At 52.4% G+C, this 225386-nt stretch carries 236 protein-coding genes, 4 tRNA genes, 6 pseudogenes, 1 riboswitch and 1 other annotated feature (2 of these 248 only partly in view); of the genes and pseudogenes, 124 read left to right on the forward strand and 122 right to left on the reverse strand.

Annotation, left to right across the window (positions count from 1 at the left end; genetic code table 11):
* Window positions 1–843 carry the 5' portion of a NapC/NirT family cytochrome c gene (locus B1H58_RS14190; RefSeq protein WP_085071131.1) on the reverse strand. Its footprint begins 324 nt before the window's first position, so only the first 843 of its 1167 coding nucleotides appear in the window; its start codon is at window positions 841–843; its stop codon lies off the left edge, out of view.
* Between the two features lie 321 nt (window positions 844–1164).
* Window positions 1165–2583: a sugar porter family MFS transporter gene (locus B1H58_RS14195; protein ID WP_085071132.1), complete on the reverse strand. Its 1419-nt coding sequence runs from the start codon at window positions 2581–2583 to the stop codon at window positions 1165–1167.
* A gap of 299 nt (window positions 2584–2882) precedes the next feature.
* Between B1H58_RS14195 and eco the strand changes: the two genes are divergently transcribed.
* From eco to mltB, 3 genes are all read left to right on the forward strand, one after another.
* Window positions 2883–3383, forward strand: coding sequence for a serine protease inhibitor ecotin (eco, locus tag B1H58_RS14200; protein WP_085071133.1), 501 nt, complete (start codon window positions 2883–2885; stop codon window positions 3381–3383).
* A 50-nt stretch (window positions 3384–3433) separates the two neighbouring features.
* Entirely contained in the window at window positions 3434–3670 is a 237-nt protein-coding gene (locus tag B1H58_RS14205) for a putative hemolysin (protein WP_085071134.1), read from the forward strand.
* Window positions 3671–3866: 196 nt separating this feature from the next.
* Window positions 3867–4946: a lytic murein transglycosylase B gene (gene mltB, locus B1H58_RS14210; protein ID WP_085071135.1), complete on the forward strand. Its 1080-nt coding sequence runs from the start codon at window positions 3867–3869 to the stop codon at window positions 4944–4946.
* A 73-nt stretch (window positions 4947–5019) separates the two neighbouring features.
* Here mltB and B1H58_RS14215 read toward each other — a convergent pair whose 3' ends face one another.
* The 8 genes from B1H58_RS14215 to B1H58_RS14250 form a co-directional block, all read right to left on the reverse strand.
* Entirely contained in the window at window positions 5020–5805 is a 786-nt protein-coding gene (locus B1H58_RS14215; RefSeq protein WP_085071136.1) for an SDR family oxidoreductase, read from the reverse strand.
* 24 nt (window positions 5806–5829) lie between these two features.
* Window positions 5830–6627, reverse strand: coding sequence for an SDR family oxidoreductase (locus B1H58_RS14220; protein ID WP_085071137.1), 798 nt, complete (start codon window positions 6625–6627; stop codon window positions 5830–5832).
* Between the two features lie 60 nt (window positions 6628–6687).
* Entirely contained in the window at window positions 6688–7761 is a 1074-nt protein-coding gene (locus tag B1H58_RS14225) for an ABC transporter permease (protein WP_085071138.1), read from the reverse strand.
* 17 nt (window positions 7762–7778) lie between these two features.
* A complete protein-coding gene (locus tag B1H58_RS14230; RefSeq protein ID WP_085071139.1) occupies window positions 7779–9323 on the reverse strand; it encodes a sugar ABC transporter ATP-binding protein in 1545 nt (514 codons plus the stop codon).
* 1 nt (window position 9324) lies between these two features.
* Window positions 9325–9945, reverse strand: a complete 621-nt coding sequence (locus B1H58_RS14235; RefSeq protein ID WP_085071140.1) for a DUF2291 family protein — start codon at window positions 9943–9945, stop codon at window positions 9325–9327.
* A gap of 43 nt (window positions 9946–9988) precedes the next feature.
* Window positions 9989–10924: a D-ribose ABC transporter substrate-binding protein gene (locus B1H58_RS14240; RefSeq protein ID WP_085071141.1), complete on the reverse strand. Its 936-nt coding sequence runs from the start codon at window positions 10922–10924 to the stop codon at window positions 9989–9991.
* 143 nt (window positions 10925–11067) lie between these two features.
* Complete coding sequence (locus tag B1H58_RS14245) at window positions 11068–12585, reverse strand: FGGY family carbohydrate kinase (protein ID WP_085071142.1); 1518 nt, start codon at window positions 12583–12585, stop codon at window positions 11068–11070.
* 306 nt (window positions 12586–12891) lie between these two features.
* A complete protein-coding gene (locus B1H58_RS14250; RefSeq protein WP_085071143.1) occupies window positions 12892–13842 on the reverse strand; it encodes a sugar-binding transcriptional regulator in 951 nt (316 codons plus the stop codon).
* A gap of 299 nt (window positions 13843–14141) precedes the next feature.
* On the opposite strand from B1H58_RS14250, the gene B1H58_RS14255 reads away from it, so the two are divergent.
* The 3 genes from B1H58_RS14255 to B1H58_RS14265 all read left to right on the forward strand — a co-directional run bounded on the left by B1H58_RS14255 (window position 14142) and on the right by B1H58_RS14265 (window position 16501).
* Complete coding sequence (locus tag B1H58_RS14255) at window positions 14142–14972, forward strand: transketolase (protein ID WP_085071144.1); 831 nt, start codon at window positions 14142–14144, stop codon at window positions 14970–14972.
* 14 nt (window positions 14973–14986) lie between these two features.
* Complete coding sequence (locus B1H58_RS14260; RefSeq protein WP_085072326.1) at window positions 14987–15931, forward strand: transketolase family protein; 945 nt, start codon at window positions 14987–14989, stop codon at window positions 15929–15931.
* Between the two features lie 147 nt (window positions 15932–16078).
* Complete coding sequence (locus B1H58_RS14265) at window positions 16079–16501, forward strand: GFA family protein (RefSeq protein WP_085071145.1); 423 nt, start codon at window positions 16079–16081, stop codon at window positions 16499–16501.
* Window positions 16502–16593: 92 nt separating this feature from the next.
* Here the strand turns inward: B1H58_RS14265 and B1H58_RS14270 are convergent, their stop codons facing one another.
* A complete protein-coding gene (locus B1H58_RS14270) occupies window positions 16594–17103 on the reverse strand; it encodes a GNAT family N-acetyltransferase (RefSeq protein WP_085071146.1) in 510 nt (169 codons plus the stop codon).
* Window positions 17104–17369: 266 nt separating this feature from the next.
* A riboswitch (TPP riboswitch) is annotated at window positions 17370–17466 on the forward strand.
* Window positions 17467–17498: 32 nt separating this feature from the next.
* On the opposite strand from B1H58_RS14270, the gene thiM reads away from it, so the two are divergent.
* The 3 genes from thiM to fbaB all read left to right on the forward strand — a co-directional run bounded on the left by thiM (window position 17499) and on the right by fbaB (window position 20291).
* Complete coding sequence (thiM, locus tag B1H58_RS14275; protein WP_085071147.1) at window positions 17499–18290, forward strand: hydroxyethylthiazole kinase; 792 nt, start codon at window positions 17499–17501, stop codon at window positions 18288–18290.
* Complete coding sequence (thiD, locus tag B1H58_RS14280; RefSeq protein ID WP_085071148.1) at window positions 18287–19087, forward strand: bifunctional hydroxymethylpyrimidine kinase/phosphomethylpyrimidine kinase; 801 nt, start codon at window positions 18287–18289, stop codon at window positions 19085–19087. The genes thiM and thiD overlap by 4 nt, the downstream gene beginning before the upstream one ends.
* A gap of 151 nt (window positions 19088–19238) precedes the next feature.
* A complete protein-coding gene (gene fbaB / locus B1H58_RS14285; protein WP_085071149.1) occupies window positions 19239–20291 on the forward strand; it encodes a class I fructose-bisphosphate aldolase in 1053 nt (350 codons plus the stop codon).
* A gap of 37 nt (window positions 20292–20328) precedes the next feature.
* Here the strand turns inward: fbaB and B1H58_RS14290 are convergent, their stop codons facing one another.
* The 13 genes and pseudogenes from B1H58_RS14290 to B1H58_RS14350 form a co-directional block, all read right to left on the reverse strand.
* A complete protein-coding gene (locus B1H58_RS14290; protein ID WP_085071150.1) occupies window positions 20329–21015 on the reverse strand; it encodes a GntR family transcriptional regulator in 687 nt (228 codons plus the stop codon).
* An 88-nt stretch (window positions 21016–21103) separates the two neighbouring features.
* Window positions 21104–22576 (reverse strand): mannitol dehydrogenase family protein, encoded by a 1473-nt coding sequence (locus tag B1H58_RS14295; RefSeq protein ID WP_085071151.1) that lies wholly within the window; start codon window positions 22574–22576, stop codon window positions 21104–21106.
* Between the two features lie 53 nt (window positions 22577–22629).
* Window positions 22630–23913, reverse strand: coding sequence for an MFS transporter (locus B1H58_RS14300; protein ID WP_085071152.1), 1284 nt, complete (start codon window positions 23911–23913; stop codon window positions 22630–22632).
* Between the two features lie 69 nt (window positions 23914–23982).
* The gene (locus B1H58_RS14305) at window positions 23983–24993 is read right to left on the reverse strand and encodes a Zn-dependent oxidoreductase (protein ID WP_085071153.1); all 1011 of its coding nucleotides are present in this window, start codon (window positions 24991–24993) and stop codon (window positions 23983–23985) included.
* 10 nt (window positions 24994–25003) lie between these two features.
* Complete coding sequence (gene manD / locus B1H58_RS14310) at window positions 25004–26218, reverse strand: D-mannonate dehydratase ManD (RefSeq protein ID WP_085071154.1); 1215 nt, start codon at window positions 26216–26218, stop codon at window positions 25004–25006.
* A 250-nt stretch (window positions 26219–26468) separates the two neighbouring features.
* Window positions 26469–27368, reverse strand: a complete 900-nt coding sequence (yegS, locus tag B1H58_RS14315; RefSeq protein ID WP_085071155.1) for a lipid kinase YegS — start codon at window positions 27366–27368, stop codon at window positions 26469–26471.
* Window positions 27369–27695: 327 nt separating this feature from the next.
* Complete coding sequence (trhP, locus tag B1H58_RS14320; protein WP_085071156.1) at window positions 27696–29078, reverse strand: prephenate-dependent tRNA uridine(34) hydroxylase TrhP; 1383 nt, start codon at window positions 29076–29078, stop codon at window positions 27696–27698.
* Window positions 29079–29189: 111 nt separating this feature from the next.
* The gene (baeR, locus tag B1H58_RS14325) at window positions 29190–29894 is read right to left on the reverse strand and encodes an envelope stress response regulator BaeR (protein WP_085071157.1); all 705 of its coding nucleotides are present in this window, start codon (window positions 29892–29894) and stop codon (window positions 29190–29192) included.
* 10 nt (window positions 29895–29904) lie between these two features.
* Window positions 29905–31287, reverse strand: coding sequence for an envelope stress sensor histidine kinase BaeS (gene baeS / locus B1H58_RS14330; protein WP_085071158.1), 1383 nt, complete (start codon window positions 31285–31287; stop codon window positions 29905–29907).
* Window positions 31287–32699, reverse strand: a complete 1413-nt coding sequence (gene mdtD, locus B1H58_RS14335; protein ID WP_085071159.1) for a multidrug transporter subunit MdtD — start codon at window positions 32697–32699, stop codon at window positions 31287–31289. The genes baeS and mdtD overlap by 1 nt, the downstream gene beginning before the upstream one ends.
* A 36-nt stretch (window positions 32700–32735) precedes the next feature.
* A pseudogene (gene mdtC, locus B1H58_RS14340) lies at window positions 32736–35803 on the reverse strand (multidrug efflux RND transporter permease subunit MdtC).
* The gene (locus B1H58_RS14345; RefSeq protein WP_085071160.1) at window positions 35800–38922 is read right to left on the reverse strand and encodes an MdtB/MuxB family multidrug efflux RND transporter permease subunit; all 3123 of its coding nucleotides are present in this window, start codon (window positions 38920–38922) and stop codon (window positions 35800–35802) included. Before B1H58_RS14345 ends, mdtC begins: the two are co-directional and overlap by 4 nt.
* Window positions 38922–40154, reverse strand: a complete 1233-nt coding sequence (locus B1H58_RS14350; RefSeq protein ID WP_085071161.1) for an MdtA/MuxA family multidrug efflux RND transporter periplasmic adaptor subunit — start codon at window positions 40152–40154, stop codon at window positions 38922–38924. The genes B1H58_RS14345 and B1H58_RS14350 overlap by 1 nt, the downstream gene beginning before the upstream one ends.
* Before the next feature lie 269 nt (window positions 40155–40423).
* Here B1H58_RS14350 and B1H58_RS14355 point away from each other — a divergent pair, with 269 nt between their 5' ends.
* Window positions 40424–41386, forward strand: coding sequence for an aldo/keto reductase (locus B1H58_RS14355; protein WP_085071162.1), 963 nt, complete (start codon window positions 40424–40426; stop codon window positions 41384–41386).
* Between the two features lie 63 nt (window positions 41387–41449).
* On the opposite strand, the gene B1H58_RS14360 is transcribed toward B1H58_RS14355, so the two are convergent.
* The 3 genes from B1H58_RS14360 to B1H58_RS21050 all read right to left on the reverse strand — a co-directional run bounded on the left by B1H58_RS14360 (window position 41450) and on the right by B1H58_RS21050 (window position 43519).
* A complete protein-coding gene (locus B1H58_RS14360; protein WP_085071163.1) occupies window positions 41450–41704 on the reverse strand; it encodes a hypothetical protein in 255 nt (84 codons plus the stop codon).
* A gap of 186 nt (window positions 41705–41890) precedes the next feature.
* Window positions 41891–43243, reverse strand: coding sequence for a molecular chaperone (gene yegD / locus B1H58_RS14365; RefSeq protein ID WP_085071164.1), 1353 nt, complete (start codon window positions 43241–43243; stop codon window positions 41891–41893).
* A gap of 33 nt (window positions 43244–43276) precedes the next feature.
* Window positions 43277–43519, reverse strand: a complete 243-nt coding sequence (locus B1H58_RS21050; protein ID WP_085071165.1) for a hypothetical protein — start codon at window positions 43517–43519, stop codon at window positions 43277–43279.
* A gap of 215 nt (window positions 43520–43734) precedes the next feature.
* Here B1H58_RS21050 and B1H58_RS14375 point away from each other — a divergent pair, with 215 nt between their 5' ends.
* Together B1H58_RS14375 and B1H58_RS14380 are read left to right on the forward strand one after the other, a co-directional pair.
* Complete coding sequence (locus B1H58_RS14375; RefSeq protein WP_085071166.1) at window positions 43735–44370, forward strand: hypothetical protein; 636 nt, start codon at window positions 43735–43737, stop codon at window positions 44368–44370.
* Window positions 44342–44560 carry a hypothetical protein gene (locus B1H58_RS14380; protein WP_085071167.1) on the forward strand — a complete coding sequence of 73 codons (219 nt, stop codon included), beginning with the start codon at window positions 44342–44344 and terminating at the stop codon, window positions 44558–44560. Before B1H58_RS14375 ends, B1H58_RS14380 begins: the two co-directional genes overlap by 29 nt.
* A 407-nt stretch (window positions 44561–44967) precedes the next feature.
* Here the strand turns inward: B1H58_RS14380 and B1H58_RS14390 are convergent, their stop codons facing one another.
* Window positions 44968–45609: a phosphatase PAP2 family protein gene (locus tag B1H58_RS14390; RefSeq protein ID WP_085071169.1), complete on the reverse strand. Its 642-nt coding sequence runs from the start codon at window positions 45607–45609 to the stop codon at window positions 44968–44970.
* Between the two features lie 321 nt (window positions 45610–45930).
* On the opposite strand from B1H58_RS14390, the gene udk reads away from it, so the two are divergent.
* The 3 genes from udk to asmA are packed head-to-tail and all read left to right on the forward strand — an operon-like array spanning window position 45931 to window position 49032.
* Window positions 45931–46572: a uridine kinase gene (gene udk, locus B1H58_RS14395; protein WP_085071170.1), complete on the forward strand. Its 642-nt coding sequence runs from the start codon at window positions 45931–45933 to the stop codon at window positions 46570–46572.
* 34 nt (window positions 46573–46606) lie between these two features.
* The gene (gene dcd / locus B1H58_RS14400; protein ID WP_085071171.1) at window positions 46607–47188 is read left to right on the forward strand and encodes a dCTP deaminase; all 582 of its coding nucleotides are present in this window, start codon (window positions 46607–46609) and stop codon (window positions 47186–47188) included.
* Between the two features lie 20 nt (window positions 47189–47208).
* Window positions 47209–49032, forward strand: a complete 1824-nt coding sequence (gene asmA, locus B1H58_RS14405) for an outer membrane assembly protein AsmA (RefSeq protein WP_085071172.1) — start codon at window positions 47209–47211, stop codon at window positions 49030–49032.
* An 80-nt stretch (window positions 49033–49112) separates the two neighbouring features.
* Here the strand turns inward: asmA and B1H58_RS14410 are convergent, their stop codons facing one another.
* Window positions 49113–50687, reverse strand: coding sequence for a TerC family protein (locus B1H58_RS14410; RefSeq protein WP_085071173.1), 1575 nt, complete (start codon window positions 50685–50687; stop codon window positions 49113–49115).
* Between the two features lie 978 nt (window positions 50688–51665).
* On the opposite strand from B1H58_RS14410, the gene B1H58_RS14415 reads away from it, so the two are divergent.
* The 10 genes from B1H58_RS14415 to B1H58_RS14460 all read left to right on the forward strand — a co-directional run bounded on the left by B1H58_RS14415 (window position 51666) and on the right by B1H58_RS14460 (window position 63638).
* Entirely contained in the window at window positions 51666–52796 is a 1131-nt protein-coding gene (locus B1H58_RS14415; RefSeq protein ID WP_085071174.1) for a polysaccharide export protein, read from the forward strand.
* A 5-nt stretch (window positions 52797–52801) separates the two neighbouring features.
* Entirely contained in the window at window positions 52802–53236 is a 435-nt protein-coding gene (locus tag B1H58_RS14420; protein WP_085072327.1) for an arsenate reductase/protein-tyrosine-phosphatase family protein, read from the forward strand.
* A 12-nt stretch (window positions 53237–53248) separates the two neighbouring features.
* Window positions 53249–55426 carry a tyrosine-protein kinase Wzc gene (wzc, locus tag B1H58_RS14425; RefSeq protein WP_085071175.1) on the forward strand — a complete coding sequence of 726 codons (2178 nt, stop codon included), beginning with the start codon at window positions 53249–53251 and terminating at the stop codon, window positions 55424–55426.
* A gap of 70 nt (window positions 55427–55496) precedes the next feature.
* A complete protein-coding gene (locus tag B1H58_RS14430) occupies window positions 55497–56402 on the forward strand; it encodes a glycosyltransferase family 2 protein (protein WP_167373293.1) in 906 nt (301 codons plus the stop codon).
* Window positions 56403–56434: 32 nt separating this feature from the next.
* The gene (locus B1H58_RS14435; RefSeq protein WP_157130181.1) at window positions 56435–57529 is read left to right on the forward strand and encodes a hypothetical protein; all 1095 of its coding nucleotides are present in this window, start codon (window positions 56435–56437) and stop codon (window positions 57527–57529) included.
* Complete coding sequence (locus B1H58_RS14440; RefSeq protein ID WP_085071178.1) at window positions 57530–58612, forward strand: glycosyltransferase; 1083 nt, start codon at window positions 57530–57532, stop codon at window positions 58610–58612.
* 73 nt (window positions 58613–58685) lie between these two features.
* Window positions 58686–60086, forward strand: coding sequence for an undecaprenyl-phosphate glucose phosphotransferase (gene wcaJ, locus B1H58_RS14445; protein WP_085072328.1), 1401 nt, complete (start codon window positions 58686–58688; stop codon window positions 60084–60086).
* Between the two features lie 107 nt (window positions 60087–60193).
* Window positions 60194–61675, forward strand: coding sequence for an MOP flippase family protein (locus B1H58_RS14450; RefSeq protein ID WP_085071179.1), 1482 nt, complete (start codon window positions 60194–60196; stop codon window positions 61673–61675).
* 11 nt (window positions 61676–61686) lie between these two features.
* Window positions 61687–62634: a polysaccharide pyruvyl transferase family protein gene (locus B1H58_RS14455; protein WP_085072329.1), complete on the forward strand. Its 948-nt coding sequence runs from the start codon at window positions 61687–61689 to the stop codon at window positions 62632–62634.
* Entirely contained in the window at window positions 62631–63638 is a 1008-nt protein-coding gene (locus B1H58_RS14460; protein ID WP_085071180.1) for a glycosyltransferase, read from the forward strand. Before B1H58_RS14455 ends, B1H58_RS14460 begins: the two co-directional genes overlap by 4 nt.
* Before the next feature lie 75 nt (window positions 63639–63713).
* Here the strand turns inward: B1H58_RS14460 and B1H58_RS14465 are convergent, their stop codons facing one another.
* Entirely contained in the window at window positions 63714–65549 is a 1836-nt protein-coding gene (locus B1H58_RS14465) for a hypothetical protein (protein ID WP_085071181.1), read from the reverse strand.
* Window positions 65550–65926: 377 nt separating this feature from the next.
* Between B1H58_RS14465 and galF the strand changes: the two genes are divergently transcribed.
* From galF to wzzB, 14 genes and pseudogenes are all read left to right on the forward strand, one after another.
* Window positions 65927–66823, forward strand: a complete 897-nt coding sequence (gene galF, locus B1H58_RS14470) for a UTP--glucose-1-phosphate uridylyltransferase GalF (protein ID WP_085071182.1) — start codon at window positions 65927–65929, stop codon at window positions 66821–66823.
* Window positions 66824–66872: 49 nt separating this feature from the next.
* Window positions 66873–67886: a UDP-glucose 4-epimerase GalE gene (gene galE / locus B1H58_RS14475; RefSeq protein ID WP_085071183.1), complete on the forward strand. Its 1014-nt coding sequence runs from the start codon at window positions 66873–66875 to the stop codon at window positions 67884–67886.
* 555 nt (window positions 67887–68441) lie between these two features.
* Window positions 68442–69476: pseudogene (gene wecA / locus B1H58_RS14480) on the forward strand (UDP-N-acetylglucosamine--undecaprenyl-phosphate N-acetylglucosaminephosphotransferase).
* A 6-nt stretch (window positions 69477–69482) separates the two neighbouring features.
* Complete coding sequence (locus tag B1H58_RS14485) at window positions 69483–70775, forward strand: lipopolysaccharide biosynthesis protein (protein WP_085071184.1); 1293 nt, start codon at window positions 69483–69485, stop codon at window positions 70773–70775.
* A gap of 105 nt (window positions 70776–70880) precedes the next feature.
* On the forward strand, window positions 70881–71888 hold the full coding sequence (locus B1H58_RS14490) for a hypothetical protein (RefSeq protein WP_237172400.1): 1008 nt from the start codon (window positions 70881–70883) through the stop codon (window positions 71886–71888).
* The gene (locus B1H58_RS14495; protein WP_085071185.1) at window positions 71885–73048 is read left to right on the forward strand and encodes a glycosyltransferase; all 1164 of its coding nucleotides are present in this window, start codon (window positions 71885–71887) and stop codon (window positions 73046–73048) included. Before B1H58_RS14490 ends, B1H58_RS14495 begins: the two co-directional genes overlap by 4 nt.
* Before the next feature lie 7 nt (window positions 73049–73055).
* Window positions 73056–74204, forward strand: coding sequence for a glycosyltransferase (locus B1H58_RS14500; RefSeq protein ID WP_085071186.1), 1149 nt, complete (start codon window positions 73056–73058; stop codon window positions 74202–74204).
* A 22-nt stretch (window positions 74205–74226) separates the two neighbouring features.
* A complete protein-coding gene (fnlA, locus tag B1H58_RS14505; RefSeq protein WP_085071187.1) occupies window positions 74227–75261 on the forward strand; it encodes a UDP-N-acetylglucosamine 4,6-dehydratase/5-epimerase in 1035 nt (344 codons plus the stop codon).
* A gap of 1 nt (window position 75262) precedes the next feature.
* Complete coding sequence (wbjC, locus tag B1H58_RS14510) at window positions 75263–76366, forward strand: UDP-2-acetamido-2,6-beta-L-arabino-hexul-4-ose reductase (protein ID WP_085071188.1); 1104 nt, start codon at window positions 75263–75265, stop codon at window positions 76364–76366.
* Entirely contained in the window at window positions 76366–77496 is a 1131-nt protein-coding gene (gene wecB / locus B1H58_RS14515) for a non-hydrolyzing UDP-N-acetylglucosamine 2-epimerase (protein ID WP_085071189.1), read from the forward strand. The genes wbjC and wecB overlap by 1 nt, the downstream gene beginning before the upstream one ends.
* Window positions 77496–78710 (forward strand): glycosyltransferase family 4 protein, encoded by a 1215-nt coding sequence (locus B1H58_RS14520; RefSeq protein WP_085071190.1) that lies wholly within the window; start codon window positions 77496–77498, stop codon window positions 78708–78710. The genes wecB and B1H58_RS14520 overlap by 1 nt, the downstream gene beginning before the upstream one ends.
* A complete protein-coding gene (locus tag B1H58_RS14525; protein ID WP_085071191.1) occupies window positions 78697–79110 on the forward strand; it encodes a WbuC family cupin fold metalloprotein in 414 nt (137 codons plus the stop codon). The genes B1H58_RS14520 and B1H58_RS14525 overlap by 14 nt, the downstream gene beginning before the upstream one ends.
* 166 nt (window positions 79111–79276) lie before the next feature.
* Window positions 79277–80683: an NADP-dependent phosphogluconate dehydrogenase gene (gene gndA, locus B1H58_RS14530; protein WP_085071192.1), complete on the forward strand. Its 1407-nt coding sequence runs from the start codon at window positions 79277–79279 to the stop codon at window positions 80681–80683.
* Window positions 80684–80822: 139 nt separating this feature from the next.
* Window positions 80823–81842: an LPS O-antigen chain length determinant protein WzzB gene (gene wzzB, locus B1H58_RS14535; protein WP_085071193.1), complete on the forward strand. Its 1020-nt coding sequence runs from the start codon at window positions 80823–80825 to the stop codon at window positions 81840–81842.
* 33 nt (window positions 81843–81875) lie between these two features.
* Here the strand turns inward: wzzB and hisIE are convergent, their stop codons facing one another.
* The 9 genes from hisIE to hisL form a co-directional block, all read right to left on the reverse strand.
* On the reverse strand, window positions 81876–82490 hold the full coding sequence (gene hisIE, locus B1H58_RS14540) for a bifunctional phosphoribosyl-AMP cyclohydrolase/phosphoribosyl-ATP diphosphatase HisIE (RefSeq protein WP_085071194.1): 615 nt from the start codon (window positions 82488–82490) through the stop codon (window positions 81876–81878).
* Entirely contained in the window at window positions 82484–83260 is a 777-nt protein-coding gene (gene hisF / locus B1H58_RS14545) for an imidazole glycerol phosphate synthase subunit HisF (RefSeq protein WP_085071195.1), read from the reverse strand. Before hisF ends, hisIE begins: the two co-directional genes overlap by 7 nt.
* The gene (hisA, locus tag B1H58_RS14550; RefSeq protein WP_085071196.1) at window positions 83242–83979 is read right to left on the reverse strand and encodes a 1-(5-phosphoribosyl)-5-[(5-phosphoribosylamino)methylideneamino]imidazole-4-carboxamide isomerase; all 738 of its coding nucleotides are present in this window, start codon (window positions 83977–83979) and stop codon (window positions 83242–83244) included. The genes hisF and hisA overlap by 19 nt, the downstream gene beginning before the upstream one ends.
* 2 nt (window positions 83980–83981) lie before the next feature.
* Window positions 83982–84572, reverse strand: coding sequence for an imidazole glycerol phosphate synthase subunit HisH (hisH, locus tag B1H58_RS14555; RefSeq protein WP_085071197.1), 591 nt, complete (start codon window positions 84570–84572; stop codon window positions 83982–83984).
* Window positions 84572–85639 carry a bifunctional histidinol-phosphatase/imidazoleglycerol-phosphate dehydratase HisB gene (gene hisB, locus B1H58_RS14560; RefSeq protein ID WP_085071198.1) on the reverse strand — a complete coding sequence of 356 codons (1068 nt, stop codon included), beginning with the start codon at window positions 85637–85639 and terminating at the stop codon, window positions 84572–84574. Before hisB ends, hisH begins: the two co-directional genes overlap by 1 nt.
* Complete coding sequence (hisC, locus tag B1H58_RS14565) at window positions 85636–86727, reverse strand: histidinol-phosphate transaminase (RefSeq protein WP_085071199.1); 1092 nt, start codon at window positions 86725–86727, stop codon at window positions 85636–85638. The genes hisB and hisC overlap by 4 nt, the downstream gene beginning before the upstream one ends.
* Window positions 86724–88031: a histidinol dehydrogenase gene (gene hisD, locus B1H58_RS14570; RefSeq protein ID WP_085071200.1), complete on the reverse strand. Its 1308-nt coding sequence runs from the start codon at window positions 88029–88031 to the stop codon at window positions 86724–86726. Before hisD ends, hisC begins: the two co-directional genes overlap by 4 nt.
* A 4-nt stretch (window positions 88032–88035) precedes the next feature.
* A complete protein-coding gene (hisG, locus tag B1H58_RS14575; protein WP_085071201.1) occupies window positions 88036–88935 on the reverse strand; it encodes an ATP phosphoribosyltransferase in 900 nt (299 codons plus the stop codon).
* Window positions 88936–88979: 44 nt separating this feature from the next.
* Window positions 88980–89100: a sequence feature (His leader region), on the reverse strand.
* Window positions 89076–89123 (reverse strand): his operon leader peptide, encoded by a 48-nt coding sequence (gene hisL / locus B1H58_RS20660; protein WP_100396937.1) that lies wholly within the window; start codon window positions 89121–89123, stop codon window positions 89076–89078. It overlaps the preceding feature by 25 nt.
* A gap of 170 nt (window positions 89124–89293) precedes the next feature.
* On the opposite strand from hisL, the gene B1H58_RS14585 reads away from it, so the two are divergent.
* Window positions 89294–90118, forward strand: coding sequence for an SDR family oxidoreductase (locus tag B1H58_RS14585; RefSeq protein ID WP_085071203.1), 825 nt, complete (start codon window positions 89294–89296; stop codon window positions 90116–90118).
* Window positions 90119–90129: 11 nt separating this feature from the next.
* Here B1H58_RS14585 and B1H58_RS14590 read toward each other — a convergent pair whose 3' ends face one another.
* The 3 genes from B1H58_RS14590 to puuD are packed head-to-tail and all read right to left on the reverse strand — an operon-like array spanning window position 90130 to window position 92738.
* Window positions 90130–91407, reverse strand: a complete 1278-nt coding sequence (locus B1H58_RS14590) for an NAD(P)/FAD-dependent oxidoreductase (RefSeq protein WP_085071204.1) — start codon at window positions 91405–91407, stop codon at window positions 90130–90132.
* Between the two features lie 18 nt (window positions 91408–91425).
* Entirely contained in the window at window positions 91426–91983 is a 558-nt protein-coding gene (gene puuR / locus B1H58_RS14595; RefSeq protein WP_085071205.1) for an HTH-type transcriptional regulator PuuR, read from the reverse strand.
* Window positions 91980–92738 carry a gamma-glutamyl-gamma-aminobutyrate hydrolase gene (gene puuD, locus B1H58_RS14600; protein WP_157130182.1) on the reverse strand — a complete coding sequence of 253 codons (759 nt, stop codon included), beginning with the start codon at window positions 92736–92738 and terminating at the stop codon, window positions 91980–91982. The genes puuR and puuD overlap by 4 nt, the downstream gene beginning before the upstream one ends.
* 273 nt (window positions 92739–93011) lie before the next feature.
* On the opposite strand from puuD, the gene B1H58_RS14605 reads away from it, so the two are divergent.
* From B1H58_RS14605 to B1H58_RS14625, 4 genes are all read left to right on the forward strand, one after another.
* Window positions 93012–94427, forward strand: coding sequence for a glutamine synthetase family protein (locus tag B1H58_RS14605; RefSeq protein ID WP_085071207.1), 1416 nt, complete (start codon window positions 93012–93014; stop codon window positions 94425–94427).
* Window positions 94428–94437: 10 nt separating this feature from the next.
* Entirely contained in the window at window positions 94438–95733 is a 1296-nt protein-coding gene (gabT, locus tag B1H58_RS14610) for a 4-aminobutyrate--2-oxoglutarate transaminase (RefSeq protein ID WP_085071208.1), read from the forward strand.
* A 310-nt stretch (window positions 95734–96043) separates the two neighbouring features.
* Window positions 96044–97405, forward strand: coding sequence for an APC family permease (locus B1H58_RS14620; protein ID WP_085071210.1), 1362 nt, complete (start codon window positions 96044–96046; stop codon window positions 97403–97405).
* Window positions 97406–97629: 224 nt separating this feature from the next.
* Window positions 97630–98175: a YfaZ family outer membrane protein gene (locus B1H58_RS14625; protein ID WP_085071211.1), complete on the forward strand. Its 546-nt coding sequence runs from the start codon at window positions 97630–97632 to the stop codon at window positions 98173–98175.
* A 42-nt stretch (window positions 98176–98217) separates the two neighbouring features.
* Here B1H58_RS14625 and sbcB read toward each other — a convergent pair whose 3' ends face one another.
* A complete protein-coding gene (gene sbcB / locus B1H58_RS14630; RefSeq protein WP_085071212.1) occupies window positions 98218–99645 on the reverse strand; it encodes an exodeoxyribonuclease I in 1428 nt (475 codons plus the stop codon).
* Between the two features lie 169 nt (window positions 99646–99814).
* Between sbcB and B1H58_RS14635 the strand changes: the two are divergent.
* Window positions 99815–100222 (forward strand): annotated as a pseudogene (locus B1H58_RS14635) (Arm DNA-binding domain-containing protein); the annotation flags it as partial.
* Here the strand turns inward: B1H58_RS14635 and B1H58_RS20665 are convergent.
* Window positions 100206–100990: pseudogene (locus B1H58_RS20665) on the reverse strand (DEAD/DEAH box helicase family protein); the annotation flags it as partial. The pseudogenes B1H58_RS14635 and B1H58_RS20665 overlap by 17 nt on opposite strands.
* Window positions 100991–101252: 262 nt before the next feature.
* Here B1H58_RS20665 and B1H58_RS14650 point away from each other — a divergent pair.
* Entirely contained in the window at window positions 101253–102134 is an 882-nt protein-coding gene (locus B1H58_RS14650; protein WP_237172401.1) for an RNase A-like domain-containing protein, read from the forward strand.
* A complete protein-coding gene (locus B1H58_RS14655; protein ID WP_157130183.1) occupies window positions 102131–102448 on the forward strand; it encodes a contact-dependent growth inhibition system immunity protein in 318 nt (105 codons plus the stop codon). The genes B1H58_RS14650 and B1H58_RS14655 overlap by 4 nt, the downstream gene beginning before the upstream one ends.
* A 131-nt stretch (window positions 102449–102579) precedes the next feature.
* Here the strand turns inward: B1H58_RS14655 and B1H58_RS21055 are convergent.
* Window positions 102580–102759, reverse strand: a pseudogene (locus B1H58_RS21055) (ATP-dependent helicase); the annotation flags it as partial.
* Window positions 102760–102865: 106 nt separating this feature from the next.
* On the opposite strand from B1H58_RS21055, the gene B1H58_RS14665 reads away from it, so the two are divergent.
* Together B1H58_RS14665 and B1H58_RS14670 are read left to right on the forward strand one after the other, a co-directional pair.
* Complete coding sequence (locus tag B1H58_RS14665; RefSeq protein ID WP_085071217.1) at window positions 102866–103681, forward strand: RNase A-like domain-containing protein; 816 nt, start codon at window positions 102866–102868, stop codon at window positions 103679–103681.
* A complete protein-coding gene (locus B1H58_RS14670; RefSeq protein WP_157130184.1) occupies window positions 103678–103992 on the forward strand; it encodes a contact-dependent growth inhibition system immunity protein in 315 nt (104 codons plus the stop codon). Before B1H58_RS14665 ends, B1H58_RS14670 begins: the two co-directional genes overlap by 4 nt.
* Window positions 103993–104074: 82 nt before the next feature.
* Here the strand turns inward: B1H58_RS14670 and B1H58_RS14675 are convergent, their stop codons facing one another.
* On the reverse strand, window positions 104075–104263 hold the full coding sequence (locus B1H58_RS14675; RefSeq protein WP_085071219.1) for a hypothetical protein: 189 nt from the start codon (window positions 104261–104263) through the stop codon (window positions 104075–104077).
* 29 nt (window positions 104264–104292) lie between these two features.
* Here B1H58_RS14675 and B1H58_RS21310 point away from each other — a divergent pair, with 29 nt between their 5' ends.
* Both B1H58_RS21310 and B1H58_RS14685 read left to right on the forward strand, forming a co-directional pair.
* Window positions 104293–104634 carry an RNase A-like domain-containing protein gene (locus tag B1H58_RS21310; protein ID WP_418304155.1) on the forward strand — a complete coding sequence of 114 codons (342 nt, stop codon included), beginning with the start codon at window positions 104293–104295 and terminating at the stop codon, window positions 104632–104634.
* Window positions 104631–104948 (forward strand): contact-dependent growth inhibition system immunity protein, encoded by a 318-nt coding sequence (locus B1H58_RS14685; RefSeq protein WP_085071221.1) that lies wholly within the window; start codon window positions 104631–104633, stop codon window positions 104946–104948. Before B1H58_RS21310 ends, B1H58_RS14685 begins: the two co-directional genes overlap by 4 nt.
* A gap of 315 nt (window positions 104949–105263) precedes the next feature.
* Here B1H58_RS14685 and B1H58_RS14690 read toward each other — a convergent pair whose 3' ends face one another.
* Window positions 105264–107588, reverse strand: a complete 2325-nt coding sequence (locus tag B1H58_RS14690) for an FdhF/YdeP family oxidoreductase (protein WP_085071222.1) — start codon at window positions 107586–107588, stop codon at window positions 105264–105266.
* 185 nt (window positions 107589–107773) lie between these two features.
* Between B1H58_RS14690 and B1H58_RS14695 the strand changes: the two genes are divergently transcribed.
* The 5 genes from B1H58_RS14695 (at window position 107774) to B1H58_RS14715 (ending at window position 112317) form a co-directional block, all read left to right on the forward strand.
* The gene (locus B1H58_RS14695; RefSeq protein WP_085071223.1) at window positions 107774–108001 is read left to right on the forward strand and encodes a YgdI/YgdR family lipoprotein; all 228 of its coding nucleotides are present in this window, start codon (window positions 107774–107776) and stop codon (window positions 107999–108001) included.
* Window positions 108002–108228: 227 nt separating this feature from the next.
* Window positions 108229–109392 carry a serine-type D-Ala-D-Ala carboxypeptidase DacD gene (gene dacD / locus B1H58_RS14700; protein WP_208615319.1) on the forward strand — a complete coding sequence of 388 codons (1164 nt, stop codon included), beginning with the start codon at window positions 108229–108231 and terminating at the stop codon, window positions 109390–109392.
* Between the two features lie 151 nt (window positions 109393–109543).
* Window positions 109544–110581 (forward strand): MerR family transcriptional regulator, encoded by a 1038-nt coding sequence (locus B1H58_RS14705; protein ID WP_085071224.1) that lies wholly within the window; start codon window positions 109544–109546, stop codon window positions 110579–110581.
* Window positions 110582–110766: 185 nt separating this feature from the next.
* Entirely contained in the window at window positions 110767–111825 is a 1059-nt protein-coding gene (locus B1H58_RS14710) for an FUSC family protein (protein ID WP_208615320.1), read from the forward strand.
* 159 nt (window positions 111826–111984) lie between these two features.
* Window positions 111985–112317, forward strand: a complete 333-nt coding sequence (locus B1H58_RS14715; RefSeq protein ID WP_085072333.1) for a DUF496 family protein — start codon at window positions 111985–111987, stop codon at window positions 112315–112317.
* A gap of 101 nt (window positions 112318–112418) precedes the next feature.
* Here B1H58_RS14715 and B1H58_RS14720 read toward each other — a convergent pair whose 3' ends face one another.
* The 4 genes from B1H58_RS14720 to B1H58_RS14735 all read right to left on the reverse strand — a co-directional run bounded on the left by B1H58_RS14720 (window position 112419) and on the right by B1H58_RS14735 (window position 117097).
* Entirely contained in the window at window positions 112419–114818 is a 2400-nt protein-coding gene (locus tag B1H58_RS14720) for a fimbria/pilus outer membrane usher protein (RefSeq protein ID WP_085071226.1), read from the reverse strand.
* A 69-nt stretch (window positions 114819–114887) separates the two neighbouring features.
* Window positions 114888–115418 carry a fimbrial protein gene (locus B1H58_RS14725; protein WP_085071227.1) on the reverse strand — a complete coding sequence of 177 codons (531 nt, stop codon included), beginning with the start codon at window positions 115416–115418 and terminating at the stop codon, window positions 114888–114890.
* Window positions 115419–115510: 92 nt separating this feature from the next.
* On the reverse strand, window positions 115511–116239 hold the full coding sequence (locus B1H58_RS14730) for a fimbrial biogenesis chaperone (protein ID WP_085071228.1): 729 nt from the start codon (window positions 116237–116239) through the stop codon (window positions 115511–115513).
* A 782-nt stretch (window positions 116240–117021) separates the two neighbouring features.
* Window positions 117022–117097, reverse strand: a tRNA-Asn gene (locus tag B1H58_RS14735).
* A gap of 187 nt (window positions 117098–117284) precedes the next feature.
* Here B1H58_RS14735 and B1H58_RS14740 point away from each other — a divergent pair.
* Complete coding sequence (locus B1H58_RS14740) at window positions 117285–119117, forward strand: DNA/RNA non-specific endonuclease (protein WP_085071229.1); 1833 nt, start codon at window positions 117285–117287, stop codon at window positions 119115–119117.
* Window positions 119118–119191: 74 nt separating this feature from the next.
* Here the strand turns inward: B1H58_RS14740 and B1H58_RS14745 are convergent, their stop codons facing one another.
* Window positions 119192–119839, reverse strand: a complete 648-nt coding sequence (locus B1H58_RS14745) for a TetR/AcrR family transcriptional regulator (protein WP_085071230.1) — start codon at window positions 119837–119839, stop codon at window positions 119192–119194.
* A 435-nt stretch (window positions 119840–120274) separates the two neighbouring features.
* Between B1H58_RS14745 and B1H58_RS14750 the strand changes: the two genes are divergently transcribed.
* Window positions 120275–121015, forward strand: a complete 741-nt coding sequence (locus B1H58_RS14750; protein ID WP_085071231.1) for a hypothetical protein — start codon at window positions 120275–120277, stop codon at window positions 121013–121015.
* 168 nt (window positions 121016–121183) lie between these two features.
* Here the strand turns inward: B1H58_RS14750 and B1H58_RS14755 are convergent.
* Window positions 121184–121259: transfer RNA gene (locus B1H58_RS14755), tRNA-Asn, on the reverse strand.
* 496 nt (window positions 121260–121755) lie between these two features.
* Between B1H58_RS14755 and B1H58_RS14760 the strand changes: the two genes are divergently transcribed.
* The 4 genes from B1H58_RS14760 (at window position 121756) to B1H58_RS14775 (ending at window position 126524) form a co-directional block, all read left to right on the forward strand.
* Entirely contained in the window at window positions 121756–122676 is a 921-nt protein-coding gene (locus tag B1H58_RS14760; protein WP_085071232.1) for a sugar ABC transporter substrate-binding protein, read from the forward strand.
* 68 nt (window positions 122677–122744) lie between these two features.
* A complete protein-coding gene (locus B1H58_RS14765) occupies window positions 122745–124229 on the forward strand; it encodes a sugar ABC transporter ATP-binding protein (protein WP_085071233.1) in 1485 nt (494 codons plus the stop codon).
* 30 nt (window positions 124230–124259) lie between these two features.
* Window positions 124260–125279: an ABC transporter permease gene (locus B1H58_RS14770; RefSeq protein ID WP_418304156.1), complete on the forward strand. Its 1020-nt coding sequence runs from the start codon at window positions 124260–124262 to the stop codon at window positions 125277–125279.
* Window positions 125280–125594: 315 nt separating this feature from the next.
* On the forward strand, window positions 125595–126524 hold the full coding sequence (locus tag B1H58_RS14775; protein ID WP_085071235.1) for an Rpn family recombination-promoting nuclease/putative transposase: 930 nt from the start codon (window positions 125595–125597) through the stop codon (window positions 126522–126524).
* A 157-nt stretch (window positions 126525–126681) separates the two neighbouring features.
* Here the strand turns inward: B1H58_RS14775 and B1H58_RS14780 are convergent, their stop codons facing one another.
* Window positions 126682–127995: a CitMHS family transporter gene (locus tag B1H58_RS14780; protein WP_085071236.1), complete on the reverse strand. Its 1314-nt coding sequence runs from the start codon at window positions 127993–127995 to the stop codon at window positions 126682–126684.
* 566 nt (window positions 127996–128561) lie between these two features.
* Here B1H58_RS14780 and nac point away from each other — a divergent pair.
* The 5 genes from nac to B1H58_RS14805 all read left to right on the forward strand — a co-directional run bounded on the left by nac (window position 128562) and on the right by B1H58_RS14805 (window position 134357).
* The gene (nac, locus tag B1H58_RS14785) at window positions 128562–129479 is read left to right on the forward strand and encodes a nitrogen assimilation transcriptional regulator NAC (protein ID WP_085071237.1); all 918 of its coding nucleotides are present in this window, start codon (window positions 128562–128564) and stop codon (window positions 129477–129479) included.
* Between the two features lie 152 nt (window positions 129480–129631).
* Window positions 129632–130588, forward strand: a complete 957-nt coding sequence (gene cbl, locus B1H58_RS14790; RefSeq protein ID WP_085071238.1) for an HTH-type transcriptional regulator Cbl — start codon at window positions 129632–129634, stop codon at window positions 130586–130588.
* A 42-nt stretch (window positions 130589–130630) separates the two neighbouring features.
* Complete coding sequence (locus tag B1H58_RS14795; protein ID WP_237172403.1) at window positions 130631–131485, forward strand: GNAT family N-acetyltransferase; 855 nt, start codon at window positions 130631–130633, stop codon at window positions 131483–131485.
* A 71-nt stretch (window positions 131486–131556) separates the two neighbouring features.
* Window positions 131557–133353: a thiamine pyrophosphate-requiring protein gene (locus B1H58_RS14800; RefSeq protein WP_085071239.1), complete on the forward strand. Its 1797-nt coding sequence runs from the start codon at window positions 131557–131559 to the stop codon at window positions 133351–133353.
* Window positions 133354–133511: 158 nt separating this feature from the next.
* Complete coding sequence (locus B1H58_RS14805; RefSeq protein WP_085071240.1) at window positions 133512–134357, forward strand: oxidoreductase; 846 nt, start codon at window positions 133512–133514, stop codon at window positions 134355–134357.
* 77 nt (window positions 134358–134434) lie between these two features.
* Here the strand turns inward: B1H58_RS14805 and B1H58_RS14810 are convergent, their stop codons facing one another.
* On the reverse strand, window positions 134435–136609 hold the full coding sequence (locus B1H58_RS14810; RefSeq protein ID WP_085071241.1) for a putative bifunctional diguanylate cyclase/phosphodiesterase: 2175 nt from the start codon (window positions 136607–136609) through the stop codon (window positions 134435–134437).
* A gap of 262 nt (window positions 136610–136871) precedes the next feature.
* Between B1H58_RS14810 and phnH the strand changes: the two genes are divergently transcribed.
* The 4 genes from phnH to mdtI all read left to right on the forward strand — a co-directional run bounded on the left by phnH (window position 136872) and on the right by mdtI (window position 140204).
* On the forward strand, window positions 136872–137423 hold the full coding sequence (phnH, locus tag B1H58_RS14815; RefSeq protein WP_085071242.1) for a phosphonate C-P lyase system protein PhnH: 552 nt from the start codon (window positions 136872–136874) through the stop codon (window positions 137421–137423).
* A gap of 251 nt (window positions 137424–137674) precedes the next feature.
* Window positions 137675–138970 carry an NCS2 family permease gene (locus B1H58_RS14820; RefSeq protein ID WP_085071243.1) on the forward strand — a complete coding sequence of 432 codons (1296 nt, stop codon included), beginning with the start codon at window positions 137675–137677 and terminating at the stop codon, window positions 138968–138970.
* A 549-nt stretch (window positions 138971–139519) separates the two neighbouring features.
* Window positions 139520–139888 carry a multidrug/spermidine efflux SMR transporter subunit MdtJ gene (gene mdtJ, locus B1H58_RS14825; RefSeq protein ID WP_085071244.1) on the forward strand — a complete coding sequence of 123 codons (369 nt, stop codon included), beginning with the start codon at window positions 139520–139522 and terminating at the stop codon, window positions 139886–139888.
* Window positions 139875–140204, forward strand: a complete 330-nt coding sequence (gene mdtI, locus B1H58_RS14830) for a multidrug/spermidine efflux SMR transporter subunit MdtI (protein WP_085071245.1) — start codon at window positions 139875–139877, stop codon at window positions 140202–140204. Before mdtJ ends, mdtI begins: the two co-directional genes overlap by 14 nt.
* A 49-nt stretch (window positions 140205–140253) precedes the next feature.
* On the opposite strand, the gene B1H58_RS14835 is transcribed toward mdtI, so the two are convergent.
* The 5 genes from B1H58_RS14835 to B1H58_RS14855 form a co-directional block, all read right to left on the reverse strand.
* Window positions 140254–141714, reverse strand: coding sequence for an AMP nucleosidase (locus tag B1H58_RS14835; RefSeq protein WP_085071246.1), 1461 nt, complete (start codon window positions 141712–141714; stop codon window positions 140254–140256).
* A 63-nt stretch (window positions 141715–141777) separates the two neighbouring features.
* Window positions 141778–144081: a xanthine dehydrogenase family protein molybdopterin-binding subunit gene (locus B1H58_RS14840; protein WP_085071247.1), complete on the reverse strand. Its 2304-nt coding sequence runs from the start codon at window positions 144079–144081 to the stop codon at window positions 141778–141780.
* The gene (locus B1H58_RS14845) at window positions 144078–145076 is read right to left on the reverse strand and encodes an FAD binding domain-containing protein (RefSeq protein WP_085071248.1); all 999 of its coding nucleotides are present in this window, start codon (window positions 145074–145076) and stop codon (window positions 144078–144080) included. Before B1H58_RS14845 ends, B1H58_RS14840 begins: the two co-directional genes overlap by 4 nt.
* Window positions 145073–145564 (reverse strand): (2Fe-2S)-binding protein, encoded by a 492-nt coding sequence (locus B1H58_RS14850; RefSeq protein WP_085071249.1) that lies wholly within the window; start codon window positions 145562–145564, stop codon window positions 145073–145075. Before B1H58_RS14850 ends, B1H58_RS14845 begins: the two co-directional genes overlap by 4 nt.
* 207 nt (window positions 145565–145771) lie before the next feature.
* Window positions 145772–146032: a hypothetical protein gene (locus B1H58_RS14855; protein WP_085071250.1), complete on the reverse strand. Its 261-nt coding sequence runs from the start codon at window positions 146030–146032 to the stop codon at window positions 145772–145774.
* Window positions 146033–146237: 205 nt separating this feature from the next.
* Here B1H58_RS14855 and B1H58_RS14860 point away from each other — a divergent pair, with 205 nt between their 5' ends.
* Complete coding sequence (locus tag B1H58_RS14860; RefSeq protein ID WP_085071251.1) at window positions 146238–146528, forward strand: putative quinol monooxygenase; 291 nt, start codon at window positions 146238–146240, stop codon at window positions 146526–146528.
* A gap of 96 nt (window positions 146529–146624) precedes the next feature.
* Here the strand turns inward: B1H58_RS14860 and B1H58_RS14865 are convergent, their stop codons facing one another.
* From B1H58_RS14865 to eitA, 4 genes are read right to left on the reverse strand one after another with little or no spacing between them, the layout of a single operon-like run.
* Window positions 146625–147857, reverse strand: a complete 1233-nt coding sequence (locus tag B1H58_RS14865) for an MDR family MFS transporter (protein WP_085071252.1) — start codon at window positions 147855–147857, stop codon at window positions 146625–146627.
* A 15-nt stretch (window positions 147858–147872) separates the two neighbouring features.
* Window positions 147873–148634: a siderophore ABC transporter ATP-binding protein EitC gene (gene eitC, locus B1H58_RS14870; protein WP_085071253.1), complete on the reverse strand. Its 762-nt coding sequence runs from the start codon at window positions 148632–148634 to the stop codon at window positions 147873–147875.
* The gene (locus B1H58_RS14875) at window positions 148634–149671 is read right to left on the reverse strand and encodes a FecCD family ABC transporter permease (RefSeq protein WP_085071254.1); all 1038 of its coding nucleotides are present in this window, start codon (window positions 149669–149671) and stop codon (window positions 148634–148636) included. The genes eitC and B1H58_RS14875 overlap by 1 nt, the downstream gene beginning before the upstream one ends.
* Window positions 149671–150669, reverse strand: a complete 999-nt coding sequence (eitA, locus tag B1H58_RS14880) for a siderophore ABC transporter substrate-binding protein EitA (RefSeq protein ID WP_085071255.1) — start codon at window positions 150667–150669, stop codon at window positions 149671–149673. Before eitA ends, B1H58_RS14875 begins: the two co-directional genes overlap by 1 nt.
* A 172-nt stretch (window positions 150670–150841) precedes the next feature.
* Here eitA and B1H58_RS14885 point away from each other — a divergent pair.
* The 3 genes and pseudogenes from B1H58_RS14885 to B1H58_RS14900 all read left to right on the forward strand — a co-directional run.
* Window positions 150842–151532: pseudogene (locus B1H58_RS14885) on the forward strand (hypothetical protein); the annotation flags it as partial.
* Between the two features lie 638 nt (window positions 151533–152170).
* Window positions 152171–152428 (forward strand): AbrB/MazE/SpoVT family DNA-binding domain-containing protein, encoded by a 258-nt coding sequence (locus B1H58_RS14895; RefSeq protein ID WP_085071257.1) that lies wholly within the window; start codon window positions 152171–152173, stop codon window positions 152426–152428.
* Entirely contained in the window at window positions 152429–152761 is a 333-nt protein-coding gene (locus B1H58_RS14900) for a type II toxin-antitoxin system PemK/MazF family toxin (RefSeq protein ID WP_085071258.1), read from the forward strand.
* Between the two features lie 390 nt (window positions 152762–153151).
* Here the strand turns inward: B1H58_RS14900 and B1H58_RS14905 are convergent.
* Window positions 153152–153227: transfer RNA gene (locus B1H58_RS14905), tRNA-Asn, on the reverse strand.
* Between the two features lie 328 nt (window positions 153228–153555).
* Here B1H58_RS14905 and B1H58_RS14910 point away from each other — a divergent pair.
* Entirely contained in the window at window positions 153556–155004 is a 1449-nt protein-coding gene (locus tag B1H58_RS14910) for an EmmdR/YeeO family multidrug/toxin efflux MATE transporter (protein WP_085072335.1), read from the forward strand.
* 131 nt (window positions 155005–155135) lie between these two features.
* Here the strand turns inward: B1H58_RS14910 and B1H58_RS14915 are convergent, their stop codons facing one another.
* Together B1H58_RS14915 and B1H58_RS14920 are read right to left on the reverse strand one after the other, a co-directional pair.
* Window positions 155136–155633, reverse strand: a complete 498-nt coding sequence (locus B1H58_RS14915; protein ID WP_085071259.1) for a pyridoxamine 5'-phosphate oxidase family protein — start codon at window positions 155631–155633, stop codon at window positions 155136–155138.
* 84 nt (window positions 155634–155717) lie between these two features.
* Window positions 155718–156620, reverse strand: a complete 903-nt coding sequence (locus tag B1H58_RS14920) for a LysR family transcriptional regulator (protein WP_085071260.1) — start codon at window positions 156618–156620, stop codon at window positions 155718–155720.
* Between the two features lie 150 nt (window positions 156621–156770).
* Between B1H58_RS14920 and B1H58_RS14925 the strand changes: the two genes are divergently transcribed.
* The 5 genes from B1H58_RS14925 (at window position 156771) to B1H58_RS14945 (ending at window position 162621) form a co-directional block, all read left to right on the forward strand.
* Window positions 156771–158192 carry a M20 family metallopeptidase gene (locus tag B1H58_RS14925; RefSeq protein ID WP_085071261.1) on the forward strand — a complete coding sequence of 474 codons (1422 nt, stop codon included), beginning with the start codon at window positions 156771–156773 and terminating at the stop codon, window positions 158190–158192.
* Window positions 158189–159463: an MFS transporter gene (locus B1H58_RS14930; RefSeq protein WP_085071262.1), complete on the forward strand. Its 1275-nt coding sequence runs from the start codon at window positions 158189–158191 to the stop codon at window positions 159461–159463. The genes B1H58_RS14925 and B1H58_RS14930 overlap by 4 nt, the downstream gene beginning before the upstream one ends.
* A 461-nt stretch (window positions 159464–159924) precedes the next feature.
* Window positions 159925–160782 (forward strand): glucose 1-dehydrogenase, encoded by an 858-nt coding sequence (locus B1H58_RS14935; protein ID WP_085071263.1) that lies wholly within the window; start codon window positions 159925–159927, stop codon window positions 160780–160782.
* Between the two features lie 16 nt (window positions 160783–160798).
* Complete coding sequence (locus B1H58_RS14940; RefSeq protein WP_237172412.1) at window positions 160799–161866, forward strand: class I mannose-6-phosphate isomerase; 1068 nt, start codon at window positions 160799–160801, stop codon at window positions 161864–161866.
* 5 nt (window positions 161867–161871) lie between these two features.
* Window positions 161872–162621: an alpha/beta fold hydrolase gene (locus B1H58_RS14945; protein WP_208615321.1), complete on the forward strand. Its 750-nt coding sequence runs from the start codon at window positions 161872–161874 to the stop codon at window positions 162619–162621.
* Between the two features lie 201 nt (window positions 162622–162822).
* Here B1H58_RS14945 and B1H58_RS14950 read toward each other — a convergent pair whose 3' ends face one another.
* The 6 genes from B1H58_RS14950 to B1H58_RS14975 form a co-directional block, all read right to left on the reverse strand.
* Entirely contained in the window at window positions 162823–164958 is a 2136-nt protein-coding gene (locus B1H58_RS14950; RefSeq protein WP_085071266.1) for a lysine decarboxylase CadA, read from the reverse strand.
* A 70-nt stretch (window positions 164959–165028) separates the two neighbouring features.
* A complete protein-coding gene (cadB, locus tag B1H58_RS14955; RefSeq protein WP_085071267.1) occupies window positions 165029–166369 on the reverse strand; it encodes a cadaverine/lysine antiporter in 1341 nt (446 codons plus the stop codon).
* A gap of 332 nt (window positions 166370–166701) precedes the next feature.
* Window positions 166702–168249: a lysine decarboxylation/transport transcriptional activator CadC gene (cadC, locus tag B1H58_RS14960; protein ID WP_085071268.1), complete on the reverse strand. Its 1548-nt coding sequence runs from the start codon at window positions 168247–168249 to the stop codon at window positions 166702–166704.
* Window positions 168250–168573: 324 nt separating this feature from the next.
* Window positions 168574–168649 (reverse strand) — tRNA-Asn (locus B1H58_RS14965).
* A gap of 111 nt (window positions 168650–168760) precedes the next feature.
* On the reverse strand, window positions 168761–169528 hold the full coding sequence (mtfA, locus tag B1H58_RS14970; protein WP_085071269.1) for a DgsA anti-repressor MtfA: 768 nt from the start codon (window positions 169526–169528) through the stop codon (window positions 168761–168763).
* 108 nt (window positions 169529–169636) lie between these two features.
* Window positions 169637–170299 (reverse strand): ASCH domain-containing protein, encoded by a 663-nt coding sequence (locus tag B1H58_RS14975; RefSeq protein WP_085071270.1) that lies wholly within the window; start codon window positions 170297–170299, stop codon window positions 169637–169639.
* Between the two features lie 635 nt (window positions 170300–170934).
* Here B1H58_RS14975 and B1H58_RS14980 point away from each other — a divergent pair.
* Together B1H58_RS14980 and B1H58_RS14985 are read left to right on the forward strand one after the other, a co-directional pair.
* Window positions 170935–171639, forward strand: coding sequence for a phosphohydrolase (locus B1H58_RS14980; protein ID WP_085071271.1), 705 nt, complete (start codon window positions 170935–170937; stop codon window positions 171637–171639).
* A 69-nt stretch (window positions 171640–171708) separates the two neighbouring features.
* Window positions 171709–171990 (forward strand): hypothetical protein, encoded by a 282-nt coding sequence (locus tag B1H58_RS14985; RefSeq protein WP_085071272.1) that lies wholly within the window; start codon window positions 171709–171711, stop codon window positions 171988–171990.
* Here the strand turns inward: B1H58_RS14985 and B1H58_RS14990 are convergent, their stop codons facing one another.
* Both B1H58_RS14990 and B1H58_RS14995 read right to left on the reverse strand, forming a co-directional pair.
* Window positions 171991–173577, reverse strand: coding sequence for a methyl-accepting chemotaxis protein (locus B1H58_RS14990; protein ID WP_085071273.1), 1587 nt, complete (start codon window positions 173575–173577; stop codon window positions 171991–171993).
* Window positions 173578–173705: 128 nt separating this feature from the next.
* Complete coding sequence (locus tag B1H58_RS14995; RefSeq protein WP_085071274.1) at window positions 173706–174362, reverse strand: epoxyqueuosine reductase QueH; 657 nt, start codon at window positions 174360–174362, stop codon at window positions 173706–173708.
* Window positions 174363–174515: 153 nt separating this feature from the next.
* Between B1H58_RS14995 and B1H58_RS15000 the strand changes: the two genes are divergently transcribed.
* Window positions 174516–175928, forward strand: a complete 1413-nt coding sequence (locus B1H58_RS15000; RefSeq protein ID WP_085071275.1) for a DNA cytosine methyltransferase — start codon at window positions 174516–174518, stop codon at window positions 175926–175928.
* Window positions 175929–176073: 145 nt separating this feature from the next.
* Here B1H58_RS15000 and B1H58_RS15005 read toward each other — a convergent pair whose 3' ends face one another.
* Window positions 176074–176796 (reverse strand): alanyl-tRNA editing protein, encoded by a 723-nt coding sequence (locus B1H58_RS15005; RefSeq protein ID WP_085071276.1) that lies wholly within the window; start codon window positions 176794–176796, stop codon window positions 176074–176076.
* A 142-nt stretch (window positions 176797–176938) separates the two neighbouring features.
* Between B1H58_RS15005 and B1H58_RS15010 the strand changes: the two genes are divergently transcribed.
* Window positions 176939–177463 carry a very short patch repair endonuclease gene (locus B1H58_RS15010; RefSeq protein ID WP_085071277.1) on the forward strand — a complete coding sequence of 175 codons (525 nt, stop codon included), beginning with the start codon at window positions 176939–176941 and terminating at the stop codon, window positions 177461–177463.
* Between the two features lie 29 nt (window positions 177464–177492).
* Here the strand turns inward: B1H58_RS15010 and B1H58_RS15015 are convergent, their stop codons facing one another.
* A complete protein-coding gene (locus tag B1H58_RS15015; RefSeq protein WP_167373294.1) occupies window positions 177493–178863 on the reverse strand; it encodes a methyl-accepting chemotaxis protein in 1371 nt (456 codons plus the stop codon).
* A 538-nt stretch (window positions 178864–179401) separates the two neighbouring features.
* Here B1H58_RS15015 and B1H58_RS15020 point away from each other — a divergent pair.
* The 6 genes from B1H58_RS15020 to B1H58_RS15040 all read left to right on the forward strand — a co-directional run bounded on the left by B1H58_RS15020 (window position 179402) and on the right by B1H58_RS15040 (window position 182318).
* Entirely contained in the window at window positions 179402–179671 is a 270-nt protein-coding gene (locus B1H58_RS15020) for a hypothetical protein (RefSeq protein ID WP_085071279.1), read from the forward strand.
* Between the two features lie 14 nt (window positions 179672–179685).
* Window positions 179686–180588: a DUF808 family protein gene (locus tag B1H58_RS15025; protein ID WP_085071280.1), complete on the forward strand. Its 903-nt coding sequence runs from the start codon at window positions 179686–179688 to the stop codon at window positions 180586–180588.
* Window positions 180589–180627: 39 nt separating this feature from the next.
* Window positions 180628–180759, forward strand: a complete 132-nt coding sequence (locus B1H58_RS21170; RefSeq protein ID WP_257788814.1) for a hypothetical protein — start codon at window positions 180628–180630, stop codon at window positions 180757–180759.
* A 221-nt stretch (window positions 180760–180980) separates the two neighbouring features.
* Complete coding sequence (locus tag B1H58_RS15030) at window positions 180981–181160, forward strand: YodC family protein (RefSeq protein ID WP_085071281.1); 180 nt, start codon at window positions 180981–180983, stop codon at window positions 181158–181160.
* 111 nt (window positions 181161–181271) lie between these two features.
* Window positions 181272–181949, forward strand: a complete 678-nt coding sequence (locus B1H58_RS15035; protein ID WP_085071282.1) for a LexA family protein — start codon at window positions 181272–181274, stop codon at window positions 181947–181949.
* 93 nt (window positions 181950–182042) lie between these two features.
* Window positions 182043–182318, forward strand: coding sequence for a hypothetical protein (locus B1H58_RS15040; RefSeq protein WP_157130185.1), 276 nt, complete (start codon window positions 182043–182045; stop codon window positions 182316–182318).
* 69 nt (window positions 182319–182387) lie between these two features.
* On the opposite strand, the gene B1H58_RS15045 is transcribed toward B1H58_RS15040, so the two are convergent.
* The 3 genes from B1H58_RS15045 to B1H58_RS15055 form a co-directional block, all read right to left on the reverse strand.
* The gene (locus B1H58_RS15045) at window positions 182388–183608 is read right to left on the reverse strand and encodes a glycosyltransferase family protein (protein WP_085071284.1); all 1221 of its coding nucleotides are present in this window, start codon (window positions 183606–183608) and stop codon (window positions 182388–182390) included.
* A gap of 44 nt (window positions 183609–183652) precedes the next feature.
* Window positions 183653–184459: a mannosyl-3-phosphoglycerate phosphatase-related protein gene (locus tag B1H58_RS15050; protein WP_085071285.1), complete on the reverse strand. Its 807-nt coding sequence runs from the start codon at window positions 184457–184459 to the stop codon at window positions 183653–183655.
* Window positions 184460–184829: 370 nt separating this feature from the next.
* On the reverse strand, window positions 184830–185048 hold the full coding sequence (locus B1H58_RS15055) for a DUF2525 domain-containing protein (RefSeq protein WP_085071286.1): 219 nt from the start codon (window positions 185046–185048) through the stop codon (window positions 184830–184832).
* A gap of 339 nt (window positions 185049–185387) precedes the next feature.
* Between B1H58_RS15055 and B1H58_RS15060 the strand changes: the two genes are divergently transcribed.
* Complete coding sequence (locus B1H58_RS15060; RefSeq protein ID WP_085071287.1) at window positions 185388–185546, forward strand: YqaE/Pmp3 family membrane protein; 159 nt, start codon at window positions 185388–185390, stop codon at window positions 185544–185546.
* 54 nt (window positions 185547–185600) lie between these two features.
* Window positions 185601–185798, forward strand: coding sequence for a protein DsrB (gene dsrB / locus B1H58_RS15065; protein WP_085071288.1), 198 nt, complete (start codon window positions 185601–185603; stop codon window positions 185796–185798).
* A gap of 69 nt (window positions 185799–185867) precedes the next feature.
* Here dsrB and B1H58_RS15070 read toward each other — a convergent pair whose 3' ends face one another.
* The 15 genes from B1H58_RS15070 to fliF all read right to left on the reverse strand — a co-directional run bounded on the left by B1H58_RS15070 (window position 185868) and on the right by fliF (window position 199783).
* Entirely contained in the window at window positions 185868–187568 is a 1701-nt protein-coding gene (locus B1H58_RS15070) for a methyl-accepting chemotaxis protein (protein WP_085071289.1), read from the reverse strand.
* A 143-nt stretch (window positions 187569–187711) separates the two neighbouring features.
* Window positions 187712–188347, reverse strand: coding sequence for a transcriptional regulator RcsA (rcsA, locus tag B1H58_RS15075; RefSeq protein WP_085071290.1), 636 nt, complete (start codon window positions 188345–188347; stop codon window positions 187712–187714).
* 649 nt (window positions 188348–188996) lie between these two features.
* On the reverse strand, window positions 188997–189782 hold the full coding sequence (fliR, locus tag B1H58_RS15085) for a flagellar biosynthetic protein FliR (protein ID WP_085071292.1): 786 nt from the start codon (window positions 189780–189782) through the stop codon (window positions 188997–188999).
* A gap of 42 nt (window positions 189783–189824) precedes the next feature.
* Complete coding sequence (gene fliQ / locus B1H58_RS15090; protein ID WP_085071293.1) at window positions 189825–190094, reverse strand: flagellar biosynthesis protein FliQ; 270 nt, start codon at window positions 190092–190094, stop codon at window positions 189825–189827.
* A gap of 14 nt (window positions 190095–190108) precedes the next feature.
* Window positions 190109–190840 carry a flagellar type III secretion system pore protein FliP gene (gene fliP / locus B1H58_RS15095; protein WP_085072336.1) on the reverse strand — a complete coding sequence of 244 codons (732 nt, stop codon included), beginning with the start codon at window positions 190838–190840 and terminating at the stop codon, window positions 190109–190111.
* Window positions 190840–191244 (reverse strand): flagellar biosynthetic protein FliO, encoded by a 405-nt coding sequence (gene fliO, locus B1H58_RS15100; RefSeq protein WP_085071294.1) that lies wholly within the window; start codon window positions 191242–191244, stop codon window positions 190840–190842. The genes fliP and fliO overlap by 1 nt, the downstream gene beginning before the upstream one ends.
* Window positions 191245–191246: 2 nt before the next feature.
* Complete coding sequence (fliN, locus tag B1H58_RS15105) at window positions 191247–191660, reverse strand: flagellar motor switch protein FliN (protein ID WP_085071295.1); 414 nt, start codon at window positions 191658–191660, stop codon at window positions 191247–191249.
* Window positions 191653–192660: a flagellar motor switch protein FliM gene (fliM, locus tag B1H58_RS15110; protein ID WP_085071296.1), complete on the reverse strand. Its 1008-nt coding sequence runs from the start codon at window positions 192658–192660 to the stop codon at window positions 191653–191655. The genes fliN and fliM overlap by 8 nt, the downstream gene beginning before the upstream one ends.
* 4 nt (window positions 192661–192664) lie before the next feature.
* Entirely contained in the window at window positions 192665–193147 is a 483-nt protein-coding gene (fliL, locus tag B1H58_RS15115; RefSeq protein WP_085071297.1) for a flagellar basal body-associated protein FliL, read from the reverse strand.
* Between the two features lie 132 nt (window positions 193148–193279).
* The gene (locus B1H58_RS15120) at window positions 193280–194524 is read right to left on the reverse strand and encodes a flagellar hook-length control protein FliK (protein ID WP_085071298.1); all 1245 of its coding nucleotides are present in this window, start codon (window positions 194522–194524) and stop codon (window positions 193280–193282) included.
* Window positions 194517–194966, reverse strand: a complete 450-nt coding sequence (fliJ, locus tag B1H58_RS15125; protein WP_085071299.1) for a flagellar export protein FliJ — start codon at window positions 194964–194966, stop codon at window positions 194517–194519. Before fliJ ends, B1H58_RS15120 begins: the two co-directional genes overlap by 8 nt.
* A gap of 45 nt (window positions 194967–195011) precedes the next feature.
* Window positions 195012–196373 carry a flagellar protein export ATPase FliI gene (gene fliI, locus B1H58_RS15130; RefSeq protein ID WP_085071300.1) on the reverse strand — a complete coding sequence of 454 codons (1362 nt, stop codon included), beginning with the start codon at window positions 196371–196373 and terminating at the stop codon, window positions 195012–195014.
* Complete coding sequence (gene fliH, locus B1H58_RS15135; protein ID WP_085071301.1) at window positions 196373–197080, reverse strand: flagellar assembly protein FliH; 708 nt, start codon at window positions 197078–197080, stop codon at window positions 196373–196375. The genes fliI and fliH overlap by 1 nt, the downstream gene beginning before the upstream one ends.
* Window positions 197073–198065, reverse strand: coding sequence for a flagellar motor switch protein FliG (gene fliG, locus B1H58_RS15140; RefSeq protein WP_085071302.1), 993 nt, complete (start codon window positions 198063–198065; stop codon window positions 197073–197075). The genes fliH and fliG overlap by 8 nt, the downstream gene beginning before the upstream one ends.
* Window positions 198062–199783 carry a flagellar basal-body MS-ring/collar protein FliF gene (gene fliF, locus B1H58_RS15145; protein ID WP_085071303.1) on the reverse strand — a complete coding sequence of 574 codons (1722 nt, stop codon included), beginning with the start codon at window positions 199781–199783 and terminating at the stop codon, window positions 198062–198064. The genes fliG and fliF overlap by 4 nt, the downstream gene beginning before the upstream one ends.
* A 229-nt stretch (window positions 199784–200012) precedes the next feature.
* Between fliF and fliE the strand changes: the two genes are divergently transcribed.
* The gene (gene fliE / locus B1H58_RS15150) at window positions 200013–200324 is read left to right on the forward strand and encodes a flagellar hook-basal body complex protein FliE (RefSeq protein ID WP_085071304.1); all 312 of its coding nucleotides are present in this window, start codon (window positions 200013–200015) and stop codon (window positions 200322–200324) included.
* Between the two features lie 22 nt (window positions 200325–200346).
* Here fliE and B1H58_RS15155 read toward each other — a convergent pair whose 3' ends face one another.
* The 26 genes from B1H58_RS15155 to B1H58_RS15275 form a co-directional block, all read right to left on the reverse strand.
* Window positions 200347–201639 (reverse strand): tyrosine-type recombinase/integrase, encoded by a 1293-nt coding sequence (locus B1H58_RS15155; RefSeq protein ID WP_085071305.1) that lies wholly within the window; start codon window positions 201637–201639, stop codon window positions 200347–200349.
* Between the two features lie 32 nt (window positions 201640–201671).
* Entirely contained in the window at window positions 201672–201920 is a 249-nt protein-coding gene (xisR, locus tag B1H58_RS15160; protein WP_085071306.1) for an excisionase family protein, read from the reverse strand.
* A gap of 80 nt (window positions 201921–202000) precedes the next feature.
* Window positions 202001–202345: a hypothetical protein gene (locus B1H58_RS15165; RefSeq protein ID WP_085071307.1), complete on the reverse strand. Its 345-nt coding sequence runs from the start codon at window positions 202343–202345 to the stop codon at window positions 202001–202003.
* Window positions 202346–202395: 50 nt separating this feature from the next.
* Window positions 202396–202725, reverse strand: coding sequence for a hypothetical protein (locus tag B1H58_RS15170; protein WP_085071308.1), 330 nt, complete (start codon window positions 202723–202725; stop codon window positions 202396–202398).
* The gene (locus tag B1H58_RS15175) at window positions 202722–202931 is read right to left on the reverse strand and encodes a hypothetical protein (protein WP_085071309.1); all 210 of its coding nucleotides are present in this window, start codon (window positions 202929–202931) and stop codon (window positions 202722–202724) included. Before B1H58_RS15175 ends, B1H58_RS15170 begins: the two co-directional genes overlap by 4 nt.
* Before the next feature lie 2 nt (window positions 202932–202933).
* Window positions 202934–203197: a DUF5405 family protein gene (locus tag B1H58_RS15180; protein WP_085071310.1), complete on the reverse strand. Its 264-nt coding sequence runs from the start codon at window positions 203195–203197 to the stop codon at window positions 202934–202936.
* 61 nt (window positions 203198–203258) lie between these two features.
* Window positions 203259–203552, reverse strand: a complete 294-nt coding sequence (locus B1H58_RS15185) for a hypothetical protein (RefSeq protein WP_085071311.1) — start codon at window positions 203550–203552, stop codon at window positions 203259–203261.
* Window positions 203549–203794 (reverse strand): DNA polymerase III subunit theta, encoded by a 246-nt coding sequence (locus tag B1H58_RS15190; RefSeq protein ID WP_085071312.1) that lies wholly within the window; start codon window positions 203792–203794, stop codon window positions 203549–203551. The genes B1H58_RS15185 and B1H58_RS15190 overlap by 4 nt, the downstream gene beginning before the upstream one ends.
* Entirely contained in the window at window positions 203791–203979 is a 189-nt protein-coding gene (locus B1H58_RS15195) for a hypothetical protein (RefSeq protein WP_085071313.1), read from the reverse strand. Before B1H58_RS15195 ends, B1H58_RS15190 begins: the two co-directional genes overlap by 4 nt.
* A 29-nt stretch (window positions 203980–204008) precedes the next feature.
* The gene (locus B1H58_RS15200; protein ID WP_085071314.1) at window positions 204009–204278 is read right to left on the reverse strand and encodes a hypothetical protein; all 270 of its coding nucleotides are present in this window, start codon (window positions 204276–204278) and stop codon (window positions 204009–204011) included.
* Window positions 204279–204506: 228 nt separating this feature from the next.
* A complete protein-coding gene (locus B1H58_RS15205) occupies window positions 204507–204914 on the reverse strand; it encodes a hypothetical protein (RefSeq protein ID WP_085071315.1) in 408 nt (135 codons plus the stop codon).
* Between the two features lie 131 nt (window positions 204915–205045).
* Window positions 205046–205246: a hypothetical protein gene (locus B1H58_RS15210; RefSeq protein ID WP_085071316.1), complete on the reverse strand. Its 201-nt coding sequence runs from the start codon at window positions 205244–205246 to the stop codon at window positions 205046–205048.
* A gap of 2 nt (window positions 205247–205248) precedes the next feature.
* Window positions 205249–205551 carry a hypothetical protein gene (locus B1H58_RS15215; RefSeq protein WP_085071317.1) on the reverse strand — a complete coding sequence of 101 codons (303 nt, stop codon included), beginning with the start codon at window positions 205549–205551 and terminating at the stop codon, window positions 205249–205251.
* Between the two features lie 23 nt (window positions 205552–205574).
* On the reverse strand, window positions 205575–206165 hold the full coding sequence (locus B1H58_RS15220) for a DUF669 domain-containing protein (protein WP_085071318.1): 591 nt from the start codon (window positions 206163–206165) through the stop codon (window positions 205575–205577).
* The gene (locus B1H58_RS15225; RefSeq protein WP_085071319.1) at window positions 206162–206842 is read right to left on the reverse strand and encodes a DEAD/DEAH box helicase family protein; all 681 of its coding nucleotides are present in this window, start codon (window positions 206840–206842) and stop codon (window positions 206162–206164) included. Before B1H58_RS15225 ends, B1H58_RS15220 begins: the two co-directional genes overlap by 4 nt.
* On the reverse strand, window positions 206824–207000 hold the full coding sequence (locus B1H58_RS20670) for a hypothetical protein (protein ID WP_157130186.1): 177 nt from the start codon (window positions 206998–207000) through the stop codon (window positions 206824–206826). The genes B1H58_RS15225 and B1H58_RS20670 overlap by 19 nt, the downstream gene beginning before the upstream one ends.
* A complete protein-coding gene (locus tag B1H58_RS15230) occupies window positions 206987–207187 on the reverse strand; it encodes a DUF5444 family protein (protein WP_085071320.1) in 201 nt (66 codons plus the stop codon). The genes B1H58_RS20670 and B1H58_RS15230 overlap by 14 nt, the downstream gene beginning before the upstream one ends.
* A gap of 2 nt (window positions 207188–207189) precedes the next feature.
* Window positions 207190–207318, reverse strand: coding sequence for a protease FtsH-inhibitory lysogeny factor CIII (locus B1H58_RS15235; RefSeq protein WP_085071321.1), 129 nt, complete (start codon window positions 207316–207318; stop codon window positions 207190–207192).
* 146 nt (window positions 207319–207464) lie between these two features.
* A complete protein-coding gene (locus B1H58_RS15240) occupies window positions 207465–207647 on the reverse strand; it encodes a hypothetical protein (RefSeq protein WP_085071322.1) in 183 nt (60 codons plus the stop codon).
* A gap of 20 nt (window positions 207648–207667) precedes the next feature.
* Window positions 207668–207874 carry a hypothetical protein gene (locus B1H58_RS15245; RefSeq protein WP_085071323.1) on the reverse strand — a complete coding sequence of 69 codons (207 nt, stop codon included), beginning with the start codon at window positions 207872–207874 and terminating at the stop codon, window positions 207668–207670.
* Between the two features lie 150 nt (window positions 207875–208024).
* Window positions 208025–208468: a hypothetical protein gene (locus tag B1H58_RS15250; RefSeq protein ID WP_085071324.1), complete on the reverse strand. Its 444-nt coding sequence runs from the start codon at window positions 208466–208468 to the stop codon at window positions 208025–208027.
* 84 nt (window positions 208469–208552) lie between these two features.
* On the reverse strand, window positions 208553–208882 hold the full coding sequence (locus B1H58_RS15255; protein WP_157130187.1) for a transcriptional antitermination N peptide: 330 nt from the start codon (window positions 208880–208882) through the stop codon (window positions 208553–208555).
* Window positions 208883–209200: 318 nt separating this feature from the next.
* Window positions 209201–209521: a hypothetical protein gene (locus B1H58_RS15260; protein WP_085071325.1), complete on the reverse strand. Its 321-nt coding sequence runs from the start codon at window positions 209519–209521 to the stop codon at window positions 209201–209203.
* A gap of 95 nt (window positions 209522–209616) precedes the next feature.
* Window positions 209617–209991: a hypothetical protein gene (locus B1H58_RS15265; protein ID WP_085071326.1), complete on the reverse strand. Its 375-nt coding sequence runs from the start codon at window positions 209989–209991 to the stop codon at window positions 209617–209619.
* Window positions 209988–210611 carry a Panacea domain-containing protein gene (locus B1H58_RS15270; RefSeq protein ID WP_085071327.1) on the reverse strand — a complete coding sequence of 208 codons (624 nt, stop codon included), beginning with the start codon at window positions 210609–210611 and terminating at the stop codon, window positions 209988–209990. Before B1H58_RS15270 ends, B1H58_RS15265 begins: the two co-directional genes overlap by 4 nt.
* Window positions 210612–210969: 358 nt before the next feature.
* Window positions 210970–211644, reverse strand: a complete 675-nt coding sequence (locus B1H58_RS15275; RefSeq protein WP_418304127.1) for a LexA family protein — start codon at window positions 211642–211644, stop codon at window positions 210970–210972.
* Between the two features lie 90 nt (window positions 211645–211734).
* Between B1H58_RS15275 and B1H58_RS15280 the strand changes: the two genes are divergently transcribed.
* The 27 genes from B1H58_RS15280 to B1H58_RS15385 all read left to right on the forward strand — a co-directional run bounded on the left by B1H58_RS15280 (window position 211735) and on the right by B1H58_RS15385 (window position 222429).
* The gene (locus B1H58_RS15280) at window positions 211735–211944 is read left to right on the forward strand and encodes a helix-turn-helix transcriptional regulator (RefSeq protein WP_085071328.1); all 210 of its coding nucleotides are present in this window, start codon (window positions 211735–211737) and stop codon (window positions 211942–211944) included.
* A gap of 138 nt (window positions 211945–212082) precedes the next feature.
* Window positions 212083–212421, forward strand: a complete 339-nt coding sequence (locus B1H58_RS15285) for a hypothetical protein (protein ID WP_085071329.1) — start codon at window positions 212083–212085, stop codon at window positions 212419–212421.
* A gap of 33 nt (window positions 212422–212454) precedes the next feature.
* Complete coding sequence (locus tag B1H58_RS20675) at window positions 212455–212598, forward strand: hypothetical protein (RefSeq protein ID WP_157130188.1); 144 nt, start codon at window positions 212455–212457, stop codon at window positions 212596–212598.
* Window positions 212595–213497: a DNA replication protein gene (locus tag B1H58_RS15290; RefSeq protein ID WP_085071330.1), complete on the forward strand. Its 903-nt coding sequence runs from the start codon at window positions 212595–212597 to the stop codon at window positions 213495–213497. Before B1H58_RS20675 ends, B1H58_RS15290 begins: the two co-directional genes overlap by 4 nt.
* A complete protein-coding gene (locus tag B1H58_RS15295) occupies window positions 213487–214887 on the forward strand; it encodes a DnaB-like helicase C-terminal domain-containing protein (protein ID WP_085071331.1) in 1401 nt (466 codons plus the stop codon). Before B1H58_RS15290 ends, B1H58_RS15295 begins: the two co-directional genes overlap by 11 nt.
* The gene (locus tag B1H58_RS15300; RefSeq protein WP_085071332.1) at window positions 214887–215249 is read left to right on the forward strand and encodes a phage protein NinX family protein; all 363 of its coding nucleotides are present in this window, start codon (window positions 214887–214889) and stop codon (window positions 215247–215249) included. Before B1H58_RS15295 ends, B1H58_RS15300 begins: the two co-directional genes overlap by 1 nt.
* Window positions 215249–215422, forward strand: a complete 174-nt coding sequence (locus tag B1H58_RS20680; protein ID WP_157130189.1) for a hypothetical protein — start codon at window positions 215249–215251, stop codon at window positions 215420–215422. Before B1H58_RS15300 ends, B1H58_RS20680 begins: the two co-directional genes overlap by 1 nt.
* A gap of 1 nt (window position 215423) precedes the next feature.
* Window positions 215424–215615 carry a hypothetical protein gene (locus B1H58_RS15305; RefSeq protein ID WP_085071333.1) on the forward strand — a complete coding sequence of 64 codons (192 nt, stop codon included), beginning with the start codon at window positions 215424–215426 and terminating at the stop codon, window positions 215613–215615.
* Window positions 215602–215787, forward strand: a complete 186-nt coding sequence (locus B1H58_RS15310; protein WP_085071334.1) for a hypothetical protein — start codon at window positions 215602–215604, stop codon at window positions 215785–215787. The genes B1H58_RS15305 and B1H58_RS15310 overlap by 14 nt, the downstream gene beginning before the upstream one ends.
* On the forward strand, window positions 215759–216193 hold the full coding sequence (locus B1H58_RS15315) for a recombination protein NinB (RefSeq protein WP_085071335.1): 435 nt from the start codon (window positions 215759–215761) through the stop codon (window positions 216191–216193). The genes B1H58_RS15310 and B1H58_RS15315 overlap by 29 nt, the downstream gene beginning before the upstream one ends.
* The gene (locus tag B1H58_RS15320) at window positions 216190–216777 is read left to right on the forward strand and encodes an MT-A70 family methyltransferase (protein WP_085071336.1); all 588 of its coding nucleotides are present in this window, start codon (window positions 216190–216192) and stop codon (window positions 216775–216777) included. The genes B1H58_RS15315 and B1H58_RS15320 overlap by 4 nt, the downstream gene beginning before the upstream one ends.
* Window positions 216774–216986 (forward strand): hypothetical protein, encoded by a 213-nt coding sequence (locus tag B1H58_RS15325; RefSeq protein WP_085071337.1) that lies wholly within the window; start codon window positions 216774–216776, stop codon window positions 216984–216986. Before B1H58_RS15320 ends, B1H58_RS15325 begins: the two co-directional genes overlap by 4 nt.
* 157 nt (window positions 216987–217143) lie before the next feature.
* Window positions 217144–217374, forward strand: coding sequence for a DUF3310 domain-containing protein (locus B1H58_RS15330; protein WP_085071338.1), 231 nt, complete (start codon window positions 217144–217146; stop codon window positions 217372–217374).
* A complete protein-coding gene (locus tag B1H58_RS20685; RefSeq protein ID WP_157130190.1) occupies window positions 217359–217529 on the forward strand; it encodes a NinE family protein in 171 nt (56 codons plus the stop codon). Before B1H58_RS15330 ends, B1H58_RS20685 begins: the two co-directional genes overlap by 16 nt.
* Window positions 217526–217669, forward strand: coding sequence for a protein NinF (locus B1H58_RS15335; protein WP_237172413.1), 144 nt, complete (start codon window positions 217526–217528; stop codon window positions 217667–217669). Before B1H58_RS20685 ends, B1H58_RS15335 begins: the two co-directional genes overlap by 4 nt.
* The gene (locus B1H58_RS15340) at window positions 217662–217955 is read left to right on the forward strand and encodes a DUF1364 domain-containing protein (RefSeq protein WP_085071340.1); all 294 of its coding nucleotides are present in this window, start codon (window positions 217662–217664) and stop codon (window positions 217953–217955) included. Before B1H58_RS15335 ends, B1H58_RS15340 begins: the two co-directional genes overlap by 8 nt.
* On the forward strand, window positions 217952–218314 hold the full coding sequence (locus B1H58_RS15345; RefSeq protein WP_085071341.1) for a RusA family crossover junction endodeoxyribonuclease: 363 nt from the start codon (window positions 217952–217954) through the stop codon (window positions 218312–218314). Before B1H58_RS15340 ends, B1H58_RS15345 begins: the two co-directional genes overlap by 4 nt.
* Window positions 218311–218553, forward strand: coding sequence for a hypothetical protein (locus tag B1H58_RS15350; protein WP_085071342.1), 243 nt, complete (start codon window positions 218311–218313; stop codon window positions 218551–218553). The genes B1H58_RS15345 and B1H58_RS15350 overlap by 4 nt, the downstream gene beginning before the upstream one ends.
* A gap of 5 nt (window positions 218554–218558) precedes the next feature.
* The gene (locus B1H58_RS21315) at window positions 218559–218756 is read left to right on the forward strand and encodes a Lar family restriction alleviation protein (RefSeq protein ID WP_418304157.1); all 198 of its coding nucleotides are present in this window, start codon (window positions 218559–218561) and stop codon (window positions 218754–218756) included.
* Complete coding sequence (locus tag B1H58_RS20690) at window positions 218753–218887, forward strand: YlcG family protein (RefSeq protein ID WP_167373295.1); 135 nt, start codon at window positions 218753–218755, stop codon at window positions 218885–218887. Before B1H58_RS21315 ends, B1H58_RS20690 begins: the two co-directional genes overlap by 4 nt.
* Window positions 218868–219395, forward strand: coding sequence for an antiterminator Q family protein (locus B1H58_RS15360; RefSeq protein ID WP_085071344.1), 528 nt, complete (start codon window positions 218868–218870; stop codon window positions 219393–219395). The genes B1H58_RS20690 and B1H58_RS15360 overlap by 20 nt, the downstream gene beginning before the upstream one ends.
* A 198-nt stretch (window positions 219396–219593) precedes the next feature.
* On the forward strand, window positions 219594–219956 hold the full coding sequence (locus tag B1H58_RS15365; protein ID WP_237172414.1) for a phage holin, lambda family: 363 nt from the start codon (window positions 219594–219596) through the stop codon (window positions 219954–219956).
* Window positions 219940–220572 (forward strand): glycoside hydrolase family 19 protein, encoded by a 633-nt coding sequence (locus B1H58_RS15370; RefSeq protein WP_085071345.1) that lies wholly within the window; start codon window positions 219940–219942, stop codon window positions 220570–220572. Before B1H58_RS15365 ends, B1H58_RS15370 begins: the two co-directional genes overlap by 17 nt.
* Window positions 220560–220997, forward strand: coding sequence for a coiled-coil domain-containing protein (locus B1H58_RS15375; protein WP_085071346.1), 438 nt, complete (start codon window positions 220560–220562; stop codon window positions 220995–220997). Before B1H58_RS15370 ends, B1H58_RS15375 begins: the two co-directional genes overlap by 13 nt.
* Entirely contained in the window at window positions 220912–221166 is a 255-nt protein-coding gene (gene lysC / locus B1H58_RS21320; protein WP_418304128.1) for an Rz1-like lysis system protein LysC, read from the forward strand. The genes B1H58_RS15375 and lysC overlap by 86 nt, the downstream gene beginning before the upstream one ends.
* 258 nt (window positions 221167–221424) lie before the next feature.
* Window positions 221425–221922, forward strand: coding sequence for a KilA-N domain-containing protein (locus B1H58_RS15380; RefSeq protein ID WP_085071347.1), 498 nt, complete (start codon window positions 221425–221427; stop codon window positions 221920–221922).
* A 297-nt stretch (window positions 221923–222219) separates the two neighbouring features.
* Window positions 222220–222429, forward strand: coding sequence for a hypothetical protein (locus tag B1H58_RS15385; protein WP_085071348.1), 210 nt, complete (start codon window positions 222220–222222; stop codon window positions 222427–222429).
* A 32-nt stretch (window positions 222430–222461) separates the two neighbouring features.
* Here B1H58_RS15385 and B1H58_RS15390 read toward each other — a convergent pair whose 3' ends face one another.
* Window positions 222462–222692, reverse strand: a complete 231-nt coding sequence (locus B1H58_RS15390) for a hypothetical protein (RefSeq protein ID WP_237172415.1) — start codon at window positions 222690–222692, stop codon at window positions 222462–222464.
* 44 nt (window positions 222693–222736) lie between these two features.
* Between B1H58_RS15390 and B1H58_RS15395 the strand changes: the two genes are divergently transcribed.
* The 3 genes in view from B1H58_RS15395 to B1H58_RS15405 are tightly spaced (each overlapping or abutting the next) and all read left to right on the forward strand, a layout consistent with a single transcriptional unit that may run on beyond the window.
* Window positions 222737–223171 carry a terminase small subunit-like protein gene (locus tag B1H58_RS15395; protein ID WP_085071349.1) on the forward strand — a complete coding sequence of 145 codons (435 nt, stop codon included), beginning with the start codon at window positions 222737–222739 and terminating at the stop codon, window positions 223169–223171.
* The gene (locus B1H58_RS15400; protein ID WP_085071350.1) at window positions 223168–224397 is read left to right on the forward strand and encodes a PBSX family phage terminase large subunit; all 1230 of its coding nucleotides are present in this window, start codon (window positions 223168–223170) and stop codon (window positions 224395–224397) included. Before B1H58_RS15395 ends, B1H58_RS15400 begins: the two co-directional genes overlap by 4 nt.
* Window positions 224397–225386: the 5' portion of a phage portal protein gene (locus B1H58_RS15405; RefSeq protein ID WP_085071351.1), read on the forward strand. It continues 369 nt past the right edge of the window; only the first 990 of its 1359 coding nucleotides appear in the window; its start codon is at window positions 224397–224399; the stop codon falls past the right edge of the window. Before B1H58_RS15400 ends, B1H58_RS15405 begins: the two co-directional genes overlap by 1 nt.

Consider the following 225386-nt stretch of genomic DNA (forward strand, 5'->3'; position numbering starts at 1 on the left):
TGCGGCGGCATGTTCATCCAGCACCGCGCTCATAATGCGTTTTCCCGGCGCGGCATAGATGGCACCGGGCACATCCTGTTGCTGCCAGCCGTTAAGGCGCGCCTGCAGCTGTTCGCCGTTGCGTTCTACCACAGTGATTTCGCTGGAAGGGAACAGGGTGCCGTCAGTCTGGTCAGATTCAGGATCGAGACGGAACGGCTGCGTGGCGACGGCATAGAGGCGGGTCGCCTGAACCGGGGTATGGGCGGCGGCGTTCAGCAGCTGCGTGGCACCGCTGGCATTGCTGGCACTCATGTCCGGCAGAATATGCGCGACGCCGCGATGGCAGTCGATACAGGTTTGACCGTCACGGATGGCGACGGGATGCGCTTTACGCGCTTCCGGGCGCTGAGCCAGCACATCCATCGCATCAAAGCTGTGACAGCTACGGCAGGTTGCTGAGTCGTTGGCCTTCATGGTTTTCCAGACCGATTCCGCCATCGTGAGTTTATGGGCGTTATATTTCTCCTCACTATCGATCTTGCCGCTGATCTCGCCGACCACATCCTTTAACGCCCCCATTTTTGTCAGCATATAATCCACCGGCTGAGGCGGAACATGGCAATCAGCGCACCCGGCGCGGATGCCCGCCGGGTTTTGAAAATGAATGCTGCCCTGATATTCCGCCAGCGGACGCTGCATGCTGTGGCATGAAACGCAAAACTCGCTGTCGCTGGTTTTATGCATTATCGTGACGCTGCCGGCTAATACCGCAACGCCCACTATCGCCCCCAGCAGTAACAGCCCCATAATTCGCCAGCTTTTAAGCCATGCGAAGCGTAAAAAGCGCTTGTTCCTCGCCATCTAACCTCCTGGTTTATAATTATTTATTTAATGAACGTCGCGTCCGTTAAAAAAAACACACCTGTATACCTCTATATGGGTAGCTGCAGGTTGTGCAGTATCAAAAAAGGGTGGCTTCAACGGAATAAATAATGGAAAGCGTGACGGCGCTGGCGAATGCACAACGCTGCGCATTTTCTTAGTTACAACATACTAAGAGGAGGGATAAGCAGGCAGGGGCGGCAGCGGTGATGCCATCATGCAAAAACGTTCGGACCTGCTGTTCAGGCCCGAACGGTACAAAGGTAAGTGATACAGCATTGGGACAGGAGATCGAAACTGTTACTGCCCTAAATCCCGCAGCTTTTTACCGGCCATCAGATTCTTTTCGATATGTTCCAGCGTGACGTTTTTCGTTTCAGGTATCAGCCAGAAAGTGATCGCGATAAACACCAGATTAAAACCGGTATAGAGCCAGAACGTGCCCGCAGCGCCAATCACATCCAGCAGCGTCAGGAAAGTTGCGCCGATAATCATGTTAGCCACCCAGTTAGTGGTGGTGGAGCAGGTGATACCAAAATCACGACATTTCAGCGGCTGAATCTCTGAGCAGAGGATCCAGACCACCGGTGCGGCGCTCATGGCATAACCCGCGATGCACATCATAGTCATGCCCACCGACAGCCAGGAGAGGCCGGGAGTAATATCGCCTTTGCCAGCCTGCATCAGGCAGTAGCCCAGCACCAGAGTGGCGAATGCCATCACCGAAAAGCCGATCTTCAGCACCGGTTTCCTGCCCGCTTTGTCCACGGTAAACACCGCAATCAGCGTAGCCAGCATAAAAGTTAATCCAACCACCACCGTGGCCATCATCTGCTGTTGCGTATTGCTAAAGCCTGCCATTTTGAAAATTTGCGGTGCGTAATACATGATGATGTTCATGCCGGTAAATTGCTGCATCGCCTGTAGCAGCATGCCCAGAAACACAGCCCGGCGTACGTTGCTGTTGCGTTTGAACAGCGTCCAGCCGCCCTGTTTCATCTGCAGGCTCTGACGGATCTCATTCAGTTCGGCGCGGGCTTTATCTGAGGTATCGCGCAGCATACGCAACACTTCTTCCGCCTCGATATGTAAGCCTTTCGCCGCCAGCCAGCGCGGGCTGTTTGGCAGGAAAATCACCAGGCCGAATAACAGTACCGCCGGGAGCGCCAGAATACCCAGCATGGCGCGCCAGTTACCGCTATAGCTCAGCGCAGTATCGGAAAGAAACGCCAGCAGAATGCCGAAGGTGATCATCAACTGATACATGCTGATCATTTTGCCGCGAATATTCTCGCTGGCCATTTCAGAAAGGTAGAGCGGGGCGGTATAAGAAGCGATGCCTACCGCTACGCCCAACACCACGCGTGCCGCCAGCAGCACTTCAAGGCTATCGGCAAAAGCAGATCCCAGTGAGCCAAGGATAAATAGTACTGCGCCCGCCATCAGGCTATATTTGCGCCCCAGGCGTGAAGAGACCCAACCGTTACAGATGGCACCCAGCGCCGCGCCGAGCATCATGCTGCTGACCACCCATTCCTGCTGGTGGCTGGTCAGGGAAAAATGGTCGGTAATAAAAGGTAAAGCCCCGGCAATCACGCCGATGTCCAGCCCGAACAGCAGGCCAGCCAGCGCGGCGGAAACAGAGATAAACAGATTCATACGACGCACTTTGCGTCTGTGCATATCATCTATATCTAAATTACTGTTAACGTAAGACATTTACCGCTCCAGATTTATTTACTGCACCATAGGGCAACATACAAAATTCTTGGCGGCGGGCGTGATGTTAAATGGTCCATAGAGATGGATATTCTTGCTGGTGGGGGAGGTTTTGTGATGCAGATCTCGCTCTATGTCACAGATATTTTCTTTTCGTTGCATCAGCTCGCAACAATTTCCCACATCGCTCACGAATAACGCAGGCTGGCTTTTTACCCTTTTTTTGATTAGGTTCAGCATTAACTACGGCTGTTTCGTGTTAGCCTGGATAAATGCATCAATAAAAGGCAGAAATGAAGATGAAAATGAAAGCAATATTGCTTAGTGCGCTCTGTGTCACGGTATCAGCGTGCGCGCAGCAGCCGAAGAAAGCGGAGGGTCATCCCCAGCTGGAAAGCGTTGCGCCTTATCCGGCGGCGGAAAAAGGCCAGGTCCGGCAGGTGATCTGGCTGCCGCAGCAGCAAAACGAAGAGTCATATAAAGTAGAACTGCTGATCGGTAAAACGCTGGAAGTAGACTGTAACCAACATCTGATGGGTGCGCAGATAGAGCAGCAGACGCTGAACGGTTGGGGTTACGACTATTATGTGGTTAAAAGCCTGACGCCTCCGGCCTCTACGCGGATGGCCTGTATCAATGGCAGCAAACATCAGGCATTTATTACCGCCAATATCGGTGCCCATAGTCTGCAACGCTATAACAGCAAGCTACCGATTGTGGTTTATACGCCAGCCGACGTTCAGGTGAAATATCGCCTGTGGCAGGCGGATAGCGCCGTCAACGACGCGGTTACGCAATAAACAGGTTTGGCGGTGAGCGATCGGCACGCCGCCCTGACAACGGGGTGAATATGAAAAAAAGTATCATGCTGCTGACTGCACTGGCGGTAACAGGGTGCAGCCACCAATCAGCGCCGCAAAAGGGGCAACCGCCGATTGGCATGCCAAATCCCGCCTCGGCTTACTGTATTAAGCAGGGGGGCACGCTGGAAAGGGTGCAAACCGTGGAAGGCGAGAAAAGCTATTGTCGTTTACCGGGCGGCGAGCGTATTGAAGAGTGGACGCTGTTTCGGCGCGACCATCCGTAATAACAGCGGCAAGGATGTCCACGCTGACCACCTTGCCGCGCTGTTCAAAGCGCTTTGCGTATTACCCCGCAACGCCGGTTATTTGCACTATCTCCACGCAATCAGAAATTTTTAGTAAATCAGGAATTTTCTTTTACGTATTACCAATCCATGATTACCATTAATTCTTTTTTATCGCTGAATATATGGATTTGTAATGCGTCATGCTCGCCTTCTTCTACCGCTGATTCTGACCCTGGCTGCCTGTAGCAGCAAACCGACGCCGACCCCGCCGCAAAGCGGCAACCCTTTTCTGGGAGAAGGTGGTTTTTTACTTAAGCCCGCACATGAAATTCATCCCTTAAGCGGTGATTTTGCCGGTAACCCGGAGGCTGAACGCTTTATCGATAAAATGGTGCGGGAGCATGGTTTTAATCGCCAACAGCTGCACGATGTGCTGGCGCAAACAAAACGCCTGGACTGGGTGCTGCGCCTGATGGATCGCCAGGCACCGACGCCCGGTTATCAGCCGCCTTCCGGGCCGAACGGCGCATGGATTCGTTACCGCAATAAATTCATTACGCCAGATAACGTACAGAACGGCGTGGTCTTCTGGAATCAGTATCAGGATGCGCTACAGCGCGCGCAGCGGGAATATGGCGTTCCGCCGGAAATCATTGTTGGCATTATTGGTGTGGAAACACGCTGGGGCCGCGTCATGGGTAAAACGCGTATTATCGATGCGCTGGCTACGCTTGCATTTGCCTATCCCCGTCGGGCGGAGTTTTTCAGCAGCGAACTGGAAACCTTTTTGCTGATGGCGCGTAAAGAACAGCAGGATCCGCTCGATCTGCGTGGTTCTTATGCAGGTGCAATGGGCTATGGGCAATTTATGCCTTCTTCTGAAAAACAGTACGCGGTCGATTTTAACGGCGACGGACATATTAACCTTTGGGATCCGGTTGATGCCATTGGCAGCGTAGCAAACTATTTCAAACAGCACGGCTGGCAGCCGGGTGAAACCGTTGCGGTACCGGCCAGCGGTCAGGCGCCGGGGCTGGAGAATGGCTTTAAAACCCGCTACAGCCTGGCCAGCCTGACGGCAGCGGGACTGCGTCCACAAGCCGCTATTAACGGTAATCCGCAGGTGAGCCTGCTGCGTTTTGATATGGGAAAATCTTATCAGTACTGGTACGGCCTGCCGAACTTCTATGTGATCACCCGCTATAACCACAGTAATCACTATGCGATGGCGGTGTGGCAACTGGGTGAGGCGGTAGGCCTGGCGCGCCAGTAAGGCGGAAAAACGGCCCCGCCGCCTGCCGGAATAGAGCCCCTCCGGCAGGCGGCTTTTTACTGCCCCTGCTCGCTTACCAGCAAACAAAACCACCGTCCACCAGCAGATCGATGCCGGTACAGAAAGAGGCGGCATCGCTGGCGAGAAACAGCGCGGGCCCCGCTATCTCTTCCACTCGCGCCATACGCTGCATCGGTGTCTGGCTTTCAAACGCCTGGGTTTGATGCACCATTTCCGGACGCGTATTCATTGGCGTGGCGGTATAGCCAGGACTAATGCTGTTAACGCGAATGTTCTTGTTTACCCATTCCATCGCCAGGCTTTTAGAGAGATGGATAACTCCCGCCTTAGAGCAGTTATAGTGTGCCTGTTCCAGTCCACGGTTAACGATCACGCCCGACATTGAGGCGATATTAATAATCGAACCGCCGCCGCACTGTGTCATGAGTTCCGCTTCGGCTTTGCAGGCGTTCCAGATACCGGTGAGGTTGATATCGATCACCTGCTGCCATTGTTCGCTTTCCATCTCCAGCGCTGGATTAGCGTTAGCGATGCCGGCAGCATTGACCGCAATATCCAGCTGGCGATAGCGATTTTTCACCGTGCTAATTGCCTCGCGCAGGTCAGAGAGCTTACGCACATCGCCGGTAAAGGCGCAGGCGTCGCCGCCCATCTCCTCAATCTGTTTCACGGTAACAGCAAGACCGCCGTCGGCACGTAAATCGAAGCAGGCGACTTTAGCGCCCGCGCTGGCCAGTGCCAGAGCGATAGTCTGGCCGATACCGCTGCCAGCGCCGGTAACGAAGGCGACGCGATCGGTGAGATTAAACAGCCGTTGAGCAAAATCTTTGGTCATCATAGTCGGGTTCCGATTGGTTAGGCATTACGACATAATTAAGCCGCCATCGACGTTAATCGTCTGGCCGGTGATATAGCGCGCATCGTCAGAGGCCAGAAAAGCCACCAGGCCAGCCACATCTTCCGGTTTACCGGCGCGCCTGAGCGGGATGCCTTCAACCCATTCCGCCATCAGCTCGCCTTTAGCGTAACGCTTGCGTTCTGAACTCAGGATCTCACCCCATACGCGATCGTTGTAGTCCCACATTTCGCTTTCGATAATGCCGGGGCAGAAGGCATTGACGGTAATGCCCGAAGGCGCTAATTCATGTGCCAGGCTTTGGGTAATGCCGATCACGCCCATTTTGCTGGCGGCATAGTGCGGGGTATAGATAAAGCCCTGGCGTCCCTGCCCGGAAGAGGTATTGAGCAGGCAGCCACGCTGCTGTTTAACCATATATTTGGCCGCTTCGCGGCAGCACAGCCAGACGCCGGTAGTGTTAACCGCCAGCACCTTCTCAAAATCAGATTTCGGCATCCGATCGAAGTAATCGATAGTGATCACGCCCGCGTTCTGAATCGAAACGTCAATCGTGCCAAAGCGCGCCGCGGCCTGTTCATACAGCATCTGCACCTGCGCTTCGTCAGTGACGTCCACCTGCAATGACAAAATGTCGGCCTGGTAGCGCTGGCGTAGTTCTTCTGCCGTGGTGTGTACGCGCTCTGCGTTGGAGACCATGACCAGCCTGGCACCGTCGTGAGCGAAGCGTTCCGCGATACCGGCGCCGATGCCGCGACAGGCGCCGGTGATAACAACGGTTTTATTGTGGAAATCTCTCTGCATAATCAACTCCTGTAAGGCCGGGAAAATGCCCCGGCTGAATTATCGATAGCGGGAACCGGATCAGCTGGATGCCGTATTCATGGAGTGGGGCGGGGCGGATGCGACCTTTTCGGCGTGGCGACGCATTAAAATGACCTTGTTCTGCAGGCTTTGCTGGAACTGATCCACCACCACGGCAGTGACAATCACCACGCCTTTGATCACCATTTGCCAGAAGTCGCTGACGCCCATCATCACCATGCCATCTGCCAGGAAAACAATGACGAAGGCACCGATAATGGAACCGGAGACGCGTCCGCGTCCGCCCGCTAACGCAGTGCCGCCCAGTACGGTGGCGCCGATGGCGTCCATTTCAAACATATTGCCGGTCATGGGATGGGCGGTTTGTAGCTGTGAGGCAACGATCAGGCCTACCAGCGCCGCGCAGAGGCCGGAAAAGGCGTAAACGAAAAGCTTCACTTTAACGAGCGGCACGCCCGCCAGCCGCGCGGCAGATTCATTGCCGCCGATGGCATAGATATAGCGGCCAAGCGGCGTTTTGCTGGTTAGCCAGAAGCCCAGCAGCAGAAAGGCGAGCATTAGCCAGATAGGGATATAGATACCCAGCAGCGTACCGGAACCGAGCGTGGCGAAGCCGGTGTTGCCCAGCGCCGCCATGCCGTTAAGATTGGCGTAGGTGCTGCCATCATTGAACAGCAGCGCCGCGCCACGGGCGACATACATCATACCCAACGTGCATATAAAGGGCGCAACGCCGAAGCGGGTAATCACCGAACCGTTGATAAACCCAACAAGGGTGCCAAATATAAGGGTTATCAGGAGCACTTCAGGCACGTTGAAGAAGACGATCTCTCCATTCCACAGCGGCAAACCGCTGGTTAACAGCGCACCCGCCACCATGCCGCAAATACCGGCAACCGCCCCCACAGAGAGATCGATGCCGCCGGTAAGGATCACCAGCGTCATACCGATCGCCAGCAGCGCAGTAATCGCTACGTGTTGTGTCATGATCAACAGGTTTGAGAAGGTTAAAAAGTTAGGCACCATCACGCTAAAAACGGCGATAACCAGCAGCAGGGCAATGAATGTCCTGGCCTTAAGCAGGTACATGTAAAACATATATTTCTGGTTCATAGTGAATTCCAGCCTGTTTAGTCTTGAGGGGTCGCCGCTGCGATCAGCTTTTCACGCGTGGCCATATGGCGAGGGAGATCGGCAGTAATGCGGCCATCGGCCATCACCAAAATACGATCTGCAAGCGCCATCACTTCATCCAGCTCGGAGGAAGAAAACATGACTGCCAGTCCTTGCTGCGCCATTTTTCCGATAAGGTGATAAACATCTGTTTTGGCACCGACATCGATGCCGCGCGTGGGTTCATCAAGAAATACCACCTGCGGCTGTGTCATCAGCGCTTTGCCGAGCACGACTTTTTGCTGGTTGCCGCCGCTAAGTGACGTGACCGGCAGTTCAGGATCGCTGACCTTGATTGCCAGCTGTTGGATCATCTCTTTGACGCGGCCACTCTCCTGGTGCGGATTGAGCCATTTCCAGGCATGGCGGAAGCCCTGCAGACTAAAATCAGACAGGGTCATATTGGCCTGGATCGACATCATCTGAACCACGCCTTCGCCCTGGCGATCTTCCGGCACCAGCGCCAGCCCTTTTTTTAACCGCTCCTGAAAGCGCGCCTTCGCCAGGCACTGCCCGTTAAGATGCACGCTGCCGCTCTGACAGAACATTAACCCTGTCAGTGCTTTGAAGAGCTCCGTGCGTCCGGCGCCCAGCAAGCCGTAAATGCCGATCACTTCCCCTTTGCTCAGGCTAAAGGTGACGTCGTTCAGCTTATAGCCGCCATTTTGATGCAGCGCGGTCAGGCCTTTTACTTCCAGCACACTTGCGCCTTTCGGGGCGGGCTGATAATCGAACTGTTTTTTCTTATCCCCCACCATCTGCTCAATGATCCAGGGAATGCTGGCTTCATCAACGCTGCGTTCGCTGATAAAACGTCCATCGCGGAAGATAGTGATGTGGTCGCCAATCTCCATCAGCTCTTCCAGACGATGGGAAATATAAATAATGGTGACGCCCCGGCGCTTGAGCTGCTCAATAATATTGAACAGCACCTTGACTTCTGACTGGCTGAGCGCAGAGGTGGGTTCATCCATAATCAGCACGCGCGTATCTTTTGACAATGCGCGGGCAATCTCAATCAGCTGCTGATGACCAATACCTAACTCATCGATCGAAGTATAAGGATCGACATCCAGCTCCAGTTGCTGAAGCAGATTTTTCGCTAATTCATATTGATATTTTTCATTGATTTTCCCTTTCTGAAAAAATTCATTAGCAATAAAAATGTTATCCATCACATTCATATTCGGGAAAAGATTGAGTTCCTGAAAAATAATGCTGATGCCATGCTTTTCCGCCTGATGCGTAGAAGATAAAGTAACGGGGACGCCATTAAGGAAAATTTGCCCGGAAGAGGGCTTCTCCACACCAGCCAGCATTTTCATCATGGTCGATTTACCGGCGCCGTTTTCGCCAATCAGGACATTGACCTTATTACGCCAGACGCGATAATTAACATTATTTAATGCAACCACGCCCGGATAAACACGCGACAGGTTACGAGTCTCAATAATAACCTCAGATTCCGCTAAAGCAGATGCGGCAGGTGCTGAAGGCGACATATTATTTTCTCCCCTGGCGGATGATTTTCGCAGGCGTAATAAGCGGTACGCTGGTGGGTTTATCCCATGCGGAAAACACGCCGAAAACCTCTATGGATTCGCCAGTTTTTAACTGTGCCGCCTGGATCATTTTCACTGCCTGCTGGTTAATAGCGCGACCATATTCGCCAAAAAGCACCTGATCGTTAAAATCGGCATAGCTGGCCCCTTTATAGCCATCGCGCAGCTGAGTGCCGCGCAGGATAGGCCCGATCTGCACTGCCACATTCTCACCCGCTGGTGTGCGTAGCGTCATTTTCCCGCTGCGTGAAGCGGTATTGATATTGTCGATTGTGCCGGCTACCCGAACATAAAAAATGCACGGGTTTTCACTCTGTGAACGATAACCCATTGCGTTACAGGCGCGGTCGAAATCTTCAGCAGTATTCAGCGCTGTGGTTAATTCAGCTACGGGACGCGCTTGTGTCACAACCTGGGGCACAATCTTGTCCTGCCATGTCCGATCGATATTGCTCATATGCGGATTCGGCGGCGTTTTCAGGTCAGCCAGCTCCTGCTGAGAGACGATACGGCAGCCTCCCAGGACAACGATGACCAACGCCAGCCAGGCTTTTCTGTACATAACACTCTCCTTTGCGTCCCTGACGGGACGCAACAGCCGGAACTCAGGACTTAAAATTGAAATCCTGGACGTTGTCTGCGTTATCTTGCGTGATCAAAATGCCGCGAAACATGACGCGCTGTTTCGGTGGTTTGATGCCTTTTTGCAGATAGTTATCAAGCTCGGTAACGCCCTGAGCGGCAATGGCCTGTGCCTGCAACATCGCCGTTGCTTTGAGGGCACCCGCTTTGATTGCGTTACGCTCATCGTTGCTGCCGTCGATGCCTACTATCACCACATCGTTGCGGTTCGCTGCTTTCAGCGCGGCAATAGCGCCAAGGGCTACCGGCCCGTTGCCGCAGATGACGCCTTTAACGTCAGGATGCGCCTGGAGAATACTGTCCATGATGCGTTTGCCATCAATCAGGGTACCTTTGGCATCCTGTCTGGCGATGCTGACCATTTCCGGATACTGGTCAATAACCTGGTGAAAAGATTTAGAGCGGGTAACGCAGTTATTGTCGGCGAGATTACAGGTTAGCTCGGCATATTTTCCTTTTTCCGCCATTTTCTCGACAAACACGTTCGCAACATCAGAACCGGCCTGAAAGTTATTATGAGTAATTTGTACCAGCGCGATATCGTCAACGGGAATCTCACGATTGATTAATACTACGGGTATTCCGGCGTCCTTCGCTTTTTTTATTGCCGCGACGCTGGCGGTAGAGTCTGCGTTATCCAGAATTATGCCCTGAACTTTTTTCCCAATAGCAGTATCAATTAGCTCATTCTGTTTTTTTACATCTTCATTGTGAGAAAGCAGGGTGGTTTTATATCCCAGCTGTTGGGCTTTTTCGCTGGCGCCTTTGGCTTCAGAAGCGTAATAGGGATTATCCAGTGAGTTCACCATGATCATAAGCGTGCCTTTTTCTACTGCCTGGGCGGAAAAAGAAAGACCACTCAGGGTTGCAACAGTCAGAAGCGTTAAATGTAATTTCATGACGATGTTCTCTCTGTGTCGTTATTGTTGGGTAGGGTGAGATAACCTAAAGCTGGTATTGCCCCAGAAATAAACCAGGGTGCCGTTTTTCTCCTTTTATTTGCTAACGGCTGATATTACTGTTTCGCCTTTGGGACGAATCGTTACGCCGCCGACATCGGCTGGGATAAGGTTTTTTCGATGGCAATACGCCATTCACGCCATCTTTGTTGTAATCGCTGGTGACGTGCCATATCGGGGCAGAAGGTACGATGTACCGGCAGCATGGCTAACATCTCCTGCGTCGACAGCGGGCTGACCGCACTGCGCGCCAGCAGCGCCGCGCCGAGCGCTGAAAGTTCAGGTATGTCGCTGCGCATCACCGGACAACCCAGCAGATCCGCCTGATACTGCATCAGCCAGTCGTTTTTAGTTGGGCCGCCGTCTACCATTAACGCTGTTAAGGTAAAATCGGGATGCTGACGCATCGCATCAATGACGTCAGCAATTTGATAGGTAATGGATTCCAGCGCCGCGCGTATCAGGTGCGCGCGCTTTACGCCCCGGTTCAGGCCACAGATCAGGCCGCGTGCATTGTCCACCCACCAGGGCGCGCCGAGGCCCGTTAAAGCAGGAACAAAGTAGACGCCGAGGGTGTTTTCCACCGAAGCAGGAAGCGTATTGAGTTCATGGTTCAGCTCTGTTTCCGGTAGTTCGCTTAGCCCGGTGCTGTCTGCCATCCAGGCGACCGCATCGCCGGTATGAGGGATGTTGCCTTCCAGGCCGTAAACCAGTTTTTCACCGTTATGCCAGGCGATGGTGGTCGCCAGCGCCTGAATATTGCACTGTGCCGAATGAATCGGTGCCATCACCGAAGAGCCGGTGCCATAAGTGGCCTTGACGCAGCCCGCTTTACCCAGCGCATGACCGAATAATGCCGCATGAGAATCGCCAATCATCGACATAATCGGAATACCGTCCGGGATGTTGTCCACGCCTTTGGTAAAGCCAAACAGACCGCTGGAAGGCTTGATTTCCGGGAGAGCCGCACGCGGAATCTGGAAGATTTCCAGCATTTCGTTGTTCCAGTCGCCGGTCACCAGATCCAGTAATTGGGTACGTGAGGCGTTGGAATAGTCGCAGTAAAAGGATTTGCCGGCGGTCAGGTTCCACAGCAGCCAGCTATCGATGGTGCCCAGGCAAATTTCGCCTTTTTCTGCCAGGGAAAAGCCGCCCGGTACCGATTCCAGCAGCCAGCGTAACTTCGAGGCGGAAAAAAGCGGCGCAACGGGCAGGCCAGTGACAGACTTTATCCTGGCTTCAAGATTATCCCGACGTAATCCTTCACAGAAGCTGGCCGTGCGTGAACACTGCCAGCTCAATGCCGCATTCAGCGGCGTGCCGTTACTGCGATACCAGCCGATGGCGGTTTCCCGCTGATTGCTGATCGCCAGAGCACAAACGTTCTCTGCGCCGACTGCTTTAATCGCTTTAGCCAGAACCTGCACAGAGGCGTCAATTAACAGCGTTCCCGATTGTTCCACCCAGCCTTCATGTGGCGTCTGGATAGACAAAGGTTGAGAAAACTTAACCAGCACTTCTCCCGCGTTATTCAGAGCGACAGCTTTCGCATTGGTCGTGCCTTCATCAAGCGCAATGATGATGTTTTTTGTTGCCGACATGAGCGTTTCTCCAAAACAATAATCATTCAGACGCAGACACGCACACCGTTCAACTTCTGCTGTTCGCTTCTGAATATATATTCAATATTGATTATATATTTGTATACGATAGCCAGATTCCACGAGCGGAGCTACAGGCAAAGTTGCCTAATGTGCTTATTATCACATTTCTTTTACGCATTAACCGTTGCGGGCAGGAGGGGATGAAACGAGGTTATTGATTAATTTATAAAGAGATTTTGGCGTTGCCCTGCCACTGCTGAACAGTAAAGGCCAACGCCAAAACAAGAATGGGCGACAAAAGAACTATTCTTTAATCAGCGCCCTGGCGGTGGGGTAATCGGTGATCAGAACGTCGATATAGCCGCCTTTCAGCGCGCCTTTGATTGCCGCGACCTTATCGCTGCCGCCCGCCAGAGCCACAACGTTCGGGCAGTTTTTCACTTTATCCAGCGCCATACCGATCACCGGATCTTCATGTTCCGCTAATACCGGCGCGCCATCTTTATCGTAGTAGTGCAAACAGATATCTCCGACGGCGCCGCGTTCGGCCAGTAGCTCAAGCATTTCCGCCTGATAGTAGTTGCCAGAGGTTTTCAACAGCTGCGACGGCTCCAGAATGCCGATGCCGACAATGGCGATATTTACCTCATCGAAGCGGGCAATCACCTCCGCCACATCCTGACTGGCAACCAGACGCGCTTTCTCCTGGGTAGAGCCTTCAATACTTTGCGCTGGCAGCAGCCATGCGCGGCAGTTTAGCTGTTGCGCCAGGGTTTGCGTCAGGATAGTGGCCTGAACGTTGCCGTTTGGCCCAACGCCGCCCAGCAGCTGGATCACGCCGCTGGCCTTGAGATTTGGCGTATGCACTTCATCCACCATGGCACGAATGGTAGAGCTCCAGGAAGAGATACCAACCAGATCGTTGGGACGCAGGCGGGTTTCAATATAGTGCGCGGCAGCGGAACCGATAGCGCGTTTAAGCGCGCTGTCCGGGGCATCATCAGCAACGTCTACTACAACTGCCTGTTTAATGCCGTACCGTTCTTCAATCCCTCTTTCTATGTTTAAAAAGATATTAGACGGCTGAATCACGCTGATTTTAACCAGACCTTCTTTCTGACAGCGCGTAATGGCGCGTGAGACGAACGATTGAGAAAGCGATAAAGACTGCGCGATTTCAGACTGCTTCATTCCTTCCAGGTAGTAAAGGGTGGCAATTTTAACCAAGAGACGCTGTTCATCCTGTTTAGCCATGCTGTTCCTCAACGCATTTTTTATTGCAGTCAGTATGTTTTAGCGGGCCATGATACGCGAAAAAGCATAGAGTTTAAGTGTGATTAACCTCAAACTTTTATCAAACATCCAGCAAGGTGCTGGACAAGGAATGAACACAGATCGTATGCTTTGAATATAAAATCATTAATGAATATTTATTCAATGATCGCAAATCCTCTTTTTTGTTAGTGATGTGCCTCCACCAGACCCTGGTCAGGCACCTTTTTTTACAGCATGGAATAAATATTCAAAGAAGAATAACTATTCGGAGGCGTATGATGAACCCATTTTTGTTGTCAGTACCAGAACTGGAAAAAAAGGCGCGCGCGGTGCGACGTCATATTATCAACCTTAACGCAAATAGTCCTGCTGGCGGTCATACCGGCGCAGATCTTTCACAGGTAGAACTGCTGACGGCACTCTATTTCCGTATTCTTAACTGCGCACCGGAGAGAGTGGAAGACCGCGATCGCGATATCTATATCCAGTCAAAAGGGCATGCGGTGGGCTGCTATTACTGCGTGCTGGCGGAGGCGGGTTATTTTCCACTGGCGTGGCTGGAAACCTATCAGCACGCCAATTCGCATCTGCCCGGCCATCCGGTAAAACAGAAAACGCCGGGTATTGAATTAAATACTGGCGCGCTGGGGCACGGTTTGCCGGTTGCAGTGGGCCTGGCCATTGCTGCAAAGCGTGACAACAGTAAGCGTCGCATTTTCCTGATCACCGGGGACGGCGAGCTGGCGGAGGGCAGTAACTGGGAGGCGGCGATGGCTGCAGCGCACTATCAGCTGGATAACCTGGTGATCATCAATGACAAAAATGGATTACAGCTGGCGGGCGCAACGCGAGAGATTTTGAATACCGACCCGTTAGATGAAAAGTGGCGCGCCTTCGGCATGGAGGTCTCAGCGTGTCAGGGCAACGATATGCACGCCGTGGTGGCAGCGCTGGAAAGTCTTACGCCGTGCGGCAAGCCGCATGTGTTGATTGCGCATACGACCAAAGGCGCCGGAGTTTCATTTATCGCGGGTAAGCCAGAATGGCACCACCGGGTGCCGAAAGGCGATGAAATTACTCTGGCGATGAATGAGCTGAAAGATCTTTGAGGGAGGTAATGAAAATGAATAACGCAGAACATCTGGCAAATGTCATGGTCACGGCTTTTATTGATGCCGTCGGGCAGGGCATGGATATCATCCCTGTGGTAGCTGATTCTACCTCCACCGCAAAAATCGCGCCCTTTATCGAAAAGTTTCCCGACCGTATCGTTAACGTTGGGATTGCTGAACAGACGCTGGTAGGCACCGCCGCTGGATTAGCACTGGCGGGGAAAATCGCCGTAACCTGTAACGCCGCGCCATTTCTTATTGCACGCGCCAACGAACAGGTCAAGGTGGACGTTTGCTACAACAACACTAACGTTAAGCTGTTTGGGCTGAATGCCGGTGCCAGTTATGGGCCGCTGGCCAGCACGCATCATGCTATTGATGATATTTCAGTGGTAAGGGGATTCGGCAATATTCAAATCTTCGCGCCGTCATCGCCGCTGGAGTGCCGTCAGATTATTGATTATGCCCTGGCGCATGTTGGCCCGGTTTATATTCGTCTGGATGGTAAAGCCCTGCCGGAGCTACATGATGAATCATATCGCTTCCGCCCGGGGGCAATCGATCTCCTGCGCGACGGTAACGATATTGCGCTGGTGGCGATGGGATCGACGGTTCATGAGGCGGTTGACGCCGCCTCGCGGCTTGCTGACCAGGGGATCACCACCCGTGTGATCAACGTTCCTTCCATCAGGCCGCTGGATCGTGAGGCGCTTAGCGAGAGTTTGCGCGGAATGGATAGGGTGATAAGCGTTGAGGAACATAACGTTAACGGCGGCGTCGGCAGCATTGTGGCCGAGGTACTGGCCGAATATGGTCATGGCGCGAAACTAAAACGGCTTGGCATTGCGGATGGAGACTATGCAATTGCCGCCGACCGTAAAGACATGCGCGCCTGGCACGGTATTGATGCAGCGGGCATTGTGCAACAGGCATTGAATATGATGAATCACGCGTAAACGCTACCAAAAATTAAACTGTTATGCATTGATATATATAAGCTAATGTAATGCCTGGAGAATGCCAGACGTATGCTGACAGGGGTGAGAGGTCAGGGGGAATACGCTGGCAGTCAGTAAACAATAGCCGGTATGGAGTGCATTTTAATGGATGGTTCATGTCTGTGTGGCAGCGTAGGGTTTAGATTAGTCGTCCCGCCGAAGGCATTTTATCGCTGTCACTGTTCACTCTGTCGCAAGCAAACGGGAGTTGGCTTTAATCTGGCAACGCTGGTTAAGCTGGAAAACTTTGCCTGGATAAAGGGTGAGGGCGCGATCAAAAGCTGGACAAAACCAGGCGGTTACCGCACCGATTTTTGTTCGGCGTGTGGCTCAACGGTTCCTAATATCTTAAGGGGAATGCCTTACGTATGGATCCCTGTAGGCTTGCTGGATGAGGATACAAATATTCCCTGCATCGCTGATTACTGCACGGATGATGCAAAGTCCTGGGATACAACCCGTTCAGAGAGGAATCACAGCGGCCCGGTAGCGTCACTGGATGCTCTTTTGCGATTGCTTGAGGTGTAGGAAAGAAAAGATGCGGCGTAACGCGCAGCACACCCGCGCTTTTCGCCGCTGACCGCCATTTATTGTTGAGTGCCCTGAAAACCAACCCGACATCAATAGAAGAGTTGCATCGCAACACGGCGTTGCGGGTTTAATCCTGATGCGACTTCCGCTGTGAGCAATTCTCTCAGACGGGGCTGAATGACCTTACCTTCGGCGATTTGAAACCCAAGCGAGGCGTAAAAAGGAGCATTAAATGGCGCATAGCGATCGGTTGTCAGCGAGGCACCCGTTAAGCCACGCCGCTTCCCTTCTGAAAGAAGCGCATTCATTAATTGTCGGCCAATCCCCCGACGCTGCCAGGTTGGATGGACATCAGCTTCGGCGATATGTAGCCAGTTATCAACAATAAAGGCACCGGCGAACCCGACCGGAATTTCTCCTGAAGCAAAGGCAGCGAGCAGCAACCCTTCATGCAATAGCTTGCTGAATTCTTCAATACTGCCTGCGGCAGGCGATCCGGCAACGGCACCTTCGTTGCGTAACGTTTCAAACGATGCTAATTCAATAGATTGTAGCGCGGCTAAGTGCTCAGCTCGCGCAGATCCGATCAAGATATTCATGACATGAGGGCAGCCTGGCATCCTGTGATATTGCTATCTGACACAGCCGGATAGCCCGTTGCAGTTTGTGGTTTTGTTACAGATCATGGTGAATAAAATAGTGTCAGGCCCATGGTTGTTCTCGCATTAGTTAGTGGCTTTTCACAGTCTGCGGCAAGTATCATTTATGCCTCTTCCTGTACTGATTTTAAAACTTGTTTCTCCTTGTTCCCACTGGCATTATCCTTAACAGGTCTGAACAAGACGCTAATTACAACCCATTGATTTTAAATGACTCGGGGTGCCCTTCTTTGTGAAGGCTGAGAAATACCCGTATTACCTGATCTGGATAATGCCAGCGTAGGGAAGTCAGATGCCTGGCCGGCATTGCTTCCTGAACGTCGGCCAGGAGCATTATGAAACAGCCTGACCTGCCTGATAACGCGCTTGTTGCGCACTCTCTCTCCCTGTTCCGCCAGCGTGCGCCGCTGATCCACTGCATGACTAACGATGTGGTGCAATCCTTTACCGCTAACGTCTTGCTGGCGCTTCACGCGTCGCCCGCGATGGTTATCGATGCCGAAGAAGCCGCGCAGTTTAGCGCTATCTCCGATGCGCTGCTGATTAACGTCGGGACGCTGACCCAGCCGCGCGCCGCAGCCATGCTGGCGGCAGTCAACGCCGCTAACGCCGCCAGCACGCCCTGGACGCTCGATCCGGTAGCGGTAGGGGCGCTGCGCTTGCGTAGCGAATTCTGCCAGCAACTGCTGACGCTGCAGCCCGCAGCGATTCGTGGCAACGCCTCTGAAATTCTCGCGCTGGCGCTACAGCAGGGCGGCGGACGCGGCGTGGATACGCAGCACCCGACGGAATCAGCGCTTTCTGCTGCCCGGCAGCTGGCCCGGCGCTATGCCACCATCGTTGCCATTACCGGCGAGGTGGATTACGTCACCGATGGCGAGCGCACGCTGCGCATTCCAGGCGGCTCGCCTCTGATGACGCGCGTGGTTGGCACCGGCTGCGCGCTTTCGGCGGTAGTGGCTGGCTTTGCGGCGCTGCCGGGCGATCGGCTGCTGCATGTTGCCAGCGCCTGCCAGATTATCTCCTGCGTCGGTGCTCAGGCGGCAGCTTCAACAAGCGGGCCGGGCAGCTTTATCCCGGCCTTTCTTGACGGACTCTGGAACCTGAATGAGGAGGCGCTGGCATGATCCGCATTAACGCATTAACCATTGCCGGTACCGATCCCAGCGGCGGCGCAGGTATCCAGGCCGATCTGAAAACCTTTTCTGCGCTGGGCGCTTATGGCACCAGCGTGATCACGGCGTTGGTAGCGCAAAATACCTGCGGCGTGCAGTCGGTTTACCGTATCGAACCTGACTTTGTTGCCGCACAGCTGGATTCAGTATTAAGCGATGTGCGTATTGATAGCGCCAAAATCGGCATGCTGGCGGAGAGCGATATTGTCGAAGCGGTCGCGGAAAGGCTTCGCCACGCCGCCATTCCCTGGGTGGTACTGGATACGGTGATGCTGGCGAAAAGCGGCGATGCGCTGTTGTCAACGCAGGCGGTAGAGACGCTGCGCCAGCAGTTGTTGCCGCAGGTGTCATTGATTACGCCTAACCTGCCGGAGGCGGCGGCGCTGCTGGAAACGCATCATGCGCGCGATGAGGCGGAAATGAAGCAGCAGGGCAGAGCGCTGCTGGCGCTGGGCTGCGAGGCGGTGCTGATCAAGGGCGGGCACCTCAGTGATGCCGAAAGTCCGGACTGGCTGTTTACCCGTGAAGGTGAGCAACGTTTTACCGCGCCGCGTATCGCCACGCGTAATACCCACGGTACCGGCTGTACGCTCTCTTCGGCGCTGGCTGCCCTACGCCCACGTCATAATGACTGGGCCACAACGATTGCTGCGGCTAAAAACTGGCTACAGGGTGCGCTGGAACAGGCTGATACGCTGGAGGTAGGAAAGGGCATCGGGCCTGTGCACCATTTTTACCGCTGGTGGTAGGCGTAACGTAAAATTTACCCGCGAATATTTCTGAAAAATGGAGTCAGCAGTTTGCGTAAGTGAGGGAAAGGAGGTCAGTCTGTGGCGGGTCGTCGGGCGGTGGGAACTCTGCCCGACCAGTCAAGCCTCGCCTCAATTTACAGGAGCAAACATGACGGACATCGTACAGTTACTGGGCAAAGAAGCAGACAGCCTTTTGCAACATCGCTGCATGACCATTCCAGCGGAAAGCCTTTACCTTCCGGGCGCGGATTATATTGATCGGGTGATGATTGATAACAATCGTCCCCCTGCAGTGCTGCGCAATATGCAGACGCTGTACAACTCCGGGCGGCTGGCGGGCACCGGCTATCTCTCTATTCTGCCGGTCGATCAGGGCGTGGAGCACTCCGCCGGTGCCTCTTTTGCCGCCAATCCGCGCTATTTCGATCCGAAAAACATTGTTGAGCTGGCTATTGAAGCGGGCTGTAACTGCGTGGCCTCAACCTATGGCGTGCTGGCATCGGTATCACGCCGCTATGCGCATAAAATCCCGTTTATGGTAAAGCTGAACCATAACGAAACCCTGAGCTATCCGGCACAGTATGATCAAACGCTTTATGCCAGCGTTGAGCAGGCGTTTAATCTGGGCGCGGTGGCCGTGGGCGCTACCATTTATTTTGGCTCTGAACAGTCTCGCCGTCAGATTGAAGAGGTTTCCGCCGCCTTTGAGCGTGCGCATGAACTGGGAATGGTAACCGTGCTTTGGGCCTATCTGCGCAATAACGCCTTTAAAAAAGAGGGCGTGGATTATCACGTTAGCGCTGACCTTTCCGGTCAGGCCAACCATCTTGCCGCCACCATTGGTGCTGATATCGTAAAACAGAAAATGGCGGAGAATAACGGCGGCTACAATATGGTGAAATTTGGTCACACCGATGAACGCGTTTACAGCAAACTCACCAGTGAAAATCCGATTGATCTGGTGCGCTATCAGCTGGCTAACTGCTATATGGGCCGTGCCGGATTGATTAACTCAGGCGGTGCGTCGTCGGGCGAGACCGATATCGCTGAATCGGTTCGTACAGCGGTGATCAATAAACGCGCAGGCGGCATGGGCCTGATTCTGGGGCGCAAGGCGTTTAAGAAGTCGATGAAGGATGGCGTGGCGTTAATCAATGCCGTGCAGGATGTCTATTTAGCTAACGACATTACTGTCGCCTGATCCCTGGCGTGGCGGCACTGCGCCGCCCGATCGGTCGTTAAACCTGTTCAAACCATTCGCTGTTCTGCTCGGCGATAGGCGTAATAGAGAAAATCATCTCCTGCAGATGCCGACGCATCGCCTGTTCAGCGCCGTCGGCATCTTTATTGCGCAACGTGCTGAGGATCTCCTCATGCTGTTCAATCAGACTCTCCGGCGGCGAAACTTTGCTGAGCGTTAGAAAGCGCACGCGGTCCATGGTGGCTTTGATATTTTCTACCGTTTCCCACGCCAGCTCACAGTGAATACTTTGTGCAATCAGCAGATGAAATTCATCGTCCAGCATTAAAAAAGCCTGTACGTCATGGCGCTGCGCCGCCATTTTTTGCAGCTGAAGGTTATGTTCCAGCGCCATTAACGCGGCAGGCGCCGCTTCCATTGCAGCCCGACGCACCACGGCGATCTCTACCGCTTCGCGAATAAACCGGCCATCTGCCACGCGCTGAGCGGAAATTTTACGCACAAAGGTACCGCGCTGCGGCAGGATTTGTACCAGTCCAGCCTCCGCCAGTTTGATAAAGGCTTCCCGCACCGGCTGACGTGACACGTTAAAACGTGAAGAGACCTCTTTTTCTGACAACAGTGAACCAGGGTGGATGACGCAGGTGACAATATCCTGACGCAAAAAGCGATAAATCTGCTGGTTAACCGGCTCGTTAGCGGTAATGGTGTAGGCTATTGACATACGACAACTTTCCTGGACAGCTGGACGCGAAAGCCTTCAGTCTAAACAGCCCGTTAGCTCCGCGCCAGCCCTTTTGTCAAAGGAACAATTAATAGCTTACGATAAGCTGCTTAACCGTTTCTTTCGCCCCGGATTTCAGTAGCTGCTGATAAAAATCGAGCACCCGCGCGGTGAACTGCTCATTAGCCGGCAAGTCGTCGCCAAATACTTTCTGCAGCGAGAGCAGGGCAGCAATACGTGCTTCGCCTTCAGCACTTTCACTGACGCGCTGCGCCAGCGTCTCTTTTAACGGATCGTTAATTTCAATCGCGTTGCCCTGTTCATCAACCCCGCCGACATAGCGGATCCAGCCCGCCACGCCCAGCGCCAGCAGATCGAAACGGCTGTTATGCGCCAGATGCCAGCGGATGCTGTCAAGCCAGCGCTGCGGCAGCTTTTGCGTACCGTCAGAGGCGATTTGCCAGGTGCGATGCTTAATGGCGCGGTTTTGATAGCGAGCAATCAGGGAATCGGCGTAGGCGACCAGGTCCACATTTTGAGTGCGCAGGGTTGGGGCCTGTTCCGCCAGCATCAGCTTACGGGCGGCACGCAGGAAATTCTCATCCTCCATACAGTCGCTGATATGTTGATAGCCAGCCAGGTAGCCGAGATAGGCCAGAAAGGAGTGGCTGCCATTAAGCATACGCAGCTTCATCTCCTCGAACGGCAACACATCCTCTACCAGTTCTGCGCCAGCCTTTTCCCAGGCAGGGCGACCGTTAACGAAATTATCTTCAATTACCCACTGGAAAAAGGGTTCGCACTGCACCGCAACCGGATCGTAGCAGCCCAGCTTTTCGCCCAACGTATCCAGCGCTTCCTGCGTCATTGCCGGAACAATGCGGTCAACCATGGTAGAGGGGAAGGTCAGATGATGACGGATGTAGTCCGCCAGTCCGGCATCCTGTTTCTCTGCCAGCTGTAACACCACATTGCGTGTGACATGACCGTTTTCCGGCATGTTGTCGCAGGACATCACGCTAAAAGGAGGAAGATCGCGATCGCGGCGGCGCTTTACGGCAGCCAGAATCACGCCGGGCAGTGAATGGGGCGCATCAGGATGGGCAATATCGTGCTGAATAACGGGATGTTCAAGGTTAAGCTGGCCGGTGGCCGGATGGTGACAGTAACCTTTTTCGGTCACGGTCATCGAGACGATAGCAATATCCGGCTGACACATCGCCTCAATCACCGCCTCGATCCCATCGGTACGTGCATCCACGGCTGCGGTAACGACCCCCACCGCGCGTGAGGTTTTACCGCTGTCCGCCATCTCCGTCACGGTGTACAGATGATCCTGCTGACGCAGCGATTCCACCAGCTTGCTGGTGCTGTGCAGATTGATCTCGCACTCGATATAGCCCCAGTCGCTCTGCTGCTCCCGCGCCAGCCGGTCAGCGCATACTGCCTGATGGGCGCGATGGAAAGCGCCAAAACCGATATGCAGGATGCGCGCGCGCAGCCGGGAACGATCGTAATCGGGAACTAAAACATCGTCTGCCAGTGTCTCAACGGATAGCATGAGAAAATCCTTCTTACTTAACGTAAAAGGCGCGCCATGCGCGCCGGAAGTGGTTATACAGAAACAGGTTTGCTGGTGGCTTTCGGGCTTTTTATCACGAACAGCACCAGCATTGCGCCCAGCGCGGCAATCACGCCTGCCAGCACAAAGGCGCTGTCGAATTTGCCGGTATGCTGCACAATAAAGCCGGTAACCACTGGCCCGATAATCCCGGACAGGCTGCCAATCAGATGGATAAAGCCGCTAATGCCACCGACACGGCTTTTATGCACCACATCCTGAATAATCGCCCAGTAGATCGCGCCGGTGATATACAGGAAGAAGATAGAGACCGACATCAGCAATACCGCAGAAGTTACCCCTTCTACCGTACCGGCCAGCGCCACACAAAGGGCAGCGGCGAGTAACGAGACCACCAGCACAATTTTTCGCGACAGCAGCAGCCGACCGGTGATGTTGAAAATCTTATCGGAGATCCAGCCGCCCAGCGCCAGACCGACAAAACCCACAATCCAGGGGATAACGGTGGTCATGCTCATCGATTTGATGTCCAGGTTGTGCGCCTGCACCAGATAAGCCGGGAACCAGCTCAGGAAGAAGAACAAAATGTAGTTGTAACAAAAGAAGGCGAAGGCGGTAACCAGGATAATCGGCTGACGCAGATAGTAGCCCAGTCCGTGCGCTGCCTGATCCAGCTCCGGCTCGTCGCCCGGCTGTGCCTCTTTGAGTTTATCGATCAATGCGCGCTCCCCGGCGGAAACACGTTTACTGCGCGCCGGATTATCCGCAGCGATGAAAAACCACACCACCATCCAGACGATGCCAATCGAACAGATAATGATAAACGCCGGTCGCCAGCCGAACGCCAGCGCCAGATAGCCGATAATCGGTCCGGCTACCGCGCCGCCCAGCGGCGAACCGGCGCTCAGAAAGCCCATCGCGGTGGCCGCCTGTTTTTTCGGGAACCAGCCGTTAATTGCCTTGTTGGCGGAAGCACAGATCGGGCCTTCCGCCATGCCGAACAGCACGCGCAGGATCAGCATCGACCAAAAGCCGGTCGCAACGGCGGTCAGGCCACAGAACAGCGACCACATACCGACGGCGATGCCCAGCACCAGCGTCGGGCCATATTTATCGGTCGCAAGGCCGCCAATAAAGTTAAACAGGGCATAACCAAAAAAGAAGCTGCCGAAAATCAGGCCGAACTGCTCGGCGTTCAGCATTAAATCTTTTTCAATCATCGGTACGGTGAGGGAAAGCGCTACACGATCGAGGTAATTGATCATGTAGACCAGGAACAGCAGAAGTACTATGGTCCAACGTAAATTCTTGAACATGGTATCTCCGTAATCGTTTGATAATTATAATAATTTACGGGAGGGCGACAGCGTCGCCCAACCCCTGGCTTATTCAACAGATAAAATAACTTTGCAACAGGTACGCGGATCTTTTTCAAACAGGGTCATGGCTTGCTCAACCTCGGCAAGCGGGAAATAGTGCGTGACCAGCTTCTCTGGCTGGATAGCGCCGCGCTCAATCCATTCAATCACCTGCGGGAAACGATGACTGTTTAATCGTGAGGTAAACAGCGACAGCTCTTTACTGGTCAGGCTTTGCTGCGTTAGCGTGCAGGGTTCGGCAGAGAAACCAAGCAGGCCGATACGTGCCGCCGGTGAAGCCAGTGCCGCCGCTTCCGCCAGAATCGACGGATGACAGGCAGCATCAATAATCAGCGTCGGCTGTACGCCTTCCAGCTGGGCCGCCAGCGGCACCTCGCTGTTATTAAAGACCACATCCGCGCCGCTTTGTTGCGCTAACGCCAGCCGCTCCGGCAGACGATCCACCACCAGCACCTGCCGTACGCCATACACGCCTTTTAACACCTGGATCGCCGTCAGGCCCATCGGACCCGCGCCATAGACCAGCGCAACATCCTGCGCGGTGGGCTGCAAAAAGGCAGTGATATTGGCGGCAATGGTGAAGGGCTCAATCAGGCTGGCCAGCTTATCGGGAATGGTATCCGGCACGCGGTAAGCATTGCGGGCTGGCGCAACGGCATATTCGCTAAAGCCGCCGTCGCGATGCACGCCAATCACCTGTAGCTCACGGCAGACGTTCGGGCGGCCCACCGAACAGGGATAGCAGTGGCCGCAGCTCACTACCGGATCGACCGCCACGCGTTCGCCAATGCGGGCAGCATCAACGCCTGCGCCGACGGCGTCGATCACGCCAAAAAATTCATGACCGATTACGCGCGGATAGCGCGCAAAAGGGTTATGGCCGTGCCAGATATGCACATCTGAACCGCAAATGCTGGCGTAGCGCACTTTTACCCGCACTTCGCCTGCGGCAGGTTGCGGCAATGCGCGCTGTTGTAGCTGCAGTTCGCCGGGTTGTTGGATAACCACGCTTTTCATCATCATTTCCTTACCAGTTCCACAGGGTGCCGTCTTCAAGGCGGGCGACCGGCAAATAGGCGGGTTCATAGGGGTATTTCGCTGCCAGCTTTTCATCAAACTCAATGCCCAGCCCTGGCTTATCGCCCGGATGCATATAGCCGTTATCGAAGGTCCAGCTGTGCGGGAAGACTTCCAGCATCTGATCGGAGTACCCCATATATTCCTGTACGCCGAAGTTCGGTACCCAGAGATCGAAATGCAGCGCCGCAGCCATGCAGATCGGCGACAGATCGGACGGGCCGTGCGATCCGGTGCGAACCTGATACAGCGAGGCGAAATCAGCGATGCGGCGCATGCCGGTGATGCCGCCCGCATGAGTAATAGTGGTACGGATATAGTCAATTAGCTGCTCTTCAATCAGCTGTTTGCAATCCCAGATACTGTTAAAAACTTCGCCCACGGCAATTGGCGTAACGGTATGCTGGCGGATCAGGCGGAAGCACTCCTGGTTTTCTGCCGGAGTAGGATCTTCCATCCAGAACAGGCGGTAATCTTCGATGCGCTTGCCGAAGCGTGCTGCTTCGATTGGCGTCAGGCGATGGTGCATGTCATGCAGCAGGTGCTCATCGAAGCCAAAGCGTTCACGCACGGCAGCAAACAGTTTTGGCGTAAAATCAAGATACTTTTCGCTCGACCAGAGCTGCTCTTCCGGCCAGTCACCTTTAGTGGCGGGTTCATAGGCCATGCCTTTGCCTTTTGCCATGCCGTAGGTGGTTTTCATGCCCGGCACGCCGCACTGCACGCGAATCGCCTTAAAGCCCATCTCTTTATGACGCGCATAGTCATCCAGCACTTCATCAATACTGTGACCGGTGGTGTGGCAGTAAACCATAACGCCGGTACGCGATGCGCCGCCCAGCAGCTGATACAGCGGCATGTTGGCGGCTTTGGCTTTGATATCCCACAGCGCCATATCAACGGCGGAAATTGCGGACATCGTTACCGGGCCGCGTCGCCAGTAGGCGCCTTTATAAAAGAACTGCCAGATATCTTCGATTTGATGCGCGTCGCGGCCAATCAGCTGCGGGCAGATATGATCTTTCAGATAGGAAGCAACCGGCAGCTCGCGTCCGTTGAGCGTGGCATCGCCAATGCCGGTGATCCCTTCATCGGTGGTAATTTTCAGCGTGACAAAATTCCTGCCCGGGCAGGTAACAAAGACTTCAGCGTTAACGATTTTCATTCTTCTGACCTTGATAGCGACTTCGGATGAACAAAATCTAAGCGCTGTTGTACTACCATACAAGTAGAGATGGGCAGGAGTTCGATCGCGATCACACTGTTTCGCGCGGTCAGGTTATGTTGTAAAGAATCTGTTTAAACAGTCGTCTAACAGGCCAGAAGCAAGGGCATAGGGTATGAGTGGAAGCAGAGAAGAGCGAGGGTAACTGCCTGGTAGCTAAAATATTTTAGCCGCAGGCAGAAAACTCATGTCAGGCGATCAGTTCACATTGCGGCGGTAAACGGCAGGCCAGCGCTCCGGAGATAACCTCAATATGAAACTCAGTGCCGCTGAGCGGCTCGCCGTCGAGATTAAAGGTCATCTCGTTGGGTGAAGAGATCTTCAGCCACGGCAGCGAAGCGGAAATGATATTCGGATTCTGTTCATCGCTGGTTAAAGAGTGCAGCAGCGTGGAAAGCAGCTCTTGTGAATTGACGATACTCAGATCCAGCAAGCCATCGTTAATAAATGCCCGTGGACAAAGACGCTGGCCGCCGCCCGCCTGACGTCCATTACCGACGCCGATCGCCAGCGCATCGCCATTCCAGGAGAAATCGGGACCGCTGATGGCGCAGCTGTCTGCCTTTAACGTATCCATGCGCATCAAACCATGAATAAAATAGGAGACGCCGCCTAACGCAGATTTCAGCTTTTCCGGCGTTTCGGTGGTGATACGCGTGCCGAAACCGCCTGTGGCCATGTTAATGAAATAGCGATCCTGATTAACGCGCGCCAGATCGATATTGACTGTTTCGCCTGCAATCGCCAGCCGCAGCGCGGCCTCAGGATCTTCAGGGATACCGGCGCTGGTAGCGAAGTCATTGGCGGTGCCCAGCGGTAAAATCCCTAAAACCGGCCGGGAAGAGGATGCAACCTTGATCAGGCTGTTCGCCAGCTCATTAATGGTGCCGTCGCCGCCGCCCGCCACCACGGTCGTGGCATGCAGGGTAATAGCTTCCTGCAGATAACGCTCGCTGTCGCCTGTTTCCCAGGTTACGCGCACTTCAATGGGATAACCTTCAGCGCGTAGCGTAGCGATCGCCGTACGCAGCGCCTCGTTTCCCGCACCTTTTCCATTCAGGATCACCAGTGTCAAAGCCTGTTTTTCCATGCTATTTCCCTTGGCAGCAAATTTTGCAATAAGAGTGACATCAAAAACAACGCACCTGCGCAGGGGCCTGGATCTTCCACGCGTTGAGTCGCTCACTCATCTTTGTCAGACTGTTTTTATAGCACAGAAGCGGGGAAAAGCTGTGCGTACAGGTGGGCTTTAAGAGCAGCACGCAAAGAAAAACCCGCGCGGGGGAGCCGGGCGGGCGAATGAGGTGGTTCCTGGTATAGACTGCCGTTTCTTTTTGCTCGTTTTAGCAAGCGCGATGTTATCGACAAACCGCGCCGGCTAATGTGATCAAATTCTAAAAACGGTTATGGCGGATCATTAATTTGCGCTGGAGACGTTCGCCTCCGCGTGCGGATTACGCGTAGTGGTGCCGTTAAGATTGCGCATCAGCAGAGCAAAGTTCAAATCTACTTCCTCTGGTACCGGCAGCCAGACGATATGGCCATTGCCGGGCGCAACCCCGATCGGCTGACCTTTACTATTTTCCAGCGCCGTCAGCGTAAAATGCAGGTTACCGGCGGGGGTCATCAGCTCCAGGCTGTCGCCCACGGAGAACTTATTTTTCACGTCAACCTGTGCCAGCGCGCCGCGTCGTTCGCCGGTAAACTCGCCGACAAACTGCTGACGTTCAGAGATCGAATAGCCATAATCGTAGTTTTGATAGCTGTCATGGGTATGGCGGCGCAGGAAACCTTCGGTATAACCGCGATGCGCCAGACCTTCCAGCGTAGTGAGCAGCGAGGGATCGAACGGCTTGCCAGCGGCAGCGTCGTCAATAGCGCGGCGATAAACCTGGGCGGTACGGGCGCAGTAGTAAAATGATTTGGTGCGTCCTTCAATCTTCAGCGAGTGCACACCCATCCGCGTCAGGCGCTCCACGTGCGCCACGGCACGCAGATCTTTGGAATTCATAATATAGGTGCCGTGCTCATCTTCGAACGCGGTCATATATTCGCCGGGCCGCATCGCCTCTTCAATCAGAAACACTTTATCGGTCGGCTGACCGGCGCCGAGCGTCGGGGTGACATCCTGCACCGGAATCGGCTCATACTGATGCACAATATTGCCGATCTCATCCTCTTTGCCTTCCTGAACCTTGTACTCCCAGCGGCAGGCGTTGGTGCAGGTGCCCTGGTTGGGATCGCGCTTGTTGATATAACCGGAGAGCAGGCAGCGCCCGGAATAGGCCATGCAAAGCGCGCCATGCACAAAGATCTCCAGTTCCATTTCCGGCACCTGCTGGCGGATCTCTTCAATCTCTTCCAGCGACAGCTCGCGGGACAAAATAACGCGCGACAGCCCCATCTGTTGCCAGAATTTCACCGTCGCCCAGTTAACCGCATTGGCCTGAACCGACAGATGGATCGGCATCGCGGGGAACGCATTGCGCACCATCATGATCAGGCCGGGATCGGACATAATCAGCGCGTCCGGCTGCATATCAATCACCGGCTGGAGATCGCGGATAAAGGTTTTCAGCTTGGCGTTATGCGGGGCGATGTTCACGACCACATAAAACTTTTTACCCAGCGCGTGCGCTTCCTGAATACCCAGCGCCAGATTCTGATGGTTAAATTCGTTGTTGCGCACCCGCAGGCTGTAGCGTGGCTGGCCGGCATACACGGCGTCTGCGCCATAGGCAAAGGCGTAGCGCATATTTTTCAGCGTACCGGCCGGAGAGAGGAGTTCCGGTTTAAACATAATATTCTCAGTCTGATGTCAGGTCAGATATTGCTGACGGGCACAGCAAAAATTGATGGCCCGTTAAAAGGTGAGAAATTCTAAGCGGCTGAAGCAGCGATGTAAATTGCGCTAGATCAAGCGACACGCATCCGCCTCCCAGCGGTAGCCCATGCCGTAGACGGCGCGAATAAAGGGCTGATCGGCGTCCAGCGCCTCCAGCTTGCGGCGCAGGTTTTTGATATGGCTGTCGATGGTGCGATCGGTGACCACGCGGTAATCGTCATAAAGATGGTTTAACAGCTGCTCGCGCGAAAAGACTTTACCGGGTTCCTGCGCCAGCGTTTTCAGCAGACGAAACTCAGCGGGCGTCAGGTCGAGCGCTTTTCCCGCCCAGCTGGCCTGAAAACGTGCTTCATTCACCAGCAGCGGCGACGACGGCGCGGCATCTTCCTGGCTGCGCTGACAGCGACGCAGAATAGTTTTTACGCGCGCCACCACTTCACGCGGGCTGAAGGGCTTACAGATATAATCATCCGCGCCAATCTCCAGCCCCAGCAGGCGATCGATCTCTTCGATTTTTGCGGTAACCATCACAATCGGCAGCTCGGAAAAGCGGCGCAGCTCACGACAGACGGAAAGGCCATCCAGCCCGGGCAGCATCAAATCCAGCAGGATCAGGTCCGGCGGCGTTTGTTTTACAAAAGCAAGAACCTCGTCGCCGCGTGCCAGATGATGGGTGCGGTAGCTGGCCGCCTGCAGATAATCGATCATCAGCTGAGCGATCTTTGGTTCATCTTCCACAATCAGGATAAGGGGCATGTTAATTTCGGTCATGGCTGGCTATTCAGGATTTATCGTGCGGCAATTCTACCCTGATTTGCAGTCCACCTAAATCAGAGTGATCCGCCGACATCGTACCGCCATGCGCTTCGACAATATTGCGACAGATCGCCAGACCCAGCCCCGAGCCGCCGCTGGCGCGATTGCGGGAGCCTTCGGTGCGGTAAAAACGCTCAAATATTTGTTCACGTTGCGCGTCAGCAACGCCCGGCGCGGAATCATCAATCAGCAGTTGCCAGCGATCCGCCGTGCTTTGCAGCGTCATTTTTACCGTTCCTCCCGCATCGGTGTAACGCAGGCTGTTTTCCAGCAGATTGGTGAACAGCTGGATCAGCCGATCGGGATCGCCGAAAAAGGGCGCCTGCTCCACCAGCGACAGTTGCAGCCTCAAAGCATGACTGGCGTAGCGCGCATAGAAGTTACCGGCGACCAGCTCCAGCAGCGCCGCCAGGTCAGTTGGGCTTTTGCGATAGGCGAGGGCGCCTTCATCCGACAGCGACAGCTGATGGAGATCGTCGACCAGCTTGGTGAGCGTGGCGACTTCCATCAGCAGCGAAGTCACTGCTTCAGGCGTCAGTTTACGCACACCATCCTGCATCGCTTCCAGTTCGCCGCGCAGGATCGCCAGCGGCGTACGCAGCTCGTGGGAAATATCTGCCATAAAGGCGCGCCGCATGCTTTCGTTTTTTTCCAGTGAGCTGGCAAGGCGGTTAAAGTCCTGCGCCAGTCGCCCCAGCTCATCCTGACTGCTCACCGCCACCCGACTGGTGAAATGACCTGCCGCCAGCTGGTGGGTGCCAGCAACCAGCCGTCTGACCGGAGCCAGCAGCCCGCGCGACATCAGCCAGGTCACCGCCGCCGCCAGCAGCGTTGACAGTCCGACAATCAGCCAGCTGGTTCGCCGCTGCTGCTGATCAAAATTAATATCGGCGCTGCGCGTCAGGCGCTCCGGCGGCGAGCCGATTACCCAGCCGACAACATGCCCGCTGTCGGTATTGATGGCGCGGCGGATCCCCTCCTGCGGCACCGGAGAGCGCGGGCCGATCAGCACATGATAGCGCTGGTCGATAATCCAGAACTGGGTACGCCAGCCATGCGGCGGGAGATGATTACTGGTGTCGGGATTCTGCTCCAGCGAACGCAGAATAGAAAACACCAGCCGGTTATTGTTGCGCAAAAAATCCCAGTTGCCGTGCTGCTGATACTGATCTGCCAGCGCCTCGCTCAGCAGTGTCAGCCGCTGTTCATTGCCGCGCTTGATGTAATCGATAAAGCCGTGCTCAAAGCTGAGGCGAACGCCCCAGTGCATGGTGATCAGCACCAGCATGCAGGTAGAAAAAATAGCGCAAAACAGCTTTGCGCTGATGCCAAAACGCAACTTATCCATTAACGCGACGATCTCCCGCGGCCCAGCGCCGCATTCTTACTTGATGCTTTTGGTACGCGCCAGAAAACCAGCGCTGGCAGCGCAATCACCAGCGCCACGCAAATCCAGGTATAGATAAAGGTTTCATGGGCCATTTCGCTGTCGATAGCGGCGTGATGACCAAAAGCGCCCAACAGCAGACCAGCAATGGTGACGCCAATACTCATCGCCAGCTGCATAATCATCGACAGCAGGCTGTTGCCGCTGGAAGCGAGATTGTCCGGCAGCTCTTTTAACGTCAGCGTATTCATTGAGGAGAAGCGAATAGCGTTCACCATCCCCTGGAAAAACAGCACGATCGGCAGCGCCCAGATCCAGCCCATCAGCGCCACCAGCGGAAACAGCAATACCACGCCCGCCAGCGCCAGGGTGGAGCCTACCAGCACATTACGGTAGCCAAAGCGGTTAACAATCTGCACCACGATGCGCTTCATGCCCATATTGCCCAGCACCATCGGGATCATCATCAGACCTGCGTGAAACGGACTGTAGCCCATGCCAAGCTGCAAAAACAGCGGCGTAAGAAATGGCAACATCCCACTGCCGATACGTCCGGTCAGGCTGCCCAGCAGGCCGATTGAGTAGGTGCGGTTGTCGAACAGCTTCAGGCTGAACAGCGCGTTATCATTAGCCCGTGCATGCATCAGATAGAACAGCAGCGAGAACACGCCCGCCAGAATCAACAGCCCCAGCGCCAGCGGCGAATTGCCGGATCCGTGTTGCCCGTCCAGCGCCAGCGTCAATGTCGCCATGCCCGCCGCCAGCAGCAGAAAACCGGAAAAGTCGAAGCGGCGCGTCTGCATAGAGTAGTTAGGCATCAGCATAATGGTCGCCAGCGCCCCCAGAATCCCCACCGGCAGGTTAATCAGGAAAATCCAGTGCCAGCTGGCATATTCCACCAGCACGCCGCCCAGCGCCGGGCCAACCAGCGGGCCAATCTGCCCCGGCAGCGTAACAAAGGTCATGGCCGCCATATATTGCTCACGCGGCACGATTTTCATTACCGTCAGGCGGCCCACCGGCACCAGCATCGCACCGCCGAAGCCCTGCAGCACGCGGGCCAGCACCAGCTGATTCAGGGTTCCCGCCAGTGCACAAAACAGCGAACCGAGGCTAAACAGCACGATGGCGGCAAAAAAGATGTTGCGCACGCCAAAGCGGTCTGCCAGCCAGCCGCTGAGCGGCAGCGTTACCGCCACCGTCAGCACATAGGAAACCACCACCGAATGCATCTGGAGCGGATCGACCCCTAAATCGCGCGCCATTGTGGGCAGGGCGGTATTCACAATGGTGGTATCCAGCGTCTGCATAAAAAAACCAATGGCAACGATCCACAGCTGCCAGCGTACCGATGCAGATTGTGCATTCTTCATAGTTCGCCCCGGTTATGTCTTAAGCCTGGCGGCCGGTTAACCAGCGACCGCCAGCGGTTTTTTCTGTCGCCGCAGCTTGTCCATATAGAGATAAACCACCGGCGTGGTATAAAGCGTTAACAACTGGCTCATTACCAGCCCGCCAACAATGGTAATGCCGAGCGGCTGACGCAACTCCGCGCCATCGCCGCTGGTCAGTACCAGCGGCAGCGCGCCCAGCAGGGCGGCCAGCGTGGTCATCACTATAGGACGAAAGCGCAGCAGCGACGCCTGGAAGATCGCTTCGCGTGCGCTCATGCTACTGTTGCGCTGCGCCTCCAGCGCAAAGTCCACCATCATGATGGCATTCTTCTTTACAATGCCAATCAGCAGCATAATGCCGATCAGCGCAATCAGGCTAAAGGGCGCGCCGAAAAGCTCCAGCGCCAGCAGCGCGCCAACGCCCGCCGAGGGCAGCGTAGAGAGAATGGTCAGCGGATGGACATAGCTCTCATACAGGATGCCCAGCACAATATAAACGGTGGCGATCGCCGCAAGGATCAGCCATAGCTGGCTGTTCTGCGTTTCTTTGAACACCTGTGCGGTACCGGCGAAGCTGCCGCGCACGTTGGAAGGCACGCCCAGCGCGGTAATGGTGCGCTCAATCGCCTCTGACGCCTGCGACAGCGAAACGCCTTCCGGCAGGTTAAAGGCGATGGTGGAAGCAGCCGACAGTCCCTGATGATTCACCGAGAGCGGCGCATTGGCTGGCTGCCAGCGGGCAAACCACGACAGCGGAATGGGCTTGCCGTCGCTGTTGATCAAAAACATCTGATCCAGCGCACTGATATCCTGGGTATAGCGCGGATCCACTTCCATTACCACTTTGTACTGATTAAGCGGCTGATAAATGGTAGAGATCTGGCGCTGCCCAAAAGCGTTGTTCAGCAGGGCGTTAGCGTCGGAAACATCAATGCCCAGCCGCGCCATGCTTTGCCGATCGTAAGTCAGCGCCATTTCTGCGCCTTTGTCCTGCTGGTCGGAACTGACATCCGCCAGCTCCGGCAGCTTGCTGAACGCCGCACGAATTTTCGGCTCCCAGTTGCGCAGGTCACTTAAATTATCTGACAGCAGCGTGTACTGATAGCTGGCGTTAGCCTCTCGTCCGCCAACGCGAATATCCTGCACCGGCATCAGAAACAGGCTGGCACCCGGCTCCTTCGCCAGCTTGACGCGTAGCCGGGCAATCACCTGTTGGGCGCTTTCAGTGCGCGCGGAGAGCGGCTTCAGAGAGATAAACATCGAGCCGCTGTTGGTGCGCGAACCGCCGGTAAAACCGGTTACGTTATCCACCGCCGGATCCTGACGAATGATCTGCATAAAGTCCGCCAGCTTGCCGCGCATTGCCTGGAAAGAGATGCTCTGATCGGCAGAGATAAAGCCCATCAGGCGGCCAGTGTCCTGTTCAGGGAAAAAGGTTTTTGGAATGGTGATATAGAGATATACCGTCAGGCCGATGGTGGCCAGCAGCAGCAGTAACGTCCAGCGCGCCCGCTCCAGCACCCAGTGCAGTGAACGGCCATAGCCGCGTTGCAGGCCCAGCAGCAGGCGGTTAAAACCTCGGGTGCGCGGCTGGCTGCCAGCCCGTTTCGCCTTTAACAGCCAGGCACACATCATCGGCGTCAGAGTGATAGAAATCACCAGCGAGATCATAATTGCTACCGACAGGGTGACGGCAAATTCGCGAAACAGCCGTCCCACCAGCCCGCCCATCAGCAGTAGCGGAATAAATACCGCCACCAGCGAGATGCTCATCGACAGCACGGTAAAGCCCACTTCACGCACGCCCTGTAGCGATGCCTGCAAGGGTTTCATTCCCGCTTCAATATGGCGGGAAATATTCTCCAGCACCACGATGGCGTCATCCACCACAAAACCGGTGGCAATGGTGAGCGCCATCAGCGACAGGTTGTTGAGACTGAATCCACACAGATACATAGCGGCAAAGGTGCCAATCAGCGAGACCGGCACCGCCACCGCCGGAATCAGGGTCGCGCGACCGGAGCGCAGGAACAGAAACACCACCAGAATCACCAGCGCCACGGCAATCACCAGCGATTGCTCTACCTCCTCCAGCGAGGCGCGAATGGTCGGTGAGCGATCCTGTGCCACCGCCAGATTAATGGCGGCAGGGATAATTTCATGCAGCTCCGGCAGCTCGGCGCGAATGCGGTCAACGGTCTGGATCACGTTGGCGTCAGCAGTTTTGCGGATCACCAACAGCACCGCCGGTTTAGCGTTGGTCATTCCGGCGTTGCGCACATCCTGTACCGAGTCGGTAACCGTGGCGACATCCGCCAGGCGTACCGCTGCGCCATTGTTGTAATGCACTACCAGCGGCTGATATTCCGCTGCGGTTTTTAGCTCATCATTGGTTCTGAACTGCCAGCGCTCGCCATTGTTTTCCACCGCCCCTGCGGACGGCGCACGTTGGCGTTGGCGATCGCCTGGCGCACCGCATCCAGCGAAACGCCCTGATTAAACAACGCCTGTGGATTCAGCTGCACCCGCACCGCTGGCAGCGAGCTGCCGCCAACGGTCACGTCGCCGACCCCTTCAATCTGCGCCAGCTTTTGTGCCAGCTGCGTCGAGGCGTAGTCATACATCTGACCGGGCGTCCAGTCATCGGAGGTCAGCGTCATAATCATGATCGGCGCATCGGATGGGTTCGCCTTGCGCCAGCTGGGACGGGCTGGCATCCCGCTGGGCAACAGGCTTTGCGCGGCGTTGATCGCTGCCTGCACATCACGCGCCGCGCCGTTAATATCGCGATCGTAGTCAAACACCATAATGATGCGCGTACTGCCCAGCGAACTGGTGGAGGTCATTTCACTGACGCCAGCGATGCGCCCCAGCGAACGCTCCAGCGGCGTCGCTACCGATGACGCCATGGTTTCCGGCGAGGCGCCCGGCAGCGAAGCGCTAATCATAATGACCGGAAAATCGACCTGCGGCAGCGGCGACACCGGCAGCAGGCGAAAGCCAAGTATGCCGACCAGCGCAATCGCCAGCGTTAACAGACTGGTAGCGACCGGGCGGTAGATAAACAGCGCAAAAAACTTCACGACTGCGTCTCCCCGCGCTGTAAACGGCGACGCGTATAGTGCGCCAGGCGATCGAACAGCAGGTAAATAACCGGCGTGGTAAACAGCGTCAACACCTGGCTGAGGATCAGCCCGCCGACCATGGCAATGCCGAGCGGACGACGCAGTTCAGCGCCTACGCCGGTGCTCAGCATCAGCGGTAACGCGCCCAGCAGCGCCGCCAGCGTGGTCATCAGTATGGGACGAAAGCGCAGCAAACAGGCCTGATAGATGGCGTCATAGGGTGTTTTGCCCTGTTCGCGCTCGGCGGCAAGCGCGAAATCGATCATCATGATGGCGTTTTTCTTCACGATACCGATCAGCAGGATAACGCCGATTATGGCAATAATATCCAGCTCATGACCGCTTAACAGCAACGCCAGCAACGCGCCCACACCGGCGGTGGGCAGGGTGGAGAGGATGGTGATCGGATGGATAAAGCTCTCATACAGCACGCCAAGCACGATATACATCGCCACGATGGCGGCCACAATCAGCCACGCCGTGCTGCCCAGCGCTGCCTGAAACGCCAGCGTGCTGCCCTGGAAGCGGGTCATGATTTCCGACGGCATCGCCAGATCTTTTTCCGCCGCGCTAATCGCCTGCACCGCTTCGCCCAGCGAATAACCGCTGTTGAGGTTGAACGAAAAGGTGGTTGAGGGGAACTGATCGAGGTGGTTAATCGTCAGGGCGCTATGCTGCTGCTCAACCCGGGCAATAGTGCTGAGCGGCACCGTGCCGCCATCGCTGGTGGCGATGCGGATAGCCTCCAGCGCCTGCAGCCCAGGCGCGTTTTGCGTATCCTGCTCCAGCACCACGCGATACTGGTTGGCCTGGGTATAGATGGTGGAAATCAGCCGCTGGCCGAACGCGTTATATAGCGCGTTATCAATATCGCTCATGCTGATGCCGAGGCGGCTGGCACTGTCGCGGTCGACTTTAACATACGCCTCCAGCCCCTGATCCTGCCAGTCGCTGCTGACATCCTTCAGCTGCGGCAGCGTACGCAGGCGCGCCAACAGCGGCGGCACCCACTGACTTAACGACGCCAGCGAGCCGGTTTGCAGCGTAAACTGATACTGCGTGCGGCTCAGCTGGGTATCGATAGTTAAATCCTGCACCGGTTGCAGCCACAGCGTGACGCCCGGCACGCGCGCTACCGCGCTTTGCAGACGCTCAATCACCGCCGGAATACGATCGTCACGCTCATCCAGCGGCTTCAGGTTAATCTGGACGCGCGCGCTGTTCAGTGCCGGATTGGTGCCATCAACGCCGACGAATGAGGTGACGCTCTGCACCGCCGGATCGCGCTGGATAATCGAGGCGACATCGCGCGTGCGCTGCGCCATGCTGGCGTAAGAGACACTTTGCGGCGCCTGCAGCGTACCCTGAATAATGCCGTTATCCTGTAGCGGGAAGAAGCCTTTGGGTATGAACATCCACAGCAGCAGTGTCAGGATCAGCGTACCTAACGCCACGCCCAGCGTGAGCCACGGATGGCTTAACACGCGGGTCAGCAAACGACCATAAACGGCGATAATACGTTCGAACATCGCTTCGCTGGCGCGGGAAAAGCGGTTCTGACGGCGCAGTGATTCTGCATTAAGCATACGCGCGCACATCATCGGCGTGAGCGTCAGCGAGACGATAGCGGAAATCAATATTGCCACCGCCAGCGTAACGGCAAACTCGCGGAACAGACGTCCGACGATATCGCTCATAAACAGCAGCGGGATCAGCACCGCAATCAGTGAGAAGGTGAGGGAGATAATGGTAAAGCCAATCTCACCGGCCCCTTTCAGCGTGGCGGCCAGTGGCTTTTCCCCCTGCTCGATATAGCGGGATATGTTTTCGATCACCACTATCGCATCGTCCACCACAAAGCCGGTGGCAATGGTGAGCGCCATCAGCGTCAGGTTATTCACCGAGAAGCCGAGCAGCCAGAGCACCGCAAAGGTGCCGATCAATGATAGCGGCACCGCTACCGCCGGAATAATGGTGGCGGGGACGTTGCGCAGAAACAGGTAAATAATCATTACCACCAGCGCCAGTGCCAGCAGCAGTTCCAGCTGCACATCATGCACCGAGGCGCGGATATTGGTGGTACGGTCGGAAAGTAATTTTACTTCGACCGATTTCGGCAACGAGGCGGTCAGTTCCGGCAGCAGGCTGCGAATATTGTCGGCGGTTGCGATGATATTCGCTCCCGGCTGGCGCTGAACATTAAGAACAATCGCCTGCTGCCGGTTGGCCCATGCGCCGAGCCAGCTGTTTTCGGCACCCTGTTCAACGGTAGCGACATCGCCCAGCCGCACCGGCGCGTTATTGCTGTAGGTGATAATCAGCTGACGATAATCTTCCGCCGACTGCATCTGGTCGTTAGCCGACAGGGTAATTGAGCGCTCCGGTCCGTCAAGGCTGCCTTTTGCTGAGTTGACGTTGGCGTTGGCGATAGCGGTACGCACCGTTTCGCTGTCAAGGCCGAGTGCCGCCAGCGCCTGCGCATTCATTTTTACACGCACTGCCGGACGCTGCCCGCCTGACAGCGTAACCAGCCCCACGCCGCTAACCTGAGAGATTTTCTGGGCGATACGGGTTTCCACCATATCCTGCACCTGCGTCATCGGCATGCTGGTGGTGGTCACCGCCAGTGTCATAATTGGCGGATCGGCGGGGTTGACCTTGCTGTAAACCGGCGGATTGGGTAAGTCATCTGGCAGCAGGTTGGTGGCAGAGTTAATTGCCGCCTGCACTTCCTGTTCAGCAACATCCAGCGGCAGCGTAAGCTGAAACTGTAAAGTCACAACCGAGGCACCACCGGAACTCTGCGACGACATCTGCTGCAGCCCGGACATTTGCCCGAACTGACGCTCCAGCGGCGCGGTAATGGCGGAGGTGACAACATCAGGGCTGGCGCCGGGATAGAGCGTGACCACCTGAATGGTGGGGTAATCCACTTCCGGGAGCGCGGAAACCGGCAAAAAGCGATAGCCCAGAATACCGGCCAGCAGAATAGCGACCATTAACAGCGTGGTAGCGACCGGCCTTAGAATAAAGTGGCGTGATGGGCCACCGGTAGCATTAGGAGGTAAAACCTGCATCAGGCGCGATCTCCTTTAGCGCGCGCGGGCTGAGTCGCTTTATCGCTGGTCAGCGGCGTTGTCTGCGGCGCCACAACCTCTACTTTTGCCCCTTCCGTCAGACGATCCAGCCCGTCGGTGACCACCCGCTCGCCAGCATCCAGCCCGGCGCTGATAACCACTTTTTCGCTATCCTGTAACCCCGGCTTGACACTTTTCTTACTCACCTGGTTCTCGCTGTTGATTACCCAGACGAAGTTGCCTTCGCTGCCCATCTGCAACGCGGCAACGGGAATCACCACGGCGTCATGCAGCGTATTGACCTTCAGGCGCGCATTTACAAACTGATTGGGAAACAGACGGTCATCCTCATTGCTGAAACGCGCCTTCAGCTTGATGGTGCCGGTGGTGGTGTCAATCTGGTTATCCAGACTAAGCAGCTCGCCCTGCGTCAGCAAGGTGCTGTTACTGCGATCCCAGGCCTCTACAATCAGCGGCTGGCCCGCTTTCTGCGCCTGTAAAATTGGCTGAATGTTATTTTCCGGCAGGCTGAACAGCACATCGATCGGGTGCGTTTGTGTCAGCACCACCAGCCCGGTGCTGTCACCGCTGGTGATATAGTTGCCGACATCGACCTGCTTCAGGCCGACGCGACCGGCAATCGGCGCGGTAATGCGGCTGTAGGTGAGATTAAGCTCGGCGCTGGCGACACTGCCTTCGTCCGCCTTGATGGTGCCCTGGGTTTCACTGACCAGCGACCGCTGGGTATCCAGCTCCTGCTGAGAGACCAGGTTGCTCTTCGCCAGTTTTTGATAGCGTGCCAGATCGCGCTGGGCGTTAGCCAGCGTTGCCTTATCACGCGCCAGCTGTCCCTGCGCCTGCGCCAGCGCCACCTGATAAGGACGCGGATCGATCTCCGCCAGCAGCTGACCCGCCTCGACCTGTTGCCCTTCCTGAAAATGAATCGCCATCAGCTGACCGTCAACGCGGCTGCGCACCGTCACCGTATTGGCGGCGGTGACGGTGCCCAGGCCAGAAAAGTATTGCGGTACGCTTTGCGTCTGCGCGGTGGCGGCCTGTACCGGCGCCAGCGGCATATTACGCCTGCCGTTTTTGCCGCGCGGCTGCTGCTGGGAGGCGTTCGTCGCGCTGTCGCCATCGCCTTTGGGCCATAGAAAATAACCGGCAACGGCGACCAGCGCGACAAGGATCAATAACAGAATTTTTTTAGATATAGAGCGTGAGGCTTTCATTGCTGTTTATTGCTCTCCGGCAGTGTAATCAATATTTCCAGGCGGGCCAGTCAGGCTATTCCCGCAAAGTTAACCAGTGTAGTTACCAAACAGGATAAAAAAATGAAGGAATTAAGAATATCTGTAAGGCGGCCGTAAGGCTGATGTAAGTATCCGCGATCTTACCAGATGAGACAAATCAGCGCAGGGCATCAGAAGCTGATACAGAAGCACAGATGTTTGCTACGCTCATCAACAGGTTGGCAATACATTAATTCAGGAGAACAATGATGAACCAGATTGAAACCCGTCAGCTTGGGCGCAGTGGCATTGAAGTTCCTACGCTTACCTTTGGCGGCAACGTTTTTGGCTGGACCGTGGACCAGGATACCTCTTTCTCCCTGCTGGATGCGCTGGTGGAAAAAGGGCTGTGGTTCATTGATACCGCTGATGTTTATTCACGCTGGGCGCCAGGCAACCAGGGGGGAGAATCGGAGACCATCATTGGTAACTGGCTGAAAAAAAGCGGCAAACGCGACAAAATTGTGCTGGCTACCAAAGTGGGCATGGAGCTGTCGCCGGAGAAAATCGGGCTGTCAGCCAACTATATTCGGCAGGCGGTGGAAGATTCGCTGCGTCGTCTGCAAACCGACTATATCGATCTCTATCAGGCGCATCGCGATGATGATCAAACCCCACTGGAGGAGACGTTGAAAGCGTTCGACGATCTGATCCGGGAAGGTAAAGTGCGTGCGATCGGCGCTTCTAACTATTCAGCGGATCGTCTGACACAGGCGCTGAAGGTCAGCGAGGAAAATGGTCTGGCGCGTTATGAAACCCTGCAGCCGGAGTATAACCTCTACGATCGCCAGGAGTATGAAAGCGGTCTGGAGCAGGTCGCCACTGAAAATGACATCGGCGTCATCAACTACTATTCGCTGGCCAGCGGCTTTCTGAGCGGCAAATATCGTCGTCCGGAGGATGCCAGTAAGAGCAAGCGCGGACAGGGCGTGGTAGAGAAGTACCTTAACGAGCGTGGGCTGCGTATTTTGCAGGCGCTGGACGAAGTATCTCAGGCGCGCGGCATTACCCCGACGCAGGTTGCACTGGCGTGGCAGATTGTCCGTCCGGGGATCACTGCCCCCATCGTTAGCGCTACTTCGCTGGAGCAGTTAAATGAACTGGTGAAAGCAGCGCAGCTGCGGCTGAATCTGGATGAAGTGGAAAAGATCACGCAGGCCAGCCGCTATTAAGCCAGCCTGATAAAAATGCGCCTGCGGGCGCTTTTTTTATGCGACTGTCAGGCGGTCAGCCTGTTACTGAACAAAAGAGCGGTTGGCTTTGCGTATTGAGCGATATCGCTCCGCGTAAAAAATCAGCACACCCAATGCGCTACCGATAAGCAACAGCAGCAGCAAGGCCGGTAAGGCTTCATCGTAAAAGACGCGCCAGAGCGAAGCGCCTGTAACCACCACTGCCAGACAAACCATCGCTCCGGTATAGCGATAAAGCAGCATCAGCAGCAGAGCAAAAGCGAGATACTGTTGAAAACTGAGATTCCACAGGCTCACGATAAATGTATCCATACCTTAATAACGGGGCTGAAATGCTAACATGCGCGCGCCAGGAAACCGCGTTAATTGTTTTAAAGCATCGTCCGCCCATCAAGAGGTTACGGCAGGTTCAGGCGGCGCAAAAGCATCACGGTGGATGTCAGGAAAGTCGGGTTAACCCCTACGGATTAACCCGGGGCATCGTCAGGCAAACATAATTTGCGCCCAGCGAGCCAGCCCGGCGGTGACCGAACCGAAATCATCGCCGGAGGCCAGCGGAATGGCAGGCAGCTGCTGCTGCAGCGCCTGACGCAACAGCGGCGAGCGGGCGCTGCCGCCGGTCAGGTAGATCATATCTGGCGTGGTGCCGCTGGTTTCCAGCGCCAGCCTGACCTGCTCCTGGATACGATCCAGCGGCGCGGCGATAGCCGCTTCCAGCCCTTTGCTGGCGATATCCGTGCTTAATCCGGCTTCGATAAACGCCAGCGCAGCGCTGGTTTCAGCCCGGTCGGAAAGGGCGATTTTGCTCTCTTCCGCCGCCCGCACCAGCCGATAGCTAAGGCGCTGCTGCCAGACTTTCAGCAGGCGCTGCACCTTTTCCGGCTGACGCGCATCGCGTATCAAATCCTGCAGCAGTTTGCGACAGGCGGCTGAATAAAAGTCGCTTTGCGCCGGAACGTCGTTGATCGCCACCGCGTTCCACCAGGGCAGGGCGGGCAGGGCGGTGCCTTTTTGCGTTTCTCCGCCCAGCCCCAGCAGCGGCATCAGCTCTTTATAAGCCAGCGCAATATCCAGATCGTTTCCACCAACGCGGCAGCCGCTGTGTCCTAACAGGCTGCTGGTGCGGTCGGCGCGGTTGTGCCATTGCGGACCCATCAGCAACATACTGCAGTCGGTGGTGCCCCCGCCAATATCCACCACCAGCACCCGCTTTTCTTCCTGCAGCGTGGCTTCAAAATCGAGCCCCGCTGCCACCGGTTCAAACTGAAAGATCACATCACGGAAACCGGCGCGGCTGGCAGCTCGCGCCAGAATGCCCTGTGCCTGACGGTTAGCCTCGTCGCCGCCTAACCCCTGAAAGTTAACCGGTCGACCAATCACCGCCTGATCGATGGATCCGCTCAACTGCTGTTCTGCGGTTTGGCGAATATGCAGCATCATGGCGCACACCAGATCTTCAAACAGGGCGATCTGCTGCGGCTTCAGGCCGTTGGCACCGAGAAAGGATTTGGGCGATTTAACAAACCAGACCTCTTCAGAGTCGGTCATATACTGCGCCAGCGCATCAAGACCAAAGTGGATGCTGCCGGGCGTTACTTCGATATCTTCATCGCGGTTAAAGGCGATAGCGCGCCGCAGCAGCGCCTGATTTTCCGCTTCCGGTGTCGGCACCTGATGATGACGAAAGAGCCATTCGCTGATCGCTTCACGCGTTGGCCCGCACAGCATTGAGGGCAGATAAGGAGAATCCTTTTCCAGTTTAAGCAGCCGCGGCGCGCCATTTTCTACCACGGCCACGGAACAATTAGCCGTTCCGTAATCAAAACCGATAAACATAAAGATCCCCCTTAAGAAAAAAAGGGGGTGACTTTACCCGAGCCGATCGGCACTGGCAAATGTTTCACACGTTGCGAATTGCCCTGTGCTCATCGGCTGGCCCACTGGCCCGGCAACGGTAGCGATATTCAGCCGCTGCCCCTGTCCATGAATAACAGAAACCAGCATTTCGTCCATCAGATTAAAATGCACGTTGCGGACTGGCTGGAGCCGGGCTTCATACACCGTCAGTTGACCGCGTCCGTTGTGCCTGGCGTTGTAACAGGCCGAACTCATCACCGCCGAGACGAGCCAGGAAATCGTTGCTACGCAACCGGTGTGTCATTAATTCGGCCAGCGTTGAGATAAGCCAGATATAAAAACGCACGGTGCCAGCAGTGGCGCGAGCTGGCGCGATATTAAGCTGGATTCTGAAACTGAAAAAAATTTCCTGGATGCGTTATTAATGCCTGATTATTCTGTGAACAGGATAACAAAAGAAAGGATGACTTATGGATGCAAAGTTAATCGCCAAAGGTATCGTTGACGGTCTTGCTTCTATTCCTAATGGGCTGTATTTATCAGCAATCAGGACTGTTGAAGGTACTGGGATTGTTGATCGAGACCTCAAGGCGCGCAATGAAATTGAAAACGAGCGTTTTTTCCAGGTGTTTAAGAGCCTGGCAGCTAATGAAGCGCCAATCAGACAACTTGTTACGACTGTTATCACTGATTTTTATACAAAATTGGATGACAAGGGAAAAAAAGCGATTAATGACAAGCTGGGTTATTCAGATGCCAGGTTGGGAAGTCGGGTTGGTGCCCAAGCATTCATCACTCAATATATAGCAACAAAAATCATTAATCGTGTGAGAATGAGCACACTTATGCGGCGTGTAACGCGCGTTGCATCTGCGGTAACATTCAACATTGTAATGATTCAGGGGCTGATCGAGGAAGCGGCCAGAGCCTCCAGAAGAATGCGCTCGAAGTATCCTGGGACATATTACAAAGTCTGGGCGACGAATTTAGATATGGTTTATTTTCTTGTTGAAGGTGAGCTGGAACCATACCTGATGTATATAAACAGCCACCCGATACAATGCAAAGGTGTAGAAAATGAAATCTGCAAAATCCTCTCTCGCTAAATTTTGCAAATTTATAGGTATACAGTCTGCAAATATGGTTGAAGGCATAACTACATACCTTTGCTCTTTTGCTGCCTTTGGTAGTTTGTTTGTTCTTGATGGCTGGATGAAGATGGTTGGATTTGTCGGTTTTCTTGTTCTTGCCTATCTGGTCGCTTGGGCGGTGGATAAGGTGAAGGGGGAGGTATAATCACCTCTTGCCTGTGGCATACTCGCTGTCGCTGAGTGGACGCAAAGTGGACATGGACAAACAACAAGGGGTTACGCTTTCACGTAACCCCTTGTTTTATTTGGTGGGCTGGCGGGAGTTGAACCCGCGTCCGAAATTCCTCTACTTCCGGACCGTGTGTACCGTGGGTAATATGCAAAATAGCGTCCAGCGATAGGCAAAACAGCGAGGCGATAAAGCAGATCAGGCCCAGCAGCAGGGCGGGCCTGAAAGAAGATAACGTGCTATGCGCGGGCGAAAAAGTATGGGTTGCAATTCACGGGTCCGGCGAGCCTGCCCGTAAAAGCGCGAGCAGGCGTTATATCACTTTGGTGATGCTGGCACAGCATGTTAAAACCAACCCGATGGCAATTGCTGAAATAGCCAGTTTATTCAAACGATTGATAGCCTGGCTGCCGCTGTTTTAGCAGATCCGCGCGCGTCCAGGGCTTTTCCAGCCCGGCAAGGTCAGCAGAAAGGTGCGCAAGAAAATTTTGCGTAGGGGCGATGCGTCCGTGACCGATAAGCACCAGCGGCAGCAGCAGCGCGGCGCTGACCTGCGGCAGGGAAAAGCCTTTCAGCTGCGTATTGCGCTGGTTGATCAGGAATAGCGTGCTGAGCGTAAAGCCGATCAGCAAACCGCTGGCGACTTCGCTTTTCGAATGCGCAAGCAGCACCAGGCGTGAAGCGCCCACCAATAGCGGCACCATATAGCCAATTGTCACCGCCACGCCGCGCCAGAATGCGGGCAACCGGCCCGACAGCAGCCAGAGCATAACCGGCCAGAGGGTGGCTGACATCGCGCTGTGTCCGCTAAAGCCGGTGAAGTTAAAGCGGGCGCTACCGATGCCGAACCCCATAAACAGGATTTTCGACACGCTGACGATCAGTCCCGCTAACCCAAAGGCCAACAGCCAAAACCAGACCGTGCGTCGATCGCTGCTTTTCCAGGGCAGGATCAGCGCGATAAGAATTGCTGTGGGGATCAGCAACATGCTGTCGCCAAAATAGGTAATTGTTCTCCAGGACATAGCCAACCTTTCTGTTATGAGTATGCCTTTCGCCAACTGGCGAGAAGGGGCGTCGCTACGCTGTCACGAAAGTGAGAGCTGGATCGCGCGTAGCAGTTTATCGGTGAAATGGGGGCGCGCCAAAGGAGAAAGTCTGAAAAGCGGGCATTCCGGGCAGCGCTTCACCGCCCGGCGACGGGCAAGCTGCTTTTTTCTGGCATCAAACCGGCGATCTCCCTATAATTGCCGCCAGTTAATCCTCTCAATATCTGACTGAACGCTAAGGATGATGTTTCGACATCGCCTGGTGCCACGTCACACAGTTATCAGGTCTTTAATTTTATGACTGAAAAGTCCCATCAATGCGTCATTGTAGGTATCGCAGGCGCATCCGCATCAGGAAAAAGTTTAATTGCCAGCACGCTGTATCGTGAAATCCGCGAACAGGTCGGCGATGAGCATATCGGCGTGATTCCTGAAGACAGTTATTACAAAGACCAAAGCCACCTCACTATGGAAGAGCGGATTAAAACGAACTATGACCATCCCAGCGCGATGGATCATGATTTGCTGCTGCATCATCTTCAGGCCCTGAAAGCGGGCCAGCATATTGAACTGCCGGTATACAGCTACGTTGAACATACCCGCACGCAGGAAACCATCCATCTCAAGCCGAAAAAGGTCATTATTCTCGAAGGGATCCTGTTGTTAACCGATGCCCGCCTGCGTGAAGAGATGAATTTCTCCATTTTTGTCGATACCCCGCTGGATATCTGCCTGATGCGTCGTATGAAGCGTGACGTGAACGAACGCGGCCGCTCAATGGATTCGGTAATGGCACAGTATCAAAAAACCGTGCGTCCGATGTTCCTGCAGTTTATTGAACCCTCCAAGCAGTACGCCGATATCATCGTGCCGCGCGGGGGTAAAAACCGCATTGCCATCGATATTCTGAAAGCGAAAATCAATCAGTTCTTTGAGTAAGCGCGTCAGCCCGAAGAAAAAGGAGTAAACGGCGATGAGATTATGCGATCGCGATATTGAAGCCTGGCTTGATAACGGCAAGCTGGCGATTACGCCGCGCCCGCCGGTAGAGCGCATTAACGGCGCAACCGTGGACGTGCGGCTGGGCAATCAGTTTCGTACTTTTCGTGGGCATACCGCAGCCTTTATCGACTTAAGCGGCCCTAAACATGAGGTCAGCGCGGCACTGGATCGCGTGATGAGCGATGAGATTGTGCTGCCGGAGGGTGAGGCGTTTTATCTGCATCCGGGCGAACTGGCGCTGGCCGTGACCCTGGAATCGGTAACGCTGCCTGACGATTTGGTCGGCTGGCTTGATGGCCGTTCATCGCTGGCGCGTCTGGGCTTAATGGTGCACGTGACAGCGCACCGCATTGATCCTGGCTGGCAGGGCCGTATCGTACTGGAGTTCTATAATTCAGGTAAGCTGCCGTTGGCCTTGCGTCCCGGTATGCTGATCGGTGCGCTAAGCTTTGAACCGTTGTCTGGTCCCGCCGCCCGTCCCTATAACCGTCGTGAAGATGCTAAATACAAAGGGCAGCAGGGCGCGGACGCCAGTCGGATCGATAAAGACTAACTGCCTGAACAGGGGATGGGATGAGACGATTAATTACCACGCTGGCTATTTTATTCGTCGTGATTGTAGCGGGCATGACAGCGCTGGTACTGTTGGTTAACCCCAACGATTTTCGCAACTACATGGTGCAGCAGGTTGAACAGCGTAGCGGCTATCAACTGCGCCTGGAGGGCGATTTGCGCTGGCATGTCTGGCCGCAGCTTAGCATCCTTGCCGGACGTATGTCGGTTACCGCCCCTGGCGCACAGCAGCCGATGGTGTTGGCTGAAAACATGCGGCTTGATGTCCATCTCTTTCCTTTACTGTCGCATCAGCTCAGCGTTAAGCAGGTTATGCTGAAGAACGCGGTGATCCGCCTGACGCCGGAGAGCGAAGCTCAACAGCCAGCCGATGCGCCGGTAGGGCCGACGAACTCAACGCCGCCGGAACCGGTAAAAGGCTGGACTTTCGATATCAGTAATCTCGAAGTGGCTGACAGCCTGTTAATCTGGCGGCAGCCGCAGGGAGAAGAGATTAACTTTCGCGATCTTAACCTCTCTCTGAGACAGGACAGCCGCCGCGAGGCGATGCTGTCACTGGCGACGCGGGTTAGCCGCGATCAGCGTGAACTGCAGCTGTCGCTGGATGGCGAGATGAACGTGGCCAATTATCCGCAGCGCGTAAGCGGTACGGTGAAGTCGCTGAGCTGGCAGCTACAGGGCCCGGATCTGCCTGCAGCGGGATTGCAGGGCAAAGGCAGCCTGCAGGCGGAGTGGCTGAATGACAGCCAGCGTTTTTCATTGCAAAACGTGGCGCTGACGTTGGGCGACAGCCAGCTGAACGGCGCTATCAGCGGCAAGCTTGGCAACGCGACGGCGGTCACGATTGATATGCGCTCGCCGCATCTCGATCTGGATGCACTTTCCGGCCTGAATTCGCAAACCAGCGCTTCGCCTGGCGCGTCTGTCGCCACCGCCTTTAGCCGCGCGCCGGTGATCGCCGAACCCACCAGCTACGATCATCCCCTGAACAGTCTGAATGCGGCGCTGAAGCTTCAGGTCGATACGTTGCGCTGGCACGGCATGGATATGCAGCAGGTAGCGCTGGATGCGCAAAATCATCAGGGTAACATAGCGCTTAATACGCTGAGCGGACGGGTAGGCGAGGGCACTTTCTCGTTACCGGGCACCTTAAATCTGCATCAGCAGTCGGTTGCGGTGGCGCTGCGTCCGACGCTACAGAATATTGCATTAGCACCGTTGCTGCAGGCTTTTGCTCTGCCGCCAACGCTGGATGGCCAGTTGACATTAACCGGTAACATGAGCGGAGAGGGGCTGAGCGTTGTTGATTTTCATCGGCGCTGGCGCGGCGAAGCCGAAGTAGCACTGGATTCAGCTCGCATTATCGGCATGAATTTTCAGCAACTGGTCCAGCGGGCCGTGGCCCGTAACAGCGATCGGGTCAGCAGCGGAGATGAAGCGGGCAACAGTAACGAAACCCGCCTTGATAAGCTGCAGGCGCAGGCAACCTTAAAAGATGGCCTTATTACGCTTAAAAACCTACAGGGCGGGGCTTCCGGCTTCCGTCTGGGCGGCGCGGGTGAAATAGACATGCTGCGTCGTCAGTGCGATATTCATTTTGGCGTGCAGGTTACCAGTGGCTGGAAAGGGGATAATGACCTTATCGCCACCCTGCAACAGACGGCGGTTCCGCTGCATATCTATGGCGGCTGGGATAATCTGCAATACAACCTGAAAGTGGATCAGCTGCTGCGCCAGAAACTTGAGAGCCAAATCAAATCACGTCTGGATGAGTGGTCACAGCGTAATCAGAAAAATGTGACGCCGGAAAAAGCGCCGCAATAATCGCTCAGGCGCGGGATATCGCCTTTTATCCTGATACCCCGCGCCTGACGTTATCCTCTGCGGTAACGCATTACGGCTGTTTACGCCTCGTTATCCGGCTCGCGTTGATCAAACGGAATAATGTGCACCTTATGCACGCGATGGCTTTCCACTTCTAAAGTGCGAATAAGCCAGTCGCCGATCTGCAACTCTTCGCCCGCCTGAGGAATATGCTGCAGCTGATCCATCAGCAGACCAGCAATGGTGTGATAATCGCGCTTTTCGTTTAGCGGCAGGTCGATATACATCTCCAGATCTTCCAGAGGCATATGGCCATTGGCTATCCAGCTGCCATCTTCTTTCTGACGAATATCATAGCGCGCGTCCAGCTCGTCGCTTTCATTCGGTAAATTACCGGCAATGGTTTCCATGATGTCGCTCAGGGTCACCACGCCCTCCACCGAACCAAACTCATCCACCACAAAGGCAAAATGGGTGCGCGCGCTGCGAAACTGTTCCAGCGCCAACAGCAGCGTAAGCTGTTCCGGGAAAATCAGCGGCTGGCGGATTAAAGCGCGCAGATCGAGAGAGTTATGATGCAGAGACTGATGCAGAAGATCGATAATATGCACTACCCCCAGCGGCTCGCTGCTGTTTTCGGTAATCAAGATCCTTGTATGCTGATTACGGTCCAGCTGCGCCATTATCTCTTGCGGGCTATTACTCAGGTCAATATGTTCGATGTCATGACGCGAGGTCATAATGCTGCTGACGCTGCGTTGCGCCATGCTCATGACCCGCACAACCATCTGGCGTTCCTGTTTATTAAAGACCGCGTGCTCATCGGCCTCCCCCACCAGCGAAGCGGTCTCCGCATCCAGCTCCGTTTCGACGTGCTGACCGCGCAGCAGATGCAGTACCGCTTCGGCAGTGCGTTTGCGCAGCGGCATGGTCGATGAAAGAAAACGACGACGATTGAACTGCGACAGCTGATTAAGACACTCAATCAAGATAGAGAAGCCAATAGCGGCATAGAGATAGCCTTTGGGAATATGGAAGCCAAACCCTTCAGCAATCAGGCTAAAGCCAATCATCAGCAAAAAGCTCAGGCAAAGAATCACAATGGTTGGGTGGCCGTTAACAAAGCGGGTTAACGGTTTGCTGGCAAGGATCATCAGGCAGATGGCGATAGCCACCGCAGCCATCATCACCAGCAGATGATCCACCATGCCAACGGCGGTGATAACCGCATCCAGTGAGAAAACGGCATCCAGCACCACAATCTGCGCCACCACCGGCCAGAAGCGCGCGCCATGCTTCTGTGGATTCTCATCACTGTCGCGTCCCTCCAGCCGCTCATTGAGCTCTATAGTGGCCTTAAACAGTAGAAATAACCCGCCGGTCAGCATAATCACATCGCGGGCGCTAAAAGTGTGACTGAATAGCGTAAACAGCGGGCGCGTAAGCCCGGTTAACCATGCAATTGATGTCAGCAGCGCCATGCGCATAAGCAACGCCAACAGCAGCCCGGTAACGCGGGCGCGATCGCGCTGTGCGGCAGGCAGCTTTTCCGCCAGGATGGCAATAAAGATCAAATTATCGATACCCAGCACCAGTTCAAGCACAATTAATGTAACCAGCCCGGCCCAGATTGATGGATCTGCGATCCATTCCATACCTTGTTTCACCTTTTATTGTTTATTTTGCTGAGAGATGATGGGATCGGAATAATGAAAACGCAATATTACCTGAGATAAATCCTAAACAAAAAAAGCGCAAGCCTTAATCTGCGCCTGATATGCATATATTAGCACTCGAGCTTATTGGGATTTTACGGGGGCAGGGAGAGGCGATTATTAACATCTGCTGTAGAAATAAACGCCATCTGGTTGCATCATGTAATAAAAGTTATTATCAAGCCGGAATTATCTGGAAAAAAAAGAAAGGCGCTCTTGTGATAAATTCATGAAAATTAACGATTATTTTTTATATTCTTTAGTCTTATTCTGAAAGTGCTATGGATCTGCTTTCCTGTGCTTGTCACAACCAGTCAATAGTATAAAAATCTAGCCATAACTTATGTGATCGGACCGAGATAATTGATGCGGCTCTTTTGCTGCGCTCAGATAAATGAGCAATCTCTTTGGCTTTATGTAGCTTATAAGAGCTAACCGGTCCCTGCGCCTCAAATAGCACTGTTTCTGATTTAACAGCATTGGTAGCTGAAAGCCAGGGGCGGTAGCGTGCTTAAACTCTGGCAGTTGGGCTCAAATAAGCCCGTCAAGAGTAATTTATAAATTTCTGTTGTTTTAAGACTAATGCTAAATAAATACGACAGAATAGTAGATGCCATCATAAAACCTGATTCAGGCCTTACTGCCGGAATGACAGGACGAATTAATACCGATACGGTCAGTAAGCTGACCATTAATGGTCGAACTGCAGGATAGCGGGCCACCTCTGTTTTTACCGGGCGTTGACAGAGTGGCTTTCGCAGCAGGGACATTTATGCATAAAACGAGGGGCAAACATCTCATGACGGAACAGCAATAGTTAGAGCAGATTGGTCGTGAATTGACGTTTATTCATGAACTTTTTTTTGCGGCGACACACACCGCTTTAGACAATAAATCAGCAATAGTGATGATAATTCAATGATGAAAACGAAACTAAAGTTGGCTCCGTTACTGGTGTCAATCTCACTTATCAGTGGCTGTACCGTAGTCCCAGGGCAAAATGTTTCCACCAGTGGTAAAGATGTTATCAAGCAGCAGGACGCTGATTATGACATCAATAAAATGGTTAACGTCTTTCCTCTTACCCCGATGTTGGTCGAGCAGCTGCGCAGAAAACCTATTGTTGCCCAGCCGAACCCGCAGCTTGATCGTGAGCTGGCGAACTATGAGTATCGTATCGGCGTAGGCGATGTGTTGAGCGTTACCGTTTGGGATCACCCGGAGCTAACAACTCCAGCCGGTCAGTACCGCAGCGCCAGCGACACCGGTAACTGGGTCCATTCAGATGGCACCATCTATTATCCTTACATTGGTAAGGTAAAGGTCGCCGGTAAAACCATCCAGCAAGTGCGCAGCGAGCTGCAGAGCCGTCTGGCCAGCTACATTGAAAGCCCGCAGGTTGATGTAAATATCGCAGCTTTCCGTTCGCAAAAGGTCTACGTCACCGGCGAAGTCGGTACCTCCGGTAAACAGGAAATCACCAATATTCCGTTGACCGTACTGGATGCGATTAACGCCGCAGGCGGTCTCTCCGCAGACGCCGACTGGCGTAACGTGGTGCTGACCCATAATGGCCGTGAACAACGTATTTCTCTGCAGGCGCTGATGCAGAACGGCGATCTGACGCAAAACCGCCTGCTCTATCCGGGCGACATTCTGTACGTGCCGCGCAATGACGAACTGAAAATCTTTGTCATGGGCGAAGTGAACCGCCAGCAGACGTTGAAAATGGATCGCAGCGGCATGACGCTGACGGAAGCACTGGGCAATGCGGAAGGGCTGAACCAGGATGTCTCTAACGCCACCGGCGTGTTTGTTATTCGTCCGAACCGCGAACAGGGCGGCAAGGTCGCGAATATCTATCAGCTTAATACTGCTGATGCGACCGCGATGGTGCTGGGTACGGAATTCCAGCTGCAGCCGTATGACATCGTCTACGTGACCGCAACACCGCTTACCCGCTGGAACCGCGTCATTAATCAGTTGCTGCCTACCATCAACAGTGTTCGCTACAGCATCGACTCAGCGAGAGATATCAAAAACTGGTGATGAATATGTTTAATTCAATTCTCATTGTCTGCGTGGGCAATATCTGCCGTTCGCCAACCGGCGAACGATTACTAAAACGCTATTGCCCGGATGTGAAAGTTGAATCAGCAGGATTAGGCGCGTTGGTGAACTATCCGGCGGATGAAAATGCCATCAAGGTGGCAGAGCAACACAACCTCTCGCTGGAAGGGCACCGCGCCCGCAAAATCACTTCAGCCATGTGCAGAGAAAACGATCTGATCCTGGTGATGGAAAAACAGCATATCAATGACATCAGTAATATCGCCCCGGAAGTTCGCGGCAAAACCATGCTGTTTGGTCATTGGTGCGCAGGTCGTGAAATCCCGGATCCATATCGAAAAAGTATAGAGGCTTTTGAATCTGTATACCTTTTATTGGATGACGCCGCTCAGAAATGGGCCCACGCATTAAATCGATAATCAGGCATAATAATGGTCAACAAAAAATCAGATAGCTCGCAGAAAATTGCAGATGCCAAAGATGAAATCGATGTAGCCCGTTTATACGGTTCAATTATCGATCATCGCTGGCTCATTATTGGCGTAACCGCACTATTCGCAGTAATAGGTATTATCTACTCCATCCTCGCCACCCCGGTTTATCGGGCCGACGCGCTGGTACAGGTTGAACAAAACCAGGGCAGCCTGGTGATGACTCAACTCTCCAATCTGATGCCGGATACCAAACCGGCTTCAGATGCGCAGATTGGTCTGATCATGTCCAGGATGGTGCTGGGTAAAACCATCGAAGATCTTAACCTGCAAACCACCGTCGCGCCGAAATATCTGCCGGTTGTAGGTGCTGGCTGGGCGCGCCTGATGGGCAACGACGATAAAAAACTCGCCGTTTCTCGTCTGGAGTTGCCGCCGGAACTGATCGGCCAGAAGCTTGAGCTGGTTATCGGTGAGAACAACACCTTTACCCTTTCTGGCGATGACGGCGAACTGGTAAAAGGCAAAGTAGGCCAGTATGTAGGGCAGGGCAAAGTAAAAATCCTCGTCTCTGACACCAATGCAGGGCCGGGCGACGCCTTTGTTGTGCAGAAAAATGGCTACCTGCCAACCTACAATGATCTGGTAGGCCGTCTGAGCGTAGTGGATCAGGGCAAAGATACCGGCGTGCTGGCATTAACCCTGAACGGTTCCGATCCGCAGCTGACGCAGGATACGCTGCGCGCCATTACGGAAAACTATCTGCTGCAAAACGTTGAGCGTAAATCTGAGGAAGCGCAAAAGAGCCTCGATTTTATTCAACGTCAGCTGCCGCAGGTGCGTCAGAAGCTGGATGATGCTGAGAACAAACTGAACGCGTTCCGCCAGCAAAACGATTCAGTGGATCTGACGCTGGAAGCCAAGTCGATGCTGGATACCATGGTTAATGTGGATAACCAGCTGAACGAACTGACTTTCCGTGAGGCGGAAATCTCCAAGCTCTATACCAAAGAGCACCCGGCTTATCGCACGCTGTTGGAAAAGCGTAAGACGCTGCGGGATGAGAAAAAATCGCTGGAGGGTAAAGTTTCAGCCCTGCCGCGCACTCAGCAAGAAATTATTCGTCTGACGCGTGATGTTGATGCAGGGCAGGCGGTGTTCATGCAGTTGCTGAACAAGCAGCAAGAGCTGAGCATCAACAAAGCCAGCACTGTGGGTAACGTACGTATCGTTGACCCGGCACTGGTGCTGAACAAGCCGATCGCTCCGCGTTCTGCCATTATCATCGCCGTTTCTCTGGTGCTGGGCCTGCTGGCTTCCACTATCTACGTGCTGATGAAAACCATTCTGATTCGTGGCATCGAAAGTCCGGAGCAGCTGGAAAACAGCGGCATCAACGTATACGCCAGTATTCCTATCTCTGAATGGCAGCAGCAGCGCGATCGTAAGCTGGCTATGCTGGGCAAAGATAAGGGCAAAAAAGCGATACGCGGCGGTGAGTTGCTGGCGCTGGCAAACCCAACGGATCTGGCGGTTGAAGCGGTACGTAGTCTGCGTACTACCATGCACTTCGCTATGCTGGATGCGCCTAACAATATCGTCATGATCTCTGGTAGCAGCCCGGATATCGGTAAAACCTTTATCAGCACTAACCTGGCCGCCGTGGTTGCACAGTCAGGTCAGCGCGTACTGTTTATCGATGGCGATATGCGTAAAGGCTATTCTCACGAGCTGTTTAATACCGATAACCGTCACGGTCTGTCTGACCTGCTGTCAAATCAGGCAACGCTGCAGCAGGCGATTCGACCCACTAACGTCAGCGGACTGGACTTTATTCCGCGCGGTCAGCTGCCGCCTAACCCGTCTGAACTGCTGATGAGTCAGAAGTTTATCGACCTGATGGCCAATGTGCAGAAGCAGTACGATATCGTGGTTATCGATACCCCGCCGATTCTGGCGGTGACCGATGCGGCCATTATCGGTATGCAGGCCGGCACCAGTATGGTGGTGGCAGGATTTGAGAAATCCACGGTGAAAGAGATTGAAGTCAGCGTTCGTCGCTTTGAGCAGAACGGTATTGAGATTAAAGGCGCCATTCTGAACCTGGTGGTGAAAAAAGCTGCCAGCGCCTACGGCTATGGCTATTACCACTATAGCTACGAATCAACCAAGCCGTAAAACGAGAGTGCCAGCCGTTCGCGGCTGGCCTTTTAAGGTTTTTAAAACGAATCACATTGAGACTGATGTTATGACTGAGTCTACGCCTTTAATCAGCGTTGTTATTCCCACCTATAATCGTGCCGACATCATTTTAAAAACCCTAAACAGCGTTTTAAATCAAACCTGGCGTAACATCGAAGTGTTCGTGGTGGATGATGCTTCCACGGACAATACCGCTGAGGTCATGGCGGGCGTTAAGGATGAGCGCGTACATTTTATTCAGCTGGCGCAAAACAGCAGCGGCACGCGTCCGCGCAATGAAGGGATTGAGCGCAGCAGCGGTGAGTTTATCGCCTTGCTCGATTCCGACGACGAGTGGGTGCCGGAGAAGCTGGAAAAGCAACTGGCCTATTTACGCCAGCAGCCAGGTAAAAACCGCGTTTGCATGACGGCTAAATATAATAAGCGCCCTGAGGGCATGCACCTGCGACGGAATAAAGACCTGAAAAAATATTCCTCGATCATGGAGTTCCTGCTGCTGGGCAACGATTTTCAAACCAGTACGCTCCTGCTGGACGCCGCGATAGCCAAACAAACTCAGTTTGATCCTACGCTGCGTAAACATCAGGACTGGGATTTCGCCCTGCGCCTGCAGGAGAGGGGAGCCCGCTTTTTTTACCTCGACCTGCCGCTGACCATTTATGACGACTCGGATTCTACCGCGCGTATCTCTTCCGACGGTAAACGTGATAAATCGTTAATCTGGCTGGAGAGCATTAAAAAGCGCGTACCCAGCTATATCTGGTTTGGCTTCTACGCAAAGATTATTGCCGACAGTTATTTGCTCTCTAATGAAAAATCGAAAGGCGTGGCTATCTATTTAAAGCTGCTGCTGTCGAGAAAAATTAAATTCAGCCATTTTATGGCGATGATGAATGAAAGATTTAAAAAGTTAGCCACTATTACCGCGAAACGTTTTGTTCCGGGGAAGTGATTTAAAACAGCAATTGGAATGGCGAAAATAAAATGAAATTTTTATCAATGAAGATAGGTATAAGAAAGAATCGCTATCTCTATTTCGATCCACATATGACCTTTATGCTGTTCTTATTTATGATGCTGATGATGGTGGGAGTGGCATTAGTAAAAGAGTCGGTGATGAAACCGTACTTCTTTTCAGACCAAATTACCATCTTTAGCTTTATGAAGTTTACCTATAGCTTCGGCCCGGGAAACTCTTACGGCAGCACAGCTTACTTCTATAAACTGTTGGGATTTGAACAAAGCTCGATTGTATTCGCGCTGATTTCAGCCATTCTTATCATCAGTACCTTTGTGTTTATTTTCATCAGGGTGCGCGGTGGTTCGATGAATATATTCGATATCGGCGTGTTCTTGTTTTTCTGCTTTTCTTCAATGATTAACCTGACGTGGCAGAGTAAAGACTTTATCGTATTTTTGATGATGATGCCGTTGCTCATCACCTTTGCGAACCGTACTGCCGGGCTATTAATATGGACCTGCTTTGCTCTGTTCTATGCTTATTATTTCAGAACATACTGGTTCCTGTTTCTATTGGAATTTTATGCTCTGCTGTTAATGTCACGTTATGTCCATAAAGGAAAATGGATATTTATTTTATGTCTGCTTTCGCTGCTGGTACTGGCGTTTGGCTTCCAGTATGGTTTAGGCATTGACGTAGATAACTTCCGTAATGAAGTGAATGAACACCGACTGGACAGCGAAGGCGACGGCAGCAATACGCTGATTCGCCCCTGGTTCCCGGCCGGTAACCCGTTATTTGGCTGGTTAAACGTTAGCCTGACGTGGATAACATTCTTTTTCCCGTTCCCACTGATTTTAATGTTGTCGCCTTATTATGTGGTTATTTCTACGTTTATTATTTTGATGTTCAGAAGAATTTGGCAAACGCTTCATGCTGCCCTGGAGGACAGAACTTATCCGCTGGTTGTGGTGTTTGCACTGGCGATTATTTCCTACACGGTTATTCAGAGCCTGTTTGAACCAGATTATGGCAGCTACCTGCGTCACCTGTCGCCATTCTATCCATTAATGTTCTACGTCTATTTAAGTTTTGGGAAATTCAAAAAGGAAGAGTAAATGAAAATCCTCCATGCTGCTGAGACAATAAAAGGTGGCGTTGCCACAGTTTTAAAACAACTCGTTGCGGCACAACAGGATGAGAAGGGCAGTTATCAAATCCAGTGCCTGATCCCGGCGGATCAGGCAGGAGAACTGGATACGGCACACGCAGAAAACGTCGTGAAATGGCAGCGTAAAGGCCGATCGGTCGGCGCGCTGTTTTCATTTGCCGCTGCGTTTTGCCGCACGGTAATCAAATTCAAGCCCGACGTGGTACATCTTCACAGTTCCTTTGCCGGCGTTATTGGCCGTGCCTGTTTGCTGTTGCTTTGGCCTGTTGTTCGTCCAAAAGTGGTTTACTGCCCGCATGCATTTAGCTTCCTGATGCAGACCAGTAACGGTAAGAAAAAGATCTATTCCTTTATCGAAAAAGCGTTGCTGCCAATGACGGACGCCATTATTTGCGTTAGTCAGTATGAAGCTGACCAGGCAAAGGCACACGGCATTAGCGCTGATAAACTGGTGGTGATTCATAACGGCGTGGCTGAACGGCAGATCGTCAAGGCGGATACGCTAGCCGATCCGCGTATTAACGTGCTGTTTGTTGGGCGTTTTGATTACCAGAAAGGCTACGATATTTTACTCAATGCCATGAAGCGTAATCAAAATCCCAATATTCACCTGACGTTGATTGGCGACAGCGTACACAGCGCTGAGAAAATTGAAAAGCTGCCGGGAGCGGAGTATACCGGCTGGCTTAAAGCCAGCCAGATGGAACCTTATTTTATCGCGGCGGATGTGCTGGTCATTCCCAGCCGTTGGGAAGGATTCGCGATGGTGCCGCTGGAGGCAATGAGCTATTCAGTGCCAATTATTGCCAGTGACGCGACGTCACTGCCGGAAGTGGTAATTAATAATGAAACGGGATATCTGTTTAAAAACGGTGACTCTGACTCCTTACTTTCTGTACTAAACCGCCTGGATAAATCTGATTTGAGGGAGAAGGGTCGAAAAGGAAATCAATTATTTACCAATAACTTTACTTCGCAGGCTATGATAGCCAAAACGCATGGTTTATATGCCGACATACTGAAACGTTGAACACCAATTAACTAGCGAGGTCTAAGACATGTCTTCAATCATGCATGAATTAGGCAGGGATGATAATAAAATGATGACGGCGAGTGGATTTCGTACCCGTACTAACGCGTCGATTATTTCCATAATACAGCGTTTTTCTGACATTTTTGTGATGTTTACCGGGCTGTATATTTTAGCACGCATTGAATCCCAGTCTTTTTCATCATCCTGGTGGCTACTTTCACTTACCGCTCTGGCATTATTCCAGATGATTGGCGGTATTACTGATTTTTATCGCTCCTGGCGCGGTGTCAGTTTCGCCCACGAGCTACAGCTTATTTTGCAAAACTGGGCATTAAGTATTTTGATTACCGCCGGCGTGATGTCGTTCGTCAGCGATCTGGATCTTAATTTTAAAGCTTATCTGTTGTGGTTTGGGATTGTGGCGATCGGTTTTATCGCCTGCCGTCTGGCAATTCGCTATTTTGCCCGTATTATTCGCAAGCTGGGATACAATACGCGCAATGTCGCCATCGTCGGGAATATGCCCATTGGCGTTTCACTTGCTAATAGTTTCATTAACGCACCCTGGATGGGTATGAACGTTGTCGGGCTTTATTCTGACGTTGCTAATGAATCTCGTAGTGATGCCGGCAATATCAACTACTGCGGCAATCTTGAGCAGCTGTTGGTCGATGCCCGGGAAGGGAAACTGGATAAAATTTATATCGCCATGGCGATGTCGGAAGAGATGGCAATCCGCGAGCTGGTGAACAAACTTTCTGACACCACCTGTTCGGTAATGCTTATCCCGGATATTTTCACCTTTAATATTCTTCAATCGCGCACCGAAGAAATTAATGGCGTGCCGGTGGTACCGCTGTTTGAAACGCCAATGAACGGCATCAATATGGTGTTGAAGCGTATCGAAGATATTGTGGTTTCTTCCTGCATTCTGTTGTTTATCTCTCCTGCGCTGTTGACCATTGCCGCGCTGGTGAAATTTACCTCGCCGGGCCCGGTGATTTTCCGCCAGGTGCGCTACGGCATGGACGGTAAGCCGATTAAAGTGTGGAAGTTCCGCTCAATGTCAGTGATGGAGAATGGCGATACGGTTACCCAGGCCACGAAAGGCGATGCGCGTATTACACCTATTGGTCGTATTTTACGCTCTACCTCGCTGGATGAGCTGCCGCAGTTCATCAACGTATTAAAAGGCGATATGTCTATTGTTGGGCCACGTCCGCATGCCGTTGCGCATAACGAACAGTATCGCTCGATTATTCAGGGCTACATGCTGCGCCATAAGGTGAAACCGGGCATTACCGGCTGGGCACAAATTAATGGCTGGCGTGGTGAGACCGATACGCTGGAAAAAATGGAAAAACGCGTTGAGTTCGATCTGCAGTACATCCGTGACTGGAGCCTGTGGCTTGATATGCGCATTATTTTTCTGACTCTCTTTAAAGGTTTTATCAGCAAAACCGCTTACTAAGCGCAGCGCACAAGAGAGCAGCCTGTCAGGAGCCGCATCCTTATCCGGGATGCGGCTGTAGTCTTGTCACAGTGAAAGCGGACTTCACCCCTGCTTAGACGTGGATTATGAGCTTAAAAGAAAAAACGGTAAAAGGGGCCAAATGGTCTGCCCTGTCGACGCTGTCGACGATTGGCATTGGCTTCCTGCAAATGACGCTGCTGGCGAGGTTGATCGATACGCATCAGTTCGGTTTACTTACCATCGCCATGGTGGTTATTTTGCTGGCGGATACGCTTTCCGACTTCGGTTTGTCAAATTCGATTATCCAGCGCAGGGAAATTTCTGAAGCTGAACTCTCAACGCTCTATTGGATCAATATTCTTATTGGTCTGACAGTATTTGCGGTGGTGTTTAGCTGTAGCGGCTTGATCAGCGGCTGGTTAAAACAGCCGGATCTTAAGCTGCTGATCCAGGTATTATCTGTGGCCTTTCTGATTATTCCGCATGGACAGCAGTTCCGTGCGCTGCTGCAGAAAGAGCTGGAGTTTCCTAAAATTGGTTTAACCGAAACGCTGGCGGTGACCATTGGCTTTATCGTTACCATGGTTGCCGCCTGGATTAAACCTCAGGCAATAACCGCTATCTGGGGCTATCTGGCGATGGTCACAGTACGTACCCTGATGTTTTCCTGGTACGGTCGTAAAACCTATAAGCCACGCTTTCAATTTTCCTTTCGTACCATTACGTCCAACCTGAAGTTTGGCGCCTATCTTACTGCAGATAGCCTGGTGAACCAGCTAAACTCCAATGTGGCGACGGCGGTTCTGTCGCGTACGCTGGGGGCGGCAATTACCGGCGGTTACAATCTGGCGTATAACGTTGCGGTAATGCCGCCAACCAAACTGAACCCCATTATTACCCGCGTGCTGTTTCCTGCATTTTCAAAAATACAGGACGATCAGCAAAAGCTGCGGGAAAACTTCTACAAGTTACTCTCGCTGGTTGGGCTGCTTAACTTCCCTGCGCTGTTAGGGCTGTTAGTGGTGGCGGAAAACTTTGTCTTGTTTATGTTCGGTGAAAAATGGCGCTTCATCACCCCGATTCTGCAGGTATTGTGCGTGGTGGGGCTGCTGCGTTCGATTGGTAACCCGATCGGGTCGCTACTGATGGCGAAAGCACGTGTCGATATCAGCTTTAAGTTTAACGTTGTGAAGCTGTTTTTATTTATTCCGGCTATCTGGATCGGAGCAAAAACAGGCGGCGGGTTTGGCGCTTCGTTGGGCTTTTTAGCCGTTCAGGTTCTTAATACCTGGCTAAGTTATTTTATCCTGATTCGTCCGGTATTAGGGTCAAGTTATAAGCAATATTTGTATAGTATCTGGATGCCATTTCGTATGGCGCTGCCGACATCGGTGGTGTCATATATTATCGGATTTTTCTTCTCGACTTCGGTTGCGCTTCCCGTACTCTTAGCTGTTCAGATTATTTCGGGCGGGCTGGTGTTCCTGATGGCAATATTAATCAGTCGCGACCCCTTAATATTAGAAATGAAAAATCATCTGTTTAAAAACCCAAAACTTCGTCGAATTTTAAGAGCGGAAAACTAATCATGCACCATATGGATAAACTTAAAAACACCCTGTCAGTTATTGATGCCGTTGTTCCTCCTGGCAGCAAGGTGGCTTTTCTGGATATACCGCTTCATCTTAATGTCGGAGACCTGTTAATCTATAAGGGCACTGAACAGTTCTTTAAAGAACGTCAATATCAGGTAATGGCACGCCGCACGGATAAAACCAGTATAAAGTGGTTATCAGAAAACCGTAATCTGCCGAAGGATGTCATCATTTTATTACAGGGCGGCGGTAACTTTGGTGACTTATATGGACATCATCAGCGCCTGCGTGAAGCCGTAGTAGAGACATTTCCCCATCATAAAGTGGTTATTTTGCCACAAACCGTCCATTTTGAAGATAAAGCAAAAATGCTGCAGTCGGCGCAGATTCTACGCCAGCATAAAAACCTAACGATCTTCTGCCGTGATGAACGCAGCAAGAAAATTCTCGAAGAGCATTTTTGCAAAGATGTACGTCTCTGCCCGGATATGGCGCACGCGTTATGGAACGTTTTCCCAAAACAGTCTTCTAAAGATATCAAACGTGACACGCTGTGGATGATCCGTAAAGATATCGAAGAGACGAAGGTAGACGGCCTGCCCGGCATGCCCGGACCCGAAGGCTATGAAGACTGGGAAGATATCTGCACCGAGCAGGATCGCGCTAAAACCCGCATTTACCTTAATTTTGAGCGAGTTAATCGCACGCTGAGCACGCGCCTGTTTAATACGCCGCAGAAGTGGAGCGACTATACCGATACGCTGGTTAATCGGATTAACACTTACTTTATGTCGCACGATACGGTAGTGACCTCACGTATGCACGGGCATATTTTATGCTGCCTGCTTGGCGTGAAAACCAAACTACTGGACAACTCCTACGGTAAAAATTCAGGTTACTACGCTTCCTGGACAAAAGATGTCCCTGACTGTGAGTTGATTACTTTATGATTGAAGAGCCAACGATTCCTAAACTTTCCATCATTATCCCTGTGTATAACGTACTGGATTATGTTCAGGAAGCTGTTGATTCAATTCTTACGCAGTCTGTACAGCCGTGGGAAGTCATTATTGTTGATGACGGGTCGACGGACGGCTCCGGCGACCTGGTGGAGACACTGTATGGCTCCCACCCGCTGGTAAAGATTATTCATACCGCCAATGGCGGACTGGGTGAGGCGCGCAATACCGGCACGCGTGCCGCTACCGGGGATTATATCTATTACTTTGACTCGGATGATGTGTCCGTGGATGGCCTGATCCAGCGTTTTTATGAAACGCTGGAAAAGCACCCTGATATGGATATCTTTGCGTTCTCTGCGGAGTCGTTTGAAGATCCCATCGCAAAAAGCAAAGGGGGAGATCAGTCGCAGCAGGTGCGGCTGATCTCCTATCGCCGTCGTATGGAGCGCGTTTTTTCCAGCGGTGAAAAGGCGTTCAATACTCTGTCGGAAACTAACGCCTTTATCCCCAACGCATGGTTGTATATTTTTGCGCGTAAATTGCAGACGCAGCACCAGCTCTTTTTCCTGCCAATTATTCATGAGGATGAAGAGTTTACGCCGCGTCTGTTTTTTGTAGCGGGAAAAACCTGCGTAACGGACAGCGTATATTTTCAACGCCGTATTCGTATTGGTTCTATCATGCAAAGCTCGCGCTCAGAGAAAAATGCCATTGGCTATCTCCGCGCCTGCGATGCTCTGGAAGAGCTGATGCGGCACACCTCTGATCAGGAGAGCAGAAAAAACCTGCGTGCGCGGATCGTTAAAAATATCCTGAACGTTATTGGCGTGGCGAAGGGTTCTGAAGTGAAATTTAGCGCAAAGTCCCAGAGCGAGCTGGACACGCTGGTGTCGCGTTACCGCAACCTGGATATCACGCTGGCGGAAAACAACTACTTTGCCTGGCGGGTATTCAACTTTGCCCTGAAACGCTTAAAACTACGGGCCTCCTGACAGGCGCGTGCCCGAAAACATCGTTATCGCGCAGCGAAAATAAAAAGCCTCAGCGACTTTCGCTGAGGCTTTTTTTTAAGCCGGCTTAACGACTTTTTGCGTGGCTAAATTTAACCACGGGGATTCAGGCGCGCTGCCAAGCGCAACATATACCGCGTTGTTATTAACGCTAACGCTTTTACCTGCATGCTTACTGCGCTGATTCAGCACTGAGTTGATTGCGGAGAGCTGCGCGCTGGTATAAGAGAAATTGCTGCGGATACCCACATTTCCTTCAACGTTCCAGCTAATATCCGGCGCGCTGCCGTTACTGTAAATCAACGGCATTGCCTGCTCCCCGGTCGCCATATTATTGGTAACCAGCAGCGACTGCTTGATGCCGCTCAGCTCGGCAAAACGCGCCGAATCGCTGACGCGCGTATTCTGGATACTCAGGTTGTCCAGGTTAGGCAGTTTAAAGGCGGTTGTTGCACCACTATAAGTATCGCCATTGATCGCAATGGTGCCGCCTGAACCTTTTACCACCTCAACACCTTTACCGGTGCCGTTTAGCTGGTGATAGCAGTTGTTGCTGGTAATGGTGACATCTTTATTCGTGGTGATTTGTGCCGCCCGTGAAAAGCCGCGCGTATCAAGATTATTAATACGGAAGCTCTTTGGCTGGTTAAGGAACAGGGCGGTATTGGTACGAGCGCCTTCGTTAATCATGCTGCCTGACAGCGTTACGTCATGATCGCCAGTTTGGGTAGCAATGGCGAAGCCGTAGGCTTTGGTACCTTTGGCAATCAGTACGGTGCTGTCGATATTTACGCCTTCATTGAAATTGACCACGGCGATCGCCGCTTTGATAGGCCGCCAGGCGTTGCCGTTCAGTATATCCGGGCTGTTGCTGTAACGAATGGTGTTCTTAACGTTGATATTTTTGCACTGAATATAGGCTTCGCCCCACCAGGTAGCGCCGCCCATAGAGATATTCCCGATTGAGATACCGCCATTGATGTTTTCCATGGCGAAATGACGACGGAAGCTGCCCTTCGCCATATTGTTCGCCATGATGATATCTTTGTGATCGAAATCGCGCGCATGCTTGCGTGCACCTGGCAGCCCCTCAGCATGAAATGCCAGGCGAGCATCCTCGCCAGCCTTACAGTAGGCATGGTTGCCGGTCATGATCGTGCCGGAGCCCCAGATGGTTACCGCATCGCCACGGTCCTCACCCAGTTTAGAATGCAGATCGTGCATACCGGTTCCGGCGCCCAGGCACTCTAAAAACCAGTTGTTAGTAATTTTGGTGCCGTAAGCGCCAAAGCTGGCCGGGGCGATAACCGACTGCAGCATACGATAAAAATAGCAGTTAGAAACTTCACAATAGTTCGCGGAAATCATAATTCCGCCCTGGCGTCCGCCGGTTTCGCTTTTTAATAGCATAGGATTATCTAATACAATGCCATGAATTTGCGTCGCGTCAGCTTTCAGCACCAGTAAAAATTCATTACCCATATTTGCCAGTGGGGTAATAATACCATTGCCACGCCCTTCAATTATTTGGTTTTTCACCGTGAGCGTAATGGATTTATTTATACTGATCGGTGTATCAATAGTAAGGTATTTCTTATCCTCAACCAGCTGTTGCAAAGCAGCGTAATTATCGACAGGGCCGTTGCTGCGATGAATATCATTACGAATTTTAGCCCATGAGGTAGACGCATGATCGAGGATAATGCCTGGTGCGCCATTGATTTTACCGGCAGCGCTGTCCGGCGCCGGTGCTGACGGAGTAGGGGCCGGGGCCGCACTGGCGCGCGTCAGGCTACCGAGCGTGCCGATGGCAGCGGCCGAGGCCAGGATTTTTGTTAACGCCTTACGTCGCGAGTGGATACGTTCTTCACTGGCTTTTTCATTAATGCTCATCTCTGACCCTTTTAAGAATGATAACGCCAGGTTTCATTATTCATTTAAGCCAGATAATTGGAAGCTGTAATATTTAAAATCAGATAAAAGAAAACGCTTTTTTACACTTGCGTTAAGCGCAGGGGGTTTTATCAGATTAATCTCAGCGAATAATGCTTGCTGTAATAAAATAAGTTGAGTAGGACAGAGAGGGTTTAATGTTGTTCGGGTTTATCCTGGTTGCATTTGATTTATTCGACAGACTCACACCAGATCTTTTAATTCTTTGTTTCTTTAACACTATTGCTAATGAAAATTTTCAGAATAAGATTATACTTAACGATTGCTTGTTTATTGCATAATCGCTGAATGTCTTCACATCATTATATGGAAAAAATATGACCAAGCTTAAAGCAGTTATCCCCGTTGCGGGTCTCGGTATGCATATGCTCCCTGCTACAAAAGCCATTCCTAAAGAGATGCTGCCTATCGTAGATAAGCCGATGATTCAATACATTGTTGATGAAATCGTCAGGTCCGGCATCAAGGAAATCGTTCTGGTCACGCATGCGTCAAAGAACGCGGTAGAAAACCATTTTGATACCACTTATGAGCTTGAAGCGCTGCTGGAACAGCGAGTGAAGCGTCAACTGCTGAGTGAAGTACAATCCATTTGTCCGCCGGGCGTGACCATCATGAACGTTCGTCAGGCGCAACCGCTGGGCCTTGGCCACTCGGTACTCTGCGCGCGTCCTATGATCGGCGATAATCCTTTTGTTGTTGTGCTGCCCGATGTCATTATGGATGAGTCTACCGCTGACCACCTGCGCTATAATCTTGCCGCAATGGTTGCGCGCTTTGAAGAAACTGGCCACAGCCAGGTGCTGGCGAAGCATATGCCGGGTTCCGATTTGTCAGAATACTCCGTGATATCAACGCAAGAACCGTTGGAAAATGAAGGCAGCGTCAGCACCATTACCGGTTTTGTTGAAAAGCCTGAGCATCCGGAAACGCTGCATTCTGACCTGGCCGCTGTGGGCCGTTACGTTCTGTCTGCGGATATCTGGGCTGAGCTTGAGAAAACTGAGCCAGGTGCCTGGGGCCGTATTCAGCTTACGGACGCCATCGCCAGTCTGAGTCAGAAACAGCCGGTTGATGCCTGCCTGATGACAGGTGACAGCTTCGACTGCGGCCGTAAAATGGGCTACATGCAGGCGTTTGTCAGCTATGGCCTGCGCAACAAGCAGCAGGGCGCGGCTTTCCGCGAAACCATTAAACAATTGCTGGCAAAATAATTCCTCACAATGACACGCCGCGCCTTTGCGCGGCATTAAAGGAGTGCACATGGCTATTTTGGTAACGGGCGGAGCGGGGTACATCGGCTCTCATACGGTGCTGGCGCTGTTGCAGCGTGGCGACGACGTTGTGGTAATGGACAACCTCAGTAATGCTTCGCGGGAATCGATCAACCGCGTAGAGAAACTGGCCGGAAAGAAAGCCACTTTTGTTGAGGGGGATATTCTGGATCGCGCCTGCCTGCGCGACATTTTTGCCAGCAATAGCATTAGTGCCGTTATCCATTTCGCCGGACTGAAAGCCGTAGGCGAATCGACCCGTAAACCGCTGGAATATTATGAAAATAACGTTTCGGGTACGGTAGTGCTGCTGGAAGAGATGCGTAACGCCGGCATTTATAACTTTATCTTTAGTTCTTCCGCCACGGTTTATGGCGCTAACGCGCCGGTGCCTTACGTTGAGACGACCCCTATTGGCGGCACGACCAGCCCTTACGGCACCTCAAAACTGATGGTTGAGCAGATCATGCAGGATTACGCCAAAGCGGACAGCCAGTTTAAGGCGATCGCGCTGCGCTACTTCAATCCGGTAGGTGCTCACGAGTCTGGCGAAATCGGTGAGGATCCTAACGGCATTCCTAATAACCTGCTGCCATATATTGCTCAGGTAGCGATTGGCCGTCTTGATAAGCTCGGTATTTTCGGTGCTGACTACCCTACTAAAGATGGCACCGGCGTACGTGACTATATTCATGTCGTGGATTTAGCGGAAGGCCATTTAAAAGCCCTCGATCACCTGGATCAGTTGCAGGGCTATAAGGCTTATAACCTGGGGGCCGGCAAAGGTTACTCGGTGATGGAGATGGTGAAGGCGTTTGAAAAAGCCTCCGGCAAGCCGGTTCCCTTTGACATTAAACCGCGTCGCGATGGCGACTTAGCCGCCTTCTGGGCTGACGCTACGCTGGCTGATAAAGAACTCAACTGGCGCGTTACGCGCGGTATCGATGAGATGATGCGCGATACCTGGAACTGGCAGTCAAAAAATCCTAACGGCTACCGCTAAGAGTAAGTTGCTCTTATGATTTATTGTCGCCTGTTGCGCTTTTACGATTCAGTTAAAAGCGTGACGCAGAGCAAAACGTATTAATGACTATCGATGGCTTCTGGAAACAGAGGCCATTTCTGTTTCAGAGGTGAGTTAAACCGTTGCTAAACGGCATGAGTATTAGTAGAGAAGGTTAATGGATAAAATAGCATCACAAAGCGTGCCACAGCGGTAATAGCCTGAGTCTTATCAGGGATGAGAGGCAAGCTGATATTTTGAGCGCTTTGTTTGCAAAGCAAACAATCAATGCATTCTTTAGTTGAAAGCCAATAACTCAACAGGTAAACAGGACATTTTGTGCTTGTCTGTACGCGACGATAGTACGAGAATCGTAAACTATTAGCGCAGGGTTACAGTGCATTCTGATGGCGTTGCGAGAAAAAATTACCGTGTTGCTCACACAGGCTATGCTTGTTTGAGCCCTGAGCCGCGAAGCGTCTGGTTGCTTGAAGCCAGGGGCGGTAGCGTGGGCGTTTTCAGGTAACTGTGGTCAATTTCAATACTGGTGCAAACATGCAAGAAATCGTGCTCGTTTTTCTGGGAGCGCTGGCGCTGCTTTTTATCTCTCGCAAGATTGCCAAAAAGTAGGGTTAGTAGATAAACCTAACGCGCGGAAACATCATAACGGCCATATACCGCTGGTCGGCGGGGTCTCAGTTTATATTTCCCTGTGGATTATTTACGTTATGCAGCCTGACTGGCTACCTGACTTCAGCATCTATATGGTTTGTGCCACGATGCTTATTGTTGTCGGCGTGCTGGATGACAAACTTGACCTTCCCGTTCTGCCACGCATGGCATTACAGGCATTGGTAGCCAGCATCATGATGTACAACGGCCTCTACCTTTATTCGCTCGGCAATATCCTGTTTGGCTACGAACTGGTCTTAGGCATCATCGGCTATGCGGTCACGCTGCTGGCGGTAGTGGGTGCAATTAATGCTTTTAATATGGTTGATGGCATTGATGGTCTGCTCGGGGCGCTTTCTTCCGTAACCTTCGGCGCGCTGGCCGTGGTGTTCTGGATGGGCGAGCGGGATAATATGGCGCTGTGGTGCCTGTGTCTGATGGTCGCCTGTTTGCCTTATATTCTGCTGAACCTGGGCATCCCGTGGGGCGGCAAGTTTAAAGTTTTTATGGGCGATGCTGGCAGCACGCTGATTGGCTTTACCGTTATCTGGTTACTGATCCTCGCCACCCAGGGCGAGGAAGCAGTAATGCGCCCGGTCACTGCGCTGTGGCTGATCGCCGTTCCTCTAATGGATATGCTGCGCGTGATGATAGGACGCATCAGAAGAGGGGGACAGTCCCTTCAAGCCGGACAGAGAACATCTGCATCATGTGTTGACTCAAAACGGATTTTCAAATAACCAAGCGTGTATATACATCACTCTATTAGCTTTATTTTCATCAATAATTGGCTTAATTAGTGAAGAGATAAAGCTACATGATGAAAATGTTTTATTATATTTTATTTTGATATTTTCCATTTATTGCTATTTCATAGCATGGTGGTCTAAAAAAACGCTTTCAACTTCGGTATCATAAAAAAGCATGATGATAAAAAAATTCATTAAGGAAATAGGAATATTTTTACTGGCTTCTGGACTTTCAAGATTTTTACCATTTTTATTAACACCACTTTTTACGCACTATATTCCTGTGAATGATATGGGTGCATTGGAAGTCATTCTTTCAATTTATAATATTATTATCATATTTGGAATGATGCAAATGGATGCATCTATGCAGCGTTATTTTTACGAAAATGAAGATGTAATACCTGCTAGCTTGTTATTAGTTACAGCTTTCTCCTTAATAGCCATGTTTTTGGTATCAATCTTTTCACATTTTTTATCTATAATGATGTTTAATAATGGTAATTATACATACCATATTAAAATAACAGCTCTCATGATATTGGTTGTTAATGTTTTTACTATCTCAACTCTTGTGACTCGTTATAAAAAAGGGGCATGGAGTGTAGCAGCAATTAGTGCTGTACAAGCGACATCTTTCGCTTTGTTAGCGTTATATTTAATTATTTATAAGCGCATGGGATCTTTAGGTTATATTACAGCTTCATTAATGTCTTATGTGCCCCCAACAATATGGGCTTTAGTATTGCTACGAAAAGATTTAAAAACAAAGTTAACAAAGCCCACCTTTAGAAAACTTTGGCGCTTTTCATGGCCTCAATTCCCAGCCAGGATTGCTAGTGCTTTTACGCAATATGGAAATAGGTTTATTATTCTGTTACTTTTCTCTCAAGCAAGCGTAGGTGTTTTTGCATTAGCTAGTAAGATAGCTTCGCTAATGTTTGTTTTACTCTCTGCCTTTAATATGGTTTGGTACCCTATTCTTTATAAAAATGTTAAAGATGGTAAGAATACTAACGGAATGGATAAAATTTTTAATGGTGTCCTGTTTTTCTTGCCTTTGTTTGCAATTGCTTTTTATGCAACTAGCTATATATTGTATAATTACTATATAGCACCATCATATAAAGAAGGACTTCCACTATCATATTTTCTAATATTTTCTGTCAGTGTTCTTTTTGTTAAGGAGATGGTAGATGCTGGCATAAAAATAAAAGAAAAATCACATTACATTTCGATAATATACATTAACTCTCTAATTTTCTTTATTGCAAGCGCTTTTATTTTAGCTAAAATGTGGGGTTTGATTGGAATAGCACTTGCTGCCGTAGCAACAAATATATTCATGACTCTGTATTCATGGTATATTTCGGAACGCCTCATGAAGATGGGTTTTAAGTTGAAATATTTTATCACTTTTGTGGCAGTTATGTTTGCTGTAACAATCGCAGCATTAAGGTTAAACTAAGTGAAACATTACAAGCTTTTCTCCTTCTCTATTAGTAATAGCGTAGCTTATATTCTCTACTTCATATTTTTTACAAGCTTTTGCTTCCTATATTTTGATTTTTTCGTGAGCAATAAAGGCTTTGTATATGAGCCTGTAATTGGTTGGTTAAATCCTGTAAATATACACGATCACTATGTCTATCTTGATTATATAAATAAAATTAAAAATGTAGAGCAACTTTTTGGATTAAATAATAACCTTGGGATATCGCTAGTTTATTATTTAAGTCATAGGCTGATTAATTTATTTGGATATAACATTCAATATGAAATACTGGCGCTTATAATTAATGTCTTTGTGTTACTTTTGGCGTTGAAAACATATATCAATTTAATCAAATTGTTTGGGATGCCTCAATATTATGTAATTACTTTTTTTTTTCTGACTAGCTTGGTCTATTTTTCTCAGCTAATTAATAAAGATTCCTTTACCATTCTTATATTCCTCAAAGCTATTGAGTTATTGAAAAAGGAATATTGGTTACGCTACATAGTTTTGATAATGCTTTCCTTATTTATCAGATTTCAATTGCCTGTGTTATTGATAGTGTATGCCTACATAGTTGTAAAAAACAAAAAACCGTTAAAAGAGCTTGCGTTATTATATATAGTTTCATCTCTCCTCAATGGTTATCTGGCAAAATACCAAACGCACTTTTTTAATGAGCGAACATTATCTGACGGGCTTAGCTTTTTTGTATATCAGTTAAATATTAAATATTATATAGGATCACTATTTTTTAACCCACTGAGAGTGATGCAATATTTCTATGATACGTTACTTTCATTTCATTTTATTAATGAAGATTATAAAATTGATGTTAGTCGGTTAAAAAACATCCCTCAACTACTTATGCTTTTTTTATACCTTCCGTTCATAATAAATTGCTTTTTGAATTATAAGAAAAAAATGCATGGCGATGATAGATTTTTTATGGCTGCTATAGTCTCATTCTTCCTAATTTGGCTTTTTAATCCAACTATTAATCAACGCTATTTTATATGTATATTACCTGTTTTTCAGTTGCTAGGTTTATTTCAATTGTATAAGTTTAGAAAGGGATACAAATGAGAATTCTCTATACCGGTGCTTTCCGTTATCCTGATAAAGACGCTGCTGGAAAACGGGTGAATAATATTATAAATTGTTTGGTAATGTCGGACAGTATTAAAGATATATTTGTAGCAGGGTGGGAACAAAAAGAAGATAAAAATTTTATTCCTGGAGAGAAAGTTACTCACGAATCTTTTTCAATTCTCGATAAAAAAAATAATTCTAAAATCAGGAAGGTAATTAATTTTGCATTTCAGGGACATTCACTATTAAAGTGGTTTTATAATAAAAGGCATTTTTTCGATATTATTATTCTTTACAATCCCCCAGCATTTTTTGCCGCTTTAATGCTAATCATGGGGAAGATATTTAATAAAAAACTTATTTTAGATAGCACTGAGTGGTATGAAAGTGAGCATCTCCCGGGAGGACGTTATGGAATGGCCTCGCTAGAAAATTATATTAGAATGCGCTACGTTTATCCGCGATTTAAAAATGTCATGGCAATTTCAAGCTTCCTTGAAAAATATTATCTAAGATGTGGTGTAAAAAACGTAATCCGCGTTCCACCTTTGGCTGTAAAAAGTCCTATTTCATTTGTAAAATCAAAAAATGAACTTCACAGTGAGTTGAGTCTCCTTTATGCTGGTTCTCCCGGACGTAAAGATCGGTTGGATGAATTAGTATATAAAATAATTAACACTAAAAATAAAATTAACGAAAGCGTTATATTGCACATTGCTGGGATAACGGAAGAGCAGTTTTATCAAACCAGCCCAGAACTTAAATATTACCAAGCTAAAATAGCTTCATTTGTAAAATTTTATGGCCGCATACCTATGAGTGAAGTGCTTGAGCTATATAGAAAGATCGACTATTGTATTTTTATCAGAGAAAATAAACGTTACGCATTGGCTGGCTTTCCTTCAAAAGTCGTTGAATCATTATCTACAGATACACCAATAATAACAAACCCTGTAGGAGATATTGATGAAATATTACCACATATAGGCATAGCCATAGATATGAATAAAGATAATATTGATGAGGAATTACAAAGAGCTATTGCAAAAAGAAGTGACTTCCATGGTAATTTAACAGCTATATTTAATGATAATTTTTCAGTGGAATCAAAAAAATATTTGATTGAAAATTTCATTGTTGAAAAATTATTGTGAGTCATTCATGAAAAAAATAATACTTAATTGCACTACAAATAATACAGGTGGTGCAATACAAAATGCTGTAAACTTTATAAATGAAATAATAAATAATGATGGTTTTGGTTTTGATTGGTATTTTTTCCTTAGCCCAGAAGTAGCTGTGCAAGTTAAGGTTTTAATACCTGATGAAAAGTTTTTTATCTCAAATAAATCACCAGCTCAATCCTTTGTATGGCGTAAAAAAATATATGATAAGGCGAATGAAATTGAGCCAGATTTAATTTATACCTCGGCTGGGCCAGCATACGTAAACTTTAAACAAACACATATAATGGGATGCAGTAACCCATATATTTTAGGAGCTACCAAAGAGTCATTACGTAAACATGGAGGTTTGGTAAAGCGATTGATAAGAAGGGTTCATACAATTTATCAAAGGCATTACATTAGAAAAGCCAAGTGCTGGATAGTTCAAACTGAAGAATCTAAACGACAATTAAAAAAGATCGTTGGTAAACGTGGAAATATTTTTATTGTATATAATGCTATATCAGCTATGTTTTTTGAGGCTCAACAGGCTAATAAAACAACGGAAGGGTTTTATTCAGATGTTTCAAACGAGCTTTCAACGAAACAAATAAAAATATTGGTACCTAGCGCGTGGTATGCTCATAAAGACTTAGAAACAGTTCCTTCGATTATTAAAATGCTGATACAAAGATTTCAGCTGGAATTGAAGGTAACTTTTACAATCGACACTCTACACTGGAATAATATCAAAGAAATGGCAACGCAATTAGGCGTTGAAAAGTACATATGTAATTATGGCCCTTTTTCTCGAAAAGAAGCAGTACATTTGTATTTGGAGCATGATGTTATTTTGCAGCCTAGTCTTCTTGAAGTTTTCTCTACAAGTTATATAGAGTCTATGGCTGTTAAAAAACCTTTAGTGGTGCCTTTTTTGCCCTTTTCCAAAGATATCTGTGGTGAATATGCTTATTACTATGTTTGTAATGATTACAATACATATGTTAATTCGATTATTTCCGCGATAAAAAGGGAAGATTTCACAAAAAAAATTATTTCAGGAAACAATATCTTGCAAAAATATGGTACGCAACAAAAAAGAACTGAAAACATGATCAGTATTATAAAAAGCCTATTGGCTTAAGAAAGTAATTGAGGTGATTTGAATGTTTAATAATAAGGTTTTGCTAATTACTGGTGGTACGGGATCGTTTGGTAATGCTGTACTTAATCGCTTCCTTGAAACTGATATTAAAGAAATCCGCATTTTTTCGCGTGATGAGAAAAAACAAGATGATATGCGTAAAAAATATAATAGCGCAAAACTAAAATTTTATATAGGTGATGTACGCGATTATGCTAGTGTCCTTAACGCTTCGCGCGGTGTCGATTACATCTATCATGCAGCAGCATTAAAGCAGGTTCCCTCCTGTGAGTTTCATCCGATGGAAGCGGTAAAAACCAATGTGCTTGGAACGGAAAATGTCCTTGAAGCAGCGATTGCCAATGAAGTTAAACGTGTTGTTTGCCTGAGTACTGATAAGGCTGTTTATCCCATCAACGCAATGGGCATTTCTAAAGCCATGATGGAAAAAGTGATGGTGGCAAAGTCACGTAATGTTGATAGTGCAAAAACTGTTATTTGTGGCACTCGTTACGGTAACGTAATGGCATCTCGTGGATCGGTTATTCCTTTATTTGTCGACCTTATTCGAACCGGTAAACCAATCACTATTACCGATCCTAATATGACACGTTTTATGATGACACTTGAAGATGCTGTAGATTTGGTGCTATATGCATTTGAGCATGGCAGTAATGGCGACATCTTTGTGCAAAAAGCACCCGCTGCGACTATTGAAACATTAACTATTGCCCTAAAAGAGCTCTTGGACGTTGCTGAACATCAAGTTAATATTATCGGTACCCGTCATGGTGAAAAGCTTTTTGAAGCGTTGCTTAGCCGTGAAGAAATGATCGCTGCTGAGGATATGGGCGACTATTATCGCGTTCCACCTGATTTACGTGACCTTAACTATGGTAAATACGTTGAGCAAGGCGATACGCGAATCTCAGAAATCGCTGATTATAATTCGCATAATACTCAACGTTTGGATGTTGAAGGTATGAAAGGGTTATTGCTCAAACTGCCGTTTATTCGAGCATTACAAGCTGGTGAAGAATACGATCTGGATGCGTAATATGAATATTTTAGTGACCGGCGCCGATGGCTTTATAGGTAAAAATCTTTGTCTAAGGCTTACTGAAGCTGGCTATAACAATATCATTAAAGTCACACGCTCAACGAATGAACAACAGCTTGCGGACGGATTAGCACAGGCTGATTTCGTTTTTCACCTGGCGGGAATTAACCGTCCGAAAGATGAAAGCGAGTTCGAAACAGGCAATAGCGACTTTACAAAAAAAATTGTCGCTTTGTTAGCTGATAAAGCTGTTAAAACGCCGATAATGCTAAGCTCTTCTACGCAGGCGGCACGTGATAATGCATACGGACGTAGTAAAGCGCTTGCTGAAGAGTGGATCGCTCAATACGGTAACAGCTGCGGTGCCAGATATTATATTTATCGACTTCCTAACGTTTTCGGTAAATGGTGTAAGCCGGGCTATAATTCTTTTGTGGCAACGTTTTGTCATAATCTGGCTAACGGCATGGATATTACCATTCATGACTCCGAAGCTGAAGTTACAATGATTTATATAGATGATTTTTGCGAAGAAATGTTGCGCCTGCTTCATGGTGTAAAAGCAAACGGCTTTCATCAAATTGCTCCCGAATATAAGGTTACTGTTGGATATGTTGCCGATATGCTTCGCTCATTTAAGCTTAGCAGAGATACATTGGTAACCGAAGAGGTTGGAAAAGGCTTTACGCGCGCGCTCTATTCAACATGGCTCAGCTATTTCAAACCTGAAGACTTTAGCTATCGCCTGCCTTCCTATAGTGATACCCGTGGCGTATTTTGCGAGATGCTTAAAACTCCGTCTGCTGGGCAGTTTTCTTTTTTTTCTGCTCACCCGGGCGTTACGCGAGGCGGACATTATCATCATACGAAAAATGAAAAATTCCTTGTTATTAAAGGCCGGGCGCGTTTTAAATTTGAGCATGTCATTACGGGTGAAAAATATGAGTTGGTCACCTCTTCAGACCAGTTTCAGGTAGTTGAAACTGTGCCCGGCTGGTCCCATGATATTACTAATATCGGTAGCGATGAATTGTTAGTCATGCTTTGGGCCAATGAAATATTTGATCGCGATGCCCCTGATACCATAGCGAGAGCTTTATAATGAAAAAACTAAAAATTGTTTCCGTCGTCGGCACTCGCCCTGAAATCATTCGTCTCTCTCGCGTTCTGGCTAAGCTCGATCTCTATTGCGAACATATTATTGTTCACACCGGCCAGAACTACGATTACGAGTTAAACGAAGTCTTTTTTAACGATCTGGGCGTGCGTAAACCCGACTACTTTCTTAATGCCGCCGGGAAAAGCGCAGCAGAGACCATCGGTCAGGTGATTATTAAAGTTGACGCCGTGCTGGCTGAGGTCGAGCCTGAAGCGATGCTGGTGCTGGGCGATACCAACTCCTGTATTTCGGCGCTGCCCGCCAAGCGTCGTAAAATCCCTATCTTCCATATGGAAGCCGGGAATCGCTGTTTCGATCAACGCGTGCCGGAAGAGACTAACCGCCGCATTGTCGATCACACCGCGGATGTTAATCTGACCTATAGCGATATCGCGCGCGATTATCTGCTGGCAGAAGGCCTGCCAGCTGACCGCATTATCAAAACCGGCAGCCCGATGTATGAAGTGCTTACCCACTATATGCCGCAAATCGACGCCTCTGATGTGCTCACCAGACTTAATCTGAAAGCTGGCGAGTTCTTCGTCGTGAGCGCGCATCGCGAAGAAAACGTCGATGCGCCGAAACAGCTGGCCAAACTGGCGGCGATACTGAATACGGTGGCCGAACAATATAACCTGCCGGTTATTGTCTCCACGCATCCGCGTACTCGTCACCGCATCGAAGAAAACGGCATTACTTTCCATGCCAATATCCAGCTGCTGAAACCGTTAGGGTTCCACGACTATAACCATCTGCAGAAAAATGCCCGCGCGGTGCTGTCTGATAGCGGCACCATCACGGAGGAATCCTCTATCATGAACTTCCCGGCGCTGAATATTCGTGAAGCGCATGAGCGTCCGGAAGGGTTCGAAGAGGCCTCGGTGATGATGGTCGGACTGGAGGTCGATCGTGTGTTGCAGGCGCTGGAGATTCTGGCGACACAGCCGCGCGGTGAAGAGCGTCTTTTACGTCAGGTAGCGGATTACAGTATGCCGAACGTCTCTGACAAAGTGGTCAGGATTGTGCATTCCTATACTGACTATATTAAGCGGGTTGTCTGGAAACAGTATTAATGAATCTGGTTTTAATCATTGATGATTATTTACCCCATAGTACGCGTGTTGGGGCAAAGATGTTCCACGAGTTAGCCGTTGAGCTTCATCTTCGTGGGCATCGCATTACGGTTATTACACCTGACTTTCGCCAAAAAGCTGCGTTATCGTTTGATGAGATCGACGGCATTACTGTGTGGCGTTTTAAAAGCGGACCCATTAAAGATGTGGGAAAAATCTGCCGCGCCAGTAATGAAACGCTGCTTTCATACCGGGCGTGGGGTGCAATAAGTCATCTGGTTAAACCGGAAACTTTTGATGGTATCATCTACTATTCGCCCTCTATATTTTGGGGGCGTTTGGTGAAGCATATTAAGCAGCGCTGCCGCTGCCCGGCCTATTTAGTGTTGCGCGATCTCTTCCCGCAATGGGTAATAGATGCCGGCATAATGAAAAAAAGGTCGCCGATCGCAAAATATTTTCGTTATTTTGAGCGCGACGCTTACCGTCAGGCGACACGCATCGGTCTGATGTCTGATAAAAATCTGCAGCTGTTTCGCTCGCTGCACCCAAACTACCCCTGCGAAGTGTTACGCAACTGGGCAGATTTGCAGCCGGTTAAAAAAGCGAGCGCAGACTATCTCTCTGTGCGGCAGCGGCTAGGGTTGCAGGATAAAGTCATCTATTTCTACGGCGGCAATATCGGCCACGCGCAGGATATGGCGAATTTAATGCGTCTGGCCCGCAGTATGCAGCAGGAAGAAAAGGCCCATTTTCTTTTTATTGGCCAGGGCGATGAAGTTCAATTAATTAATCAGTTGGCGCAGCAATGGGGGCTAAATAACTTCAGTTATTTATCTTCGGTCAGTCAGGATGAGTTCCGACATATTCTTGCCGATGTTGATATTGGTCTGTTTTCGCTTTCTGCACAACATACGGCGCATAATTTCCCAGGTAAATTATTGGGTTATATGGTTGAGTCATTACCCATTCTGGGCAGCGTTAATCAGGGTAACGATCTGCAGGAAATTATCAATCAGCACCATGCCGGATTTATTCATATTAATGGCGAGGATGAGAAACTACTTTCATCGGCTAAAGCGCTTTATCATGATATTAGCTTACGCAGAAAAATGGGGCGCAGCGCCTATACATTATTGTGCAAAGAATTTTCTGTTACCTCAGTCGCGCAATTAATTGAAAAAAGTCTTGAGGATAATCATGCGTCTGTTTGATAAGAAAATGATAATGGATTTATATCAGGAAGCAGAAAGGTCGGAACGTAAACGTTCACATTTTCTGTTACATAAATCTCATAGCGAGACGGTGCAGCGTTTGCTAATCGCACTGGTAGAAGGCAGTTTTGTTGAGCCGCATTACCATGAACTGGCGAATCAGTGGGAAATGTTTATTGTTATGCGCGGGCAGCTAAGAATAAAACTGTATGACAACCAGGGAAACGTGGTTAACGATTTTATCGCGGGGCCTGAATTACCAGTTTCGGTGGTTGAATTCCAGCCGGGCGATATTCACAGCGTGGAATGCATTTCTGAACAGGCATTAATGATGGAAATTAAAGAGGGTCCGTTCAACCCTGAATTTGCTAAGACCTTTCCGAAATGGCAGGCTGTTTGATACGTTTAAGCAATTAATGCAATTATTTTAGAATTAACCTGTTTAGCGTTTGAACAGTCATATAGGATATCGCACCAATCGCTATTATCCGGTGCTAATAGTGGGTTAATATCGCGAATACTCAAAGCTGCTGAATCGCAGTGAACACACCTGACAGGAGTAAATAATGTCCAAGCAACAGATCGGCGTTGTAGGTATGGCGGTGATGGGCCGTAACCTGGCACTCAACATTGAGAGCCGCGGCTATACCGTATCCATCTTCAACCGTTCTCGGGAAAAAACTGATGAAGTTATCGCCGAAAACCCGGGCAAGAAACTCGCGCCTTACTACAGCATTGAAGAGTTCGTTGACTCGCTGGAGAAACCACGCCGTATCCTGCTGATGGTGCAGGCAGGCGAAGCGACCGACAAAACGATTGCCTCACTGACCCCGCATCTGGATAAAGGCGATATCCTGATCGATGGCGGTAATACCTTCTATAAAGACACCATTCGTCGTAACAAAGAACTTTCTGAGCAAGGCTTCAACTTTATCGGTACCGGCGTGTCTGGTGGCGAAGAGGGCGCGCTGAAAGGGCCTTCCATTATGCCTGGCGGTCAGAAAGAAGCTTACGAACTGGTTGCGCCGATTCTGGATAAAATCGCTGCACGTGCCGAAGGCGAGCCTTGTGTGACCTATATCGGTCCGGACGGCGCAGGTCATTACGTGAAGATGGTGCATAACGGCATCGAATATGGCGATATGCAGCTGATTGCCGAAGCGTACTCTCTGCTGAAAAACGCGCTGGGCCTGAGCAACGAAGATCTGGCGAAAACCTTCAGCGAATGGAACGAAGGCGAGCTGAGCAGCTACCTGATCGACATCACTAAAGATATCTTCACCAAGAAAGATGAAGAGGGTAACTACCTGGTTGATGTGATCCTGGATGAAGCCGCGAACAAAGGTACCGGTAAATGGACCAGCCAGAGCTCGCTGGATCTGGGTGAACCGCTCTCTCTGATCACCGAATCGGTATTTGCGCGTTACCTTTCCTCGCTAAAAACGCAGCGCGTTGCCGCCTCTAAAGTACTGAGCGGCCCGACTGCGCAGGCATTCAGCGGCGACAAAGCGGAATTTATTGAGAAAGTACGTCGCGCGCTTTACCTGGGCAAAATCGTCTCTTATGCGCAGGGCTTCTCTCAGCTGAAAGCGGCTTCCGATGAAAACAACTGGGATCTGAACTACGGCGAAATCGCGAAAATCTTCCGTGCTGGCTGTATCATCCGTGCGCAGTTCCTGCAGAAGATCACCGATGCCTATAAAGATACCCCGGACATCGCGAACCTGCTGCTGGCGCCTTACTTTAAAAATATCGCTGACGAATACCAGCAGGCGCTGCGCGATGTGGTTGCTTATGCGGTGCAGAATGGTATCCCAACGCCAACGTTCTCAGCTGCAATCGCCTACTATGACAGCTATCGCTCTGCAGTGCTGCCGGCGAACCTGATCCAGGCGCAGCGTGACTACTTCGGTGCGCATACCTATAAGCGTATCGATAAAGACGGCGTGTTCCACACCGAATGGCTGGACTAATTCCGTTTTGCCTAAAAAACCTCCCATTGGGAGGTTTTTTATTGATTTCAGATAACTCTTTACCTTTCCTTTTGCTATTGTTTTCTTCCTGGCGTTTATCATTCCGCTTTTCATTTAATAAGTTGGGCATACCAGAAACATGAACCAAGAAAATAAGACAACTACGGATCAGTCTTTACTTCGTCAGACCTTTTACAACAACGATGATGAGCTTGACCTGCTGGATGTTGTGGCTCAGCTATGGAAGGGTAAAAAGATCATTATCGCTACCGTGATTCTGTTTCTGTTACTGGCAATCACGTATCTCTTTTTTGCGAAAGAGAAATGGACCTCGGAAGCGATAGTTACCCAGCCCAGCGCGGGCCAGGTGGCCAACTATAACGCCGCGCTAAACGTGCTTTACTCCGAGTCGCCGCAGGATAAGCCGGGCGTGGTAGAGCTGCAGCACCAATTGTTCAACCGTTTTAGCGCCTCCATCACTGCGCTTTCCGGCGCGCTGCAAAATCTCGATCAGCCGCTGGCATTAAAAGTTGCCTCAGTTACGGCAGGCCAGCCCGATCCGCTAAGCGTTAAGTTCACCGCGCAGACAGCGCAAGAGGCGCAGGCGCAGGTAACGCATTTTATTCAGTTGGTAAATAACGACGTAGTGCATGATTACGGCGCGGATATCAAACGCAACCTGGCGGTAAAAACCCGTGAGTTAACCGACTCGCTCACTTCACAGCAGGAAGTAGCGAAAGAGAGAAAAACGCGGCGCAACGAAGCATTAAAACAGGCACTTAAAGTAGCGGAAGGTGCCGGTATTACCTCTTCGCAGCTGACCCAGGCGGAGTTTTTATCGGATGATACGCTCTATTTGCTGGGCACGAAGGCACTCACCTCATCAATTGCCAACGAAGCGACCAGGCCGTTGCCGCTGGACGATAGCTATTATGCCACCCAGCGTGCGCTGCGCTTGATTAAAGACCTGAAAATCCAGGTGGATAATCTGCAGTCGTTCCGCTATATCATGGAACCTGATTTACCTATCCGTCGCGACAGCCCGAAAAAGGGCCTGACGCTGGTGCTGGCAGTATTGCTGGGCGGAATTGTCGGCTCGGCGGTGGTGCTGGGGCGGAATATGGCTTCAGCTTACCGACAGCGTAAACAATCTGTCTGATAAAAAAACCGGCCACCAGGCCGGTTTTTTGTTTCACGCTTTATGACGTGCGCGGAGATTGTTGATGATCGCGCTCAGGTTGAGATCCTGATCCTGTAACAGCACCAGCAGGTGATAGAGCAGGTCAGAGGCTTCGTTGGTTAGCTCATAACGATCGTTAACCGTGGCGGCCAGTGCGGTCTCGACGCCTTCTTCTCCCACTTTTTGCGCGATGCGCTTGGTGCCGCTGGCGTATAGCTTAGCGGTATAAGAGCTGTCGGGATCGGCCTGCTTACGTTCCGCCAGCAGCTGTTCCAGCTGATAAAGAAATGTCCAGTCCGGGGCGGCAGGGGAGAAACAGCTGGTGGTGCCAAGGTGGCAGGTGGGACCAATAGGATCCGCCAGCACCAGCAGCGTATCGTTATCGCAGTCGGGCGTGATGCTGACCACATTCAGGAAATGACCGGAGGTCTCGCCTTTGGTCCACAGGCGCTGTTTGGTGCGCGACCAGAGGGTGACTTTCTGCTCGCGCAGGGTTTTCTCCAGCGCTTCCGGGTTCATATAGCCATGCATTAATACTTCGCCGGATACCTGATGTTGGACTATTACCGGCATCATGCCGCCGGTTTTTTCCCAGTCCAGTTGGGAAAGCTGCTGTTCTGTTAACACGGGCGAATCTCCACACCTTGTTCAATCAGAAACCGTTTCAGGTCGCCGATATTGATAATCTGCTTATGGAATACCGAGGCGGCCAGCGCACCATCGACGTTAGCGTCACGAAAGGCTTCCAGGAAGTGCGTCATGGTACCGGCGCCGCCGGAGGCGATAAGCGGCACTTTGCATACCTCACGCACTTTTTGCAGCTGAACCAAATCATAACCGTTACGTACGCCGTCCTGGTTCATCATGTTCAGGACGATTTCGCCAGCGCCGCGTTTTTGTACTTCCTCTACCCACTCCAGCGTCTCCCACCCGGTCACCCGGGTGCGCTTTTCATCGCCGGTATACTGGTTAACGTGATATTTGCCGCTCTGTTCGTCATACCAGGTATCAATGCCCACTACCATACACTGCACGCCAAAGCGGTCCGCCAGACGCGTAATCAGTTCGGGATCGGCCAGTGCCGGAGAGTTAATTGAGATCTTATCAGCCCCAAATGAGAGAATTTGTGCGGCGTCTTCGGCGCTTTTAATGCCACCGGCGACGCAGAACGGAATATCGATCACTTCCGCTACGCGCGCCACCCAGCTTTTATCCACCACGCGACCATCGCTGGAAGCGGTGATATCGTAAAAAACCAGTTCATCAGCGCCTTCCTCAGCATAGCGTTGCGCCAGCGGCACAATGTCGCCGATGATTTCGTGATTGCGAAACTGCACGCCTTTAACCACCTGGCCATCGCGCACATCAAGACAGGGAATTATCCGTTTTGCCAGCATGAAATGGCCTCCGAAACCGTGAATTTATCTTCCAGCAGGGCGCGTCCAACGATCACGCCCTGCGCGCCGCTGCCGCGCAGGGCGGCGATATCAGCCAGCGAGCCGATGCCGCCGGAAGACTGAAAAGCCACCTGCGGGAAACGTGCGGACACTTCCTGATAGAGCGAGACGTTCGAGCCGCTCAGCGTACCGTCCCGTGAAATATCGGTGCATAACACATGTTGCAGCCCAAAAGGCAGAAACTGCTCAATAACCTGTTCCAGGGTAACGCCAGCCGCTTCCTGCCAGCCGCTGATCGCCACCTCTTTGCGGTTAGCGGCGTCAATGCGTACATCCAGCGCCAGCACAATGGCCTGCGGGCCAAATTCGCTGAACCAGCGCTGCACTTCTTCCGGCTGTTTTACCGCCGTCGAACCCACCACCACACGCGAGGCACCCGCCTCCAGCAGCGCAGCGACATCATCACGGCTGCGAATGCCGCCGCCTACCTGTACCGGCACCTCAACGCCTGCCAGTAGTTCTGTTAACAGCGTAAGCTGGCGCGCCGCCGGATCTTTCGCACCGGTTAAATCGACCAGGTGCAGCAGCTGCGCGCCCTGGCGCTGATAATCCTGCAAACGCGGCAACGGATCGCTTCCGTAGTCGCGCTGCTGGCCGTAATCTCCCTGATGCAGACGCACCACTTTGCCATCAATCAAATCTAACGCCGGGATAATCATCCTTACATCTCCAGGAAGTTTTTCAGCAGCTGCGCGCCCGCTTTGCCGGAACGCTCAGGATGGAACTGGACGCCGTAGAAATTATCTTTCTGTACCGCAGCGGTAAAAGGCTGACCATAGTCGCACTGGGCGATGGTATAAGGGTTAACCGGCATCGCATAACTGTGGACGAAATAAAACCAGCTGTTATCTTCAATACCACGGAACAGATGCTCACCCGCTTTCGGCGTGACGCGGTTCCATCCCATATGCGGTAGCGGCAGACCCTGGTCTTTCATCAGATCTACCGGCTGGTCAATAATCCCTAAGGTTTTTACGCCGCCGTTTTCATCGCTGCCGCTGCCGAGCAACTGCATCCCCAGGCAGATCCCTAAAGTAGGCTGCGTGCAGGCTTTAATCAGATCCACCAGCTCGCGTTCCCGCAGCTGATCCATGGCCGCCCGGGCAGTGCCGACGCCGGGCAGAAAAAGCTTGTCCGCCTGCAGAACGATATCCGCCTCGCGGCTAACCTGCGGCTGATAGCCCAGGCGTTGAATGGCTGCTTTTACCGACGAGAGGTTGGCGCAGCCGGTATCCAGGATCACCACGTTCATTACAGCACTCCTTTCGAACTCGGCAGGGTGTTGCCTTCTACACGAATAGCCTGGCGCAGCGTGCGGCCAAAAGCTTTAAACAGGCTTTCTACGCGATGATGATCGTTTTTGCCTTTGGTTTTCAGATGCAGCGTGCTGGCCATAGAATAGGAGAGAGAGCGGAAAAAGTGCTCAACCATCTCTGTGCTGAGATCGCCGACGCGCTGATAGTTAAACTCCGCCCTGAACTCCAGGTGCGGACGGCCGGAAATATCCAGCGCGCAGCGCGCCAGGCACTCATCCATCGGCAGCACGAAGCCAAAGCGCCCGATGCCACGCTTGTCGCCCAGCGCTTTCAGCAGCGCTTCGCCCAGCGCCAGGCCGGTATCCTCGACCGTGTGGTGATCATCGATATACAGGTCGCCTTTTACCTCAACGTTCATGCGCAGGCCGCCATGTGTAGCGATCTGATCCAGCATATGATCGAAGAAGCCAACGCCGGTGTTGATTTTGCTGCCGCCTTCGCGATCCAGCCAGACTTCGATTTCAATCTGCGTCTCTTTGGTATTGCGGTTCACCTTCGCGTAGCGATCGCGCTGCGTCAGCTTCTGACTGATGGCGTTCCAGTCCAGACCGTCCTGGCTGTAGCGTAATCCCTGAATACCCATGTTCTGCGCCAGTTCGATATCGGTGGCGCGATCGCCGATCACATAGCTGTGCGCCTTGTCCAGCGCGCCCTCTGCCAGCCAGGCTTCCACCATTTGGGTTTTTGGCTTACGGCAGTCGCAGTTATCCGCTGGCAGATGCGGACAGATCAGTACATCGGTAAAGCGCACGCCCTGCGAGTTAAAAACCTGCATCATCAGGTTGTGCGGACCGTCAAAGTCAGCCTGCGGGAAACTGTCGGTGCCGAGGCCATCCTGGTTGGTGATCATCACTAACTGGTAACCTGCTTTCTGCAACGCCAGCAGCGCCGGGATCACATCAGGTTCAAAGGCCAGCTTCTCCATGCGATCCACCTGAAAATCCTGCGGGGGTTCGCTGATAAGGGTGCCGTCGCGATCGATAAAAAGGGTTTTCTGACTCATGCTTGCTCCACAATGCCGGCGGTGCCGGGTAAGGCTTGCAGTGCGGCGATCAGGCGCTCACACTCATTTCGGGTACCGATGGAAATGCGCAGGCATCCGGCGAGCCCCGGGTTTTTGTTCTGGTCCCGCAGAATAATGCCCTGATCCCACAGCGATTTGAATATCGTCGGGGAGTCAGTAAAGCGCACCAGAATATAGTTGGTTTCGCTGGGGAACACCTGTTCCACACAGGAAAGCCGGGTCAGAGCGGTCGCCAGCCAGGCGCGGTTAGCGTTGAGCTCAACCACATGCTGGCGCATCAGCGCAATGCCATCGTCGCTCAACGCCTGCGCGGCGATATCGGCTACCGGTGTTGAGAGCGGGTAGGGCGCAATCACCTTCAGGAGCAGTTCGATAACCGCCGCGTTGGCCAGCGTAAAGCCGCAGCGCAGCCCGGCCAGCGCAAAGGCTTTCGACAGGGTGCGCAGCACCACCAGATGCGGGTACTCAGCAATCCAGCCTGCCAGCGTCGCCTGGGGACAAAATTCGATGTAGGCCTCGTCTGCCACCACCAGCGCTTTGCCACGCGTCATCTCCAGCAGTTGACGAATTGCCTCCGGGTCAATCAGGTTGCCGGTGGGATTATTCGGGCTGCACATATAGACCAGCTTTACGCCATCCAGCGCAGCGGCAATCGCGGGCAGGTTCAGCTGCCAGTTATCCAGCGCCGGTACGGTGCGGTACTCCACGCCAATGGTTTCGGCGCTAACGCTGTACATGCCGTAAGTGGGTGGGCAGAACAGAATCGCGTCCTGGCCTGGCTCGCAGAAGGCGCGGATCAGCAGTTCAATGCCTTCATCCGCGCCGCGGCTCACCAGCACCTGATCCGGCGTCATTCCCGCATAGGCGGCGTAGCGCTCGATTACCTGCTTCGGCTGACATTCCGGATAGCGATTCAGCGTGTTTTGCGACATTTCAAACGGGACCGGCAGCGGATATTCGTTGGCGTTTAGCCAGACGTCGCCGTTGCCGCCGAGACGACGCGCCGACTGATAAGGTGTCAGCGCCCGCACGTTAGCGCGCGCTAATTCCGTAATCTTCAGGCTCATGCTTGCTCCTTTAGCGCGGCGACCCGCAGCGTAACAGCATTCTTATGGGCGATAAGCTGCTCGGCGGCGGCCAGCGTCTCAATGGTTGGGGCCAGATTCAGGAAGCCCTGCGGCGTCAGCTCCTGTACCGTCATGCGCTTTTGAAAATCAGCGAGGCCGAGGCTGGAGCAGGTGGCGGTATAGCCGTAGGTTGGCAATACGTGGTTGGTGCCGGAAGCGTAATCACCTGCCGATTCCGGCGACCAGTCGCCGAGAAACACCGAACCAGCGCTGGTGATCTGATCCACCAGCTCGCGCGGCTGGCGCGTCTGGATAATCAGGTGCTCTGGCCCGTAGCGGTTGGAAATCTCCACGCACTGTTGCAGATCGCGGGCAACGATCAGTCGGCTGCTGGCTAATGCCTGACGCGCGGTGGCCGCGCGCGGCAGCTGTTCCAGCTGTGCTTCCACCTCTTCTGCCACCGCCTGTGCCAGACGACGCGACGGCGTCAGCAGGATCACCTGTGAATCGGGACCATGTTCCGCCTGCGACAGCAAATCAGAAGCAACAAAAGCGGGCGTGGCGTCATCATCGGCAATCACCAGCACCTCAGAGGGGCCGGCGGGCATATCGATCGCAGCGCCATCCAGACGTTGACTGACCTGGCGTTTGGCTTCGGTCACCCAGGCGTTGCCGGGGCCAAAAATCTTATCTACTTTCGGCACCGATTCGGTGCCGAAGGCGAGGGCGGCAATCGCCTGCGCACCGCCGACCTGAAACACTTCTTCTACGCCACACAGCTGAGCAGCGTAAAGGATTTCATCAGCAATCGGCGGCGGTGAGCAGAGCACCACGCGTGCGCAGCCAGCGATGCGTGCCGGTGTCGCCAGCATCAGTACGGTAGAAAACAGCGGCGCTGAACCGCCAGGAATATAGAGGCCCACTGAGCGGATCGGGCGCGTTACCTGCTGACAGCGCACGCCCGGCTGGGTTTCAATATCTACCGCAGGCAGCTGCTGGGCGCGGTGAAAGGTTTCGATGTTCGCCACCGCCACCGCCATCGCCTGCTTTACGTTATCGTCAAGCCGTGCAGCCGCTTCGGCAATCTGAGCCGCGCTAACGCGCAGTTCATCAACCTGAGTTTTATCAAAGGCGGCGCTATATTCACGCAGCGCGGCATCGCCCGCTTCGCTGACGCGGGCAAGGATCGAGCGCACCGTTTGCGTAATGTTATCGGAAGCGGAAATCGCAGGGCGCATCAGCAGCGCCTGCTGCTGCGCCTCGTCGCACTGCTGCCAGTCTGTAAGCGTGTCAAAGCGGCTCATGGCATTACTCCATCATCTTCTCAATTGGCAACACCAGAATGGAACTGGCACCCAGCGCCTTTAATTTTTCCATGGTTTCCCAGAACAGCGTCTCACTGCTGACCATGTGCATCGCCAGGCGGCTTTGGTCGCCTGCCAGTGGCAGCACCGTTGGACGTTCAGCGCCTGGCAGCAGCGCAATCACCTCTTCCAGTCGGTCGCTTGGCGCATGCAGCATAATGTATTTTGATTCACGCGCTTTGATCACGCCCTGGATACGCGTCATCAGCTTATCCACCAGCTCTTGTTTCGCCGCCGACAGCTCGCCGTCGCGCTGGATCAGCACCGCTTTCGAGCGATAAATCACTTCCACTTCACGCAGGCCATTGGCCTCCAGGGTGGCGCCGGTAGAAACCAGATCGCAGATCGCATCGGCCAGACCCGCGCGCGGCGCGACTTCAACGGAACCATTCAGCAGACAGGATTTAAAGGCGATGCCTTGTTTATCAAGATACTGTTTCAGCAGATGAGGATAGGAGGTGGCAATACGCGTATTTTGCAGACACTGGACGCCGGTATACTCCTCATCCACCGGCATCGCCAGCGACAGACGGCAGCCGCCAAAATCAAGGCGACGCAAGGTAAAGTAACGCGGGTCTTCACCCTGTGCGCGGCGGGTCAGTAATTCTTCTTCCAGCACATTTTCGCCAATGATGCCGAGATCCACTACGCCATCCATCACCAGGCCGGGGATATCATCATCACGCACGCGCAAAATATCGATTGGCATGTTTTCAGCGAAGGCGATCAGACGCTGTTGCTGCAGGTTAATTTTAATGCCGCAGCGCGCCAGAAGCTCGCGTGACTCATCGCTTAAACGGCCAGATTTTTGCATAGCTATGCGTAAACGGGTGTTATCTAACATCTCTCCAGTCCTCTTCTCATTTATCCTGTCTGTTGCAGTTCGCCAAAAAAAAGCCCCCGGAAGAGGATCTTCCGGGGGCCATTTGCGTTCTGCACCACTGGAAGATCCTAAACGTCTTCCAGCACACATCGCCTGAAAGACTAGTCAGGATGATGGTGGTGATGATGGTTGAACTGAACGCGTGTCATAATTTCTCTGCATGTATATTCATTTGCCTGCTGATTAACCTAGCGGAGATAGCGCACATTGGCAACCGTTTTTTCGCCAGGCAGAGAAATCTCTTTTTGCGCGAAGATTGTCACGCGCTAAGGCGTGACGTAGCCTTATTGTTAATCAAGCTGAAGGGGCAGGAACAGAAATGAAAAAAGTCGCGATTGTAGGTCTGGGATGGCTGGGTATGCCGCTGGCAACGGCGTTAACGGCACGCGGCTGGCAGGTGAGCGGCAGTAAAACCACGCCGGATGGCGTCGAGGCGGCGCGTATGTGCGGGATCGCCTGCTGTGAGCTGCGGCTGACCCCGGAACTGGCGTGCGATGCCGATGAGCTGGAGGCGCTGCTGTCGGTGGATGCGCTGGTGGTGACCTTGCCAGCCAGCCGTACGGCAGAGGGCGGCGAGAATTATCAGCGTGCGGTGCAAAACCTGGTCGACAGCGCACTGGCGTTTAACGTGCCGCGCATTATCTTTACCAGTTCCACCTCGGTTTACGGCAACGGCACGGGCGTGATGAAAGAGCATAGTCCGTTGCAGCCGGTTACCGTTGCCGGAAAGACACTGGCGGAGCTGGAAAACTGGCTGCACGATCTGCCGGGTACCTCGGTCGATATTTTGCGGCTGGCCGGTCTGGTCGGGCCACAGCGTCATCCGGGACGCTTTCTTGCAGGTAAAACTGACGTACCGGATGGTGAACTCGGCGTGAATCTGGTGCATCTGGATGATGTGGTTGCGGCGATTACGCTGCTGCTGCAAACGCCAAAAGGCGGCCATATCTATAACCTTAGCGCGCCGGCGCATCCGGCCCGTGAACAATTCTATCGGGCAGCCGCCCAGCAGCTGGGATTAACACCGCCAACCTTTGCCGCTGCCGGTAATAAACAAGGCAAAATTGTCGATGGCAGTAAAATTTGTGACGAGCTGGGATTTGAGTATCGCTACCCCAATCCGGCCACCATGCCGTTGGGTTAACGCACCGGCAATTAGACACCAAGCCGATCGCGCAGTGCATACCAGGCGGCACCGACGGCGGTCAGCGGCACTTTAAAACGTCGCCCGCCGGGGAAGGGCAGATGTGGCAGGCGGGCGAATGCGTCAAAGCGTTCGGCGTCGCCGCGTAGCGTTTCCGCCACCAGCTTGCCCGCCAGATGGGTAAAGGTGACACCGTGTCCACTGTCGCCCTGAATGTAATAGACCTGCTTATCCAGCCTTCCCAGCTGCGGCATCCGCGACAGCGTCAGTAAAAAGTTGCCGCTCCAGCAGTGGCTTAGCTTAACGTTTTGCAGCTGAGGAAAGGTTTTCAGCAGCTTCGGACGGATCAGCGCGGCGATATCCTGCGGTTCACGTGCGCCATAAATCACGCCGCCGCCGTACAGCAGACGGTTGTCGGCGGTTAAGCGGAAATAGTCCAGCAGATAGTTACAATCCTCAACGCAGTAATTGTCCGGCAGCAGCGCCAGCGCCTGATCCACGCTGAGCGGTTCGGTGGTGACAATCTGCGAGCCGCAGGGCATGCTTTTACGGCTCAGACGCGGCTCCAGCTCCGGTGCCAGATAGGCGTTACCGGCAAAAATCACAAATTTAGCGCTGACGTCGCCACGTGCGGTTTTAACGATATTGGGCGCACCGTAGGTCACTTTTTCCACTGCCGACTGCTCATAAATCCGGCCGCCGTGACGACGTATCGCTTCCGCTTCGCCCAGCGCCAGGTTTAACGGATGCAGATGGCCGCCGCGCCGATCCAGCAGCCCGCCGACATAACGCTCGGTGGCAATGGCGCGCCGGATGCCGCGCTCATCCAGCAGCTCAAGCTGATGGTTGCCGTAGCGCTCCCACAGCCGCTGCTGCGTGCGCAGATGCTGCATCTGACGCGCATTCAGCGCGGCGAAAATGCCGCCGGGACGGTAATCACAGTCAATGGCGTAGCGGTCGATGCGATCGCGAATAATATCGGCACCCTCGAACATCATACTGCCCAGCATGCGCGCCGCGTCGGTGCCGTAGCGCTGCTCAATCACATCAATATCGCGGCTGTAAGAGTTCACCACCTGTCCGCCGTTGCGCCCGCTGGCACCGTAGCCGACGCTCTCCGCCTCCAGCACCACTACCTCATAGCCCGCCTCGGTTAAAAACAGCGCCGAAGAGAGACCGGTAAATCCGGCACCGATAATACAGACATCGCACTGTACCGAACCATCCAGCTGCGGCCAGGGCTGATGCGAATTAGCCGTTGCGGCGTAATAGCTATCCACATGATTCACGGCGGTCTCCTCAGACTCTCAGAAATTAGCGGGCGTGTGGGCGCTGACAATACGACAGACCCGATTCGAGGTATTGCTAAAACTGTGCGGCTGACCGGTATCAATAACGTAGCTTTGACCGGCATGCAGTTGATAGCATTGCCCGTTAATGGTCAGGGTGATCTCACCCTCCAGCAGCGTGCCGGTCTCCTCGCCGGGATGGCGAATTTTTTCACCGGTCGTGGAACCTGGCTGGTAGGTTTCCAGCAGCATTGCCAGATTATGGCGGGGGCTGCCGTTATGGATAAGCTTCAGTGAGACGCCCTGGCTGCCAATATCGATCAGCGCATCCTGCTCAATCACTATTTTCGGCGGGCTATTTTTTACCGCCTCTGAAAAAAATTCTGACAGCGACAGCCCGTAAACCGTCAGCAGCTTTTGCAGCGTACTGACAGCAGGGCTGACTTTATCCTGTTCAATGGTGCTGATGGCACTGTGGGTCAGCCCGGCGAGCTCAGCAACTCGCCGCTGCGACAAACCTAACTCTTGCCGGATTTGTGACAGCCGTCGTCCGGGGGCGAGAGTGGCTTCGTTCATAGCCGTTTTTCCTTGCGATATTGATGACAGGCGTTGATAAATGCCTCAAACAGCCGGGATGAGGCGCAGGAATGCTGGTATTGCCACTCCGGATGCCACTGCACACCAATGGCAAACGGATGTTCGGGAACCGAGACAGCTTCAATTACGCCATCCTCTGCGATCGCCTCCGGCCTTAACCGTGGGCCCGGCGCTTTGATGCCCTGTTTATGCAGTGAGTTAACCTGTAGCGGTGCGGCGCTGCCCAGCAGACGCGCCAGCTGGCCGTCTGGCGTTAGCGCAATATGATGCGCCGGCGCATACTGCTCGGCCAGCGGTGCGTCAGTGTCGGCATAGTGCAGCACCTTTTCGTCCGGCAGCTGACGGTTTAGCGTGCCGCCTGCGGCTACAGTCAGTTCCTGCATGCCGCGGCAAATGGCCAGCAACGGCAGCCGCAGCGCCAGCGCCCGTGGGATCAGCTGCATTGCCAGTTCGTCGCGCCCCGGATCGCTCTCTTCTTCTTTACCTGGCGCGCCATAGCGCCAGGGTTCAATATTGCTGGGACTGCCGGGCAGCAGCAGGCCGTCAAGCAACGGCAGCGTACGCTGAGAGATCGTCTCACCCAGCCCTGGCCGGTGGGGCAGCGCGATAACCACACCGCCGGCATCCATAATCGCATCGAGATATTTTTGATAGAGAACCCAGCCTGGGTGCCCATCCTTTATCGTGTGGCACATCACTACGCCGATAAGCGGATTGTCTATTATTCTTTCCACATCGCTGGTCTCCGGCTGGCAATTATTTCTGACAAAACCGCTTAGAGCCCACGCTGTTTCCTGACCTCCTTGCGGGGCGCTGACGGGCGGGTTAAGTGGCTGCAGGCTTTTTATGACCTGTCTGTCTGTTTACAATCTAGACAGGCTTTGTTCAATATTCAAACCACCCTGTAACATTTGCACACTTTTTGTCTTATGACTATGTTCTAAATATGGCCGTTATTTTGAGCAGTACGCACAACCCTTCTAAAACGGTAAATGGCGGGTGGGATCATGACAAACCTGGTAGAAGTAGAAGACTTCACAAGACATAGTGAAGAGATGCGAACCAGCGCGTTCCAGAATGAGGTGAAAACCTATCTGGAACGCCATCCTGAAACGCAATATGTCGACATTCTCCTCAATGATCTGAACGGTATTTTTCGCGGTAAACGTATCCCGATAGGCAGCCTGGCGAAACTGGAAAAGGGCTGTTACTTCCCGGCCTCCGTGTTTGCGATGGATATTCTGGGCAATACCGTCGAGCAGGCTGGTTTAGGCCAGGCGCTGGGCGAGCCGGATAATATCTGTACGCCTGTTGAGGGCACGCTGGTTCCTTCCGCTTCCGATCCCGACCGCATAGCACAATTGCTGCTGACCATGCGTAATCAAGATGGCACTCCCTTTGACGTTGAACCCCGTAATGTTTTAAACAATCTCTGGCAGCGCTTGCGCAACCGGGGACTGTTTCCGGTGGTAGCGGTAGAGCTGGAGTTCTATCTGGTCGATAAACAACGCGACCACGACGGTTTTATTCAACCGCCCTGTACGCCCGGCAGTGATGAGCGCAGCATGCAAAGTCAGGTCTATTCCGTCGATAATCTTGACCATTTCGCCCAGGTTCTGGGGGATATTGACCGGCTGGCGCAGCTGCAGGGCATCCCTACCGATGGCGCGCTGGCGGAAGCCTCGCCGGGCCAGTTTGAAATCAATCTGCGACATACGCGCAACGTGCTGAGCGCCTGCGATCATGCGCTTCAGCTCAAACGCCTGATTCGCCAGGTGGCGGAAAACCACGGCATGACCGCCACCTTTATGGCGAAACCTTATGAAGAGTATGCTGGCAGCGGTATGCATGTGCATGTCAGCATGCTGGACGCTGCCGACCATAACGCCTTCGCCTGCGATGACGGCAGCGATTCGCCACTGCTGAAGCGGGCGCTGGCTGGGATGATCGATCTGATGCCCGCCTCGATGGCGCTGCTGGCGCCCAACGTGAATGCTTATCGCCGCTTCTGTCCAGAGTCCTGGGTACCGCTGCAGGCGTCATGGGGACATAACAACCGCACCGTCGCGCTGCGCATTCCCTGTGGCGATATTGAAAACCGCCGCGTTGAATATCGCGTTGCCGGTGCCGATGCCAATCCCTGGCTGGTGATGTCGGCGATTTTCGCTGGCATTCTGTACGGGCTGGATAATGCACTGACGCTTCCGGCAGCGGTGACCGGCAACGGTCATGAAGCGGAGGGCACGCCGCTACCGGTGCGGCAGAGTGAAGCGCTGGATCTGTTTGCCCGTAGCCGGGCGCTGCAGGAACTGTTGGGCGAGCGCTTTAGCTTTGTCTGGCACTGCTGCAAACATCATGAGCTGATGCAGTTTGAACGGCTGATTACCGCAACTGAAATTGACTGGATGTTAAAAAACGCCTGAGGTGGTGATGATGCAAACCAATCAACAGTGGCAGGCGCGGCGCGAGGCAGCGGTTACGCCCGGCGTGGGGAACTCTCTTCAGGTCTATATCGCTAAAGCGCGCAACGCGGAACTGTGGGATGTGGAAGGACGGCGCTATATCGATTTTGCCTCGGGCATTGCGGTATTAAACACCGGCCATAATCATCCGGACGTTATGCGCGCGGTACAGGCGCAGCTGGAATGCTTTACCCATCCCTGCTTTCAGGTTACGCCTTACGGCAGCTATGTCGAGCTGGCGGAGAAGCTGAATGCGCTGGTGCCGATTGCCGAACCGACGCAAACGCTGCTGATGTCAACCGGCGCGGAAGCAGTGGAAAACGCCATCAAAGTAGCACGTATCGCCACCGGTCGCTCCGGAGTAATCGCCTTTCGCGGCGGTTTTCATGGACGCACGCTATTGGGCATGGCGCTGACCGGTAAAGTGCAGCCCTATAAAAAAGGCTACGGTCCTTTTCCGGGTGGTATCTTCCATGCGCCTTATCCCATCAGCTATTTAGGCATCAGTGAAAGCCAGGCGCTGGGCGCGCTGCAGGGGATTTTTGCGGCCGATGTTTCCCCGGATGATGTGGCAGCCATTATTATTGAACCCGTACAGGGCGAGGGAGGTTTTTATGCCGCATCGCCCAATTTTATGCGTCAGCTGCGTCATCTTTGCGACGAGCATGGCATTGTGCTGATCGCTGACGAGATCCAGAGCGGTTTCTGTCGTACCGGCAAAACCTTTGCCATCGAACACAGTGGCGTAGAGCCTGACTTAATCACCATGGCGAAAAGCCTGGCTGGCGGTTTCCCGCTGTCGGCGGTAGTGGGTCGCGCTTCACTGATGCAAAAAGCGCAGGCGGGCGGGCTGGGCGGCACCTATGCCGGTTCGCCAATGGGGGTTGCTGCGGCGCTGGCGGTGGTGGAGATCATTGAACGCGAGCAGCTTAACCTGCGTGCGCAGCAGCAGGGCGAGCAGGTGGTAGCCTTTCTGCAGCAGCTGGCGACACAGTATGACTGTATCGGCGATATCCGTCATTTGGGGGCGATGATCGCCATGGAGCTGGTGGAAGAGGGCGATGCGCAGCGTCCGGCGAAGGCGCTGACCCAGGCGCTGGTGCAGGAAGCGGGACGTCAGGGGCTGGTGTTGCTGGCGTGTGGCGTGCGTGCCAATGTAATTCGTTTTCTTATTCCCTTAACGGCTGAAAAAGAAATTGTATCCGAAGGTCTCAACATCTTGTCATCCTCCCTCCAGGTAGTGCAGAATATGCGCCCTGCAAAATAGAGAAATAACCGGCGCTTCAGGCGTCGGTTATTTTTTTGCATTTAATCAGGCTCATTCATAAAAGAGGCCGGCCTACGTGCCGGATAGATACACGTAACACGTTCACCGTGTGGTTTAAAGGAAAACAAGATGGGGCAACTCGTTAACTTCTCACTGGCTTTCGCTGGTGTTCGACTCCGTGATGATTATGGCGCAACCGGCAGCCTTGCCAACGCTTCTTCCCTCACGCCTCTGAAGATTCTTTCTCGCATAGCGCGAAGTTTCCCTGTGGTCCGCCTCAATCAGGCCGCCGCTATGGGGGGACTAAACCATGACGCATAATACGCATACCGCACAGCCGCGCACGCAGCTGAAAAAAACACTGACCTTATTACCGGTGGTGATGATTGGTCTGGCCTATATGCAGCCGATGACGCTGTTCGATACGTTCGGTATCGTATCGGGCCTGACTGACGGTCATGTTGCCACCGCTTACGCTTTTGCATTGATTGCCATTCTGTTTACTGCGCTGAGCTACGGTAAGCTGGTACGCCGCTTCCCATCAGCGGGTTCCGCATACACCTATGCGCAGAAAACCATCAGCCCGCACGTTGGCTTTATGGTTGGCTGGTCATCGCTGCTTGATTATCTGTTTATGCCGATGATCAACATCCTGCTGGCGAAAATTTATTTTGAAGCGCTGGTGCCGGATCTGCCTTCATGGATTTTCGTCGTGCTGCTGGTGGGCTTTATGACATTGACGAACCTGCGCGGCATCAAAACCGTAGCAAACTTCAATAGCCTGATTGTGGTGCTGCAGGTTGCGGTAATGATCGCGCTGATGGCTATGGTGATTTACGGCGTTGCGCACGGTGAAGGCGCGGGCACGCTGGTGAGCAGCCGTCCGTTCTGGTCGGAGAATGCTCATGTGGTGCCGATGATCACCGGTGCGACTATTCTTTGCTTCTCGTTCCTGGGCTTTGACGGTATCAGCTCGCTTTCAGAAGAGACCAAAGATGCAGAGCGCGTGATCCCGAAAGCGATTTTCCTGACGGCGCTGGTAGGCGGCATCATCTTTATCGTGGTCTCTTACTTTCTGCAGCTCTATTTCCCGGACATTTCGCGCTTTAAAGATCCTGACGCCTCGCAGCCGGAGATCATGCTTTACGTGGCAGGTAAAACCTTCCAGTTTGGCATTCTGATTTTTTCCTGCATTACGGTGCTGGCTTCCGGTATGGCGGCGCACGCGGGCGTAAGCCGCCTGATGTACGTGATGGGACGCGACGGCGTGTTCCCGGAGCGTTTCTTCGGCTACGTACATCCGAAGTGGCGTACCCCGGCGCTGAACGTGCTGCTGGTTGGCGCTATCGCGCTACTGGCGATCCGTTTTGACCTGGTAACGGCCACGGCACTCATTAACTTTGGTGCGCTGGTTGCCTTTACCTTCGTAAACCTTTCGGTCATCGCGCAGTTCTGGCTCCGTGAAAAGCGTCGTTATACGCTGAAGGACAATATCAACTTCCTGCTGCTGCCGCTGTGCGGCGCACTAACGGTAGGCGCGCTTTGGGTGAACCTCGAAGAGAGTTCAATGGTGCTGGGGCTGATTTGGGCGGCGATCGGGATTATCTACCTCGCCGTGGTCACCCGCAGCTTCCGTAATCCGGTGCCGCAGTACAGCGAAGAATCACTCTGATTCGCCGTGATTAATCGCTACCGGCATTAAAATGCTAAGGCCAGACAGACCACTGTCTGGCCTTTTTTGTGGCTGACTATCAATCGGCGTCGCGCGATTTACAGGCGCAAGCGCGATGCCAGGCGGCCTTCAGGGCGGAGGGACTCAGACAAAATCCCTTGTAACCGGTCGCGTGCCTGGTTACCCTGCGCCAGCAATATCTGCCTGAATCAATGGAGTTGGCAATGTTTAAAAAAGTAGTGGTAAGCAGTGGTCTTGCGCTGATGCTGGCAACGGGAGCAGCGCAGGCTATCGAAGGCAGCGTTGATGTGGGTGAACATTACACCAACCTGAACGTTGGACTGGGAACCACTTCCCCTGGCCTGAGCCTGTCCGGCAACTGGATGCGCAGCGATCATGACGGCGACGTTTCCGGCCTGCGTCTGGGTTATAACGTGGAAATTGGTTCTGTTTTCCTGACGCCTGGCATCAAAGCCATGTGGATCGATCCGGAAGATGGTAAAAGTGGCTTTGCTGCTGCCGTAGGTGCTGGTATCAGCCTGCCGGTCACCAAGATGATCGGCCTGTACGGCGAATATTACTATTCACCGGAATCCTTTACCGATCATCTCGACAGCTATCAGGAAGCGTCTGGCGGCATCAGCTTTACGCCGATTTCGCTGCTGAACGTGCGTGTTGGCTATAAATATGCCGAACTGAACAACAAAGGCGATCGCAAAGATAACGTGCTGGCTGACGGCCCTTATATTGGCGCCTCACTGCGCTTCTGATGCCTTGCTCAATACAAAAAGCCGTCCCGCAGGACGGCTTTTTTATGAGACCAGTTCACGCGCGTAGTCATACAGCGCCTTGAGTTGCGTTAACTTTTCACTATCGCCGTCGTACAGATTAGCCAGCGACTCCAGCTCCAGCAGGAAAGATTCAATGCGTTCGCTGTTTAAGGCTTCGCGGCGGTGCTGCAGCCAGCGCTGCTGCTCGCTGTCATCGAGCGTGCCCGGGAAATTACGCGCACGATAGCGAAACAGCAGCGGGGCGATGCGTGCATCGTTAAAGGTCAGATCGAGCGCCGGCAGATTGGCGGGTGCCGTCTGCTGAATAATGTTCATTGCCGCTTTGTCGGCATCGCTGAAAAAGCCGTTATAGAGCTGGGCATCAACATCCGGCGAAGGGATAAAAGGCTCCGCTTCGGCATACAGGGCAACCACTTTTTCACGGATCTCTGCATGCTGGCGCAGCACCGCCAGATTATTCAGGCAGTGCTGGCGATCGATGCCAAGCCGCCCGGCATCTTCCGGACGCAGCGTGTTAGCAGGGGCCAGCACCGGACATTTATTGATATGCACCAGTTTAATCGGTACCGCGGCATCATCACCCAGCTGCTGACGGGGAGTGTAAAGGCGTTCGCGTAGCGCGTCGGCATCCAGCTCCAGCAGCGGCGTGATATCACCCGCCAGATCGCAAACGATCAGGGCATTGCGATTTTCCGGGTGCCAGGCCAGCGGCGCAATCCAGCTGGTATTCCCGCGCAGTGCACCGAACATGCCAGAGATATGCATCAGCGGCTTCATCTGCGGAATATCAATCAGCGTATTGATTTTCTGCTTTGTGCGGTGGCTGAAGAGGAAATCAAACAGCTTCGGCTGTTTGGTTTTCACCAGCTTCGCCATGGCAATGGTGGCATAAACATCTGACATCGCATCGTGCGCCTGAGTATGTTCCACGCCGTTGGCCTGCGTTAGCTGCTCCAGTTTAAAGCTCGGTAATCCATCCTCATTTTCTGGCCAGACAATACCTTCCGGACGCAGCGCATAGCAGGCACGCATCACATCCAGCAGATCCCAGCGCGAATTGCCGTTTTGCCAGCTCCAGGCATAGGGATCGTAGAAGTTACGATAGAAGAGATTGCGCGTCACTTCATCATCGAAGCGCACATTGTTGTAGCCCACCACGCAGGTGTTCTCAACGGTGAACAGGTCATGAATACGCCGTGCGAACTCCGCTTCCTTAACGCCACGCGCCTGCGCCAGCTGTGGCGTAATCCCGGTGATCATCACTGCTTCCGGCTGCGGAAGATAGTCGTCGGCGGGCTGGCAATAAAACACTTCTGGTTCACCGATGATATTAAAATCCATATCGGTGCGGATCCCGGCAAACTGCGCCGGTCGATCCAGCGCCGGGCTTTTACCGAAGGTTTCATAGTCGTGGAAGAGAAAGGTCGGCTGGTTTTGTTTGTCTGTCACTGTTTTTAATTGCCTCGGTATGTTCGATTAATCTATTGTATTTTAAAGTTTTTTAGTAATGTTTTGCTTTTGTTGTTCGCTAATGTTCGGCTATGTTTTCGCTTGTACACTTGGCATTGTGTACAAAACAAGTACGTAATTAGCTTTTCTTTGAGTACAGAAAACTATTATGGCAATCAGCGATACGAAATTACGTTCTCTCTATGGTAAACCATATTCCGGCCCGGCAGAAATAACGGATTCCGACGGCCCTGGTCTGCGCATTACGCCAAAGGGCGTTATTAGTTTTCAATTCCGGTATCGCTGGGGAGGTAAGCAGCACCGGCTGGGGCTGGGGCGTTATCCGGCTATAACATTACGCGACGCCCGGAATAAAGCCGCAGATCTTAAAGAGTACCTTGATCGCGGGATAAATCCTCGTGCAATGGTGGGGGCCAGCGCGACTAAAGCCAAGCCGACCGTTAAAAATTGCCTGGATTATTGGGAAGAAAATTACGTTCGCATGGCGCTGCGTCCCAAAACACAAGAGCTGTACGCGACGACTGTGTTAAAATACATGCGCGCTGCGTTTGCGGGTCGTTATCCAGATGCCGGCCGCGCGGGAACGCTTTCAACAGGCGCATCAGATCGTGCTTCCAGTGATATGCAATCAGTACAGGCGCGCCGGCGGCTTCAGTGACAATACTGTCCTGGGCTTGCAGCTTAGCGTCGTGTAGCTCCGACCTGCTGCCGGCGTCGTCGGTATAAATCGCACCGCTGGCTATTTGCAGGCACTTAATTGTCTTTGCCGCCGCGTTCGGCGCTTCGATACCGTCGCCGTTTAGCTCGACGAACATTTCTTTTTCCATCTCGCTGTATTGCTGACGGGCCTTCGGCGGCATGTTAACGCGGATCACGTTGTGGACAGGCTCTTTAATGTCGAACCAGTCCGCAGCGTTTAGCGAGATAGTGACGTCGACCAGCGCGCGCTGAATTTCGTCCTGCGAGTGGGCGAATGGCTCCAGTTTTGACCAGCTCTGACCCGGGAACTGTATCGAGTTGAACCAGCGGGAGGTAAACGCGCCATATGTGCGCCCCAGCCGTTGACCCCGGTCAATAAACCACGCCTGACCCCATAAATCCGCCAGGCCATTCGGCGCCGGCGTGCCGGTGAGATTTACCCTGCGTCGGACGTGTTTATGCGCCACTTTGCCAGGCGCCGCCGCGCGCTCTTTGGCGGTACGATAATCAGCTGCACATCGATATTGCGCAGATGTCCCCATTTCACCGATTCATCCGGCCATGTGCTGGCCGCCACGCGCAGTGGGGCGAGAACCAGCGCAGGGCGAGTTTCGGCGCCCGCCATAAACAGATATTCCAGCGCGGTTCCGCGTTATTTCGGATATCAACCGCCAGGACATATCACTGAAAGAGATCGCGCGCGAGCTGGACGTATCGAAATCGGCGATCATCGGCTGGCGAGCCGGTGCTGAACCCGGACACAGCAAGGGAGAAGCGCTTATCGATTTCTGGCTACACGTCACACATCAGTCGCGTGACGCATTGCCTGTCAACGTCACCGGCAGGCGGTTTGTTTACCGGGGGCGTGACAAGTGCTAACGTGTTGGTTGTTTTATAAGCAATGCGTTGTTTTGATACAAGCTTTCAACAAGGAACGTTTTATGAATACGGAATTACAATTTGCCATTTCGCCGGTACAGCTGGCGGGCGTGCTGGATTATCACACGGTGTCGGAGGCGGATGCACTCAGCAATCGACTGCTGGGCGGGCTTGAGCTGGCGCTGGGAACCGTAGAGCTGATAGGAGCGACGGCCCTGTGCCTGGCTCCCGATCCCACTCTGTTAACTAAAGCGGCCTGTGTCGTTACCGGCACCCACAGTCTGGACAGTATCAACGCCGCTGCAAACCGTATCCTGACAGGATATGATACCCGCACGGCAACGTTTCAACTCACCGAAAAGCTGGCTAAAGAGGCTGGCGCCAGCGACAGCACGGCCATGTATATTGGGCTGACTGTTGACAGTGCTGTTCCTGCGGCGGCAGGGCTGGCCTGGGGAGTGTCGCGGATAAAATATGTTCGAGCGGGCACGCTGAAGCTGGCGGAGCATGAAGCCGTTAGCAGGGCGAGAATCGGCGGGCATACACTTAAAAAGCATATTGCAAAAACTGACGAAGAACTCCTGGCGCGCCTGGCGCAAAGCACAGGTCTGGATGCTGCGACATCATTCGAAAGCGTGCAGCAGGCTGAAAAGGTTATCACCGCCGCATTGCGGGCTAACCGTTTTAAAATTATTCGGTGGGCGAACAGTGTTCGGGGGGAACAAGAAGCGCTGGTTATAACCTGGAACGCGGGAACAAAGGTTGGTTATGGATTTCGACGGGGTAGCAAAATCAAATGGCCCGTTAATCACGTTCGGGTTGTATTAGTTTGCAAAGAATACCTGGGTAAACCCTATTTTATTTTAACTGCATACCCTGAGTTATTATGAACAGATTACAAAAATGGCGTATATGTCGTAAATATTCATCACTGGGTAGTATGATCCGTGTTTTTTTCTCACCACAGGATTGTGACTCGTTCGGCGAAACGATTGAAGTAATTACGCAAAGTTACCAAGAAGTTTTCCCCGGAAAAGAAGCGCAGCAAGCTCTGAAAACGCAGATTAAGGAAATGCTTGAGACGACAGACGATGTAGATTTAAGCAAGCGTATGTCGTTGATAACTGAAGAAGAGTTTAACCCCGTTAAATGGGGCGAAACGTGGCGCAGCTTCCTGCTGCGTGTGCTGGCGGTGCTGGAATAGCCTGTCGGCGAAAAAATTTATAAGCCTGCGCAAGCGGGCTTTTTTTATGCGCGCAATACAGTTTATCCTCGCGCGCGCGTTTACGCGACGCCTAATGCAATTCTGGCAATCCCGGAAAATTTATCCTCGCGCGCGCGTTTACCGCCGCCGCGCAGCCGGAACGACTTCAGGCGCGTACTTTCGTCGGCGATCACGGTGCCGAACGGCCAGCGATCGCCCAGGGTTTCAACGAGCCAAACCAGATTGTCATAATGGTTGGTAAAGACGCTGGCGTTGCTGTTCAGTGGCGCCGCGCGCTCTTTGGCGGTACCTCACATCCCGGCGCTTTGTTTACCGGGGGCGTGGTAAGTATTAACGTGTTGGTTGTTTTGTAAGCAATGCGTTGTTTTGATACAAGCTTTCAACAAGGAACGTTTTATGAATACGGAATTACAATTTGCCATTTCGCCGGTACAGCTGGCGGGCGTGCTGGATTATCACACGGTGTCGGAGGCGGATGCACTCAGCAATCGACTGCTGGGCGGGCTTGAGCTGGCGCTGGGAACCGTAGAGCTGATGGGAGCGACGGCCCTGTGCCTGGCTCCCGATCCCACTCTGTTAACTAAAGCGGCCTGTGTCGTTACCGGCACCCACAGTCTGGACAGTATCAACGCCGCAGCAAACCGTATCCTGACAGGATATGATACCCGCACGGCAACGTTTCAACTCACCGAAAAGCTGGCTAAAGAGGCTGGCGCCAGCGACAGCACGGCCATGTATATCGGTTTGACCGCTGATATAGGCGTCCCGTCAGCGGCAGGGCTGGCATGGGGCGTGTCGCGGATCAAATATGTTCGGGCGGGAACGCCGAAGATAGAGCATGAAGGCATAAAGAAAATCGGCGGGCATACCATCAGGAAGCACGTTGCAAAAACTGATGAAGAACTGCTGGCGCGCCTGGCGCAAAGTCCAGGCCTCAAAGCTGCTACGACATTTGAGAGTTTACAGCAGGCTGAAAAGGTTATCACCGCCGCATTGCGGGCTAACCGCTTTAAAATTATTCGTTGGGCTAATACTACTCGCGGCGATAACACGCTGGAAATATTTTGGGACGCAGGCACAAAAGTAGGCTATGGATTCCGACAGGGTAGCAAAATTAAGTGGCCCGTTAACCAGGTCAAAGTTGTGCTCAAACGGGAGGAATTCCGGGGCATGCCTTATTTTATTTTAACAGCGTACCCGGAGCTACTATGAACAGATTACAAAGATGGCGGCTACGTCGTAAATACTCATTGCTGGGAACTATGATTCGCGTTTTTTTCGGTCAGGATTTCGATATATTCGGTGAAACGGTTGAAGAGATCATGCATAGCTATCGGTACGATCACCAGAATCCCGATGTTGTAAGCGGCCTGAAAAACGAAATCAGCGAAATGCTTAAAACCGAGGACGACAGCGAGCTGGTAGCCCACATGGAGCTACTGGCTGAAAATCAGTTTGATCCCGAACTCTGGGGCGAAACGTGGCGCAGCTTCCTGCTGCGTGTGCTGGCGGTGCTGGAATAGCCTGTCGGCGAAAAAATTTATTAGCCTGCGCAAGCGGGCTTTTTTTATGCGCGCAATACAGTTTATCCTCGCGCGCGCGCGTTTACGCGACGCCTAATGCAATTCTGGCAATCCCGGAAAATTTATCCTCGCGCGCGCGTTTACCGCCGCCGCGCAGCCGGAACGACTTCAGGCGCGTACTTTCGTCGGCGATCACGGTGCCGAACGGCCAGCGATCGCCCAGGGTTTCAACGAGCCAAACCAGATTGTCATAATTGATGGTGCGGAGCATGAAGGAATAAAGAAATTGGTGGGCATACCATCAGGAAGCATGTTGCAAAAACTGATGAAGAACTGCTGGCGCGCCTGGCGCAAAGTCCAGACCTCAAAGCTGCTACAATATTTGAAAGTTTGCAGCAGGCTGAAAAGTTTATCAGCGCCGGATTGCGAGCTAACCGCTTTAAAATTATTCGCTGGGCTAATTTCGGGACAAACAAAAAAGACCTTGTAATAATTTGGGACGCAGGAACAAAGGTAGGTTATGGATTTCGACAGGGTAGCAAAATTAAATGGCCCGTTAATCATGTCAAAATAGTGCTGAAATTGCAGGAATATCGAAGAATGCCGTATTATATCGTAACAGCATACCCAGAGCTACTATGAAAAGTTTTATTAAAGCGCTTCACGTCTGGCGCATAAAAAGACGGTACGCATTTACGGGCATCCTGTTACAAGCATATTTTTTTGATGATTTCGATATTTATGGCGATACGGTGGAAGAGATAGTCGCCAGTTATCGGGAGTGCTACAAGGATAATTATAATCTGCTCCGGGCTGAAGTTGAGGAATTACTGTTGCTCCCGGATAGCGAGCTAGCGGAACGCATGGCGCTGCTGGCTGAAAATCAGTTTGATCCCGAACTGTGGGGCGAAACGTGGCGCAGCTTCCTGCTGCGTGTACTGGCGGCGCTGGAATAGACCATCGGCGAAACGATTATAAGCCTGCGCAAGCGCTGAGGGAGCCCGGTAATGGGCGGGTAATTAGCCCCGTTCCACCAGTACCGGAAAAGCGTTTTTTTGTGAAAAATTTAATCATGTTGTTAACGATTGGGTATTAATTATTTTGCTAAAGATAAAATATTTCTCAGCATTCTGGCCGGGTCGCGCTTTATGCTTACTCGATTTAAATATCAACATTTCGCAAAAATAATCCTCGACACCTCTTTTAAGCATCCCCATACATATTAAAGCCCCCGATAATAGCGGAGGCTTTTTATCACTTAGCCGTTTTTATCAGCGCAGAGCACCGGATGTTTCTACCGGCATTTCGCACGGTTCCATCTCAATAGGAATGCTTTTATATGCCGGAATGCCGCTTGCGGTATCGTGGCTGTCAAGCGGGACCATCACGTTGGCTTCCGGATAGTAGGCGCCCGCTGAGCCGCCTGCCATATCCAGCACCACGATAGTCAGATTATCCATACGGCGATCGGTGCGTTTACCCTCGGGATCCAGCGCAATAATATTTACCTTATCACCCACCCGCAGCTGACGTTTTTCCGCCTCGTCCGCATTGATAAACAGCACGTCGCGCCGTCCGGTCACGCCGCGATAGCGATCGTTCAGGCCATACAGCGTGGTGTTGTACTGATCGTGGCTACGCAACGTCGTCAGCACCAGGTCGTGACATTTCAGCGAGCGCGGATCCTCATTAATTCCTTCCATAACCTTAAACTGGGCCCGGCCTGAGGGCGTGTTCCATTCCCGTTCGGAGGCCGCATTGCGCAGACGGAAGCCGCCTGGCTGCAGAATACGACGGTTGTAATCTTTGAAAGCGGGGAAAACGGCTTCAATTGCCGCGCGAATAAAGCTGTAATCCCCAACCATCTGGTCCCAGTTGACTTTGGTATTGGGCAATGTCGCCTTAGCCAGCCCGGCGACAATCGCCGGCTCTGATTTCAGCCAGGGCGAAGCGGGCTTTAACATACCGCGCGAGGCATGAACCATCGACATGGAATCTTCCACGGTAATGCTTTGTTCCCCGGACGCCTGCACATCCAGCTCGGTACGGCCCAGTACCGGCAAAATGTAGTTATGCTTGCCTAATAGCAGATGTGAACGGTTTAATTTAGTGGCCATATGCACCACCAGATCCAGATTACGCATCGCGGTAAACGTCACGTTGGGATCGGACATCGCCTCCGCCAGGTTACCGCCGAGGCAGAGCAACGCTTTTGCTTTGCCATCGCGCATCGCCTGTATGGCAGCGACTGCGCCATGACCATGATGCTGCGGCGGCTTAAAACCGAACACTTTCTCAATACTGTCGAGCAGCTCCTGTGAGGGAATTTCAGTAATGCCTACGGTGCGGTCGCCCTGTACGTTGGAATGGCCGCGTAGCGGACAAATCCCGGCACCGCGCTTGCCGATATTGCCGCGCATCAGCAGCAGGTTAGCAATTTGCTGTACGTTCTGGGTGCCATACTGATGCTGAGTGATGCCCATACCGTAACAAATAATGGTTTTTTCTGATGTGGCATACAGGCGGGCAATATTCAGGATCTCCTTATAATCCATACCGGAAACCTTCAGGATATGCGACCATTCGGTCGCTTCCAGATCCTGCTTCAGCGCTTCGAAGCCTTCCGTGTGTTCGCGGATAAATTCCTCATCAATAACGCCTGGCTGGCCCTCTTTTAGCGCACGCTCATGCATCGCCAGCAGCGCTTTCATCACGCCTTTTAACATTGCCGCATCGCCGCCAACGCGAACTTTATAGTAAGTGGAGGCCAGCGTGGTAGAGCCGAGCGACAGCATTTCAATCGGGCTTTGCGGCGACGTAAAGCGCTCCAGTCCACGCTCGCGCAGCGGGTTAATTGCCACAATGGTTGCGCCGCGTTTAGAGACTTCGCGCAGCGTTCCCAGCATACGTGGATGATTGGTGCCGGGGTTATGGCCGATGCAGAGCACCAGATCGCAATGATCGAAATCTTCCAGCTCAACCGTGCCTTTGCCGACGCCAATCGACTGCGGCAGGCCGACGCTGGTGGGCTCATGACACATGTTCGAGCAGTCCGGGAAATTATTGGTGCCATATTCCCGCGCAAAGAGCTGATAGAGAAAAGCCGCCTCGTTGGAGGCACGTCCGGAGGTGTAAAATTCGACGCTGTCCGGATCGCTATAGCTTTGCAATCTCTCACCTATTTCACGAAACGCAGTTTCCCACTCAATGGGCTGATAGGTATCGCTGGCGGCATCATATTTCATGGGATGCGTCAGGCGGCCTTCGCCTTCCAGTTCAAATGCGCTGCGCTGCCACAGTTCACTTACCGTATGCGCGGCAAAGAATTCTGGCGTAGTGCGTTTGCTGGTGGCTTCCCAGGATACCGCTTTAGCACCATTTTCACAAAACTCAAAAGATGAGGCGTGACGTGGATCGGGCCAGGCGCAGCCGGGGCAGTCGAAGCCTTGCGGCTGGTTGACTTTAAACAGCGCGATAACGTCCTGCTTCACTGACATCTGCCCGCGCAATGCATCGGCAACGGCCTTAAGCGCGCCCCAGCCGCCAGCCGATCCGCCGTAGGGAGCAATACCAATAGTGCGATTTTTATGTTTCATAAATTTCTGTGTTCTGTTGTGGAACTGTGATTAAAGAATAGAACACGTCAGCAAAGTAGCTGAAAAAGCGGGCGCTAATTGCTTTCGAAATATTACAAAGGCGGCAGGAAAGAAAGAGGCGATAAATTGCGTAATGATTAAAGTGTGCTAAACATTAAGAGTAAATATCTGAACAGGAGGTTATGATGAAAAAGACAGCATTATTAGCATTTGCATTTGCTGCGGCCCTGCCATTAGCGGGATGTTCCAGCAGCAACTACACCATCCATACTAACGATGGACGGACAATTGTCAGTGATGGCAAACCCAAAGAGGACAATGCTACCGGCCTGATTAAGTATAAAGACGCCAACGGAAATGAGCAGCAGATCAACCGTTCTGACGTTAAATCAATGACCGAAATCCCGCACTAATTTCCTCAGCGAATGTTAAGCAGGTGAGCCACCGTCAGGTGGCTTTTTTATTATTGAACGTCAGCGGCTAAGGTGGGCGAATAATACGCTGAAGAAAAACGGTGCAATAACCCGCAGATGGACCGATGCTAAATACATAATTATTTGCAATTTATTCAGAAAAATCACCGCTTAATCCCGTACAACAACGCCCTGGTTAAATTCATGTTTTGATTGAGGGTGTTCTGTTGAAAAGGCGTCAGTTTGCAACTCTTACCGGTTTTCTGTTTTTAGCATTTCAGGCCCATGCGGCTTCGATCTCTTTTCCGCTTACGCCGCCGCCGGTGGATGCTGCATCCTGGGTATTAATGGACGCTACTACCGGGCAAATACTGACCGAAGGCAATGCTGATGAACAGCGCAATCCTGCCAGTCTGACCAAGCTGATGACCGGCTATGTGGTCGATCGCGCTATCGATCAGCATCGCATCAGCCGGGACGATAAGGTGACCATTGGTCAGGATGCGTGGGGCGCCGGAAATCCGGTATTTAAAGGATCTTCGCTGATGTTCCTCAAGCCGGGCGAACAGGTTACGGTACGCGATCTGAGTCGTGGCGTGATCATCGATTCCGGCAACGATGCCTGCGTCGCGCTGGCCGATTATGTTGCCGGTAGCCAGGACGCCTTTGTCAAAATGATGAATGACTATGCGGCGAAGCTGGGGCTGACGCACACCCATTTTGAAACCGTTCACGGACTGGATGCGCCAGGCCAGCATACCACCGCCCGCGATCTGGCCGTGCTTTCGCGCGCCATCATCAATGGCGAGCCCGATTTCTATCAGATGTACAGCGAGAAATCGCTTACCTGGAACGGCATCACTCAGCAGAACCGTAACGGGCTGCTGTGGGATAAAAACCTGCATGTCGATGGCCTGAAAACCGGTCATACCGAAAGCGCCGGTTTTAACCTGATCGCCTCCAGCCTGGAGGGCCGTCACCGGCTGATCGCCGTCATCATGGGGGGTAAAAGCGCTAAAGGCCGTGAGGAGCAGGCGCGGAAACTGCTGATTTGGGGCAACAGCAATTTTGATACCGTGCAGCTGTTTCATGCTGGCAAAGCACTGGGCAAAGAGACAGTCTGGTATGGCAACCCGCATCAGGTAGAAGTAGGCACCGCCGGGGATATTTATCTGTCGGTACCGCGTAGCGCGATAGAGAGCATCAAAGCGAAATATGTTATCGATCGCAAAGATCTTGAAGCGCCGCTAAAACAGGGGGAGAAGGTCGGCATGATTCAGGTGATCGACAAAGATCAGGTGCTGGCCAGCTATCCGCTAATGACATTGAATAAGGTGGAAGAGGGCGGTATCGTGACCAAAATCAGTGATTATCTCAGGCAGAAATTTTAACCGGCAGGCAGAGGCGAGCTCTCGCCTCTGCCCTGTTTTGTTAACCCTGAATCTGCCTGTTTTCCTTTTCTCGTTTTTCCTTTGTCATCCCTCTTGACCCTGACGCCACGTCAGCCTTTATCCTTGGTTAACGTTGAGCAAGGAGAGAGTCATGTTATTGCAGGCAGGTGAACTGGCCCGACGCACGGGCGTAACGGTACGTACGCTGCACTATTACCACAGCATCGGGCTACTGGTGCCGTCGTCGCGCAGCGAGGCAGGCTATCGACTGTACAACCATGACGATATCCGTCGTCTGCATCAGATTCAGGCGTTAAAACGCCTTGGTGTGCCGCTGGCGGAAATCGATCCGCTGCTGAGCGATGGCGCACTCTCTTTACCGCAGGTGCTGACTCAACAGATAGAGGCGCTCGATCGCCAGCTGACACAGATGCAACAGCTGCGGCAGCGGCTGGGACAGCTACATCAGCAGCTCTCCCGGGGCGGCGAACCCGAGCTGACGGACTGGCTAACAACGTTAGAGATGATGACCATGTACGATAACTATTTTACGGCGGAAGAGTTAACGCAGCTGCCTTTTTACCAGGCGGATGCGCAGCGAGAGGCGGAGTGGCAGCAGCTGGTACAAAAGCTGCTGGAGCTACAGGAGATCGGCATTGCGCCGCAGGAGCCGCAGGCTCAGGCGCTGGCACGTCGCTGGATGCAGATGCTGGAGCACGATACCGCACAGAATCCCGCTTTCCTGCAGCGTCTGACCACCATGCATCTCAATGAACCAGCGATGCAGCAGCAAACCGGGATCACCCCTGCGATGCTGGACTACGTTACGCGCGCCTTCGCGGAAAGCAAGCTGGCTATTTTCCGGCGCTATCTTGATGAACAGGAGTACGCTTTTGTACGGGCGCACTACTTTGATCGCATGCAGGAGTGGCCAGCGTTGATTAGCCGACTGCGCGAAGCGATGATGCGCGGCGTCGCACCGGAAGCGGAGGAGGCGCGGGCGCTCGGTGCGCACTGGCTGGCGCTGTTTCGCTCTTATGCCAGCGATAACCCACAGACGCAAAATAAAATCCGTCAGGCGATGCAGCAGGAGCCGCAGCTGATGGAAGGGACCTGGCTTACGCCCGATCTGCTGCAATATTTGCAGGCGGCAGTAACGGCTCATATGGCACCGGGCACAGAGCGGTAATAATGGTACGCACCTGACGCGATCTACCGCGTCGGGTGTATCAATATTTCACCCGCTGCGTTAATAACTCTTTTCCTGAATGTAAAATCAAGTTAAGGATCAGCAAAATACAGACGAAAGTCTCATCCTGATGGTGTCGCCAGGTTATGATAACCTTCTGTTTTTTATTACCCTGGAGACTGTGCTTGCGCCCCGATAAGCCGCTTTCATCCGTTGAATTCAGCGTTTACCGTCATTACCGTATCGTCCATGGCGTTCGCATTGCGCTGGGCTTTGTTTTGACGTTCTTGCTGGTGCGCCTGAGCGAAATTCCGGAGGGAAGCTGGCCACTGATTACGCTGGTGGTAGTGATGGGGCCGGTCTCCGCGTGGGGGAACGTTTTTCCGCGCGCGTTTCAGCGGATTGGCGGCACCTTTTTTGGCTCGATATCGGGGCTGATTGCCCTGAAGCTGGAGCTGATTTCACTGCCAGTAATGTTGGCATGGTGTACGGTAGTGATGTTTATCTGCGGCTACCTGACGCTGGGCAGGCGGCCTTATATGGCGCTGTTGATTGGCATTACGCTGGCGGTGGTCTGCGGCGCGCCAGCGGGTGACATGACCACGGCCCTGTGGCGCAGCGGCGACGTGATTCTCGGCTCGCTGCTGGCGCTGCTGTTTACCAGTATCTGGCCACAAAAAGCCTATATTCACTGGCGCATTAAGCTCTCTGATTCACTGTCAGCAATGGCGAAAATTTATCATGCCGGTTTTTCACCGAACCTGGTGGATAAGCCGCGCCTCGATAAACCTTTGCAGCAGGTATTAAGCGATGTGGTGCGCATGCGTACGTTGCTGGAACCTGCCAGTAAAGAGACGCGTATTCCGAAATCGGTGCTGGAAGGGATCCAAACCACTAACCGCAATATTCTCTGTACCCTGGAGCTGCAAATCAACGCCTGGTGGTCTTCCCGTGCCAGCCATTTGATTTTGCTGAATGCATCCACCTTACGTCGTACGCAGCAGATGACGGAAAATACCTTTAACGCATTGGCGGAAATGTTGATTAAAGGCAACGCCGATCGGGTTGCGGCCAATAATCATGAACTGACGGAGATCGTGCGCGAATTGCGGCAGCTGATTGCGGAAAACGACAGCGATCGGCTGGTGGAAACGCCGATTCATGGCTATGTCTGGCTGAGCCTGGAACTGGCGAAACAGCTGGAACGGCTGTCGGATTTGATTCGGCTGGCCATGCGTAAATAATCGTTTCGACAATCGAGGCTGTGGCTGCGCAAGATTTCGCGCTAAAATGTCTCACAGTCTGAATTTAAATGTGAAAATTGCCATCGGCCCAGGCGAGCCGCTAAGCTGAAGGCTACGACAATACCGCCTGTTCAGGCAGGCCTAATGAAAGGTGTCAACATGGAAAATGCAAAGCAATCATTTCAGGACGTGCTTGAGTTCGTGCGCATGAACCGTCGCAAGAACAAACTACAGCGCGAAATTCACGATGTGGAAAAGAAAATTCGTGACAACCAGAAACGTGTGCTGCTGCTGGATAACCTGAGCGAATACATTAAACCGGGCATGAGCGTTGAAGCGATTCAGGAGATCATCGCCAGCATGCGCAGCGACTATGAAGATCGCGTGGATGAATACATCATCAAAAATGCCGATCTGTCAAAAGAGCGTCGTGAGCTCTCTAAAAAACTGAAGTCCATGGGTGTACATAAAGTTCCGGGACAGAATCAGTAATCTCTGCGGTTAGCAGTTGTGCTGACCGATATGTATCGGGCCGCGTTGCGGCCCGTTTTTATTCTGTCTGCTGACACTCTTATTCTGCCAGGCAGCCATCTTCAGCTATGGCAGATCAGATGCCAGATTTTCTTCTCTGCGCTTTTTTCTACCGGTCGGTCGATAGTGCAGCGCTGTTTGTCAGCCAGGCTGATATGCAGCGGCCACTTTAGTTGATAAATATCCATTGAAATGACGCCGCCTGCGGAGAGTACGCCCCGGTTACGATTGTCCGCATCATACAGAATGGCGCCAAACGGCAGCGGCTGTCCGCTGGTTTGGGTAATACGCGCATAGTGTTGCTGCTGATGCGAGGCGCTAAGTTCTACCGCCACAATCGCCCCTTCACGCGGTACCAGACGATGCACCACTTCATCAACCTTAATGGTACGAATATGTCGGCTATCCAGCGTGGGCGCTAATTCATTGTAGTAATAGGGCACCAGGCTCGGCACTACTGCATTTCCCCAGCGGTCGGTCGCGACATGCTGTGCGTTTTCTATCCTGACGTCGGCAATATGTGGTGTATGAACGATCGCAGCACTTTCACTCAGGTACTGGCCCAGCGTTATGCCATGTGAATGCAGCACTACCGAGCCGCGTGCGCCCGCCTGCCATTGCTCCGTTGAACGGCCACGCGACCATGCGGTACGGGCTACTCCCTGGCTGGAGGTGTAGTTGGCCGAGGCATCATAATGATATTCAGATCCGCTTTTAGCCGCGCCCAGGCTGTAAGAAAGACTTCTCTCTTCGCCCATCTGTCCCGTCAAAGAGAGATGACTGCTGTGGCTGTTGCCGCTGCTATGGCTCATATCAAGATAGTGGTTTCGCTCTTTTCCCAGAGGAAGGCTGATACTCACTGAGAGATGGTTTTCAGCCGCATGCCCTGCTGAATAGCGGCGTGACCAGGAGGTAAGCAGCGTAGCATGCCTGATATTGAAATTAAGGTTGGTCTGCCAGTTGCGATAACGCCTGCCGAGCCAGTCAATTTCCTGATTGTAGTTCAGCGCCAGATTCATCCCTTTAATGTTCTGGCTGAGCTGCACGCTATATTTATTGCGATAGCCGCCCGCCAGCCCGGTACCCACCGAGCGCGGTGAGTAGCCAAACTCCTGATAGTAAGGATTAAAGCGGTGCGTGGCGGAAGCATAGAGATAGCTGTCGGTCAGCGGCAGAAAACGGCTCAGGCCCAGCTGTAATTGACTACCGGTACGCTGTTGCTGATAGCGTGTGGTTTGACTTTGATTAAACAGCATACTGACGCCGCCCAGCCAGCGTACGTTAGCGCCCATCCCGGTCGCAACATTGCGGTAATCAGCGGCATACTGCACGCCATTCAACAGCGTAAAGGTATTGTTCAGCCCATACAACAAGGTGCCTTCCAGCAGGCGCTGCGCGTTATGCTGTCGGCTCTCGCCGAGGTTTAAGGTATAGCGCAGGCTATGTGGCGGTAGCTGAAAGCTGTTGGTATTAAACGGCTGGATAAAGTGCTGCCGTTTCCCGCTGGCTTCGATAATCGTCACGTCAATATCACCCGCCGAGGAAGAAACGGGGACATCGTTGATATTAAAGGCGCCAGGAGGAATTTGCCGGGTGGCGATCACATAGCCGTTCTGTTTAACAATAACCGTGGCGTTCGAACTGACGGAACCTATGATGGCAGGTACATAGCTGCGTTCGGTGTTTGAAAACATCGCCATATTGGTCATCAGCGAGACGCCACGCAGCGTGGTTCCCTGAAACAGGCTGCCGCTGGTATAAAAGTCGCCGACGGTTAGCGTACTGCGCAGACGGTCAATATCATAAGCCAGCCAGCTACTGCTGCTTTGATAACGTGCATGTGCCATCTCAGGCGCAGAAAAATAGCCGTCATTGCGCAGGCGAAAGCCAAAAAGATTAACGCCGCTGCTCAGGTTGCCGTAAAAATCGTTGCTGACGCTGCTGCTTTGATAACGCTGTGCGGAGAGGTCGTAATTGACAAAAGCGGCGTTGATACCGTTATCCCACCGCCAGCCCGGCGCGATATCATACAGGTTTGGTTTGCTCCAGGCCTGTTGGGGCAGCGTTAACGCCAGCCTGTTTTCGCTCAGATCAATATCAAATTTGGCATCATGTACCCAGGCGGAAAGAAAGTTTTCTGCCCGAGGGCAGCGATCAATGTGAACGCCCCATTCCTGTAAATCACGACAGGCGAACAGCGGCTCGCTACGACCATGATAGAGACGAAACACAACATCCTGCTCTGCCACTTCCTGATCGTTAATTAAAATTTTAAAAGAGTACTTACCGGGCAGGATATCGCTGTCGCCGTTAAATATTTCCGCATCTTGTCGATTGACCTGCGTTTGATTCTCCAGCAGTGATAAATCGAACTTCTCTTCGGCCTTCAATGATGCTGCGCCCATGCAGCCCAGACAAACAACAAATAGCAGCGTTGCAGCAGGTTTATTTATGGCGCTCATAAATTTAAGCCAGAAAGAACAGCCATGGCCTGAGCCATGGCTGATTTTTAGCAGAGTGATAACGCAGGATTAACGATATTCCGTTACGAAAGTAACGTCGGCACTTACGTCACCGCCGGTGATATTGTTGCTAAGGCGCGCATAGCGCACTTTCATATTAATATTGTCATCACCTTTATTAAGATTATTAATGCGACTGCCATCCAGTTCTTGATTAGGCGTCAGGATTTCATTATTGTAAAAAACTTCCAGGCCAACGCCGCTGGTATTATTGCTGGCATTTTTTAATACCTTAGGTTGAGTTTCATCAGCAGATGCCTTCATAACCAGTTTTATATGGTTTCCTAAATTTTTATCTTCGCAATTAACATGAATTTCAAAATCACGGGATCCATTTTCAATGCTGTCGCCAATGGCTACATTCTCAAAGGCACTGGCACCAACAGTTTCCAGCGTAATATTCTGGTTAGCAGGAACAATGGCGCAGGTTGGTTCATTAACATGACCGTTAAAATGTACCACGCTGCCTTCACCTTCCGCAAAAGCGGCTGAAGAGGTCACCATTAATAAGCCCAAAGAAACGGTTTTTAATTTATTCACTTTTCTTTCCTTTTTTAATATTAACCAACAAGGAGTAAACAAAATCTTCGACACCAATCGAAAACGTTAAATATCTGGATGTCAGGAGGAAACTATAATTTGACATGTACCGGCTTACTGATATCACCATAATCATTAATGATACGGTAATTAACATCAGAAGCGCCGTGATAACCTTTTATCAACATTCTTGAGTGGGGCGAAACCATGTCGGCATCCAGCGCATGTGTTGTGTCGTTTCCTTCCCAGACTTTGCTAAAGGTTACATAATAGGGCGTTGGATTATAGACCTCTAATTTCCCTGCGACTTTTTTCCACGTTAACTTCTTATATTGATTGCCCATCTCAGGCGACACCGCAGCAGGGCGATATAATACTTTAACCTTTGTCAGCATCACTAATATCAGCTGTGAGCCGCTTTTCTCTTCTACTTTAGGGATCTCTTTAACATTAAGCCGATAAAGTTTCTCCTGTGGTTGTTCAGCAAGAGAAGGATCGATTGCCTCTATATGCAAGGCAACTTTCTGATGTGCTTTAATTTTTACCAGCGGCGGCTGTACAAATAGCGCTTCCTGCACACCATTATTATCAGTGGTAATCCAGCTTTGTATAAGATAATCACGGTCTGTAGGGTTATCTACTTTTACTACCCCCATTCCGCCCTCATTAGCGCTCAGCACTACTCGATTCTGATCAAGTATTAACGATGCCTGTGCCTGCCCGCTGATAAGCATTATTAACAATAGTGAAACGCTTCCCTGGCATATGACGTTGCCTGCACGCCATAATCTGAATCCCTTTAACATTGCGTTAAGGTTCATGCTTTTTTACCAATACATATAACGTTGTTATAACGCTAAGAATTATCTGATGGGTTTTTTCAAGGGGCCGTAGAGTAATTATTTTTACAGTGCGATGTCAAATTGATGATGAGAGAAAATAATCATTACATAAGATGGTTATTTTATTTACAAATTAGTTTAAACTGCTCTACATATACGGTTTTTAAAAGTTAAAGAGGAATATGAAATCTGTTTTTTATAACAAAAATAGATTTCATCCTGGGGTGCGAAAAAATTATTAGTGATGGTTATAGATTATCATTAAAAAAAACGGTCGTAATGGGAAGTTCTTGACCCGTTCATGAAAGGATTTAACGACATGTGCTTTATAACGAATGAGCTTTTTAGCATTCGCTTAATGCCTGTTCCCTATTTTATGCTGCCTTTTAGCAATTGATATTCTTTTTTTAGAATTAAATCCCGTCATATAAATAAATTAAGTTTTTAAATTTATAATCGCATTTTCTTTGTGAGGTTGTTTTCCTGACTTAACTAAAATTAAACATCAGAAATTTTGCTAATAGATTATTTTATGGCTATTTGCCAGCATATATGACCAGAAAATCACTTGTGGTACGAAAAGAACCTTATAACAGTCACTTTATAGCGACATAGCTTTATGGTGCAGGTACAAGGAGGTATTGAGGAAACTGGAAAATGCACAGAACGATGTAAGTTGTTTCGAGGCAGCAAAGGGGATGGAAAGTGATCGGGGCTGGAAAGCAAAAAAGCAGACGCCAGGCGTCTGCTTTTTCTGAATTTGGCTCCTCTGACTGGACTCGAACCAGTGACATACGGATTAACAGTCCGCCGTTCTACCGACTGAACTACAGAGGAATCGTGTGAACGGGGCGCATAATATCGAGGGCGTCAGCGCTTGTCAAAGCCTGATTCGCAAAAAGCGATTGAGTGCTGAAGAAAACAGCAATGCGTGGTTATCCTGCTCTGTTAAGCGCCGTGCCGATGTGCGTAAAGGTGACTATGGTTATGGAGGCGGTTTAACAGCAAGGCGAAAGGAGAAACCATGAGGCAGACAGAAAATCTGGTACGGCAGCGGCTGGCATTGACCACGGTCCAGCGCAAACAGAGCGTGAAAGCCATAGCCGAAGGCAAAATTGAGCTGGCTGAGCCGGATAGCCGACGCGCGCAGCGTTATGCTTTTCAGCGCATGCTGGAGAGAACGGCGATCATCGGTCCCGAAGCGGATTTTTTACCCACCGGCTTTTTACTGCAGGGGGCTGAACGGGCCAGAGCTGTGGCGCTGGTGCGGGAAGATGGCGTCCCGAAAGGCACCGGTTTCCTCACGGGTGCCGGACTGTTTGTTACCTGCTTTCACGTATTGCCGGATCGCCAGCGCGCCGCTGGCTATAGCGTGGAGTTCGGCTACAGGCTGAATGAGCAGGATAACAGCGCTGCAACCGCTATTTACTCGCTGGATGCCGATAGTTTCTGGCTGACCAGCTCCGAGGATGAGCTCGATTGTACGCTGGTTGCGCTGGGTGAACAGCGCACGGGCGCTGCCGATACAGCACTGCCTGGCCAGATAATGCTTAGCGATCGACCCGATAAACACCGGCTGGGCATGGCGGTGAATATCCTTCAACATCCTGCAGGCGCGGCGCAGCAGGTTGCGCTACGTGATAACTATTTGCTGGCGCGTGGGGAAGAGGGCAGCGCGGCGGCAAATGTACTGCATTACACGGCAGATACTGAAGAAGGCTCTTCCGGCGCGCCGGTTTTTAACGATAGCTGGGAGCTGGTGGCGCTTCATCACGGTGCGGCACAGGACGAAAGCGGCACCCTGATTAATGAGGGCATTCGTGTCAGCGCCCTGGTGGACTGGTTAAAAGCAGAGGCGGTAAAGCTGGAACCCTTAGCGCGTCAGCGGTTGATTGCAGCACTACGCGGCGAACGCGCGCTCACGCTGACAGAGCTGGCACGGGCCGCGCCAGATGCGAATTATGCTAACCGTAACGGCTATCAGGCAGATTTTTTAACCGATCACGCGGTGCCGCTGGCACAGATCCTGACGCCAAGAGCGGCGGAAATCGCCCCGCTGCGATCCGGCGAGACCGGCACCGGGGCGATTCTGGATTACCAGAACTTTTCGCTGGCCCTCTGTGCCGAGCGACGCATCGCTTTTCTTACCGCCACCAATATTGATGGCGCGCGCTATATCAACATCAATCGCGATAGCGGTCAGCCCTCGCTGCTGGCAGAAGGCGACAGCTGGTATGAGGATAGCCGCATCGACAGCCGCTATTATCTGGTTCAGTCTTTTTATCGCGAATTCAGCCGCTGGTTCGATCGCGGGCATCTGACCCGTCGCAGCGATCCAACCTGGGGAACGCCGCAGGAGGCGATCCGTGCCAATAAAGATACCTTTCATTTTACTAACTGTTCACCGCAGCATTTTCGTTTTAATCAGAGCCTGCAATACTGGCAGGGCGTAGAGCGTTATATTCTGGAATATGGCGTACTGCAGAGTAAAAAGCAGATCACAGTGCTCACCGGCCCGGTCCTTGACGATCAGTGGCGGCAATATGGTGAGGCGAAAGTGCCGCTGATGTACTGGAAAGTGGTATTACGCATCGGTAATGAAGGAGAGCCGCAGGCCACGGCGCTACTGGTTAGCCAGGCGAATCTGCTGGATGAGCCACGACGCGTTATTGCCACCGCGCAGCAGGATAAGGTGCCGCAGGTTGATGAGTTTCGGATTACGGTGAGTGGGCTGGAAAGCCTGACCGGGCTGGATTTCTCTGCTTTTCGCGACTGGGATAGCTGGCAGCCATCGCCAGGAGTGCGCGCCGATCCATTACCGGCGGCGCTGATAATGTCATGGCGCGATCTGCTCTGATATAACGCTGACTACTTAACTTGCCAGGCAGGCTGACGATACAGGCCAGCCTGCTTTGTCTTAAAAAAGTAGCGTTAAGCCGGCGCATCACAGCGGCGTAAATAGCGCAGCGTGGCGGTGATGGCCAGCTGACGATTGCGTTTAATACTTTCCGCTTCACTGTTATCGGGCGTGAACAACGCATTAAAGGTATAGCGGTTTGAAACATGATGAACGCATATGCTGCTGATCAGCCGGTGTACATCAATGGTATTCACGTCACGATGAAACAGGCCAGCCTGCTGTCCACGCGTCAAAATATCCTCCAGCACATCCAGCGCGCTACGGTTAAGCGCTTTGATGCGCGGCGACTGGCTGATATAACGACCTCGCAGCAGGTTTTCACTACAGACCAGACGCATGAAATCGGCATGCGTAGCGTGATAATCAAAGCTTTCCTCTACCAACCGGATGATCGCTTCTTCCGGCGGCAGTTCACGTAAATTCAGACCGGTTTCATGTTCGCGGATCTGCTGATAAACCTGCTCCAGCACTGCAATATAGAGGTTTTCTTTATTGTTGAAATGGTAAACCACCATACGTTTGGTGGTTTGCGCGTTATCTGCAATCTGCTCCAGGCGCGCGCCCTGCATGCCATATTCGGCAAAGACTTTTAGCGCGCCTTCAAGAATACGTTTTTTCAGTCCTTCAGGATCGTTTTTGCGTTTTGCCTGTTCAACCATATTGGGGCAATTCCCGTTAACTAAGCCGCTGGCAGGGTAACGTGTTGATCCGTTAAACACAACGCCAGCGTCCTGGCTGGAAAAAATCTGCGACGAACAGCCATTTTTGCCTGCCTGAAACCGTAGCTGATGAAGAGCCGATTATTTAACCCGCGCCAGATATCACTTACTCATTATTGGTCTCAATAAAAAGCCAGTAAAACTTTTAAAGCAGCAGCCTGTTTTTTGATTCAATGGCTTAAATCAGCTATTAGCAAAACATATGAACCACAGGATGCCAGTTTAAATCAGACCTCTCATGTTAATTATTCTTATTTTGGACGCGAGTCTATTTCTTTATTCAGCAGAGCTCCTATGATTAAGCCGGTGAAACCAGGGTACTAAAAAAGAGCGTTGAACGCTCTATACCAAAAATACTATAACAGGTAGGGTGCTATGTCTTTTGTTACCAATATTGATCCGAATAACGTTCCACGCTTATTAGAAGAAATTGAAAATCAGGGTTATGCCGTACTGGAAAATGTGGTCACCGATGAAGGGCTTGCAAGGTTTCGTGACTGGATTGACGAGGTGAGCGCAGAGGCGGGCAAGGGATATCATGCGATTTTCGGCGATGTGGAAAAAATCGATCACACGCCGCTGGCCCGGCTTAGCGAAGACGCTGACTTTCGACAACTTATGCAGCGGATGGCGGAAAAATCGCTGGCGCGCCGGTTAGCCGATCAAAATATTCTGGCCGTACTGCGCTGCGTGCAGGGAGAAAGTGGTAAAAAGAAATCCAACTCTTTTCATTATGATGCCAGCGTCATTACCGCACTGCTGCCGATTGAAATCCCTCAGGAAGGGAAAGCGCGCGGAGATTTGCTTTTGTTTCCTAACCTGCGGCCTTTTCGCTCCAGCGTAATATTCAACGTACTGGAAAAAAGCCTGATGCAAAACAGATTGTCGCGTTATCTGTTAATGAAAGCGATCAAGCAGCGGCTGGTCAAACCCATGACGCTCTACTTAAAGCCGGGCAATATCTACTTCTTTCACGGTTATCGCACCTTTCATGCTAATGGTCCGTGCGATCCTGCCTTTCGACGCGCGACAGCGCTGTTTCATTTTGGCGATCCGCATCATGGCAGCACGCTGACCCGTTCGATCGTGAGGGTGAACCGACTGCTGGCAAAGTAGCACTGATGAGGTTGCGATGAATAAATAAACAGATAACCCCTCTGCCGATGGCGGAAAGTTTGTGGATGAGGGGTGCTAACAGGGATATCAGGCATCCGCTTCAGTAAGAAAGCAAGCGCAAAATGCAAAAAGCCCGCTCAGGTTTCCCTGAGCGGGCTTCTCTAAATATGGCTCCTCTGACTGGACTCGAACCAGTGACATACGGATTAACAGTCCGCCGTTCTACCGACTGAACTACAGAGGAATCGTGTGAACGAGGCGAATATTACCTGGCACCCATCTGAATGTCAAAGCTTCTCCCGCCTTTCCCCGTGCGTTTGCTGGCAAAATCAGCAATAAGCTGCCGTTTGCTGCTTTTCTAATCTGCCGGGTAGATCTCAATTTAAACGCTTTTCCCGGCTGTTGTTAGAGGCATGTCAAATTTTTGTTATTTGGTAATTTTAAAACGTGCGTTTCGATGCTTTCATTATGAAAATTTCAATAAAAGTTATTATGGAACAAACAAACTGTTTTAATGCGTGAGCGTTATTACCAGAGCTTTATAAACAATTTTTTTACGTATATTTAGATAAAAATCATCAGGTTGAAAAGGTGAGGTGTAAACACAAAAAGCGCGACAGTTATAAGGTTTTATCTCTTTCCGTAGCTGTAAACCCTGGTGATGTTGTGTGAATGTAAAAAATATTTTTCATTCGAGGTAACGGCCCGCCAGCGCAACTTAACGATTCAAAGGGTGAACTATGAAGATGAAAAAAGCGATTGTTGCTTCTGTTATTGCCTGCCTGCTGCCTGCGGCAGTACTGGCGAAAGATATTCAGCTGGGCATATCAATGGCGCTGTTTGATGACAATTTTCTGACCATTTTGCGTACCGCCATGCAGAAAGAGATGGATAAAAATCAGGTGCAAGGCCAGATGGAAGATGCCAAAGGCGACGTGGCGCAGCAGCTGCAACAGGTGCAGAACTTTATCGGTCAGGGCGTTGACGCAATTATTGTGAATCCGGTCGATACCAACGCAGTAAAACCGATTATGGATCAGGCCAGTAAAGCAGGCATTCCGCTGATCTTTGTTAACCGGCGTCCTCAGGCGGAGCTGACTGACAAAATGGCCTATGTGGGATCGGATTCTGAACTGGCGGGCCGCCTGCAAATGGAAGCACTAGCGAAAGCGATGAATCAAAAAGGCAACGTCGCCATTTTAATGGGCGATCTTGCCAACGAAGCCACCCGCGACCGTACCAAAGGCGTTGAGGCGGTTGTGGCTAAATATCCACAGATCAAAATCGTTCAGAAGCAAACTGCCAAATTTATGCGTAATGAGGCGGTGGATGTGGTCAGCAACTGGATGACCGCAGGCGATCAAATTGACGCTATCGCATCCAATAATGACGAAATGGCTATCGGTGCGCTGATGGCGTTGGGGAAAAGTAGCAAGGTGCTGATTGCCGGCGTGGACGGCACGCCTGATGCGCTACAGCAGATCAAAAATGGCAGGATGGTCGCCACCGTTTTCCAGGATGCCAAAGGGCAGGGCGAAGGTGCCGTTCAGACGGCTATCAAGCTGGTGAATGGCGAAACAGTTCAGAAAAGCGTGATGATCCCCTATCAGCTGATTACCAAAGAGAATTATCAACAGTTTGTCAGCCGTAACCAAAAATAATTCTTTCCGTTCGCCTGCTGCCCGTTATGCGGGCTGCTGGCAGGCGACCTGTCGTACGGAGGTAAAACATGACGGCTTATGCGCTGGAAGCTGAAGGCATCAGTAAATTTTTTCCAGGGGTGAAAGCGCTGGATAACGTCTCGCTGCGCGTCCGGCCCGGCACGGTACATGCGCTGATGGGAGAAAACGGCGCGGGGAAATCCACGCTGATGAAATGCCTGATTGGGATCTATCGTCCCGACCAGGGTGTTATCCGTATCAAAGGTGAGCCGGTGCAGTTTCAGGACACGCTGGATGCGCTGCGTTCCGGTATCTCAATGATTCATCAGGAGCTTAATCTGGTGCCATGGATGACGGTGGCAGAAAATATCTGGCTGGGACGTGAGCCGGTAAAGTTTGGCCTGGTGGATCATCGCCAGCTGAATCAGCAAACAGCGGAACTACTAACCAGGCTTAATATTCGCCTGCCGGCGGATCGCATGGTGGGAGAGTTAAGCATTGCCAGTCAGCAAATGGTGGAAATTGCCAAAGCGGTCTCGTGGAACGCCGATATTGTGATCATGGATGAGCCAACCTCGGCATTGACTGAAGGTGAAGTCGCGCATCTGTTTACAATCATTCGCGATCTGCGGGCGCAGGGAAAAGCAATTGTTTATATCAGCCATAAAATGGATGAAATCTTTGCCATTACCGATGAGGTCAGCATATTTCGCGACGGCAGCTGGGTAGGCAGCGACCGGACCGACAGCTATACCCGCCAGACATTGATCACCCAGATGGTGGGCCGCGAACTGACGCAGCTGTTCCCTAAATTCAACAACGCCATCGGTGAAGAGGTGCTAACGGTGCGTCATCTGTCGCGCCAGGATGCGTTTGAGGATGTCAGCTTTAGCGTACGCCGTGGTGAAATCCTTGGCGTTGCCGGGCTGGTGGGTGCCGGACGCAGCGAAGTAATGGAAACCCTGTTTGGCATGGCGCCTGCTGACAGCGGGGAAGTACTGATTGACGGCGTGCCGGTCACCATCGACTCGCCCTCAATGGCGATCGAGAAGGGCATGGCGTTTCTGACCGAGGATCGTAAAAAATCCGGCCTGTTTCTGGTGTTGTCGGTGCTGGAGAATATGAGCATCGTAAATATGCCGGAATACAGCAGCAAAGGCGGCTTCGTCAGCCATGTGCAGATGGCGCAGGACTGTATGGAGCAGATCCGGCGGCTCAATATTAAAACTCCCACCATGGATCAGATCATCAATAACCTCAGCGGCGGCAACCAGCAGAAAGTGTTGATTGCACGCTGGCTGCTGGCGCAGCCAAAAATCCTGATTCTGGATGAGCCGACGCGCGGCATTGATGTAGGCGCGAAAGCAGAGATCTATCGATTGATCAGCGAGCTGGCCAACCGTGGCGTGGCGGTAATTATGGTGTCGTCAGAGCTGCCGGAGATCCTTGGCATGAGCGACCGGGTGATGGTGATGCACGAAGGGCGGATAACCGGCATCCTCGATAAAGAAGAGGCCGATCAGGAAACCATTATGTCGCTGGCATCCGAGTGAAGCGAGAGGAAGATTATGAGCAACGTGAAAATGAGTACTCAACAACCGCGCGCATCGCGTCAGCCGCTGTTCAGCCTGCTGCAGGGCAGGCTGCCAAAAGATACCGGCATTTTTATTGTGATGCTCGGCATCGCATTGATTTTTGAAGTGGCGGGCTGGTATGTGCGCGATCAATCTTTTTTGCTGAACACCAATCGTCTGGTGCTGATTGTACTGCAGGTGGCAATTATCGGCATTATTGCCGTTGGCGTGACGCAGGTGATCATCACCACCGGCATCGATCTCTCTTCCGGTTCGCTGATAGCGTTAACGGCGGTGGTGGCGGCCAGCCTGGCGCAAACCTCGGACAGTCTGTCGCCGATGTTTCCTTCGCTGGTTGACCTGCCTGCCGTGGTGCCAATTGTTGCCGGGATTGGCGTGGGTATCCTGTGCGGTTTGATTAACGGTGTACTGATAACCCGCACCGGTATTCCGCCTTTTATCGCCACGCTGGGCATGATGGTATCCGCCCGTGGGCTGGCGCAGTATTACACGCAGGGCAACCCTATCAGCTTTTTGTCTGATGGTTTTACCGCCATCGGTCAGGGCGCAATGCCGGTCGTGATCTTTCTGGTGGTGGCGGTGATTTTTCACATTGCGCTGAAACATACGCGCTACGGCAAATATGTTTACGCCATCGGCGGCAATATGACCTCGGCGCGCGTTTCCGGAATTAACGTTAATAAGTATCTGGTGATCGTGTATACCATTGCCGGCGGGCTGGCCGGACTGGCGGGCGTTGTGCTGGCGGCGCGCGTCAGTACCGGGCAGTCAAGCATGGGGATGTCTTATGAACTGGATGCTATCGCGGCGGCGGTAATTGGCGGCAGCAGCCTGATGGGCGGCGTTGGTCGCATTACCGGCACGCTGATCGGCGCGGTCATTCTCGGGCTGATTAAAAGCGGATTTACCTTTGTAGGCGTGGATGCCTATGTACAGGATATTATTAAAGGCATCATCATTGTTGCTGCGGTATCTATCGATATGCACCGTAATCGCAAAAAGCGGTAAGGCGTTTTATTACAGATAATCTATTAACAGGGTAATGCTAATCGTAATTGTGAGAAATAATAATGCGAGCTGTTTTGAGTTTTTGACTTAACTAAGTTGATTTTCATGACGCATAAACTGATGATTGAACGCGTTTATATTGGCTTGTAAATAAGCCTGTTAAGTTTGCGTTGTTATTATTTTCATTGCATAAGTCAGGCAGGTTAATAATGAGTGTCGTTTCATTATTTTTCTGCCTGAATAGCGGTAATGATGGCGGGTAAATAATGGCGTTGCATTAATAAAAGAGAAGCAATATACAAAAATAATGGGTCAATGAAAAACAACAACAGAACACCAACGCCTCATGATGCTACATTCCGTCAGTTTTTGTCACAGCCTGAAATTGCGCGTGATTTTATGGAGCTGCATCTTCCGCCTGCGTTGCGCGCCATTTGCAACCTCAGCACGTTGAAGCTGGAGTCAGGATCCTTTGTAGAAAGTGACCTGCGCCAGTATTTCAGTGACGTACTTTATAGCCTGCAAACATCCGCAGGTGATGGCTACATTCATGTATTGATCGAGCATCAGTCGTCGCCGGATAAACATATGGCGTTTCGCCTGTTGCGCTACGCCGTAGCGGCGATGCAGCGCCATATCGAAGCGGGTCATAAAAAGCTCCCGCTGGTGATACCGGTGCTTTTTTATGTCGGCAAACGCAGCCCTTATCCCTATTCAACATGCTGGCTGAATGAATTTGATCACCCTGACCTGGCTGGCAAGCTTTACAGCGGCGCTTTTCCGCTGGTGGATGTCACTGTGATCCCTGACGATGAAATCATGAACCATCGCAGCATGGCAGCACTCACATTACTGCAGAAGCATATTCATCAGCGTGACATTGCCACCCTGACAGATCGTTTGGTCACGCTACTGATGGCCGATTATCTTTCTTCACCGCAGGTAATGGTGCTGATACAATATTTAATACAGGCAGGTGAGTCTGCCGACGCCGAAGCTTTTGTTCGCGAACTGGCACTGCGTGTGCCGCAACACGGGGACGCACTTATGACCATCGCCCAACAGCTTGAACAACAAGGTATCGAAAAAGGTATCGAGAAGGGTATCCAGCTCGGTCGACAGCAGGGCCGAAATGAAGGCAAATTAGAAGTCGCCCGCGGCCTGCTAAAAATGGGAATGTCCCGTGAGTCAGTGCTGGAGGCGACCGGTTTAACCGAGGACGACCTGGCTCAGCTTCGCCATTAATTGCTTTCTTACGGTTTTATCGCCTGGCCGGGCCTTCGCTCAATAAGCACCGGCCATGCAATATTCCGTTCAGACTTATTCTGCCATAGCAATTAAATCCTTCTCTGAGCACCGCCATAGCTGGCGCGATGCGCCAGCCGCAGGTTTACAGACCCATTCATCGGTGCCAGAGCGGAAAGGCGCCAAACACAACGCCACCTACCAACAACGCCATACTTACCACAATCCCCCACTTAATCGAAAAGCGCTGATGGTCGCCAATATCCACCTTCGCCAGCCCAACCAGCAGATAAATTGATGGCACCAGCGGGCTGAGCAGATGGAAAGGTTGACCGATAATCGAAGCGCGTGCGATCTCTTCGGCACTGATACCGTAGCCTGCGGCGGTCTGGGCGATCACCGGCAGGATGCCAAAATAGAACGCGTCGTTAGACATAAAGAAAGTAAACGGCAGGCTGATTACTGCGGTAAACACCGCCAGATAAGGGCCAAAGCTGTGAGGGATCACTGCCAGCAGGCTCTTCGCCATGGCGTCCACCATGCCAGTACCGGACAAAATACCGGTAAACACCCCGGCGGCGAAAATCAACGCGGTCACCGCCAGCACATTAGCGGCGTGCGCCCCGATGCGCTCTTTTTGCTGCTCCAGCGAGGGATAGTTAAGCATCACTCCGATGGCGAATGCCAGCATAAACAGAATATGAATGGGCATCAGTCCCACGACCAGCAGCACCAGCAGCGTGGTGGTAAGGATAAAGTTGGGCCAGAACATTTTAGGGCGTCGGTTAGCCTTACAGTCATCCGCATTGCCCAGCCCCAGGCTGATATTTTCCAGATGATGACTTTCCATCGTCATGATGCCCAGTCGCCGACGTTCGCGCAGACCGAACAGCACCGCCATTCCCACCAGGGTAAAACAGCCCAGCAGCATCGCCGGGATCATGGGAATAAAAATATCCAGCGCATCAATACGCAGCGCTGCTGCCGCGCGAGCGGTTGGACCGCCCCAGGGCGACAGGTTCATAATGCCGCTGGCCAGATTAATTAAACAGAGCATCGGCAGTACATTCATCCCCAGCCGATGATACAGCGGCAGGAATGCTGCGACGGCAATCATATAGGTTGTGGAGCTGTCACCGTCCAGCGAAACCAGCAGCGTCAGCACAGCCGTGCCAACCAGCACCTTTAATGGATCGCCGCGTACAATTTTTAAAATCAGCCGCACCAGCGGATCAAATAGCCCGGCATCAATCATCAAACCAAAATAGAGGATGGAAAAAGTCAGCATCACGCCGGTGGGGGCCAGCGTTTTGACGCCGTTAAGCATCATCTCGCCCAGTCCGTGCCAGAAACCGCCCACCAGCGCAAATAAAGTAGGCACAATAATCAGCGCAATCAGCGCCGACATCCGCCTGGTCATGATCAGATACATGAAGCAGATCACCATCGAAAAACCCAGCACAGTCAGCAAAATACTTTCCTTCTAAAAATTAACGAGACAGCAGGCGTACTACCGCTTATCTCTGGTGGTGAGGGGTTATAGGTATGACGTCACGTTATCTATCTTTTACAAAGGGCACATAAAAGTTAATGAAGTGATAATTTCATTTGGGATAACCTGCTGTTTTTACGATTTTTTTGTGAATTAAGGTAATAACAAATATTTTACATTTGCCATAAGTGAAAGAGGGAACAGTGACAGAGTTCATATTTCCACCGGTACGAATACAGGTTTTTGTGATGCAGATCGAAACAGAGGCAGCGCAGCGTTTATAAAAAGTTTCTCTTATCGCCTGCACAGTACAAACGCAGCCGCTGCACGCTTCTGGTGCGACAGACCATTAACCTGCCGGGCTGAAGACATAAATTCAGCCGCTTAACTCCTTTGGGGTAATCAGATTCTCTTATTTTATCGTGGGTTAGAGATGCCGCATTTTGACCGCAATAAAAACTGGCCTGCATATTGCAATCCATGGCTTACAGCCGCGATGCGCGCCTGAGCTGGTAACAACATTCGGTAACCCCGACGGAGGCAACATGAACTTAAGACGGCTTAAATACTTCGTAAAAATTGTCGATATTGGCAGTCTGACTCAGGCGGCGGAAGTGCTGCATATTGCGCAGCCTGCGTTGAGTCAGCAGGTGGCCACGCTGGAAAATGAACTGGACCAACAGCTGTTGATCCGTACCAAACGTGGCGTAACGCCCACCGAGGCCGGAAAAATTCTGTATGCCCACGCGCGAACCATTTTACGTCAGTGTGAACAGGCGCAAATGGCAGTGATCAATGCCGGACAGACGCTGAACGGTCAGGTCTCTATCGGTCTTGCGCCGGGCACCGCTGCTTCTTCGCTAACCATGCCGCTGCTGCAAACGGTGCGTGAAGAGTATCCGGAAATCCTGGTTTACCTGCATGAAAACAGCGGCTCGTCGCTTAATGAAAAAGTGATAAGCGGACAGCTCGATATGGCGGTGTTATATGACCGCACGCCGCTGGCAGGCATTACCAGCACGCCGCTGATGAAAGAGGAGCTTTATCTGGTAGGGGCCTGCGATGCGCCTGGCAGCATGGTGGATCTGGCTCAGGTGGCGCAGATGAATCTCTTTTTGCCGCGTGATTACAGTGCGGTGCGTAAACGGGTCGATGAAGCTTTTTCATTACGACGCCTCAGCGCGCGTATTATTGGTGAAATTGAATCGCTTGCGACCCTGAGCGCCGCCGTCTCCAGCGGTATGGGCGCAACGGTGTTGCCGGAGTCGGCGGCACGGGCGCTGGTTAGCGCGACTAACGGCTGGATGGCGCGTATTAATTCACCTTCGCTTAATCTACCGCTATCGCTCAATATCTCTTCGCGTCTGCCGCTGTCGCCATCCGCTCAGGCGGTGAAAAATATCCTGCTGACGCTGCTGAACAAACCTGTAGCGGAAGAGCGTGAACTGATGCTGGTGGGTTAAATCATCTTTGAACACGGACAGGCCGGTTAATCATTACTGGTCGTCCACCTTTATCTCATAAATGCATAAGAAACCGTTTTTTATTATTTGTAGCTATCAATAAGCCTGCTTAACATTAAGGCAGTATTGAACGCCAGATAAGGAGAAACGGTTTGAACTTTCAACAGCTTAAAATTATTCGTGAAGCCGCACGCTGTGAGTTTAACCTGACGGAAGTTGCGAATACGCTTTTTACCTCACAGTCTGGCGTCAGCCGTCATATACGCGATTTAGAAGATGAACTGGGTGTAGATATCTTTATCCGTCGCGGCAAACGGCTGCTGGGGATGACCGAGCCGGGCAAAGCGCTGCTGGCTATCGCTGAGCGCATTCTCGATGAAGCGAGTCGGGTACGACGGCTGGCGGATATCTTTACCAACGAAACCAGCGGTGTCCTGACCATAGCCACTACCCATACACAGGCGCGCTACAGCCTGCCAAAAGTGATCAAAGCTTTTCGCGCGCTCTGGCCGCAGGTGCGGCTGGAACTGAATCAGGGATCGCCGCAGGAAATAGTAGCGATGGTTGCTGCTGGCGAAGCGGACATAGGTATCGCCAGCGAGCAGCTGGTTAATCAGCCGGCGCTGGCGGCCTTTCCGTGGTTTAGCTGGCATCATGCGCTGCTGGTGCCAAAAGGACATGAGCTGGAGCAGGAGCCGCAGCTTGCTCTGGCGGCGCTCAGCCGCTATCCCCTGATTACCTATCGCCAGGGAATTACCGGACGCTCGCGTGTCGATCGCGCCTTTCAGGCTGCAGGGCTGAAACCGGACATTATCCTCAGCGCACAGGACTCCGATGTCGTGAAAACCTATGTTGAGCTGGGGCTGGGCGTGGGGATCCTTGCCGATCAGGCATGCCAGCTGGATACGCAATCAGCGCTGACGCGGCTTGATGCGCGCCATCTCTTCGAGGCCAGCACCGTGTGGCTGGCGCTAAAGCGCGGGCAGCTGCAGCGCAATTATGTCTGGCAGTTTCTTGAGTTATGCAACGCCAACCTGTCGCTGGAGGAGATGAAACGTCAGGCGCTTAGCGTTCAGGAAGAGGAGCCAGCGATCGACTTTCAGATTTAATCTCTTTGTTCCGCGCATTGCAGATCGCAAAAGCAGCGGCTAATGTCGCTATTTTCCATGGGGGCGAAGATGATTAAGTTACGGACAATGACGCCGCACGATCTGGACGACTGCGTGGCGCTAACGCAGGAAGTTAAGTGGCCGCATCGTCTTGCCGACTGGCAACTGATGCTGCAACTGGGCGAAGGCGTAGTAGCGGAACAGCAGGGGCGAGTGGTCGGCAGCACGCTGTTCTGGCGCTGGGGACCGGAGCGCGCCTCGCTGGGCGTGATCATTGTTGCAGAGCAGCTGCGCGGACAGGGCATCGGTAAGGCGCTGTTACAGCATACGTTGCAGCAGCTGGAGGGCTGGCAGCTGCATCTGCACGCCACCGCCGCCGGTGCGCCGCTCTATCGCCAGGCGGGATTTGTCGCCACGGGAGATGTGATTCAGTATCAAACGCCAGCGCTGACGTCGCCACCGCCTGGCAGCGGGCTGGTACAGATGGCGCGGCAGAGCGATCTTCCGGCGCTGGCGCAGCTTGACTGGCAGGCAAACGGCTTTCAGCGGCTACCGTTGCTACAACAGCTATTCCAGAACGGTACCAGCATCACGCTGCTGCGTCAGCAAATGGCACCGCTGGGCTTTGCTGTTACCCGCCGTTTTGGGCATGGCTATGTGATCGGCCCGGTCATCGCACCTGACAGGCAAATGGCGCAACAGCTGATTATCGAAGCGATGCAGCCGCTGGCTGGCGCTTTTGTGCGTATTGACAGCCGCCGCGAGGCGGGGCTGGGCTCCTGGCTACAAACACTTGGTTTACAGCCGGTAGATAATCCGCTGCGCATGGTGCGCGGCAGCGAGTGGCAGCCGCAGGGGATGACGGCCTGGAGTTTGATGAGCCAGGCGATGGGCTAAACGCGGCGGTTGTGTTCTGAGCAGGTCAGCTATGCTTAAAGTCTGTGTAATCTGAGAGGGAGAAACAGACAATGGCAATGAAGACCAGCGATTTTTTTGTAGCGCGCCTGAAGGCATGGGGCGTTACGCGAATTTACGGTTACCCCGGCGACGGCATTAACGGAGTGCTGGGCGCGATTCAGCGAGCAAATAAAGCGGGCGCTGGCATTGAGTTTATTCAGGTACGCCATGAAGAGATGGCGGCATTTATGGCTGCAGGCCATGCCAAATTTACCAGCGAACTGGGCGTTTGCCTCTCTACCGGCGGCCCGGGCGCCACGCATCTGCTGACCGGTCTGTATGATGCAAAAATGGACCATGCGCCGGTGCTGGCGATTTCCGGCCAGGCGGAAACCACCTCTCGCGGCTCCAATTATCAACAGGAGCTGAATCTCGATCGCGTCTTTTCTGACGTCGCTAATTTTGTGCAGGAGGCGGCGGCCCCGGCGCAGGTGCGCCATCTGGTCGATCGTGGCGTGCGTATTGCGAAAGCGCAAAACGGCGTGGCGGTGCTGATTTTGCCGAAAGATCTACAGGACGAGCCGTGGCAGGAGCCGCAGCATACGCACGGCTTTACCCATTCCGGCCCAGGCTATCAACGACCAAAAGTGGTGCCTTATGAAGATGATTTGCAGCGTGCTGCGGAAATCCTCAACGCCGGTAAAAAAGTTGCGATTCTGATTGGTTCCGGCGCACGCGGCGCGGCCGTAGAGGTGGTGCAGGCAGCGAATGTGCTGGGTGCGGGCGTAGCAAAAGCCCTGCTGGGCAAAGATGTGTTGCCGGATGACGCGCCGTTTGTGACTGGCTCTATCGGCCTGTTGGGTACCAAACCCTCTTCAGAGATGATGAAAAACTGCGACACGCTGTTAATGATCGGCAGCGGCTTTCCGTGGACAGAGTTTTTGCCGGAAGAGGGCAAAGCGCGATCGGTACAGATTGATATCGATCCCTCAATGCTTGGCCTGCGCTATCCCTGCGAGGTGAATCTGCATGGCGATGCGGCGGAAACGCTACGTGCGCTGCTGCCGCTGCTGCAATATAAAGCAGACCGCAGCTGGCAGGAGAATATCGCCCGTCAGGTACAGGAGTGGTGGCAGGTCATGGAAGAGAGGGCAATGGCACCCGCGAAGCCCGTTAACCCGCAGCGCGTGGTATGGGAAATGTCGCCTCTGCTGCCTGAAGATGCCATTGTTACCTCAGATTCCGGCTCCTGCGCCAACTGGTTCGCTCGCGATTATCGGGTCAAGCAGGGACAGCGCGCCACGCTTTCCGGCGGCCTGGCCTGCATGGGCGCGGCGGTGCCGTATGCGATTGCCGCCAAATTTGCTTTTCCGCATCAGCCGGTGGTAGCGCTGGTGGGCGATGGCGCGATGCAAATGAACAATATGGCGGAGCTTATTACTATCCAGAAATACTGGCAGGGCTGGGGCGATGGACGGCTGATTGTCTGCGTGTTTAATAACCAGGATCTTAATCAGGTGACCTGGGAGCAGCGCGTGATGGAAGGTAATCCACGCTTTGAGGCCAGCCAGGATATTCCCAATGTACACTACGCTGCCTTTGCTGAAATGCTCGGCCTGAAGGGTATTTTTGTCGATGATCCGGAAAAGCTCAGCGCCGCCTGGCAGGAAGCGCTAAGCAGCGACCGACCGGTGGTACTGGAAGTGAAGACCGATCCGGAAGTAGCGCCGCTGCCGCCGCATATTACCTTTAAACAGGCGAAAGCCTTTATGACTTCAATGTTAAAGGGCGATCGCGGTGCCGCGCAGGTGATTGGCGATACCGCCAGCCAGTTGCTGAACGAAGTGTTGCCCACGAAAAAGAGATAATCTGAGCAGCGTGGCAAGGCGTTTGTAAAAATGCCGCTCCTGGCTTATGTTTGTGAAAAATCAAAGGTTAACCTGTCTACAACGGGCGAGGCTGTCAGGAAAATATCCGTAAATTAACGGGTTTTCTGCTTCGCCCGATCGCCTATAAGGAAAACAGCATGACAACTGAAACGCGCCCGGTGTGGTTTATTACTGGCTGCTCTACCGGCTTTGGCCGTGAGCTGGCGAAGCAGGCAATTGAACGTGGATTTAACGTGGTGGTGACCGCTCGCGATGTGCAAAAAGTTGCGGATCTGGTGCCAGGTAAAGAACAACAGACGTTGGCGCTGGCGCTTGATGTCACCGACAGCACTAATATTGATGGTGCGGTCAAGGCAACGCTGGAGAAGTTTGGCACCATTGATGTGCTGGTGAATAATGCGGGTTATGGCTATCAGTCATCGGTTGAAGAGGGCGTTGAAGAAGAGATCCGCGCGCAGTTTGATGCTAACGTTTTTGGTCTGTTCGCCATGACGCGCGCGGTGCTTCCGGCTATGCGCAAGGCGCGGCGCGGGCATATTATTAATATTACCTCGGTGGCGGGCCTGATTGGTTTTCCTGGCTCCGGCTACTATGCCGCCAGCAAGCATGCGGTAGAAGGCTGGTCCGATGCGCTGGCGGTTGAGAGTGAGCCGCTGGGCATTAAGGTTACCTGCGTTGAGCCGGGACCATTCCGCACCGACTGGGCGGGACGCTCATTGCATCAGACAGAAAACCGTATTGATGATTATGCCGAAACTGCCGGTGCACGCATGAAGAATACCGCAGGCTACAGTGGTAAACAGCCGGGCGACCCGGCGCGCGCCGCCGCTGCAATGATTGCGATTACTGAAAATGCCCATCCACCTCGCCATCTGATAATGGGAGCGTTTGGCTTTGAAGCGGTCACCAATAAATTCCGTGAGCGGCTGGCGCAGATTGAAGCGTGGCGAGAAACCTCGCTTGGCACCGACTTCCCGGAGTAGAACCTGGCTCAGTCACAGCATAGCGGGACCAGCCGCTATGCTGTGAAACCATTTTCAGTGGTTTCAGGGTGAGGCATTTATCCCGCTTTACGCTTTTCCAGCATCAGAGCAATTTTTTCAGGCGGCACAGCCTGGCTAAACAGGTAGCCCTGTAGCTGGTTGCAGCCCGCCTCAGCCAGTGCCAGCATCTGCCCGTTTGTTTCTACGCCTTCTGCCGTCACGGTCAGGCCCATGGCATGACCAAGCCGTACTACAGATTCAATAATCGCCGTTGAGTTCTCCGCCACGCCCAGCGACTGGGTAAAGGAGCGGTCAATTTTGATTTTATCCACCGGGAAATTACTTAAGTAGTTCAGGCTGGAGTAGCCGGTGCCGAAATCATCCAGCGCGATGCGGAAGCCAGCCTCACGCAGGGCAATGATAATGGCGCGTGCCTCTGGCTCATTATCAATCAGGACGCCCTCGGTAATCTCCAGCTCAAGAGCGCGGGGATTAGCGCCTTCCATCTGCACGATATCTTTAACTCGCTGTACAAACCCGGCGGCGCGAAACTGCAGCGGCGAGACATTAACGGCTATCGTCAGCGTTGGCCAGCGTAGAGAAACACGGCACGCTTCGCGCAGCACCCATTCGCCGATTTGTAAAATTAATCCGGTTTCCTCGGCAATAGGAATAAACTCTGACGGCGCGATAAAACCGCGCTGCGCATGCTTCCAGCGCAGCAAGGCTTCAAATCCTAAAACGCGTTCGCCTTTCACATCCATTAAAGGTTGGTACCAGACTTCCAGTCCCTGTTTCTGCTGCAGCGCATGACGCAGATCGGCCGCAATCTGCTGCCGTGTTTGTACCGACTCGTCCATGGCGCGCGCGAAATGGCGATACTGCGCACGCCCCTCGTTTTTCGCCTCGTACAGCGCAATATCGGCTTTGCGCATCAGCTCCTGGCGATCCAGCCCGTCCTGCGGTGCGACCGTGATGCCGATACTGACGCCAATCCAGGCTTCACTGCCCAGCAGTTTATAAGGCTTCGCCAGTGCATCGAGAATATCCTGACACAGCACATCAATCGCGCTGAGATCCTGAATATCTTCCATCACAATAACGAACTCATCGCCGCCTATGCGTCCAACGGTATCATTGTCGCGCAATAGCGCAGCAAGGCGATGTGAAACCTCAATGATTAAGTCGTCACCGGCATGGTGGCCATAGGTATCGTTGATATTTTTAAAGCGGTCAAGATCCAGCAGCAGCAGCGCTGCCTGGCTGCGGTTACGCGTTGCACGTGCCAGCGCCTGCGTCAGCCGATCGTCAATCATTGCGCGGTTGGGGAGGCCAGTAAGCACATCGTGAAAGGCCAGGTGCTGCGCCTGGGCTTCGCTGGCACCCAGACGTAATATCGACTGAGCCAGACCCAGCTGCATGCGCCAAAGGCGGTACATCATCACAATACAAACCGCAGTGGTCACCAGCAGTAACGCGCCGATCAACGGCATCAACATTTTTACTATCTCACTGCCCGGTTGTTCCGGTCGCCAGGCAAAATAGCCAGCGGAAAAACCGAGACGCGAGGTAAGCTGAAAGCGTGCCTGATCGGCAGGCGCAGGCCGATCGCCAATATAGTGCAAACCATCAATCAGGCTGCGCTGGGCCAGCGCATTGAGAAAACCATCGTCGAGATATTTAATGCCAATAATCCTGAAGCCGCTGTTATTCCCTTCAGTGCTAATATTACTGATGGCTACCAGTGCCGCCCGCTCACCAATTTTTACATAATCAACCAAATCCTGAATGCCCAGTTCATGCTGACGGACCAGCCAGGGCGACAGCGCAGGTTCAAATTTGCTCCAGTAGAGGGCCTCATTGCGCTTTCCGTTTTGCCAGCCATACCGTGCCTGACCCTGCGGATCGAGGATAAAGATGTCCTGATGACCAAACATCTCATATAGCCAGCTGCCGATATTCTCGTCCAGCCAGCGCGTATCGTTACCGGGCTGCTGCAGATACTGGGCCAGAGGCAGCCAGTTGCTCAGGCTGTGCAACTGGCGTAAATGTTCGGTCATGCTCTGTGAAAAGGCTGTTTTAACGATGTTTTCCTGTTGTACCAGCGCCTCGTGGTTGTTGTGTTTTGCCGTCCATACCAGGCTGAAGCTGGCTGCACACCAGGTAATGAATAAGACCGCCGCTAATGGCAAAACAACTTCACGGATAAACTCGCGTCGGAAAGTGTCTGGTAGTTGATCTTTGTTAAACATTTTTCCACTCATGCCACTGCTCTCTGATAATTAATTGTGACAGATAAAATAGATTTTGCTCCATATGGATACTGGCGAAGCGGCAAATCTAACGTTTTGATCTAACATTAGGAGTGGATGATATTTTTATTAATGATGCTAATTAGTAGCAGAGCGGCTAACTAAACTTAACGCAAATTCATCATGCTGCCACCGCCGCGTAACCCGTCTGTCATTAAGCTGCGGCAAAGTAGCCATCATGCTGTACCTAACGGAGAAGAATATGAGTTTACTGGCGAGCTTAAACCGCCCTGTAGTAGCCACGCAGCCTGTGCTGCGCAGAATTTTAAAAGCCATGAACGAAGCTGGTGTAGCCGTCACGCTGCCCTGTGCTCAGCGTTGGCCAGGCCTCTCACCTGCAGCAACGGCGCTGTTAATGACCCTGAACGAGGCGGATACTCCGCTGTGGCTGGACGAATATCTGGATACACCTGAGCTGCGCAGCGCTCTGTCCCGGGCCGGAAGCGCGCCGCTGAGTCATATCCAGCCAGCTGTCCTGGCGTTGCTGCACAGCGACAGCAACCCTGACCTGCATGCCATTGCGGCGGCGGGTGCCACGGTGATCCTGGAGGTTCCGGCGCTTAACGGCGGCCTGACGCTGCGACTGCGTGGGCCAGGTATTCAGGAACGCCGCGCCGTTGCGCCACAGCTGCCACCACAGGTAATCGCATTTTTGCGTGAGTGGCCGCTAAACGGGCAGGGCATTAATTTAATGCTGACCTGTGGCGATATGGTCATGGTGCTGCCGCGTAGCGCGCAGGTTGCTGTTTGTTAATGACTGATGATTTGGTATCTGCGCTGATGCGCAGGCCGTTACGGTTAGCACCAGTCTGGTGCGGTGCTGTTTTATGGTGCCCTTTTGCGGTGCAGGGGCACATAAAAAGCAACCCGGAAGAGAGCCGTGGTTGAAAATACGAGGTAGCTGCTGTGGCATAGCTCTTGCTAATCAGGAATGCTCTTATTCCTGTTATTTTGGCAAGAGAAACTTCACGCAAGTGACGACGTTAACGCTACGAGAGAAGCAGCATGCTGGAAAAACTATTTCAACTAAAAGCACACCACACCACGGTGCGTACCGAAGTGCTGGCCGGTATCACCACCTTCCTGGCAATGGCCTACATTTTGTTTGTTAACCCCACGATCCTTAGCGCCGCCGGGATGGATAAGGGAGCGGTTTTCGTCGCCACCTGTCTGGCAGCAGCAATTGGCTCGCTGCTGATGGGGCTGATTGCTAACTATCCTATCGCACTGGCACCGGGGATGGGGCTGAACGCTTTTTTCACCTATACCGTGGTACTGCATATGGGCTACACCTGGCAAATCGCGCTGGGTGCGGTGTTTCTGTCGGCGCTGATTTTCTTCGCCTTATCAATTTTTAAAATTCGTGAATGGATTATTACCAGTATCCCGCTGCCGCTGCGTTCCGGCATCGCGGCAGGTATCGGACTGTTTTTGGCCATTATTGCGCTGCAAAGCGCGGGCATAGTGATTGCCAATCCAGCGACGCTGGTGGGGCTGGGAGATTTAACCAAACCTGGCCCGCTGCTGGCGATGCTGGGTTTTATTATTATTGTGGTGCTGGAGGCGCGGCGCGTAACCGGTGCGGTGCTGATCGGCATTCTGGTGGTCACTTTTATTTCAATAGGGCTTGGCCTGTCGCCTTTTGCCGGCGTATTCTCCGCGCCGCCCTCCATCGCGCCCACCTTTTTGCAGCTGGATATCAAAGGCGCGCTGGATATTTCGCTGGTCAGCGTGATTTTCGCCTTCTTGTTTGTGGATGTATTTGATAACTCCGGCACGCTGATTGGCGTCACCAAACGCGCCGGCCTGGCGGATGAGCAGGGCAATATCCCAAAAATGGGCAAAGCGCTGGTTGCCGACAGCGCCGCTGCGCTGTTTGGTTCACTATTGGGTACCTCCACTACCACCAGCTATATCGAATCCGCTGCAGGCGTCAGCGCGGGCGGCCGAACCGGACTCACGGCAATTGTGGTGGCGCTCCTGTTTGTTCTCAGCCTGTTCTTTTCCCCGCTCGCCTCCAGCGTGCCAGCATACGCGACTGCGCCTGCGTTGCTGTTTATCGCAGTATTAATGACGGCCGGACTGGCCGAAATCGACTGGAAAGATATCACTACCGCAGCTCCGGTCACCGTAACCGCCCTGACCATGCCGCTGACTTATTCCATCGCTAACGGCATCGCTTTTGGTTTTATCACCTGGACGCTGGTGAAGCTGTTAAGCGGCCGCCGTCATGAGTTGAATGCAGCGCTGGTTGTACTCTCGCTGCTGTTCGTGATTAAGCTGGGCTGGCTGAGCGCCTGATTCTCCGGGCCGTCTACGGTGGCGGCCCTTCCTTTGCTGCGCCCGCTTTCTGCCATGATCCTGTATGCCACGTGTTAGCGATTTTTATCACTTTGCTTCACTTATTAATTGCGGAAAAACTTGATTTAAATCAGGAAAAGCCACGCTGATAAATGAGAGATTTCAGTAAATAGCGATTTTGCGCTATATTTTATCCTAAGCTGTAATTTGTTAGCTTAATGAGGCACTGAAGCAGGTTGTTTTAATTACTGACACAGTGAAAAATTATGTTCAAAGGTAGTAAGCCATTCTCATCAAACTTCTTCGTCACTGGTTTTATCTCGCCGATAGTGAATTGCGAAACCCACTGGTGTAGCGAGCTGTAGCCCCGTTTACTCTTCTGTGACCATGCGCGCATTCCGCGTGCCGGTATTCTGGCTCAGGCTGCTTACCGGAAGAATGGTTAACACTTCCATAAAAAGTTTTTTATGCAGGTTTTTACTGTAGAGGCCTTGTTTTGCCGCTTTTGCAGTAATTGATTATGCTTTTTACCATCTTGAGGGTTTAAAGATGAAATATTGGTTTTTTTTGGCTGTTTCGATTATTGCAGAAGTATCGGGTACGCTCTCTATGAAGTATGCCAGTCTGTACGGCGGCAAGCTGGGCCATCTGATGATGTATATCATGATCACACTTTCCTATATTGCGTTATCACTGGCGATAAAGCGTATTGCGCTTGGCGTGGCTTATGCGCTGTGGGAAGGCGTTGGCGTATTGCTGATTACGCTCTGTAGCGTCACCCTGTTCGCTGAATCGCTGCCGCTGATAAAGGGGCTTGGCCTGATGGTATTGATTGCCGGTATCCTGTTATTGCACGGTGGTACCGACAAAGCTAGCAAACGTAAAGATGAAAAAGGAGATTTGCATGCAACCGCTTAATGGATGGCATATCGCCTTTTTAATGCTGGCGGTGGCGCTGGAAATTACCGCAAATATTTTCCTTAAATACTCGGATGGTTTTCGCAAACGTCTGCCAGGGATCCTGTCGCTGCTGATGGTAATGGGCGCTTTCAGCGCTCTGGCGCAGGCGGTGAAGGGCATCGATCTGGCGGTCGCCTATGCGCTGTGGGGCGGCTTTGGCGTTATCGCAACGCTGGCGGCAGGATGGATCCTGTTTAAACAGCGTTTGCGTCCGCGCGGCTGGGTTGGCCTGTTGCTGCTGCTGGCTGGCATGGTGATGATCAAGCTGGCATAATTTCGGCATAATAAAAAAAGACGCCCGCAGGCGTCTTTTTTATGCATATTTAGCGGAAAGGCGGTTCATTAAAGGTACGTAGCTTGCGTGAGTGCAGCTTATCGCCCTCGGCGCGCAGCAGCTCCACCGCCCGGATGCCAATTTGCAGATGCTCGGAAATGGCACCTTCATAAAAGCGGTTAGCCTGACCGGGTAGTTTAATCTCGCCATGCAGCGGTTTATCGGAAACGCAAAGCATGGTGCCGTAGGGCACGCGGAACCGATAGCCCTGCGCGGCGATGGTGGCGCTTTCCATATCCACCGCTACGGCACGGCTGAGATTAAAGCGCAGCGCCGAGGCCGAATAGCGCAGCTCCCAGTTACGATCGTCGGTAGTGACCACCGTACCGGTACGCAGCCGCATTTTTACCTCTTCGCCCGGCATTCCGCTGATCTCTTTGGTGGCGTCATACAGTGCGCGCTGCACCTCGGCAATGCTGGGAATAGGAATATCCGGCGGCAACACCGCATCCAGTACGTGGTCGTCGCGCAGATAGGCATGCGCCAAAACATAATCGCCAATTTGCTGACTTTCCCGCAGGCCGCCGCAGTGGCCAATCATTAGCCAGGCGTGTGGACGCAACACCGCAAGATGATCGCAAATGGTTTTCGCATTCGATGGCCCCACGCCAATATTTACCAGCGTAATACCACGCTGGTTTGGCGAAATCAGGTGCCAGGCGGGCATCTGATGCTTTTTCCACGCCAGGTCGGAGAGGGCGGCTTCAGCATTCTCCGTTTCCTGAGTAATCAGCGCGCCGCCAGCGCAGGAGAGCGCCGTATAGGGACTGTTCTCATCTTTAATCTGCTCGCAGGCCCAACGTACAAACTCATCCACATAGCGCGTGTAGTTGGTAAACAGGACAAAAGGTTGAAAATGTTCCGGCGGCGTGCCGGTGTAGTGTCGCAAACGCGCCAGCGAGAAATCGGTACGCAGCGCGTCAAAGTGGCTCAGGGGGAAAATACTGGTGGTGTTGAAAATGCCGTCTGCCGTTTCATCGCCAATATTCGCCAGATCGGTGGTAGGAAAATGTTTCGCCAGCGCGCTGCTCATCGTGCGGTCCAGCCCAAGGTCGGAGCCGTCAATCACGTAAGGGAAGGGGATCTCCTGGCGCGACGGGCCAACTTCTATCGTGACTTCATAATCACGTTCGATAACCGCCAGCTGTTCACGCAGATAGTGACGCAGCAGCTCCGGGCGAGTGATCGTGGTGGCATAGCTTCCGGCGTGGCTGAAACGTCCCCAGGCCCGGCTGCGGTTTTTCTGCGGCGAGGTGCCGTCCCAGCTGATACGCAGCTCCGGATAAACAAACAGCCCGTTGGCACGCGCCTGCGGATCCGGCAGCGTGCCCTCTTCAACAAAGGCTTTAATGGCGTCACGCAGGGCGCTCACCGCCTGGTAATAGAGTGCATCCAGTTGCTCCAGCGCCTGCGCCGTATTCAGTCCATTAGCGAAATGGTCGTTAGCCATTTTTTCTCCTCAGGTTTTCAGCTTTGCATTGCACTATAGCTTAGAACCATTCCGCTCAGGCCGTTAGTCCGCTAACATTTTCTCCAGCGTAATCGGCAGATCGCGGATGCGTTTGCCGGTGGCGTGGAACACCGCATTGCTGATGGCAGCCGCCACGCCAACTATGCCCAGTTCGCCGACCGCTTTACCGCCCAACGCGCTGGCCTGATAGTCAGGTTCACCGACGTTGATCACTTCCATATCCGGAATATCGGCGTTCACCGCTACCAGATAGTCCGCCAGGCTGGCGTTAAGCACGCGGCCATTATCATCATCGATCAAACCTTCCTCCAGCAGCGCCTGACCAATCCCCATCACCATTGCGCCGATCCACTGACTTTCCGCCAGTTTCGGGTTATACAGGCGACCACTGTCGAAAGCGCCCACGATGCGGCGAACCCGGATAGTGCCGAAATCCTCATCCACCGCCACTTCGACAAAAATAGCGCTCCAGCTATGGGCAGAAAAGCCGCCGGAGGTGGGCGGGATCATTTTCGACGAGGTGCGGTCAGCGGCATCACGATCTTCCTGCGTGGCGTCAGAAGGAAAGGTATCTGCCTGCACTTCCAGCGTTTCCTTTCCGGCGACGCGCAGCAGCTCGGTAAAGCTCAGGCTGCTGCCCGGCTGGCTGAACAGGCGTAGCTGGCCCTCCGCCAGCATAACATCCTCGCGTCTGGCCCCGAACAGCGGCGATTCAGCGCTGCCGAGCGCCAGCGTAATCAGCTCTTCGCGCAGCTTAAGCGCGGTTTTGTATACTGCGGCGGTCAGGAGATTCGCCAACTGCGAGCCGCCAGCCACCGGCGCGCGCGGCAGGTTGGTGTCGCCTAAAAGCACGCTGATCTGTTCTGACGGCACGCTCAGCACGTCGGCGGCAGTTTGCGCCAGAATGGTATAGGTGCCGGTGCCAATATCGGCACCGCTGCTGCGCACTTCCAGGCTGCCATCCTGACGCAGCGTGATCCCTGCTTCACCCGGCGTACGCCGCACCGGATAGCTGCCGGAAGCCATGCCCCAGCCAATGCGCTGCCGACCTTCACGCAGGGTGCCTGGCTCCGGCGGGCGCTGCGACCAGCCAAAAGCCTGCGCGCCGGCGGAATAGGCTTCACGCAGCCGACGGGAGCTCCACGGCAGGTTAGCCTGCGGATCTTCCTCTGCGTAGTTACGCAGACGTAATTCCAGCGGGTCAAGTTTCAGCGCATACGCCAGTTCGTCCATCGCCACTTCCAGCGCCCAGCTGCTGGGGTTTTCGCCCGGAGCACGCATCCAGCCGGGATTTACGGTATTGACCGGCACCAGGCTATGACGTGAATAAAAATTTGGTACCGCATACATCAGGGCAGTAACCGAATTACAGGGTTCAAGATGCGTATCTTCACGGGCGGTTTCGTTCCAGCTTTCATGTACAATCGCCTGTAACTTGCCGTCACTGTTGGCCGCCAGCGTCAGCTGCTGATGGGTGCGGGGGCGTCCGCCGAAGCCGGTAAAGGTTTGCCCGCGCGTCAGCACCAGCTTGACCGGGCGGCCCAGCGCGCGCGAGGCGGCGCAGGCCAGGGCTGAATGAGGCTGAATGCCACCTTTCGAACCGAAACCGCCGCCGGTAAAGGGCGAAAGCACGCGGACTTTATCAATATCGATCCCCATCCACTGCGACACCACGCTACGCGCACCGCCAACCCACTGGCTCGGCTCCCATAAGGTCAGTTCACCGTCGCGCCAGTCAGCGATGCAGCCGTGCAGCTCTATCGGCAGATTATATTCGCGCGGTGTGGTATAGATGCCGCTAATCGAGACGCTCGCCTGCTGAATTGCCTGCCGGGCGTCGCCCCAGTCAACATTTAAATCCTCTACCGTTTTTGGCTGAGCAAGCGGGTCATCCGGATGAATAATCGCTGGTTGCGTAACGTAATCAATGTGGATGCTGGCCGCCGCGGCTTTCGCCTGTTCCAGCGTTTCTGCTACTACCAGGGCCACATGCTGTCCGTTCCAGCGTACGCGGGGGCTTTGCAGCGGTACAAAAGATTGCGCCGCCGCGCCGCCGCTGGCGAAGGTGGCAGCGGGATGAATGGTTAACCCGCTTTCATGGGTGTACACCGCCAGCACGCCCGGCATTTGCCGTGCTTTTTCGCTATCGATATGACTGATTTCCCCTTCGGCAATGGAAGACTGCACCACCACCGCATGACACAGATTATCTACCGGGTGATCAACAGCGTAGCGCGCCAGCCCCTGAATCTTCAGCCTGCCGTCAGCGCGATCGCGGCGAGCGCCCAGCCCCTGAAGTGCGTCAGCCGCGCTGCCAGGATTATGCCGTTTAATGGTCTCGCTCATGCAATGCCTCCCGCATTCAGCAACGCCCGTACAATAACGCGCGGCGCCAGCGTAATTTTATAACCGTTGTGCGCCAGCGCACTGGCCTCCTGCATCGCCAGCGGTGCCAGGTCACGCAATTGCTGCTCGTTAAAGGGTTTGCCGCGCAGCGCCTGTTCCAGCGCGCGAAGCCGCCAGGGCCGGGTTGCGACGCCGCCCAGCGCGATGCGTACCTCGCGCAGCGTAACGCCATCCTCTTCCAGCGCCAGCCCGACGGCGGCGCTGGCGGCAGCGAACTCATAAGAGCTGCGGTCGCGTACTTTCAGATAGTGTGAACGCTGCAGCGCGGCGGTTACCGGAATCTCAATGGCGGTAATGATTTCACCGGCGTGTAAATCCTGCTCCTGGTCGGGACGATCGCCTGGCAGCAGTAAAAACTCTTCAACGGTGACGCGGCGTTCGCTGCCATCCAACGCCTGAAGCTGCAGTGTGGCATCGAATGCGGTTAGCGCCACCGCCAGATCGCCGGGATAGACGGCAACACAATGTTCGCTGTTGCCCAGCACGGCATGATTACGATTCATGCCGGTACGGGCGGCGCAGCCGGAGCCGGGATGACGTTTATTGCAATTTTGGTAACCGTGCGCATCGCGAAAATAGCTGCAGCGCGTACGTTGCATGATATTGCCACCGATGGTCGCCATATTGCGCAGTTGGGCGGAGGCGGCGCTGGTGAGGCTTTGGATCACGGCGGGCGCAATCTTTTGCAATGCTTCGTGTTGCGCTACCTGACTCATTTTGCACAGGCTGCCGATGCGAATAACGTTTTCTTCCAGCTCAATCGCTGACATCCCGGTCAGGGAGGTGATATCGATCAGGCGATCGGGCTGCTCGACATCGCATTTCATCAGATCGATCAGGGTGGTGCCGCCCGCCAGGAGACGACTGCCCGGCACGCTGGTGGCGGCCGTCGCGCTGGCAATATCTTCGGCGCGTAGATAATCAAACTCTCTCATGCCGTTTGCTCCTGTTGTAGCTGCTGCGCCGCTTCGCGCACCGCCGCGACAATAAAGGGATAGGCGCCGCAGCGGCAGATATTGCCGCTCATATATTCGCGGATTTCATCGTCGCTGTTGGCGTGGCCTTCATTAATACAGGCCACGGCGGACATAATCTGTCCCGGCGTGCAGTAGCCGCACTGGAAGGCATCGTGACGTAAAAAGGCTGCCTGCACCGCATGCAGCGTCTCATCCGCTCCAGCCAGCCCTTCGATGGTAGTGATCTTATGGCCTTCCGCCTGCGCCGCCAGCGTCAGACAGCTTAATACCCGTTCACCGTCGATATGTACGGTACAGGCGCCACACTGGCCGTGATCGCAGCCTTTTTTCGCTCCCGGCAGATCGGCATGTTCACGCAGGGCATCGAGAAGGGTTACACGCGCGTCAAGCGCCAGAGGGTGTTCTTTTCCGTTGATGTGCAGGCGCATTACTCGTTGCTGAGCCATAGCAGTCTCCCGTAACAGGATAAGGGGATGGCAGCGCCTGGCAGCACTGCCCACATTGCGTTTATTAAAAAATGCAGAACGGACCGCTGCGATGACGGCCCTTAATCAGGTAACCGGATAAGTGTAGACGTTATAAGCCAGTGACGAGGCGTGGCAGGCTAAACAGGGGAAGCGGCAGGCAGGGCTGCCGCCAACAACGGACGTGCCTTAATGGATCATATGGCTATGGGTGGGCGCGCCGGTTTGCAACAGTACCAACAGCTGTGAGAGCGGGTTGCTGAGAATAAACTGATGGCAGCCGGTGTTAGCCATGAGTTGAGACATCGCCACCGCCAGGTTTGCCAGCGCGGTTTCCGGCGGTAAATTTTGCTGCTGTAGCAGCGCGAGCAACTCCTGAACGGAGTCCTGATTAGCCGCAGCTACCATTTTTTGCGGCTGCTGAGAGAGGGTTTCATCGCACGGTTTCATTCGCCAGGCTCCCGATAATCAAGTTTCAGACAATCCTGAACGCTATATATTGGCCGATTCAGGAATTTCAAGCTTAAAAACACAGCAGTTATTCGCCAAATTTAAGCGCTGCGTGCCTCCTGGCAGGAATCGCTATGCGTTCGCGGCGCAATATCGTCTATTCTGACCTGACGCTATGTATCAAACCGATCGAAGGAGAAACAAAATGAGTGAAGTTATCGCTATTGTCGCTACCGTGATCCCAAAAGCAGGTGAAGCGGAAGTGGTTGAGCAGGCGCTGCGTACCGTGGAGCGCGACGTGCAGGGCGAGCCGGGCTGCCAGCAGTATCAGCTGCATCAGGATCTGGAAAATCCGCAGCACTTTGTTTTGCTGGAGCGCTGGGAATCTGAAGCGCACCTGCAGCAACACAGCGAAGCCGCGCCGTTCCTGCGCCTGATGGAAACTATCGAAGGTCGCGCCGAACTGCAGGTAACGAAACTGAAAGTGCTGGCCTGATGCCGTAAGGTGCTAAATGCCATAAGCCCGCTCGGGGAAATCTGAGCGGGCTTTTTTCTGGCAGGTTGAGGCGATTGGCAGCAGCCGGGCACGCGATTAACGGCTGCGCATCTGGCGGCAGAGCAAAGTTAATATGCCCGCGCTACAAAACGGAAACAGCGCCAGCAGCAGCCAGGGCGTGATCGCTTCCGTCGAGGGCGTCAGTGCGCGGTCCAGCAGGCCGCCAAAAAGAATGTTGCCAGCCAGCACCGCGCAACCGCCCGCGCTGGCAAGCGCGCCGTAGTGGGCACCGAGCGTCGCCTCCTCAGCAAAACGGGGGATAAAATCTTTCGCGGCGGGCACCAGTAACATCTGCCCAAAAGTCAGCAGCGTGACGAAGCAGGCCGCAGGCAACAGACGCAACCAGCCCGCAGACGGCTCATGCGCCGCAAAAAGCGCCACGCTCAGAAAAGAGGCTGACACCAGAACAAAGCTTGCCGGCAGGCTCCATGCAGGCCCGATAACCCGCGCAAAACGCGCCAGAGGAAGCTGTAACGTGATGACTAACAATGAAGCCAGCATAAACAGCGGCCCCAAATCTTTCTCATCGCCCCCGGCGCGCTGAATTTCCACCGGAAGCGCCAGATAGAGTTGGTTGTAGCTTAACAACCAAGAGCTGTAGGCAATAATGAACACCACAAACCGTGGCTGGCGGAGCACGCCCCACCAGGCCGTCCGCTGCTGAGATGGCGGCCTTGTCTCGCTGCGCGGCAGACAAACAGAAAGAATGATCAACGCCAGCAAAAAAATAGCGGCGCCGGCAAACGCAACCAGACGAAAACCCAGCCCGGTAAACAGTGCCCCCAATACCGGACCAAGCACTGCGCCCAGCTCGCCGCAGACGGCAAAAAGAGCAAACCATTCGGCACGGCTGCGTTTACCGCTGGCTTCGCTTTGCTGGCCTGCTTTAGCGAGGAGCGCCTCAATGGAGGGAGAGAATAATGCCCCGCCAATGCCGGTGAGGCAGGCGCCAAGAACGATCGGCCAGAGGGCGTGACCAAACGCCAGTAACAGATATCCTGCTATGCGGATAAAGCAGCCCCAAAGAATCACAACGCGCGCGCCGAACCGATCTGACAGCGCGCCGCCTACGATAAACATGCCCTGCTGTGAGAAAGTGCGTAGCCCAAGCACCAGCCCGATTGCGCCGCCGGAGAGCAGCATATCGTCACGTAAAAACAGCGCCAGGAAAGGCACCACGGCGTAGAAGCCAATATTGAAAACAAACTGGCTCCCTAATAAAACCGGCGGCCAGACGTGCGTTACCGGCCTCTGAAAAGGCAAAAACATGAAAATAGCCTGACGTTATGAGATGTAGTGGATATGTTTTTTGCCATGATAGGGAGAAATTTCAATCCTGGTGTCCACCTGAAACACCTCCCACAGCAGTGACTCGGTCAGCACCTGCTGCGGCGTCCCTCTGGCGACCACCTTGCCTTTTTGCATAACGATCAGCGCATCGCAAAACATCGCCGCATGGTTAAGATCGTGAATAGCCACGATGCTTGTTACCCCCAGCTCGGTAATAAGCTTCATTAACTGTATCTGGTGATGAATATCCAGATGGTTGGTCGGCTCGTCCAACAGGATTTCGCCAGGCGTTTGCGCCAGCGCTCTGGCGATATGCACCCTCTGGCGTTCGCCGCCGGACAGACTCTGCCACCCCCGATCGCTATATTTCAGCATATCCACTTTTTGCAGCGCTTCAGTCACGGTCTCATCATCGCGCGGGCTCCAGCTGGAAAAAGGGGAGTGATGCGGAATGCGCCCCAGTTTAACCACGTCCCGCACGCGCATGTTTGCCTCTGTCGCGCCATGCTGTTCAACAAAGGCGATACGGCGAGCCAGCTGTTTTTTGGCGATATGGCTGATGTTTTTGCCATCCAGCATCACCGTGCCGGAATGCGGGCGACGAATGCCGGCAAGAAGGCGCAACAGTGAAGACTTACCTGAGCCATTCGGACCAAGCAGCCCGACGGTTTCGCCTGAAGAGACCGTGAGCGAAACATCGTCTACGATAACTTTCTTGCCCACCTTCCAGGTGACATTTTCAGCAGAGATGCTCATTACTTGTTCCCTGAACGATAAATAATAATGGCAAAGAACGGCACGCCGACCAGTGCTGTTACGACTCCCACCGGCAGACTTTGCGGTGCGATCAGCATGCGCGAGGCGATATCCGCCAGCACCATCAGAATGGCGCCCGCCAGCGCACTGGCGATCAACAGGGTTCGATGTAGCGGGCCAAAAAAGAAACGCATAACATGCGGAACCACCAGCCCGACAAAACCAATAGATCCGGCCATGCTGACTATGGTGGCGGTGATGAGCGCGGTAGTGGTAAACAGAGTGAGCCGTACCCAGGCAACAGGAATGCCAAGCGAAAGCGCGGCATCGTCACCAAAGGTGAAGGCATCGAGCGCGCGGGAGTAGTAGAGACAAATAGCCAGACCCACCAGAACCACACACAGCGCCAGCTGGAACTCAGGCCACCTTACGCCGCTGAAACTGCCGAGCAGCCAGAACATCACGTCGCGCGCCTGTTGAGCGCTGGCGGAGGTGCTGATGGTATAGGCGGTAATGGCGTTAAAAAGCTGCGATGCGGCTACGCCCGCGAGAATGGTCCGTTCGTTGCCGCCGCGTGCGCCGTTGGTCAGAAAGGCGACAAAAGCAAAGGCGGCGAATGCGCCAGCAAATGCGCCAGCTGAAAGCGTGACGGCGCCGGAGCCGATACCCAACACCACGACGGAGACTGCACCGGTTGATGCGCCCGCTGAAACGCCCAGTACATAAGGCTCGGCAAGAGCATTTTTCAGCAGGCTTTGCAGTACCGCGCCACAGATAGCCAGTCCCGCGCCGCAGCAGGCGGCAACCAGCGCCCGACTCAAGCGAAAGTCCCAAATAACGCTTTCGTGGATACGATTCAGCGGCACATGGGTTAATCCGGCTTTATTACCCAGCGCATATAATACGCTCTCAAGCGGAATGGCCAGTTCGCCAACGCTAACACCCAGCGCAATCACCACAATCAACAGCACCACGGAGAGTACACACGACAGGGAGAGAAACACGCCCCGCCGTGCTTGTTGCACGACATCGGCCATTACTGAATATCCATCTTTCTGAGCTGTTCGCCAATTTGTTCAGCGCCATACAGCGTGCGGATGGTGGGATTCATCGCCTGGCCATCCATAACGACAATATGCCCTTTTTTCACGGCCTCAAGCTGGCTGACGGTGGGATCGTTTTTCAGGAATTTGATTTTTTCTTCTGCGTTATCGAGCGCCCAGCGGTTGCGATCGAGATTAGAAACCACAATCACATCCGGGTTAGCGGCAATGATGCTCTCCCAGCCAACGGTGGGCCACTCTGCTTCAGCGTTGATCGCGTTATGACCGCCCAACACATTAGCGATAAATCCCGAGGCGCTGTTTTTACCGCCCACGTAAGCATCAGCAGAAGGGGAGGAGCTGGAAAACCAGAACACAAACGAGAGGTCTTTTTTATTTTTACTGAATTCCTGACGTAAATCTATTTCACGTTTTTTAAAATCGGCAATTAATGCCTGACCACGCGCCTCAACGTTAAAAATTTTCGAAAAATCTTCTATCTCCTGATAGAGATAGCTCATATCCCACAGCTGCTGGCGGCTGCCGTACATATCACCGATAGCTTTTTTCGTGGCACACATGCCCGGCGACATATAGCTGTTTACGCCGATAGTGGCGAGATCCTCGCGTTTGGCTACTTTGCTCTCTGGTCCCATTAACAGGGGAAGCTGCGCCGCGACAAAGTCAGGGTTTTGCGCAAGAACAGATTCCAGGGTAGGGATTTCAACGGTTAACGTTTTAACTTTGCTGTTTTTTTCTGCTAATTCCGGCAGGACTTTCGATGGCCAGAAGGCACTCGCCACCATCCTGTCTTGCAGGCCCAGCAGCAGTAAAATCTCAGCGGTGTTTTGCCCTAATGCCACAACGCGTTCAGGCGCGGCGTTAAAGGTTTCTTTATAACCGCAATTTTCAATTGTCAGAGGGTAAGTGGTTGCAAATACAGAACTGACCGAGGCAAACATTAATCCTGCTGCGCAGATGACTCTCTTCATTTCACGCTACCCTTCATAAAAACTATTGCTGTATTTTCAGTTATTAAAGCTAAAGTGAAATGATAATGAAAATTATTACTAAAGCGAGAACTTTTTATACCTGAGGTTTATTATCAATTAGGTGAAATATCTGTTTGCTGCCGTTGGCAGTGGTGCCTCAAATACGTGCCGAATTGATCGCCGAAGCTCTGACTACCGCGCATATCAGCATCAGGATAGGGGAGACGGTGAGGATTTTACAGCCTGGCTCAATCGTGAGCGGCTCCCCACTGATGAGTTTGATATAGAAAGTAGCTGTGATGCTTCCGGTTTTATCAAAGGTGATAAAGAACGCTGGAGCCTTAGCGAAAATGTCCACGGAATTAAAAATCTACCAGTAATCCTCTACAACAAACAAACGCTGATGACCTTGCAGAAGGATGAACTGCTAAGAGAAAGTGTCTCGGGGGTAGGTAGTACCGATCTTAGTCGTTTTGTTTATGGAGATACCTCTTTTTCCTTCTATGAAGTGATGGAAGCGATTTTCATTAGCGGTTTGTTCTTCCATACCCCAGGTGTTGCTACAAACTGTTTTGACGGGTTAAAAAACAGTTTTGATGGACTGGAAAATGAGGCGCTGAAGGAGAATGAATCTGATCTTACCGACAGTGAAGAAGAGAAACAGCTAAAAGTAGAAGTTGCCGAGGGAGCTTTTGAGTCCCTGGTTACCCATATGGAGTTTGAAACCGAAAACTGGCGGCTTATCAAGAAACAATGCCAAAAAGAGGGGTTCTTTGCCTGTCAGGATTGGGGTTATTACACCGGCAAAGCCGCCGGAGTTGCGCTTGTGTGGAGTGATTTGCCGGAATAGCAGTGGCGTTTAAGTTGTTATCGATTTCTATAATGATTTTGAGGCAGAGGTTGAATTTATGTCACTGTTTCAGCAAGGAGAAAGGATCTCCAGCTATTAATTTGATATAACAGCATGGAGACTGAAAGAGAAAAGCCAAGGTGAGCTTTATCATGGACAATGTCGCACCTACATCGCAGCAGTGTACTAGCCCATTAAGCTGCATACTGTTAAAAATCAGTAAATACCAGCCGAATCTGCATCTTACCCCTAATGAGTTTAGTTTGTAGTGATCAACTAAATCTGGCCTTCGCGTTATCGCTGATGTCCTTCCGGCGCAGCCTGGATACGGAAGCTGCGCCGCATTTCGTTTATCTGATCCGTCATAATCCTTTGAACCGCGAAAACAGTTTTCTATTATCGACCTTCTTACCACGAATTAAGCTCCCGCCTGCACGAAATGTTTCATGACCTGAAAGAAGCGCCTGATGTATCAGGATGGTCGCCTTTTTACCGGCAATGCCGCCTTTGAAAACTGCCGGATCTGTCCTTCGATGGATTAAGGCTTTCTTCACGCTTTCTTACGCTAAGGAAATCACAATGAATCTGATGAATAATTGTGCATCGCCTGCCGTAGATGTTATATTAAAATATAATATTCGGAGGTGCTCTATGTATACAACTCGTCTGAAAAAGGTTGGCGGATCTATCATGCTGGCGGTTCCTCCCGCCGTGCTGAAAACGCTGGAGCTGTCGACGGACAGCGAAGTGGGTATGACCATTGATAATGGCTGCCTGATTATTGAACCCCAGAAACGGCCCCGTTATTCGCTTGAAGAACTGCTGGCGCAGTGCGATCCACACGCCGAAGTGAGTGAAGAGGATCGGGAATGGATTGATGCGCCTGCGGTGGGCAAGGAGATCCTGTAGATGGACAGAGGGGAAATCTGGCTCGTTTCACTGGATCCGATTGCCGGCCACGAACAAAGCGGAAAACGTCCGGTGCTTATCGTATCGAAGGCATCGTTTAACAAGCTGACCCGGCTACCTGTTGTTGTTCCCGTCACCAGCGGCGGAAACTTCGCCCGCGCAGCCGGTTTTACCGTTTCACTGGCCGACGCGGGAACAAAAACAACGGGTGTTATACGCTGCGACCAGCCCAGAACCATTGATATGGTAGCCCGCAACGGCAAACGGCTGGAACGGATACCTGAAAGTATCGTGAATGAAGTGCTGGCCAGACTGGAAGCAATCCTTATCTGATGCTTTCTATGTTAAACCGATGGTAGCGCTTTCGCTGCGCTGTTTTTTGATCACCCTGGCGCTCAGGCATCGTTCGCAGCCCCGTCAAAATTTAGCTACCTTTTGTTGTTCCCATCACCCACCAGCGGCAGAAACTTTATCCGCGCAGCGCGTTTTGCCGTTTTGCTGGAGAGGTAGGAATAAAAAACGGGCGTAATTTGTTGTAAGTATCCCAGAACCGTTGAGATGGAAGCCTTGAGCAGCAAGCGTCTGGGACCTGTTTCTGATGCTATCGTGAATGAAGTGATGGTCAGCTGGCAAGCCATTCTGAGCCGATGTTTTTGATGTGATTGATAGAATTACAACAGCAAAAAGCCCGCTCAGGTTTCCCTGAGCGGGCTTCTCTAAATATGGCTCCTCTGACTGGACTCGAACCAGTGACATACGGATTAACAGTCCGCCGTTCTACCGACTGAACTACAGAGGAATCGTGTGAACGGGGCGCATATTACTGATTTTCCGCCTGGTGTCAAAACCCTTTTTTCACCCTGCGATGCTGTTTGCAGAAAGCATAATCAGTTTGCTGTAATAACCAGCAAAAATGGTCGCAGTTGATGCTTTTCCCGGCGATCAGGGCGCTGGCTCCTGGCAAAATTTGGCGTATGATCCCGGCAGGATGAAAACGCGGTGAGCGGGGCAGCGGTGAAAACTGAAGTTGTAATAAAGCGTTAAACCGTAACGGAAAGATTTTGCATAATTGCTAACCATTGCCCATCATCATTACTCTCACCTCCATTAAAGTCATCGGGTCGATCTTGCAAACTTTAATCGTCAAACTGCGACGCGCCATTGAAGGCACGGCGTGGTATCCCAAACGGCGTTCTTATCGGGTGCTGTTCTGGCGTGAAATCACGCCGCTGGCGGTGCCCATTTTTATTGAAAATCTCTGCGTACTGCTGATGGGCGTGCTGAGTACCTTTCTTGTCAGCTGGCTGGGCAAAGAGGCGATGGCGGGCGTTGGGCTGGCCGACAGCTTCAATATGGTGGTGATCTCCTTTTTTGCGGCAGTGGATTTAGGGACAACGGTAGTGGTGGCGTTCAGCCTCGGCAAGCGTGACGGGGAGCGTGCCCGAGCGGCGACCCGGCAGTCGCTGGCGCTGATGACGGTGTTGTCTCTGCTGCTGGTAGGCGTGATCGAATTCTATGGTCACGTGATTATTGACGGCATCGCAGGCCGCGCCTCGCCGGAGGTAAAAGCGCTGGCGCTGAGCTATCTGCAAATGTCGGCATGGAGCTACCCGGCAGCGGCTATCACGCTCATCGGCAGCGGCGCGCTGCGCGGAGCGGGCAATACCAAAATCCCGATGTTGATTAACGGCGGGATGAATATCCTTAATATCGTTATCAGTGGCGTGCTGATTTATGGCTGCTTCTCATGGGAAGGGCTGGGTTTTATCGGCGCCGGACTGGGGCTGACCATCACGCGCTATATCGGCGCGATTGGCATCATTGTGGTGCTGATGGTGGGCTTTACCCCAGCGTTACGCATTCCGCTGCGCAGCTATTTTAGCCGCTGGAACAGCAAGATCCTGATGGAAGTCTTAGGGATTGGTGTCCCCGCCAGTATTGAATCCGTGCTGTTTAACGGCGGTAAGCTGTTGACGCAGGTGTTTGTGGCCGGAATGGGCACCAGTGAAATTGCCGGTAACTTTATCGCTTTTTCTATTGCTTCGCTGATTAACCTGCCGGGTAATGCGCTCGGGTCCGCATCGACCATTATTGTGGGAACGCGGCTGGGTAAAAATCAGATTGGTCAGGCGACGCGCCAGCTAAAATATATTTTCTGGCTGGCCACCTTTGGCCTGTGCGTGCTGGCCTTCCTTTCCGTGCCTTTTGCCGGACTGCTGGCGCGTTTTTATACCAGCGATGCGGATGTTATTGAAGTTGTGAAACATCTGGTCTGGCTGAATGCCGCCTGTATGCCAATTTGGGCCGCTTCATGGGTATTACCGGCCGGGCTGAAAGGCGCACGCGATGCGCGTTACACCATGTATGTTTCTATGCTCAGCATGTGGGGCGCGCGCGTGGTCGCCGGTTATCTGTTGGGGATCGTGTTGGGAATGGGGGTCGTGGGCGTCTGGCTGGGGATGTTCCTTGACTGGCTGGTGCGCGGCATCTTCTTCTGGAGACGTTTGATCAGCGGCAAGTGGCTGCAAAAATATCGACCGGTTGCTGACCCAAAACGGATAGTGAGTAAGAGATAGCGCAGCAAGGCACCGGCCAGAGCGATCGTTCAGTGATAATGTGTAAGAAATGCCCGCTTAAGCCGGGCTATCGATGCCAGTAAAAAGCCCTGCACTGCAGGGCTTTTTTATATGCGAAGAAAGCGGGCCGTTTACTCCAGCGACGACAGCATATGGCGTTGCGCCTGCCAGCGTGCTGCCGTTTTTTCCGCATCGTGAATTTTAAAGGTAACGCCGGTCGCGACCTCGGCGTAGTCGGAGCGATGCACCATGATATTGCCGATATCGATCTCAAATACCGCCAGGTTCAGATCGGTCTCGTTTTCAGCAATCTGAATCGCGCGCCCACGCATCTCAATAATGCCTTTATCATAGGCAAGTGCCACTGAAAGACGTCCATCGCGCCGCAGATTTTCGGTGGTGTGAGAATCGGGCCACAGGGCAACACGTAATGTCTGACGATCTATGGCGAACACTTCGCCCAGGCTAAGCTGAGCGGCATGCGGCCAGCCATCGGCATCAACGGTAGAGAGACGCACAGCCTCGTTCACCGCCTGCGGCTTGATTTCGCCGCGCAGCCGGTTAAACACTGCTTCGGGTAATTCCACAATCGGTTCGGGACGGGTGTAAACCTCGCTTTCACTTTCCATGATGCCTCCATAAGGGTTTTGCAACGTAACCCACAGTATAGACGGTTGCGGTAGAGGCGCGCGGTTCGCTTCTCTTTAACCGGATCAGCGGGCGCTTACGCTCTCCAGCTGGCTGGTCAAAAACGAGAGAAACAGATTCAGGGCGGCGCTGCGTGGTCTGCCTGCCACCGTTTGCAGTTGTAGCGTGCGCTGGCTAAGCTGATCGACGCCGGTCGACTTCATGATCAGTCCGTCGGTCTCAGCGCCACAGAGCAGGGTAAAATGGCTGCACAGGGTGATTGCCTGCGGCGTATGACGCAAGAAATGATACAGCGCGGAAAAATTATCACAGGTCAGCACCGGTTCGATAATGCTGCCGCTCATCTGACACGAGAGATCGAACAGCTGACGCACAGTGGTGTTCTGCTCCGGCAGCGCCAGCGGCCAGACACCCAGCTCGGCCAGATTAATTGGCCTGTTGGCCAACGGATGCGTTTGGTGCATGACCAACAACACCGGCGCCGGCCATGAGGCGATCACTTCCACATCACGCTCCGGATGCAGGCTGAACTGCAACGCCAGATCGCATTCACCGGCGCGTACCTGCTCAGCCACGCTCTGGCTGCTGGTGACCTTTAGCGAAAAGTGCACCGCTGGATTTTCTGCGCGAAAGTCGGCTAACAGGCGGGGCAGCAAACTGAAGGCCAGCCCATCGGTGCAGGCGATGCGAATATGGGCGCGGCGCACCGCCTGTAATCCTTTGATCTCCGCTACGGCATATTCCATATCCAGCAGGCTTTTACGAACGTGGCGCGCGAAAATCTCGCCCGCTTCGGTTAATACCATGCCGCGCGCATGGCGTCGGAAAAGCGGCACGCCCACCTGCGCTTCCAGCCGCTGTATCTGTCTGCTGATAGCGGAGGTAGCGACAAACAGCTGTTCGCTGGCGGCACTGAGCGAACCTGCGGCCGCCACCGCCAGAAAATAACGGATTTCACTGCTGAGCATGTTGGCATCCTTCCTGTGCTTGCCTCTTTTTTGGGCAGTATAGCGTTGCTTTAAAAGCAAACCGAGCGTTCAAAATTGATAATTGTGGCAAAGCCTGAAAAAGGTAAAGTCAAAAGAAAACGACAAAACCAATAACAACGGCAGGCAAACATGACGGCAGAACAGGCAGTAACAGGGGCGACCGACTATTTTGACAGCGGGCAATTTCAACGGCTGCTGGCGCGCCGGGTCGCGTTAATGACGGAGAGCCAGCGCGACGACCGTGATGCGCTATTGGCTCACTATCTTGATGCGGAAATCGCGCCTCAGCTGGCCGCGCTGGGTTTTAACTTGCACCGGCTGGATAACCCGGTTGTGGCGCATCGTCCTTTTCTGATCGCGACGCGTATTGAAGATAGCGCCTTGCCAACGCTGCTCTGCTACGGGCATGGCGATGTGGTCTTCGGCGACGATGAAAACTGGCGCCAGGGGCTTTCGCCCTGGCAGCTGCAGGAGGAGGGCGATCGCTGGTACGGACGCGGCAGCGCTGATAACAAAGGCCAACACGCGATTAACCTGGCGGCGCTGGAGCAGGTCTTTCACGCGCGCGGCGGCCAGCTGGGCTTTAACTGTAAGATCTTATTTGAGATGGGCGAAGAGATCAGCTCGCCGGGACTGGCGGAGATTTGTCAGCAGCAGGCGGAGCTGCTTAGCGCCGATCTTTTTATCGCTTCTGACGGCCCGCGCCTGAATGCGGAACGGCCGACGCTGTTTTTAGGATCGCGCGGCTGCGTTAATTTTCGTCTTACCATCCATGCGCGTGATAACGCCTACCACTCCGGTAACTGGGGTGGTCTGTTAAGCAATCCCGGCACCCAACTGGCTAACGCTATCGCCTGTCTGGTCAATCAGCAGGGGCAGCTGCGCGTTGCGGCGCTCAGGCCCGATTCTCTGAGCGACAGCGTACGCCAGATACTCAGTGATATTGAGGTGGGTGGTACGCCGGGCGATCCGGCCATCGACGCCGACTGGGGCGAGGAGGGATTAACGCCGACCGAGCGGCTATATGGCTGGAACACGCTGGAAGTGCTGTCGATGCTGACCGGCAATCCGGCGCGGCCGATGAATGCTATTCCCGGCTCCGCCACCGCCGTTTGCCAGTTGCGCTTTGTGGTCGGCACCGATTGGGAAAATCTGGTTGCGCATATTCAGGCGCACCTTCAGCAGCACGGGTTTAGCAACGTAGAAGTGAGCTTTATGCGCGGATCGCCCGCGACACGTCTCGATCCACGCGATCCGCTGGTTGACTGGGCGCTGGGCATTATGGCGCAGAGCAGCGGCAAAAAGCCCGTGCTGTTGCCCAACCTCGGCGGCTCGCTGCCCAATGAGGTGTTCTCTGATATCCTCGGCCTGCCTACGCTGTGGGTGCCGCATTCTTATCCCGCCTGTGGCCAGCACGGGGTGAATGAACATATGCTGAAATCGATCGCGCGCGAAGGGTTGCAGATAATGACGCGGCTATTCTGGGATCTGGGAGAGCAGGGCAATGCCTTGCTGGCGCGTCGGCGCGCCTGGCAGAGGGCGGCATCATGAGCAACCTGAGCGCAGTACATGATTCCGCAGCGGTAAAACCCAGCCTGCATAAAACCCTTTTTGCCACCTGTATCGGTAACGCGCTGGAGTGGTTCGATATCGCGGTATACGGCTTTTTCGCCAGCTATATCGCTCACGCCTTTTTCCCCGCCAGCGACGCTTCCGTTTCGTTGTTACTGACCTTCGGTAGCTTTGGGGTTTCGTTTTTGATCCGCCCGCTTGGCGCGCTGATATTAGGCAGCTATGCCGATCGGCACGGACGCAAAAAAGCGCTGCTGCTGTCGATCAACCTGATGATGCTGGGCGGGGCGATGATAACCCTGATGCCGGACTACGCCACCATTGGACTGGCGGCACCGCTGCTGATCCTCGCGGCGCGCCTGATTCAGGGCTTTTCCGCCGGCGGTGAATTTGGCAGCTCTACGGCTTTTCTGGTGGAGCATTTTCCAGAGCGGAAGGCCTTTATCGCCAGTTGGCAGTTCGCCACCCAGGGCGCCAGCACGCTAATGGCGTCGGCGTTTGGTCTCGGCCTGACGCAACTGCTTAGCGAAACGCAGATGATGGCGTGGGGATGGCGCATTCCTTTTGCCTTCGGCCTGTTGATCGGCCCGCTGGGGCTCTATATTCGTCGGCATGTGCCGGAGCCGGCAAGCTTTACGCCACAGGCCAGGTCTTCTGCGCCGTTGAAAACGCTTATGGGGCAGCAAAAAGAGCTGATGTTGTTGGCGGTTGGGCTGATGGTGATCTCAACAGCGGTCAATTACATGCTTAACTATATTCCCACCTACGCCACCAAAAGCCTGCATCTCTCCGGCAGCGTCGCGTTCAGCGCCACGCTGCTGGCGGGCGTGATCCTGACGGTGGTAACGCCGCTGATGGGGCTATGGGCCGAAAGAATCGGTCGCGCGCCGCTGTTGTGGGGAGCGCTGATTTTGCTGGCGCTGACGCTCTGGCCCGCCTTTCATTTTATGGTCAGTTATACCTCGCCGCTGAGCCTGATTCTGCTGGTAGGCTGGATGGCCTTTCTGAAATCGATTTACTTTTCGGCGGTGCCGTCGGTCATGGCGGATCTTTTCCCGGTGGCGACGCGCGCCAGTGGCATGGCGATAAGTTATAACGTGGCGGTTACCCTGTTTGGCGGCTTTGCGCCGCTGATCTGCACGTTGCTGATTCAGGCGACCGGCTCCAGCCTGGCGCCAGGTTACTATCTGATCCTGATGGCGCTGCTCAGCGGCGCGGCACTGTGGCGCAGCAGAACCTATCTGCGTTAATCAACCCGCCCGCAGGATAGCCGGGCGGGCTTTTTTGCCAGAGCCAGTTGGGCGCGGCGGCCAGCTGTGCATAAAGCTCCTCGCGCCTGCAACTTTTATCTTGTTTTACGGCCCTCCTCGTTATTTTTTCTGCTCATTCTTACCCGCGGATCGCATAAAAATGATATGGCCGAAACAGGGGTCAGAGCCTCCCGCATGCTGAGTTTGTCTGACTCATCTCTGATATCTGAGTAATGTTTGTGCTGAAGACTGATATCCCTGCCGCCTGTTGCCGCTGCTCGCACTTAATTACGCGCAAAGTAGTTTTTTCTTCAAATAGTTGCGTCAGGTAACCGCCCTTGCGTTTTTGTGACAGCTGCTACACTTAGTGCTGGTTACCGGTAACGATTCAGCGCCCTTTTCCACAGGCAAAAGGCCTGTTTTTATCAGGCGACTTTGCTTTTCATAAGAGGAGAAAACGTATGACAAACCGTCCACAACATCCGCAACAGGCACAACAGCAAAACTGGCCAGGCAGCTTCCTGCAGATGCAGCCAAAGCCCGATCACGGTGAAACCAGCTATCAAGGCTCTGGCCGTCTGCAAGGTAAAACAGCGATCGTTACCGGTGGGGATTCCGGTATTGGCCGCGCTGTTGCTATCGCCTATGCCCGTGAAGGCGCAGACGTAGTGATCTCCTATCTGGATGAGCATGATGATGCAAAAGATACGGCGAAGCTGGTTGAAGAGGCGGGCCAGAAAGCGCTGCTGATTGCCGGCGATATCACCCAGGCCGATCACTGCCGCAGCATCGTGGCGCAAGCGGTGGAACGCTTCGGCACGATTGATATCGTGGTGAATAATGCAGCCTTCCAGATGACGCGCAACGCCCTGGATGAAATCAGCGATGAAGAATTCGATCGCACCATGAAAACCAATCTCTATGCGATGTTTTACATCTGCAAAGCGGCGGTACCGCATATGCCTTCCGGCGGCTCAATTATTAATACCGCATCGGTAAATGCCGATCAGCCCAAGCCGAAGCTGCTGGCCTATTCCGCCACCAAGGCGGCAATCGTGAACTTCTCCGGTAGCCTGGCCGCGCTGCTGGCGGATAAAGGCATTCGCTCCAACGCCGTAGCGCCTGGGCCCATCTGGACACCGCTGATCCCCGCCACGATGCCGCCTGAACAGGTGGAAAGCTTCGGCGGGGAAGTGCCGCTGCAGCGTATGGGGCAGCCTGCCGAGCTGGCGCCGACCTATGTGATGCTGGCCAGCGATGAAGCAAGCTATATCTCTGGCGCAACCATCGCTGTTACCGGTGGCGTCGCGGTTATCTAACCTTGCGCAAGGGGGAATGATGAAAGCTTATCCTTTAAAGCTGACCACGCCGTTAGCCACGCATATTTTTGGCGGCCAGCGTATTAAGCAGCAGTTGGGTAAAGCGGGGCTGCCCGATACGCGGATTGCCGAGACCTGGGAAATCAGTGACGTAGACGGCATGATCGCCTCGGTCACCAACGGTGAGCTGGCGGGCAGCAGCCTGCGCGAACTGACCGAGCGTTACCCCGATGAGATGGTCGCCCCCGGCTGGCGTGGCCCGCATTTTCCGCTGCTGAGCAAGTTTATTGACGGAACCGGCATGCTGCCGGTTCACCTGCACGCTAATGACCAACTGGCACAGCAGCTTGAAAAGCAGCCAAACGGTAAAACTGAAGCCTGGCATATTCTCTGGGCAGCGCCGGACGCCACCTGTCTGTTGGGCGTGCGCGAAGGCATTGACAATGCGCGGTTAAAGGCCGCTTTGCTGGCGGAAGATTACGATGCGGTAATGTATCGGGTGCTGGTAAAAACTGGCGATACCTTTTACGTGCCTGGCGGCATGCTGCACAGCTTTGGTCCCGACACGCTGATTTATGAAATTGAACAGACCTCCAATATTCAACAGCACGCAATGCCATGGAAAATGGAAGATGGCTCGCGTCTGACCCAGGAAGAGTGGGAGCAAAATATCGATGCGCTGTTACAGGAATTGCGTCCTGAACTGCGCTGCACGCCTCAGGCCGGCCTGACGTTGAAAGAAGCGAATTTAACCCGGATTGTTTGCTGCGCCGGACCCTATTTTGCGCTGGAACGTTGGCAGTTCAGCCAGCCGCAGCGCTTTAGCTTCAACAGCGCGCGTATCCTTTCCAGTCTGGGCAAGCCGTTTACGGTTGAGGCAAACGGCGTCAGCGTTGAGGTAGGACGCGCTGAATCACTGCTGCTGCCCGCCGCGCTGGATGAGGTCACCTTACGCGATGCCGGTGAAATACTGATTGGTTATGTGCCGGATCTCGCCGCGGAAGTCGTGCAGCCGCTGCAGCTGGCTGGTTACAGCGAGCAGGAGATCGCGGCGTTAGGCGATATTGATCAGACAATGCGTTAGGAGGAATGATGCTTCCTTACAGTAGTCAGGGGCAGGGCGAAACCACGCTGGTACTGATGCACTATCTGGGCGGATCGCATCGAACCTGGCTTCCTGCCTTGCCCTATCTGGATCGCTATTATCATTGCGTGGCGTTGAACACGCCCGGCTTCGGCGATGCCGCAGGGTTTAAAGGCTATGACGTGGCCTCGATGGTGCGTCAGGTGGATGACACCATCCGTGGTCTGGGATTAAAAAAAGTTATCCTTGTGGGTCACTCCATGACCGGTAAAGTGGCGCTGGCCTTAGCCGCTCAGCGCCCCGATTATCTGGAAAAACTGGTGCTGGTGGCTCCATCGCCGCCGGGACCGCAGCCGATGAGCGACGAAGGCCGGGAGGCGCAGGCCAGCTATCAGGGAACGCGTGCGGAAGCGGAGAAATTTGTCGACGGCTCCTGTTCCGCGCGTCTGCCCGAGCCGCTACGCGAAGTGGCGATTGCCGATGCGCAGAGCGCCAGCCTGGCGGCCTGGCATGCGTGGCCGCTATCCGGCAGCCGGGAACAGTGGCGCGAACGCATTGGTCGTATCGATATTCCGGCGCTGCTGGTGCTGGGAAGCGAAGACAGAAACGTACCTGGCATTGATGCGCAGCGGGAAATGATGCAAACGCATCTGCCGCAGGGAAAGCTGGAAGTTATCGAAGGCGCCGGACACCTGATGCCAATGCAGACGCCGCAGGCACTGGCGGCGCGCATCCTGGCTTTTGCGGCCGGCTGAGGTTTGCCTGGCCGGGTCATTGATCCGCCGCCTTGAATTGAATCATCAATAGCATAACAAAAGCCCGCCCATTTCCAGATGCGGGCTGCTCTCACCCGGGCTTTGTAGCCAGCGGTAAGAAGTGTAGATGTAGATGACGGACAGAATAAAAAAGGGGAAGCTTTCGCTTCCCCAAATGGAGGTTTACCCATGTCGTTTATATTATTCTTTTAATACTTTTACCGTATAACGGCCATCTTCCTGTCGGTAAGCGCCGTGAATGTCCGTTTCAAAGCCGGGATAGTGAGAACCGATTTCACACAGCAGCTGCAGGAATTCCAGCACCGGCAGGGTTTCATCGGTGATCATTTCACCCGGCATAATCAGCGGTACGCCCGGAGGATAAGGAAGGATCATATTGGCGCTGACCCGGCCCACCATCTCTTCCAGATACACTTCTTCGACTTCACCGTGCAGCTCTTTCTGGAAAGCATGGTAAGGCGTTAACACCATCGCCGGCAGATTTTCAAAGGCGCGATACATCAGATCCGGCAGATTATGGCGCTGGATCAGCTGGTGAATATTCGCGGCCAGCTCCTGAATGCGCATATCTTTATAGAAGTCTGGCGCTTCCCGCCACAGTGAAGGCAGGATATTTTTCACCCGCAGGTTGAGGTCAAAGGCGCGTTTGAAGTCGGTTAAGGCGCGCAGCAGGCTGAGCGCTTTGGTTTTATCGATACCGATGCTGAACAGGAACAGCAGGTTATACGGGCCGGTTTTCTCTACCACGATCCCCTGCTGGTCCAGGTATTTCGCCACAAGGCTGGCTGGAATACCAAAGTCGCTCATCTGACCATTTTTATCCATACCCGGCGTCAGGATGGTAACTTTGATCGGGTCAAGATACATGTGGTCGTTGTCGATATCTTTAAAGCCATGCCATGCGCTGTCTGAGCGCAGCGGCCAGCATTCCGCCCCGGCAATATGTTCCGGCTGCCACACATCATAGAACCAGCCTTCAGATTCCGCATTCAGGCGTTTGATCTCTTTACGGAACCGCAGCGCGCGCTCAATGGATTCGCCAATCAGGCGTTTACCGGCGTTGCCGCGCATCATCGCGGCGGCGGTTTCCGTAGAGGCCACGATGCCGTAGTGCGGCGAAGTGGTGGTATGCATCATATAGGCTTCATTAAAGGTCTCCTGATTAACATCGCCTTTTACATGAATCATTGAGGCCTGAGAAAATGCCGCCAGCAGTTTATGGGTAGACTGCGTTTCATAAATCACTTTCCCTTCTACCCGATCGCCGCTCATACCGCTTTTGCCAGTATAAATAGGGTGGAAGTTGGTATAAGGCACCCAGGCGGAGTCAAAATGAATCGATTTTACATCCAGCGTTTTCTTGATGTAGTCGGTGTTATACAGCAATCCATCGTATGTGGAATTGGTAATAACCGCATGTGTTGGCCAGCTGGCGTTCGGCGTCGCTTTAACACGTTTGGCGATAGTTTCATGCTGGAACTCACTTTGCGGGATGCCGCCGAGAATACCGTAAGCGTTGCGGGTTGGGCGGAAATAGATGGGCGTTACGTCGCTCATCATCATCAGGTGAGTCAGTGACTTATGGCAGTTGCGATCAATCAAAATGGTGCTGCCCGCCGGGGCGGAGTACATACCAACAATTTTATTCGCGGTTGAAGTGCCGTTGGTCACCATGTAGCTGCGCTCAGCGTTGAACACGCGGGCAATATACTCTTCAGCCTCTTTATGCGGACCGCTGTGATCAAGCAGCGAACCCAGCTCCGAGACAGAAATTGAGATATCTGATTTCATGGTGTTCGCGCCGTAGAAATCATAAAACAGGCTACCTACCGGGCTTTTCTGGAAAGCGGTACCGCCCATATGGCCAGGCGTACAGAAGGTATATTTTCCTTCGCGCACATAGTTGAACAGGGCGCGGGTCAGCGGCGGCAGGATGGTATTAACATACTCATCTGTGCTCTGTTTGATTTTGTTAGCGATATCTTCCGCAGCACCAAGTGTATATTCAAAGAAACGCACCTGCATGCGCAGATCGCTAAGGCTGACATCCAGAGATGAATGGGTATTAGCAAAAGCGTAGATCGGAAGATGCTCGTTGAGTTTATTAATCTCTTTGCACAGATCCAGACTGTATTTATCCCAGTCAAAGATGACGCCGCACAGGCGGGCATTGTTTTCGATCAGTTTCAGCAAATCTTCGCGGTCGTTAGGGTAGACCAGTTTAAAATTAATGGCTTCCAGAGCGCGATGGAGTTCACGGATAGGTTCTTCTTTAAAGAAGGCACCCATGTGATTCATGATTGCAATAACGTTCATAAAGTTATCTCCAGGTGTAAGATGCCCTTCCCGAGCTGGTTAGCAGGAATGGAAGGGCAAATTTTGAATATCAGGAATGCGGGATCAGATGGTCGTGCGCGTCGTCGTCATGCACATGCTGGCGGCGGTGCAACTTACCGGCATAAAACATCAGAATGATCAGGCTGACGATAAAGGTTCCGCTCAGTTCGAATGAGCCAGCGCCCATTAGCGCGATAAAGCAGAACAGACAACCCATCACTGAAGCGACCAGGCTGAGAAGATTACGCAGCGTCACCCCTTCAAAACGGATCAAGTCAACGCAGGAGTAGAAGTAAGGCAGCATGGTCAACAGTACGGCGATGCCGGTGAGCTGAGCGAACAGGTCTGCAGCGCTGCTGCCGCCGGAGCTTAACAGGGTAATAAGCACCATCAGGGCGGTCATTTTACAGCTGGCCAGCAGCAGTCCTTTTTTCGGTACGCCGTTTTTATCCAGTTCGCCATACACCGCCGGGAAGTTACCATCGTTGGCGGCGCGTACCCCGGCCTGGCCTACCAGCATCATCCAGGAACCGAGCGAGGTCAGACAAGCGAGGGCAGTAAAGGCAGAGACCACTGGCGTCGCCCAGCTACCTAAAATGGTTGAAGCGCTGACGGCGAAAGGTGCGCCTGATGCAGCGATTTCACTGGCCGGATACATCCCGGAAATGACCTGGGTTGCGGCGATATAGATGATGCCGGCAATACCGGTTCCCAAAATGGTGGCCAGCGGCACGGTACGCTGTGGGTTTTTCACCATGCCGGAGCTAACGGCAGCGGATTCGACGCCGACAAAGGCCCACAGACACAGAAGAATACTGTTAATAACGGCATGTGTATCTGTGGTATTTGAAGTATTCCAGTTGGCATGATAAGTGGCGATATCAAACCAGTGCCATCCCACTACCACCGTGAGCACCACCGGAATCAACACCATAAACAAACCAATGGTGGTTAAACGGCTTACCCAGCTTCCGCCCAGCATATTAACGAAAGTAAATAGCCAGACGGCGGCAATACAGGCAATGCCTGCAGGAACCGGATTATGCAATACCGGGAAGAAAGTCGATAAATAAGAGATTGCGGTAATGCCGATGGCTAAATTACCTATCCAGTTGGCATGGTAATAAAGAACGCCAGTCTGGAAACCAAAGGCTGGAGATAATTCTCCGGCGTAGGCAATAGGGCCACCCTGCTGCGGGTTTTTTGTTGCCAGACGTGCATAAACATAGGCAAGCGACATAGCACCCAGCAGTGATATTACCCACCCCCAGATAGCGATACCGCCAATAGAGGCGAGTGTTGAGGGGAGTAAAGCAACACCACTCCCCATCATATTACCGGCTACAACACCGGTGCAGGCCAGAAGGCCAATTTTTTTTGCAGAGGCCATTATTTGTCTCCTGAATTAATTTTAAATAGCTCAGGTGAATAAGTGTTGCTGGCTTACCTGAACTGTTGACAGGAGATTAAGGGCAGGCCGAGGTAAATACATACGAAAGAAGTGAATTAAATATAAATATGCAGGGACAGAAATTTTACTTTTAACAAGAAAAGTCATACCAGGGTCAGGAAAAGATAAACATCATTATTTTTCAAGAACTTGTTTTGTTTTTCTTGAGTTAAATAATGTTAAAAACTGCTATATTTAGGTTAAATTGAGAAGGGTTTTCTATGATAGCAGTAGAGGCCGATGGATAATTTTATCCATCGGCTGAATGAAATTTACTTTTCCTGGGTGGAATTGTTCAGGTAAGGAGCCACTTCCGCCAGCGAAGTCTGGAAAACTGTATTCCTGATCCAGTATAAAATGTTATCGCCAGGGCGGAGATTGAAGGCGGTAATATAAGCATCTGCAGCCAGCCGCTTTTGCCCCTGCATCTCATAGACCTTGCCCAGCAAAACATAATTAAGCCACGACATCTCCAGCTCAATGCTCTTGTTAATTTGCTGTGCCGCGAGATCTATTTTTCCGCGATTCAGTAGCGCGATGGTATTAATCTGATAGTAAATGGCTTCATCTTTAATCTCTGGCAGCTTTTCCAGCTGAGAAATTTTTTGCTGTAATAAGGTTAACTGCGGATCGTCAAACGGTTGCCCGGTATGTCGTAAAATATCCACCAGCGCTTTTTCGGCCTGCGCAAAGAAATAGTCAGGATTGCTGCTAATCAGCTTGTCCAGAATATCACTGGCCCGGGTCAGGGAATCAGGGTCGCCTTTCAGCAATAAGCTATGCGCCTCATAATATTGCTGGAGCGCCTCACTCTGTTTTGGCAACATGATATTCAGGCTCCGCTGCATTTTTTCTGACCAGGGCTGTTGTAAAGCTTGCGAAAGGCTTTTCAGTAAATCGTGCTGGATCGCCAGTTGGTTATCGTGGGTAATAAAATAACGGCGATCGAGCATAACTGAGCTATCGGCATTATCCACCAGACGTACTGCCATAAAGCACTGCTGTTCACGATAGTGGCGTTGATTAACGAATTCGATGGTTAAGATTTTGCCTGCGCTGGTGGGGCCCCGGTAGCGGTAGTCCGTTTGGTTATGCACCATATAGGTCGAGTAGGTATTAAAGAGATTGGTAATCTGATCGGCGATGCCCATCATATAGGTACTCTGGCGCGTCCAGTTGGTACAGGTAGGGCGACCGCTAAACTGAATATCGATATCACGGGGGTTAATGATCCCTTTGCTGACAGAGGCCGGCGTCGGGGTTGGCGAAGAGAACGGCCCCACCACCAGCAATGCGACTCCGCAAGCCACAGAGAGGATAAATGCCAGCCATACCCAGAAACGATACGGTGAGCGCGCCTGGCTTACGGAGGTAAACGCTGGCGTAGATTTTTGTTCAGGCTGCGAAACGGCGGGAGGGGAGGCGCTGGCATAGGCAACGCTTTGCGGCTGAAGGGATTCACCCTCGTTGAGTGAGGCGATCTCGCTTTCTGCACTTAACCAGCTGACTGAAGCGGCTAAACGGTAGCCGCGCTTGGGCACGGTGACAATATACTCCGGGCTTTCCTCTTCTTCTTCATGCCTGAGACATTTGCGTAGCTCAGAAATGCTTTGGGTCACCACATGGTTAGTTACGATGTTGCGTTTCCAGACGTTATCGATCAACTCATCGCGGCTTAACACTTCATCCGGATGCTGGGCAAAGTAAAGCAGCAGATCAACCAGCTGTGGCTCGAGCGTTAAGCTGTGTCCCGGGCGGCTTATTTGGTTTATTGATGGCGAAACATGCCATTCACCAACAAGGAAATCAGGCTGTTGCATAGTAAAAACCGGCAGTGTAAAGCCTTATCTTAACACAAACCCGTTGCGCCCCGTTGTTAACCACACTGAGCGGCACGCCGGGCTGCGGCATGGTGCGTGAGCAAAACCCACGTAAAGAACAAGAAAGCAGCGAGCGCTTTTGGGAAAAGAGTGCAGGAGAGAAGCCTGCATCGATCAAGGGAGGCAGAGGCTGCCTGGCGAATTACAAGGTAAACCACAGATATAAAAAAGCCTGACGGCGAGGGGACGCGGTCAGGCTTTTTTAACGTTCAACGACTGCCTTCTCTGTGTTAAAGCAGATAAAGCGCTCATTGAGCAAAAATATGGCTCCTCTGACTGGACTCGAACCAGTGACATACGGATTAACAGTCCGCCGTTCTACCGACTGAACTACAGAGGAATCGGTTAAGTGGCGCGAATATTACCGTTAGCTTACCGCACTGTCAACAGCAAAAAAACTATTACTATTCAGATGGCTAGCTTTAAAGCAATTCTTGCCGGCACCTCGCTATTATCCGGTTACCATCACAGGCTGCAGACGAGCCTGCGGGTCCTGCCGGTAAAAATGCGTCATACGCTGATAAAAGGCAGGAAAACGCTGCGCCAGAAGCTCAGGCGCGCTGAAGAAATATTCCGACAGCACGGCAAAGCACTCTGCGGGATCGGAAGCCGCATAGGCATCAATACTGGCAGCGCTTTCGCCAACCAGATCGATCTCTTCCTGAATCGATTCCATCGCCGCGTGCAGATCCTGCTCCCAGGGGGCCACTTCACGTAGCGGAATGGGCGGTACGCCGTTGGTAAAGCCGCTGCCGCGCGCATCCAGCTTATGCGCGACTTCATGAATAATCAGGTTGAATCCGCTCAGATCGAACGAATCCTGAATATCGAGCCAGTTCAGAATAATCGGTCCCTGTTGCCAGCTCTGTCCCGACTGTACGCTGCGATCGTTGTGAACCAACCCATCCTCATCCTGCCAGCTCTCTTCGGACACGAAAGGGGCGGGATAGATTAACACTTCATGAAATCCATCCAGCCACTCCAGCCCCAGCTTTAATACCGGCAGGCAAAATAGCAGGGCGATACGCGCACTGTGCAAAGTATCCAGCTGCAGCCCGGCCAACGGAACGAGCCGCTTTTGATGCAAAAAGCGTTGCGCCAGCTGAATCAGCGCTTGCTCTTCATCAGGATGTAATGAAGCAAAGATCGGCACCGCCAGCGCCTGTTCCCAGGGAAGAGGCGTCGGTGAGACCTTTTCTTTCCATGGCCATTTGATCATCGCAATATTCACTCTGCGCAACGTTATTCACGGCGTACCATGCCGCAGCATGACGTTTCACGCAACCGCTGGACGCGCTAAAGCGGCGCAACGTCACAGCCTGACTGCTCAGGCACGGCGAAATTCAATCACCCAAACCCACGGGTTGACCTCCCAGCTGGTGCCGCCGTACTGTTTTTCCCACGCTTTACGATAAGCCTCTTTCGGCGCGATAGATTCGCTGTTCATCGTAAAAAAGTGGTTTAAAAAGTGGGAGTCGGTTTGCACGCCTTCTGCCATCACGTCGTCATCGCTGATATCCTGGATGCGCTCAGCACGCACGTTGGTAATCAACAAATCGATACGGCTGGCCCAGCGGGGCATATGGATCCCGGTCTGCCAGCCAAAGGTTTCGCTTTCCTGATCGTGCTGCAGGCCCAGTTCCCGGTTATCGGCGCGATACTGGCAATATTTTGCCTGACGAAAACTGCCCGGCGACCGTTCATACGCCTGTAGCTGTTCTGCTGGCACTATTGGGCCACGCCAGGTTTCACGTACCCAGAGCCGATCGCCCGGCTGGCCGTAAGGGCACTGATAACTCAGGTTAGCCATACTCATCATTTTTTTGCCGTGCAAGTAGTTACCTGTTACATCAACAACGTAGCAACCTTCATGATTATCTTGTCCCGGGCCGAAAGGCTGAGACTTCATAATTCGCCGGGTTTGAGTTTGCTGGCCAGCCAACAGAGCGCGTACACGTTGTTCAGAGAACAGAATTGGCCTTTCTTTCATGTCTACCTCGTTGTTCTTCTTTTCTTAACTTCCCGGTAATGCTGTTTGGAACAGACAATAGGATAAATCCTAACATTACTGATGATAAAAGGGGCGTTCATTTCAATATTTATTCATGAGAACATCTTATGAAATGGGCCGCTTTACTGCAAAAGGTCTGTTTGCCCGGATAGCGTCTGGAAACATTACCGAGTGCGTTGAAAGATATTCGCGTCTCATTGATTTATTGTATATTTTTACAGTGTCTTAACCGCCAGTAAAGCAATTAGCCATTCTTTAAGGGAATGAGTTTGGCTTAAGCGATGACCGCTCCAATATGGCACAAGCTGGTCGGACATGCAGTAGGCTTGTTGTCTGATTTATTGCTCAATCATTAACGTTTATAATATTTAAAGATTTATTTTTGCCAGATGAAACGTGATGGCTGTTGCAATTGTGTTGTTATTTTGTAATGAGGGCACTATAACTTGATGTAGATCGCATTTTAAAAAGTGGCTTTACATGAATTGCAATGCTGGCCTGCATCATCAGGCTGTCATACAAGAACGGTATATCCGCAGAAGGAGCAGGCTGCTCCTGTTCCCGCATACTGTCCTGCCATTTGCACCTCTGCTTATAATAAAAAGGAGAAGATGATGTCTTTGACTCTCTGGCAATCCCGCTTTGAAAACTGGCTGCATGCCAGCTGGCCGCAGGACGATAAAGCTCATGATATTGCGCATCTGCGGCGTGTCTGGCAAAGCGCACAGCGCATTATGCAGGGTACTAACGCCGATCCGCTGGTGGTAATGACCGCCTGTTATTTTCACGACGTGGTCAATTTGCCGAAAAATCATCCGCAGCGGCATCTGGCATCCAGCAAGGCGGCAGTAGAAACCCGCCGTATCCTGAACGAAGATTTCCCTGATTTTCCTGTTGAGCTGCATAATGCTGTTGCACATGCGGTGCAGGCGCACAGTTTCAGCGCCGGCATCAAACCGGAAACGCTGGAGGCGCGCATCGTTCAGGATGCGGATCGGCTGGAATCATTAGGCGCGATAGGCCTGGCGCGGGTATTTTATACCTCCGGCGCATTAGGCCGGGCGCTGTTTGACAGCGAAGACCCTCTGGGGCGCGATCGTCAACTGGACGACACCAGCTGGACCCTGGATCATTTCCAAAAGAAACTGCTGCGGCTGCCCGATACTATGCAAACCGCAGAGGGCAAGCGGCTGGCCCGACACAACGTTGCCTTTCTGGTGACCTATATGGCCAAGCTGTGCGCAGAGCTACAGGGAGACCTGGTTTCGCTGGATGAATCCGTGTTGCGTGACTTCACTCCGGCATTGGGCGAATATTAAATTTTTGTGACAGTCTGTTAAATTCCCGGCTGTTCCGCTACGTTGACCCAAACAACCAGGAGAAATGGTATGACTGACACGGTTAGCTTAACTATTAAAATTGATCCGAACCTAAAAGAAACCTTGAAAACGCTGGCGCTGGAAAACCAGCTGTCGCTGAGCCAGGAAGTGAGCCAGCGCTTACAGGCCAGCTTATTGACCCAGCCGCATCCGGCCATTGATAACCAGCATACCCAGGAAATTGATGCCCAGGAAACGGCAGGGCAGGAAGAAGATGACGCGCCACAGCTAACCAGCAGCGAGCTGAAACAAATTCGCACGCTGCTGAAAAAAAGCAAAAAGAAGAAATAATTACAGGCTGAACTGGCGCACGCTTGCAGAAAGACGCTGCGCCTGTTCGATCAAAATTTGAGAGGCGCTGGCGCTTTGCTGTGACAGCGCTTCATTTTGTTCTACCTGTTGCGCCATTCTTGAAATTTCCGCTGCAATCTTACCAACGCGCTCGCTTTGTGCCGTCGCATTCTGTTCCAGCTCCGCCAGCAGTACCACAACGCCGGATACTTCCTTACGAATCTGATCGTAGAGGGCTTCCAGCGCCTGCACGCGTTCCGAGCCGGTTGAGATATGCTGATGCGTATGTTGGATCCGCCGATCGATTTCACGCGTGGAATGACTGCTCTGATTCGAGAGCAAGCCGATCTCTTTCGCGACGATGGAAAAACCACGACCATACGCGCCGGCATGAGCCGATTCAATGGCGGCGTTCAGCGCCAGCATCCGCGTCTGGAGCGATAACCCTTCCAGCAAACTGACAATGCCTGAAATTTCACCTGAAGCCAGTACGATATCGCGCATGTGCGTATCCACCTGACTCACCATTTCGCCGCAGCGCTGGGTCAGCGTATCGGTGTGTTGCACCTGTCGGGTAGCGTGTTGAGTAAAGCGGCTGCTGCTTTCGACTTCCTCCGCCATACGTGTCAGACGCGCAGAAATATGGGCAAAGGCGCTGCTCTGTTGCTGATTACTGTTATTTAGCGTGTCGCTGTGCTGTACGATCCCTTCGGCGCTCTGCATAACCGCATCGGCAATGCCGTTAATCTCGCTGACAATATGCTGCAAACCCTGCTGCATTTGCCGCATGGCCTGCCACAGACGTTGCATCTCATGCGATTGTCGCCCCGACTCCGATAAGGGCTGCGTCAAATTACCGGTGGCAATATGCTTCAGCTCGATGGTGGCCTGGGTCAGCGGTTGCAGAACGCCGCGCAGCAACAGCCCTCCCGCCACCACCAGCATCGCTAACAAAAGCAGAGAAAAGAACAAAAGCAGATTGCGGCTGTCGGTCAGCGAACGCAGCGTGATCTGATTGGTGGCGCTCGCCTGCCGATCGGCCTGGGCCTGGGTGGCGTGCCACGCCTCGCTAAACTGCTGCTGAAAAGCTTCCATCGGCACCATAAAAAAACCGTCAATACTGTTATCGTTCAGGCTTTTTAACTGCTCCTGCAGACCGCTTGCCAGCTGATGAAAACTTTGCGCCAGCGGGCTATCAGACGGCGCGCCGTAACGGGTAAAGGCTTCCTGCGCCTGGGTGAGGGCCTCTGCTGCGCTGGCTGCCAGTGGTTTCCAGCTATCCACCGATCCGGTTTCTTTGTCCTGCATAAACCAGATGCCGGCGCGATGGCTGTTATCGCTGGCCGTCAGCAGCGCAACGCGGGCATTTTCCAGCAGCGCCTGGCGTTGATGCAGCTGCTGCGCGATTTCTACTGAAGTATGGGTATGGCTGACAGAGCGGGTCAGGATCAGCACGCTGGTGCACTGAAGCAGGCAGAACAGACCCAGAAAAAGCCAGAATGCCGCGCTAAGGCTGAATAAAAACTCAGGCAAACGAAAACGTAAAGGGCGCACCAGGCGCAACGGAAGCACTGAAAGTAGCGACATAATCCTTTCCATAAAAATAAAAAGGAGTATTGGCGCGACTGATGTCAATTTTGTGACAGCGGCGGCGCCAGGAGCAGTTTCGGTAGTTCTGCTGGCATTAAGACAAATCTGAGGAGGATAGCGCGGCGTTAGCTTTCTTCATCGCCGTAATAGACCACGCCCAGCCTGATTAATGGACGGCCCTGAGATTTACGATGCAAATTGCTGTCGCGCAGCGAGTAAACGCAGCCACAGTATTCTTGCTGATAAAAACGTTCGCGCTTGCTGATTTCAATCATTCGCGCCGAGCCGCCTTTTTTACGCCAGTTGTAATCCCAGTAAGTCATACCCTGATAAGGGGCCGCCGCACGCTCTCCGCAGTCGTTGATTTGCTGCATATTCTTCCAGCGGGAAATGCCTAATGAGCTGGAAATGACCGGAAAGCCATGCTCCCAGGCATACAGCGCGGTGCGTTCAAAACGCATATCAAAGCACATGGTGCAGCGCACACCACGTTCCGGCTCCCATTCCATGCCTTTGGCACGCTCAAACCAGTTATCGGTGTCGTAATCGGCATCGACAAAAGGCACGCCATGTTTTTCCGCAAAGCGGATATTTTCCTCTTTGCGCAGCAGATACTCTTTCTGCGGATGAATATTGGGATTGTAAAAGAAAATGGTGTAATCGATGCCGGAAGCGTGTAGCGCTTCCATCACTTCGCCGGAGCAGGGCGCACAGCAGGAGTGTAATAAAAGCTTGTTAGCGCCGTTGGGTAATGACAGCTGCGGTCGTTCAGTTCCGCTCATTTCAGCTCTCCTGATGTTTTATTACGGCCAGTTTAGGGGCCATGCGCTGTGTTGTCACCCCGGAGGCGTTTAAAAAGCAATAATGCTAATCAATGGAGCGCTGGGTCAAACAGGTGATACACTTGCGGCACTTTTTCCCAAAACAGCAGAGTTATGAGCGAATTTGACCAGGTAGCGCTTCAGCTGGCTCAGCAGGCGCAGGCCGACGAGCAGCAGAAACGGATGGAAGATAGTCAGCTGCTGCTGCAGGTGCTGGAGGTTTACGATCGGAAAACCGTAGCGGCCTGTCTGCGTCAGCTAAATCAAAATGAATGGACGCGCGAATCGCTCAGCCGCTGGCTGGCTGGTAAGAGTAGTCAGCGCGCGCTTACTGCGGCAGAAGTGGCTCTGTTACAGCAGATGCTGCCGGCGCCGCCTGCGCATCATCCCAACTACGCGTTTCGTTTTATCGATCTGTTTGCCGGTATCGGCGGCATTCGCAGCGGCTTTGAAGCCATCGGCGGGCAGTGCGTATTTACCAGCGAGTGGAATAAACATGCGGTGCGCACCTATAAAGCCAACTGGTATTGCGATGAACAGCAGCATCGCTTTAATCAGGATATTCGGGATGTCACGCTAAGCCAGCACGCCGATATTGATGAGCAAACGGCGTGGGAGCATATCAATCAACAGATCCCCAGTCATGACGTGCTGCTGGCGGGTTTTCCCTGTCAGCCTTTTTCGCTGGCGGGCGTATCGAAGAAAAATGCGCTAGGACGTGCGCACGGCTTTGCCTGTGAGGCTCAGGGCACGCTGTTTTTCGACGTTGCGCGCATTATTGCCGCCAAAAAGCCGGCAATTTTCGTGCTGGAAAATGTGAAAAACCTGAAAAGCCATGACCAGGGCAAAACTTTCCGTATCATTATGCAGACGCTGGATGAGCTGGGTTATGAGGTAGCGGATGCCGACGCGCCGCCGGGGCCGGACCCGAAAATTATCGATGGTCAGCATTTTCTGCCGCAGCACCGTGAACGTATCGTGCTGGTGGGCTTTCGCCGCGAGCTGGGATTAAAGCCGGGCTTCACCCTGCGCGATATTTCCCGTTTTTGGCCGCAAAAGCGGCGTACGCTGGCGGAGCTGCTGGAGCCGCAGGTAGATGAGAAATATATTCTGACGCCAACGCTGTGGAAATATCTCTATAACTACGCGCGCAAACATCAGGCGAAGGGCAACGGTTTCGGCTTTGGCCTGTTCGATCCCGCCAGCACGCAGGGTGTGGTGCGTACGCTTTCGGCACGCTATTACAAAGATGGCTCGGAAATTCTTATCGATCGCGGCTGGGATCGCGCGCTTGGCGAAAAAGAGTTTGATAACCCGGAGAACCAACAGCGCCGTCCACGGCGTCTGACGCCGCGCGAGTGCGCACGCCTCATGGGTTTTGAAACTCCCGGCGGCAAGAAATTCCGTATTCCGGTATCGGATACACAAGCCTATCGTCAGTTTGGTAATTCAGTTATCGTGCCAGTGTTTGCAGCGGTAGCAAAACTGTTACAGCCGTGGATAGCGGAAGCGGTCAGCAAACGCTGACGCAAGCCGCTGGCCTGCGGACCAGTCATCATCGATGCTCCTGTGCTGAGCAAGCAGTTACTGCAGCTGCATACTCAGTACACCGGCATGACGCTGCATGCCCGCTAAAGCGCCTGCGACTGGAGCAGGCGTGTCGGCTGCTGGCTCAGCCTGGTAACAGCTCATAGCTGATACGTACGCCATTTTTCACCTTAATTTTACGCAGCGTCAGCTCACCAATTGCTCCGCTATGGGGAACGTGCGTGCCGCCACAGGCAAAAGGACGATAATTGCCAATGGTTACGATGCGGAGCTGCGGCTGCTGGGGGATTTTTTCCGCCAGTTCCGGACGCAGAGTGGCGATATCGTTAAAGTTGCTCTCAGTAATAGCGATCGGCAAAGCGGCGGCCAGCGCTGCGTTAATCTGTTGCTGCGCCTGCTGTAAAAAAGTTTGCGCATCCTGATGCAGTTCGCCCTGCAATTCAACGTAGGCGCCGGGTAAAAAGTGATGACCTTTATCGGGGATTAAATCGGGCTGCATTGTTTCAACCACGTGGGAAATAAGATGGCCAGCGCTGTGCGAACGCGAAGCCAGTAGGCGAAATTCAGCATCAATAGCCAGCGTTACTGGTTCACCTGCTCTCAGCGCGCCAGGTAGTGCCGCAATATAATGACGCACGCTGCCGTCACGCATCAGCGCCAACGGTGAGTCATACGATTGCCCGCCCAATGTCAGCGTGCCGCGATCGGACATTTGTCCGCCGCCCTGCGGATAAAACGGCGTGCGGTCGGTCGCGAGCCAGGCACCTTTTTCATCTGTTCCCCAGGCGATAAGCTGCGCTTCGCAACGTGTGGCTGCAGGTTCGGTACGATAAAGCAGGTCAGTCATGAAAGCTCCCGTTAATCAGCTATGAAGAATATATCCTGCCATTTTGCATGTATGCTGGCTTGTAAATTATTGCAGTACGCAGGCGGTTTGCTGGTTTTTGCCATCGGCGCATACACTGTTTATAAAGCAAAAGGAGAACATTATGGCTGATGTGCATTCGGCTGCTGTACGCAGCAAGAATATGCGCGCAATCCGCACGCGTGATACTGCTATTGAACAACGTCTGGGCGCATTGCTGACGGATCGCGGTTTTCAGTTTCGTGTACAGGATAAAAATCTGGCGGGGCGGCCCGATTTTGTGCTGGATGAGGCGCGGGCGATAATTTTTGTGCATGGCTGCTTCTGGCACCATCATCACTGTTACCTTTTCAAGGTGCCCTCTACCCGCACTGCTTTCTGGATGGGGAAAATAGGCAGTAATGTCGAGCGTGACCGACGCCATATTGCGCAATTAACGCAGCAGCAGTGGAAGGTGTTAGTGGTCTGGGAATGCGCGCTGCGCGGAAAGCTAAAACTGGATGATGAGGCGATGGTGAGTCGCCTTGAAGAGTGGATCCTGGCCAGCGACAGCAATGCCGCGATCGATCATCAGGGAATGCATCCGCTGATGCTGGCAGATGCGCCGGATCGTGCTGCCTCTGGCTTATCAACGCCGGGAGCAAGCTAAAGCCGGAGTTTTACTGAGCGTTCAGGAGGCTAATTGCCATTATGCTGTAGCGACAGACCAGAGGTTCCCCGCTCCAGTTTAAAGACATTGATCGCCTCTGTTAGCTGTGCGGCCTGAAGGCTGAGATCCTGGGTAATTTTTGTCGATTCCTCCACCAGCGCGGCATTTTTCTGCGTCACATTATCAATATCGTTCAGCGCCTGTGCTATTTGAGTCACGCCTGAACTTTGTTCCGCCGAGGCGAGGGTGATCCCCTGCATGATCTCATTTACCTGCGCTATTGATGAAACCAGTTCTTTCATGGTGTTTCCCGCCTCGGTAACCCGATCGGTGCCCTGGTTCACATTTTTTACGGATTCAGCGATTAACTGGTTAATTTCCTTCGCCGCATCTGAGCTGCGCTTCGCCAGATTACGCACCTCTGCCGCTACAACAGCAAATCCCCGGCCTTGTTCCCCTGCGCGTGCTGCTTCAACAGCGGCATTCAACGCCAGAATGTTGGTCTGATCGGCAATATCGTTAATCACATTATTGATAAACGCGATGCGGTTCGCGCTATGTTCAATATTTCCCATGGTGGAGATGACATTGCTCATAATATCTGCGGCGTTGTGGGAAATCTGACTGGCCCGCGTGGTTAACTGGCTGGCCTGGTCGGCAGTTTCAGCGTTCTGGGATACGGTAATTTTAATCTCTTCCATACTGGCTGCGGTTTGCTGCAAAGAGGTGGCTTGTGACTCGGTGCGCGAGGACAAATCATCATTTCCAAGCGCGATGTTATTTGTGTTTTGCTCGATATGGGCGGCAGAATGTTGCACCGATGAGATCATAGCGATCAAAGCATTTTTCATCTTATTCATTTCGGCGAAAAGCAAACCGAACTCATTTTTATCCTCACAGGGAACAGGAACCAGCAAGTTACCCTTGCTGATCTCAGCAAATATGAGTGATGACTGATGCAATTTATAGAGAAGATTATTTCTTACCCAGCGCCAGGTGGTCACAGAGATAATGATAATGACAATAAACACGGCGCTTGAAAAAATTACAATTTTATTTTTATATTCATGTGCCAGGCTGGCGTACAGTTTGTTTTCTTCCTCCTCTTGCTGTAGGACGTTATTCACACGTTCGCTTAAATCAGCCAGTATACTGGAGGTTGACGTCGTGGCACTGCCGCCGTTAAGAAGCTGCTGCAACGAGAAGCTATAGATCCTTACCAGTTCGTTAGTGAATTTGATAATCTCTTTCACATCCTGCTCCTGCCTGAATACTTCCAGCTCTTTCAATGCAATTTCGATATCTTTCATCCGGCGTTTAGATGAATCCACGTAGCGCTGTGTCAGTGGAGCTTTACGCCATATATCTGCATCCAGCGTATTTATATCAGCACGCGTCATGGCAATTTTATATCTGATTTCATTCAGAATTAGGGATTTTTGACTGGAGACTTTCGATTGTTCAAAGATATATTCGGAACTTATTCCAATGTTAATAACGTAAGCGATAAAAAAAGTGATAACAATCAAAATAATTAATATTAAACTGTTCGCGGCGGTCACAATCCTGATGTTGCGCATAAAATTCCTTCTCCATTTTATTTTTGTTATTAATAGAATCGGTATAACTACGGAAAACTAAAAAAATATAAAGCGCTGTAATGTTGAATTATTTAGCCAGCAGCCAGAAATCACCTGGTTGGTAATCAGGGTCCGTACGCAAACCTGTCAAAGAGAGATTGTGCTCATTTCAGTGACCATTGCCGCTAAGGGCTCACCCCGCGATAAGAGGCACCGCAGTCAGTGGCAGCGCCGCAGATCAGGCGCTATTTTTTAAGCAATTATTATCAGGGCCTAAAGTGATCTGGCGCAAAGTTTGCCAAAACAGGCCATAATTGGTTAGATCGTTGTTTTAGCCTAACCGGTCCGGGAGGACAGTATGTCCAGCATTAAACTTACGGTACGGCGACTGTATAAGCTGCAAGGAGAGCGCATGGTTAATACGCGCGCAACGGCGCGCGTATATGTTGGGGAAACCCTGGTCGCCACGGAAGAGATTACTGGCATGACGGAAAGTTCGGTCAGCAAATATTTGCACCACCAGGCCGGTAATGGACCGTTACGCGTTGAGTGGGACTGTGAAGGCATTGCCGATATGGCGGTCAGCGAGATACAGGCTTGTCCCTGTTGTCAGCATAATGAACTGTAAAAAAGGAAACTAACTTGGCTGGAACTAGCTTACTGACACTGCTTGATGACATCGCTACTTTACTTGATGACATTTCCATTATGGGAAAAGTCGCGATGAAAAAAACGGCTGGCGTATTGGGTGACGACTTATCCCTTAACGCGCAGCAGGTTAGCGGGATAAAAGCAAACCGGGAACTACCGGTGGTGTGGGGCGTAGCGAAAGGCTCGTTCCTTAATAAACTGATCCTGGTGCCGTTGGCGCTGGTTATCAGTGCCTTTGCGCCCTGGGCAATCACGCCGCTGTTGATGATCGGCGGGGCTTACCTCTGTTACGAAGGTGTGGAAAAGGTCATGCACACCCTGCAGCATGATAAAAATGCTGAAACGCCCGAGGCGCGTCAGCTGCGGCTGCAGAAACTGGTAGAGCAGGATCCTGCTGGCTATGAGAAAACGAAGATCAAAGGCGCGGTGCGCACTGATTTTATTCTCTCCGCAGAGATTGTAGCCATCACCCTGGGCATAGTTTCCGCCGCACCGCTTCTGAATCAGATTTTGGTTTTATCCGGCATCGCCATTTTGGTTACCGTCGGCGTGTATGGCCTTGTGGCCGCTATCGTAAAGCTGGACGATCTTGGCTTCTGGCTGTGCGATAAATCTTCAGCGGTAGCGCAGGCGGTGGGGAAAACGCTGCTGGTGCTGGCACCCTGGCTGATGAAGGTGCTTTCTGTGGTGGGCACCCTGGCTATGTTCCTGGTGGGCGGCGGTATTGTCGTGCATGGTATTCCGGTGTTGCACCATATGATCACCCACTTCAGCGAAGGTTTTCATGGTGTGATTACCGTACTGCTGGAAAACGGCGCTAACCTGGTGATCGGCTTTATTATTGGTTCGATTGTGCTGTTAGCGGTAAATCTGATTGCGAAGCTGCGCGCTTAATGTATAAAGTGCGGCGAAATTGATTAACGGGAGCAGGCCATGAACGACGATATGTTTGAATTTGATATTGATGCTCAGCTGGAAGAGGCGCAGGCTAACGCTGAAAAGAAAGCCAGCGAAGTGCCGGTTGAGCTGAATGATGAAGCTGATTGCGAAGGCTGCAAAATCTAATCATCGATGGCTTCTCAGCAATATATTTAAAACGGACACCTGTCCGTTTTTTTTGTCTCCCGTGCGGGTGAAACCAGGGTTAACTTTGCTGTTTTATTTTTTGCTGATATTTCGTCAACTTCCGCACGTCATGATGCTTTTTAGGAGAGCGCGGCAGGAAATTTCCAGTGGGGCTGCTATACATAATGGGTGCTTTTTCACCAAACTAAGGAGGCCGCATTATGTTTATCAGCGTCAGTGATGAAGTGAAGCATAAAGAGGATGGTCAAACCATGATCGTCACCGGCATTGCCAGCGGAATGGTGGAATGTCGCTGGTATGACGGTTACAGCGTAAGACGCGAAACATTCCATGAAGAAGAACTGTTCCCGGTTAATTCTGCCCGCCAGCTTGCCAGCTAAATCCTTTCTCTTCCCCCGCCAGCCTTGACTGGCGGGATGAGTTTTTGTACATTTGGTTCATTATGTATCTTTTTTAGCGCAATATTGCGCTTTTGATGAACCAGGTGAACTATGTCAGAAGAAACTCTTCGTCACGCTTTTTCCGCAAGGCTTATTGAAGCCTGTAATCGTAAAGGACTGGAATCGCACGGGCGCGGTGTCACTCTGGCGCGTGTCCTGTCGGTAACGCCGCGTGCCGTTGGTAAATGGCTGAACGGCGAGGCGATGCCGCGCGATGGTAAAATGCAGGCGCTGGCGGACTATCTGGACGTTAGCCGCGAGTGGCTGCAATTGGGCACCACGGCGCTAGATAATAACGTGCGTGCGGTTGCTCAGGCGCCCGGCTATAACAGCTATCCACTGATAAGCTGGGTCAGCGCCGGGCTCTGGAGCGAGGCGGTAGAGCCCTGGTCACGGGCGGAAATCGATCGCTGGCCAGCCACTACGCGTCACGTCAGTGAAAACAGCTTCTGGCTGGAGGTTAAAGGCGATTCAATGACCTCGCCGGTGGGGCTGAGTATTCCGGAAGGAATGATGATTCTGGTCGATCCTGATATTCCCGCCACCTCCGGGAAACTGGTGGTGGCGCGCTTAATCAATGCTAATGAAGCTACCTTTAAACGCTATATCGAAGATGGCGGGCGTAAGTATCTTAAGCCGTTAAATCCAGAATATAAAATGCAGGAAATTCATGATGATTGCCGCATTATCGGCGTGGTTGTCGAAGCAAAATGGGAAAATTTAGCTTAAGCGATTCAGTTAACAATGTGAACTAATTGTTCTTGCAATAAGTGTACTTTTGGTTCATTATCTCTCTATCCTTTTATCGTCGGGAGAAGAGGAATGGACTGGATAATGAATGGCATCTTGTTGCTGTTGGGCGTGGTTAAAGGCTCTGTCAGTGAGCTAACGCTTCAGGAATGGGGCTATCTGGTTGGCATCGTTTTTACTCTGTTGCGTGGCATCATGATCTGGCGTGACAACCGTAACGAGCAGCGGCGACGTACTGAAATTTTTGAACGCTATGTCAGTCAGCTGGCGCAACAGGGCGTGCGTCAGGCCTGGAAAAAATTGCGGCACCTGGAGAGCCGACCGCCGTCAGAAACGCCTAAAGAGTAAGCGCCTGCTGTGTGCCAGCAGGCGTTGATGGGCAGAGCAGGGCGGCTTATACCGCTCCTGCTGTTGAGGTTAAACGTGACCTTCGTTATCTTCTTCGACCGCCTGATAAATACGCTGCAAAATATCAGGGAAGGCAGACTGCACGCGGCTCCAGCTGGGAATAAAAGGCTTATCGTTAGGGCGCTCCATAAAGGCCTGGCCTGCTTCCAGAATCGCCTGAGTAAACATTTCTACCGCCGCCTCTTCACTGTGCTGATCGAAATGCAGGCCGTTCATGGTCGCTTCATGGCTGTAGATTTCCATCATATCCAGCGCGTTACGATAGTAGGTCGCTTTCAGCACCCGGAAAGAGTCGCTGGTCAGGCTTACGCCCATTGTGGCCAGCTTGCGCAATAGCGACTGCACAATATCATTGCTCATACGACGCAGGCCGCCGGTGCCATCTTCCTCTGAAAGCGGCTGATGCTTGTGATCGTAATTATGTGCGATTTCCGCCTGACAGCTTTGGCGGGTGGTGTAGTTACGATAGATCTCTGACAGCACCCCTATCTCCAGCCCCCAGTCGCCGGGAATTTTTATATTATTCAGCACATGGGTACGCATAGCGAATTCGCCGGAGAGCGGGTAACGGAAGCTGCTGAGATATTCCAGATACTCGGAATGACCATAAACCTGCTGCAACGAGCGCAGCAGCGGCCCTACCAGAAGCCGACCCACGCGCCCGTTCAGCTTGTTGTTAGCCACGCGCGCGTAAAAGCCTTTGCAGAACTCATACTGAAACGCCGGATTAGCCAGCGGATAGAGCAGACGTGCCAGCATGCCGCGCTCATAGGTCACAATATCGCAATCATGCAGCGCTACGCAGCTGCTGCGATCGGAGGCGAGCGTATAGCCAGTACAGAACCAAACGTTGCGTCCTTTACCCGGCTCGGTGGGAGACAATCCCTCTTTGTCCAGCTCGGCGTCCAGTGCTTTCAGACGCGGACCGTCGTTCCATAAAATACGGTGGCGCTGGGGCAGGCGGGAAAAAAATTCACGCGCAAACAGAAACTGATCGCGATCGGCGCGATCAAGCCCAATTACAATCTCCTCCAGATAGGGCACCTTCGCCAGTTCATCAACAATATGGTTAAGGGCCGGTCCTTCCAGTTCAGAAAACAGGGAGGGTAAAATCAAGCCCATTTTGCGTTTACGCGCAAATTGCACCATCTCTTTTTCCAGCGACTCCGTAGAGCGACCGGTCAGATTATGAAAATTTGTAATAACGCCATTCTGGAAAAAATCACTCATATCTGGTCCCCATAAAGCAATCAGGCGAAAATGCCATGATTGGGTTATTCCTGCGCGATAAAATAGTCCAGCCCTTCGCTCCAGCCAGTCGGGCCATATTCCGTGGTTTGATAGACGTGGCGCTCATCCTGGCGCGTTAGCTCAACCGGAAATTTGCTATAACCTTTGATCACGACCGCATAGTCAACGCTGTCTAACATTGGCGCATCGTTAGGGCCGTCGCCAAGTCCGACGGTAATAAAGCGTTTACCGCCCGCCGTGGTCATATTTTGCAGTAGCCAGCGTAGCGCTTCGCCTTTGCCGCTGCCTTTTGGCATCACATGCCAGAAACGTCCTCCCTGTACCAGCATCAGCGACTCCTGCTCCAGCTGCTGCCGGAAAAGCGCAAACTGTTCATCCGTATCGCGCCACACCAGCGCTTCCGATGCCTCACGCATGCGCGCCAGAGCGACGTTTGCCACGGACAAGCCGGTAATATTCACCAACTCTTTTTCGGTAAATTCGCTAAAGCCGGTGAAACGAAACTGGTGCTGCTGTTGCAGACGACGCAGACACTCACAGATTTCGTCATAATTTTTACCGGCGTGATGACGCACCATTTCGCCCTGCGCATTATCGATCTGTACCAGCGCGCCGTTTTCAGCAATAAAAGGTGCACCGGGAAAACCCAGCTCCTGCTGTAGCGGAATAACCTCTGCAGCCGTTTTACTGGTACATATCACCAGCGGAATATGCTGCTGTTTTAGCAGAGTTAGCCAACGTTCTGCTGGCTCCCAGCTGTAGGTGTGATGATCTAACAAAGAACCATCCAGGTCAGTGATGATCATTAACGGGTCGTGCAGATGCGGCATGCTTAAATCCTCATGATAACGGAGGCCCGCTCCGATAAATGCTGATGCCTAAGTATAACGACAGATGTTAATTATGATGGGTGATTAGCGTAAAAGGCAGGTGAACTCTTTGCTCGGATAATTCTGTAAAAAAAAGAATAGTGGCACAGTAGGCTGTAGCAAAAAGGAGAGTAAAACAGAGATAAGCTGGCGATATTTAAGCGCTAACTTGTCGACGATTAACCACTGGCATCCCGTTTAACGGCTAAATAAGATTTGTCTTAAGGGAAAAATATCGTAATCTGGAGCCGTTAAGGAATTACCTGGTGTAACGAATTTCATTGACGGTTCTGTCATCCCGGCCTCATGAGGTCGGGATTTTTTTTGCCGCTTAACGATTAACCTCGCTAACCGAGCAGTCGTGAATATCAAATTCAAACGAATGCGATATCTGTGGGCCAAAGCCATAACCCGCAGACATATTTTGCTGTTGCGCCAGATCCCATTCGCTGTCGGTATCCATTTTATCGCAAAGCCAGCCACCATCCTGCGCTGAAGAGGATGCGGGGTAACCTTTTCCCCTGACGCTACGCGGTTCATCGTTGTTCATGGTGGTCTCCGGCAAACGTATGGCCAGATAAGTATAGGCGAAGCACCGCCAGGAAATGAGATAAGGCTCGCAGGTTGGTATAACCAGGAAATTACTTAAAAAAAAGCCCGCGCTGCGCGGGCAAAATCCTTGTTACTTTTAGGTTGACTGCGCCTATGGGGTTGGTGCAGTAAAAACAGTGTAGACAGAACCACTGTCAGAAGTCTCGCGATGAAACGTTAAGAAAGCGAAAATTCTGAGGGGGAGTTTCTTTTGCGCGCCTTTACGCAGCCTTACAGGCAACAAATAACAATCCTGCTACACTTAACCGCGGGAAAAATGAAGAAAACAGGAGACGTTATGGATTTATTGCGCATTATTATTGCCATTTTGTTACCACCGCTGGGCGTATTTTTGCAGGTAGGTTTTGGCGGCGCGTTCTGGCTAAACATCATACTGACGCTGTTGGGTTATATTCCGGGTATTATTCATGCGGTCTGGGTCATTGCACGCCGTTAATTCGCCGTTTATGCTCCGCTATTAATGTAAAAGCCCAGGCAAGAGAGCATGAGGATGAAGGTAAACGATCGCGTCACGGTAAAAACCGATGGCGGCCCGCGTCGTCCAGGCACCATTCTGGCGGCGGAGGATTTTAACGAAGGCACTATGTATCTGGTGGCGCTGGAAGATTATCCGCTGGGTATCTGGTTTTTTAATGAAACTGACCATGACGAAGGCGTGTTCGTCGAGCCGCTGGCGGACAGCGAATAGATAAAAACCCACCTGCAGAGGTGGGTTTTTTACGTTTAGGCGACCCTCTCTTAAGTGCCGCCGCTGCGATTAAAACTTTTCCCAGTTATCGTTGGAGGCCACAGCCACTGCCGGACGTAGCTTGACGGCGGTTGGCGCAGCCGGCGCAACGCTAACCGGAGCGCTGCTTTCCTGCTGCGACAGGCGGAAGGTGGCGACGGCTTGCGTCAGGCGAGCGGCCTGTTCTTCCAGCGAAACAGCAGCCGAAGAGGCCTCTTCGACCAGCGCGGCGTTCTGCTGGGTAACATTATCCATCTCGGTAACGGCCTGGCTAACCTGCTGAATTCCGCGACTCTGCTCATCGGACGCGGCGGCAATTTCCGCCATGATATCGGTAACGCGACGTACCGCTTCCACAATATCGGTCATGGTTGAGCCAGCATGGCTGACCTGCGTAGAGCCCTGACCGATCAATTGCACCGATTCGGCAATCAGGCCATCAATCTCTTTCGCGGCCTGTGCGCTGCGCTGCGCCAGATTACGCACTTCGCTGGCAACCACCGCAAATCCACGCCCCTGCTCACCGGCCCGTGCCGCCTCAACCGCCGCGTTCAGCGCCAGAATATTAGTCTGGAAAGCGATACTGTTAATGACATTGGTGATCTCAGCAATTTTCTTCGAGCTGCCGGAGATATTGTTCATGGTATTGATCACGCCGCTGACAATATTGCCGCCTTCGCGCGCTTTGCCGGAGGCATCGGCAGCGAGCTGACTGGCATGATGGGCGTTATCGGCGTTCTGTTTTACCGTGGCCGTTAGCTGTTCCATACTGGCTGCCGTCTGTTCCAGAGCTGAAGCCTGTTGTTCGGTACGCGAGGAGAGATCGGTATTACCTGCAGAGATCTCCCCGGAACCCTGATAAATGGCTACGGCACCTTCACGTACCACGCCGACGGTTTGCACCAGCGCCTGCTGCATCGCCTGAAGGTTCGCGCCCAGCATGCCGATTTCGCTGCGGCCCCAGCTGCGGGCCGGGGCAGTAAGATCGCCTGCGGCGATGCGTGCGATACGCTCACCCGCCTGCTGCAGTGGGTTAATCACTATGCGACGCAAAAAGATAAATGTCATCAGCGTCAGCACCAGCGCCGCGGCAAACGCCACGCCCATAATCACAAAGCCAAGGTGTGATTGCGCATTTGCCTGCTGATTAATCGCCTCGGCGCGCGCGGTACGAATCTTGATAGCTTTCAGTAATACCTGATTATATTGATCGTCAAGCTTGCGGGTTACGTCGGTTTCCTGAGCAATCACGCCTTCAAAGCTCCCCTGTTTGGCTGAATTTACCATCGGGAGTAGCCCCTGATTAAGGTAGGCGTTAAATTGCGTTTTTAGCGGCGCATCAAGCGCGCTGTCGGCTTCGCTTTTCAGCGGGCGGGCCAGATAGGTATCAAAGTTTTGCTGTGCCTGAGCAAGACGTTTTTCTACCGCCGTCAGAATAGAGCGGAATTCATCCATTTCTCCAATACGCGCCGCAGCGCCCGCGTGGATCACCAGCAGCCTGGCAGTACGGAGATGGTTAGAGCTGTTAGATAAAGCCATACGAACCTGAATTTCCTGTGTTGCTTCGTCCAGTGAACGATTGCTTTGCAGCAAAAACCAGCCGGAAAGCGCAATGCACAGGGCAAACAGCAATAAAATACCGCTAAAAATTGCCGTAAAAAGGGGAACCAAACGTAGATGTTGCCAAAAGCTGACCCGTTCTTGGGCCTCATCAGGGGAGGTGTTCTTCATATCCTTTTGCTCTCTGTAGGTAAGGTGGCGATGTCGAAGCTGTCATAAGCATCGGCAACCCTGGCAAAAGGCTTAGCGGGATAAATGAGAGGCGTGTCGCAAAATGCATAAACAGGATGGCCGGCAAAAGCCGGCCATCCTGTTTATCTTACATTCACATAGATACCGGACGTCACGTTGTCCGTCAGGCGCACTACATGATAAATAACCTGTTTATTATGCGTTTTGATTTTACGCTTAATGTTGCCTTTGTGGGATGAAACCGTCTTGGCTTTAATTTGCATCTTGTCAGAGATTTGAATGGTATCGTGCCCGGACATCCACATTTTAAGCATATTTGATTCGGTCTGGCTGAGCGTCAATGGATTCGCATCAATGCCAGCAGAGGCGCGTGTGTTGGCGCTAACCTTTTTCTGTAAATAGCTGCTTAATAACTTATCCAGCGTGGCGGACTTTACCGATTTTGATGTAATAATCAGGTTCTTACGAACGTAGAGATATTCCTCAAAATGGATATTGGCAATCGCCATAAAGATTAGAAATAACGTATCAGGATGCTGCAGAATAATATTGCGAATACGTTCGCTGGAATCGGCTTCATGAATGAAGCATTCTTCGTTAATAAAGACAACGCCAGGTTTTAGCTGTTGGCATTTAATTTGTAGCTGCTCAATATCGTTAACGGATGAGATATTTTTCTTTTTAATCCCTTTTGTAGCCATGTAATCCATTAATCCCAGACGTGTGTAGCTGCATGAATCCATAATAATCGTTGGCATGATAGCGACCCTCACCAATTTGTTATCCGTTAAATCAACGATGAATACGCGTTTGCGGTACGGGAAAGATTTCTATTAACAATCTTGTAATTTTACTCAGCTGTGCTGAATCCGAAACGGAGCAGTGCCGAGGTCATCTTTCGTCCTTGTATCTACAGCAGATTTTGCGCAGGGCAGCATAAATGACTGCCTCTAAGCGCAGCAGAACGCAAACAGCATCTTGTCAGAATGACAAACTGCCCCGGTTGGCGTCTGATGCAACTTTTGAGAACGCTTACACTATCGCGCACAACTAAGATAATCCTGATAGGACAAATCTTAAAATGATTTGTTTCGCGAATGTGTAGCAAACTCGGGAGCCGAGACAATGCCGTAAAAATCCATTTTAGACAAGAAAAAAACGCAGAAAAATTTTTCCTTTCGAAAACATCCATTTGCGTATTCCGCCCAAGGCTGACCTGACATAAAACTCGTTGCGAAGTCCGTTTTAAAATACGCGATGCGTAATTTAATGCGAATAATTTTCATCGCTTTAAAGTATTTATCAGATTTTCCTTAGTGAAATTCTGGTAAAAATGGTTCGAAAAGTACGCAGAAACATTGTGTGTGCTTAAGTATTCATAAGCGTCAACTTAAGAGATGTTGGAGATTAGTTTTGCGGCATTTCAGAAAGTATGTCAGAAAGTAAATCAAACACTTCACTAAACAGGTGCTCACAAAAGGGGGCGAGGAGTGGCATAAGTATGCCAATTGTTAAAATTCCGATCGATAAGGTTATAGGAAAGCCAATAGCGAAAACGGATAGCTGAGGTGCAACACGATTTAACAAACCCAGGGCCAGGTTAATCGTGAGCAATAAAATGATAAGCGGTAGCGCCAGTCGCATACCGTTGAGAAAGATTAACCCGCCCGCTTTAGCAAGCGCCAGGAATGCATTGGCATTAAGTGGATCTCCACCAATCGGCAATGTATGAAAACTGTCCGCCAGCAGCGAGATTAACCACAGATGCCCGTTGAAGGTGAGAAACAGCAACATCGCCAGCATATCCAGGAAGCGTGCCAGCACTGGCATATTCAGTCGACTGCCCGGATCAAAGAAGGTGGCGAATGAGAGCCCCATCTGTAATCCGATGAGTTCACCCGCCATGCGAACTGCGGCAAAAGCGAACTGCATAGTGAAACCTAAAGCGATGCCAATCAAAATTTGCTGAATTAATAGCCAAAAACCGCCTACTGAAAACAGCGTTACATTAGCTGGCGGCAACTGCGGTGCCAGAATCCAGGTAATCATGACCGCCAGACCGATTTTGACCTTTTTACTAACGGCGCGTTCACTGAAAATGGGTGCCGTACTGAACAGGGCCAGCAAACGCACCAGCGGCCAGAAAAACTGGCCGACCCAGAGCATCAGTTGGTTGCTGTCCAGCGTTAACATAGGTGCGGTCTCTTAAAGGTCGGGCGGAGAAGAGCGGGTCGGTTAGCCGATCATATAGGGCAGGTTGCTGAACAGCGTGCGGATATAGTCCAGCAGCAGGTTTAGCATCCAGGGGCCCGCCACTACTACAGTAGCGGCTACGGATAAAATTTTGGGAATAAAAGAGAGCGTCTGCTCGTTGACCTGGGTCGCCGCCTGCAACAGGCTAATAATCAGACCGCTGATCAGTGCAGCCAGCAGCAGCGGGGCCGCCACCATCAGGGCGATTTTCATTGCGTCGTGGCCAAGGACCATTACCGATTCTGGGGACATGATTGCTCCGGGTATCAGGAATAAAAGCTCTGCGCCAGCGACCCAACCAGCAACTGCCAGCCGTCAACCAACACAAATAGCATCAGCTTAAATGGCAGGGCAATCGTTGCCGGCGGTACCATCATCATCCCCAGCGCCATTAACACGCTGGCAATGACCAAATCGATAATCAAAAAAGGAATAAACACCGTAAAGCCAATCTGAAAGGCGGTTTTCAGCTCGCTGGTAACATAAGCTGGCAGCAGAATACGCATCGGCACCGCTTCCGGCCCGACGATGGGCGGGGTGTTCGCCAGACGGGCAAACAGCGCGAGATCCGCTTCACGCGTCTGACGCAGCATGAACTCACGCAGCGGCTGTGCGCCTTTGTCTATCGCCACTTCCATCGAGATTTTGTTCTGACTAAACGGCAGGTAGGCGTCCTGATAAATCTTATCGAACACCGGCGCCATGATAAAAAAGGTCAGGAACAGCGACAGACCCAGCAGCACCTGGTTCGGTGGCGCAGAAGGCGTACCCAGCGCGTTACGCAGCAGGCCGAACACGATGATGATGCGCGTAAAGCTGGTCATCATCAGTAAAATGGCTGGCAAAAAGGTCAGCGAGGTAATAAAAACCAGCGTCTGCACCGGCAAAGACCAACTCTGACCGCCATTCGGCAGCGGCTGAGTAACCAGACCAGGCAATTGAGCATGCACCTCCGGCGTTAACAACAGCAACGGCAGGAGGGGAAGCAGACGACGAATCATTGTGGTTTTCCGGGACGTTTCACTAACGTCTGTAAAAGCTGACGGAAGTCAGGTGCCGCCTGGGCGGGCGGCGCATCCTGTTGTTCGGGATCTTTAGGCGGCAGCGTATGCAGATGAGTAATCTGCTGCGCCGTCACGCCCAACACCAGGCGGGCATCTTCTACTTCGACAATCACCACGCGCTCGCGCTGACCAACCTGTACGCTGGCGCTGATTTTCAGCGCCTGCGGGCCGCCAAGGCGTTTCGGCGTAAAGCCAAGACGCCGGGCCAGCCAGGCGAAGACGAGGATCAGTAAGACGATCCCTGCCAGTACGCTACTGACCTGCGTTAATGCCGAGCCGGTCGAAAAGGCGGGCTGTGGTGCTTGCTGAGTCGTTGCCTGCTGGGTGCTGTTGCTCATTATTAGCGGCTCAGGCGGCGCATGCGTTCAGACGGGGTGATGATGTCAGTGATACGGACACCATACTTATCGTTCACGACCACAACTTCACCCTGTGCAATCAGGTAACCGTTAATCAGAATATCCAGCGGCTCACCGGCAAGACCTTCCAGCGCGACCACGGAACCCTGCGCCAGACGCAGCAGCTCTTTGATCGTCATTTTGGTGCGGCCCAGTTCAACGGTAAGTTTGACCGGAATATCCATGATCAGATCGATATCCTGCAGCGAACCGCCGACATCTTTACTGTCCAGTGATTTGAACACGCTCTCGGTGGATGACGACGCGCTGTCGGTCGAGGCTTGTTCACTCATGGCCTCTGCCCACAGATCGTCCGCAGAAATGCTGTCATCGGACGTGTTTTTGCTGTCACTCATCGGGCTGTTCCTCATTCAGCGAATTCAATATCGGATTAATCAAGTGTTCTACACGCAGCGCGTATTGTCCATTCAGGGTGCCATACTGGCTGGTTAGCACCGGCACGCCATCAACATGCGCGATAATGCGATCCGGTTTTTCAATCGGTAGTACATCACCGGGCTTCAGCTGCAGGATGCGCGACAAACGCAGAGAGACGTCGGCAAAATTTGCAATCAGCTCCAGCTCGGAATGCTGCACCTGCTTCACCAGCGTATCGCGCCAGTTTCTGTCTTCCTGCCGCGAGTTTTCCAGCGGCGGGTTAACCAGCAGTTCACGCAGCGGCTCGATCATGCTGAAGGGGATACAGATATTGAATTCCCCTACTAGGTTGCCGATCTCCACCTGAAACGGCGTGGTCACAACAATGTCGTTCGGTGACGTAGTGATGTTGGTAAATTTTACCTGCATCTCCGAACGCACATATTCAACATCCAGCGGATAGATTGCTTTCCATGCATCACTGTAGCCTTCCAGCGCCAGCTTCAGCATGCGGCGGATCACGCGCTGTTCCGTATGGGTAAATTCGCGTCCTTCAACTTTAGTCGGGAAGCGCCCATCGCCACCAAAAAGGTTATCCACCGCAATGAATACCAGGCTGGGCGAGAAAACGAACAGCGCTGTGCCGCGCAGCGGCTTCAGGTGGATCAGGTTCAGGTTGGTCGGCACCGGCAGGTTACGGGCAAATTCATGGTACGGCTGAATTTTAATCGCCCCAACACTGATATCCGGACTACGACGCAACAGGTTAAACAGTCCCATACGGAACTGGCGCGCAAAACGCTCGTTGATAATCTCCAGCGCCTGCATGCGCTCGCGCACCACGCGACGCTGGGTATTAGGATCGTACGGGCGAATATTGTCATCGCCGATACTCTTATTCTTATCATCTTCCGCGCTTTCACTGTCGCCATTGAGAAGCGCGTCAATCTCAGCCTGTGAAAGAATGCTATCGCCCATTAACTCACCTCAATATGAAGGCGGTAAACAGTACATCGTTTACGACCTGCGGAGGTTGACCTTTAACCAGCGGCGGTGCCAGCGACTGCTTGATCTGTTCTACCAGTTCCTGCTTACCCTGTTCCGATGCCAGCTTCAATGAATCCTGGCGTGAGAGCAGCAGCAGCAACCGGCTACGAACTTCAGGCAGATAGTCGTTCATGCGAAGACGCGTTTCCTCATCCGGCAGACGCAGGGTAAAGCCTACGTACAGCACGCGATCGGGATCGTTATCCGCATTGACCAGGTTAACCGTAAATGTATCAAGAGCATAAAAGACCGGGGCGGCAGGCGGTTCCACTTTCGCGGCAGCCTGATGTCCGTCGGTTTTATTCATTGTTCGCCACACTACATAGCCTGCCACGCTGCAAGCGGCCAGCGTTACAACCAGTAACACCGGAATCAGGATGGAACGTTTGCGGCCTTTAGCTTTCGCGTTATCAGACATTTTGCAGATATACCCTGTGAATTATCTGGGGCAGGCCATAGTGGCTAGCCGGAAGTGATTATCGCGCGTCTCTCGCCGATCAATGGGGGGAAAAGACGCGCCTTTTGCTTTTACCTTTGGCGTTTGTCGCCGTCAGGCGAATGTATCTACTGCGCTACTGCCCGCCGCCCGCGCCTGTAAGGCGGCGGGGACCGCCAGCGGTGTTACTTCATCTTCGCTACCTGATGCCAGCGGAAATCCAGCTTGAGGCTGGTCGCGACGCGGTTCCTGCTGGCTGCCGAAACTCTGGCTCTGCGGGAAAGCGTCGCTGCTGACGTTGCTTTGCGTCAGGTTGATGCCGCTTTCTGCCAGCGCGGTGCGCAGATGGGGCAGGGCGGCTTCCAGCGCAGCGCGTACCTGACTATGGTTTGACACCATACTCAACTGCGCCTGATCGTTATCCAGCTTCAGGCTGATCTGGATCGCGCCTAAATCGTCCGGATGCAGACGCAGCTCGGCGTTCTGTTGCCCGTTGCGACTGAACATCAGCACCTGCTGGCTTACCGCCTGCTGCCACTCCGGACTGCCCAGCTGCGCATTAATCTGCGAGGTTACCGGCGTCATTGCCGTTGCCGAAGCGCCAGGGGCGGCGGTTGCGGCGGTTGCGCTATTCATTGCTGCTGACAGCGCGCTTAGCGTATGCGTCGGCAGATTGTCTTTATTCTCTGTGCCTTCATTCTGACGCGTTTCGTTCATCAGATTCTGGAAGCTGGAAAGCGGAGATTCCTCCTCGCTACCGGCAGCGGTCGTCGCGGCAGCAGCCAACGGCATACCGCTGCTCAGGCTGCTTTTCTCCGCATCACCATCCGGGGCAACAGACTGTTGCGCGAGCAGCGCTGCGTTCAGGTTGCCGCTTTGGCTATTGAGAGAGCCGAGGCCACTACCTTCGAGTTTCACGTCATTACTTTTTGCGGCCTGCTGTACCAGCGGCGTTTGCGGCAGCATGGCAAACAGCGCCTGTAAAGATTGCTGATCGGCAGCGCTTAAACTGTCTCGTTTCAGCTCTTCTTTATCATCGGCGAGTTTAAGGTTCTCTTTAGCCTTTTCCGGCGTCAGCAGCGCATCAATTGCTTCAGGATTTTGCACTGCGGCCAGCAGCTGGCTCAGCTCGCTTGCCGGTTTTTTTTCTGCCAGCGCTTTTTGCGCATCAGCGGGCAGCGTGGCTTTTCCATCGCCCTGTTTCGCCAGCGTCAGCAGACGATTGCCGAGCAGCGTCAGGAATGCCTCCGACAGCTGGCCGGAAGCCGCGCCGTCGCCGCTGACAAGGCCGGTGCCGTTGGTAAGGTCGACACCGCTATCGGCGCTGACGGTATTCACTGATGTTGGCAACTTAATCATTAGCCTTCCTCAAAGATGCCCGTTGGGCATACTCATCCATCCGTTTCTGATCGAGACGGTTTTCCTGTAATAGTTCATTGGCCTGCGAACGAGCCTGAAGCGTTTCCCAGGCGTGCAGCCGCTGCTGTTTGTTGCGCCAGACGTCAAGCGCCTGCTCGACTTTCTGCGTACACTGTGTCAGCTGATGACGATGCTGTTCGATGGCTTTTTCCAGCGTCTGAATAAACTGGTGATAGTTAGTCCAGCGCGAACTGGCGATGCCGGTCGACATGTTGTTGTTCAGCTTATGACGATATTCATCCTGATAGTTGAGCAGCATATTCAACTGCTCATCCGCCTGCTGTTGGGCACGACGCATCGTGCCCAGCCGGATAGCTGCGTCTTCCACCTCTTTCTGCGCCAGGTCGCGCAGGGTTTCCATCGCACTGTTGGGTTTAGCCATCGTCAGGTGACCTCATTCCTCGCGTCGGGCCGTGGCCCGACGACATCAACCAAAAATTGCCTGGAGATGCAGGCAGGCATCGTCATAGCGGCTCTGCTCGAAGATGCCCTGTTGCAAAAAGGATTCCAGCATTGGCCACAGTTTGATTGCCTTATCCAGCATTGGATCGCTCCCGGCTGCATAGGCGCCGACGCTAATCAGATCGCGGTTGCGCTGATAGCTGGAGAGCAACTGTTTAAACTGGCGCACGCGCGCATAGTGCGCTTCATCGATCAGCGCGGTCATCGCACGACTGATTGAGGCTTCGATATCGATAGCCGGATAGTGGCCCGCTTCCGCCAGCCGCCGCGACAGCACCACGTGGCCGTCAAGAATGGCGCGCGCGGAGTCAGCGATCGGATCCTGCTGGTCATCGCCTTCGGTTAATACGGTATAGAAAGCGGTAATCGAACCGCCGCCATCGATGCCGTTCCCGGCGCGTTCTACCAGCGCAGGCAGCTTGGCGAAAACCGAAGGCGGATAGCCTTTAGTCGCCGGCGGCTCGCCGATTGCCAGCGCAATTTCACGCTGCGCCATGGCATAGCGCGTTAATGAATCCATAATCAACAGCACGTGCTGACCGCGATCGCGGAAATCTTCAGCGATGCGCGTGGCATAGGCCGCGCCCTGCATACGCAGCAGCGGAGATACATCCGCCGGAGCAGCAATCACCACCGAGCGCGCGCGCCCTTCGGTGCCAAGAATATTTTCAATAAAATCTTTAACTTCACGGCCACGCTCGCCAATCAGACCGACCACAATCACATCGGCTTTGGTATAGCGCGCCATCATGCCGAGCAGCACCGATTTACCCACGCCGGAACCGGCAAACAGGCCCATACGCTGACCGCGGCCTACCGTCAGCAGCGCATTGATCGCGCGTACGCCGGTATCCAGCACGTCGGTAATCGGTGTGCGCTGCAGCGGGTTAAAGGGTGGGGTAATCAAGGGGGCGCGGTAGCCGGTTTCCGGTGCGGGCAGACCGTCCAGCGGACGACCGCTGCCGTCCAGCACGCGACCGAGCAGCTGAGGACCCAGCATCAGCTGTTTCCCGCTCTGCGCGTTATCGCCACTGACGCGGGCGAATACGCGCGCACCGGGCAAAATGCCTTCCACTTCTTCCAGCGGCATCAAAAAGAGTTTCTGACCGTTGAAGCCAACCACTTCGCTTTCAACTTCAGAAACCTGTTTACCGTCATGACGTTCAATAACGCAGGTCGCTCCCAGCGGCAACTGCAGGCCGGTCGCCTCCAGTACCAGACCGGTGGCGCGCGTCAGGCGACCATAGCGGCGTACCTCAGGCACTTCCGCCATGCGTTTTTCAAACGCATCCAGTGAACCCAGCCAGCGTGAAAGACGAGTCGTCATTACAGCTCTCCCGGTGCCGCCAGGCGACACAGTTCATGCCAGCGTGTCGCCACGCTGGCGTCCAGATCGCCATCTTCCGCGCTCAGTTTGCAGCCGCCCGGATGCAGCGAGCTGTCAGCCAGCAGGCGCCAGCCATGCAGATCGAGCGTTGGGCCAAGCGTTTGTTCCACGCGCTGCAGATCGTCAGGATGAACCCGCAGCTGCGGCTTGCCACTGAACATAGGTTCCTGCTGGATCATCTGCTGAATCTGACGCAGCAGAGCAGAGCCGTCGACTGCCGTCGCCTGGCCGATAACCTGCCGCGCCGCTTCCAGCGCCAGCTGCAGCAGACGTGAGGCGATGACGCTGTCCAGCGCTTCCAGCGTATGCTGAAATTCGGTTACCAGCTGCTGCATGCGCGCCTGAACCGGTGCCTGCTGCTGCTGAGCTTCCGCCAGTCCCTGCTGAAAACCCGCATCAAAACCCGCCTGCCTGCCTTCATTAAAGCCTTTCTGCTGGCCTTCGGCATAGCCTTGCGCATGGGCGTCAAGGCGTGCCTGGGTCTGCATCTGCTCCAGCTGCGACTGCGGCGAAAAGGCTTCGCTTTCTTCGCTGGTGTCGAAGGCGAAGTCGGGCTCGGCCTGCGGCTCAGCGACAGGCTGATCAAAACGCGTTAGATCGTCAGGCTGCCAGCGCTGCCACGGACGGGAAGAAAAGGCATCAGACATAGGTTTCCTCGCCACCGCCAATTACCATTTCGCCGCTTTCCGCCAGACGACGCACGATAAGCAGGATCGCTTTCTGTTCGTTTTCTACCATCGACATACGTACCGGGCCACGGTTGGCGAGGTCGTCGCGCAGAATATCGGCAGCACGCTGCGACATATTCTTGAGGAACTTCTCGCGCAGCGGCTGATCGGCGCCCTTCAGTGCAACCAGCAGCGATTCGGATTCCACTTCCTGCAGCAGGCGTTGAATGCTGCGGTCGTCCACATCCACCAGGTTTTCGAACAGGAACATTTCGTCGACAATTTTCTGCGCCAGTTCGCCATCGAACTCGCGTACCGCTTCCATAACAGCTTCTTCCTGCTGCGTTTTCATCAGGTTGATGATTTCCGCTGCGGTTCTTACGCCGCCCATCTTCGCACGCTTGAGGTTTTGACCATCCAGCAGCGAGTTGAGCACTTCGGTCAGCTCCGCCAGCGCCGCTGGCTGCACGCCGCCGAAGGTGGCGATACGCAGCATCACGTCGTGACGCAGACGATCGTCGAACTGAGCCAGGATATCCGCCGCCTGTGAACGCTTGAGATGGACCAGGATGGTGGCGATGATCTGCGGGTGTTCGTCGCGGATCAAATCGGCAGCCGACTGCGGCTCCATAAAGTTGAGCGTTTCCATACCGCTGGTGGTTTCGCGCGTTTCCAGAATATCTTCCAGCAGCGTTGAAGCACGCTCTTCGCCCAGCGCTTTGATCAGCACCGAACGCAGATATTCGTTGGAGTTCAGGCTCAGCGCCGCGAACTGCTCGGCATCCGTCTCGAACTCACGTAGCACGTCGGCCAACTGCTGGTGAGAAACCTGATTCATATTGGCCATGGCTGCGCTCAGGTGCTGCACTTCCCGTGTGCTGAGGTGCTTGAACACCTCAGCGGCACGGTCTTCACCGATCGTCATCAGCAGGACGGCGCTTTTTTCAGTACCGGTCAGACTCATAGTTCGTTACTCATCCATTGGCGAATTACCAGCGCTACAACGCGTGGATCGTTTTCAGACATATCGCGGATGCGCTGGCTCATGACTTCGGCGCTGACGCGATGTTTAGATTTACGTTCCTGCTCCTGATCGTCTTTGCTGAGCGAAACAGAGAAGGCTTCTTGTTCCTTACGTTGCTGTTCCAGCGCTGCCGCTTGTTCAGCCGCCTGTTTGGTCTGCTCCTGTTTACGCAGCAGGTGCGGACGAACCAGTTTGCGGTAGAGGATGAAGGCAACCAGAGCAACCAGTAACCAGCGTCCCGCGTTCATCATCTGTTCGAAGAAGGACTGCTGCTGCCAGAACGGAAGTTCGCTGACGGTATCCTCTGTCTGGGTAAACTGCGAGTTGACCACGTTGATGCTGTCGCCACGATCGCTGGAAAAGCCCATTGCTTCACGCGTCAGATCTTCAATCTGTTTCAGCTGTTTCTCATTCAGCGCCACCGCCTTGCCTTTATCATCGGCGCGGTAGTTCACTACTACAGCAACCGACAGGCGTTTCACGCCGCCCACATTCATCTTGGTATGACGAATGGTGCGATCCAGCTCATAGTTGGTGGTTTCATCGTGATGCGTATTAGACGGCACCGGACGCGCAGCAGCGGTGGTGGCCGTTGTATTAGCCGCAGCCGCAGCCGGATTCGCTGCATTAGCATTAGCATTAGCATTAGCTTTTGGCGTTTCGATCGGCGCGCTGTTCGCAGGCGCAGGCTGATTAGAGAGCGCACCCGGTACGCCGCCAGGATACTGGCCGCCAATCTGCTCGTTGCTGCTGCTCTGACGTGAGCGAACAGCGGCATTGACCGGATCGGTATTTGGTTTGTATTGCTCTTCTGTTTGTTCACGCGTATCGAAATCGATCTGGGCGGTGACCTGCGCGTGTACATTGCCGCTGCCGACGATCGGCGCAAGGATCGCTTCAATGCGCTGCTGATAACGGCTTTCTACTTCGGTTGCGTATTTCAGCTGGGCATCGTTCAGGTCACGACCGGCTGCGTCGGAGCGCGTCAGCAGGCGACCACTTTGATCGACAACCGTGACGTTGCCCGGCGGGAGACCGGCCACGCTGCTGGAAACCATATGAACGATAGCGTTGATTTGACCTTCATCCATCGCACGACCCGGTTGCAGGTTCAGCGTGACGGAGGCGGAAGGGGATTTCTGTTCGCGAACGAACAGCGTTGGTTTCGGCATCGCCAGGTGTACACGGGCGCGTTTTACCGGACCGAGTGATTCAATGGTGCGTGACAGCTCGCCTTCCAGCGCACGCTGGTAATTCACCTGCTCGCTGAACTGACTGATACCGAACTTCTCTTTATCCAGCAGTTCAAAGCCCACGGCGCCGCCTTTCGGCAGCCCCTGCTGAGCGAGACGCAGGCGCAGCTCATGTACCTTTTCTGCCGGCACCATCAGGGCGCCGCCTTTATCTTCGAAGCGGTAAGGGATATTCATCTGAGTCAGCTGCGTCACGATTGCGCCGCCATCCTCATCTGAAAGGTTATTATAAAGGACGCTATAAGCCGGTGCTTTTGCCCACAGTACCATCGCAACAATGATGGCAGTAGCGGCGGCGGCTGCGATTATCAGCGGGATCCGCGGATTGGCGCGCAGGCGAGCAACAAGGTCATTTAAGCCTTTCTTATTTGTTGTTTCCTGAGTTGCGGTTGCATTCATGACCATTTCCTGCCTGACAGTTGACCGGACTGTGTGTTAAGTGGTGACAAAACTGACTCCCTGATACGGCTTAGAAAAGTTCCACTTCAATGGATGCCATTATTTTCCTATTCGCAAATTTCGATGGGTCAAAAAGCCATGTTTTTTGCTGTCATTTACACCCTTTGTCCTATTGACTTTGTGTTAAGTTTATTCGCACAGACTAAACGAACCGCCAATAACAACGAGGGTTAACATGGCAATCCAGGGGATAGAAAGCGTGATTCAGCAGCTGCAGCTTGGTTCGCTGCAGGCCAGTAACAGAAACACTGACAGCGTGGCGCAGGCTGATTTTTCCGCGCAGATGAAAGCGGCGCTGGATAAGATCAGTGAAACGCAAAACCACGCGCGTGCGCAGGCACAGGACTTTACGATGGGTAAACCGGGTATCGCGCTGAACGACGTAATGATCGATCTGCAGAAATCATCGGTTTCCATGCAGATGGGCATTCAGGTGCGTAATAAGCTGGTATCAGCTTACCAGGAAATCATGAATATGCAGGTGTAGTGGGGTAACTTACTGAAATATATTAAATACCTTGGCTTGCTGTTCTCCTGTAGGGCATATGTAGGACAAATTCATTCAGCTTTGAGTTCAGAAGACTAACTTGCTCGTTGTTATTCTCCGGCATCCACGCCCCATATACCTGGTAAACCATTTGGGAATTCGCATGCCCCATTTGGTTTGCCACAAAGTTTGGGTTGGCTCCGGCAGACAATGACCAGCATGCATAGGTGTGACGAGACTGATATGCCTTCCGGTGTCTCACCCCGGCACGTCTGAGCGCTGATTTCCATGTCTGCCCTAAAGAGGCCACTGCGTAATAGTTTCCGGCCAGACTGTTTATTGCGTAGATGCCTGGATTAAAGACAAAGGTGCATTGCTCCTGCTCCTTTTTCTGGAACTCACGCATATGAACTTCGATATCGACGGGCTTGTTCATGCGGGTCAGTTCCATCTGGTCTTTAAGGACTTCTATCGCACTATCGATAAGACAAACGATGCGGTTGGTACTGGTTCTGGTTTTCGGTGGAGTAAACCGGCCTTCATTGGTCAGGTTACGGCACACCTTCAGATAACCGGCCTTCAAATCGATATCTTCCCATGCGAGTGCGCATAACTCGCCGTGGCGCAATCCGGTTAAAACAGCCAGGCTCCATAAGTTGGCAACCTGACGGTTTGCACATTTCTCAATGACTCGGGCAAACTCATCGCGGGTAAGTGGATCTGGTTTCTTATGGTCCTTCTTAAGTGGTGCGATACTTGCCATAGGATTGCGGGGTATGTAGCCATTATCAAAGGCAAACTTAAACAGTGCAGACAGGTCTGTCATGCATCCGTTTACGGTGGCAACCGATCGCCCCTGTTTCTCTACTGAATGCATTCTGCCCGGAAGTTGTGGACCGGTTAGAAGCTCTCTCCTGAGATTCAGTAAATCCTCGCTTTTTACTGAGCCTACCGCCCGGTCAGGTCCAAGCATCTCAATCGTCTTTCTTACCCGGCGTTCATACGTACAGTATGTGCTGTGTGCAATTTCTGGTTCCTTTAACTTTAACCAGCGGGCTGCCAGCTGACCCATGGTTATTTCGCTTTCCTGTGTGTGCGAATGTCTGAAGAGTGGAGAATCGGGAAAGCTTTCCTGATAGTTAAACGTCCCTGTTTTAATCTGGTACATCACATTGGCCCGTAACTCTCCGGCCATTTTTCTGTTCTTTGGCGTGTCTGGAACGCCAAGCGACTCCCTTCGCCTGACGCCCTGATATGCGAACCATATGCGCAGATTCCCGCCATTGGGCTCAACGCCCGTTGGATACTTTGCCATCACAACTCCTGATTAGTGAACGGGAAGGGCATTTAAGCAGATTTGCGACGAGGAATCGCTGGCGGTTGTTTCTCAATCCATTTTTCTACGGCTCGCCAGTCATAAAAGCACATGCTGTTTTCCCGTGGGACGCCGTCAGGAGAGACGTGTTTATATTCGCGCCCCTCCATCCAGGAGACTTCGCGGGCAGTTTTAATTGTGTTCTTTTTCAGGCCAGTAATCTGCATGAGAACGGCCTCAGATACCCACTTGCTCGGCATGAGCTGGATAACGTTTTCCATGAATGACCTCTACAGGTAGTTGAATATTGCTCTGGTGATGATGATCGCAATGATGGTGATGAGAAGGTGGAGTGGGGTGATCATTCTCCGAGTAGCTCTTTCATGCGCCGATATGTCTCAGGGGCGCGGTTATCAGGGCGCTTAATTTCAGCGCTTAGCAACGTCATCAATTCATCCCAGTTATCGAGAATCGGCTTAAACTTCGGTACTTTTTCGCCGATGGTGGGAAAGTGGTCTCTGATTTCTGGAATTGCTTTAACCAGCTTCCGGCAGCGGTTAAGGTCAGATGGGTCCCACGGCGGGCTAAAGTGGCTTCCGTAAAAAGGTTTATCCATGCCCAGAGCGATAGACGCCATTGTTGCAGAGCTAACGCCGACGCGGCCATTAGCCTGCCATTGCAAAACCTGCATAGCTAATTCAGACATAACAACTCCTCACGCATAGCGCGATAGTGAATAGGGGTAGGGGTTGGGGGTTAGATGTACTGCGCTGAGTCAGCGGCGAGCAGGGTGATTGCGAGGCGCACAGCTTCTAAGCGCCGATTGAACTGATACTCAACAGTGCGGGATTGCGCTCCTGCTGGCTCGCTAACCAAAACAACCCGATCGCCGAAGCAAATATTCATATCCATCAAAGCGGCAAGGTGCATGGCCTGCTCTGTGGATTTAATCGGGTTCCACTCTTTTCCGGCAATAACTGAGAGGTCGATTTTCTCAAGCGGTGACGTTGCCCAGTAACAGGCTGCTGCGCGTGAAAGTCGGCATAGTTCATCGTCGGCCAGCTGCCTCACTTCATCCTGTGTCATGCCACGCTCCTCTGCCTCTCAGCCCACACCATGCGCTCATGGTCAGTTCGGCACTCATCGCTACAGAAGTGCCCTTTGTCTATCGGCTCATTGCACCAGTGGCATATGCCGGTGAATGTCATAACGGGCTTAGGCCGGTTAGCCAGTGCTATCTCTATCAGCTGCTGCTCGCGTTCTGCGGCTTCATCGAGAATATCGGCATGCATGATTACTCTCCTTTAAAGGCCTGTTCACACTGCATGGCTACGCTTTCAATTCGCTCCTGCATGGCTTTGATTGTGTCAATATCGGATTGCTTCAGGTCATGAGTGATAAGCTCCCGCACCAGTTGATGCATTTTCGGGAAGAAGCCGAGACGCGAGAGAACGATTTGCCCCTTCGTTTTTCCTGACTGCGACACTTTCTTCTCATAAAGCACAAAATCGTGGGTACTGCTTTCGATGATGTAACGGTTATCAATTTCAATTTTCATGTTATTTCTCCGGAATTTGGGCGTAAAAAAACCGCCATCAGGCGGCTTGCATTAGAAACTATCATGGGTGAGGTTTAAGCCCTGCGGCTATCGCACGTTTTATAGCGATCGAATCAAACTCAATGATGGAATTAATGGTTCCAATAAAGTAGCGATGTTGCTTATCCCACACTTCAAACACGTTATAAAAAGGCATGTTAATTTGTTTGGCGGGAGCAAGTCTGTCACTGGAAGAAAGAACTTGAGGCTCTTTGTGGTGTGCTGAAATCCGAGCTCCATTGCGAAGCGGTGAGGCGAATTCATCTATATCGTTTTCTTTTGGTCCGTCTATGTAATAAATTTGATATTGGCTCACTTCCCATCCTCCTGCTTAAAATAAACCGGGTCAGTACCTTTAGGTAGCTGCTGCGCCACCTGCCTGTAATGCTGCAATCTCTCCCTGAAGTAACCGCGTAACTCTTCCGGCTGCTCCATCTCTACCTGCTGCGGGATTACCGGCTGGTTCAGGCGCTCTTTGTAAGCCACGCCTGACGCCGCGAGGTCAACGTTAACCTTATCCCTTTCTTCTTTGCTGCGTGCTGCGAGATTGTGGCTCATGATTTATCCTCCCCGTCTGCAGTCTTACCGCGCCTTTTCCTCTGCTCGTAGGGGGTTTTCAAAACATCAAATGACGGCACATAGCCATTTTCAAAACGCTCAGCATTTGCCTTCGCCATAGCTTTTCGAGCCCATTTATTACCGCCGCTCTTTGCTTTCGGTGCACTCTTTTTATCATCGGACATGACGATACCTCCTGAGTGGAGTATATCGCTTATTGGATCAGGGTGGGCTTGCAGTATAGAGGCACTTCATTGAATCGTTGGGTGGATGACAGGTCGGCCTCCACGACAACTCCCTTTTTCTTCCACAGAAGGCTTAATTGTGACATTGGCACCCAGGCAGCAGGCTCACTGAACGCCTTCCGCAGCGCCTGAAGCTCACGAGCCATAGCTCGCCATTCTTCCTGAGTAGCGCTATTAATCTCGTTGCTTGGCTTGGGCTCAAACGCTACGAGCTCAGCTAACCTTTCATTGCTAATCATAATTATCTCCTTACCTCACCGCACTCAAGCTGAGCTAATGGTCGCCGCTCATTTACGCGGCGCTTCATGAACTCGCATTCTGCTTTGGTGGAGTAGATTTTATCGGTCAGGGGTAGGGCGTGAGAGTGAGCGGTGATGAGGAGGATGAAGCCTGTCAGCATTTATTCTTACCTCCGGAATCTGGACAAAAAAAACCGCCCGAAGGCGGCTTGTTACGAAAAATGTTTGTTACTGCACTTTGGTTGCCTGAATGGTGGCATAACCAGTGTTATCAACGCAGTTGTCGTCAGTTACGAATGCCATCATTGTTGATGTAGTCGGTATATTGAGAGTCATTGGGGTGCTGTTGATAGTAGTTCCCCAGCGGCCATTACCCAGCCCGCCCTGTAAATAAACAGAGCTAATCAGGCATCCGTTAGTTAATGAGCCATTCATGCAACTCATGTTGTTGGATGCCAGGGAAACATTGTATGTGCCGGGAGCTAACTGAAACTGTAGTGCAGTACCTGCCTGAACCTTACTGTTACTTAACGGGGGATAAATGCAGTGGGCTTTACCACTAATTGTAAATGTTTCTGCCTGGCTGCCAAAAGATAAGAACGCCAGGAGAAGTAACGCTTTAACTTTAGTCTGCATGATAGATATCCTTTAATGAAAATAACGTCATGTTATTAAATGGTTGTCCTTCGAAGCGCAACGGCCCAAAGAAATATTACTGTATATAAATACAGTATAAATATCCACTGAAATCACAGGATTTATTAAAGTTATTTAATGTCTTGAGGTATGAGCCAGACCAGTTCGTCGCGCTCAAATGAGTGATGAATCCCGTCCACAACGCACAGCACTTTCCCTCTTTGGTGGCGCACCTCGCTTACCTCTCGCGGCTGACCATCTTCAAACTCCAGCTTCCAGCCTTCCTGAATGCGGCCCGCTTCCTTGCGTAGCCTGCGTTGGTATTTGCGCATAATCACTCCTGACGGTCGGCGTCGCCTGCACCTTTGCGGCGGTCGGTGTAATCGCCATACCATTCGTGCGTCTCCTGATATGGCGTAACAGTGATGCAGGGCAGGATGGGGCGCTTGGCTGTCTGCTCTGCATGATGACGCTGTAGCCGCTCTGTATGCCTGTCTACAGTTGATTTAATGCGTTCGTGCTGCTCTCCCTGCCGCATTGCCTGAATAGCTCCGATAGCGCCAGCAAGCACCTCCTGCCTGCGGCGTTCCATATCCTTCAGGCGTGACAATGCCGCCCCGGCTTGAGGTGATTGCATGGTGTTTATCCTGTGGTAGTTACTTAGAAGGGAGTGAAGCCTGAATCGTCTTGCTGGCCGTACTGCTCGTACTCGTTGTGCTGCGCAGCGCCTTTCTTACGCTCATCTTTATCTTTCAGTCCGCACGCCATGCGGTCTACTGTTTCCGCCGGCTTACCTTCAGCCTTTTCCTGAAGCGTCTGTCGGGTCTGTGCAATGAATGGCAAACGAATTTCCAGTCCGTAGGTATCTGAGCCGTCATGTTTGCTGCGCAATACTTTCTGAAGCACCAGACCAACTTTTTTACCGGTGAACTCCGGGGCCACATACTGATTGACTGCCTTCATGTGGTTGGTGAGTTGCTTAACGCCGGCGCAGCCCATGATGGCGTGAATCATGTTTACGCCAAAGGTGTTGGCGCTGCCGTCTTTCTTGCTGACGTAAACGCTGAGGTACTGAACCTTGCGGCCATCATCAGACTCGCCAGAGAACTCGATGGCTTTGGCGCCGCCCTGAGATGTCGTGAGAGCAGCTTCCGTAATGGTGATGACGTAGGCGCCGGACTCATTGATAAATCCGCCCATTCCGGCGGTTAATGCTGCTTCTTCGTTGTAAGTAAAAATCACGTTGCTCATGCGGCGTTTTCCTTGAGGTTATGAACATTTGACAGGCCCCAGTAATCGCAAATGGTTGCGTCTACCATCGCCAGGTCGTTATCGATTTCGTTGGTTTCAAACATACCCATCGGCGACTTCACTGTGTCAGCGCCGTTGTTTTTGGTGGTGAAGAAGAACTGGTCGTCGCGGGTGAGGGTGCGCAGGACGATAGTGAACATGCCTTCGACAGTGATTTTTTCATCCAGCATTTTGCCGATCGTTTTCATCTTCACTCGACCCATGGCTGTTTCTTCGGTATGAGCCAGGAAGTAAACACGAAGGTCATCAGGGGCGTCCTGAGCGGCTTTAATGATGTCCCATGCGTGCCGGCCGATTTCCGTGAATTTATCGAACGACTTCTCCTCAGAGCGGCGCATAAATTCGTTGCTCATCACGTACTGGAAGTCATCAATGATGACGATGCGCTTGCCGAGGTGGTGAGCCCACTTGATGACATTCACGATCGCATCATGCTTATCTGTCGACACCACGGTACCGGTCTTTTTATCCTTGTCCCATGGAGTCCATTCTTTCGATTTGAATGGCAGGGGCTTGCCGATCGGCTTAACCAGCATTGCCTGTTTGGGGTCAATATTGCGCAGGCTCGTTGTTTTGCCTGTTCCCGATTCACCCAGGATTAAAGTTGCTGTTCCCATGCGGAACCTCCCATCATTCGCGCCTGCTGCATTTCCGTGTGGTGGTCAGCAATCGCATCCTTCGCTGCCTGCTCATCTGTCATCACTTCCTGCATCAGAGGCTCTGTGATGGCTTTCATCATCTCGATGAAGTAGAAATCGTCGTTAAGCTGCTGCATGGCTTGTTACCTTTGCTGTGAATTCCGCGTCCTGACTGATATGCCAGCCCAGACAAATCTGTGAAGCCCACTCAATCGCGTCGTGCATCCCTTCGTTGTTATCAGGGAAAGATGCTTCGTAGTGCTTATCCAGCAGGCGACAACGCTGCATAACCCGCAGGATTCCGTTATCGGGGATAATCGTCATTGTTATGGCCTCCCGGGCTGATTCAGCGTATCGATGAGGTTGCGCCAGCCGGTACGCAGGCGGCGGGTGATAAGTTCTAGAAGTGATTCAGAGCAGCCAGCAACAGGCTGCCCTGCAAAAGCGAGTTGCATGGCGGTTCCTTAAAATTGGTTATTGGTATCAAAAAGAAGGGAGCCATTGCGGCTCCCATAGGGTGTCTTACTGTCTGGTTATTGAAGGTCTCTAAAGCGTTGGTGCGTAGCACCTCAAAGCCGTCTGAGCAGACAGCTTTACGGTGTTACTCAGTCACAAGCTGATCGAACCATTCAATATATTGCTCAGCCATTTCTCTCAGCGACCTTGCATACTCCTGTTCTGCAGCGCTGAAGTCCGATAAAGATTCGCAATTTCCAATCGCATCCAGGCACTGCTCGAAATCCAGCTTCGTATTCCTGAATTGGCAATAGCTCATATTTCCCATATCTCTTCTCCTGTCAGTTGTTACTGGCCGCACGCTGCAAGCATTGCGTCGGCTATTTCGTAAGCGTAAATAGGGATTTCTCCTGATGGAACGCCACTTGCCAGCATCCCCTGCATAGCCTTAGCTGCGAAGTAGTCTCGAAGCTGCAATCCTTCACTGCACCATCCGGACTCGTCGTAATTTGCCGGACTTGTTGGAAATACTGGCCCGCCTGTTTCTTTGCTCATTTCAATCTCCTCAGTAACCTGTTACGTACGCCAGCGCCATCAGCGCGACTATTGTTAAAACAATCACCACACTCTCTTCTCGTGTAACCATGGTGTTGGCCTGAATTCAGGTAATAAAAAAGGCCGCCGTGGCGACCTGTGTATAAAGTTTCATTTCTTTGGCTTTAGCTTTTCCATGCTATTAACAAGCGAGGATAAGCGAGATCTAAGGGTTGGGGTATCAAGGCCGTTCTGGACATCCCAGTTAAGCGACTGCAACTCGCGAGACCATCCTGCTATCGCATCGTTAAACTGTTTTGCTCTGCTGGCCTGCCGCAACCTGCTGCTTTCCAACTCACTTACACGCTGTTTAGCTTCAATTTGCAATTTGCCCTTGCCAACCTGCAACGCATCAATAGCAACTTGCTTCATTTCCGCTTTTGTTAAAGGATGGAGGTTGTCGGCACCCAAGAAAATTACTTCATCAATTGTTTTAAATAGCAATAAACAGTCCGTTTTTTCTTTGCTGTTCCCATCGATGCATTCAACCTCTACTGCTGGGGTGAAACCAAACTGCTTCACCCGCATTGCGGTGTAAGACATATTGCTTTTCATTTTCCCTCCTGGCGCTTTGTTAATGATTATCGCCAAGGCGTAACTGCTATTCTTTGATTAATTACGCATCGACATCGAAAAGAATCAATCGTAATAAGCCGGAATCGATTTCCCGCGCATCTTCTGTCGGGCGTTAACAATGTGCGTTGCGCCCGGACGAACGGTGTCGAAGTTCTTACGCTTACCAAGCGACAACGTTACGCGCTCAGCAGCGGCTTCAATTTGAAGCGTGTACTCGTTAGGCGTCAGTTTGTCCGCCTGGCTCATTGGCTTGCGCTTGCACTGCAGCTCAACGCGGCTAGGGGTAGGGCGGTGTAATGTATCCGCGCTTTTGCTAACTTCACTTTGCAGATGTGCGCGGCGCTCACGGCGGCGGCTTTCTGCTGAACCGGTAAATGCTGTTCTGCGTGTCATAAATCCTCCTGTGGGCTTCCGGTTGCGCTGCTATCAACGCATTCGGAAATCCGCATCGGTATATGAATTTGGCTTTTCAGCCACGTAGGTGATCCGTCACCGTTGTATAAAGAGCGTGTTGTCCGTTTCGTTACTGACTCAGCGTCGTGCTGATGGATGTAATATACAAAACGTATTCATGCAATTCAATACGAAATGTATACAAATTTGATGTGGATACATTATGTGCATGATTTTGGTGTGAATTTATTTTTTGCGAGGCATATCACAGGCACAAAAAAGCCCGCACAGTGGCGGGCTAGTGTCTTCAAGTAAAGTTTATTGGCAGTTCTTGGAGGCTTTGATGTTTTGCAATTGCATTAATCGAGCATTAGCTTTTTCGGTAGCTGCGCTTTTAGCCAAACCGTTCCCTAAGCCGAAATCACCCATAAAACCCAAAACGGTTCTTCCATCAAAGCTACCAGTTTCTTTAATCTGATTCTGCATGCTGTGAACTTTGGCAATTTCCTGATCAAGAGCCTTACAGTCAAAAACTGCAACTTCTTCAGGCGTTAACGACGGGGCTTGGGGGTACTGCTTCGTGGCACAGCCAGCAAGAAGAGCGATGCTAAGGAAGAGTGCGGCTTTAACGACTTTCATCGAGAGTTCCCAGATATGATCATGATGAAAGATTATCGGCAGAAGTGAGGGAAGCTTTATTGTCCGAGCAATAAAAACCCGGCGCGGTGGCCGGGTTACATTAAGTATGAGGCAGATGGCGGTCTAAATGGAGGGTGAGCTGAGAAATCAACCACCTTTATCTCTTTTGGTTCCAACTCGTTCATATAGTGCAGCACATACTCAGAGGTTCTGTCACCGAAAGGTTTACTGTAATCATATTCGACAATGCCAATATGATAGTGCCATAACCTGTACTGTACCGCTAACTTCACCTTTTTTAGATATTCAGGATCATCTTTATGTACATTATCCGAGGATTTATTCCTGCCCTCTAATCCTGATAAACCATTTTCCTTAACATGAAGAATAAACTGGTAAATTTTTTCTTTATCTTCCTTGGGGTAGTTGAGAAGTTCTTTACCAAATTGCTTTCCTAAGCTGACTCTCATTTCCCAACCATCTCCTTTAACCAAGCATCCATATCTTCGACCGAAGACACCTCATCTGGGATGATGATAAACTCATCATTAGCGCGGCACTCCATGCGCTCAAGGTCAAAATTAAAAGGAAACTCTGCAGAGGACATAAACCTGCCTTCTTCAATGACAATGCATTCCTTCAGTAGCCTGTTGTCAATCACCGCCTGCTCATCACCCGTTTTGGACCACGCCGACCCAGGCAAGTGCGTTAGCTTTGACAAATATGCAGCCGTCATTGAGCCATAAACATCTAAAATGTTATCAATTAGGCAGTTGTACTGAATGTCATCATCAACTTTAGGTGTCACGGTTGAAAAGCCGCCATCATCAGTGAATTCAAGCGTACTTATCAGGCCGGAAATGTGTCTATTGCCATAATCCTTTACTGCATGGTAAAGCTGAGGCACTACAGGCCCGTACTGCCACTTTGCAAAAAAATCTTCAACTAGCGGACGCTCTAGAAGTCTCAAGCTCCAAGACTGAGCAAAAAAGACGAGCTTCTGGAGCTTCATGGGCGATAGGTCGTTAATGCCTTTACTATTTGCCTTTTCAATGAAGGCATTAGCTACCGCAATAGCAGAGTAAGCCATGTTATGCCTCCTTTGGTTAAATTTAGATAGTAGAAGGTTAATCCAAAAGAACGACGCTTTCAGATGTCTGTATGGATGTACAGTGCATTATACATCCTTTGCTCATTTTTGAGTAATGATAAATCGTTTATCACACTACGTCATCATGAATCATGCTAAATAAGACATAACTGCTTAAATTTAGATAGCATAATACACTGAGGATTCATGAATGACAGCACGGAATTCTGAGCGTTGAACTTGAAGGGCTTTAAAACCCATAGGTTATTAGTATGTCCAATTGTCAACCCATAACAACAAAAAAGGCAGCATTTCTGCGACCTCATCTCACCCAAACGTCTCTTCCGGCCACTGAGCCTTAAACCAAGCGCATCTTCGTTTCGATCGCTACGCCGATGATCCGGCAGTTCCCATTGATAGGTATCATTGGCCACTGAGGGTTTAACCCCTTCAAGTACTTCTGGCCGCCATCAATAATCAGCTTTTTGAAGGTCGCCTCATTACTATCGGTAAGCTTAGCTACAACTAAACTGCCGTTCACCGGCTCTCGGCCTGTATCAAAAAGAACGTATGTCCCTTCAGGGATGCTTAATCCCATAGGCGCGGTCATTGAATCCCCATCAACCTCAAGCCAAAAAGCTTCGCCCTGAATATGCGAATCCGTCTCAAGCCATAAGTCTATGTCTTTTAACGCATACGGCTCGCAGGCCTCACACCAAGCCCCTGCCTGAACCTTGCTCAAAACCGGATACTTATTGCTAGGGATATAAGTTTCATAATTGGTGACGTTTGCCACATTGCCTGGCGATCCTATTGTTCCGTCACTATTTACGGTGAACTCACGCATACCCAAGTAGCGGAGGATTTTGGCTATATCCTCGATTGCCGGTTCACGCCTTGCATTCAGCCAATGGCTAACCGCACCCTTGGTTAAACCAAGATGCTCAGCAAGCTTTTCTTGATTAACGCCCTGATCCTTCATGAGGGATTTGGCGAGTTCATTCCATTTCATGTTCATCACTAAATCATACATTCTGTATTTCTTTTATCGAGACACATTTTGTATATTCGGCTTGATTGCTATAAATACGAAATGTATACTATTGCTTTAAAGGAGGAACTCATGAACAACTTGCGAAGCATTCGAAAGCAGTTGGGACTGACGCAAGGCGACCTTGCTACCGAGCTTGGGCTAACAAAGGGTGCAATTGGCCATTACGAGAATGGACGCAGAAGCCTCAATGTAGCCCAGTGTCGCCTGATTGTAAGTGTGCTGAATAAGCACGGTGCGTCAGTGGGAATAGATGATCTTTTCCCCCCTACAGCAGCATAAGTACCAACGCTCTTTTCACAACGGACACGAAGTCCTACGTCGCTGAAAAGCGAAATCCAAACGAAACAACAAACGTTCGTGGCAATAGCTACGGCTTTGTCACGCCTAACTAACTAACCAACAAGAGAATATTACTAAATGGAACAGGCAAAACCACGCAAATCGGACAGCGTATCTTTTATCGGTCGTCATCTGCTGGCAACCGCACATCAGGCACTAAGCAACACCCGTCAGACAGTGGTTGCAAAGCTGCTTAACGTAGCTGATTCAACCATCCTTCGCAGGACAGAAAAATACCCGGAGCTAATGGAAACTCTCGCCGCCAGCGGCGTAGAGGATTTTGTCATGCACGGAGAAAAGAAGATGCCAATGGAGCAGTACCGATGGCTGATGACAGTTGCGATGGAGTTCGCAAAGTTGCAGTTGGAAATAACCAAAGAAAAAGCCCCGAAGAACGGCGAATTCTTCGAGGCCTAGTATCGAAATATGTGCAATTTCAACGAGGTAATTATGGCACGAAATCATGTAGTTGACCATAACGATGCAAAGAAAAACCTTGCCCGTGAACGCTTCCTTAGTGGCTTTAGCGAGGCAGCTGCAAAGAAGTTTCGGCAGATGCTGGACGAACACAAAGCGAAGGAGAAGGGCAAATGAGTAACGTCGTCAGGAAAATATCTGATCACAAGGACTATAAGCAGCAGGAAGCGAAACCTTCAGTAGATAAGGGGTTTGCCTTGTTCCACAGAAAAATTATGGACTGTGGATTCTACAAGGACTCTCAAGCCGTTCACCTCTGGTTCCACCTGGTGATGAAGGCCACTCACAAGCCTATCGTTTCAAACACAGAGTTCGGCGATATCCAGCTTGGTAGAGGCCAGTGCATTACCGGTCGTCACAAGCTGGCTAGCGAAACCGGAATCTCACCTGATCGCATTCAGTACCTGCTGAGAAAGTTCGTCAGCATGGAGATGATCAGCGCGGAATCTAATCGTAAATTCACCGTGATAACCATCCTCAAATACGATGAATATCAGGCTGATTTTTTACCAACAGATTACCAACAGATTACCAACGCAAACCCGCATGGAATAAGGCGTGTAGCTGAGGTTGTCCCAACAGATTCCCAGCAAATTACCACATACAATGAATTAATAACTAATAACTCAATATCTAAAGATATTGAGTGTGCAACTGGCGCCGCAAAACAGGCTGAACCAAAGCAACGGATTTCCTGCGAAGAAGTCTGGCAATGCCTGAAAGAAGAACTTCCGGAAGCCAGAGGCTGGAGGGTGATGGACGATACGCGCCGCAACCTGATTAAACGGTTCTGGACAAAGGCCAACAAAATTGCCCGCCAGATGGACAACGGTCAGCCTCTCACCATGCAGGGCTTTCGGGAGTACCTGCAGTACATCAGCGCCAACTGCCGCTGGATGCTGGAAGACCGCCCTGATAACCGCACTGGCAAGACATGGCGCCGCATGAAGTTCGACAGCTTCCTGTCTGAGAAGCTTTATCTGGAAGTTCGGGAAGGAGACAAGGATGACCGCTGATTACAAAACCCCGCCACACAACACCGACGCTGAGCAGGCCGTGCTGGGTGGCATCATGCTGGATGGTGGCGAAGAGCGTAGCCAGAAGGTGCTGGCGATGCTGAAGCCGGAAAGTTTTTACAACAAGGCTCACGGCGCCATCTTCGAAGCCGTGCGTGACCTCCTGAAGCGCAACCAGCCGGTAGACCTGCTGACCGTATCCGATGAGCTGGGCCGTCGTGGTCAGCTGGAGCAGACAGGCGGATTTGCCTACCTTGCTGAAATCAGCAAGGGCGTCCCATCAGTAGCGAATATCGTTCACTACGCGGCGGCAGTTCGTGACTGTGCAATGGAACGTTACGCCATCAGCAAACTGGCCGAAGCAACCGAGATGCTCTACACGCGCAGCACCATGAACGCGGTTGAGAAGCTGGAAGCCGTCAGCACCCTGACCAGCCAGATTAGCGACTATGCCAAGACGGGCAACCGCCGCGGCGCCAGAGCGCTGATTGATGTGATGGATGACTGGCTGCGAGAGGTTGAGGGTCGTTTTGATAACACTGGCGCGCACCGCGGGTTATCTACCGGCATCCCTTCTCTGGACGCCATGCTTGAGCCAAAAGGGCTGGTCAAAGGCTCGCTGTTCGTCATCGGCGCCCGGCCAAAGATGGGTAAAACCACGCTTTACAGCCAGATGGCAATTAACACAGCAATGCGTGAGAAGCTGCCGGCCGTTCTGTTCTCTCTGGAAATGCCCGATAAACAAATCTTCGAGCGCATGGTAGGTCAGGCTTCTGGCGTGAATACGGATATTTTCTACCGAGGCAGCGATAACGATACTGACTTCGCACTGGCTAACGGCCACGCAATGGAGCTGGTCCAGTCCGGCAACCTGTTCATCGACGACACGCCCGGCATCACGCTGGCGCACATCGTTGCAGAGTCCCGCCGCATTAAGCGCGAGAAGGGAGCCGTCGGCATGGTGATGGTTGACTACCTGACGCTGATGACTGGCGAAAAGGCCGATCGCAATGACCTGTCATTCGGCTTAATCACGAAAGGCCTGAAGAACCTCGCTAAAGAGCTTGGTTGCGTAGTGGTGCTTCTGACGCAGCTTAACCGCGACCTTGAGAAGCGTACCAACAAGCGACCTCTCCCAAGCGACTCACGCGACACCGGACAGATTGAGCAGGATTGCGACTACTGGCTGGGTATCTACCGTGAAGGCGCCTACGACGAGAACTACCCGCAGCACGAAACAGAGCTGCTTCTGCGGCTTAACCGCCACGGCAAGACCGGCGTTGTGTACGCAGAGCAGAAGAACGGCGCCATCTACGACGCTGACCAGCTGGCATATCAGGCTAAGGCCGCAGAGCGCGAAGCCAAGCCGCAGAAGAGAGGTGGATTTTGATGGACTACAGCAAGAAGTCTGACTTTGAGATTAACTGGAGAGTATTTGTGGCATTACATGACGGCGCGCCTGATTTCAAAGAAGGAGAAAATGGCGCAATGGTTGTCACCTTCACAGCAAATGACGTGCAGCTTGGTGAGCATGTTGAATTTGAAGTTGAGGCTGAATCATTCAACCCCTGCAACTCATGGGCTGATGCCGGTCCGATTATCCGAAAAAATTCTATTTCGTTGATTTCAGACTGGAACGAAGAAGGGCTTTGGGGCGCGACATTTCGGCCGTGGATTTATTCAGAGCATGAAAACCCATTAAGGGCTGCAATGGAGTGCTACCTGATGATGCACGACAAAGAGGAAGAGTGATGAAACCGCTAACAGCTGATAAAGCGCGATATTTCATTGAACGCATCAATGCTGTCGAGAAAGAGTTTGGTCTTAGCATCGACAGAGCTTACTTCAGGCAGGCCTTAGAGATAGCGCTGCCAGTGCTAGAGCAGCAAGAGAAGGCGTCCGGCAAACATCAGGAAGGAGAGTGAGATGACGCCAAGCCAAAAACGTCTATTTGAAGCCTTAAAAAATAATCAGGGAACATACGTTATAGACGAAAACGGGTTTATCCATGTGACTGGTAAAGCAATGCGTGAGGCCGTGGCTAATTTCCGATTCCCGGCTATGTTAGACCTGCAAAATTTTGCGTTAACTGCAGGAGGAAACTATGAACAACGATGAGCTGGAACGGGCGGAATTCGAGGCTCTCATGAGGGCGCTTGGATTTAATGATTTTTTTATGGACTGGGGGAATTATCAAAATTTCACAGTTCAAACTTCGTGGAGAGTGTGGTGTGTAGCCCGCAGCAAACAGGAGCAGAGCGATGGAGACAAAGCGCTTCCTGCTTCGTGACAGCAGGATACGCCAGAACTGCATAGAAGCCATTCAGAACCTCCCCACCAATACCGATCGCCCCCTACAGATAATCATCCAGGAAGACACCCGCAGCCTTGCGCAAAATCGCATGCTTTGGGCCTGCCTGCGTGACGTATCGCAGCAGGTGGTGTGGTACGGGAAGAAACTCGACTCGGACAGCTGGAAGAACATTTTCAGCGCCAGCCTGAAGGGACAGGAGACGGTGCCAGGGATAAATGGCGGCTTCGTAGTGCTGGGCCAGTCAACAAGCAAGATGCGCGTCAGTGAGATGCGTGACCTTATCGAATTAATCCACGCCTTCGGCACCGAGCATAACGTCAGGTTCAGTGATGAATCAGCGCGAGCTCGGGAGTGGGCCAACAGATTTGGGAGTGCGGCATGAAAAAATACACCCTGATTTATGCAGATCCGCCATGGACATACCGGGATAAAGCCAATGACGGCGAACGAGGCGCAGGCCATAAATATCAAACAATGACCGTTGCGGAAATTTGTCGCCTTCCGGTCTGGGATTTAGCAGCCGAAAGCTGCCTGCTTGCAATGTGGTGGGTGCCAACTCAGCCGATGGAAGCGTTAAAGGTCATGGATGCATGGGGTTTTCGCCTGATGACCATGAAGGGCTTCACCTGGCACAAAACCAATAAGCGCAAAGGTAACAGTGCGATAGGTATGGGCCACATGACGCGAGCCAACACCGAAGACTGCTTGTTCGCGGTTAAGGGTAAATTGCCGGATCGCATGGACGCATCAATTTGTCAGCATGTCACAGCCCCTCGCATGGAACACAGCGCCAAGCCGCCAGAATTCCGGGATCTAATGGTCAGGTTGCTGGGAGATGTACCGCGTTGTGAGTTATTCAGCCGTGACAGTGTTGCTGGCTGGGATATGTGGGGGAATCAGTGCAACAACGCATTCGACCTCCTGCCGGGTGTGGCGAGCGAGAAACACAACAGGAGCGGAACATGAACAAACGAACACCGTTCAGCACTGACGACGCAGCATACATCCGGCGGGTTGCCGGGAAAGTGCCGGTTGATGTTATTGCCCGACAGTTGCAGCGTCCTGTTAAAGGGGTTCAGAACTGGGCGTACCGGCGGCAGATAAAACTACGCGTTCCTGATGCAGTCATGAGCCGCTACTGGCAGAGCGCAAACAATCGCGGGAGTGAAGCATGAGCAGATACACACATCACACACCTGAGCAGTGCAATCGTGTTAAGAAACTTCGCCAGCAAGGGTTGAGCTTTCAGATAATCAGCGAGCGCATGGGTTTTTCGCCAAGCCAGCTGCGTTATATGGACAGCAGGGCCAGACTCATGGAGAGCCGCCAAAAATGACTGACAACGTTAACCATCCATCGCATTACACGACGGGCGGCATTGAGTGTATCGACGCCATGAAAGCCAGCATGACCAGCGAAGCGTTTCTCGGATACCTGAAAGGAAACATCCAGAAGTATCTGTGGCGCTACGAGAAGAAGCTGGCACCGGCTGAAGACCTCAAAAAGGCCCGCTGGTATCTCGATAAGCTGATAGCGGAGGTCGAGCCATGCGACAGCGAGTGAGTATCACGCAAAAAGCGATAGATAACCTCAAGTTCCGCGTCACCCACCGTAAGCCCCGCAAGAAACCAATCCCAACCGCCAGCCAGATAACCACGTTTGATTACGTAGGCGGCCTGCTGCGCGCGAAATGGGACAGGATGAGGACGACGCGATGAGCGAACCAGTAGAGCGACTCTGTGCAGATTGTGGAATCCCGCTGTCACCAGACGAGACATTCGTCTGCTCTGACTGCTGTGCCTTCTACACGATATTCAGAGACCCGAACGGATATATGGCTGGAGACGATGATGAGTAACTTGCGGAAAGAAGCTCGCGGAAGAGAGTGCCAGATACGGATTCCCGGTTATTGCAACCACAACCCTGAAACGTCATGTCTTGCACATCTTCGCCTGACTGGCACATGTGGAACCGGCATTAAGCCGCATGACCTGCTTGGAGCGATTGCCTGCAACTGCTGTCACGATATTGTCGATGGCCGTGTAAAGACCAGCTACAGCCGTGAAGAGCTTTCCCTGATGCATGCTGAGGGTGTTTTAAGGACGCAGGTAATCTGGCTGAAGGAGGGGCTTGTAAAAACATGAACCAGTATCGGATATCGTTGCCCTGGCCGCCCGGGAATAACAACCTCTTCTCAGTATTCCGAGGGCGAAAGATAAAAAGCAAAAAGGGAAGGGAATACACCGCAGCAGTAACCAAGCAAATCACCGAAGCAAATCAGCAATTCCAACTGGCCGGCAGGCTGAAAGTAAAAATCCTCGCATATCCACCTACACGCGCCCGACGTGACCTCGACAACCTCTTCAAAGCACCTCTCGACTCACTCACACATGCAGGCGTCATTGCTGACGACAGCCTGATTGATGACGTGCGCATGGTGCGTTGTGAAGTGGTAAGGGGCGGCAGGCTGGAAGTGGTTATCACCGAACTGGAGGCTGTATGACAAAAAAATACGTTAAGAAAATCCATTACCCATGCGAAACGGCAACGATCTTTCAGGGCGTCATTTTTGTTATTCGACCGCAGCATGCATCTGAGCTTCTTTCCGAGGCTGACAGGGCGACCGAGTTCTATCTGAACCACTTCCCATTCTGCACGCTTGAAGATGTGCGTGAAGGCATCCGCTACAGCTTCGGCGGCCTGTATCTGAGTGACGACCAGATCATCCGGGAGGCAGCATGAAACCCATGATTTTCGATCTCAATCTTCCGCAATGGGCATCACTTCTTGAGTGCCCATTCTGTGGTGGCAATGCGGAGCTTTTCTCTGATGGTGATGGCGTATACGCAGGGTGCGCGACAAGGCAATGCGTGATCAAACCCATTACCGACACATATGAAACCAAGCGTGAAGCTATCAGGGCATGGAACAGGAGGCCAGCATGACCGAATACCTCAAAGAGAAGTGGCTGAAGCTTCGCATCATGAAAATGCGCGGCATGTATGAAATCAACTACCGCATATTGCGCAACACAGCGAAAATCATGGGGGCAAAGCATGTCAGTACGCGAGCTTAACCTGACAAAAGACCAGCACGACTGGCTGAATGGCTGGCTTGAGCTGTGGGGCGCATGGGTTTATTCAGGCAGACTGGAAAAGCGCCAGAGCAGTGTCATAGCGCAGTATATGGCAACTGTTGAGCCCCAATCCTATCCATACAGGCCGATGTGTAACGATGATGACGGACTCTTGATTTCTCAGGTCGTGGATTCCGTCATGTGCATCGACAAAAAAGCCTTTGGCATCCTGCTAAGTTACTACGCTCATGGTTCCTCCAAGCGAGCCATTGCATCTTACTATCACAAGGTTGCAACTCCCCGCAAAATGTCAGGGCGCGGTGGAGAAAGTATTCGCCGGCCATCACTGGCAACATGCCGAAATGAGGTAGATGAGATACTCAATGCCAGTCTGTATTTAATCTATCAACCGCTGCGAAATGCATTTAACGTTCGCGATAATGCATCTATCAATCGGAAATTCACTAAAAAGCCATTGACATCTTTTAGCCAATTAGCCACTATATAAGGGTAGGCTGCCGTAAGTGTTCCTAGAGACGCTGCGGCAGCTTTTTTACATCCATTCAGAGAGGTCGCCATTGGCGGCCTTTTCTCGTTTTTGCGCACGACGAATCCCTTACCACACACCTCGTGATCCGTAGTCGTCGATGCGCATTTTCTTCCTTTCAACAACGACACACAGCCACCCCGAAGGCGGGAGGTGGAGATGAAAAATATGCCAGAAAAAGACCCTGGGTTCTGGGCGAGTCTTATAGCCTGGCTCTATGCCCACAGAAACGAATCCGGTTATGCAGGCCTTGCTGGCGTAATGGCTCTCCTCCGTGCGACGTATATCGGTAAAGAGACATGGCCTCGCCGCTTTCTCGATGCGGCGATGTGTAGCTTCTTTGCATTCTTCCTTCAGCCAACGCTACAGGTGATTGGCTCTGTATTTAACTGGAACTTCAGTGAAGACACGACTCGCGTTGCTGCTGTTTTCCTTGGCTTCCTTGGTGTGGATTACATCTCGTCGAAAATCCGGCGCCAGATTGATAAACGATTTGGAGACAGTGATGTTAACAGCCAGTGAGTTTCAAAGAGCTGCCGGTGTCAGTGATGTTCTGCGCGACGCCTGGTACACAAACATTGCAATGGCGATGACCAAGTACGGCATTAACACGCCGCTGAGGCAGGCTCATTTCATTGCACAGACAGGTCATGAATCATCTGGATTTCGCAAAGTAGAGGAAGGGCTGAATTACAGCGAAAGTGCACTGCTTTCCATGTTCAGTAAGCGCATTACCCCGGCACAGGCCAAGAAGTACGGACGCAACGAGCTTCACGCTGCCGACCAGGAGATGATCGCCAATATCATTTATGCAAACCGGAACGGCAATGGTGATATCGAATCAGGTGACGGTTATCGCTATCGCGGGCGTGGACTGATTCAGATTACCGGCAAGGCGAACTATGCCGCGTTGGTTGAGCAGCTTGGTGCTGACGTGGTTGGCAATCCTGACCTGTTGACCGGATACAAGCTGGCTGCCGAATCGGCTGCGGCATGGTGGAAGAATCACGGACTTAACGAGCTGGCGGATTCTGATGATGTTACCCGCATCACCAGAATTATTAACGGTGGCACTAACGGCTTAGAAGACAGGAAATCCCGCCTCACAAAGGCTAAGGGGATTCTATGCTCAACGTAATCGGCTTTATCCGAAACAATTCAGGCGTTTTTATCATCGGTCTTATCTGTATCGCCCTCTGGGGACTGAATGCCCGTAACTCCCAACTCAGCGCCACAAATGAGCGGCTGGAGAAACTGGCTAACGATAAGGACTCACAGATAAACGACCTGCGTTCTAAAAACGATGACCTGGCTTCCAGCGTGAAAGACCTGGTCACAGCAGTAAATCAGCAGAACGCCGTCATGTCTCAGGTAACTGAGCAACGGGCAGTCACAGCACAGCAAAACAGGAAGCTCCAGAATGAAATCAAGCGCTATCTGGCGGCGGACAAGTGCGCTGTCGCTCCTGTTGACAGCAATGCTGTTGACCGGCTGCGCGACGCAGCAAAATCCGCAAGTGGAGTACCGGACAGTAAAGCAGCAAAACCTGCCGATCCCCGCTGAGTTAACCACTCCGATTGATGTGCCTCCGGTGCCGGACAGCATGACGTTCGGTGACAGCGTGTCGCTGAATGCTGAACTGTATGGCCTGCTTGGTCAGTGCAACATTGACCGGGCGGGCATCAGGAAGATTGAAGAGAAAAAAGGCGGCGCGTCCTTTGCGCCGAATTAAGGAACCAGTGGTATTTTGAAACCAACTGAACAATTAAAAGTAATAGCTCTTCGCTGATCTGCAAGCGTACGCGGCAAAAAAAACGTACTCGCCCCGGCATAGCCCGGGGCTTTTTATACCCGCAGTAAACCTCCGCGCGTCGCAGCGCATTCAACTCAGAACCTTTCAGGATGACCCTTGAGGAACCGGCTGGCTGTCGGAGCCTTCTGAGGGCCGTTTTCCTGTGCGAACAAGGTTCATCACTAAAAGGCATATCCGATGAAAGCATTGAAACTGTGTGAAACACCGATCCGCGTTGACCATGAAGGTATGATTTGCCTGACTGACATGTGGAAGGCCAGTGGGAAAAGCGATAGCGAATCCCCCTATCACTACCTACGCAATAAGCAGACGAAGGAGTTTCTGGCTGAGCTGGAGAAAAACCACGAATCTGTGGTTTTCACTGAGCGCGGCGTAAAGGGTGGAACCTATGGCGGAAAGTTCGTTGCTTACGATTATGCCGCATGGTTAAACCCGGGCTTCAAATATGCAGCCTACAAAGTTCTGGATGATTACTTTACTGGACAACTGCAGCATAAAAACAGCCTCAGCGCTCAGTTGAACATCAAGTGTCATGAGTTTGACCAGAAGAAAGACATGGCAAGCTTCTGTGGTTCAGGTCTGGCAGGTTGGCGTTATACAAAACCTGTTTTGTTGGCAGAGATCAATTCTCTGGCAAGCCAACTTCAAATCAAAATCCCTGGGCTGCCGGAATGACCAAAGATGAAAGGCAGCAACTGGCGACAGTCGAACGGTACATTGAGTCTGGGGTGTTACTCATAGATTCCGGGCGAATAAGCGCAGGAAAAGAAAGCATGGAAATGGCAAAGGTACTTGTAGAGGTGATGCTTTCCATAGCTACCAGGGAAAAACCTTAGAGAGCCACTTTCACAACGGCTCTCAGTGACCATTACAAAGCTCATCCAAGGGTGGGCTTGATAATGGTTAATAATACTTCACTAAGATTTATCCGAAGGGTAATGTGTAGCCTCACTTTATAAAAAGGAGGTTGTGATGTTAGAAAAATATTTTGAGACGCCACTAGGCGGCGAGCATGATGAGCATAGAAGGTTGGTCGCTGTATCAGCTGCTTTAGAGTTGATTAAAGCTGCTGTATCTACCGAGGCTGGACCTCGAAATTTTGATTATGAACTAAAACAGTACGCGGCCCAAATAGCGCCTCTTGCCGATGCAATACAAGATGCTATCGAGTCTGAAAGCTAATATTGAATTAAAAGCCGCCTCCGGGCGGTTTTTTATTTCTTGCACAGAATCCGAAGTTCTTTGCGGTTGAATCCACCGTCTTTAGACAGGTCTGCATATCCAGATGGGCATAGCTCATTTGCTTTTGAATAGCAGATATCCCATCCAGTTCCGGCGCCACACTGGACTAAGTACTCAGTAGAGCCATCGGGGCGATTTATCTTCTGAGCTGTTGCACAGCCGGCAAGCATTGCCACTGCAATAATTACAGAAACCTTCTTCACGCTGCATCTCCTTCTGCAAAAGCATATTCATAACAGGATTACATATGGCGACCAACAAAAAAACTGGCCGCCCTTCTGATTATCTACCAGAGGTGGCTGCTGACATCTGTTCACTGCTTGCCGACGGTGAAAGCCTGCGCAAAGTTTGTGAGCGTCCGGGGATGCCGAATAAGGCAACCGTATTCCGCTGGCTTGCACAACATGATGAGTTTCGCGACCAATACGCGAAAGCCACAGAGACCCGCGCTGACGCAATTTTCGAAGAGATGTTTGATATTTCCGACAACGTTGCCGAAGAGGCCGCGGCGGTAGGAAAAGCACGCCTGCGTATCGACACTCGCAAGTGGGCGCTGGCTCGCATGAACCCGAAGAAGTACGGTGACAAAGTCAGTCAGGAAATCGACCACAAATCATCTGATGGCAGCATGGCGACCAAGCCAACGACTATCCAGCTGCTGCCTGTTGAGCCAAAGCCATGAGTGAAACCGCCCAGCTGCCAATCCCTGCAAAGCTTGCTCCACTGTTCACTGCAACCGGTAAACGCTATCGCTGCTCACATGGTGGCCGCGGTAGTGCCAAGACGCGCACCTTTGCCCTGATGACGGCCGTGAAGGCATATCAGTCGATGATGAACGGTGAGAGCGGGGTGATCCTGTGCGCACGTGAATTTATGAACTCGCTGGAAGAGTCGAGCATGCAAGAGGTGAAGCAGGCGATCCTTTCGGTGCCATGGCTGGCGGCTAATTTTGACATCGGTGAAAACTACATCCGGACAACAGACAGAAGCGTTCGCTACGTGTTTGCTGGCCTGCGTCATAACCTCGACAGCATCAAGTCGAAAGCGCGCATTCTGCTCTGCTGGGTTGATGAGGCTGAATCAGTCAGCGAAACCGCCTGGACGAAGCTCACTCCGACCGTACGCGAAGAAGATTCAGAAATATGGGTGACGTGGAACCCGGAGCGCGACGGTAGCGCGACTGACAAGCGGTTCCGCAAGTCTCCGGGCGATGACTGCATCACTGTTGAGATGAACTATTCAGATAACCCGTGGTTCCCTAAGGTACTGGAAGGCGATCGGCTTAATGACTTAAGGCGTCTTGACCCGGCAACTTACGCGTGGGTATGGGAGGGGGCTTATCTCGAGAACTCCGACAAGCAGGTACTGGCCGGCAAATACCGCATAGCTGAGTTCAGTGACACGCTGTGGAAAGAAGCAGAGCGGCTTTTCTTTGGTGGCGACTTCGGCTTTGCGAAAGACCCTAACACGCTGATCCGCTCCTTCATTCTCCACAACCGGCTGTACATCGAATACGAAGCGTACGGACTGCAGACTGAACTCGATCACATGCCAGCGCTGTATGACTCGGTCCCCGGTTCGCGCGACTGGCCTATCAAAGCTGACTCTGCGCGTCCTGAGACAATCAGCTACCTGCGCCGTAAAGGATTCGACATCTCAGCCGCAAAGAAATGGCAGGGGAGCGTTGAAGATGGCGTGGCGCATTTGCGTGGCTTCGATGAAATCATCATTCACCCTCGCTGTAAGAACGTGGCGCGGGAAGCCCGCATGTGGTCATACAAAACCGACCGCATCACTGGCGAGGTGCTGCCGAAACTGGCCGACGGATATGAACACTGCTGGGATGCGATCCGCTATAGCCTCGACGGGCATATCAAAGGCCGTTCTACGGTATGGGACATCATGTAATGACGAAGAAAAAAATTGTTGGTCGTCTTAGTGATGGCCTGGTCAGCTTAATGACATCCCTCGGGGAGAAAATCGGCGCCGTGCGCTACAGCAGCACTAAGCCCGATGTGCCGGATAAAGAGCTGCTCGCGATGTACAAAAAGTCGTGGGTAGTGAAGAAGTACATCGATAAGACGGCCGCCGACATGCTGAAGCTGCCGCGCACCTTTTCAGGCGACGTGGATAGCACTCTTGTGCAACGCATCGAAGATATTGAGGCAGAGCTTCAGCTGGATCAGGTGTTCAACGATGCGCTGAGCTGGGCGTCTCTGATGGGCGACTCGCTCATTGTGGCTGTCACCGATTGCTCTGACGAGCTGATCGCCAGTGAGGTCAATCTGCAATCAGAGGACATCATCAAGTTTCTGGTGTTCCGCAAAGGTGAGTACACGCCGGACAGCAACGTCATCACTGATGTCAGCTCCCCGTACTTTGGCGAGCCGCTGACCTACCAGATAGACATCGGCAACAAACAGCTGCTCTTTCACCACACCCGATGCCACCGGACGAAGCTTGGCCGGCACAGCATCAAAGACCGTGCGAAATTCGGTACATCTGACCTTCAGGCGCCCTATGAGCATATCAAGACGTTCGACACTGCCATTCTGAGCACGGGTGACACCATTCAGGAAGCGAATGTGGACGTGCTGTTTGTGCCTGGCATGAACAACCAGATCGCCGCCGGTCAGGAGCAGCAGGTGCGGGACTATGCGCGGGTGATGAAGGAAACGAAATCATCTACCGGCCTCCTGCTAATTGACGCAGGCACACCAGAGGCGCAGGGGCGCTATGAGCAGAAGAACGCTCAGTTTGCCGGGCTGTCTGACGTCATCACCAAGATGGCGACCGTACTGGCTGGCGCGCTCGACAGGCCTATCACGGTGCTGTTCGGGCAGTCTGCCAGCGGGTTCAGCAGCGGGGAAGAGGATAACAAAGCCTATTACGAAACC

The organism is Pantoea alhagi (genome assembly GCF_002101395.1).
Classification (GTDB): domain Bacteria; phylum Pseudomonadota; class Gammaproteobacteria; order Enterobacterales; family Enterobacteriaceae; genus Mixta; species Mixta alhagi.

Coding starts and splice junctions, on each gene's coding strand:
- B1H58_RS14195 (WP_085071132.1), bottom strand. CDS start 2,583: ATGTCTTACGTTAACAGTAATTTAGATATAGATGATATGCACAGACGC.
- eco (WP_085071133.1), top strand. CDS start 2,883: ATGAAAATGAAAGCAATATTGCTTAGTGCGCTCTGTGTCACGGTATCA.
- B1H58_RS14205 (WP_085071134.1), top strand. CDS start 3,434: ATGAAAAAAAGTATCATGCTGCTGACTGCACTGGCGGTAACAGGGTGC.
- mltB (WP_085071135.1), top strand. CDS start 3,867: ATGCGTCATGCTCGCCTTCTTCTACCGCTGATTCTGACCCTGGCTGCC.
- B1H58_RS14215 (WP_085071136.1), bottom strand. CDS start 5,805: ATGATGACCAAAGATTTTGCTCAACGGCTGTTTAATCTCACCGATCGC.
- B1H58_RS14220 (WP_085071137.1), bottom strand. CDS start 6,627: ATGCAGAGAGATTTCCACAATAAAACCGTTGTTATCACCGGCGCCTGT.
- B1H58_RS14225 (WP_085071138.1), bottom strand. CDS start 7,761: ATGAACCAGAAATATATGTTTTACATGTACCTGCTTAAGGCCAGGACA.
- B1H58_RS14230 (WP_085071139.1), bottom strand. CDS start 9,323: ATGTCGCCTTCAGCACCTGCCGCATCTGCTTTAGCGGAATCTGAGGTT.
- B1H58_RS14235 (WP_085071140.1), bottom strand. CDS start 9,945: ATGTACAGAAAAGCCTGGCTGGCGTTGGTCATCGTTGTCCTGGGAGGC.
- B1H58_RS14240 (WP_085071141.1), bottom strand. CDS start 10,924: ATGAAATTACATTTAACGCTTCTGACTGTTGCAACCCTGAGTGGTCTT.
- B1H58_RS14245 (WP_085071142.1), bottom strand. CDS start 12,585: ATGTCGGCAACAAAAAACATCATCATTGCGCTTGATGAAGGCACGACC.
- B1H58_RS14250 (WP_085071143.1), bottom strand. CDS start 13,842: ATGGCTAAACAGGATGAACAGCGTCTCTTGGTTAAAATTGCCACCCTT.
- B1H58_RS14255 (WP_085071144.1), top strand. CDS start 14,142: ATGAACCCATTTTTGTTGTCAGTACCAGAACTGGAAAAAAAGGCGCGC.
- B1H58_RS14260 (WP_085072326.1), top strand. CDS start 14,987: ATGAATAACGCAGAACATCTGGCAAATGTCATGGTCACGGCTTTTATT.
- B1H58_RS14265 (WP_085071145.1), top strand. CDS start 16,079: ATGGATGGTTCATGTCTGTGTGGCAGCGTAGGGTTTAGATTAGTCGTC.
- B1H58_RS14270 (WP_085071146.1), bottom strand. CDS start 17,103: ATGAATATCTTGATCGGATCTGCGCGAGCTGAGCACTTAGCCGCGCTA.
- thiM (WP_085071147.1), top strand. CDS start 17,499: ATGAAACAGCCTGACCTGCCTGATAACGCGCTTGTTGCGCACTCTCTC.
- thiD (WP_085071148.1), top strand. CDS start 18,287: ATGATCCGCATTAACGCATTAACCATTGCCGGTACCGATCCCAGCGGC.
- fbaB (WP_085071149.1), top strand. CDS start 19,239: ATGACGGACATCGTACAGTTACTGGGCAAAGAAGCAGACAGCCTTTTG.
- B1H58_RS14290 (WP_085071150.1), bottom strand. CDS start 21,015: ATGTCAATAGCCTACACCATTACCGCTAACGAGCCGGTTAACCAGCAG.
- B1H58_RS14295 (WP_085071151.1), bottom strand. CDS start 22,576: ATGCTATCCGTTGAGACACTGGCAGACGATGTTTTAGTTCCCGATTAC.
- B1H58_RS14300 (WP_085071152.1), bottom strand. CDS start 23,913: ATGTTCAAGAATTTACGTTGGACCATAGTACTTCTGCTGTTCCTGGTC.
- B1H58_RS14305 (WP_085071153.1), bottom strand. CDS start 24,993: ATGAAAAGCGTGGTTATCCAACAACCCGGCGAACTGCAGCTACAACAG.
- manD (WP_085071154.1), bottom strand. CDS start 26,218: ATGAAAATCGTTAACGCTGAAGTCTTTGTTACCTGCCCGGGCAGGAAT.
- yegS (WP_085071155.1), bottom strand. CDS start 27,368: ATGGAAAAACAGGCTTTGACACTGGTGATCCTGAATGGAAAAGGTGCG.
- trhP (WP_085071156.1), bottom strand. CDS start 29,078: ATGTTTAAACCGGAACTCCTCTCTCCGGCCGGTACGCTGAAAAATATG.
- baeR (WP_085071157.1), bottom strand. CDS start 29,894: ATGACCGAAATTAACATGCCCCTTATCCTGATTGTGGAAGATGAACCA.
- baeS (WP_085071158.1), bottom strand. CDS start 31,287: ATGGATAAGTTGCGTTTTGGCATCAGCGCAAAGCTGTTTTGCGCTATT.
- mdtD (WP_085071159.1), bottom strand. CDS start 32,699: ATGAAGAATGCACAATCTGCATCGGTACGCTGGCAGCTGTGGATCGTT.
- B1H58_RS14345 (WP_085071160.1), bottom strand. CDS start 38,922: ATGCAGGTTTTACCTCCTAATGCTACCGGTGGCCCATCACGCCACTTT.
- B1H58_RS14350 (WP_085071161.1), bottom strand. CDS start 40,154: ATGAAAGCCTCACGCTCTATATCTAAAAAAATTCTGTTATTGATCCTT.
- B1H58_RS14355 (WP_085071162.1), top strand. CDS start 40,424: ATGAACCAGATTGAAACCCGTCAGCTTGGGCGCAGTGGCATTGAAGTT.
- yegD (WP_085071164.1), bottom strand. CDS start 43,243: ATGTTTATCGGTTTTGATTACGGAACGGCTAATTGTTCCGTGGCCGTG.
- B1H58_RS21050 (WP_085071165.1), bottom strand. CDS start 43,519: ATGAGTTCGGCCTGTTACAACGCCAGGCACAACGGACGCGGTCAACTG.
- B1H58_RS14375 (WP_085071166.1), top strand. CDS start 43,735: ATGGATGCAAAGTTAATCGCCAAAGGTATCGTTGACGGTCTTGCTTCT.
- B1H58_RS14380 (WP_085071167.1), top strand. CDS start 44,342: ATGAAATCTGCAAAATCCTCTCTCGCTAAATTTTGCAAATTTATAGGT.
- B1H58_RS14390 (WP_085071169.1), bottom strand. CDS start 45,609: ATGTCCTGGAGAACAATTACCTATTTTGGCGACAGCATGTTGCTGATC.
- udk (WP_085071170.1), top strand. CDS start 45,931: ATGACTGAAAAGTCCCATCAATGCGTCATTGTAGGTATCGCAGGCGCA.
- dcd (WP_085071171.1), top strand. CDS start 46,607: ATGAGATTATGCGATCGCGATATTGAAGCCTGGCTTGATAACGGCAAG.
- asmA (WP_085071172.1), top strand. CDS start 47,209: ATGAGACGATTAATTACCACGCTGGCTATTTTATTCGTCGTGATTGTA.
- B1H58_RS14410 (WP_085071173.1), bottom strand. CDS start 50,687: ATGGAATGGATCGCAGATCCATCAATCTGGGCCGGGCTGGTTACATTA.
- B1H58_RS14415 (WP_085071174.1), top strand. CDS start 51,666: ATGATGAAAACGAAACTAAAGTTGGCTCCGTTACTGGTGTCAATCTCA.
- B1H58_RS14420 (WP_085072327.1), top strand. CDS start 52,802: ATGTTTAATTCAATTCTCATTGTCTGCGTGGGCAATATCTGCCGTTCG.
- wzc (WP_085071175.1), top strand. CDS start 53,249: ATGGTCAACAAAAAATCAGATAGCTCGCAGAAAATTGCAGATGCCAAA.
- B1H58_RS14430 (WP_167373293.1), top strand. CDS start 55,497: ATGACTGAGTCTACGCCTTTAATCAGCGTTGTTATTCCCACCTATAAT.
- B1H58_RS14435 (WP_157130181.1), top strand. CDS start 56,435: ATGAAATTTTTATCAATGAAGATAGGTATAAGAAAGAATCGCTATCTC.
- B1H58_RS14440 (WP_085071178.1), top strand. CDS start 57,530: ATGAAAATCCTCCATGCTGCTGAGACAATAAAAGGTGGCGTTGCCACA.
- wcaJ (WP_085072328.1), top strand. CDS start 58,686: ATGACGGCGAGTGGATTTCGTACCCGTACTAACGCGTCGATTATTTCC.
- B1H58_RS14450 (WP_085071179.1), top strand. CDS start 60,194: ATGAGCTTAAAAGAAAAAACGGTAAAAGGGGCCAAATGGTCTGCCCTG.
- B1H58_RS14455 (WP_085072329.1), top strand. CDS start 61,687: ATGGATAAACTTAAAAACACCCTGTCAGTTATTGATGCCGTTGTTCCT.
- B1H58_RS14460 (WP_085071180.1), top strand. CDS start 62,631: ATGATTGAAGAGCCAACGATTCCTAAACTTTCCATCATTATCCCTGTG.
- B1H58_RS14465 (WP_085071181.1), bottom strand. CDS start 65,549: ATGAGCATTAATGAAAAAGCCAGTGAAGAACGTATCCACTCGCGACGT.
- galF (WP_085071182.1), top strand. CDS start 65,927: ATGACCAAGCTTAAAGCAGTTATCCCCGTTGCGGGTCTCGGTATGCAT.
- galE (WP_085071183.1), top strand. CDS start 66,873: ATGGCTATTTTGGTAACGGGCGGAGCGGGGTACATCGGCTCTCATACG.
- B1H58_RS14485 (WP_085071184.1), top strand. CDS start 69,483: ATGATGATAAAAAAATTCATTAAGGAAATAGGAATATTTTTACTGGCT.
- B1H58_RS14495 (WP_085071185.1), top strand. CDS start 71,885: ATGAGAATTCTCTATACCGGTGCTTTCCGTTATCCTGATAAAGACGCT.
- B1H58_RS14500 (WP_085071186.1), top strand. CDS start 73,056: ATGAAAAAAATAATACTTAATTGCACTACAAATAATACAGGTGGTGCA.
- fnlA (WP_085071187.1), top strand. CDS start 74,227: ATGTTTAATAATAAGGTTTTGCTAATTACTGGTGGTACGGGATCGTTT.
- wbjC (WP_085071188.1), top strand. CDS start 75,263: ATGAATATTTTAGTGACCGGCGCCGATGGCTTTATAGGTAAAAATCTT.
- wecB (WP_085071189.1), top strand. CDS start 76,366: ATGAAAAAACTAAAAATTGTTTCCGTCGTCGGCACTCGCCCTGAAATC.
- B1H58_RS14520 (WP_085071190.1), top strand. CDS start 77,496: ATGAATCTGGTTTTAATCATTGATGATTATTTACCCCATAGTACGCGT.
- B1H58_RS14525 (WP_085071191.1), top strand. CDS start 78,697: ATGCGTCTGTTTGATAAGAAAATGATAATGGATTTATATCAGGAAGCA.
- gndA (WP_085071192.1), top strand. CDS start 79,277: ATGTCCAAGCAACAGATCGGCGTTGTAGGTATGGCGGTGATGGGCCGT.
- wzzB (WP_085071193.1), top strand. CDS start 80,823: ATGAACCAAGAAAATAAGACAACTACGGATCAGTCTTTACTTCGTCAG.
- hisF (WP_085071195.1), bottom strand. CDS start 83,260: ATGCTGGCAAAACGGATAATTCCCTGTCTTGATGTGCGCGATGGCCAG.
- hisA (WP_085071196.1), bottom strand. CDS start 83,979: ATGATTATCCCGGCGTTAGATTTGATTGATGGCAAAGTGGTGCGTCTG.
- hisH (WP_085071197.1), bottom strand. CDS start 84,572: ATGAACGTGGTGATCCTGGATACCGGCTGCGCCAACCTCTCGTCGGTA.
- hisB (WP_085071198.1), bottom strand. CDS start 85,639: ATGAGTCAGAAAACCCTTTTTATCGATCGCGACGGCACCCTTATCAGC.
- hisC (WP_085071199.1), bottom strand. CDS start 86,727: ATGAGCCTGAAGATTACGGAATTAGCGCGCGCTAACGTGCGGGCGCTG.
- hisD (WP_085071200.1), bottom strand. CDS start 88,031: ATGAGCCGCTTTGACACGCTTACAGACTGGCAGCAGTGCGACGAGGCG.
- hisG (WP_085071201.1), bottom strand. CDS start 88,935: ATGTTAGATAACACCCGTTTACGCATAGCTATGCAAAAATCTGGCCGT.
- B1H58_RS14585 (WP_085071203.1), top strand. CDS start 89,294: ATGAAAAAAGTCGCGATTGTAGGTCTGGGATGGCTGGGTATGCCGCTG.
- puuR (WP_085071205.1), bottom strand. CDS start 91,983: ATGAACGAAGCCACTCTCGCCCCCGGACGACGGCTGTCACAAATCCGG.
- B1H58_RS14605 (WP_085071207.1), top strand. CDS start 93,012: ATGACAAACCTGGTAGAAGTAGAAGACTTCACAAGACATAGTGAAGAG.
- gabT (WP_085071208.1), top strand. CDS start 94,438: ATGCAAACCAATCAACAGTGGCAGGCGCGGCGCGAGGCAGCGGTTACG.
- B1H58_RS14620 (WP_085071210.1), top strand. CDS start 96,044: ATGACGCATAATACGCATACCGCACAGCCGCGCACGCAGCTGAAAAAA.
- B1H58_RS14625 (WP_085071211.1), top strand. CDS start 97,630: ATGTTTAAAAAAGTAGTGGTAAGCAGTGGTCTTGCGCTGATGCTGGCA.
- B1H58_RS14655 (WP_157130183.1), top strand. CDS start 102,131: ATGAACAGATTACAAAAATGGCGTATATGTCGTAAATATTCATCACTG.
- B1H58_RS14665 (WP_085071217.1), top strand. CDS start 102,866: ATGAATACGGAATTACAATTTGCCATTTCGCCGGTACAGCTGGCGGGC.
- B1H58_RS14670 (WP_157130184.1), top strand. CDS start 103,678: ATGAACAGATTACAAAGATGGCGGCTACGTCGTAAATACTCATTGCTG.
- B1H58_RS14675 (WP_085071219.1), bottom strand. CDS start 104,263: ATGCTCCGCACCATCAATTATGACAATCTGGTTTGGCTCGTTGAAACC.
- B1H58_RS14685 (WP_085071221.1), top strand. CDS start 104,631: ATGAAAAGTTTTATTAAAGCGCTTCACGTCTGGCGCATAAAAAGACGG.
- B1H58_RS14690 (WP_085071222.1), bottom strand. CDS start 107,588: ATGAAACATAAAAATCGCACTATTGGTATTGCTCCCTACGGCGGATCG.
- B1H58_RS14695 (WP_085071223.1), top strand. CDS start 107,774: ATGAAAAAGACAGCATTATTAGCATTTGCATTTGCTGCGGCCCTGCCA.
- B1H58_RS14705 (WP_085071224.1), top strand. CDS start 109,544: ATGTTATTGCAGGCAGGTGAACTGGCCCGACGCACGGGCGTAACGGTA.
- B1H58_RS14715 (WP_085072333.1), top strand. CDS start 111,985: ATGGAAAATGCAAAGCAATCATTTCAGGACGTGCTTGAGTTCGTGCGC.
- B1H58_RS14720 (WP_085071226.1), bottom strand. CDS start 114,818: ATGAGCGCCATAAATAAACCTGCTGCAACGCTGCTATTTGTTGTTTGT.
- B1H58_RS14730 (WP_085071228.1), bottom strand. CDS start 116,239: ATGAACCTTAACGCAATGTTAAAGGGATTCAGATTATGGCGTGCAGGC.
- B1H58_RS14740 (WP_085071229.1), top strand. CDS start 117,285: ATGAGGCAGACAGAAAATCTGGTACGGCAGCGGCTGGCATTGACCACG.
- B1H58_RS14745 (WP_085071230.1), bottom strand. CDS start 119,839: ATGGTTGAACAGGCAAAACGCAAAAACGATCCTGAAGGACTGAAAAAA.
- B1H58_RS14750 (WP_085071231.1), top strand. CDS start 120,275: ATGTCTTTTGTTACCAATATTGATCCGAATAACGTTCCACGCTTATTA.
- B1H58_RS14760 (WP_085071232.1), top strand. CDS start 121,756: ATGAAGATGAAAAAAGCGATTGTTGCTTCTGTTATTGCCTGCCTGCTG.
- B1H58_RS14765 (WP_085071233.1), top strand. CDS start 122,745: ATGACGGCTTATGCGCTGGAAGCTGAAGGCATCAGTAAATTTTTTCCA.
- B1H58_RS14770 (WP_418304156.1), top strand. CDS start 124,260: ATGAGTACTCAACAACCGCGCGCATCGCGTCAGCCGCTGTTCAGCCTG.
- B1H58_RS14775 (WP_085071235.1), top strand. CDS start 125,595: ATGAAAAACAACAACAGAACACCAACGCCTCATGATGCTACATTCCGT.
- nac (WP_085071237.1), top strand. CDS start 128,562: ATGAACTTAAGACGGCTTAAATACTTCGTAAAAATTGTCGATATTGGC.
- B1H58_RS14795 (WP_237172403.1), top strand. CDS start 130,631: ATGTCGCTATTTTCCATGGGGGCGAAGATGATTAAGTTACGGACAATG.
- B1H58_RS14800 (WP_085071239.1), top strand. CDS start 131,557: ATGGCAATGAAGACCAGCGATTTTTTTGTAGCGCGCCTGAAGGCATGG.
- B1H58_RS14805 (WP_085071240.1), top strand. CDS start 133,512: ATGACAACTGAAACGCGCCCGGTGTGGTTTATTACTGGCTGCTCTACC.
- B1H58_RS14810 (WP_085071241.1), bottom strand. CDS start 136,609: ATGTTTAACAAAGATCAACTACCAGACACTTTCCGACGCGAGTTTATC.
- phnH (WP_085071242.1), top strand. CDS start 136,872: ATGAGTTTACTGGCGAGCTTAAACCGCCCTGTAGTAGCCACGCAGCCT.
- B1H58_RS14820 (WP_085071243.1), top strand. CDS start 137,675: ATGCTGGAAAAACTATTTCAACTAAAAGCACACCACACCACGGTGCGT.
- mdtJ (WP_085071244.1), top strand. CDS start 139,520: ATGAAATATTGGTTTTTTTTGGCTGTTTCGATTATTGCAGAAGTATCG.
- mdtI (WP_085071245.1), top strand. CDS start 139,875: ATGCAACCGCTTAATGGATGGCATATCGCCTTTTTAATGCTGGCGGTG.
- B1H58_RS14835 (WP_085071246.1), bottom strand. CDS start 141,714: ATGGCTAACGACCATTTCGCTAATGGACTGAATACGGCGCAGGCGCTG.
- B1H58_RS14840 (WP_085071247.1), bottom strand. CDS start 144,081: ATGAGCGAGACCATTAAACGGCATAATCCTGGCAGCGCGGCTGACGCA.
- B1H58_RS14845 (WP_085071248.1), bottom strand. CDS start 145,076: ATGAGAGAGTTTGATTATCTACGCGCCGAAGATATTGCCAGCGCGACG.
- B1H58_RS14850 (WP_085071249.1), bottom strand. CDS start 145,564: ATGGCTCAGCAACGAGTAATGCGCCTGCACATCAACGGAAAAGAACAC.
- B1H58_RS14855 (WP_085071250.1), bottom strand. CDS start 146,032: ATGAAACCGTGCGATGAAACCCTCTCTCAGCAGCCGCAAAAAATGGTA.
- B1H58_RS14860 (WP_085071251.1), top strand. CDS start 146,238: ATGAGTGAAGTTATCGCTATTGTCGCTACCGTGATCCCAAAAGCAGGT.
- B1H58_RS14865 (WP_085071252.1), bottom strand. CDS start 147,857: ATGTTTTTGCCTTTTCAGAGGCCGGTAACGCACGTCTGGCCGCCGGTT.
- eitC (WP_085071253.1), bottom strand. CDS start 148,634: ATGAGCATCTCTGCTGAAAATGTCACCTGGAAGGTGGGCAAGAAAGTT.
- B1H58_RS14875 (WP_085071254.1), bottom strand. CDS start 149,671: ATGGCCGATGTCGTGCAACAAGCACGGCGGGGCGTGTTTCTCTCCCTG.
- eitA (WP_085071255.1), bottom strand. CDS start 150,669: ATGAAGAGAGTCATCTGCGCAGCAGGATTAATGTTTGCCTCGGTCAGT.
- B1H58_RS14895 (WP_085071257.1), top strand. CDS start 152,171: ATGTATACAACTCGTCTGAAAAAGGTTGGCGGATCTATCATGCTGGCG.
- B1H58_RS14900 (WP_085071258.1), top strand. CDS start 152,429: ATGGACAGAGGGGAAATCTGGCTCGTTTCACTGGATCCGATTGCCGGC.
- B1H58_RS14915 (WP_085071259.1), bottom strand. CDS start 155,633: ATGGAAAGTGAAAGCGAGGTTTACACCCGTCCCGAACCGATTGTGGAA.
- B1H58_RS14920 (WP_085071260.1), bottom strand. CDS start 156,620: ATGCTCAGCAGTGAAATCCGTTATTTTCTGGCGGTGGCGGCCGCAGGT.
- B1H58_RS14925 (WP_085071261.1), top strand. CDS start 156,771: ATGACGGCAGAACAGGCAGTAACAGGGGCGACCGACTATTTTGACAGC.
- B1H58_RS14930 (WP_085071262.1), top strand. CDS start 158,189: ATGAGCAACCTGAGCGCAGTACATGATTCCGCAGCGGTAAAACCCAGC.
- B1H58_RS14935 (WP_085071263.1), top strand. CDS start 159,925: ATGACAAACCGTCCACAACATCCGCAACAGGCACAACAGCAAAACTGG.
- B1H58_RS14940 (WP_237172412.1), top strand. CDS start 160,799: ATGATGAAAGCTTATCCTTTAAAGCTGACCACGCCGTTAGCCACGCAT.
- B1H58_RS14945 (WP_208615321.1), top strand. CDS start 161,872: ATGATGCTTCCTTACAGTAGTCAGGGGCAGGGCGAAACCACGCTGGTA.
- B1H58_RS14950 (WP_085071266.1), bottom strand. CDS start 164,958: ATGAACGTTATTGCAATCATGAATCACATGGGTGCCTTCTTTAAAGAA.
- cadB (WP_085071267.1), bottom strand. CDS start 166,369: ATGGCCTCTGCAAAAAAAATTGGCCTTCTGGCCTGCACCGGTGTTGTA.
- cadC (WP_085071268.1), bottom strand. CDS start 168,249: ATGCAACAGCCTGATTTCCTTGTTGGTGAATGGCATGTTTCGCCATCA.
- mtfA (WP_085071269.1), bottom strand. CDS start 169,528: ATGATCAAATGGCCATGGAAAGAAAAGGTCTCACCGACGCCTCTTCCC.
- B1H58_RS14975 (WP_085071270.1), bottom strand. CDS start 170,299: ATGAAAGAAAGGCCAATTCTGTTCTCTGAACAACGTGTACGCGCTCTG.
- B1H58_RS14980 (WP_085071271.1), top strand. CDS start 170,935: ATGTCTTTGACTCTCTGGCAATCCCGCTTTGAAAACTGGCTGCATGCC.
- B1H58_RS14985 (WP_085071272.1), top strand. CDS start 171,709: ATGACTGACACGGTTAGCTTAACTATTAAAATTGATCCGAACCTAAAA.
- B1H58_RS14990 (WP_085071273.1), bottom strand. CDS start 173,577: ATGTCGCTACTTTCAGTGCTTCCGTTGCGCCTGGTGCGCCCTTTACGT.
- B1H58_RS14995 (WP_085071274.1), bottom strand. CDS start 174,362: ATGAGCGGAACTGAACGACCGCAGCTGTCATTACCCAACGGCGCTAAC.
- B1H58_RS15000 (WP_085071275.1), top strand. CDS start 174,516: ATGAGCGAATTTGACCAGGTAGCGCTTCAGCTGGCTCAGCAGGCGCAG.
- B1H58_RS15005 (WP_085071276.1), bottom strand. CDS start 176,796: ATGACTGACCTGCTTTATCGTACCGAACCTGCAGCCACACGTTGCGAA.
- B1H58_RS15010 (WP_085071277.1), top strand. CDS start 176,939: ATGGCTGATGTGCATTCGGCTGCTGTACGCAGCAAGAATATGCGCGCA.
- B1H58_RS15015 (WP_167373294.1), bottom strand. CDS start 178,863: ATGACGCGTGCTGATATAAATACGCTGGATGCAGATATATGGCGTAAA.
- B1H58_RS15020 (WP_085071279.1), top strand. CDS start 179,402: ATGTCCAGCATTAAACTTACGGTACGGCGACTGTATAAGCTGCAAGGA.
- B1H58_RS21170 (WP_257788814.1), top strand. CDS start 180,628: ATGAACGACGATATGTTTGAATTTGATATTGATGCTCAGCTGGAAGAG.
- B1H58_RS15030 (WP_085071281.1), top strand. CDS start 180,981: ATGTTTATCAGCGTCAGTGATGAAGTGAAGCATAAAGAGGATGGTCAA.
- B1H58_RS15035 (WP_085071282.1), top strand. CDS start 181,272: ATGTCAGAAGAAACTCTTCGTCACGCTTTTTCCGCAAGGCTTATTGAA.
- B1H58_RS15040 (WP_157130185.1), top strand. CDS start 182,043: ATGGACTGGATAATGAATGGCATCTTGTTGCTGTTGGGCGTGGTTAAA.
- B1H58_RS15045 (WP_085071284.1), bottom strand. CDS start 183,608: ATGAGTGATTTTTTCCAGAATGGCGTTATTACAAATTTTCATAATCTG.
- B1H58_RS15050 (WP_085071285.1), bottom strand. CDS start 184,459: ATGCCGCATCTGCACGACCCGTTAATGATCATCACTGACCTGGATGGT.
- B1H58_RS15055 (WP_085071286.1), bottom strand. CDS start 185,048: ATGAACAACGATGAACCGCGTAGCGTCAGGGGAAAAGGTTACCCCGCA.
- B1H58_RS15060 (WP_085071287.1), top strand. CDS start 185,388: ATGGATTTATTGCGCATTATTATTGCCATTTTGTTACCACCGCTGGGC.
- dsrB (WP_085071288.1), top strand. CDS start 185,601: ATGAAGGTAAACGATCGCGTCACGGTAAAAACCGATGGCGGCCCGCGT.
- B1H58_RS15070 (WP_085071289.1), bottom strand. CDS start 187,568: ATGAAGAACACCTCCCCTGATGAGGCCCAAGAACGGGTCAGCTTTTGG.
- rcsA (WP_085071290.1), bottom strand. CDS start 188,347: ATGCCAACGATTATTATGGATTCATGCAGCTACACACGTCTGGGATTA.
- fliR (WP_085071292.1), bottom strand. CDS start 189,782: ATGTTAACGCTGGACAGCAACCAACTGATGCTCTGGGTCGGCCAGTTT.
- fliQ (WP_085071293.1), bottom strand. CDS start 190,094: ATGTCCCCAGAATCGGTAATGGTCCTTGGCCACGACGCAATGAAAATC.
- fliO (WP_085071294.1), bottom strand. CDS start 191,244: ATGAGCAACAGCACCCAGCAGGCAACGACTCAGCAAGCACCACAGCCC.
- fliN (WP_085071295.1), bottom strand. CDS start 191,660: ATGAGTGACAGCAAAAACACGTCCGATGACAGCATTTCTGCGGACGAT.
- fliM (WP_085071296.1), bottom strand. CDS start 192,660: ATGGGCGATAGCATTCTTTCACAGGCTGAGATTGACGCGCTTCTCAAT.
- fliL (WP_085071297.1), bottom strand. CDS start 193,147: ATGTCTGATAACGCGAAAGCTAAAGGCCGCAAACGTTCCATCCTGATT.
- B1H58_RS15120 (WP_085071298.1), bottom strand. CDS start 194,524: ATGATTAAGTTGCCAACATCAGTGAATACCGTCAGCGCCGATAGCGGT.
- fliJ (WP_085071299.1), bottom strand. CDS start 194,966: ATGGCTAAACCCAACAGTGCGATGGAAACCCTGCGCGACCTGGCGCAG.
- fliI (WP_085071300.1), bottom strand. CDS start 196,373: ATGACGACTCGTCTTTCACGCTGGCTGGGTTCACTGGATGCGTTTGAA.
- fliH (WP_085071301.1), bottom strand. CDS start 197,080: ATGTCTGATGCCTTTTCTTCCCGTCCGTGGCAGCGCTGGCAGCCTGAC.
- fliG (WP_085071302.1), bottom strand. CDS start 198,065: ATGAGTCTGACCGGTACTGAAAAAAGCGCCGTCCTGCTGATGACGATC.
- fliF (WP_085071303.1), bottom strand. CDS start 199,783: ATGGTCATGAATGCAACCGCAACTCAGGAAACAACAAATAAGAAAGGC.
- fliE (WP_085071304.1), top strand. CDS start 200,013: ATGGCAATCCAGGGGATAGAAAGCGTGATTCAGCAGCTGCAGCTTGGT.
- B1H58_RS15155 (WP_085071305.1), bottom strand. CDS start 201,639: ATGGCAAAGTATCCAACGGGCGTTGAGCCCAATGGCGGGAATCTGCGC.
- xisR (WP_085071306.1), bottom strand. CDS start 201,920: ATGGAAAACGTTATCCAGCTCATGCCGAGCAAGTGGGTATCTGAGGCC.
- B1H58_RS15165 (WP_085071307.1), bottom strand. CDS start 202,345: ATGTCTGAATTAGCTATGCAGGTTTTGCAATGGCAGGCTAATGGCCGC.
- B1H58_RS15170 (WP_085071308.1), bottom strand. CDS start 202,725: ATGACACAGGATGAAGTGAGGCAGCTGGCCGACGATGAACTATGCCGA.
- B1H58_RS15175 (WP_085071309.1), bottom strand. CDS start 202,931: ATGCATGCCGATATTCTCGATGAAGCCGCAGAACGCGAGCAGCAGCTG.
- B1H58_RS15180 (WP_085071310.1), bottom strand. CDS start 203,197: ATGAAAATTGAAATTGATAACCGTTACATCATCGAAAGCAGTACCCAC.
- B1H58_RS15190 (WP_085071312.1), bottom strand. CDS start 203,794: ATGAGCCACAATCTCGCAGCACGCAGCAAAGAAGAAAGGGATAAGGTT.
- B1H58_RS15195 (WP_085071313.1), bottom strand. CDS start 203,979: ATGTCCGATGATAAAAAGAGTGCACCGAAAGCAAAGAGCGGCGGTAAT.
- B1H58_RS15200 (WP_085071314.1), bottom strand. CDS start 204,278: ATGATTAGCAATGAAAGGTTAGCTGAGCTCGTAGCGTTTGAGCCCAAG.
- B1H58_RS15205 (WP_085071315.1), bottom strand. CDS start 204,914: ATGCAGACTAAAGTTAAAGCGTTACTTCTCCTGGCGTTCTTATCTTTT.
- B1H58_RS15210 (WP_085071316.1), bottom strand. CDS start 205,246: ATGCGCAAATACCAACGCAGGCTACGCAAGGAAGCGGGCCGCATTCAG.
- B1H58_RS15215 (WP_085071317.1), bottom strand. CDS start 205,551: ATGCAATCACCTCAAGCCGGGGCGGCATTGTCACGCCTGAAGGATATG.
- B1H58_RS15220 (WP_085071318.1), bottom strand. CDS start 206,165: ATGAGCAACGTGATTTTTACTTACAACGAAGAAGCAGCATTAACCGCC.
- B1H58_RS15225 (WP_085071319.1), bottom strand. CDS start 206,842: ATGGGAACAGCAACTTTAATCCTGGGTGAATCGGGAACAGGCAAAACA.
- B1H58_RS20670 (WP_157130186.1), bottom strand. CDS start 207,000: ATGCAGCAGCTTAACGACGATTTCTACTTCATCGAGATGATGAAAGCC.
- B1H58_RS15230 (WP_085071320.1), bottom strand. CDS start 207,187: ATGACGATTATCCCCGATAACGGAATCCTGCGGGTTATGCAGCGTTGT.
- B1H58_RS15235 (WP_085071321.1), bottom strand. CDS start 207,318: ATGCAACTCGCTTTTGCAGGGCAGCCTGTTGCTGGCTGCTCTGAATCA.
- B1H58_RS15240 (WP_085071322.1), bottom strand. CDS start 207,647: ATGGGAAATATGAGCTATTGCCAATTCAGGAATACGAAGCTGGATTTC.
- B1H58_RS15245 (WP_085071323.1), bottom strand. CDS start 207,874: ATGAGCAAAGAAACAGGCGGGCCAGTATTTCCAACAAGTCCGGCAAAT.
- B1H58_RS15250 (WP_085071324.1), bottom strand. CDS start 208,468: ATGAAAAGCAATATGTCTTACACCGCAATGCGGGTGAAGCAGTTTGGT.
- B1H58_RS15255 (WP_157130187.1), bottom strand. CDS start 208,882: ATGACACGCAGAACAGCATTTACCGGTTCAGCAGAAAGCCGCCGCCGT.
- B1H58_RS15260 (WP_085071325.1), bottom strand. CDS start 209,521: ATGAAAGTCGTTAAAGCCGCACTCTTCCTTAGCATCGCTCTTCTTGCT.
- B1H58_RS15265 (WP_085071326.1), bottom strand. CDS start 209,991: ATGAGAGTCAGCTTAGGAAAGCAATTTGGTAAAGAACTTCTCAACTAC.
- B1H58_RS15270 (WP_085071327.1), bottom strand. CDS start 210,611: ATGGCTTACTCTGCTATTGCGGTAGCTAATGCCTTCATTGAAAAGGCA.
- B1H58_RS15275 (WP_418304127.1), bottom strand. CDS start 211,644: ATGTATGATTTAGTGATGAACATGAAATGGAATGAACTCGCCAAATCC.
- B1H58_RS15280 (WP_085071328.1), top strand. CDS start 211,735: ATGAACAACTTGCGAAGCATTCGAAAGCAGTTGGGACTGACGCAAGGC.
- B1H58_RS15285 (WP_085071329.1), top strand. CDS start 212,083: ATGGAACAGGCAAAACCACGCAAATCGGACAGCGTATCTTTTATCGGT.
- B1H58_RS20675 (WP_157130188.1), top strand. CDS start 212,455: ATGGCACGAAATCATGTAGTTGACCATAACGATGCAAAGAAAAACCTT.
- B1H58_RS15290 (WP_085071330.1), top strand. CDS start 212,595: ATGAGTAACGTCGTCAGGAAAATATCTGATCACAAGGACTATAAGCAG.
- B1H58_RS15295 (WP_085071331.1), top strand. CDS start 213,487: ATGACCGCTGATTACAAAACCCCGCCACACAACACCGACGCTGAGCAG.
- B1H58_RS15300 (WP_085071332.1), top strand. CDS start 214,887: ATGGACTACAGCAAGAAGTCTGACTTTGAGATTAACTGGAGAGTATTT.
- B1H58_RS20680 (WP_157130189.1), top strand. CDS start 215,249: ATGAAACCGCTAACAGCTGATAAAGCGCGATATTTCATTGAACGCATC.
- B1H58_RS15305 (WP_085071333.1), top strand. CDS start 215,424: ATGACGCCAAGCCAAAAACGTCTATTTGAAGCCTTAAAAAATAATCAG.
- B1H58_RS15310 (WP_085071334.1), top strand. CDS start 215,602: ATGAACAACGATGAGCTGGAACGGGCGGAATTCGAGGCTCTCATGAGG.
- B1H58_RS15315 (WP_085071335.1), top strand. CDS start 215,759: ATGGAGACAAAGCGCTTCCTGCTTCGTGACAGCAGGATACGCCAGAAC.
- B1H58_RS15320 (WP_085071336.1), top strand. CDS start 216,190: ATGAAAAAATACACCCTGATTTATGCAGATCCGCCATGGACATACCGG.
- B1H58_RS15325 (WP_085071337.1), top strand. CDS start 216,774: ATGAACAAACGAACACCGTTCAGCACTGACGACGCAGCATACATCCGG.
- B1H58_RS15330 (WP_085071338.1), top strand. CDS start 217,144: ATGACTGACAACGTTAACCATCCATCGCATTACACGACGGGCGGCATT.
- B1H58_RS20685 (WP_157130190.1), top strand. CDS start 217,359: ATGCGACAGCGAGTGAGTATCACGCAAAAAGCGATAGATAACCTCAAG.
- B1H58_RS15335 (WP_237172413.1), top strand. CDS start 217,526: ATGAGCGAACCAGTAGAGCGACTCTGTGCAGATTGTGGAATCCCGCTG.
- B1H58_RS15340 (WP_085071340.1), top strand. CDS start 217,662: ATGAGTAACTTGCGGAAAGAAGCTCGCGGAAGAGAGTGCCAGATACGG.
- B1H58_RS15345 (WP_085071341.1), top strand. CDS start 217,952: ATGAACCAGTATCGGATATCGTTGCCCTGGCCGCCCGGGAATAACAAC.
- B1H58_RS15350 (WP_085071342.1), top strand. CDS start 218,311: ATGACAAAAAAATACGTTAAGAAAATCCATTACCCATGCGAAACGGCA.
- B1H58_RS21315 (WP_418304157.1), top strand. CDS start 218,559: ATGATTTTCGATCTCAATCTTCCGCAATGGGCATCACTTCTTGAGTGC.
- B1H58_RS20690 (WP_167373295.1), top strand. CDS start 218,753: ATGACCGAATACCTCAAAGAGAAGTGGCTGAAGCTTCGCATCATGAAA.
- B1H58_RS15360 (WP_085071344.1), top strand. CDS start 218,868: ATGTCAGTACGCGAGCTTAACCTGACAAAAGACCAGCACGACTGGCTG.
- B1H58_RS15365 (WP_237172414.1), top strand. CDS start 219,594: ATGAAAAATATGCCAGAAAAAGACCCTGGGTTCTGGGCGAGTCTTATA.
- B1H58_RS15370 (WP_085071345.1), top strand. CDS start 219,940: ATGTTAACAGCCAGTGAGTTTCAAAGAGCTGCCGGTGTCAGTGATGTT.
- B1H58_RS15375 (WP_085071346.1), top strand. CDS start 220,560: ATGCTCAACGTAATCGGCTTTATCCGAAACAATTCAGGCGTTTTTATC.
- lysC (WP_418304128.1), top strand. CDS start 220,912: ATGCTGTTGACCGGCTGCGCGACGCAGCAAAATCCGCAAGTGGAGTAC.
- B1H58_RS15380 (WP_085071347.1), top strand. CDS start 221,425: ATGAAAGCATTGAAACTGTGTGAAACACCGATCCGCGTTGACCATGAA.
- B1H58_RS15385 (WP_085071348.1), top strand. CDS start 222,220: ATGTTAGAAAAATATTTTGAGACGCCACTAGGCGGCGAGCATGATGAG.
- B1H58_RS15395 (WP_085071349.1), top strand. CDS start 222,737: ATGGCGACCAACAAAAAAACTGGCCGCCCTTCTGATTATCTACCAGAG.
- B1H58_RS15400 (WP_085071350.1), top strand. CDS start 223,168: ATGAGTGAAACCGCCCAGCTGCCAATCCCTGCAAAGCTTGCTCCACTG.